A 230,686-nucleotide genomic window follows, 5' to 3' on the forward strand; every position below is an offset into this window, starting at 1 on the left:
ACTCTCCATAAATGATTTTTAATGGATGCTGGTAAAGCATCGCTCGAGAGTATAAGTAATGATTTTTGTTATGTAAATAAATAGCAATATTTGTTGTGAAATGTTTTTGTTTTTTTAAAAAAGAATCTCATTTAAATAATATCTTTTTAAATTAAGTGCATTATATTTGTTTTTTAATTATTGGAGTGTTGTTAATGGTAGCGTTACCATTTTTTGTTATGACAACATAAAAAGTGTGGTCATAACATGACTGACGGTTAGTCATCGGGAATACATAAAAGGAATATCGGTGAATGCCAAACGATACGTGAATCGGGAAGCGTAAAAACATCGCGAAGGCACCGGGCGCCGTGCTCCTGCTCCCGGTGCAAGGTTGGCATTAATCGATGAGTTGGTATTTTTCTGATAAGACGTGCGCCAGATGCTTGAACATGTTGAACACGGCTGTGGTTTTGTTGGTGGGGAGCCCGTCGTTATCGAGAAAGTACTCGCCGCGGAACACCAGCACACCATTCTTCTGTTCGACCGCATCGGCGATCATGCCATGCAGATAATCGTCGTGATTTTGAATCAGTGTATTGGCTTCCTGTAGCAGAGCTTCACGGCTAATCGGTGTTTTTTCTTCATTTATGTGTATAAAACCAGGCATGGTCTTTCTCTCCTGCTAGTAACCTTAGTTTTTCTGGCACTATTGTAGCGTTTGAGCGGGATTTAGCGCAAATGGACTGATTTTTAGTCACTCTATTGCCGATAAACACAAGAGCAATGATTGGCGAAAACAGGTTTTACATGCTAATTAGGTTGCGTGGTGCTATTTATCAGGTAGAGTGTGGGATTTTGCATCGTCGGGCGGAAAAATTGCGTTACACCGGGATAGAACCGGTTGCCGATGAGTGCGATGCAGTAAAGAATAATCCTGATTGATCATAGGGTTGCGGCGCAGTGAATGCGTGCGGCGCACCATCGCCGCGTTAAAAAAACGATTTCCCGCAACCGTGATGGTTCAGGCTACGCCGGCTGGAAAGCCAGAGCGAATAACTGAGAAAATTTTTTCTTTTTTCAAAGAATTCAGTAGGTAACAATATATTATGGGTAAAGCTCTCGTTATCGTCGAGTCCCCGGCAAAGGCCAAAACGATTAATAAGTACCTTGGCAATGACTACGTGGTGAAGTCCAGCGTAGGGCATGTACGTGACTTGCCGACCAGTGGTTCGGGTTCCGCGAGCAAGAAGGGCGCTGAAGGCACTGCTGAGAAAACCAAAAGTGGTGAGAAAGCCAAGAAAGCGGTCAAAAAAGATGAAAAAACCGCGCTGGTTAATCGCATGGGCGTTGATCCGTACCATGGCTGGCAAGCCCATTATGAGATCCTGCCCGGCAAGGAGAAAGTGGTCTCAGAGTTAAAAACGCTGGCACAGAATGCTGACCACATTTACCTCGCAACCGACCTTGACCGCGAAGGGGAAGCCATTGCGTGGCACCTGCGGGAAATTATCGGTGGTGATGACAAGCGGTTTAGCCGTGTGGTGTTTAACGAAATCACCAAGAATGCCATTCGCCAGGCGTTTGAAAAACCAGGCGAGCTGAATATCAACCGTGTTAATGCCCAACAGGCACGCCGTTTTATGGATCGCGTTGTCGGGTACATGGTGTCGCCGCTGCTGTGGAAGAAGATTGCCCGCGGATTGTCTGCCGGACGAGTGCAGTCAGTGGCGGTGCGTCTGGTCGTCGAGCGCGAGCGTGAAATCAAAGCGTTTGTGCCGGAAGAGTACTGGGAATTACATGCCGATCTGCTGGCGAATGCCGAGACGGCATTGCAGATGCAGGTAACGCATCATCAGGGTAAACCCTTTCGCCCGGTAAATCAGGCACAGACACAGGCGGCGCTCAGCCTGCTGGAAAAAGCCAGTTATGTGGTCGATGAACGGGAAGACAAACCGACCAGCAGCAAACCGGGCGCTCCTTTTATTACGTCTACGTTGCAACAAGCCGCCAGTACCCGCCTGGGCTTTGGCGTGAAAAAAACCATGATGATGGCGCAGCGACTGTATGAAGCCGGTCATATCACCTATATGCGTACCGACTCCACGAACCTGAGTCAGGATGCGCTGGTGATGGCGCGTGATTATATCCAGAGTGAATTTGGTAAACGCTATCTGCCGGATGCCGCTAACCTGTACACCAGCAAGGAAAATTCACAGGAAGCGCATGAAGCGATCCGTCCTTCTGATGTCAAGGTACTGGCTGACCAGCTTAAAGAAATGGAAGCTGATGCACAAAAACTGTATCAACTGATTTGGCGGCAGTTCGTGGCGTGTCAGATGACGCCAGCCCAGTACGACTCCACCACACTGGTGGTCAGTGCCGGAGATTATCAACTGCGCGCCAAGGGACGTACCCTGCGTTTTGATGGCTGGACCAAAGTGATGCCGGCATTGCGCAAGAGCGATGAAGACCGGACGTTGCCAGTTGTTGAAGTAGGACAAGCGTTGTCGTTGGAAAAATTGTTGCCAAGTCAGCATTTTACCAAGCCACCGGCACGTTACAGCGAGGCGTCACTGGTTAAGGAACTGGAAAAGCGCGGTATCGGCCGTCCTTCTACCTATGCGGCTATCATTTCTACGATTCAGGATCGTGGTTATGTTCGGGTAGAAAATCGTCGTTTCTATGCGGAAAAAATGGGGGAAATCGTCACTGACCGGCTGGAAGATAACTTCCGCGAGTTGATGAATTATGATTTCACCGCACGTATGGAAAACAGCCTTGATCTGGTTGCCAACAGCCAGGCCGAATGGAAAGCGGTGCTGGACGAATTCTTCGCCGAATTCAGCAAGCAACTGGAAACCGCCGAGCTGGAGCCGGATGAAGGTGGGATGAAGCCGAACCAGATGGTGCTCACCAGCATTGATTGCCCGACGTGTAGTCGTCAGATGGGCATTCGAACCGCCAGTACCGGAGTGTTTTTGGGGTGTTCTGGTTATGCGTTGCCGCCGAAAGAGCGCTGCAAAACTACCATTAACCTGATCCCGGAAGCAGAAGTACTGAATGTGCTGGAAGGTGATGAGGCTGAGACCAATGCGCTGCGTGCTCGTCGCCGTTGTTCGAAATGTGGTACGGCGATGGACAGTTATCTCATCGACAATCAGCGTAAGCTGCATGTGTGCGGTAACAACCCATCCTGCGATGGCTATGAGATTGAACACGGCGAGTTCCGGCTGAAAGGGTATGATGGCCCGGTCGTTGAGTGCGAGAAGTGTGGTTCGGAAATGCACCTGAAAATGGGGCGTTTTGGCAAGTACATGGCCTGTACCAACGAAAGCTGCGGCAATACCCGTAAAATTCTGCGTAACGGTGAAGTTGCACCGCCGAAAGAAGATCCGGTTCCTTTGCCGGAGCTGGCGTGTGAAAAATCCGACGCGTATTTTGTGCTGCGCGACGGTGCTGCTGGTGTGTTCCTGGCAGCCAATACGTTCCCGAAATCACGGGAAACCCGTGCGCCACTGGTGGAAGAGCTGGTGCGCTTCCGTGATCGCCTGCCGGAAAAGCTGCGTTATCTGGCTGATGCGCCGGTAACCGACCCGGAAGGCAATAAAACGCTGGTGCGGTTTAGCCGTAAGACCAAACAACAGTATGTCTCTTCTGAAAAAGAAGGAAAGGCAACGGGATGGTCGGCGTTCTATGTTGACGGTAAATGGGCCGAGGCCTCGCGTTAATTGTGCCGATAGTTGACTAAAACCGCATTTTTTCCCCGTGGTTACGGTTACATTACCTTAAGCCAGCCTGCACAGGCTGGCTTTTTTGATCCATGAACCATGAATATCATCCGCAGGCAGCCGATAACAAAAAAGGAAATAAAAACCCGTTTTCCAGTACCAGTACTGTCTAATCAATATGGAAAATGGTTATATAAAATATTTTTTTATGATTAAATGGCATTTATCACATGGCGGGAATCTATACCGTTGCATTGAGCTGTCACCACCTTGTCAACGCAGATAACGTCAATAATACAGATGCCGCCGCGCATGACATATTACGGAATGGGATAACTTATGAAACTGCAACAGCTTCGTTATATCGTTGAAGTTGTTAATCACAATCTGAACGTTTCCTCCACGGCCGAGGGGTTGTATACCTCCCAGCCAGGGATCAGTAAACAAGTTCGGATGCTGGAAGATGAACTGGGTATTCAGATTTTTGCACGCAGCGGAAAACATTTAACGCAAGTGACACCCGCCGGACAAGAAATCATTCGTATTGCCCGAGAAGTCCTGTCCAAGGTCGATGCCATCAAGGCCGTTGCGGGTGAGCATACCTATCCGGATAAGGGGTCGCTGTATGTGGCAACGACTCATACTCAGGCGCGTTATGCTCTGCCTGATGTGATTAAAGGATTTATCGAGCGTTATCCACGCGTATCGCTGCACATGCACCAGGGCTCGCCCATGCAAATTGCTGAGGCGGTGGCGAAAGGTACGGCGGATTTCGCCATAGCCACTGAAGCGCTGCATTTGTATGAAGACCTGATTATGCTGCCGTGCTATCACTGGAACCGTGCGGTGGTTGTGAAACCCGATCATCCGTTGGCGGGAAAATCACAGATCAGTATTGAAGAGTTGGCCGCTTACCCGATTGTTACCTATACCTTTGGTTTTACCGGTCGTTCAGAACTGGATACCGCATTCGATCGGGCCGGGCTGACGCCGCGCATTGTGTTCACCGCTACCGATGCCGATGTGATTAAAACCTATGTCCGTCTGGGGCTGGGCGTTGGCGTTATCGCCAACATGGCAGTCACGCCTGCCAGTGATCCGGATCTGGTAGCGATCAATGCTGATAACTTGTTTAGCTACAGCACGACAAAAATCGGGTTCCGTCGCAGCACGTTCCTGCGTAGCTACATGTACGATTTTATTCATCGTTTTGCACCGCACCTGACGCGGGATGTGGTCGATTCCGCGATTTCGCTGCGCTCCAATGAAGAAATCGAAGCCATGTTCAAGGATGTGACGCTGCCGATAAAATAACCGTCTATTGTGCGCTCGATTGCACCCGTGGTGATGTCAATAACGTATGACACAACATGGTATGACAAGCATAAGGGCAGGTGAAAACCTGCCCTTATCATGAGAGGGAAAGGCTGTTGTCGGTCAAATATCGACTTTTTCTTTATATTCGCACAAGTCTTCTATCAGACATGCGCCGCAGCGTGGTTTTCGGGCAACACAGGTATAACGGCCGTGGAGAATCAGCCAGTGGTGGCAGTCGACTTTAAATTCAGCCGGGACGTATTTCAGTAATTTTTCTTCTACCTGCTCGACGTTTTTGCCCGGTGCGAAATGGGTACGATTGCAGACACGAAAAATGTGTGTGTCGACTGCGATGGTGGGCCAGCCAAAGGCGGTATTCAATACGACATTGGCGGTTTTGCGCCCCACACCCGGCAGGGCTTCCAGTGCGGCACGATCTTCCGGCACCTGACCTTGATGTTTTTCCAGCAGAATGCGGCAGGTTTTGATGATGTTCTCCGCCTTGCTGTTAAATAACCCGATAGTTTTGATATACGCCTTCACGCCTTCCACGCCCAAGTCCAGCATAGCCTGCGGCGTATTCGCGACCGGATAGAGTTTTTCTGTTGCTTTGTTGACGCTCACATCGGTTGCTTGTGCGGACAGCAGTACCGAAATGAGCAACTCAAACGGCGAGTTGAATGTTAGTTCGGTGGTCGGATGGGGGTTGTTGTCCCGCAGGCGACTAAGAATGGCAATCCGTTTCTCTTTGTTCATGTTGTCCCGCGTTCTGTTATTCCGCTAACGTCTGTGATGAACCGATGACGGTGGGGCGTACCGTACGGGCCTGGCGCTGTTTCCGTTTCTCGTCGATAAGGTACTTACCGGCCAGCATCATTCCCAGCCCAATAAACGCGCCGGGTGGCAGAATCATCAGCAGGAACGGCGAATCCATGTGTACCACCTCAACGCGCAGTACCCGAGCCCAACTGCCCAGCAGCAGGTCAGCGCCATCAAACAAGGTACCGTTGCCAAGGATTTCTCGTATCGCCCCCAGCACAAACAACGCACTGGTGGCCCCGAGCCCCATGAACAACCCATCCAGCGCAGACAGTATCACCGTATTTTTAGAAGCGAAGGCTTCCGCTCGCCCAATCACGATGCAGTTGGTCACGATCAACGGGATAAAAATACCCAGCGACTGATACAACCCATAGGCGTAGGCATTGATCAGCATTTGCACGATGGTGACCACCGAGGCAATAAGCATGACGTAAATCGGAATGCGAATTTCGCCTGGCACCCAGCGGCGCAACGCTGAAACGGCAATATTAGTGCAGGCCAGTACCAGTGTGGTCGCCAGCCCAAGTCCGAGAGCATTCGTGGCCGTTGAGGTAACAGCCAGCAGTGGGCAGAGCCCCAGCAGTTGTACCAGTGCAGAGTTGTTTTTCCACAATCCCTGCAAGGCCAGTTCCTTCGTCTGGTTCATGGTTTCTCTCCACATGGCGTCAGGCTGGATAAACGCGGCGGCAAGGTCTGCAAAAACAACACGCTGCGTTTCACTGCGTTCACCACCGCTCGCGGGGTAATGGTGGCACCGGTAAACTGGTCAAACTGGCCGCCGTCTTTTTTCACCGCCCAGCGGCTGTCCTGCGGGCCCGTTATCGTCTGGCCGGTAAAACCGGTTATCCAGTTGGAAATACGAATGTCGATCTTATCCCCTAGACCTGGGGTTTCGTGATGTTCGGTAACACGTGTTCCCAGCACGTTACCATGAAAGTCTGCGCCAATCAGCAGGTGGATTGCGCCGGAATAACCGTCTGGCGCGGTACTTTCCAGTGCCGCGGCTACGGGGGTACCGTCGTGGCGCGCGATATACACGCGGTGTGGCGAGGTAGACCCCAACACCGGGTCAGTCACCAGATAACATTCGCTAAGCAGATTGTTGTTATACCGATTGGCAGGCAGTACCTGATCAAGCAGGGCGCGCTGTTGCGCGATGACCTGCTGTGAAATGGTGCTTTCGGTCAGATAGTTGACCAGCGCCGTCAATCCGGTAGTGAACGCGGCAAACAAGGCCAGTGTAGTCGCATGGCGACGCATTGTGGTCAGCAACATAATCCGTCCTTAGCGATGGCCATAAGCGCGCGGTTTGGTGAAGTAATCAATCAACGGTACGGTAATGTTGGCCAGTAATACCGCGAAGGCTACACCATCGGGATAACCACCATAGGTACGAATCGTCCATACCAGTATGCCGATCAGCGCACCGAATATCAGACGACCCTTGGGGGTGGTCGACGCCGTTACCGGATCGGTTGCGATAAAGAACGCACCCAGCATCGTGGCGCCGGAAAACAGATGTAGCAGCGGCGGGGCGCTGATCTCTGGATGAAGATGCCAGCCAGCCAGCGCGCACAAGGACAACGCAAGCAGAAAGCTCAACGGGATCTGCCAGTGAATGACCCGCAACAATAGCATAAACAGACCACCAGCCAGAAAAGCCAGATTAATCCATTGCCAGCCTAACCCACCCAATACACCGCTGAATAACGGCTGATGCAACAACACATCGGGTTGATGGCCGCTGCGCAAGCCGGTTTTGAAGGCATCAAGCGGTGTCGCCTGACTAATACCATCGACACCTTGGATCAGTTGCTGGATAGTCTGGCCTGCTGTGCCATGGCCGGTAAAAATAGCCATCAGCGCCTCCTGAAAATCGACAGGAGATGCTTGTAATCCCTGTGGCGGTAGCCAACTGGTCATTTGCACCGGGAATGAAATCAACAGAACCACATAACCTATCATCGCGGGGTTAAACGGGTTCTGCCCCAGTCCGCCATATAATTGCTTGGCGATGATAATCGCGAAGGTTGTTCCCAACACCACCATCCACCAAGGGGTAAAAGGTGGCAAGCTGACAGCCAGTAAGACCGTGGTTAACAGCGCGGAGCTGTCCAGCAGTGTTTCCAGCACCGGGCGTTTTCGCAAGGTCAGGATGACCGCTTCGGTAAAAAGTGCGGTGATGCTGGCGAGTGCCAATTGAATCAGGTTGCCGTACCCGAAAAACCAGACTTGCGCTACGATGCCGGGCACGCAGGCGAGCAAGACCCAACGCATAATCGCGCGAGTGGACTGGCGGTTATGGGTAAACGGTGAGGGTGCGATTCTAAAAGCCATTTAATCCTCTTGCGATGCCGACAATGCGGCGGCTTTACGTGCTTTAACCCGGGCAATAGCGGCGGCGACGGCGGCTTTGCGCGGGTCGAGGCTGTCGTTCTGGGTGGCGTCGCCCGGTGCAGCAGTGAGATCACTGTCGGGGGCGGTGACTGCCGTTAATGGGGATGCTTCAGGTGACGTTGTCACGCTCTCTGTGTTGTCGGCTTGTCCGGTGCTATCAGATAGTGCCGCTTTACGGGCTTTAACCCGGGCAATGGCTGCTGCGACCGCCGCTTTACGCGGGTCAGCCTTGTCGCTTGTTACCGCATCAGCGGCTTTGGGGGTATCGTCGAGCGTGGTATCCAGCGCTTTTTCCGCCTGTCGCTCACGTAATTGCGCTTTGCGCGCCTCGCGGGCAGCAATAACGGTACTGTTATCCGGTAATTGTCCTGGTTCAATGCGGATGTCGGGTTTCACGGCGGCGGCCTGTTTATTCCGCACGCGTTCCAGCGCGGCCATCACAGCGCTTTTATCGGTAGCCGCGACACTGGCGGCGGCCTGTTTATGTCGTTCTTCACGCGAGCGTTTTTCGCGCTCCAACCGAGCCTGGCGTGCATCAAAACGCGCTTTCGCTTCAGCGGCTTTGCGGGATTCCTGACTCAGCGCCTGAATCTCGGCTTTTTCCTGGCGGTAATATTGCACCAGCGGGATATTGCTGGGGCAAACATAGGCACAGGCACCGCATTCGATACAGTCGAACAGGTGGTGCTGGCGCGCTTTTTCGTGTTCTTGTCCCCGGCTAAACCAGTAGAGTTGCTGCGGTAGCAGCCCTGCCGGACAGGCATCGGCGCACTTGCCGCAACGAATACAGGCCTGCTCTTCTTCCGGCGGCTGAATTTCATCGCGGGCAGGGGCCAGAATACAGTTACTGGTCTTGATGATCGGTACGTCCAGTGCGGGCAGGGTGAACCCCATCAGCGGACCGCCCATAATGACCATCGGTTGGGTTGTGGTGACGTGATAACCGGCATGGCGCAGCAAATGACGTACCGGTGTCCCCAACCGCGCCCAGACGTTACCCGGCTGGCGTAACGCATCACCGGTGAGGGTGACGACACGTTCGGTTAACGGTTCGCCATCAATAACAGCGCGTTTGATAGCATAGGCGGTGCCGACGTTTTGCATCAGCACGCCAATAGACGCTGAATGCTTGCCGAATGGCACTTCTTTGCCAGTCAGAATTCGGGTTAGCTGCTTGGCACCGCCAGAGGGGTATTTGGTGGGAATGACGCGCATTTGAATGCGTGGGTAATCCACCAGTGCAACACGCAGTGCCGTGATGGCTTCCGGCTTGTTGTCTTCAATACCCAGCAGGATACGTTGCGGTTGTAGCAGGTGGTCAAGAATATCGACCCCTTGTGCAATTTCCTGTGCGCACTCTTGCATCAACCGGTCGTCGGCGGTGATATAGGGCTCGCATTCAGCGGCATTGATGATCAGCGTCTCGATGCCGCGCAGGCCGCCCTGTAATTTGGCGGCGGTGGGGAAACCTGCGCCCCCCAGCCCGGCGATACCGGCTTGATGCAGATGTTCCACCAGCTCGGACGCTGTTGCCTGACGATAGTCGACCCGCTTACGGCGTTCACACCAGCGGTCTACTCCATCTGGGATAATAATGATGCTCAGTTCCGTCAACCCGGAGGGATGATTGCTCATATGCTGACGGATGGCATGTACGGTGCCGGAGGTTGGCGCATGCACTGGCAGCATACGGCCAAAGCCACGCGTCAACGGTTGCCCACGGAGTACCGGATCACCGACTTTGACGCACAGATCGCCTTCCGGACCAAGATGCTGCTTGAGCGGGATAATCAGATAGTCAGGCATAGGAACCTGACGCAGCGGTACCTGACTGGATTGGGTTTTCATTTCCGGAGGGTGAATCCCGCCCGCAAAATCCCAGATTCTGTCTTTTCTAAAGGCGGCGAACAGCTTAAACATGGTTTTCGATCACACGGTTTTCCGCCTGGATGACTCGCACCGGAATGGCGTCGAGATTCCATTTCCAGTTGGCGGTTGTCGGCGCTAAAGGTCTTAAGTCAATACAATCCGTCGGGCAGGGGGCCACACACAGGTTGCAACCGGTGCACAGATCACGGATGACGGTATGAACGGCACGCGTGGAACCGATAATGGCGTCGACCGGGCAGGCCTGAATACATTTGGTACAACCTATGCAGTTCGCTTCGTCTATCCAGGCGACCTGCGGTTCCGGCTTCTGTGGTGTATCGGCATCCAGCGGCTGCGGCTCGATATTCAGGCGATCCGCCAGCTTAAGCATTAGCGGTTCTCCGCCCGGCACGCATTTGTTGATGAGCTCGCCATTGAGGGCGATAGCTTCGGCATAAGGTCGGCAACCCGGATAACCACACTGACCACACTGACTCTGTGGCAGCATCGCTTCCAGATGTTCTACTACCGGATCAGCTTCCACGCGAAAGCGCCGGGAGGCGAACCCCAGAATAAGCCCGGACACTATCGCCAGCGCGCTGAGTGCGACAATGGCCATCCCGATAGTGTTCATCACAGTTTCACCAACCCGGTAAAGCCCATAAAGGCCAGCGACATTAGCCCAGCAGTCACCAGTGCTATTGATGACCCGCGAAACGGTGCCGGTACATCGGCGACTGCAAGGCGTTCACGCAGTGCCGCAAATAACACCAATACCAGTGAAAAGCCGACGGCAGCACTGAATCCATAAATGGTTGATTGCAGGAAATTGTGCGACTGATTGACGCTTAACAATGCCACCCCAAGGACGGCGCAATTGGTGGTGATCAGTGGCAGAAAGATACCCAGTAAGCGGTAGAGCGCCGGGCTGGTTTTTCGCACCGCCAGTTCGGTGAATTGCACTACGACGGCAAACACCAGAATAAACGCCAGCGTGCGCAGGTAGAGCAGGTTCAGCGGCAGCAAGACATAGGTGTTGACCAGCCAGGAAAATACCGACCCTATCGTCATCACAAATGTGGTGGCAAACCCCATGCCAATAGCGGCTTCCAACTTTTTGGACACGCCCATGAATGGGCAGAGACCCAGGAATTTCACCAGTACGAAGTTGTTGACCAGAACCGTGCCAACAAACAGTAATACATATTCGCTCATTACAGTGCCTACACAATAAAACCGGCGTATTATCGGGTATTGTCAGGCGTTCGGCAACTTACCCTCTGTGGGGTTATTCAGCAATCACTCGGGGCAAGCGGGGAAAAGATAAGCTAACAGGCGTTAGCCGTCATCCGTCAAGCTGCAGGATGGCGTTATTAATCCTACTCATGAGCCTTGTTCTACAGGGTTAACGTGTTGCACTGTTCAAAACGCGAGCGCGTTATCCAGAGCATGAAGTATTTCGGGTATAAATAGTAAGAAAATATAAAACGGTGCGGAAATCCACTGAGCAGTGCGTGGCGGGCGAGCACTGGTTGCCATGTGGTAAGGGGTATCCATGCAGTCTGTGAGGTTGGCGTACCTCTCAGACCACAAAGCGTTCAGGCTATAAAACGTCAGACTACAAAATGCCAGACGGATTTCGGCACCTGACCAATATCAAACAGCTTTCCGCCCGCTGCTAATTCCGCCCGACGATGGTCAGCGGCACGGTACATATTAATAATCTCATGATCATCAGTCAGAGAATAATTTAGGTGATCAAATAATTTCTCAAGACTTTCTGGTGAATTCACTTTTCTGAACTTTAACAAATATTCGTAAACGCTCATTTGCGCAAAATTATCAATAGTAGTGATTTTAGGGGATTCAGTATATTCGTCATAACATTTATGTCCAGTATTGAATTCAAAAATATATACCCGTCATACTTCAAGTCGCAGGTGTGTTGGCTGCGTTCGCTCACCCGAATCACTTACCTGAGTAAGCTCATCGGGATTCACTCTCTTGCCGCCTTCCTGCAACTCGAATTATTTAGGGTATACACTTGGTACGCATTATGGTTAATAAAAATATTCGTCAGGAGACGTCATCAAGTATCAATACGTCGTTGCGGATTTAATTAACACGTCATTTCGTAAAACCGCGAGTAATGCGCTTGCGACTGATAAATAAAAGGATGAATAGTGCTTTCACTGGTTTTCTATACCTGCCGACATTCGGATTGTAGAAGAAAACACTGCTGTGAACAGAGGCATTATATCTTGTGTTTCAGGGGAAATAGTGTGCTTTACGGGAGAGTCGGCACGGGAGAGTCGTCAGCGTGTTCTGGGCATCGTAAAAGGCACAGTGTGCCAGGAGGCGACAGAATGGTTAGCGCGCCGTAACCTGAAAATGCGAAAGTGGTCAGGCATATCTTCGTTTCTTTGCCACCATCCTGACTGTCAGGGCAATGGCAAAAAGGTAGGGATATCATCGGTTGCACAGAATGGGACTCCGCACAGGTGGTGAAAGCGCGGGGGAATCCGCATGTTGACGAAGGAGCGTTGGTCATGACGTCCAATCAGTTTCTTTCCGTCGATTTCGGGTCATGTCGATGACGTAGAGAAAAGGGAAATGGTCTATGCAAAGCAGAAAAATGCTTATCGCAATCAGCATACTGGGTTCCTCACTGGCACAGGCGGCATCACCGTCTGATGTCAGCGTGGGGCTTTCCGGCATGAAAGCACAAATAGATAACGGACTGGTTTCCGTCGCGATTGGCAGCGATGGCAGTATCGGCACTCTGTCAAACGGCAGTCAAAATCTTATCGATAAAGCCAATAGCCAGGTGAACGCGCTGGGTAAAAGCAGTACCGGTTATCTGGATTATTATTCAGGCGCATTTCTGAAGTTTAAACCACAGCAGATTTCTGTGATTGAAAACACGAAAGACATTGTACATATTGCTTATATCGATAATGAAACCAGCGCATTGAGTCTGGAATACCACTTTATCGTACGGCGTGGTGTCAGCGGGATTTATAGCTATGCCGTGGCACGGAATGATACGTCATCCAATCTCACGGTGAGCGAATTACGCGGGGTGTACCGGTTTAATCCTTTTCTGCTTGATCATATCTCCAATGGTATTCATACCACCAAGCCCTATCTCTACTCCCAGCTCAATAACTTTGAGAAGATTCAGGATGAAACCTGGAAATTACCGGATGGTAGTTATTACTCCAAATACGACTTCGCCGGTTATATGCGCAAAACCCCGGTCTGGGGCGTATACGGCAACAATATCGGTGCCTGGATAGTCCCGGGCAGTAGTGAATATATGTCGGGTGACGACACCAAGCAGGACTTAATGGTGCATCAGGACGGGCTGGCGATCATGTATATGACGGGTTCGCATTTCGGTACGCCGGACTTGATAGCCCCGCCTGGCTGGCAAAAGCTGTATGGCCCCTGGTTGTTGTATGTGAATGCCGGTACCGATGAGCAGATGTACAGTGACGCGCTGGCGCGTAGTCGGCAGGAAATCGCCTCATGGCCATATAATTGGGTGAATGACAGTCGTTTCCCGGTGGATCGCGCCAGCGTAACCGGTAGCGTGAATACCACCGTCCCGTTGAACGTGACGCTATCGTCTTCGCTTAATGAAGCGTCAGATGTACAGACCTTAGGCTATGCCTTCACTACTAATACCGACAGTCAGGGAAATTTTCGCTTTGATAAGGTGCGCAAAGGGAAATATACCCTGACGATTTATGCCAATGGTGGCAGCAGGCCGGGCGTGCTCTACAGCGATGTTGTGAATGTCACCGGTAATACGCCAATACCCGCTATCCAGTTAGCTCAGGCGGCACCGGTGGTGTGGGCTATTGGTCAGAGTGATCGGCTGGCGTCGGAATTCCGGTTTGGCGACCAGCTGCGCAATTATCACTGGCAGAATGATGTTCCGGCCAATCTGACGTATACCATCGGCGAGTCGAGCCCGGCACAGGATTGGTATTACGCCCAGACCAATCCCGGTAGCTGGAATGTGAATTATATCGATCGTGCCGATGGCAGTGGTCGGGTGCTGAATGTGGCGTTTGCCGCCGCCAGTAACCGGGGAATGACTAACCCGACGACGCCGTCGTTATCGGTGTTGGTCAACGGCACTAAAGTCAAAGATATTCAGTATGACAATGATAAATCCGTGTACCGCGGGGCGCTGAATAGCGGTAAATATCACTACGAGCGTATTCCTATCGACAGTGGTTTACTGCGCGACGGTACCAACACCATTACGTTTACACTCAATGGTGGCACCTTTATGTACGACGTCGTGACATTGACAAAATAGCGACCGTCGCAGGTACGTTTGGTGTACTGGAAATAGATAGCTGGCTGGCCATAGACTTGCTGACCATAGAAAGAAACAAAGCCGACACATTGTGTCGGCTTTGTTGTTTACAACGTTGTCTGTTTACCGTGTTACTAACCGGCGAGCGGTTGGGGGGATTAGGCCCGATGTCCGCACAGCTTGTAATACAGGTCGTTCCAACGCAGCCCATCTTTGAAAGCAGGCAGGATGGTGTGCTGGTCGATCACCGTCAACTCGATGTTATGCAGGTCGGCGTACAACCGTAAATAATCCAGATCAAGCGACTGCGTGAAGACAGTATGGTGTGCACCACCTGCCAGAATCCAGGCTTCGGCCGCAGTTTCCAGTGATGGCTGAGCCTGCCACAGCGCGCGGGCAACCGGCAGTTTCGGTAATGGGTGCGGCTGTGCGACGGCATCGACCTGATTAACCAGTAAGCGGAAACGATCACCCAGATCGATAACGCTGACATTCAGTGCTGATCCGGCCGGGGCGGAGAAGATCAACCGTACTGGATCCGCCTTACCGCCGATCCCGAGGTATTGCGCATCCACCAGTGGTTTGGCTTCGCTGGCAATGCTCGGACAGACTTCCAGCATGTGTGCACCCAACACCAGATTGTTACCGGGTGTAAAATGGTAGGTGTAATCCTCCATGAAGGAGGTACCACCGGGTAAACCTTGTGCCATCACCTTCATGACACGCAGCAGTGCAGCTGTCTTCCAGTCGCCTTCAGCGCCAAAACCATATCCCTGTTGCATCAAGCGTTGTACCGCTATGCCGGGGAGTTGCTTCAGGCCGTAGAGGTTTTCAAAGTTGGTGGTAAAGGCTTTAAAGTTGCCCTGATCGAGAAAACGCTTCAGACCGAGCTCGATGCGAGCGGCATCCAGCAAATTCTGCCGTTTGGGACCGTGCAGTTTGACTGCGTCGCTGAGTGTATAGGTTGCTTCGTACTCTTCTATCAGCGCGTCCACATCGCCCTGGCCGATATCGTCCACCACACCGACCAGGTCTCCCAATCCCCAGGCACTGACGGCGTAGCCAAACTGAATTTGCGCACCGACTTTATCACCTTCGGTGACCGCCACTTCCCGCATGTTGTCGCCAAATCGTGCCACTTTGAGCTGGCGGCTTTCCTGCAACGCGGCAGCAACGCGCATCCATTTGGCAATGCGTTCATGGGCATGGCGATCCTGCCAGTGACCGACCACCACCTGATGGGCCTGACGCATGCGTGCGCCGATAAACCCAAACTCACGCCCACCGTGGGCCGTCTGGTTCAGGTTCATAAAGTCCATGTCCATACTGTCCCATGGAATATCGGCATTGAACTGGGTATGGAACTGCAACAACGGCTTATTCAGAATGCTCAGGCCACCAATCCACATTTTGGCGGGTGAGAAGGTATGCAGCCAGGTCAGTAAGCCGATGCAGTTATCCTGATAATTGGCATCGCGGCACAGCGCGGTAATTTCATCCGGTGTTTTGACCAGCGGTTTGAGTACCAGCCGCACTGGCAGATTGGCGTCACGATTAAGGCCATTCACCACTTTTTCGGCATTCTCTTTTACCTGACGCAGTGCTTCCGGGCCGTACAGATGCTGACTGCCAATCACAAACCAGACTTCGAGCGGCTTAAATTGTTCCATGATGACTCCTGTTTGGGTTCCCAAAGGGATGTAAAAGTGATGTTCGGCAAACACTCAATGGTCTGCCCCGGCGTGGGGGCTGTAGGCGGGTTCCGCCAGCCGACACCACTGCTGATAACGTTCGTAGAGCCGTTGATAGCGGGCGACACGCTCAGGGTCTGGCATCAACGTGCGTTCGATTCCACAGGCCATGTGCTGTTGCGCAGAAGGAATATCCGGATGTGCTCCGGCGGCGACAGCGGCGAAGATAGCCGCACCCAGCGCGCAGCATTGGTCCGAGGCCACGATTTGCATCGGGCGGTTCATCACGTCGGTACACACTTGCATGATGGTGGCGGATTTACGGGCGATCCCGCCGAGCGCCAGCAGGTTTTCTACCGGGATCTGCTGAGATTCGAAGCACGCCATGATGGCGCGTGCGCCAAAAGCGGTGGCGGCAATCAATCCACCAAACAGCGCCGGGGCATCGGTACCGAGATTGAGGTCAGCAATCACGCCTTTGAGCCGCTGGTTGGCAAACGGTGTGCGGCGGCCATTAAACCAGTCGAGCACCACCGGCAGGTGATCGAGTGAGGGGGAATCGGCCCAGGCTTGTGTCAGTTGTGTCAACAGGCTGGATTGCAGTTGATCCAATTGTGATTGCCACTCGGGGTGTTCGCTGGCGGCCAGTTGCAGTGGCCAGCCGAGCACACGGCCAAACCAGGCGTACATATCACCAAAGGCGGATTGACCCGCTTCCAGACCGATATAACCGGGGACGACGCTACCATCCACCTGACCACAGATCCCGGCGATCGTTTTGTCGCCAACACGATCCGCGTCTGCTATCAGAATGTCACAGGTTGAGGTGCCGATGACCTTAACCAGCGTGTAGGGCTTAGCCCCTGCACCGACTGCACCCATGTGACAATCGAAAGCGCCGCCGGATATCACGACATTGTCAGGCAAACCTAATCGCTGTGCCCATTGTGGCGTCAGCGTGCCGACCGGGTGATCAGCCGTCCAGGTCTCGGTAAAGAGTGGGTAGTGCAGTTTTTCTGTCAGGCAGGGATCGAGCGCCTGTAAGAAATCTTTTGGCGGCAGGCCACCCCAATCCGGGTGCCACAGTGATTTGTGCCCGGCGCTGCAACGGCCGCGACGAATTGCGCCCGGCGCCGTGGTGCCGGAGAGCAGGGCGGGTACCCAGTCACACAGTTCTATCCAGGAGACCGCCGCCTGACGTACTGCCGCATCCTGCCGGGTGATATGGAGAATTTTGGCCCAGAACCATTCCGATGAGTACACGCCACCGATGTAGCGGGTGTAATCCGGGAATTGGCCGCTGCGGCATAGCTGATTGATGGCTTCAGCTTCATCAATAGCGGTGTGATCTTTCCATAGCACAAACATGGCGTTGGGGTTATCCGCAAACTCCGGACGTAGCGCCAGCACGTTGCCTTGTTCATCTATTGGCGCAGGCGTTGAACCGGTGGAGTCGACGCCAATGCCGCTTATCTGCTGGCGCTGTTCGGGAGTCAATCGTGCGACCACAGTCCGAATCGCTAATTCCAGTGATTCGATGTAATCCAATGGATGGTGGCGAAACTGGTTGCTGGCCGGGTGACAATATTGTCCCTGACGCCAGCGCGGATAGTAGACCACTTCTGTTTCCAATTCCTGCCCGCTGTGGCAATCCACCGCCAGCGCACGGACAGAATCGCTGCCAAAATCAAGACCAAGAGTAATGGCGCCCGCACTCATCGTTGCTGCTCCTGTTAATCGTAGGGATCACGCTGTTTACGATAGACAGGCCGATTTAACGCCGTGAGGAGTCATTAGCTGGAAGTATGTACTTTTCTGCCACGCTCAGGGGTTTTGTGATGGCGGTCATAAGTTAATGGCAGGTTAAATTTGCTGAATCTATGCACGAATCAGCTGTAGTTTCTGAATGTGATTGCGCTCTCTCTTCGTGGTGAAAATACCCGCTACAACTTACGCGTCTGAAGGTAAACGGAGGATGGAATTACAATAACTTATTGTTTTTCCATTGTTCCAGAAAAAAGCATTTTACTGAGATCGTTTACATACGTGATGGCACCTCCGGTTGCCATCGTGGTAAAGATAACAATGAGCGGAGAAAACCATGCATAAATTCACTAAGGTTCTGGCGGCGATTGGCCTGGCTGCGGTTATGTCACAATCGGCTATCGCAGAAAATATGAAGCTGGGCTTTCTGGTTAAACAACCGGAAGAGCCCTGGTTCCAGACTGAATGGCGGTTCGCCGACAAAGCCGGTAAAGACCTGGGATTTGACGTTATCAAGATAGCCGTGCCCGATGGCGAGAAAACCCTCAATGCTATCGACAGCCTTGCTGCAAGCGGTGCCAAAGGTTTCGTTATCTGTACACCTGATCCGAAACTGGGGGCAGCTATCGTTGCCAAAGCGCGCAGCTATAACCTGAAAGTGATTGCCGTAGATGACCAGTTTGTGAATGCCAAAGGGCAACCCATGGACACCGTACCGCTGGTGATGATGGCCGCCACCAAGATTGGCGAACGTCAGGGGCAGGAATTATGGAAAGAGATGCAGAAACGTGGCTGGAAACTGCAAGACACCGCGGTGATGGCGATCACTGCCAATGAGCTGGATACCGCTCGCCGCCGCACATCGGGATCGATGGAGGCACTGAAAGCCGCTGGATTCCCGGAAAAACAGATCTATCAGGTTCCAACTAAGTCTAACGATATCCCCGGCGCATTTGATGCCGCTAACTCGCTGCTGGTGCAACACCCTAACGTGAAAAACTGGCTGATCGTCGGTATGAACGACAACACCGTACTGGGGGGTGTGCGTGCGACCGAAGGTCAGGGATTCAAGGCCGCTAATGTCATCGGTATCGGTATCAATGGGGTCGATGCGGTCAGCGAACTGTCCAAAGCACAACCGACCGGTTTCTACGGCTCGCTGCTGCCAAGCCCGGACGTACATGGCTACAAGAGCATCCAGATGCTGCATGACTGGGTAACAAAAGGCGTTGAACCGCAGAAATTCACCGAGGTGACGGATGTGGTGCTGATTACCCGCGATAACTTTAAAACTGAACTGCAGAAAAAAGGCTTGATGTGATGACCTTTGCCCGCCTGTGCTGGTAGCCGCGCGGGCAAAACACTGGCCGCGCCGTCATCCGACGGCGCAGACCATTGAGGATGCTGAAATGACCGTACAGTCACCTTATTTATCCTTCCGGGGGATCGGCAAAGTGTTTCCCGGCGTCAAGGCACTGGATGACATCAGTTTTGACTGTCATGCCGGGCAAATCCACGCGTTGATGGGAGAAAACGGCGCGGGGAAATCCACCTTGCTGAAAATTTTGAGCGGCAATTACACGCCGTCACAGGGAGAAATTCACATTAAAGGGCAGCCAGTGCGCTTTACCAATACGATGGACGCGCTGAATGCCGGTGTGGCGATCATCTATCAGGAACTGCATCTGGTGCCGGAAATGACGGTAGCGGAAAACATCTATCTGGGGCAGTTGCCGCATAAAGGTGGGTTGGTAAACCAATCGCTACTGCGTTACGAGGCCGGCTTACAACTGGAACACCTTGGATTGGATATCGACCCGGACACGCCGTTGAAATACCTGTCCATTGGGCAATGGCAGATGGTGGAAATCGCTAAGGCGCTGGCACGCAATGCCAAGATTATCGCCTTTGACGAACCAACCAGCTCGTTGTCGGCACGTGAGATTGAACAACTTTTCCGGGTGATTCGTGAATTACGCAGCGAAGGGCGGGTGATTCTGTACGTCTCACACCGTATGGAGGAAATCTTTGCACTCAGCGATGCCATCACCGTGTTTAAAGATGGACGCTACGTGAAAACCTTCTCCGATATGCAGCAGGTTGACCATGCGCAACTGGTGCAAGCCATGGTGGGCCGCAATCTGGGTGATATTTACGGTTATCAGCCACGTCCACATGGCGAACCGCGGCTGGAATTGCATGAAGTCAAAGCTGTTGGTGTGAAATCACCGGTGTCGTTATCAGTACGCAGCGGCGAAATTGTCGGCCTGTTCGGGTTGGTGGGCGCCGGGCGTAGTGAACTGATGAAGGCGCTGTTCGGCGCGACCGGCATTACCAGCGGCGAGGTACGGTTGGATGGGCAACCGCTGCGTGCCAGAACCCCCGGCGATGCGATTCGTAGCGGGCTGATGCTGTGCCCGGAGGACCGTAAAGCTGACGGTATCATTCCGGTGCACTCGGTGCGGGATAACATCAATATCAGCGCCCGTCGCAAACACATCAAAAACGGTTTCATCATCAATGAAGCCTGGGAGGAGGAAAACGCCGATCACCACATTCAGGCGCTGAATATCAAAACTCCATCGCCAGAGCAACTGATCATGAACCTGTCCGGTGGTAATCAGCAGAAGGCGATCCTCGGGCGCTGGCTGTCAGAGGAAATGAAAGTGATCATGCTGGATGAACCGACCCGAGGCATTGACGTCGGTGCCAAGCATGAGATTTACCACGTGATTTATGAGCTGGCCCGGCAGGGTATTGCCGTGTTGTTTGCGTCCAGCGACCTGCCCGAAGTGCTGGGGCTGGCGGATCGCATCGTGGTGATGCGCGAAGGTGCCATTTCCGGCGAAGTGCTGCACGACGAAGCCAGCGAGCAGCAGGTCCTGAGTCTGGCGATGTTAAAAACGACTGCTACTGAACCCGCGGTTGCCTGACCGCCAAGGAGTTGATGAATGTCTACGGTTAGTTCCCCTTCTCATGCTGGTAAATCTCATGGCTTCAGCCTGTCCCGTATCTGGGATAATTACGGCATGCTGGTCGTGTTTGCCGCACTGTTTCTGGCCTGTGCGCTGTTCGTGCCTAATTTCGCTACCTTCGTCAACATGAAAGGACTGGGGCTGGCGATTTCCATGTCGGGCATGGTGGCGTGCGGCATGTTGTTTTGTCTGGCTTCCGGCGATTTTGACCTGTCGGTCGCCTCGGTGATTGCCTGTGCGGGTGTCACTACCGCGGTGGTGATCAACATCAGCGAGAGTCTGTGGCTGGGCGTTGCCGCGGGCTTACTGCTTGGCGTTGCGTTCGGTTTACTCAACGGCTTTGTCATCGCACGACTGAAAATCAACGCGCTGATCACCACACTGGCGACCATGCAGATTGTGCGCGGGCTGGCGTACATCATTTCTGATGGCAAGGCGGTGGGTATCGAAGATGAACGCTTCTTCACGCTGGGATATGCCAACTGGCTGGGATTGCCAGCACCGATCTGGCTGACGGTTATTTGCATGGTGTTGTTCGGTTTGCTGCTCAATAAAACCACCTTTGGTCGCAACACGCTGGCGATTGGCGGTAACGAAGAGGCAGCCCGCCTGGCCGGGGTGCCGGTGGTACGGACCAAAATCATCATTTTCGGTCTGTCCGGGCTGGTTTCTGCGGCGGCGGGTATCATTCTGGCATCGCGTATGACCAGTGGACAGCCGATGACATCCATCGGTTATGAATTGATTGTGATTTCAGCGTGCGTACTGGGCGGTGTGTCACTGAAAGGCGGTATCGGCAAGATATCCTATGTGGTGGCCGGGGTGCTTATCCTGGGGACGGTGGAAAACGCCATGAACCTGTTGAATATTTCGCCCTTTGCTCAATATGTGGTGCGTGGTCTGATTCTGCTGGCCGCGGTTATCTTTGACCGCTACAAACAACTGTCGAAGAAAACGGTGTGATAGCCGGATAGCGCCAGCCTGTGCTGGCGCTATCCATAACGAGACGAGAATCTCTTTTCAGGAGGCCGCATGTATCACCGTATGGCGCATGAGTCCCAGCCTAACCCGTTGCTGCCCGGTTATGCGTTTAACGCCTATCTGGTGGCGGGACTGACGCCGATTCTGGCTGGCGGACCGCTGGATTTCTTCATTGATCGTCCAGATGGTATGAAGGGATACATCATCAACCTGACCATCAAAGGTCAGGGGAAGGTGTTAGATGGCGATGATACGTTTTTCTGTAACCCTGGCGACCTGCTGCTGTTCCCACCCCGGTCGCGTCACTATTATGGCCGTGCGCCCGGTAGCGACTGTTGGTATCACCGCTGGGTCTATTTCCGCCCTCGTGCCTACTGGGCCGACTGGCTGGAGTGGCACAGTAAAGGCTGTGATGTGGGGCGCTTGACGCTTTCCAATCCTGGGCTGTTGCAGGAGTTTGACAAGTTATTCGCCAATATTGAGCAGACCCACCGTTCCGGGCGGCGTTTTGCTGAGGAACTGGCGATGAACTTGCTAGAGCGCCTGTTATTGCGTGCTATGGAAGAAGATCCACAGAGCCCGCAGCGCATTATGGATCCGCGTGTCATCGAGGCGTGCCAGTTTATTACCGGTAATCTGGCCGGAGAACTGCGCATTGATGAGGTGGCTCGCCATGTTTGTCTGTCGCCGTCGCGGCTGGCCCATCTGTTTCGTGAACAGGTCGGCGTGAACATCCTGCGCTGGCGCGAAGACCAACGTGTCATCCGTGCCAAGCTGTTGTTACAGACCACACAGGAGTCGATAGCTGCCGTCGGTCGTGTAGTTGGTTATGACGATCAGCTCTACTTTTCCCGCGTTTTCCGCAAGCGGGTAGGTGTTAGCCCCAGCGATTTCAGGCGGCGTAACAGCGAAATCCATCATCCGTTGATAGAAAAACCGGTGGAGGTTTCTCCCTGGCGAGGTGAATCGCTCGCTCCGCCTCATCCCTGGGTTGTGACGCCGTAGAGGCCGTAATTGTCGGTCTGCGTACCCCGACTATGACTGTCACAGGAGGTCATAGCCGGGGCGCTATCATGACAATTCTCTCAATACTCTCTCAGAACTCTCTTAGTTCTATCTCAGCACTGTCCGATAATTATCATTTTCCCCGGTGCTATACTAGTCTGTGTTCCGCCAGCGGTGAGCTGAAGGTGGGACGCCGCCTAATTGCACTAGGACAACGGGCCCGATCTGCAGGCCCGCCAATGAGGGGAAATATATGACGGAGACCATCCGTGTTGGTCTGTTAGGTTATGGTTATGCCAGTAAGACGTTTCATGCACCACTGATTGCAGCCACGTCAGGAATGAAGCTGGCGGCAGTATCGAGCCGCGATGCTGGAAAAGTTCAGGCTGACTGGTCCTCAATGCATGTCGTGCCCGAACCGCAGGCGCTGTTCAATGATCCCGATATCGATCTGATTGTCATCCCCACCCCGAATGATACCCATTTCCCACTGGCTCGGCAGGCGTTGCTGGCCGGTAAGCATGTGGTGGTGGATAAACCGTTTACCGTTACACTGTCACAAGCACGTGAGCTGAACCAACTGGCAGAACATGCAGGTAAACTCCTTTCCGTATTCCATAACCGGCGCTGGGACAGTGATTTCCTGACATTACAGCAATTGCTGAAAGCAGGTGCGCTGGGCGATGTGGTGTATATGGAATCGCATTTTGACCGCTATCGTCCGCAAGTGCGTCAACGCTGGCGTGAAGACGGCAGCGAAGGGAGTGGTATTTGGTACGATCTGGCACCACATCTGATTGATCAGGTGTTGCAGTTGTTCGGCCTGCCGGTGGCGATTCAGGCGGATATGGCGCAGCTCCGTCCCGGCAGTAAAGCCGCCGATTACTTCCACGCGACGTTGATTTACCCCCAGCGACGTGTTGTGGTGCACAGTTCTATGCTGGCGGCGGCACCCAGCGCCCGTTACATCGTGCATGGCACCCAGGGTAGTTATGTGAAGTTTGGTGTTGACCCGCAGGAAGACCGCTTGAAAGCGGGCGAAAAACCACAAGCACATGATGACTGGGGGCAGGATAACCATGACGGTATTCTGACGCTGCACCGTGATGGTGTACTGGCGGACCAACCGGTGCCGACCATCCCTGGGCATTATCAATCTTATTATGCCGGTATTCGTGATGCGCTGCGGGGGCGGGGCGATAACCCGGTACCTGTCGGACAGGCGATTAACGTGATGGAGCTGATCGAGCTGGGGTTAACCTCGTACGAACAGAAAAAAACGATGACACTGAAGAGCAGTTAGCCGGTAATCGTCATGATTTGTGACGTAAATCCCTGAACGCGAGGCGGGTTTCTGTCTTGCATTATGGGTATTTATTGCTGATAGTGGGGCATTGTTTAAGCAGGCGATCTTAGGATCGCCTGTATTTTTATGTCTGAGGATGCAAACACACTATGGCATGGTTACAACGCTTGAAAATTGACAAATTTTTGCTGGTTTTAATTGCGGTCGTTATTACCGCGTCCATTTTCCCGTGTGAGGGCACGGCCAAGGTTTTTTTCGAAAACCTGACCACAGCTGCCATCGCACTGCTGTTTTTCATGCATGGCGCCAAGCTATCTCGTGATGCGATTACGGCCGGCATGGGCCACTGGCGTCTGCATCTGGTGGTGTTTGCCAGTACCTTTATTCTGTTCCCATTACTGGGGATTGGCATGGCGTTCCTGTCACCACAGGTGTTAACCCCCGGACTGTATCTGGGGTTCCTGTATCTGTGTGCATTGCCTGCAACGGTGCAATCCGCCATTGCTTTCACCTCGATGGCTCGCGGTAACGTTGCGGCCGCGATTTGCAGCGCCTCAGCATCCAGCATTCTCGGGGTTTTCCTGTCGCCGATCCTGGTCGGCCTGCTGATGCATACGCAAGGTGGGCAAACTGATACGCTGCATGCGATCGGCTCTATTATCATGCAACTGATGGTGCCGTTCGTCATTGGTCATCTGTCCCGTCCGTTGATTGCCCACTGGGTCGATCGCCATCGCAAACTGATTAATATCACTGACCGGTCATCTATTCTGTTAGTGGTGTACGTGGCATTCAGTGAGGCGGTGGTGCAGGGGATTTGGCACCAGATTAACGGGTGGTCGCTGCTGGCGGTGGTTATCTGTTCGCTGGTGCTGCTGGGGATTGTGCTGGTCTGTACCACGCTGGCAGCCCGCAAGTTGGGGTTCAATACCCCGGATGAAATCACCATCGTATTCTGTGGTTCTAAGAAGAGTCTGGCCAATGGTATTCCGATGGCTAACGTACTCTTTCCTGCCGCCGCCGTTGGGGCAATGGTGTTGCCGTTGATGATTTTCCACCAGATTCAGTTGATGGTGTGTGCGACGCTGGCGCAGCGTTATGCGAAACGAGCCGCCTCGGCGGATGAAGAAAAAGCGGGAAAATAACGCATCCTATACGACAGGGTTAAACCACGCTTACTAATGTCGGGCGTTTCCTGGCGAAATGGTCAACCGAGAGCACATTGACTATAGTGTTAATCTGTGAGGCTTTTTGAAGCCTCGCAGTAATAAGGATAGAGAAAGTAATCATTACTTAATTGATGAGGGATAGACATGTATAAAAAAGTGCTGCTCTCGCTGAGTTTCCTCAGTGCCGTTACCGTATCTCAGGTTTATGCCGCGACAACGGAAACCTGTGTCAAGACTGATGAAAGCGCTATCGCCAGTTTGTTTGATCGCTGGAATGCATCGTTACAGACTGGGGATGCGAAGAAGGTCAACGCCAATTATGAGACCGACGCGGTGTTATTGCCGACGCTGTCTGGAAAAATGCGTACGACAGATGCTGAGCGCATTGACTATTTTGAGCATTTCTTAGCAAAAAAACCTGTGGGTAAGATTGATAACCGCGTTATCAAGATTGGTTGTAACGAAGCGCTGGATATCGGCAATTACACCTTCACATTTGGTGATAATTCACAGGCTAAAGCGCGTTATACCTATACTTATGCTTTCAAAGACGGTAAATGGTTGATCAGTAGTCACCATTCGTCCGTACAACCGAAAGACTAATTGTGCTGTGATGGGATGCTGTCGGCCATGTTATCGACAGGTCACCTCCAGCATGAAAAAAGCGGATACCTTGTGGTATCCGCTTTTTTTGTCTGATTCAGCTTTATTGCGCTTGTCGTTGTTGAGCGCGCTGGCGTAACAGCTGTTTTTCCTGTTCGGAGATAAACGCCATACGCAGGCCGTTTTCTTGCGCCTGTCGGATATCTTCCGGTAGCAGGCCAGCTAAGGGTGCCGCTATCTCGTATTCATGACGAATATCGATCCCTTGCACGGCAGGGTCGTCGGTGTTAATCGTCGCCGGAATACCGTGACGCAGGAAATGCACCAGTGGGTGCTCATGCATCGCTTTTACCGTACTGGTTTGCAGGTTAGAGGTCAGGCAGGATTCAATGCCAATCTGGTGCTCGGCCATATATTCCATCAGCGTACTGTCGACGATCGCCGTAACACCGTGGCCGATACGCTCAGCACCTAGCTGCTGTATCGCCTGCCAGATACTTTCCGGACCGGCGGCTTCGCCTGCATGGGCGGTGATACGCCAGCCCGCATCGCGCGCTCGGGTAAAGTGGGTAGTGAATAGCTCTCCGGGGAAGCCGAGCTCATCGCCCGCCAGGTCGATGGCAATAATGCCGTCTTTGTGTGCCAGCAATGCGTCAAGTTCTTGCTCGCAGGCGTGGGTACCAAAGGTACGACTCATGATGCCGATAAGGCGCACCATCACGGCGTGATCATGGTCGCGACAACCCGCGGTAACACCATCGATCACGGCCTCAACCACGCCTTCCAGCGGTAACTGATGGTTGAGAGCCATGTAGTAAGGCGAAAAACGTAGCTCGGTGTAATCCAGTCCGGCGCGGATCGCGTCTTCCACGTTTTCGTAAGCCACACGACGGCAGGCATCCAACGATCCCAGTACGGCCACACCCCAGTCCAGCTTTTGCAGGAAGCTTATCAAATCGGGTTCGTGGTCGATTATCTGTACGTGGGGACGCAGGGACTCGAGGTCATGGCCGGGCAAATCGATATTAAATTGGCGGCCTAAGTCAAGGATGGTTTGGGGGCGGATATTACCATCAAGATGGCGATGGATATCCGTCAACGGAATGTACGGATCAATCATGTTGTATGTTGTACTCGTTTTTTATTAAAAAAATCCATCAGCAGGCGGTATTCCTTGTGACGCTAGCATTCGCCACCGTACCACAAGGGACAGAGTCTGATAACTCGGTGTGCAGTATAAGAATAAACCCAGGCAATTTACCATTGATTGATAAAAAGAAGTTTATATATCAATGCGGACATAATACAAATTGAGCATAAGCGCTTGATGCCTGCTTGCGTAAGCAGTCGCGTAATACGTTGTACGGCATACTACAATGTGGCTTGTTTGTCGTGCGAAAGAAACCGGCGCCTGAGTGGCGCCGGTAAACGATTACGGACTGACTGATGCATCCGGTTGGTTGTCTTCTGGTGCATCATCGCCTTGCTCGGGCACATTTTCCGACGGCTGGGTGATAAACGGTGCGATGAACTCAGCCAACGGGGTCTTACGTCCGTTGAAGGTCACGGTGCCATCGCTGTACTGCAATGAGCTGGTGATGGCGTTGTCTTTGGTGACGGTGACCTGGCTCATCTGGCCAATATTGGCCATCAATTGCGTTTGCTGACGCGCCATCTGGTCCAGTTGCTTTTTCTCTTCATCCGTGGTGGCTTTTGGCGCTATCTGCACCATCAGTTCGGTAAGCATATCCATCGGCACGTTGAGGCGTGCGTCCAGATTTTTAACGGACTGGCGGATAATCGCTTCTTCGTCAGAGAGATTCGCGGTTGGTGCGGCGCTCTTTTGCAGCGGATCGGTTAAATCCAGCGCCAGTGTGAAGGTACTTTCGCCTTTCGCGTTTTTCCAGCTTAATGGCGCAATCTTGATACTCGGGTTACCTTTCAACAGTTGCGGCAGATTGTGCAGCACCAGTGCGGCTAACTGCTGGTCATAAACTTCCGGGGTCACCTGGTCGATATTTTGCAGCAGTGATTGCAGGTTTTTCTGGTACTCGGTCACGAACTGGCGAGTACCTTTGCCATCAAGCCCGGAGAAGGCGAAGTTGATGTTCCACGATCCCAGATTTTGATCGCGAAATAGCGCTGACCCCAGCGACAGCGTCATCTGTCCTGCCAGGTTAGTGTCATCTTCCGAGCTGTGATTGACCAGCGAGAAATCATTCAATACCAGGTTATCGCCGCTCTGCACATCCAGCGCCAGTTTCTTCAGCGTGATTTTGGCATCGCCGACATTGAGATCGAATTTACCTTTGTGGGTGTCACTGTTAAGTGCCAGATCCTGCAACGTCAGTTTTTCATTCTGTCCTTGCAGGTTGGGTTTCTCCATCGTCAGGTTAGCCACATTGCCGACCACTTTGCCGGCACGCAGATTACCCGCTACATCAACCAACAGTGTTGTACCGCTGAAATTAACCTTCGTGTCCTGACTCTTAACGTCCAGCGCTTCCAGCGTGACGGCGGAGTGAGTATCGCCGTTATAGTCAATGCGGCTATCTGCGGTAATGAACGGTTTATTCTTCGTCAGATCAAACAGTGCTTTTACCGATTCAGTGTTAGCCAGCTCGCCGTGTACGGCGGCCAATGCTGGTTTCAGGCTAAACTGACTGGCGGTCAGCGGGAAGGGGCCGTGGAACACTGTAGCGTTAAACACCACCTCTTCATTAGCGCCTAACAGGCGCTGCCGGGCATCAGTACCGTCAGACTGTAACACCAACGCGAGCTGGCTTTTGAACAGACCGCGGTGATAATCCCGATAGGTGACCTTGATACCTGATTGTGGGTACGCGTTTTTCAACTCGTTGTTCAGATTGTTGGTGACGTCCCCAATATGCTGTTCAATCTGCTTACCGGTATACCAAGAGGCACCTCCCCAGGCTACGGCGAGCGCAATAACAACCCCAGCGGCTACAACTGTTTTTTTTGCCACGTTATATTTCCTTGTTGATTCAATGTGTTGTATTCCTCATCAGGGAATACATGGCGTTATACCAGTAAAGGCTGGTTATAAACACGGGCAATCTGGCCTTTCCCCTGGATTTGTACCGGTGATTCACTGGCGGGGATAAAGCATGATTCGCCTGGCAGCAAGCTGACTTGCTGTGCGCCGCGTTCCAACACTGCCTGACCTTCGACACAAAAGATAATAGCTGCACTTTGCTGACTCAGCATCTGCGGTACATCGGTAAGATAATGCAGTGAAAAGGCAAAGTCATCGACCGGAATAGGAAAACTCAGTTCGTTAGCCACTTTTACCGGCGACGTCAGCAAGGTCTCAGCCGGTTTCGACTCAAAGCGGACGTTGGCGAGCAACTCAGGGATATCAATGTACTTCGGTGTCAGACCGGCGCGCAGAACGTTGTCCGAATTGGCCATCACTTCCAGCGCTACCCCCTGAAGATAGGCATGCGGGGTTTCGGCATACAAAAACATGGCTTCGCCCGGCTGTAATGTGACGACGTTCAGCAGTAACGGAGAAAACAGACCGCCGTCATCAGGGTAAAACTGCGCAATAAAGCGAATGGTATCCCAGGGTTCACCGTGTCGATGGTTCAAAACACGTTTCAGCTCAGCGATAGCGGAGGCTTTTTGCTCGCCTTCCATGCTCAACAGACTGGAGAACAAGGTACGGAGCGTTGTGCTATCCGGGGATGACAAAAATGCGGCGATGGCGGGATGGGCGCTGGCTAGCGGTTGCAACACATCGGCGATCGCCGTCAGTTCGCGAAAGCCATTCATCGCCAGATAAGGGGTGAGGGCAAAGACCAACTCCGGTTTGTGGTTAGCGTCTTTGTAATTGCGTTGTGGTGAGTCAAGTGCAATACCGGCGGCATTTTCCCGCGCAAACCCGACTTCAGCCGCAGATTTACTGGGGTGAACCTGAATCGACAACGGTTGTTCGGCACATAATACCTTGAAAAGAAAAGGTAACTCACCAAAACGTTTTGCCACTGCTGCCCCCAAAAAAGCGGACGGGTCTTTATTGATCAGATCACGCAGGCTTTGTGCCTGACCCTGCTCATCAAGTAATAGAGAGCTACTTTTCGGGTGTGCTCCCATCCACAGTTCGGCCATTGGTCGATTGTCAGGGTTTTCAATCCCATACAGTTCGGTTAGCGCGTGTTTACTGCCCCAGGCATAATGCTGCACATTGTTGCGCATTTTTTGCATAATATTTTCCTGCTATTAGATAGATTGTTAATTTCAGTGGCAATAATGGCGAATAATCACGCCTGAAAAGGTTACGCCATCTCGATGCCCGCTATGCTAATGCTTTATATGCCATGATTCCAGAAAGGTAATAATCCGCAGTCATCTGAAAATGACGTGTTTCGCAAAGGAGAAAACCATGTCAGACACGCGTATTGAGAAAGATTCCATGGGGCCGATTGCCGTGCCGACAACGCATTTGTGGGGGGCTCAGACCCAGCGCTCACTGGAGCACTTTCGTATTTCGGAAGAAAAAATGCCGGGCGCGCTGATCATGGCGCTGGCACAGACCAAACGTGCGGCAGCGCGCATCAATATGGATTTGGGGTTATTAGCCGACAGTAAAGGTAATGCCATTATTCAGGCTGCAGACGAAGTCCTGAATGGTCAGCACGTCGGTGAATTCCCGCTGGCTATCTGGCAGACGGGCTCTGGCACGCAGACCAACATGAATATGAACGAGGTACTGGCGAATCGGGCCAGCGAATTGTTGGGGGGAGTACGAGGTAATGACCGGCTGGTACACCCTAATGATGATGTTAATAAAAGCCAGAGTTCTAACGATGTTTTTCCTACAGCTATGCACGTTGCGGCAGTGACCGTGCTGCGTGAACATCTGATCCCTGAATTGAACGTGTTACAACAGACCCTCGCGGATAAGGCGACGCAATTTGTCGATATCGTCAAGATTGGCCGAACGCACCTGCAGGATGCGACGCCGCTGACGTTAGGGCAGGAGATTTCTGGTTGGGTGGCAATGCTATCGCATAATGTACGCCATATCGAAAATAGTATTCCTCACCTGTGCGAGCTGGCATTAGGCGGCACGGCTGTCGGTACCGGGTTGAACACACACCCTGAATACGCGGTGCGGGTGGCGGCGGAACTGGCGATGCTGACTGGGCATCCCTTTGTGAGTGCGCCAAACAAATTTGAGGCCCTGGCCACCTGTGATGCGCTAGTGCATGCGCATGGCGCACTGAAAGGTCTGGCGGCGTCATTGATGAAGATTGCGAATGATGTGCGCTGGTTGTCCTCCGGACCGCGTTGCGGCATTGGCGAGATTGCTATTCCGGAAAATGAACCCGGTAGCTCGATTATGCCGGGTAAAGTTAACCCGACACAGTGTGAAGCGATGACCATGCTGTGTTGCCAGGTGATGGGGAATGATGTGGCGGTTAATCTTGGGGGCGCATCCGGTAACTTTGAGCTGAATGTCTTTCGGCCGATGGTGATTCACAATTTCCTGCAATCCGTTCGGTTATTGGCTGATGGTATGAAGAGCTTTAACGAACATTGCGCGGTGGGCATTGAACCTAACCGCGAGCGGATCAACCAATTGCTGAATGAGTCGCTGATGCTGGTGACCGCGCTCAATCCGCATATTGGCTATGACAAGGCTGCTGAAATCGCCAAAAAAGCGCATAAAGAAGGGCTGACACTGAAGGCATCAGCCTTGAAACTGGGCTATCTCACCGAGGAACAATTTACGCAGTGGGTTCGCCCAAAGGACATGGTTGGCAGCATGAAACCGTGATACTCAGGCACCGTCATCGGTATACAGATGCAAGCGCGGGATCAACAACCGCAGTGGCTTGGCTTTGGGCCGATGGCGATGCTGAATGTTGTCGGCATCGTAGTCATTGAGTTCACCCATAACCGGCATCGTATCCTGATGACACAATACCAGCAGCGGTGACGGGCAAGGGTGCTGTACTTGCTTCTGCTGTTCCTGATACCAGACCCGTGCAATCGGCTGTACTTTCACGGGCCGCTTGATTTTTAGCAACGCCTGTTCCGGCAGGCGCTTCACATCACGGATTTCCTGCTCCAGTAACGATGACCATTGCTCCTTGCTGTAAGGGGCCTGGCTGCGTCCTGCCTGCAGACTTTTCTCCAGTTTTTCCAGTAAGACATCACGGGTAATGTTGTTGATGATGTTCTTATTCGCCCAGCCAAATCTCACCGAGGCCGGGTCAGGTAGCAGGGTAATGGTGCGATAGGCGCTCAGTGTTATCAGCCCTTTGAGATGGGTATGGACAAAATCGAAGCGCTGCTCGGGCTCCAGTCCAGACTCCACCGTGATGATGTGCTCCAGCTCCTTTTTCCGGGCGTTTATGTTCGTCACTAACTGGCGAGCCTGCCGTGATTCTGCGTTATTAACCCGAAAACACAGCACGCCAGGCAGGCGGATTGCCGCTTTGCTACTGATAGTCTCCGCGTAGTGGTGAATAAATAAATGACGAAAATGCTGTAAACCGATATCGCGGGCTTCTGCACCGTCGACAGGCGTAACCTGAATATGTGTTATAGGGTCATGCTCGGTGCCTTTTTCTACGGGGGGAAGGGTAAACAAACGCCCGCCGGTAAAGTGAAAGGTGAGAAATAATTGATGCATTTCAGCCAGATGCGCTTCCAGCGAGGTAAAGCAATGGTTCATCCGTTCAATCAGGTCGTAGGCGGGCATAATCAATACTGCATTAGTTACAACATACTATTGATTATATCCTAAGAGCCCAGTTCAACAACGCATATTTTTATCAGCTTAGCAGTATGAAAAAGCGCCGTACCCACCGATTCTGAACGTTCAGAGCCAGTGGGTAGAAGGGGGAGATAAGTAACTGTTAGCTCAGTTTTTCAGGGATTTCAGCTTGAATCCAAAGCCGATAGCCAGCATCAGCAAGCAGGACAGAAACAGCACCAGTCCTGTCCAGCCATAGTGATACCAAAAGAAGCCCCCTGACGTGCCCGCGAGGCTCGACCCCAGATAATAACAGAACAGATACTGCGACGACGCCTGGCCTTTAGCACGTAATGCACGCAAGCCGATCCAACTGCTGGCAACCGAGTGGGCGGCAAAGAACCCGGCGGCAAAGAGCATCATCCCCAAAAACATCATCAGCAGAGAACTGAACAGGGTCAATAGAAGGCCGGATAACATCAGCATAATACTGCCGACCAACACGGGCCCCCGGCCGAAACGAGCAATCATTGCCCCGGCGCGTGGTGATGCATAGCTACCAGTGAGGAAGACCACTGACAGCAAACCCACCACCGTTTGACTCAGGTTGTAGGGGGCATCCAGCAAGCGATAACCAATATAGTTGAACAGCGTCACAAAGGAGCCCATCAACAGGAACCCTTCGGCAAAGAGCAGCGGTAGGCCTGCATCACGCCAGTGTAAGCGGGTATTGATCCACAGGGTTTTGGGGCGCAGCGAACCCGCACGAAAGTGACGAGAATCCGGCAGTATCCGCCAAAACGTCAGGGAGGCCAGCAGGGCAACGATGCCGATACAGGTGATGGAGACTCGCCAGCCGAAAAAATCAGCAATGACGCCGGTTAACAGACGGCCGCTCATCCCGCCAATTGAGTTACCGCTGATGTACAACCCCATAGAGAATGCCACCACACTGGGATGGATTTCTTCACTCAGATAGGTCATTGCCACCGCGCCCACACCGCTGAGCGATAAGCCAACCAGGGCGCGCATAACCAGCAGGCCAACCCAGTTGGTCATCATGCAACCTATCAGGGTAAATACCGACGCCAACAGTAGCGATACCACCATGACATTTTTACGGCCAATGGTGTCTGACAGCGGGCCGGTAAATAACAATCCGACTGCCATCGTCATCGTGGAAACGGAAAGCGACAGGCTGCTGGTTGCCGGGGATACACCAAAAGCCTGCGACAGTATTGGCAATATGGGCTGTACGCAGTACAGCAGGGCAAAGGTCGCCAGACCGGCGGAAAACAAGGCGAGCGTAACGCGAATGAACGGTGGCGTGCCTCGGCAAATAAATGGGTTTTTGTAAACGGGAACGCGGGTATCGCGCTGAGGTTGAATATCGTCAGTGACAGATACGGACATTCTCTGTGCAGACATGGGGGTACTCAAAATCAATCCTTATCCGGAAAAAATACGGCAAAAACATCAGTGGACAAATCATAGAATTAGCCCGATTGTTTTGTATAATATATTAATTGTTAATAATGATATTTTATAAATATGAATATCGAGCTCAGGCACTTACGTTACTTTATTGCTGTTGCTGAAGAACTGCATTTCGGTCGTGCGGCGGAAAGACTGCATATCTCTCAGCCGCCTCTCAGTCAGCAGATACAGGCATTAGAAGAGCAAATTGGTGCTCAACTGCTGGAGCGAAACAACCGTAATGTGCGCCTGACACAGGCCGGCGAATTATTCCTGAAAGAGGCCTGGGCCATCATCAGCCAGGTCAATCAGGCAGCAGAGCGAGCGGCCCGCATTCAGCGTGGTGAAATAGGGGAGCTTAATATCGGTTTCACCTCATCAGCTCCGTTTGTTAAACAGGTTTCGCGTAGTCTGTTGCAGTTTCGCCAGCGCTATCCTGAGGTGCATATCCAGATGATGGAGATCAACACTAAACAACAGATTGCACCGTTGCTTGACGGTAAGCTGGATCTCGGGGTGATGCGTAACAACCCATTGCCGGATACGCTGCGTCATCAGCTATTACTGCATGAGCCGATGGTAGCGGTTGTTCATGAGGAACACCCGCTGGCTTCTGTTCCCGGCGGGCATATCAGTATCCAGCAGTTAGCTAATGAACCCTTCGTATTTTTTGCCCGTGAAGGGGGAACGGCGCTATACGATGAAGTTATGAACTTACTCAAAAAGTACGGCATTACACCGTACATTACGCAGGAAGTCGGTGAGGCGATGACGATTATCGGCCTGGTCTCATCTGGATTAGGGGTCTCCTTGCTACCTGCGTCATTCCGTCGTATCCGGATAGATGGCGTAAAATACCTGTCGTTGCAGGAAAAAGACGCTATCAGTGAAATGTGGTTAGTCACCCACCAGCACCGCCCGCTGAACACCGCCGCCCAGACGTTAATCACGCTAATGTTGGGTAATACCCTCAAAAATATGTGCGGTTAATCACATATCGAATCAAATATTTGACGGCTATTTACAAAAGCTCCACCATAGCCTCAGTTTTTTATTTTACAGCGTAAAAAATACCTATTACGCCTAATTGCAGGAGCCGTTTTACCGTGATTGTCAGTGGTCAGCCGGGACACATCGATCAGATCAAACAGATGAATGCAGGTGGCGTTTATCGACTGATCGATGAACATGGCCCCATCTCCCGCATTGAGTTGTCAAAACAGGCTCAGCTTGCTCCCGCCAGTATTACCAAAATTGTGCGTGAACTGATGGAGGCGCACCTGGTACGGGAAACCGAGTACCAGGAGATGGGAAGCCGAGGGCGGCCGGCAATCGGCCTGGTGCTGGATACCGAAGCGTGGCACTACCTGTCGGTACGCATCAGCAACCAGGTGATGACCCTGGCCCTGCGTGATTTGAGTGGCCATCTGGTGGTGGAGGATAAGGTTGATTTACCCAGTGAACATCCCCAGCCACTACTGGAACGCATTCTGACGGATATCGATCAGTTTTTTATCCGCCACCAACATCAGTTGGAACGACTGACCGCTATCGCCATCACGTCACCCGGTATGGTGGACTCATCCACCGGCATCATCCACCGTATGCCGTTTTACGCTGTAGAAGAAATGGCGATTGGTCCGGCGCTGGAAAAGCGCACAGGGGTGCCAGTTTATCTGCAACATGATATTTGCGCCTGGACGATGGCAGAAGCGTTGTTTGGCGCATCACGCGGTTGCCAAAACGTTATCCAGATAGTTATCGATCATAACGTCGGTGCCGGCATTATTACCGGTGGACGTATACTGCATGCCGGTAGCCGAACACTGGTGGAAATTGGTCACACTCAGGTTGACCCTTATGGTAAGCGCTGTTATTGCGGTAACCACGGGTGTCTGGAAACCGTTGCCAGCATTGAAAGTATGCTGGAACTGGCTCAGCAGCGGCTCAAAGGCTCGATGAGTTCGCTGTTGCACGGCTCGCCGCTGACGGTCGAGTCTCTGTGTGAGGCAGCGCTGAGCGGTGATCAACTGGCAAAGGATATTATCGTTGATGTCGGCAATAACGTCGGTCGTATTACCGCCATCATGGTTAATCTGTTCAATCCAGAAAAAATTCTGATTGGTTCTCCACTGAATCAGGCTGCCGATATTCTGTATCCCGCAATCCTTGATTGTATTCGCCGCCAGGCATTACCGGCTTATAGTCACCATCTGCAAGTCACATCGACCCATTTTTATAATCAGGGAACCGTGCCCGGTGCCGCGCTCATTAAAGATGCGCTCTATAACGGTTCTCTGCTGATTAAACTGATGCAGGGTTAACCATCACTGCAGCGTGTATTCGCTTACCGACAAAACATTGCGCTAACGCAAGCCGTTTCACAGGCCCATCACCTAGACTTTAGGCTTCATCAGTACGTTTTTTGAGGTTTATTTTTTCAGGTGGGGCCTGCCGGAGTGGTGTTTTCATGTTAAAGCGTATGTTTGTTACAGGAACGGATACTGCCGTTGGAAAAACAGTAGTATCGAAGGCGTTATTACAGGCGCTGACGAAAACGGGCAAAACCGTGGCGGGATATAAACCTGTCGCTAAGAGCTGCAAGGAAACAGAAGAGGGGCTGCGTAACAAAGATGCTCTGATCTTGCAGGAAGCCTCGTCGATCCCACTGTCTTATCAGCAGGTCAATCCTGTGTCGTTACAGGAAGATGAAATCAGTGCCAGTGAACAAGAGATTAATTACTGCGCGATGACTGAAGGGCTGAACCAGCTTGGCGGGTTATCGGACATGGTTATCGTCGAAGGCAGTGGTGGCTGGCGTACCTTAATGAACGACATGCGGACCTATTCGGAATGGGTGGTTCAGGAGCAATTACCGGTCGTTTTGGTGGTCGGGATAAAGCTTGGCTGTATCAACCATGCGCTGCTGACAGCGCAGGCGATTATTAATGATGGGTTGCCGCTGGTCGGCTGGGTCGCAAACCGCATTAACCCAGGGCTGGCTAACTATGCTGAAATCATCCAGGCGCTGCGGGAAAAAATTCCTGCGCCTCAATTGGGTGAACTGCCATATTTGCCCCGCGCAGAGCAACGGGATTTATCTACCTATATTGATCTTTCCTCGATTAGCCAGTCGTTCTAACCGTCGTCAGACACCCGGATCCATATCAGCCACAGTGCATGATGGAGATATTCCTCCGATGGTTTTCATCCGGGTATGGCGAGGTATTGATGCGATTTTTACCGCTAAATAACGAATGTAAAAAATGAATGTCAGAAGGGGAGAATGTCGCTCCCCTTTTTTTATTGCATCGATTTATTGTGTTGCGGGCTTCATTATTAACGCCGACAGGCTGTTGAACGACCCTAACGCTTTTTACCCATCGGGTGAGAACTCAGGTCATCACTGTCATTATCCGGCAGGCGGATATAAACGATTTTCTGCGTATCCTGCCCGCAATGACCAACAACCTGACCACCGTGCTGGCTGACCTGATCGTTAGGTACGATATCCAGCTCAAAACCGGATTCAGGTACGCCATTGCTGATAATCTTGCGAGCGATGTCATCGCGAATACGTTCACAGGAGGCTTGTGAAGCTTGTGCGATAAGTGGTGTCAGTAACAGTGTTATTGCACCGGCCAGCATCGTTTTCTTCATCGCATCCTTCCACTCATCTTGATGGTTTATCTGCCCAAATACGGGCAGATAAAGTATAGATCAACCTATCAGGGTGTTACCGGGCGGCCAGAGCGACGGTCAAGACAGCGCGACGAGTTGGGTTCCCAATAAGCATTGAAGTTGGAACTGGCTTTGCATTTTTCTTCAAGCGCTTCTGCCATATCGGCTTTATCGAAATCTCGATCGGCTTTATCAACGCGTTTTTCAAGATGCTTGTTCACTTTATTACGCAATGTACGCGTCTCGTTCCAGTCTTCGCTACTCTGTCGCGCCGCTTCTTTTGATAACGCACTGTTGCCGTTATCAATCACGATGTGTTGAGCGGCCTGTGCTGATGACAAAAGGCCCAGACTAAACAGGGATGAGGAAAGAAGAAGGAGTAAATTACGTGTTTTTTTCTGCATGTTTCACCCAGACAGGAGTTCTGTAAATACGAAAGCAACGTTGTCATAACAAAAGATAGCGTTATGGTGACTATAGCATCCGCTACCATCAACAAACTATAACTGAACTAACATATTCAGGGTACGTCGCTGCTTTCACTGCAGTATCGTCTGGGCAGAGTCGGCATCACTGGGCCGGAATGTTTCATGGCATGACAGTGATACCGCTCCGCGTTCGTCCCTGAACATCCACATCAGGCATTGGCACATCACCCCAGCCTATTTATGTGGTACTACTTTATGTGTTACTGCCGGTATGAATTACTCATCACGGGTGACTTTCAGGCCGCCGTAGGTCTGGCTTACCGGCATCATTTCCAAGGTGTTGATATTGACATGAGAGGGTAATGTTGCCACCCAGAACACCGCTTCGGTCACATCTTCCGGCGTCAGCGGGTTCGATTTATCGTATGTCTGGCTGACCTTAGCTTCATCGCCTTTAAAGCGTACGGCTGAGAATTCGGTACCACCGACCAGGCCGGGTTCAATATTGGTCACACGCACGCGAGTACCGGACAGGTCGGCCCGCAATCCCAGACTGAACTGGCGCACGAATGCCTTGCTGGCACCGTAGACATTCCCACCAAGATAAGGCCAGTTGCCCGCTGTCGAGCCGATATTAATGATATGGCCCACATTGCGTTTCACCATTTCCGGCAATAGCGCATGGGTCATAAAGACCAGCCCTTTGTTATTGGTATCGATCATGGTTTCCCAGTCATCGACGTTGGCTTTATGCGCAGGCTCTAACCCTAAAGCCAGACCGGCATTGTTGACCAGCACGTCAATGTTGCGCCACTGGGCTGGCAACGCAGCGATAGCCTGCTCGATGGCTTGTCGATCGCGAACATCAAGACGAAGCGTGAAAAGCGCATCGCCATATTCAGCTTTCAGCGCATCAAGACGTTCCTGGCGGCGCCCTGTGGCGATAACCTGATGGCCTTCTTTGATAAAACGCCGGGTAATTGCCTCACCAAAGCCCGCCGTCGCACCGGTAACCAAAATAATCATGCGTTTTTCCTCTGTTATTTCTGACTGCAATTATTTCTGATTGCAATGCCTGTCACACCCTAATGAAAATCAGCATACCTCAACGTCAGGGCTATCTCTATGTCAGTGTTGATCTTTTCGGTGCTTCTCGTATTCAGGACATCCCGTTGCACTGTGTTACAGGCATTCTATCGAGCCCGGCTGCAGGCTAATTAACGCCGGGTTGTTATAGGTTATTGTCTGGCACTATAGTGATTTTTGAGGTAATGATTAAGCAGGGTATCGATAACACCGGTAAGGAGCGTTTATGGAAAACAGTAAAAGTCACCAGCAGTCCGTCGAGCAACAGTTTGGCGAACAGGCTCACGCCTATCTTAACAGCGCCGTTCACGCCCAAGGTGAAGACCTTACCCAGTTGGCCCTGCGTTTGCAGGATAACCGCCATGCCCACGTGTTGGATTTAGGCTGCGGCGCGGGTCATGTCAGCTTTACCATTGCCGGTCTGGTCAACAGTGTCGTGGCATGCGATTTGTCGCCGCGGATGCTGGATGTCGTTGCCAGTGCGGCACAGGAAAAGGGGCTGGCGAATATCACGACTGAACAGGCGGTAGCAGAGTCATTGCCATTTGCTGATGCGAGCTTTGATGTAGTGGTCAGTCGCTATTCGGCCCATCACTGGCAGGATGTCGGGCTGGCATTGCGGGAAGTCAGAAGGGTACTGAAACCTGGAGGCGAAGCGATTTTCATGGACGTGATTTCACCCGGCCACCCGGTGCTGGATGTTTATTTGCAAACGGCGGAAATGCTGCGCGACACATCGCATGTACGCGATTATTCCTCGGGTGAATGGTTGACACTGCTGAGCGAAGCTGGGTTAACAGTACGCTCTGTGCAAACATCGCGTCTGCACCTGGAATTCCAAAGCTGGGTGGCGCGGATGCGGACTCCAGAACATTTTGTCACGGCAATCCGCGCCCTGCAGCAGCAAATGTCGGCCGACGTTATCCGCCATTACGCTATTGAGCCGGATGGCTCCTTTACCACCGATACCGCTTTTATTGTTGCCAGCCGGGGATAAAGGAGCGAGTAAAGGAACCAGGTCGCGGGTTAGGCATCATCCATTTCCTGATTATCCGCTTCAACGGCGTCGTACAGCCGCTCCAGAATATCAGGGAATGCTGACTGAACACGGTTCCAACTGGGGACAAATGGCTTGTCCCCAGGGCTGTCACTGTATGCCTGTCCTGATTGGGTAATGACATCGGCAAACAGCTCGACTGCCGACTCTTCGGTATGGCGATCAAAATGCAGGCCATTCATACGGGCATCATGTTCGAATGAGTCGATCATATCCAGTGCGGTTCGATAATAAGTGGCACGTAACACCCGGAACGAATCCGTCGTGATATTCACGCCCTGAATTGCCAGTTTGCGGTATAGCGCTTTGGTGATATCCATTGCCATACGCTGCAACCCGGAGCTGGGGTCGTTTTCCGACATCGGTTGATGTTTGTGGTCGTAATTGTCAGCGATGTCCACCTGACAGATACGGCTGGTTGCTGTTCCCTGGTGGATTTCAGACAACATACCGATTTCCAGTCCCCAGTCGCTCGGAATGCGCAAATTCCGCAACACATGGCTGCGCATCGCGAACTCACCGGATAATGGGTAGCGGAAACTGCGCATATACTCGAGATAATCTGAATTACCGTAAACGCTTTGCAGCGATTTCAGCAAGGGGAAGACCAGCAAACGCCCAACCCGGCCATTCAGTTTTCCCTCGGCTACCCGTGCGTAATAGCCTTTGCAGAAATCGTAGTGAAAATAGGGGTTGGCGATCGGATAGAGCAGGCGAGCCAGCATAGTGCGTTCGTAAGTGACAATGTCACAATCATGCAATGCAATACAGGCCGTGCGCCGTGACGCTAAGGTATAACCAACACAAAACCAGACATTACGGCCTTTGCCTTGTTCCATCGGCGCGAGTTCCTTGTCGGTCAGTTCCTGACTGAGCCGGGTCAGGCGGGGACCATCGTTCCACAAAATACGGTGCCGCTGCGGAAGGCGGGAGAAAAACTGTCGGGCAAACAGAAACTGCTCGCGGTCGGCCCTGTCCAGCCCGATGACGATTTCTGACAGGTAAGGTACCTGAGAGAGCATATCGACAATCTTATCCAGCGCCGGGCCTTCCAGCTCAGAATACAGGGAAGGGAGGATCAACCCCATGCTGCTTTGACCGGAAAACACCTGTAATTCGTATTCCAGCTCTTCAACGCTGCGCCGGGTAAGGTTATGAAAATTGGTAATCATTCCATCCTGATAGAATTCACTCATGGTTGCTATTCCTCCCATCTCAATCAAGCAGTTCAGCCCCGTAGCGGCTAAGAAAATACGTGAGCCCTTCATTCCAGCCAGCCGGTCCGGCAGCCTGGGTGCGGTAGACCTCCTTATGACTTTTTTGTGACAATGTCACGTTATGGCTATGATGACCTTTGATGATCACGGCGTAATCAGTCTCTTCCAGTAACGATATATCGTTGGGGCCATCACCTAATCCCAGGGTAACCAGGGATTGTCTGCTCACGGTGTGCATCTGTTTTATCAGGCGCTGTACCGCAATACCTTTACTGATACCGTCAGGCATTACGTGAAGAAAACGGCCGCCTTGTGTTAAACAAAGCTGTTTTTGGGCCAGACAGGTCCTGAATGCTTCCAGCGATGTCGCATCGTCTTGCCACAATATGGGCTCGGAAGCGTAGCGTTGACGGGCCAGAGCCGCCTGCGGCAGTGTCAAACCTGTCTCCGCCGCCACCGTGGCATTATCCATGTCAGCAAAACCACGGAAACGAAAGCCATGTTGTTCACGTAACCGCTGTAGTTCCCGACAGAGATCAGGGTAGATAAGGGAATGCATTGAACGTGTGGATAGCGGCGGTGTTTGCCAGCATGATGGCAGCAAAATGTGAGCACCGTTTTCCGCGATGGCGGGCATATTGCTTAACCCCAGTTCCTGCTGCAGTGGCATGATTTCCGCTGCCGTTTTACTGGTGGTGATGACAACCGGCACCTGATGGCGTTGCAAGCGGTTCAGCCAGGGTTTGGCCGCATCCCAACTGTAGGTGTCGTGATCCAGTAATGAACCGTCCAGATCGGTAAAAATAACCCAATTCGTAGTCAATTCAGGCACTTTACCTCCTGTGTCTATGTGGGTGTGATGAGGGAGTGGTATAAGGCAGCTGACATGTGGATTGGCGACATAACGCTATTCGCCTGATTATTTTTATAGAAATGATTCGAATGCTTTGTTAAGCCTAGACAGGGATCACAGTTTTGGCAAATTGATGGTATATGAAGGGAGAAGTAGGGGACGTAAGGACGCCGACTGATATGCTTTATCTATGATGTAGCATATTGAAAAGGCCGCTGCGAAAATCTCTCCCACAGCGACCTCTTTAGCATAACGTTATTATGCGAACCATATTTTATAACGCAGCTGGAGCTATCCAATACACAACAGCAAATATTGCAAGGGCGCCACCGGCTCTTAACCAGGTTGAAAACTTAACTTCAATAAAACCAGGGACAAAAGTTGTGAACCCTGCGGCAGCCAGCGATAGTACAATTCTGAAAAGGGTATATTGAAATTGCGAAGGGGTTGGGATAAATATTGCTACAACTAGTAAAAATACAATGAAAAATATCCCAAAACAAAATGCAGCCCATCTTTCATGTGTTTTTGTCATATGGCTTTTTCCTTTTTTATCGAATCCATAGACTGGCAGATTCATTTTTTTAAATTGTTCGCGAATTAGTTTTGCTTTTTCACGATCATAACTTTTGACCAGTCGTTGCATCGCCGAAAAAGCCGTTGAACTCGGTGATAACGTGTTATCATTCTTTTGCGTTCTATAGGTCTTATAATGCTGGGATATTAACTCAAGAACATCAATGCATGTTTCCGCAAGCCATTGATTCCAAGTGGATTCCTTGAGGTTTTCTGTTGAATTATTTTGTGCTGTGCATTGTTCAAGATAACTAAAAAGTGACTCTCCGGCAGAGTGAACATCATCAAAGAGACATTCTTCATTTAAGAAGGACATGAGCATAGTAGTGTAGTTACTATATAGCTCATTAATTTCCTTTTTCTGACCTTCAATGATCTCATGCATTCATATTTTTCTCTTTTATTTTTTGTTTGGAAGAGCATTTATCTTTGCAAGAAGTGAGCTAGCCCTTGATGTATCTAACCCATTGAAAATCATCTGTTTTATTGGTTTTTTGTATATGCTAAAAACGATTTTCTCTACTTCAGAAATATCTTCATCTCCATTCAATTTTAAAATTTCGTTCCTCATTTCCCCAAGTTGCTCTGTATTTGGGTTCCACTCAACGATATTAAGCTCTTCTTCAATCGCCTTCTTGAATAGGAATAAATTGAATGATATATGCATTATTTGTTGTCCTGTTTTTTATTATCTATAACTGTTGGTTTCTTTAGTGCTTCTTCTAATAATCGCTTGGCTTTTGAAGTATCTAGTCCATCATTTATAGATATCTCTTTATGAATACGCGGATTCATATCTTTTCCAGATTGGTTATTTTGTTTTTTTATCATTTTGGTGTTTTATTTTCTTTAACTCATTTTCGAGTTCTTGTATTTTTAGAAGAGCCGACATTGCTGCGGCTGTATTTAGGCCTTTAAGGATGATTAATTCTATTGGCTTATCATAAATTCTGTGTACGATTTTTGATATGTTTCTTGCATCCAACGTTTCGGATGATGCGATGAGTTCTATTTGTATTTGTTCAAGCTGTAGGTAAGTAGGCTGCCAGCTACTTATCCCCATTATTATTTCGAGGCTGTTTTTTAGGTAAAGCAGATTTTCTTTATTCACTTATCATCACCTTTATTGCTGCTTTTTTGTTGACCTCTTTGCTCCTTCGATGACTTTTGTACTGTTTCTAACAATCTTTTTGCTTTAGATGTATCCAGCCCATCCTGAGCAAAACCTTCATGCATCTTATTTTGGTTTGGTTGTTTGTTTTTTTCTGTGTTCATAATTTACCCTTTGGAATGAACTTTACCGTGGTTTCCCACGGTTTTTCCGGTACCTAAGCACTTATCATCACTTGCATTGCAAGGATAACAGTGAGTGGTGCTCTGGCAATGTTGCAGTAATAATAACGTTGAATTGCAGAGCAGGAAAGGCTGATGACATGCACAGAGCACATCAGTGTGATGTGGAGATGCATATGTCGATAGCATTCAGGCCCGCAGGTGGTGTCATCAGGGCAAAACGCAAAGAACATTGACCACGAATGATTGACCAGCCCGAACGCCAGAACCCGCCTGATCTTACCTTGGTTCGCATAATGTATATTATGTTAAATTAACTATGCCATACGCCAAACTGTTAGTCTGGGCCTCCCAACCTATTCACACCATGGATAGGTCGTATCCACCAGGTGCGGATTCTCAAAAAATGTTGGTGGAATAACATGAGGCTTTTCGTAAGGAGCCCATCATGTTTATTGCAAAAAAACTCGCTACAACAACGCTGTTAACCGGATCGTTGCTGTTATACCCTGCTCTTCACTCTATGGCGGCTGACGTACCTCAGCATACTGTTCAACAGCAGGCTGGTGGCTATAGTGTTCAGGTTGGCAAAGTTCTTGTCACATCATTTACCGATGGCAGTGTCGCGCAAGATCTTCACCGGTTGCTGCGGCGTACAACAACGCAGAATACGGACGCGTTATTGGCTAAAAACTTTCAGTCCAACCCGGTTGAAGCATCCATTAATGCATTTCTGATCAGTCTGCCCGGACGCAAAATATTAGTTGATACCGGTGCTGGCCAACTATTTGGCCCTGGCAATGGCGGTCGACTGATTGAGAGCCTGGCGACCCAAGGGATTCACCCGCAGGATATTACGGATATTTTGCTGACTCATGCGCACTCCGATCATGCTGGTGGCATGGTTAAAGACGGTCAGCGGGTATTCGTCAATGCACGCGTGTTCGTGGGAAAACCGGACATTGATTTTTTCTTTGATAACGCAAATCAGAAAAAAACAGGCTACGACAAAAGTTACTTTGATATCGCCCAGAAAACCTTAAAACCCTATCTGGATGCGGGTAAAGTTGTGCCGTTTTCAGGCTCTGCGGAGCTAATACCGGGTATTACGGGTACGGTGCATCCTGGGCATACGCCAGGATCGGCGTTCTATACGCTGACAAGCGAGGGGGAAAAGATAACCTTTGTGGGCGATCTTATCCACATCGCGGCCGTGCAGTTCCCACAGCCGAATATCACTATCGCGTATGATGAAGACCAGGCTCGCGCTGCTCGTGTGCGCACTCATGCGTTTGAAGACTTTGCCAGAAATAAAAGTCTTATTGCCGCCCCCCATTTGCCGTTTCCCGGTATTGGTTATGTTGCCCGAAACGAACATGGCGGCTATACGTGGGTGCCCGTCACCTATACTGATCGTGCCGCTGCCGTCACACAGTAAACGGATAACAGAATGATGCCATTTTCAGACATTGATATTGACCTGATGCTGACTCTAGATGCATTGCTAAAAGATCAGAACATCACGCACGCCGCTGCGCGACTGGGTATCAGTCAACCAGCAATGTCGGCCCGACTGTCGCGCTTGCGGGCCATCTTTGGCGATCAACTGTTTATTCCTTCCCCACATGGACGTGGGGTTTTGCCAACCCCACGAGCTGAATCGCTGCGACCACAGGTTGTGAGCGTTCTGCGCGATATATCGACCATGCTTGAACCGGTGCATTTTGATGCGGCAAGCAGTAATCGAACGTTTGTGATTGCGCTGCATGAAAATCCGGCCCTGATGCTGGGGGCAGATCTGGTTAATCAATTTCGGGTTGCTGCACCAGGTATCCGGCTTCGCTTCGCCCTGCCGGAAAGTACGCGTTTACCTGAGCAGTTGGATACTGGTGACATCGACATCTATATTGGTGTGAATGCCGGTGCGCATGATGCCTGGATCAGACGCAAACTTTTTGACGATGAGTTTGCGACCGCGCAGCGTAAAGAACATCCGCGAGGCACGGCTCCCCTTGACCTGAAAAGTTATTGCGCCCTTCCCCATCTGGTCGTTTCTTCCGAAGGGGATCCATTTACCGGTTTTGTTGATCAAACGCTGGCAGGTCTTGGGTACCAACGTAGCGTGGTGATGTCCACCCAAAGCTATGCCATGGCACCACCGATTGTCGCTGGAACAGATTTGCTTTGCACGTTACCCAGACGAATGTTGCAACGTTTTGCTCAGACACTCGATATTTTTGCTCCACCGGTCCCCCTACAACCGATTGTCATCAACATGTATTGGCACCCCAAAAATAGTCATGACCCAGCCAACGTCTGGTTACGTGCACAACTGCTGTATGCAGCAGGCCTTCAACCGTGGGGTTAATTATTCTGTTGTCAGCGCATCGTAAACACTGCGTAGCCGTGTACGCAGGTAAAGAACGGCTTTGTGTTTGCGTGATAACAACGCCTGAACGCTAACACCGGTTTCAGCTGACAACTCGTTGTAGCTGTAGCCCTGCAACTCGGTTTTGTCGAACACTTCACGTTGTGCGGATGGCAATTCAGATAACGCCGCGTCCAGTTCATCCCACAATAACGCTTTAAGATACTCATCTTCCGGCGTTTGCGGTATGCCGAACAGCGTTTCTGCCAGTTCATCCTCCGGGAAATCCCCATCTTCATCATCAGTGAAATATCCTGATAACGGCAGCTCGCGTTTTTTGCGCGCCCGGTCGGTCATCTCGTTACGTGCGGCACGAAACAGCCAGGCGGCGACATTTTCCACCGGCTGTTCCACCGTCATCAACTGATAAGTCACTTCCTGCAAGATATCGTCAGCATCATCACGTACAGCCGTCCGGCCACGGATAAACGCGGTTAACCGCGACCGGCAGGCTTTGATGGCTGATATCAGCAGCGATTCTCCCGCCATTTCGGCTTTCATCGCGGTTACTCGGCTTCCGGTGCTTTAGGTGCGGCATCTGTTGCATTGCGATCATGACGACGCCCATGCCAGTTGCAGCGATCGTGATGGCCAAATCCGTCACGGCGTTGCCGGATAAATTCTTCACGTTGTTCCGGTGTCATTTGCATCCAACGCTCATGCATACGGCGGCGCTCGCGTGCCATACCAAACATCCCGGGCCGGAATCCCAGACCGCCGAACAGAATACGACTCAGTACCAACAGGCCCAGTGCCTGCCAGAAATCAATACTTTTTACCCCAATAATCGCGGGTAATAACGCATTCCATAACAACATCACCAGCAGCCCCAGCACGACAAACAGCACAACAGCAATCAATAACGGTTTTGCCATCCGATGCCCATGGAACCCATAACCTCTGCCGTGCCGATACATTTCACCATTTCTCATCATATCTCTACCTCATTACATTCTCGGATAACTTGCTTGTGATGGAGTAGACGAATGAGCGGGAAAAATATTGCTGAAAATTTGAAAAAATAGTCCAAAGGCCGCTACAGCAGCTCACAGGCTAGCCGGGATAGCGTTGTGCAACTCCCCTGCCAGGGGGCAGTTTGGATATCGAAGTCACCGTAATCTTTGTTTTTTAATCAGGGTTTGCGTTTGCAATTCTGCCGGCGGCGACTCACTCCATCCTTAAACGACATTACAGCCATCAATGACAATGAACAGATGGCTGCCATGCCGACACAGCTTAATTTGTGTTTCTGTCATAACGTTCACGTGCTGACTCAATCTGTTCCAGATGCAGAATGGACCATTCGTAAACAGCAGAGAATGGTTTTTGCAGGGTCTTTCCCAGTTCAGTAATTGAATACTCTACTGCAACTGGAGATGTCGTAAGGACCTTTCGTAAAATGAGTCCATTACGCTCCAGGCGCCTTAATGCCTGAGTTAGTGCCTTGTGTGTAATCCCTTCCATCCGACGCATCATTTCATTAAAGCGTGTGGGTCTTTCTCCCAGAATAGTCAAGATCATGACACTCCACTTATTAGCTATCTGATCAAGAAAAGAACGTGCCGCGCAGTCAGCAAAAAAAATATCGGTGGTTTGGGATGGGGGTACAGGAGCCACAGCAATATCCTCGTGTATATCTGCGCACCTCAAGGTGCGTAATTGATATCTGATATATGATGTATATCATGAGGGATATCTGGTTTCCAGTGAGATAAAATTAAGGAGCAATTGATGCCCGGTTTTTCGCGACGAGATCTGCTGACTTCGTTTATGGCCACGGCTGTTACAGTACCGTTTCTGTCCACTGCATTCGCTTCAATGGAAAGCATGCGAACGGCAAAGCTTTTTTATACCAAAGCCGGACAGGGGCGTAATATCCTGCTGCTTCACGGCTGGGTCTCAGACTCCCACGACTGGAGCTGGCAGCTCCCGGTGCTGGAAAAAAAATATCATACTGTCGCAGTGGATCTTCGCGGACACGGACGCTCTGAGGTGATGCCTTCTGGCCAGTATCAGCCCGACCACTACGCCGCAGATATTATCTCATTAATGGAAACCAGATTTACGGGGCAGAAATTCACACTGATTGGGCATTCCATGGGAGGGCAGATTGCGGCCCGCATCGCGGCCTTCAGGCCGGATCTGGTTGATGCAGTCATTTCTGTAGACGGCTCATTGGGGTTCAGCGAACAACTCCGCCCTGTTTTTCAGGAAACGACCTGTCGCCTTCAGAATGGCGACCCTATCACGGCAACACAGGCCATGCTCGAAAACTTTTATGACCACGCAACCAGTCAGGCATTTAAGATCTGGCATTCCAGAAGAATGATGGGAATGCCCCTGGCACCGTTTCGTGAATCCTTTGGCCCTCTCTTTCTGGGGGACGACCAGGTTGGGGTGGGGAAAGGAAGTGAAATGCTGTTAAAACAGATCAAGGTGCCATTTTATCATATGTGCCGCTTTCAGGCGCAGGCAGAGCAAATGCGTGGGTGGCTGGCAAACCCCAAATCGAAGGTGGAAATGTGGGAACACGCTGGTCACTGGATAATGCAGGACCGACCGGATGACGTCAACGCAGCGATTGTTTCGTGGATTGATAACCTGTGATGGAAGTTTCTTCTCCATATCTATTTATCGATTATTCTGAGTGGAATTATTAAATGAAAGACCCTATTGTTCGAGTTGTTCAATCTGCTTTTTCAACGTCATCCAGTCGCTGTGGCTCAGGCGGGCAGGCGATCTATCAATAATTTTCGATATCAAAACTGCCTCCTGTTATGCTGTCAGTAAGTGACTATCAGACACCGGTAGTTATAAAAATAGAGACCGGACTCTTTCCCCAAGAGAAAAGATAGCAAATAGCAAAACAGGCAGGTAAAAAAAACGACGTGAAAAAAATAACCATGTAATGTGGTAACGAACGGCTGGCATTGCCCCTGACTATTAAGTGACCACAAATATAATACGGAAGGTAATAAAGGAACTCACTAAAGAATAAAAAATCATTACTTTTGATAGAAAAATTATACATATCTATCAATGAGCAAAAAACGAACATCATAAAGACAAAAAATAATAAAATTCGTCTCTCCGTGTTTATCACTACAACTCTAATTAATGGAGTGAAAATATACAACCATGAACCCGCTGACGTTAGCACCGTGTCGTTTATTGTCAGCCTTTTCCATAAATGCATCAATTTTGTTATTTCCAAGTTATAACAAAAAGTTAGTCAGCGTATTACCAATCTGGGGGATAGACTTTCTTTGCTAACTATATAAGTATACCGGCCGATGATGGGATGGCTTTTTGAACACCAGCAAGAAAGGCGGTTTTCCTGGCCTCATGAGTGCTGCAGTTGCCCTCCTCTAAGGGTTACCGGTTGAACCAGTAACCCTCTTCTCGCTTTCTTTTATCCATTTTCTACACGCTTTTCGAGCCCTCCGGCTGATCACACCGCCGGGCTGAAATTTTGGCACACTTCACATTTATTAATGATTTGTGATGTTGTTCAGAACTACGGTGTAGTCACACTCAGATAATCATAACCGTCTACACTATGATTACACGGCATTTTTCCTGATACTCACTCTTCACCGGGATGTGCATATGATGAATACGCAACAAGAGAAATCACCTGGTTTATTGGCTATTTCCGCGTTGGGCATTGTTTTTGGCGATATCGGTACCAGCCCACTTTATACCTTCAATACGGTAATACAGCTAGCGGGTGGCGCTACTCAGCCAGCCACCATCCTGGGACTGCTCTCCACACTGTTCTGGACCTTAATCATTGTCACCTCTGTTAAATATGCGCTGTTTGCCATGCGGATTGATAACAAAGGTGAAGGTGGTGTTCTGGCGTTGATGTCTCTGCTACAAGGTAATCAACCCAAACACCAGAAATGGATCATTGCCGCCGGCCTGCTTGGTGCGGCATTTATTTATGGCGATGGGGCGATTACGCCAGCTATTTCTGTATTGTCAGCGCTTGAAGGATTGGAACTGGTGTTTCCTGAAACCGCAAATTATATCCTGCCGCTGACACTGGCTCTGTTGATTCTTCTCTTCGCTATTCAACCGCTGGGCACAGACAAAATAAGCCGATTTTTTGCACCGGTGATGTTACTGTGGTTTGCCGTTCTGGCGTTACTGGGTATCAAGAGTATTTTGAGTTATCCCGCCGTGCTCTGGGCGCTGAACCCAGGTTATGCGCTGGCATTTTTTGCCAGCCACGGACATATCGGCTTATTGATTCTTGGTGGGGTATTTCTGTGCGTGACGGGAGCGGAAGCACTGTATGCCGATATGGGGCATTTTGGTCGCAAGCCAATCTGGCTTGCCTGGTATGTGATGGCACTTCCTTGTCTGCTGCTCAATTATGCCGGTCAGGCCGCGTTTATTTTATCCGGTGCGGATGTCAGCAATAATATCTTCTATCGCCTCTGTCCACCTTCATTGCAAGTGCCCTTGATTGTTCTGGCAACCCTGGCAACTATCATCGCCAGTCAGGCAATTATCTCAGGTGCCTTTTCGATGACCAGGCAGGCCATTCAGTTGGGTTGGCTACCCAGAATGAAAATTACCCAAACGGCGGAACAAAGTTATGGGCAAATCTATCTGGGAACCATTAACTGGCTATTAATGGTGGTGACACTCAGTCTGGTTATTTTTTTCCAATCGTCAGAGCGACTGGCCGCGGCTTACGGTATTGCCGTATCCATTACCATGCTGATGACGACGCTGTTGTTGTATATGGCAATGCGTAAGATTTGGCACTGGAACAGAATGCTGAGCCTAAGTATCACCACTGTCTTTATCCTGATAGACCTCGGTTTTTGCGTCGCCAATATGCTGAAAGTGTTCGAGGGTGGCTACGTTCCCCTGCTACTGGCTATGCTGATTTTCTGCATTATGTTTATCTGGCGTCGGGGCGTGACCCGGGTATCACAAACGGTGTCGGAAAAAACGCAGTCGGTGGATGAATTCCTGTCATCATTACAGAAGAATGGTATTTCACGGGTGCCGGGCGTGGCCGTATTTTTGACCAGAACACAAAATGTAGCGCCCCCGGTAATGCGCTGGCATGTGAAGCGTAATCACGCACTGCATGATAAAATTATCGCGCTGACTATTCAGGTACTGGATGTACCGCGAGTCAGGAAGGAAGATAAATTGATTATTACCGAGCAGTACCCAGGTTTTTGGCAAGGAGTGGCTTACTATGGATTTATGGAAAAACCCAATATCCCCGAACTGCTTAAACAAACGCCCCCCATTCAGGCATGCAACGACCATGAAGCCGTGACTTACTATATCGGCCATGAGTCGATTGTTGCCAAAGATGGCACGGATGCCCTGCCACGCTGGCAATCCTATCTTTTTGCCTGGATGATGAGAAACAGCCTGCATGTCACCGAGTATTATCAGTTGCCGGGCAATCAGGTAATCGAAATCGGCCGCCGAATAGCTATCTAACCAGCCATCGAAGGGTGACAAGCGTTTCTTCTGTCTGTCACCCTCTAATATCCCTTCCAGCCCTGCTTTGCGATAGAAAAGGTAGTGTTTCAGACAGCATTTGGGTTGATAAGAAATAGTATGTTGTAACTAATATTGTGATCATTTGTGCCGTGGTGACATGCAATAAATATTGGCAGGAAGCGTTCAGGAACAAAGGGCGGACAACCGCCCTTCTCTAAAGTAGACGTTAAACAACGAAATCTGCTGTTTGTGATACCTGACCCACGATTTTCACCAGGAATTCCGCGGAAGTATTGTTATCGAGATTCAGATAAAGATTGCTGACATTGGATGAGGCATCCCAATTAAGCATGACCTCTCCACCGCTACCGCTGAACTGATTAACAAAGTGCAAATTGTGGCCGGTATTGAATGCGGAAAGATCGATCTTATCAACCCCGGTCTGAAAATCGAGAATCCAGTCTGGGGCGTTAACACTCGAGTCAGACACCTCGGTATACACAAAGGTATCTTTGCCACTACCACCATACAGACGATCGGCACCGCCCCCACCATAAAGGATATCGTCGCCAGCTCCACCCTGCAGGGTATTATTGGCATCGTTACCAATCAGTACATCATTGCCTGAACCGCCAATCGCGTTTTCAATGGTGACCCCGTGAGCAATCGATATATTGCCTTTCAGGCCGCCAACATCCGAAAACGCGCCTTCATTGAGATTGATACGCTGGTTATTGCTGTAGCCAGAGAAATCAAAAGTGTCGTTACCGCCCGCATCCCATACCGAGAAAATCAGCGCCTTACTGCTGCTGGTCGCGGTATAGAAATCACGATCGGTATTGGAATGGAACCCGTAGATGGTATCCCCTGTGCGGGTGGACATATTGGCACCGTATAAACGCTGAATGGCCTCGATATCATCCAGCATCGGTCCGGCGGCATAGTGACCTTTGAAATCACCGCCGGTATTTTTCTCACTCCAGTAACTCATGATACTGAACTGGCGGGTGTCTTCCGCGTAAGTGACATCGCTGTAACTGGGGTTCCCGACACCGGCATTATAATCGCCAGGATGATTCAGGCCCAACGCATGGCCAATTTCATGCGTCAGAGTCTGGCGACCGTACTCCATCGTATCCGGACTACGAATGTTATCTACATTGTAGTTGTACCAGGTCGAGCCTGAAGCACTACCACTTCCCGGCAGGTACGCATAAGCCTGGGAACCGTAGTCTAAACGACCGCTAGAATCACGGGTGTAATTACCGAAGGTGACATTGGCCGACTGATTACCGGTCACCTCCGTAAACGTGATATTGGCGACATCCGCCCAGGATTGTAGCGCCAGCTTCGCCTGGGAAATTTGTGCGGCATTGAATTTGACAAAACCGGTGTCTCCATCCGGTGTAGCTCGCGCTGACTGCAGAAATTTAAACGTCAGATTAGCTGATTTGCCAAACACATTCGCACCATTCCAGCTCACATTGTCACGGGTAATTTGCGCGCCTGCCTCCTCAAGCGAGTAAGAAGGCTTGCCGTTAATCGTTAATCCGTTACCACGTTCATGGTAGTGCAGCAAATTATAAATTGCGTCATAACTGCTGCTGGAGGCAGATAGTGAATGTAAAGCGTCATCATCACGTGAAGACAGATTTCTTTCCATAAAACCCTCATTCTCATGAATAATCATAAAGCGCCATTAGATTTCGGGATAAAAACACCCTACGACCTTAATGGCCTATTTTTAGGAAATAAATTTGCTAATATCAGATATAACTTAGTCAGCACTGTCACCAGCACTGATTAGTTATATAATTCACTGTAATGAATTTGTAAAGAATGCATCGTTATTTTTCCATTTCACCACAGTGACATGAGGATAATTTAAATATGCCGCTAATTGATGAAAATAAAATAAGTTATAAGAATGGTAAAAGAGAAAAAGAAAACGATTGCTTTGCAACAGAGAAAGTATTACTAGCCGTAGATTATTGCAGTAAAGAATAATATCGCAATAAGATATTAATAGTAAAAAAGGGCAGAGAGTCTGCCCTGTTTATGACGTTCAGTAATTAATTACACGATAACATCAGACTGTGCTACCTGACCGACTATACGCACCAGGAAATCGACAGAGCTGTGGCCCGCTTCATGTAACCACAGATTCGTGATGCTATCCGCTGCATCCCACTGCAGTATGATTTCCTGCCCTTTACCAGAGAACTGATCCTGCACAAAACTCAGTTGCCCTTCGCTACGGAATGCCGACAGATCGATTTTGTCCACACCGGTCTGGAAATCAGTGATCCAGTCGTACGCAGACAGAGTTGAATCCTGGCCGCTGCCGTAGACGAAAGTATCACGCCCGGCACCGCCGGTCAGGGTATCCGCCCCAGCACCACCGTACAACACGTCGTTGCCCGCGCCGCCCTGCAGCACGTTATCAGCGCTGTTGCCAACCAGAATATCGTTACCGGAGCCGCCAATCGCATTCTCGATAGTGACCCCGTGCGCAATCGATACGTTGCCTTTCAGGCCGCCAACATCCGAGAACGAACCTTCATTGAGGTTGATACGCTGATTATTGCTGTAGCCGGAGAAATCAAAGGTGTCGTTGCCGCCCGCATCCCATGCCGAGAAAATCAGTGCCTTGCTGCTGTCGGTCGCGGTATAAAAATCACGATCGGTATTGGAATGGAACCCGTATACCGTATCGCCAGTGCGGGTGGTCATATTGGCACCGTACAACCGCTGGATGGCGGCAATATCGTCAATCATCGGCGCACCACCATAGTGACCGTTGTAGTCAGCGCCGACTTCATTCTCGCCCCAGTAACTCATGATGCTGAACGGATAGCTATCCTCAGCATACACGGCGTCATTATAGCTTGGCTCCCCTTCCCCAGCATTGTATTCCCCAGGATGCGCCAGGCCAAGCGCATGCCCAATTTCATGGGTTAATGTCTGACGACCATACTCTTCCGCACCTGGATTGCGGATGTTGGACTGATTATAGTTATACCAGGTGCTGCCTGCGCCCTGATACTGACCCGGATAATAAGCATAGGCCTGTGTGCCATAATCCAGATTACCGCTGGCATCACGGGTATAATTACCAAAGGTGATATTGGCTGATTTATTTCCCGTTACCTCGGTAAATGTCAGGTTGGCGACATCAGCCCAGGATTGCAATGCCAGTTTCGCTTGTGCAATTTGCTCTGCATTGAATTTCACAAACCCGGTATCACCCGCTGGAGTTGAGCTTGCTGATTGCAAAAACTTAAACGTCAGATTAGCCGATTTGCCAAATACGTTGGTGCCATTCCAACTGACATTCTCACGGGTAATCTGCGCCGCGGCCTGATCAACAGAATAAGAAGTCTTGCCATTAATCGTCAGACCATTACCACGATCATGATAATGCAGAAAATCATAAACGGAATTATATGCACTGCTCGCATTTGCTGATAATGCGTGTTGAGCGTCATCTTGACGCGAAGATAGATTTTTTCCCATAAAATCCTCTGAAAATAATATAACCGAGAGTAGCCATTACTTATTCAGGGCGAACACATCCCTGCCAGAATGGCATGTAAATAAGATTTCGATGGAAATCTTATTAAACAGGATAGTGACACTACCCTGTTTAATATTTTCAGTGATTAATTACACGATAATATCGGACTGCGACACCTGACCGACGATACGCACCAGGAAATCGGCAGAGCTGTGGCCTGCTTCATGCAACCACAGATTCGTGATGCTATCTGCCGCATCCCACTGCAGTATGATTTCCTGTCCTTTTCCAGAGAATTGGTCCTGTGCAAAACTCAGCTGCCCTTCGCTACGGAATGCCGACAGATCGATTTTGTCCACACCGGTCTGGAAATCAGTGATCCAGTCGTACGCAGACAGAGTTGAATCCTGGCCGCTGCCGTAGACGAAAATGTCGCGACCAGCACCACCGGTCAGGGTATCCGCGCCCAGACTGCCGAACAGCACATCATCGCCCGCGCCACCCTGCAGGACGTTATCAGCGCTGTTACCAACCAGAATATCGTTACCAGAGCCGCCAATCGCATTCTCGATAGTGACCCCATGCGCAATCGATACGTTACCTTTCAGGCCGCCAACGTCTGAGAACGAACCTTCATTGAGGTTGATACGCTGGTTACTGCTGTAACCGGAGAAATCGAAGGTGTCATTGCCACTGGCATCCCACACCGAGAAAACCAGCGCTTTGCTGCTGTCGGTCGCGGTATAAAAATCACGATCGGTATTGGAGTGAAATCCGTATACCGTATCACCAGTGCGGGTGGTCATATTCGCGCCGTACAGCTTCTGAATAGCCGCAATATCATCCATCAAAGGTCCGGCGGAGTAATGGCCTTTAAAGTCTCCACCCGTATTTTCCACATCCCAGTAGCTCATGATGCTGAACTGGCGGGAATCCTCTGCATAGGCCGCACTGTTTTTATAGCTGATATCCCCTTCACCGGCATTATATTCGGCCGGGTGGCTCAGCCCCAGAGCGTGCCCAATTTCATGGGTGAAGGTATGTCGCCCGTATTCTTCGGTACCCGGGTTACGCACAGTCGATTGGTTATAGTTGAACCAGGCGCTACCCGATAGCGGATGCGTCCCCGGATAAGCCGCGTAAGCCTGCGTATCCGTATTCAGACTGCCATCCGCATTGCGGGTGTAATTGGCAAAGGTAATATTCGCTTTTTGATTAGGACTGACCTCGGTGAAGGTCAGGTTCGCGACATCCGCCCACGACTGCAATGACAGCTTTACCTGTTCCATTTGTACCGGCGTAAATTTTACCGGCCCGGTGTGGCCGTTGGGCGTCGACGTAAAGGTATTCAGGAACGAATAGGTCAGATTCGCCGCCTTACCATACACATTATCACCGTTCCAGGTGGTATGCGGTCGGGTTAACCCTTCATCCACCGCTTTATCCGTGGAATAGGACGGCTTGCCATTCACCGTCACGCCATCGCCACGTTGATGGTAATACCAAAAATCATAGACATCGGCATAGCCGATATAACTACCTGCCTTAGCGGCAGCAGAGGTATTTAATGGTATATTTTCGTTTTGTTGCATATTACTTCTTCCATAAAGTCTGACTTATTTATTACAGTCAGAATGCCTTATTCGCCATTATATCGTCGGCAGTCACCCTGACCGCCCAACGAATGGCACACCCTTCTTTCGCAGCCTGCTACGAAAGAAATCTTGTGGATACGGCATAAATTCGCGCAACAGGCGCTTATTAATGTGTTTTATTGCCGGATGGCGTTTTTACCTTCCCTTTTCTGGCAACATCGGCGGGTTGGAACCAGGCAGCCAGTTGCATCATGTCCTGCTCATTGAGCGTACCTGCGGTATAGCGCAGAATTAACCATGCCTGAAGCCAACGATATTTCACTTCCGCCAGTTCACGCCGGGCGTTGTACCACTCCTGTTCCGCCATCAATACATCCAGATTAATACGCTCACCACCGGCAACGCTTTGGCGTGTAGCGCGAATGGCTTCCTCTGCGGCATCGACACTCATTTGCCAGGCTCGGATCTTGGCCGCGCCGTTGGTGCACAGGTTAAACTGACGGCGTAATTCTGCGAAGGTTTGCCGGGTCTGATTATCCAGTTCAGCCTGATTTTGCTCATATTCCGCTGTCGCCTGACGCATTGACGCCGACACCGCACCGCCGGAATACAGAGGTACACGCACCTGCAACCCTACCGTCTGGGTGTCATATTTCTGGTTATAGTTATATTCAGATTCAGACAGGCTATTGCGGGTTGACGCCACCAGATCCATGCTCGGCAGATGACCGGCACGGTTCCGCTCGATTTCATAGCGACTGTAACCGACGTTCTCTCGCTGCACCGCCAACTTTGCGTTGTGCCGGACCGCCAGTTCACGCCATTGCGTCAACGAACGGTTTTCCGTCACATTATCCGGCAACACCTCCAACGCCAGCGGCGACAAATCCTGAATCTGTAGCGGCGAGCCAATCATATTTTCCAGCGTAGTCATGGCGGCATCCAGCGTATCTTCCTGCTCAATACGCTGCGCATTGGTGACAGTGTAACGTGCCTCCGTCTCACGCAGATCGGTTTGCGTCCCTTCCCCCGCCGCCAGCAAGCGACGATTCAACGCTAATTGTTCTTCGTAGGTGCGACGTTGCGCATCAAGTAACGTCAATTTTTCTTGTGCCAGCAGCGCGTCACTCCAGGACTGATAGAGTCGGACCATCAAGTCCTGGCTGCGATCACGAAATCGCTGATCGGCCATCAGTTTACGACTGATACCCTGCTGATAACGCGCCCAGGCGGCATAATCCAGCAACGGCTGACGCAGCGTCAGCGTTGACACATAGTTGTCGTAATCACGTTGACTGGTGTTATTCACCGTACGATCCCGCTGCGTCACCTTGGAATGGCTGTAGTTGACACCGTAGTTGTACTGTAACGACGGCAACAATCCGGCCCGACCGATCGCCACTTCTTCCTGCCCGGCATCCCGTTCAAAACCAGCCGCTCGCAACTGCGCATCATTACGCAACGCCAGTTCCCAGGCGTCTACCAACCCCATCGCCTGAGCACCGCCGCCCGTCAGAGATAACCCTATTGACAGAGATAACACTACCGACAGTAATACCGCTTTCCTTCGCATTGCTTTCTTCCGTTACTCTTCCGTCAATGCCAGATGCATACGATCCATCAACGGCTTAAACAGATAATTGATAAACGAGCGTTCCCCGGTACGCACAAAGCCCTGTACCGGCATGCCGGGTTTAATCTCCAGTCCATGCAACGTTCGCTTGCCTTCTTCGCTCACCTGAATACGCAGGCTGTAATACGGCACGCCATCTTTCTCATCGACCAGTCTGTCGGCGGAAAGCAAGGTCACCGTCCCTGGAACGCGCGGTGTCGTGCTCTGGCTAAACGCGGTAAATTGCAGTTCCACCGGCAACCCGGCCCACACTTTATTCACCATTTCTACCGGAATACGGCCATCCACCAGCAAAGGCTGATCTTCCGGCACGATTTCCATCATCACCTGTCCGGCGGCGATCACCCCACCTTCAGTGAAGACCTTCATATCCACCACTGTGCCGGCAACCGGCGCACGCACCTGCACATTGGCCAGATTAAAATCCGCCTTCTCGCGCTGGCTTATCACTTCATTCAATTTGGACTGTACGTCAGATAACTCGCTGCTTACCTCACGGTCATATTCCTGCTGACGCTGGGCAATACGCAGTTTCTGTTGCTGAATATCACGACGGATTCGCCCTGCATCGCCGCTGGTTTGCGCCAGTTCTCCGCTGACCTGTGCGAACAGTCGCTCCATCTCCAGCATTTTATTGCGTGGCACATAATTCTCTGCCGCCAGTGGACGTAACCCTTGTAATTGCTGGCTTAATACGGCTTGTTCCGACTGCTTGCTGGTGATCACTTTTTGCAGCGCGCCAAGCGATGTCTCCATACCGTCGATACTGGCGCGCACACCGTCGGTTTCTAGTTTCAGGGCTTGTTGTCGGCTATACAGCAAATTTTCCTGTAACGCGATAATGCCCGTCATTTCCGGCCGCCGACGTGCCTCAACCAGCCGGGGCGTCGCCACTAGCGATGGTTGATTACGCTGTTCCGCCAGTAGCCGGGCTTCGCGCGCAATCAACTGATCATATTGGGAACCCAGGCCCTCGCTGGTGGTACGGGCATCAACGGCATTGAGCGTCAGCAATACCTGACCAGCAGCAACCCGGTCCCCCTCTTTGACCTGAATGCGCTCAACAATGCCGCCTTGCATGTGCTGAATCACTTTACGGTTGCCAGACACCACGACATTACCCTGCACCGCCACGCCTTTATCCAACGGTGCCAACAAGGCCCACAGCAGAAAGCCGCCAAAACCGGCAAACACCAGCCACCAGCCTAATCGCAACGCCCGTTCTTCATCACGGCTGGCGCGATCGCGCATTGTCGTTTCGCTTAATTCATCCTGTGTCGTTACATCCATGCCTGTCATTGGTTCATCCCTGTTATTGCGGCATCACAGCCGGCGCATTCATCCGGGCCTGATTGGCTGCGCTACGTTGCTGCAACTCCGTTAGCACATCCCGGGCCAGGCCCATACGCTGTTGCTGGCCTTCATGGAGGATCAGAATTTTTTGTGCCAGCGTCGTCAGCGCCGGACGATGCGTAATGAGCACCACGGTAGCTCCACGTTTTTGCAGTGCGACAATTGCCTGCATCAGGGCCTTATCACCGTCACTGTCAAGGCTGGCATTAGGTTCATCTAGCACCAACAGGCAAGGATCGCCGTACATCGCCCGGGCCAGACCAATACGCTGACGCTGCCCCCCCGACAAGCCACTGCCGCCATCCCCCAATTCCGTGTCATACCCCTTCGGCAAGGACAAAATCAGCTCGTGTACCCCCGCCAGTTTTGCCGCCGCCACCACTTTTTCCGGGTCGGCTTCGCCAAAGCGGGCAATGTTTTCCGCCAGTGTTCCTCTGAACAACTGTACATCCTGTGGTAAATACCCAATAGCCGGGCCGAACGCGCTTTTATCCACCAGATCCAGGTCTGCGCCATCCAGGCGTACTTTGCCTTGTGTCGGCGCTTGAGCACCGACCAGCAAGCGAGCCAATGTAGACTTACCAGAACCAGAAGCGCCCAACACCACCAGTGTTTCCCCCGCTTGTAGTGAAAAATGGATATTCTGTAATCGGGCGTTGCCATTACCTTGTGCCGGGCGCAGTGATACCTGTTCAACACTGAGCTGACCTTCCGGCGCGGGTAATGCCATCGATTCGGGACGCGGCGGATACACCGCAATCAACCGGGTCAAACGTTGCCAGGCAATGCGTGCGCTGCTCCACTGTTTCCACACGCCGATCAACTGATCGATCGGGCTTAAAACACGACCAACCAGAATGGAGCCGGCGATCATCATCCCCGGTGTAATTTTGCCGTCGATCGCCAGCAATGCCCCTAACCCCAACATGAATGATTGCAACGCGATACGGCTGTATTTGGAGGCACCACCCACCGCTGCGGCACGCTCGCTGGCGAGATTCTGCAGAGAAATAAAGCGGTAATGACGTGCCAGCCAGCGCTGACGCAGGTTACCCAACATCCCCATCGCTTCAATCACGTCAGCATTGCGCAGTTGGGCATCCGCCAGGTGGGTCGCCTGCTGGGATTGCAGGTTAGCTTCCGCCAGCGGTTGGCTGGTCAGATACTGGTTTAGCCAGGTCAGCGCAACCAGTACGACGGTACCGCCCAGAGCCAGCAACCCCAACCAGGGATGCAATAAAAACAGAACCAGCAGGAACAACGGGAACCACGGTACATCGAAAAAGGCGAATAACGCATTGCCAGTAATGAACTGGCGCAACAGGGTTAAATCGGTGAGTGCCATTCCGGCGCGCCCATCACCAGCGTCAAGATTACGGGCAAAGGCCGCATTGAAAACATCCTGATTGAGCGCCATGTCGATTCGGGTCCCCAGTCGCACGACCAGCAGGCTGCGAACCCATTCCAACGCCCCCATAAACGCGCACAGCCCCGCCATCAGCAGGGTCAGCATCAGCAAGGTAATACCGTTGCCAGACGCCAACACCCGGTCATACACCTGAAGCATGTAGACCGAAGGAGCCAGCATCAGCAGGTTAATGACCGCGCTGAAAATACCGACGCTCCAAAAACTGCGGCGAAACTGACGCAGTACGCCGAACAGCGAACGATCTTGCTCAGAGGAAGCATTCACGACGGGCGACTCCCACTCAGGCTTTCTTTTTCAAAATACGCACACTGCCGTTAGCCAGCGTATGTTCGTACTGATCACGATTACGGCTAAAAAACGCCACTGCCGAACCGTCTGACTGTGTCAGCGTCACGCCATCAGGCGTAGGTCGCCAGCCAACCGGCGCTTCCGGCAACAGCGTTTGCAGGCAGGTCGTGTCGCCAACCAGCCGCCAGGTTGTGCTATCCAGCACTTCCGTATTCAGACGGATATCGCAGTGCTGTTCCGTGCCACTCAATACCCACTCTCCGCTCAGCTCTGCTGCAGACGGTAATCTCAGACTGCTCGCCATACATCCTCCACTCAGTGCACTCAGTAATGTCGCAATAATCAGCTTTTTCATGATATTCCCATCTTTCGGTATCAGAGCGCGCCATTCATGATTGAAACTATCTGGTTAAATACATTGATAATGACAGGCTCATCTACATGGAGCATCGCCTGCCATTATTTGATAGCCCTGAAAATAACAGGGATTTTCTATTCTCGCTTTCTCTGTTCTCGTTAAAAAACCACGCGGTTGTTAAACGATCACACTCTTGTTAAACCATAAAATACGACGGTTAAACAATGAAATCCGACGGCTGCAACGCCGTACCGACAATGTTCACCAGAAAATCAGCCGAACTGTGTCCGCTTAAATGCATCCACATATTGGTCTGATTAGCTTGATCATCCCAACTCAACAATACTTCATTTCCCGTACCAGAGAAATTATCGACAAACTGGAGATCATGATTATTATTAAAAGCGGATAAGTCGATTTTATCCTGTCCTCGCTGGAAATCAGTAATGGTATCCGGTGCCGATGCAAGCGAGTCTTTTTCCCAGGCATAAACAAAAATATCGTTACCCGCCCCCCCAGTTAAAATATCAGCGCCACCATCACCGTACAGCACGTCATTACCCGCTCCACCGTCAATACGGTTATCAGACAGGTTACCGACAATGACATCATTACCTGAACCGCCAATAGCATTTTCAATTACCGCATCCGCCGCAATAGAAACATTCCCTTTCAAATCGCCGACATCTGAAAACGTGCCGCTAATCAGACTAATACGCTGATTCGAGCTATAACCGGAAAAATCAAAGGTATCGTTGCCACCGGCATCCCAAACGGAAAATATCAACGGTGTTTTACTGTCGGTCGCAGTATAATAATCACGCTCTGCATTGGAGTGGAACCCGTATACCGTATCGTCAGTGCGGGTGGTCATATTCGCACCATACAGTTTTTGGATCGCAGCGATATCATCCATTAGTGGGGCGGCGGCATGATAACCATGAAAATCACCACCGGTATAGCCTTCATTCCAGTAACTCATGATACTGAATTGACGGGTATCTTCGGCGTAGGTCACGTCTTTATAGCCAGGGTTGCCATCGGAGGCATCATAATCCCCCGGATGATACAATCCGAGCGTATGACCAATTTCATGAGCCAGCGTATTGCGGCCAAATTCATTAATATCCGGCCGCTGATTATCAGCCTGATTGTAATTAAACCAGGCTGAACCCGCCCATTTCGAATTTCCGGGATAAAAACCAAATGCCTCACTATTATTATCTGTATTACCATCCGAGGTTAATGTATAGTTACCAAATTTGATCGTGGCATTTTGAGGATTATTTACTTCTGTGAAAGTTACATTCGCTACATCAGCCCATGCCTGTAGTGCCAGTTTGGCCTGCTGAATTTGTGCGGCATTAAATTTGACGAAGCCTTTGAAACCATCTGGCATATCGGAGTCAGACACCGACTGAAGAAAAGAGTAAGTCAGTGCTGCTGGTTTACCGAAAACGTTTTCACCATTCCAGGTGACATTACCTCTGGTTATTTGATCTCGAGCCTGTTCCAGCGTATAGGACGGTTTATCGTTAATGTAACCATTACCACGGGCATGGTAATTCCATAATTCATAGACATCCGCCACACCGGTATAGCCACCGGACGATGCGGAAGAAAGATCAGTTTTTTTGCTATATGAAGCCATAGTGCTTCCTCCATGAAATTACGTTCATATTTGATGATGTTATGTGCGAACATAACATCTTTTTATAAATACACGCGTTGTCAGCATGTAATTCATAAAACTCTCGCTGAACACCCACCATTCACTTTTGCTGTTAAAAGCGAATGTTCCCTGTTAGGCATGAATCAACTATTCAGGCAACATAGCCTGACAACACAGACAGGTTAGTAAAACAGAAATAAAATGACAAGATTTCATCAAGAAAATCGATGTTTTGTTACAGACAATTCAGGCTGCCAAAAAAAACCAGACAGAAGAAGTGTGGAAGGAAAAATTAGCAGAATAAAAAATGGTGCGTAAGTCACCAAACGCACCACTTCTGAGTATTACTCAGTCATCAATGACAACTACAGCAACTACAATGACGCCAGCGTACTGCGAATGACATCAGCATACGGCGTCGTCGGGTGACCCAACAGTGCTGACAGTGCGTTCTTATCATCAAACAACCCGCCTTTTTCCGCCCCGGCATCCGAATCAGCCAGCATATCGGCAAGACCGCCTGGCAAGCCTGCGCCTTTTAACGCGTTGGCGAACTCGGCTTGCGACAGGTTGACATACTGCACTGGCTTGCCGCTCTGCCGGGCAATTTCAGCGGTAAACTCCGCCAGCGTATAGCTATTGTCACCGGCCAGTTCATAAGTTTTGCCGGCCTGACCGCCCAATTGCAGTACGAGAGCCGCCGCCTGTGCATAATCACTACGCGCCGCTGACGCGATACGCCCTTCACCGGCCGCGCCGACGAATGCACCATGCGCCAACGCCGGAGCAATACTGGCGGCATAGTTTTCGGTATACCAACCGTTACGCAAAATCACATGAGGAATGCCGGAAGCCTTTAACGCCGCTTCCGTCGCCAGATGCTCTGCCGCCAACCCTAATGGCGACGTATCAGCATGCAGCAAACTGGTGTAGACGATAAGACCGACGCCTGCCGCTTTAGCCGCGTCGATAACGGCTTTATGTTGCGTTTCGCGCTTGCCCACCTCACTGGATGAAATCAACAACAGCTTTTCGACCCCGCTCAGTGCCTTGACCAGTGTTTGCGGCCGATCGTAATCGCCATAACGCACATGGATCCCTTTTGACGCCAGTCCACTGGCTTTCGCTGGATCGCGAACCACAGCAATGATGTGCGCTGTCGGTACTGATTTCGCCAGAGTATCAATCACTAAACGGCCTAACTGACCGGTTGCTCCTGTAATCGCAAACATCGTGTACTCCTGTTAATGGGGAAATACCGCTGCACGCTTCAGTCCGTATATCCTAAACATCGGTATCCGGTTGAAACTCATACCTGCAGCATATGGCCTAAACTCACTTTTAGTAAGTACTAACAAAAATGTTAGTGTGAAATAACAATGCGAGCATCATCACAACATCCCGGCCACTGGCTTCCTGCTGACGCGTTACAGGGTAATCTGTGAAATGGCTACGGCCGGTTTTTTAGTTTCAGTCATATCGCACTTATGCGATATTGCTTTCTCAGAGAGCTGATGACGCAAATATTTGTCATATTTGTCACTTCTTTACTTATTTGATTCGTGCCCATCAGAATTATAATCGCAGACAGTGGACACGATTTTCTGCCTTGACGGTTTATCACAAAGGGTCTCTTTGGCGTGGCAAAATTATTTTTACGCAGTGGAAATTTAGACGATTTTCTTGCGTTGGGAGAGAACGGCCAGCCCGTTTATGCTTCGGCGCTACAACTACGGGAAACACTGCGTCTTCGCAAACAACAGCCTATCGCTGATTGTCTGGCTATTCCTCAGCCTAATGAGGATGGCGATCGCATCGACTGGTATTCCCCCTTCTCCGGTAAAATTACTTCCTGGATGGCCGCCAGCGACGAACAACGCGAGCACGCGTTGGCGCTGCTGGAGCACTATCTCAACACGGTTGACGCGATCAGCGAACGAGCGCGCCAGTCCGACAAACCGGCACAAAAACTTTTCGGCGTATTGTTGGCGAAGGCCTTCCAGTTTCCGGGTTCCAACCATGTGTATCTGGTGGACGATAAACCGGTTATTACCTTCTGGGGATTCGTCAGCCTGGGCAAAAAATCTCGCCAGGATGTGCTGGAGTGCTTGCGCCCGGTTGAACTCCCTGAGCCAGTTCCGGAACCGGAACCGCTGCCGGAAGTCACGGTGCACATTGCCGAGCCAGAACCGGAGCTACCGCCGCCGCCAGTCGTCGAGCCGGAACCCGTCGTGATTGCCGAGCCGGTCGCAGCGCAGCCCGCTCCGCTGTCGGCGCGCCGTGTCTGGACCAGCCCTTGGGTCCTGGGTCCGGGTGTCGCCCTACTGGCGACGCTGGCGTTTCAGATCCGCGGCTGCGTTTCCCACTCCGAAACCAGCGCGCCCTCCGCCGTGACCGCCATCAAACCGGAAAAACGCGCACTGGGTGCAACGCCGCCAGAAACACTCCCTCAACCCAATCTGCCATTAAATGTGGCCACACTGTTGCCCCCCTCCGTCGCAGCAGAACCACAGAAAAAAGCGGAAGAGAAAGCACCGCCAGCGCCAGTTGCAATAGAGATGGCCGCCGCGCCGAAAGGCGCGCTGGTGATGCCAGTTGACGCGGTGAAGATCGGCTCCATCCGCTTCCTGGATGGCAACTGGCAAGCCACACTGTCGGTGAAAAACCCGCTGACAGGTAAGCCGCCAGTACTGCGCTATCAACTCAAAAACGGCAAAGGCCGGGTGCACTTTACCTATGGCGACAACATCACCTGTCAGGCCGAGGTGGAGGCCGGGTTGCATCAATCCGGTAATCTGGTGATCAACAGCCGCTACCGTGCGCGCTGCAGCGATGGTTCCCGCTATCCGATGCCGGAAATCGTCTGTACCCGACAGGAGTCGAGCGAGGCTGCTGAATGTAAAGGCCGCTATGATGCCGACACTGTGCTACCGATGACGATTAAGCGTGAGAGTAAATAACCATGCTGGCAACCCTGACCGATTACAAACAACACATTACGCTGATTCAAAATAGCGGTATTCAGTTTCTTGACTTTGCGTTGAAGCTCACGCCAGCACGCGCAGGATTCGCCAATCGTTTCGTGCGTAAAAGCGCCAATGGACCGTTGCTGCGACTGACCTACAACGAACACAGCGGGAAATACACCCTGCCAAGTGCGATGCAGGTGCTGCCGGAAGCGGTCAACCCGGAATCCAGTTATACGCTGGAGCAATCTCTACATTTACTGAGCAACGCGTGGTTACCGCTACCGTTCTTCCGCTTTAACCCACCACGTACGTTTATGGGTGGCCCGAATAACTGGGCGCGGGTACAGGTATTGGAACTCGACGAGCCAGATGATGACGGCAACACACACCGAGTCTGTCTGGCGTTCGATACCCGTGTTTACCCGGAAAGCCATGACCTGGAAACGCTGGCCCCCAGCGAGAACGATATCAACGCCGGGCGACTGTTCACGCTGGCTTACCACAGCGAAGAACTGGATGATTTTCTCGACCAGACCTGGGTGGACGGCTGGTTGCGCGAAACCTTTTCGCAGCAAGCGCTTACGGTGGAAAACCGCAAACCTCGCGACATTCGCCAGAACCTGCGTGAATTTGAATATCAGGCGCATTACCTGAATCTGCTGGATGTTATGGCGACGCTGCTGGATGTACCGGAAATCCGGATCACCAGCGGCACCTTAAAAGAACCCGCCATTAACGTAGATCTGATCCTTGATGTCGGCAACTCCCATACCGCCGGGATCCTGGTCGAAGATCATGCCGACGAGAGCAACGGCTTGCGGCAGACCTACGAATTGCAGATTCGCGATTTGAGCCAGCCTCATTATTTATACAATGAGTTGTTCGACAGCCGGGTGGAATTCGCCCAGGCGCGTTTCGGTAAGCAAAACTTCTCCTTTGAAAGCGGGCGCGACGACGCGTTTGTCTGGCCATCGATCACCCGCGTTGGCCGGGAAGCCAGCCGCCTGGCGCTACAGCGTCAGGGAACCGAAGGTTCCAGTGGTATTTCCAGCCCACGTCGCTATCTGTGGGATGAAGAGCCGTACGTGCCAGGCTGGCGTTTTAGTCAGACAACCAGCCCGCGCCAGCAGGAACCGCTGGCGACCGCCATGCCGTTGACCATGCTGGTCAACGATGAAGGTCAGCCCCTGTTCAGCCTGCCGCTGGATGAACGCCTGCCGGTGTTCGACCCACACTACAGCCGCAGTTCGGTCATGACATTCATGCTCTCCGAATTGCTGGCACAGGCGCTGATGCAAATGAACAGCGCGGCCCAGCGTCTGAAGATGATTCATGCCAATGCGCCGCGTCAGTTGCGCAATATTATTCTGACCCTGCCCTCAGCCATGCCCAAACCAGAGCGTGAGATTTTCCGCCGCCGTATGATCGAAGCGATCGGGTTGGTGTGGAAAGCGATGGGCTGGCACCCGTCCGATGATGAGTTCATGACGGCGGACGACAAGCGCCGCAGCACCGTCCCCGTACCTGACGTGCAGATGGAGTGGGATGAAGCCACCTGCGGGCAGATGGTCTACCTCTATAACGAAGCACAAGTGAATTTCGGTGGCCGGGCGGAGGCCTTTTTCGCCAGCATGGCGCGGCCGGATAAAGAGCTGGCGGATGACGAGCAGCCGGGGAAAACCTTGCGCATCGCGTCTATCGATATCGGCGGTGGTACCACCGATTTGGCGATTACCCAGTACTGGCTCGATGACGGTGTCGGCAGCAACGTCAAAATCATCCCTCGCCTGCTGTTCCGTGAAGGGTTCAAAGTCGCTGGCGATGACATTTTGCTGGACGTGATTCAGTTGTATGTCCTGCCAGCCTTGCAGGCGGCGTTGAAAAAAGCCGGTGTCACCAGTCCGGATAGCCTGATGACCCGCCTGTTTGGCAGTGAAGGCCGTATGGATGGTCAGTTGACATTGCGTCAGCAGGTAACGCTGCAAATGTTCATTCCTATCGGGCAGGCGATTCTGGAAGCCTATGAACGATTCGACCCGCTCGATCTGAATGCGGAAATCGACACCACGTTCGGTGAAATGTTGTCGCAAACACCGACACGTAAGGTGCTGGATTACGTCAACAACGAGATCCAACGCGAATTACCGGATGAAGAGACCCCGTTCGACATTCTGCAGGTGCCGCTGATTCTGCGTCTTAGCAAGCTGCACAGCGAGTTTCTGGCTAACCGCATGAGTATCACCCAACATTTGCGCTTGATGTCGGAAGTGGTCTCGCTGTACGCCTGCGATGTGCTGTTGCTGACCGGTCGGCCGTCCCGTTTCCCAGGTATTCAGGCGTTGTTCCGCCATCTGCAACCGTTGCCGATTAACCGTATGATGTCGCTCGATGGCTATCACACCAGCGACTGGTACCCGTTTAACAAGCGCGGTCGCATTGAAAACCCGAAATCCACCGCGGCGGTGGGGGCCATGTTGTGCCTGCTGGCGCTGGATCTGCGCCTGCCCGGCTTCTACTTCAAAGCCGGGGATTTCGAGCCCTATTCCACCGTGCGTTACCTTGGCATGCTCGACAACACCAATACGCTCACCACCGATAACGTCTACTATAACGATATCGATCTGGATGATGCGGATTTCACGCTGGATGACCAACCCGGTTTTGAAGTGCGCGGTTCGCTGTGCCTCGGCTTCCGCCAGTTGGATAACGAGCGTTGGCCCGCGTCGCCACTCTATTCGCTGTCGATAGTCGACCCGGAGCTGGCGCGTAAAGTCGCAGGTGACAGCGTCCTGCATGTGCGCCTGAAAGTCGTACCGGGTGACGATAACCCGACTCCAGAACGCGTTGAAATAGCCAGTGCGGTGTTGGGGTCGGGAAATACTATTTCACCGCATCAATTGAGGTTAAAACTGAATACCTTATCCAGCACGGTTTCCGGCATGGCACATTACTGGATCGATAGCGGGAGCGTCTTCAAGAAATGAAACCATTAACGCCCAAACAGTTGTCGAGCCGCCTCAGCCGTCAGTTACAATCTGTTTCACAAGGTGTGGATCAGGCGATCGCCTGGGTAGAAGAGACCCGACGCAATGTTCCTCGTCTGGATATGGAAGCCGATCGGCTGATCATTAAATTGCGTCGTTGTCGCAACAAAGCCCGTGGGCTGTCCGAGTCATCGCTCAAAGAGATCGCCATGGGGATGTTCGGTTTGGCTCAGGGGGGGAAAACCTATCTGCTGACATCACTGGCTGGCGGAGAAAACGGTCGAATCGAAACGTCCGTCGGCGGTGTCACGTTGGATTACCAGAAAAATATCAACCCGGACAACCAGCAACCGGCGTTTGTCACCCGCTTTACCCGTCAGGTCGAAGGCAAAAACACGCCTAACCCGGTGCAACTCCAGTTGCTTCACGAAGCCGATATCGCCCGTATTATGGCTTATTCCTTCATTCTGGAAGACGCTCAGAATGACACGGCGGAACTGGATGAGCAGCATATTGCCGAGCACCTGAAAACCCTGTCGTTGCACCGCCAACAGGAGCCCGTGGCCGGGCTTGGCAGCGATGATGTGGTGGCGTTGTGGGATTACCTGACACGTCATGACGCCCGGCGGCAAAAACCGCTGGAGCGCAAGTTCTGGCCGCTGGCGGTCGAACTGGCCCCACATCTCAGTATCGACGATCGCGCCAGCCTGTTCTCTGTGCTGTGGGGCGAACGCGCAGACTATACCTCGCTCTATCGCCATTTTGCTCACACGCTGGAGCAGCTCTCCGGTGCCCGAAAAGTACTGGCACCGATTAGCCTGCTGGTGGACGAAGCGTTGCAACCGGACAGCGGCATTTTTAATGCCAGTCAGTTCGACCGGCTTAATAGCCCTTCCGACCTGAGCGTACAGGTACGCCCTATCGTGAATGGTCGTGCTGCCCGCGGCGTGGAACTGTCACTGGCAGAACTGATTATGCTGACAGCCGAAGTGCTGATTCCTCTGCTGTCACCGCCGAAAGAAACCCTGTTCGGTCAGGTCGATCTACTCGATTTCCCAGGCTTTAGCCTGCAGGATGAACCCGAAGCGGAGGTGGATGACGATAACCCGGACCGCCTGTTGCGGCTCAAACCGCATCCGTTATCCCGGGCGTTGCTGCGCGCCAAGCGTGCTTATTTGCTGGAGCGCTATACCGACGATCAGGAAATGAATCTGCTGATGGTGTGTACCGCCGCAGCCTGTAAAGCAGATGTGCGCCACGTTGGCCGGGCGCTGGATTTTTGGGTTCGCCATACCCAGGGGGAAAACCCGCAAATCCGCAGCCGCCGTAAACCTGGCCTGATTTGGGCGGTCACCCGCCATGACAGGCGTTTCACTCATGGCCATAACAACGATGAAGCGGTACAGCGCTATGTGGGTAACCCCGGCGATGCCTGGGGCACCATGCTGGCGATGGACAAGCGCGGAATCAACCGCATGGCTGCCTGGCTGGATACCGAAGTTCGCCGCGAAGTGAAATTAGGGCGTATTAACGAACAGTTGAGTGAATTACAGCGCGAGTTGTCTGATAACCTGCTCGGCAGTTGGTACCAACCGGCCGGTGCTGATGACCCGGCACGCAAGCAGCACATCGCCGAATCGATGCTCAAGGCGCTGCAGACACGGACCGGCGTACACGGCGAGTTGCTGGAGCGGTTGCTCCCTTCTCGCGATGAGCTGCGTCACCTTTATCTGCAGCAACAAGTGCAGCAATCGCGTAATTTTGCCGCCTATCAGGAAACACCAGATACCGCGGTGCCGATGGCCAGTTACGAGCCTTTTGGCGTCGGGCTGGATATCGACCTCTTCAGTGATGAGAGCGAGCAGGCTGAAAGCGAAGAAAAACCAACGCCCGTCGTACCCGTTGTGCAAACGGAAGAGGACCAGGCCGAGAATCACAGCTATGAGGCAGAGTTCGCCCGCAACCTGTATCGTTACTGGATCAATCACCTGCGCAATTTGCCGGAAAATGTCGCCATCATTGAGCTGTTGGGGATTAACCGCCCCACGATCGAAATGCTGGTGGAGGAGCTGATTACCGCCAGTATCCGTCTGAAACTCGAAGACGAATTACAAATCATGCTGGTGGATTCCGGTCAGCTAGGGATTAACCGGGAAAGCAAAGCAGACCGTCAGGTATCCCGCGCACTGAATGTGCTCGGTGATTTCGTCGCCTGGCTGGGCTTCCAGCAAATATCGGAATCCCTGCGCCCGGACAGTCGTGTCAACAAAGGCAACAAGATCTTCGCTAAACCGGAAAAGCAGGTCGCCAACTTTGGTGCCTCACGTCGACTGACGAAGCTATCCGTCACTCCGGTCAATAACACCGCGTATTACATCTATGACTGGCTGATTGGTCTCAATGAGATGATTATCCAGAACGCCGGTTACGCGGCAGGTCGTGATATCAAGCCAAAACAACGCGAACGTCTGGGAACGATCCTCAGTCAGATCAAACCCACAGAAGGCTAACGGCTCAGGCGGAGCAGCAGGCTCCGCCTTCATCCCTTTCCTGCACAAAAGTTTACATAATCAAATAATTATGTCGCTTTTCTCGCCATGTCTTTCGACAAAATCACGTTATAAATCAGGCTGGTCTTGCAAAAATGCAGCGCTCACGTCATAGTTTCAGGCGGGGTGCGTACTGTTGTACCGAATGTCTGCTATTGTCATGCTTTTTCGTTAATTCGCCCGGTTTAAAACACGCTGTTGATTTAAAAAAAGGAACACAGACCACCCCGTTCTTTATTCCGCCATCTTGATGCTGTTTTGTTTCTTCTGCTCTCTCGCGAGAACAGAAAAGCACCACTTCCAGGGATATCAGTTGCCGCTATCGATTGGGTATGCGCCAGTCGTACTGACCATCCGAATTCACATATCCGGTTGCTGATGCCGTTTTTCGGCCTATCACCGTAAAACGATTAACTAAGATAAAAAGAGCATCTCCTATTCCACGACGCCTGACCCCCGGATCAGACGCGCGGGTTTCTTTTAGCTGTTTACGACATGGCACAGGTAACGCATCATGAGTAACAGTAACGAATCCGATACCGCATTTGATGATTTTCTGACCCTTTCCGCCCTGCTTACCGGGTTCAGTCGATTTGAACTGACCGGTACCGGGCTGGCCCATGACTATTTCGCCTGGCTGCAACAGGCCGCCCCTTTACCCTTCAAACAATTGCAGCGCGATTTTTCAGCACAACCCGACGATGACACCATAAGGCTCACCTGGCTGCAAAACACCGTGCTGACATCATCATCACTGGGGCCAGTCGCGCGCAGCCTGTTACGGCTGTGGTATACCGGTCAGTGGATCCCCGTCAGCCCGACACCCCAGGCAGATGCCCAGTTTCTCAGCGAAGCAGCCTGGCGCGAAGCCTTAATTTGGCAGGCTATCCATGCCCATCCGCAGTCAATCCGTCAACAGGAGTTCGGTGCCTGGGCCGAGCCACCAATAGCCGAATGGAGAACACGTGGATGAATGTTGTCACGCCCCATCAGGCAGAACAGACTGATTACGATGTGGTGATTGTCGGCGGCGGCATTGCCGGAGCACTGATGGCCAAAACACTGACTCGCGCAGGCAAGCGTTGTCTGATACTGGAAGCAGGCTCTGGCGATAACCTGCATTACACCAGCTACCGGGGAGCGCTGGCGCACTATCGTCAGCGGCCGGATAAAGGCCATCAGGTATCTGGCGTGCATAATGTCAATGCGCCCGTACCACACGATACGGCATTGCACTCGTTGTTACCGGGTGGGTACGATGACCGAGGTTATCTGGTGCAACGCGGCCCGCTACCGTTCAGCTCCACCTATTGCCGCCAGCTCGGTGGCACCTCGCTACACTGGCTAGGCAGTGCTATGCGCATGCTACCAGAAGACTTCGAGTTGCAAAGCCGCTACGGCGTCGGGTTGGACTGGCCGCTGCGTTATAACGACCTGGAGCCCTGGTATCGGGCTGCCGAGTATGAGCTGGGGGTGTCAGCCAATGTCGAAGAACAAGCCTATGGTGGTATTCATTTTCCACCGGACTATGTTTATCCCATGCACGGGATACCCACCGCCTGGGGGGATCGGCAACTGGCCCGGCGTCTGAACGGTATGAATATTATGGAGGACGGGCAGTCTATCCCTCTGTCGCTGCGTGGTACCCCATCGGCCCGTAATGGTGTACCGCATCCTGCTTATGACCATGGGTGCGGCTATCACCCGCGTGGGGCCGCCGGTAACCCGCACCTTGGCCTGTATTGCACTGGTAATAGTTATTGCACGCCGCTCTGTCCGACACAGGCGCGGTATAACGCGCTGAAAACACTGGAAGACGCCGATGCTACACGGCTGGATGTGCTCACCTGCAGTGTGGCGCATAAGCTACTGATAGACCCCGCTACCGACGCCATCACCGGTATCCAGTTTCGTCACTATGTCCATCATGAAACGGCATTGCATCATTTGCATACCGTCAGCGCTCGACGCTATGTACTGGCTGGCAACGCGATTGCTAACGCGGTTCTGCTGCTAGCGTCCGGTGCCTGCAAAGGCAATGATCTGGTAGGCCGCCATCTGATGGATCATCCGGTATTACCGGTTTGGGGTCGGGCGGATGCACCGCAATGGCCGATGCGTGGCCCGCTGACCACCTCAGGTATTGAAGCGATGCGAAGCGGCAGCGCCCGTGTACACCGGGCGGCGTTCCGTATCGAGCTGAGCAATGACGGCTGGCGCTGGCCGGTGAACAAACTGTATGACGATGTCGACACGTTACTGGAAGAACCCCTGTGTGGCCCCCGCTTACGCAGTCAGATTCGTGAGCGGCTGTCCCGCCAATGCAGCGCGCGTTGCATGGTGGAACAGTTACCAGAGTACAATAACCGGGTGACGATCCATCCGGATTACCGTGATGCGTTGGGTAATTACCGCCCGGTGATTCATTACGATCTGTCGCTGTATACCCGCGCGGGCGTTGCACGTGCCGGCACGGTTATGCGGCAGATTTTCCGGCAGATGGGGGTGCATAACGCCAGCCATTATTCACCGGATGAACCCGGCTATTTTACCTGTCATGGCCAACCGCTGGCGTTTACCGGGGCCGGGCACATCGCAGGGACCCACTGCATGGGGAACTCTCCTCACCATTCGGTGGTGGATCGCCAACAGCGTAGTTGGACTCATAAGAATCTCTATCTGGTAGGAGCCGGAAATATGGTTAGCATGGGAACGGCACCACCGACTCTGACACTGGCAGCACTGACGTTATGGGCAGCGCACACAATTCTTTCCGAACTGGACAGAATGTGTGCCAGCACACGTTAAACGTGAAAAAAGCGCTACAAAAGATGATGATATTCAGGTTTCATGCTAGGAATAAATAGATAAGACTAATTACACACTTCGTCACTGCCGCAACTGACTAGACGGAATAACACCATGAACTTAAACGAACAAAACCAACAGCACGATTTGGATGCGACTTTCAGGGAAAAGGGCTACGTCAAACTCACCAGTCATAAAGATTTGGCCCATGAACTGGACGACATCCGTGATCTCCTGCAAAAGGCGATGGTGCTGGAACATGCGGTAATCCCTCCCTATCTGACCATGCTTTACACGGTGAATGACGATATCGACCCACGGGTCACTGACGTTATCCATTCGGTCGTAATAGAAGAAATGTTGCACTTCGTCATGGTTGGCAACCTACTCAACGCGGTAGGCGGCACACCCGATATTAGTAGCCCCAGCTTCATGCCTGACTATCCGGCTACACTACCGTTCGGCATTGAAGATCTGGAAATTCAGCTCCACCCGTTTTCCCAGCACGCCATTCATCAGGCGATGCAAATCGAGCACCCCAAGTACGTTCGCCCGGAAGTGGTAGCCAGTCATGTTTGCAGTGACATGTCTATCGGTGAGTACTACATCTACATCGAATCACGTCTACGCGCGGCGGTAGAGTCTTTCGGCGAGAAAGCCGTGTTCTGCGGCGACCCAACCCGTCAGATCGAACCAGAACAGTTCTGCCATGGCTCATACGGCAATATCACGCCCGTGGTCGACCTCGACAGCGCGGTCTATACCCTGCGTCAAATTTGCGATCAGGGCGAAGGTTCGCCGCACAACATCTGGCAGGGTGACGAAAATAATGTGCCGCATTACTACCGCTTCAACGAAATCTACTGTGAGCGCATGTATACGCACGGCGATACCATCGCCAGCGGCCCAACCGGCGATCCACTGAATATCGAATGGGATAAAGCGGTCAAAACCCACAGTGCTGCCAAAATCGCCGATTACCCAGAAAGCGAGCTGCGTAAAGCCATTGTGCGTTTCAATCGCCGTTACAGCGAAATACTGGAAAACCTGCAACTGGCGCTGTCCGGTCGTCCACTGAAACTGACCCCGGCGGTCATGGCGATGGGGTCGCTGCGCGAAGATTTCCGCGCCATTGTCGCCCATCCGTTCCCCGGAGATAACGCGTACCACGCCGCACCGACATTCGAATACACCCCGCCGCCGCCGCCGCGTTTTCAGGCTAAAAGTCAGGCAGTCACCTTCGCCAATAACCAGACCACGTTGGAAAAACTGTCTCAGGCTTATGCCGCTGGTGACTTGCAGATGGCGCTGGCTTGCCTGAGCGAACAACTGGTGTGGGACATGACCGGCCCGGTAGATGTGCCCTATACCGGCGTATTCTACGGTCATGAAGGTTTCTCCCGCTTTTGGTCACTGATGAGCCAGACCGTGGAGTTCAGCAGTGAGGTGGTGGAAAAAGTCTTCTTTAGCGACAATCAGGCGATGGCTTACGGCAGCCAGCAAGGGATCACCAAATCTACCCGCGTACCTTACAGCTATGACTGGGCAATCCGGTATGAATTTACCAGTGATCACCGCATTCGGCTGATGCGTAATTATTTCAACCCGATGCGAATTCAGGCAGCGTTGGCGGCCACGCCACCAAAACCACGGTCGTTCATCAACAAATAACGCCGTTTTTGATGGGTTTGAACGGGCACCGCCGCATTGGCGGTGCTTTTTTATTTTATTTTTATCTATATCAAGTCAGATCGCGTCAGCGACTGCGTCAGAGGATGAAAAACGGTTCGATTATCTGTTGTACCTCGGGGATAGCCGTTGCCACATGCATACCCCCGGCCTCGTAGCTTCCCCGATATTTCACCACCAACCCGGCCTCAGAACCGATGACCACCCCGGCAGCGATATCCCAAATGCTGGTGTTTTTTTCCACGTAGCCGTCGGTAAAGCCCAGCGCGGCAAAACTCAGCCCAACCGTTGCACAACGATAGCGCGCCACAGCCCAGCCTTCATCGCGCAGATAGCCATCGAGCATCGCCACTTCCGCCACCGCCCATTTATTGCTTTCACCCAACGCCAGCAAGCGAACTTCACTAAAGGGAACCTGACGGCGATAAGGCATGCCATTGCGCCAGACCCCGCATCCAATTGCGGCTGACAGCGTCAAGCCCAGCATCGGCAACGCAATGGTGCCGACCACCGCTAATCCGTTTTCGACATACCCGATGGAAATTCCCCACAACGGCAGCCCACGTAAAAAGTTGGTGGTGCCATCAATCGGGTCGATAGACCAGAAACTATCGCCAACCTCCCCGCCCATTTCCTCGCCTAAAATGGCGTCATCAGGAAAGACATCTTTCAGGCGATCACGAATCAACTGCTCTACCTGACGGTCAGCATCGGATACAAAATCGTTGGCGGATTTCTGTTCCACTACCACGCTGTCACGCCGGGCAAACAATTGCCTCGCCAGTAACGCGGCCTCTTCCATAACCGCGTTGGCGGTCTCAAAGCGTAACTGCAAATCAGACATGACGTCCTCCGGTTATATCACCCCAGCAAATCGGGAATATCAGACAGTACGGTCTGCGCACCCTTATCCAGAAATCGCCGGGCTTGTGCGGCATCATTGACAATCGCTACCGCGTATTCAATACCACTGTCGGCCAGAATATGCAGCGCTTCATCATCCAGCAGTTCCGACAAACAGTGCAAAATCTGGCAGTTCGTTTCCTGCAACAGCTCAACGGGGTTTTTAGGCGGTACCACGACGGCAAAAGCACGCGGTACATCCGGCATCAATCGGGCCGCCGCCTGAATTGAGCGAACAGAAAAACTCGATAGAAACAGGCGATCACGATTAGCAGGCCACATGGACTTCAGCACCGCCAGGGCGACCTCTGCCGTTTCCACATCATCACCGGCGGTGGGCTTGAGTTCGAGTTGCAGCCCCATGTCTAATTCCAGTACACATTCAATCAATTCCTGCAAAGTAGGAATTGTCACGCCAGCGAATGCGTCGTCAAAGTGTGCGCGTGCGTCAAGCTGGCGAATCTCCGCCAGTGTTAACCCGGCGACCAAACCACGGCCGTTGGTGGTGCGATCGACCCGGTCATCGTGAATGATCACCGGTTGACCATCCCGGGTCAGTTTGACATCCACCTCCAGCCAGGTCGCGCCCTGTTGCGCGGCTTTACGCATTGCAATCAGCGTGTTTTCCGGTGCCAGCGAGGATGCGCCACGGTGGGCAATGAGTGAAGACGCTACCACACGGCGGCGTGAGTGCTCGGTTACAACATCAGACATAATGGTTTCCCTGGTGTTTCAATGCATCGGTGTTGAGTAAAAAAATGTGTTGATATCTGGATGACGTCAGGCGTCTTATCGTGTCGTTACGCCCAGACGGACACCGGAAAGCACCAGCCGGGTTCCGGTATTGCGGCCAGGCGTCGTCATCTCATTTCAGCATCACGTTTTGGATAAACTGTTTTCTAATTTCATCACCTAGCGGCTTAGCCGCCCAGGCGAAGCTGTGCGACCTGTCCAGCGAACCCGCCGCCGGTACGTCGATTCCTGCTAACATCAATGGTGCCGTACCAAACTGAGAATGAAAACGAAGTTGGGTGTCAGGCAGTGTCAGCCAGTGGATAAACAGCAATGCCGCCGCTTTGTGCCGGGCATTAGCGGGAATACCGACGACATTACCGCCGCCTGGCATACCAAAATCGGGCAGGTAAAATTTGATATCCGGCGACAATTCCCCTTTATGTTGCAGCGAAAGCACCAAATCCTCCCAGGAGGCAGCAAGTTTAAACTCACCGGCATTGAGCCGGGTGATGCTATCGGCATTGGAAGCACTGATCACCAGACTACTTTTGTAATGGTTGAACCAGCGCCAGGACGGGGCGAGCTGCTGCACTATCTCCGGTGTGACGCGCCCATCGCGATAGTTCACATCTGGCACCAGCGTGCGGGTGACAGACTCGATAAATGCAGGCCCGGAACCGCCATTCTCTACGTTAAAAGTGAATTCGCCGGGGTTTTTCGCCAGAAACTGTTCAAGTTGAGGCAACGAATGCGGCAGGTCGGCCTCCTTGATACGGGCCGAATTGTAAGCGATGACCGTCTGATTACCCCAGAACGCCACGGCATAGCCTTTCGTATCAACCCCTTCTATCTGATAGGTTAGCTTGTCGCCACCGGGCAACCGCGACGTCAGCGGCCCCCAGAACAGTTTAGGCCCATTAAACAACCCAAACTGACTGCCACCCACGGATATCACATCAATATCACCCTGGTCGCGATTCTGTTCCGCCAACAACTTATTGATACTGCCCGCCGCCTCGCCATCTGGAATGGTGACCCGAATACCGTACTGTTTCTCAAACGCTTTCACTTCGTCGCGCAGCCGATCCTGGTAATACCAGTTAAACCAGGTGAGTTGCCCTTCCTGACGCGCTTGAGCTTCCACGTCCTGCCAGGACATCGTTTTTAAATCTGCAGCCTGAGCCCCACACAGTGGCAACAACAATACCGGCAATGCCACCAGCTTGCGTAAGGTCGACGGCGTAAATCGAGTAAACATGCAAGGTTCCCCTGATGATTTCCCTGATAAGTAGTGAGGCCGCCTCATCGCTATCCTTTATTGACAAACGCTGAGGTCGGCACATTTTTGAGACAGCGCTCCATTAGCAGCATCAACACCACGTTGGGCACCACCAGAATCAGTGACACCACTGCAGCGTTAGGCCGGATGAAGTTATAACCAAGGTATGAATACAAAATGGTAGGTACGGTGATGAAATCCGGTGCCCCCACGATGTAGGAAACGGAAAACTCTTCGATAGAGAGGATGAACACCATAATCATCGCCGCCATCACCCCGGATTGCAGCGATGGCCAGTAGGCAACCCGGAAGATCTCCCCCCTGCTAGCACCCAGATTGCGCGCCGCATCCACCAGGTCCTGCCGGACCTGGCTAAAAGAGACACTCAGAATGCGAATGGCGTATGGCATAAATAACACGGTGTGCCCAACAAAAATCCCCATAAACCGCGAATAAACCCCCAATCGCATCAATAACGAGGATAAGAACACCGCGATAACAAACCCCGGCAATACGATCGGCAACAGTGTCATAAACTGTGCTACCCCCTTCGCCGGAAATGAAAGCCGCCCAAACGCATAAGCCGTCGGCATCGCCAGCAGCAGGCACGTTACGGTGACGCAGGGGGCCAACAGGTAACTGTGCAGCAACGCATCAGGTAACGACGTGGTATTCCACAGCTCGCTCCAGCGCAATAGCGACAAGACCGGCGGAAAGACATCCGGGTAAGACCAGGGATGCGCCGGGTCGACCAGGGACCACAGTATCGCCATGGCAAATGGCAGAACCAGCCAGACAAGCCCCAAGAGCAAAAGCAACATGACCAGCAGGCGATTGAGTCGGTTAACGGCTGTTTGTTGCATCGGTTATCTCCTTATGCCGCGCACGACGACACCTGTCGCCATCGCCAACAATCCCGCCCCCACCAGTGATAGCAACATGAGCATCACCGCCACGACCGCCGCCTGATTCCAGCCATCGGTTCCTGACTGTTGTACCCGCAACATCAGTTGTGCCATGGAGTTCAGGTTGACCGGTCCAGCGACCGACTGGAAGGAAAAGTCACCGGCGGCACCGATGAAGATCAGCATCATGGCCGTCTGCAATGCCCGCAGCGTTAACGGCAGCACAATTCGCCGAAAGCGAACCCAGACACCGGCCCCCAGATTACGGGCGGCCTCCAGCACCGTTTCACCTATGGCCTGCACGGAGCCGCTTATCAGCAACAACGCAAACGGCATCTGTTTCCAGATTTGAAGCAGGATCACACCAATACCGTTGGCGTCATTCTGCATACGGATAGGCCGTTCCGTTAGCCCCAGCCGCAACATCGCCACGTTGAGAAAGCCTTGATAGGAAATAAAGTTGACGAACAGAAACGCCGCCGTCAGTCCCGGGACCAGCAACGGCGCTTTGAGTACCGCACGCAAGGTAATAGCACCCGGAAACGGTTTACGTAGCCAAATGGCTAATGGGTACGCCAGTGCAACGGACAATACGGCGCTAAACAATGCGATACGGGCTGAATAGAAGAAAGAGCGCCAGAGTTGCTCGTCCGCCAGCATGACCTGCCAGAAACGCAGTGAAAAAGCACTGTCGCCGGCAAAATTGAAAAAACCGAGCGACTGGGAGAACGCCATTCCCAACACCGCCCCCATCACCAGCACGATAACCCCCACGCCAGGCAGCAGTAGCAGGTAAGCCATGAATGACGATTTCATGTCACCTCCTCACGCAAAAAGCGTAACGCGTCAGGCGGCAGCGAAAAGGTATAGGTTTCCCCTTCCAGTAGCGGCTGGTATCCCAACAGTTGGATGCGATAGCAGGTCATGTCGGAATCCGTCGGGCTACCCTCGATATCGGTCAGGTTGCCGAGAAAAGTATGGCGTTTCACACGCAGAGAAAAAATATTCTGTCCCGTTGCGGGCAGTGACAGCAGGCGGACGTTTTCAGGACGCCAGCACAGATAAAGTCGATCCCGAACCGGCGGTTCGTCGGAGGCGACCACCAACTCGCCCAGTGGCGTCGCCACCCGATAATGCCCGCTGTGTGCATCCCGCGTCATGACCGTGCCGACCATAATATTGGCGGTACCAATAAAATCCGCGACAAAGCGGTTGACCGGCCGCTGGTAAATATCTTGTGGAGTACCGGCCTGAATGATATTGCCGCCGTGCATCACCATCACCTTGTCAGACATGGCTAAGGCTTCAGCCTGATCATGCGTGACATACACCGCAGTAAAGCCTTGTTTGCGTTGTAACGCACGGATCTGCAACCGCAGTTGCTCGCGCAACCGGGCATCCAGATTGGACAAGGGCTCATCAAACAACATCACATCCGGTCGCACGGCCATGGAGCGCGCCAGCGCCACGCGCTGTTGCTGCCCTCCGGAGAGCTGAGCGGGCAATTTATCCAAATGCCCGGCCATCGCTACCGTTAACGCGGTTTCCACAACCCGGTGGCTTAGCGCCTCTCCCGACACCCGGCGTTGCTGTAATCCAAAGGCAATGTTTTCTGATACGGTCAGGTGGGGAAACAAGGCGTAAGATTGAAAGCACATCGCGGTGTTGCGTTTCTCTGGCTCAAGACCATTCATCTCTCGGCCACCAATACGAATGGCCCCACCATCCAGCGGCACAAAGCCGGCAATAGCCCGCAAGAGTGTGGTTTTGCCGCATCCAGACGGCCCCAACAGGGTAACGAACTCACCTTCTTTAGCCTCGAATGATACCCCCTTGAGTACGGGCGTATCACCGTAAGCCACACTGGCGCGCTCCACTTCCAGTCTACTCATCACACCTTCCCCGTTGCTCGTCAGGCACCTGTTTAATCAGGTGAAAACGCTGCCAATTGAATTTATAATGCAGTATGCATAATAATAATGACAAACACGTTTCAAATGCGTCACAGAAAATAGACAATTCAAATAAATGATATATAAGAAAATAAATTTTAATTAGCTGTAATTTCTGATGAAATCATATCACCCATCAGGTTGCATCTGATACCAAGGGTTATTATCATTCTTTATGATTAATAATTAGTGACGCCGGTATTCCCGGTACACCCTCCGGCATCAGCGATGAGCTAACTGCACAACAGGGCGAGATAAAAGGATCATAAACACCATGAAGACACCCGCGGAGGCCCGCGCCTGATGTGGCCAATACTTCACGACAATGCAAGTGTTACCGTAAATGAACGTCTGGTTCTGGATATCGTTCGTCGTAACCGGCACATCATGCGCTCTGCGGTATCACCGCAGACCAACCTGACCCAACCCTCGGTACATCGAATCATCGATAACCTGCTGGAGCGTGGGCTATTACAGTTAGGCGAAAGCATTGTGCATGGGCGCGGTAAACCCAGCCCGGCACTGGAACTGGCACCGTCGGCGCGGTATAGCATCGGTATCTCCGTGAATACCGATGCGCTGGCGTTTTGCCTGTGTGATTTCAGTTGTCAGGTGGTCTATGAGGAAACCCTCGATATTCCGCTGGATGACCGCACGCGTGCGCTGTTTATGTTGAAAGAGCAGACACGCAAAGCACTGCAGCAGTGTGCGATCTCCCCCTCAGCGGTGGTGGGCATAGGGTTCGCTATGGCGGGCTATCTGGTGGATGAGAAACGGTTATTTAACGCACCTGAGCCACTTCGTGACTGGTCGCTGGTGGATATCAAAAGTGAACTGGAGACCCTGTTTGATCTGGACGTCTGGACAGAGAATAACGCCACCACCGGTGCAATCGGCGAGTCCGTACTGGGGGCGGGGTTGCACTACCCAACCTTCGGTTACCTGTCATTCAACTATGGCTTTGGCGCAGGTCTCATCCTCAATGGTCAGTCCTTTGCCGGTTCTTTCGGCAACGCGGGGGAAATCAGCCGTCTTTATACCAAACAAGAGTTTTCCTCCCGCCCGGCACTGGGCGAATTACTTAAGCGGCTTAATGCACAGGGTATCGATATTCAGCGGGTCAGCGCCCTGCGTAAGCAGTTCAACCCACAATGGCCAGGTGTATCCGACTGGGTCGAAGAAGTCAGACCCTGCCTGAACCGTGCTATTGATGCGCTGCGCGCGGTAGTCGACCCGGCAGCGATTGTATTTGGCGGCGAGTTACCAACAGCATTGGGAGAGATGTTGCTTACTGTTCCTCCCACCCAGCAGCCGCCACGTTATGGACACGCTGCTCGCTATCCAAGGCTGTTGCTAAGCCAGATCCAACATGACCCGGCCGTGATTGGCGCCGCATTAATGCCGTTCAAAGCACGCTACTTCGCCTGAATGGATATGGGTAATGGATGGTTGCACAGCGAGCGGCTGTTACACATGAATGGTGACAACGTCACTTTACACCATAGCGTCGGCGGCCTCCGTCAGTAGCGCTACCAGCGTTGCGACCTCCGTGTCGTAAGGCTGTTTGTCTTCTTCCACCACCAGATAGAGCGGCGTAAAACGCCGCCCGCCTTGTTGCAAGGGCAGCAATTTCAGTACGCCAGACGCCAGCCCATGCGCCACACGCGCTTGTGGCATCCAGCCATACCCCACACCGTGCATCACCGCTTCGATGGCCGCCTCCACCGTGGTAAATGTCCAGTTTTCCGTACTGGCGGGTTTATGCAGACTCTCTTTCTGCTGTTGTCTGTCAATAATTTCAATCAATGGATAGGCGCTAAGATCCGCAAATGACAACGGCTGGGCGCGCTGATGCAGCGGATGGTCTGCCCGCGCAACAGCGACGAATGCCATGTCCATCAGCAATCGCCCACGGTTAATCCCCTCCCACGGCTGGGAAATCAGCCAGATATCAGCCTGATAGTCGGCAAGCTGCGACCGACTCTCGCTGCGTAGCACCTCCATTAAATGGACTTGCGTATGTGGATGACGGGACTGGAAAGTACGCAGCGCGGCAAACAAGGTCGGTTTGGGGAAAATGCTATCCACCACCAGATCAATTCTGGCCCGCCCGCCGCGCCGCAGCATATCTGCCCGCAACTCCAGCGTGTGAAAGGCATTCAGCAACGGAATGGCCTGCGTCAGCAATTGCTGCCCCTGTGCAGTCAGCACCGTCCGACGACCAGATGGTGCCAACAGCGAGACCCCCAGCCGTTCCTGCATCAATGATAATTGGTAGCTCACCGAAGACTGGCTACGGTTAAGCGCTTGCGCGGCCTGAGCAAACCCACCCAGCTCCACCACCGCCCGTAGCAGCGCCCATTGCTCCAGTGTCGTTTTCGTCAACATCTGCGTCATTCCATCTGTGGTGTTGTTGGCATAACCCGGCCAATCAATCTAATTATTGAATTAATTAACACTAAAAACAGCGTTATTCATCAATTTATTCAGACCTTATACTCTGTTGCAGCCAACAATAAGGAAAACAGTATGAGCACTTTCGACAAACACGATCTCAGCGATTTTGTAGGAAAACATCTGGTATATACCTACGATAACGGCTGGAATTACGAGATATACGTGAAAAATGGTCACACATTGGATTACCGCATTCATAGCGGTATCGTGGCCAATCGCTGGGTAAAAGATCAGGAGGCGTTTATTGTCCGAGTCGCCAGCGATGTTTACAAAATCTCCTGGACGGAACCAACCGGCACCGACGTAAGCCTGATAGTCAACCTGGGTGATCGCATTTTTCACGGCACCATCTTCTTCCCACGTTGGGTCATCAATAACCCGGAGAAAACCGTCTGCTTCCAGAATGAGCACATTCCGTTGATGGAATCTTACCGTGCCGCTGGCCCTGCCTACCCAACGGAAGTGATTGACGAATTCGCCACCATTACGTTTGTGCGTGACTGTGGTGAAAACAACAATAGCGTTATTGATTGCCCGGCCAGCGACTTGCCGGATAACTTTCCGCAGAACCTGCGCTAAACATCGTCGGCGGGCTATCAGTCCGCCATTTTCTCCTTTCGGTATATTTTCCCTGCTCTTTCCGGCGTCATCCAGCATTGTCAGGTAACCTGGCTTTATCAGATTAAAGTGGAACGCCATTTTAAAAAGTGCAAAAATCCGCCATCCAGCATGAATACAGCTGACTCATCGATTTACTGGATAACCATTAACTTTACGGATGACGAAAAATGGATATTTTGCTTAGCCTGGTCAAAACCCCCTCAGTCATTATCGCCATCGTGGCGTTTCTCGGTTTATTATTTCAACGTGCGCCGCTGTCACGCCTGATTACCGGTACATTTCTATCGTTTATCGGTTTTACCATGATCAAAATCGGTGGCAGCATTCTGATGAAAGTGCTGACGGCATTCAGTTCATTGTTTTCGCATGCTTTCGATATCGCAGGTGTAGTGCCCAGTAATGAAGCCATCATGGCTGCCAGCATCGACAAAATCGGTGCTACCGCCGCACTGATTCTGCTGTTCGCCATGTTGCTGAACATTCTGCTGGCACGTTTTACCCGGTTAAAATATATCTACCTGTCGCTACACTTAGTGTTATTCATGGCATTTGCCTTCACCGCAGTGCTGCTCCAGCTCGGTTATGGCAACACCACAATTATCGTCGTGTCATCAATGCTCATCGGCGTTTATATGGCTGCATCACCTTATATTCTCAGCCGCTTCAGCCGCGCGATTATAGGCTCTAACGAGTACGCCATTTCACACGCCGCCATCACATCTTATGTGCTCGGCTCCTATCTGGGAAAATGGCTTGGCAACAAAAATAGCGACACGGAGCATCTGACGCTCAGTCAGCGTTTTGATTTTTTGCGTGAACCAAATGTCGCCACCCTGCTGACCATGTTGGTACTGTTACTACTTTCCTGCCTGTTTGCCACCCAGCCGCAAATTAGAGATGCGATGGTGATGGTGTATGGCACCGGTGCAGCGGATAAAAATGTAGTGATCTTTATTCTGGAGCAATCCGCGACGTTTGCCTGCGGACTTTATCTGGCAAAAGCGGGCGTCAACCTGTTCACAGCTGAAATTGTGCCGGCCTTTAAAGGATTCGCCAACGTGTTCGCGCCAGGTGCCATTCCCGCCGTCGACGTGATGGTGCTCTTTACCAAGGCCCCTAACGCAACGTTGATAGGCTTTCTGGTCAGCTTCTCAGTAGAGCTGGTGTGCATTCTCCTGTTCCCACTGATTGGACTGCCGATTATCGTGCCGGGCATCATGGCAAGTTTCATTACCGGCGGTGCCGCCGCTATATTCGGGAATGCGACCGGTGGTGTACGCGGCGCAGTGCTAGCCAGCAGCTTGAATGGCCTGTTGCTATGTGTGCTACCCGCGCTGACACTACCGCTGTTTTCGCATCTTGGCGCACAAGGCGTTACATTCGCCGACCCGGATTTCACACTGCCGTCACTGATTCTGGATCGCCTACTGCGCTGGTTTCACTGACAAATTGCCTGGTTGATTCGGTGCAGATTTTAGATACAACGCCCGAACTGCCTGCCGTTATCTTTGTACCGATAGCGGTTGGCTTAAAACACAGCACCACAGCCAGTTTGGCAGCCTGTAGCCCCCAAAGCCCTGCCGACTGGCAGGGCTGAGCCCATCAGGCAATAACCATCACTCTACTTAGTACCCGCCAGCAGACTTTTGCCGATGGACAACACCACACCGGCCTGACGCTGCTGTGCCGGTTCAAACGCTTTATTGTCAACCAGTGTGACCGGCTGGATTTCCACCACCCGACCTTTCACTACCGCAGAACATAATGAATGCACAACCTGATCATTGAGAATAGTCAGCAGACACCGGAATTTTGGGGTGCCATCGGCAACCAGATCCTTTTTCTCCGGGCGAATTCGCTGGCGCAGCATCTCTTTCTCGGAACTGGCAACCGCGGCATCCAGTTCAGTTTCAGTGGTCGCCTCCTGCCCGCTGATTGATGGCGGAATATAAATGGTGACCAGCGTCTTACGTTTTGTCGCGGTATCCACATATTCTGCTTGCACGGAATGCTCTTTAGCATCCACTTCCACGCCGCGACGTTTTAAACCATCAACCACAGCCGGTAACGCATCAGCCAGTTGTTGCGAGGTATAACCGGCAATCAGATCCGGATTTTTGTTATCGGCGAACCCACAGAGCGGCATCGCCAGCAACAGGCCAGATAGCCCTTTCGTTATCACACCCTTACTCATTTTTTTCGTCTCCTTCGTGCCTAATTTTTTCATCACATTTTCCATCCCCTGATTACACTATATATCGAATTGTTGTTTTATCAGTGTGATAGACCCAATTTTTGTCCTGCTGGCGCGATTGCACCGTCTGAGAATGCTCAAACGCTGCTGCGGCTCATCTTCCCGGTGCAGATCTCTACTGACAATACGTGACAACGTCACAAAAAACTGGCGCACTATACCGTCCCGACTATATTTGGCTTGAGGGAATCCGTTTTATTGGGTACCCGTTGATGAGGTCAACGGGCGTTTTATGCCCTCGGCATTACCGCTGATGTTGCCGCGTAATACTCAGGATGGCGGCAATAACATGACAATAGGAAAAGGGAGCATCATGAAACTCAACGCACTGATTCTGTCTGGCCTGTTCATCAGCGCCATCACCCACGCGGCCAGTACGACCGTCACGCTAAAAGAAGCACTGCCCACTGGCGATGGCGATACGCTTGGCAATGTCACTATCACCGAAACAGAGTATGGCCTGCTGTTTAGTCCCAACCTGAAGGGGTTGCAGCCTGGCATTCACGGTTTCCACGTCCATGCTAATGCCAGTTGCGCACCGGGCGTACAAAATGGCAATACCGTACCGGCACTGGCAGCGGGCGGGCATCTGGACCCGCAAAAAACCGGTCGGCATCTCGGCCCTTACAATGATAAAGGACATTTGGGCGATTTACCTGGTCTGGTCGTCAACGCGGATGGCACCGCGACTTATGAAGTACTGGCGCCACGGTTAAAATCGCTATCAGAAGTGAAAGACCACGCTTTGATGGTTCATACCGGTGGTGACAACTACGCCGACACGCCGAAGGAACTTGGCGGCGGCGGAATGCGCATCGCCTGCGGCGTTATCCAGTGACGTACCCCGGTCGATGCGGCACTACACCGCGTCGGCCACTTCTGTAGCCGTCATGGCGATGGTGAAATCCCCTCCACCCCACAAAATACATTAACAAAGTTAAGTAATTTCATTTTTCACAAAATAATTTTCTTATCATTCCCTAACCCGTTCATTTACCACTATCATCAATGTGATCCCGCACACGGAATTAGATTTCTTGCCTATTTGAGTGATGGCAGGTGATCGCGATCACCCTACACTCTATTCGCATCTCGTAGGATAAAATCAGGCTTCCCATTAAATTAATTTAAATATAGGGAGTGGAAATATTATGTCATCTTTCCTGAGCCATATCGCAATCCCGGGTTTAACAAGGAACCGCCCAGCACGTGGCACCTATCGTTGTGACGCCTTACCTAACTCATTGTCTGCTCTCGGGCTCCCCTCTAAGCCTGGGTTGCTGTTGGCGTTTGTCCCTCCTGAAGCCAACTTTTCCGAGGTCAACCGTGCCTGGCAACGTTTTTCAGCCCCTAATCGCACGGTGATTACCCTCTCCTCCACCGGCGCGTTATGCAGTCAACGTAATCGCTCGGCTTACTGCGAGATGAATAGCCCGCAGGGCAGTTGGTTATGGATGCCTCAATCGTTGATCGCCAAACATGAGGTACATCTGGTCGATCTGCACATGCATGACAAACCCAGTGCTCGCGTCAGAATCGACGCCATTAAACGAGAACTGGATCGCCTGAATGTCAGTATGTCGCTCTCTCCGGATAACACCTTTGCGCTGATTTATTGTGATGGTCTGGCGGCATCGGAAGGGTTTTTGATGCAGGCCTGGTACGCCTGCCGTCGTTTCCCCTGCCTGACTATCGGTGGCGCAGCTGGAGGACGGCTCGATTTCAGCGGCACCTACATTGGTGCGGACAACACCGTGCTACAAGGAAAGGCGGTGATCGTGTTCTGTCAGATGGCACCCGGCAAATCATTTGCGCCGTTCAAGAGCCAGAACTTTGAACCAACAAAACAGAGCTGGCTGGTGGCAGAAGCTGACCCTGTCGCCCGTACGGTGAAATCTGTTTTCGATGCCCACGGCCATGAGCAGCCGATTATTGACGCGATCGCTGCCTGTTTACGCTGTCCGCCAGGTCAAATCAGCCAGCATCTGACAGGAAAAACGTTCGCGGTTAAGGTCAATGACGAATACTTCGTTCGTTCCGTCGCCGCCATTAAAGAAGACCATATTGCCTTTTTCTGTGACCTGGAATTTGGTGACCGACTGCATCTCATGCAATCAACCGATTTTATCGCCACCACCGAACGGGACTGGCAACAGTTTGTGTCACAACATGGCAAACCGGAGCTGTTACTGCTCAATGACTGTGTACTGCGCCGGGTTGGCAACACCAGTCTGGAGCAGGCTCAATTTTTTGGTCAGGTCCCCGCCGCCGGGTTTTCCAGCTTTGGTGAAATTCTGGGGGTACCCATCAACCAGACGCTATCCGCACTGGCATTTTTTGACCGTGACGTGAAAGCCATGAACCATTTCCCGGTCGAATACGCCGCCTACGCCGGTCATTATGCTCAACGCGCCCTGCGGCGTTGGGAAGCCCTGCATGACATTCAGTCGGCCGTAGTCAAACAGGTGGTTGATTATGAACAGGCGTTGGCACCGCTGTTGATAGCCATGCCCCAACTGGAACAGGCAACGCTACGCCAGAGCGATACACTGGATGTGGCCCAAAGCAGCATCCGTGCAATTAGCGACTCCGCCTCAAAAACACAAGAAGCACAGGTCCGGCTGGAAACCGGTCTTAACGACCTGGAGCGTATTTCAACCAGCATCAGCCATATCACCAGCGGCATCAACGCGATTGCGGATAAAACCAACTTGCTGGCACTGAATGCCGCCGTAGAAGCCGCCCGCGCGGGTGAAGCAGGCCGGGGATTCGCCGTGGTCGCGGATGAGGTTCGTAAACTGGCAAGCTCCTCTAAAGAGCAGGTTGACGCGACTACCCACAGCATTAATGAAGCGGTTCAAACTATCGCGCATATCCGCTCCATTGCTCAGCAAACCGTCACGACAACCGCACAAATGGCGGATAAAAGTATCTCGGCAGCCAACCAAATCGCCACCATGAGTGCTGAAACCGATAAGGACCGGGCTAACATGACGGCGAATCTGGGTAATCTGAAAGATCTCGCCAAAGGGATGGACGCCATGCAAGATGCCGTTAACCAGTTGACGACGCTTCAAAAACTGGCCTCATCCTGAGTCTGCCGTTCCCTGGGGGTGCAGGCCGTGTACCCGGCTATCACCTCCAGCCCTTTCTCAACATCATGCAGTTTTTATGTGACAGATGTTGCTATTAAAGCGACAATGCGCCCACGCTTAAATCTGGTTACCACGTCACTGTTATTGGCTGACGTTACATAACACGATATCCATGCAGACATTTTTATTTGATACGCTCCCCACGCCCATTGGGGAATTATTATTGATTGCTGATGAAAATTATCACCTTAGAGCGGTGGAGTGGCGTGAATATGAAGAGAATTTATATCAATCGCTGAATAAGCGTTACCGTCATGACCCGTTCGTGTTAAAAGCCTGTAATAATCCGGGTCAATTGACCGATGCGCTATGCGCCTATTTCGCGGGCGACCTGAACATTATTGCGACCTTGCCCGTCGCTGCCGCAGGCACCGACTTCCAGCATCAGGTCTGGCAAGCACTTCGTACCATACCTTGCGGCAGTACAACCACTTACGGCGAACTGGCTGCCCGACTCGGGCAACCAGGTGCCGCCCGCGCCGTTGGGCTGGCCAATGGTTCCAATCCCATCAGTATTGTCGTCCCCTGCCATCGTGTTATTGGTGCGCGAGGTGCGCTCACCGGTTACGCCGGCGGCATTCATCGTAAACAATGGTTATTAACCCACGAAGGGTATTTGCCACAGCAGGATTTATTCAACCGCAACCACTGAGTGAGTGAAAATCCGCGAGTGGTGAGGCAAAGATACAAATATCGTGCCAAAAATATTAATAAGCTCACTATTTACTTGTCAGTTCCAGAGATAGCAGATCTTATCAGACCCAATAAAAGCTGTTAAAATTGACCAATATCAATTATCGCCTGAGTAAAGTCTATGATTCCTGAAAAGCGAATAATCCGGCGCATTCAGTCTGGCGGCTGCGCAATCCATTGTCAGGATTGCAGCATCAGCCAGCTGTGTATTCCTTTCACACTCAACGAGCATGAACTCGACCAGCTCGACAACATTATCGAAAGGAAAAAACCCATCCAGAAAGGGCAAGCGTTGTTCAAAGCCGGTGATGAACTGAAATCACTGTATGCTATCCGCTCAGGTACCATCAAAAGCTACACCATCACCGAACAAGGCGATGAACAAATCACTGGCTTTCATCTGGCAGGCGATCTGGTTGGGTTTGACGCTATCGGTGGCGCTCAGCACCCCAGTTTCGCTCAGGCCCTGGAAACGTCCATGGTGTGCGAAATCCCATTTGAAACGCTGGACGACTTATCCGGTAAAATGCCCAACCTGCGTCAGCAAATGATGCGGTTGATGAGCGGCGAAATCCGTGGCGATCAGGACATGATCCTGCTGTTGTCGAAGAAGAACGCCGAAGAGCGCCTGGCCGCCTTTATCTACAACCTTTCCCGTCGCTTTGCCCAGCGTGGTTTTTCACCTCGCGAATTCCGGCTGACCATGACTCGCGGTGATATCGGCAACTATCTGGGTCTGACGGTAGAAACCATCAGTCGCCTGCTCGGTCGCTTCCAGAAAAGCGGTATGCTGGCCGTGAAAGGTAAGTACATCACTATAGAAAATAATGAGCTGCTGGCCGAACTGGCGGGCTCATCACGTACTAAAGCTTAACCCCCCTTGTACAGCACCGGATCAATGATTGCTCTGAATTGTTGATCCGGCCGCGCTCATCTTATTGTTCAAAGCGATTTCCTTGCGTTACTCTTAACGGGCAGGCTGCAGAGTGACAGCCAACAGGAGGAGCTATGGCGAAGTATCAGAATTTACTGGTAGCTATTGACCCCAATCAGGATGACCAGCCCGCGCTGAGACGGGCCGTTTATCTGGTCCAGCGGCTTGGTGGTCGTATTAAGGCGTTTTTGCCTATCTACGACTTTTCCTACGAAATGACTACCCTGCTCTCTCCGGATGAAAGAACCGAGATGAGACAAGGGGTTATCGCCCAACGAACCGAATGGATTGCGGAACAGTGTAAATACTACCTTGATGCGGGGATCCCCATTGATATCAAGGTCATCTGGCATAACAAACCTTATGAAGCCATTATTCAGGAGGTGATTGCCGGTAAACACGATTTATTGCTCAAAATGGCTCACCAGCACGACAGGCTGGAAGCGGTGATTTTCACCCCGACCGACTGGCAGTTACTGCGTAAATGTCCTTGCCCGGTCTGGATGGTGAAAGACCAGCCCTGGCCGGAAAACAGTCGCGCACTGGTGGCGGTCAATCTGGCGAGTGAAGACCCCTATCACGATCCGCTTAATATAAAACTGGTATCCGAAGCACTGGATTTGGCTCGGCAGGTCAACCAAACCGAAGTCCACCTGGTTGGTGCTTATCCAGTCACCCCCATCAATATTGCCATTGAACTGCCGGATTTCGACCCTGGCGTCTATAACGGGGCTATCCGCGGCCAACACCTGCTGGCGATGAAATCTCTGCGACAGAAGTTCAATTTGGATGAACGCGTCACCCACGTGGAGAAAGGTTTGCCGGAAGAGGTCATTCCCGACCTGGCGGAGCATCTGCAAGCTGGAGTGGTGGTGTTGGGATCGCTTGGGCGCACCGGCCTGTCCGCTGCATTTATCGGCAACACGGTAGAACACGTGATCGATCACCTAAAATGCGATTTGCTGGCAATTAAACCGGACGACTTTGTTTCGCCGGTCACATTGCAGGGTGAAAATGACGCGGGTAGTCAGGAGAAGACCAACTGACCGCGACGGTTATCACGCTCAGTCACCACTCTCAATAACAACAGGGGCCATCGGCCCCTGTTGTTTTACTGATGTTTCATCGAATTGATGCTGACTTACAACGCTTTCAGAATCGCTTCCACGCTTTCTTTGGCATCGCCGAACAGCATTTGGGTGTTCTCTTTAAAGAACAGTGGGTTCTGCACACCAGCATAGCCGGTATTCATCGAGCGCTTAAACACGATAACATTCTGCGCTTTCCAGACTTCCAGTACCGGCATACCCGCAATAGGACTGTGTGGATCTTCCTGAGCGGCAGGGTTAACGGTGTCGTTAGCGCCAATCACCAACACGGTATCGGTATCAGTGAAATCATCATTGATTTCATCCATTTCCAGCACGATATCGTAAGGTACTTTCGCTTCCGCCAGCAGAACGTTCATGTGCCCTGGCAAACGACCCGCAACCGGGTGAATACCAAAGCGAACCGTAATGCCGCGAGCACGCAGTTTAGCGGTAATGTCATGCACCGGGTATTGGGCTTGCGCCACCGCCATACCATATCCCGGCGTAATAATCACCGAGGTAGAGTTTTTCAGCAGTTCCGCAACCTCTTCTGCGGTGGTTTCACGATGTTCACCCACGGCTTCATCACTACCTGCCGAAGAGCCGTCCGTACCGAAACCGCCAGCAATAACGCTAATGAACGAGCGGTTCATCGCCTTGCACATGATGTAAGACAGAATCGCACCGGAAGAACCCACCAGCGCACCGGTCACGATGAGCAGGTCATTGCTCAGCATAAACCCTGCCGCCGCGGCCGCCCACCCTGAATAGGAGTTCAGCATGGAAACCACCACCGGCATATCCGCGCCACCGATAGAGGCCACCAGATGCCAGCCGAACGCCAGCGCAATCAGCGTCATCAGCAGCAACGCGAATGCCTGCATTCCAGCACTGCCGGTTTTGACAAACACCAGCAACAACAGGAATGACAGTACCAACGCCAACAGATTCAGCTTATGGCGATTAGGCAGCATCAGTGGTTTCGATGAAATCAAACCACGCAGTTTACCAAACGCGACGATCGAACCAGTAAAGGTCACCGCACCGATGAAAATACCCAAAAATACTTCGGTCAGATGGATATTTTCCATGATGGGTTCAGCAATATCGGCTTCGCCAATAAAGCTGTTGAAGCCGACCAGTACCGCCGCCAGGCCAACAAAGCTGTGCAGAATCGCGACCAGCTCCGGCATTTCGGTCATTTCTACCTTGCGAGCCAGGCGCACACCGACAGTGCCGCCGATCACCATCGCGACGAGAATCCAGCCGACGTTCCCGGCATGCGGCCCCAGGATGGTCGCCAACAGTGCAATGGCCATCCCGCTAATACCGAAAATGTTCCCCTGACGCGACGTCTCGTGTTTGGATAAACCAGCCAGGCTGAAAATAAACAGAATTGCAGCAACGATGTATGCTGCTGTCACTAATCCTCCAGACATCCGTTACCCCTTAATTCTTACGGAACATTTTCAGCATGCGCTGAGTGACGGTAAACCCGCCGAAAATATTGATGCTGGCGATCAGCACGGCGATAAAGGAGAGAAAAGATACCCATCCCCCATGCCCAATCTGCAACAACGCCCCCACCACAATAATGCCGGAAATCGCATTGGTGACCGACATCAATGGCGTGTGCAGCGCGTGACTGACGTTCCAGACCACGTAGTATCCCACCACGCAAGACAGCGCAAATACCGTGAAGTGAGACAGGAACTCTTTCGGCGCCACGTTTGCCAGCCAGCCAAACAATACTATCGCCAACGCGATGAAGATAAATTTCTTCCAGGGCGACGCAGGTTTAGTGTCTTGCGGTGCCACCGCTGCCGCTGGCTTAGCCTGTTGTGGTTGTGCTGAAACCTGAATCGGCGGAGCCGGCCAGGTAATTTCACCAGATTTAACCACGGTCACACCACGAATCACGTTATCCTCGAAATCAATATCGATTTCGCCGTTCTTCTCTTTACACAGCAGTTTCAGCAGATTCACCAGGTTAGTGCCGTACAACTGTGACGACTGGGTCGGCAGGCGGCTGGGCAAATCGGTATAACCGATGATCTTCACGCCGTTTTCTGTCACCGTTACCTGATCAGCGACGGTCAGCTCACAGTTACCGCCGGTCTGAGCAGCCAGGTCGACAATCACGCTGCCGGGCTTCATGCTCTGCACCATTTCACGGGTGATCAGTCGCGGTGCGGGTTTTCCCGGGATCAGCGCAGTGGTGACGATAATATCCACCTCTTGAGCCTGTGCCGCGAACAGCGCCATTTCGGCCTTGATAAAGGCTTCAGACATCACTTTGGCGTAACCATCGCCACTGCCGGCTTCTTCTTCGAATTCCAGTTCCAGGAATTCGGCGCCCATACTTTTCACCTGCTCTTTAACTTCCGGGCGTGTATCGAATGCACGAACGATGGCACCCAGACTTCCGGCAGCCCCGATCGCGGCAAGCCCTGCCACACCGGCACCGATGATCATCACCTTCGCCGGTGGTACTTTACCTGCCGCCGTTATCTGACCGGTAAAGAAACGGCCAAACTCATGCGCCGCTTCAACAATGGCACGATACCCGGCAATGTTTGCCATTGAACTCAGCGCATCCATGGACTGGGCACGGGAAATACGCGGCACAGCATCCATCGCCAGAACAGTCACCTGACGCGCCGCCAGTTTTTCCAGCAATGCCGGATTCTGAGCAGGCCAGATGAAACTAATGATCGTACTGCCAGCTCGGGTGAATTCTATTTCTTCATCCAGCGGCGCATTCACTTTGAGCAGAATATCGCTCTGCCAGATCTCCGCAGTATCCAGAATTATCGCGCCAGCTTGCTCGTAAGCACTGTCATCGAAACTGGCCGGTTTGCCCGCCCCACGTTCAATAGCGACCTCAAAGCCCAGTTTCAGCAGTTGCTCCACCGTTTTTGGCGTGGCTGCGACACGGGCTTCATTGGCCAACCTCTCTTTTGGTACACCAATACGCATTGTGAATCCCTTTTCGTTGTCACGAAGGTTTTATATAGGCTATGTCAATCACTTGAAAAATGACTTGTCGCTGTTACCAGCACCCGCGGCGGCAGCGATAAGTCCCTTTATAACCTACTTAAAATGGAATTAATGATCCACTGCTAAAACCATTACGTTCTAAAAGCAGAGTTATGACAGGCAGCAATGCCCATTTACGGTCAAAAATCACAGCTAAAACAAGTTTTTCTACCATTATTGCTATAACAATATTCAAAGACGCCTCACAAAAAAGCACTGTTAACGCTTTGTTAACCGCACTAATTGCGATAAATATCGTTTATAAAATGAATTCGATTATTAATGGTGATTATTTCCATTTTTCTCTTTCCCCGTTGTTCACCGCATGATTTTGTAAGATTTGGCTTAAAATGCAGAGGCATAACATCAGGTTCCATGCCATAATCAGCGGCTACCACATAAAGATGGCTTGGAACGTATTCACCGTATGCGTCAGGCGAAAGGATTTTTTATGAAGCTGAGAACTAGCGTTGTTGCATCCACACTCTTATCAATAGTAGCGTTTTCGACGCAGGCTGCGCAGGAACTTACGCCAGAAAAAGCACAATCACTACAGCCCTTTAAGCGTATTACCTTTTATGGTCGTTACGATGCTATTTATGAAGCGGCTACGGCGGCCTCCCAAAAGGCAGATGAGAGCGGCGCGGCGGCGTTTTACATTCAGGGTACTTCCGAAGTTAACGGTGGCCGTTGGCAGGTAACCGTCGATTTGTATAAAAAAGATGCGCCCGCTGCCGTCAAAGATACTTCTCACCGTGAATTCAGTGGCGTTCAGGAACTGCCGAAAGATGAGGCGGTACGTCTGGAACCTTACGACACTGTCACGGTAAACGGTGCATTCAGTAACCAACCGGAAGTCAGCGAAGCCATCGGTAGTGCAGCCAAGAAAAAAGGCGCTTACTCGTTCTATATCGTTCGTCAGGCAGATATCAATTCTGACGGAACGACCCAAAGCATCACAGCGTTTATCTATAAGAAAGACGCGCCTAAGCGTCAGGTACAGAGTCCGGACCTGATCCCGGCCAACTCCGAAGCCGGTAAAGCCGCTGTCGCTGCTGGTGGTGCCGCCGCGGCTAAAGTGGAAATCCCCGGTGTGGCAACCTCTTCGAGCCTGAGTGATAAAGTGGGTAACTTCTTCCAGACCCAGTCTTCAAACGTAGGCTCACGTTACACGGTAACAATGCCGGATGGCACCAAGATTCAGGAACTCAACAACGCCACTGCCGCTCAGATGGCACCGTTTGACTCCATTAGCTTCCGCGATAGCTTTAGCAGCCCGACAGACATTTCTGAAGCCGTAGCCAAACGTGCTTACAAGAAAGGTGCTAAGTTCTATCACATCACCAAACAGTGGCAGGAAAACGGCGACCACTACACTATCGGCGCCGACCTGTACAAATAATCACCGTGCGTGATGCATAAAAAAACCGCCATCTGGCTAATGCCGATCGTTTAAGGATCGGTTGACCGATCCGGTGGCTGATGTAAAAAGGGTTCATGTCTTCACATGGACCCTTTTTAATGGAACTTTCACAGGCCCTCGGCATTATCAATCTTACTGCTCCCGATGAAGTTCAGAGTCTTGCCGACCTCCTTTCCCCCGACCTTATTCAGCAGGCCTTTACCCTCACGGATACCGTGACGCTACGTAAGCGTAAGCTTCCCCTCGAATCCATGGTCTGGCTGGTTATAGGTATGGCTATTTTCAACAACAAGCCTGTGTCCCATATCGTCAATCTGATGGACATCGCTGACCGGACTGGCAGACCTTTTACCGCACCCAGCTCCGTCATTGCCCGCCGCAAAACGCTGGGTGAGGATGCCATTAGAGTTCTGTTCGAACTGACACAACAGCACTGGCATGAGGAATCCCGGCATCCGCTCTGGAACGGGCTGACGCTGAACGCCGTTGATGGCGTGGTCTGGCGAACGCCCGACACACCGGAAAATGCCGCTGCCTTCGCGAAAGCGGAAAATCAGTACGGTGAAAAAGGCTTCCCGCAGGTCCGCATGGTGTGTCTGATGGAACTGAGCAGTCACCTGCTGCGCGCCAGCGTGATGGGCCGGTATGACGTTAATGAGATGCGGCTGGCGGCAGGACTGGCAAAGCAGGCACCGGATAATAGCGTGACGTTGTTTGACAGGGGCTTCTGGTCAACAGGCCTGCTGCATGACTGGCACAGGGCAGGAGAGAACCGCCACTGGTTGTTGCCGCTGAAAAAGGGCACGCAGTATGAGGTGATACGCAGACTGGGCAGGCAGGATGAACTGATAACGCTGAAGACCTCGCCACAGGCAAGAAAACAGTGGGAAGGTCTGCCGGATGAGCTCACTGTCCGGTTAATCAGCAGGAAGGTTAACGGTGTGGAACGTCAGGTTGTCACATCGATGACGGACGCGATGCGTTACCCGGCGGCAGACATAGCAGAACTCTACAAACACCGGTGGGAAATCGAACTGGGGTATCGTGAGGCGAAGCAGTTCCTGTGCGGCAACCGCTGGACGCTGAGAAGTAAATTACCGGAGATGGTGAGACAGGAGCTGTGGGGGATACTGCTGACATACAACCTGGTGCGGTATCAGATGGTGAAAATGGCGTTCAGCCTGAAAGGAGATTATCTGCCGTATCAGCTGAGCTTCAGCGGTTCGGTGGCAGAAATAATGCGGCTGTTAATCGGGCTGCCATGGTCCTCACCGGGAGCAGTACCGGGACACCTGAAACACTTCTACAGCAATGCCGCGATGCTGAAACTGCCGCCGAGACGGGAGCGGGAGTATGAAAGAGAAGTGAGGCAAAAAAAGCCCAAATACCCTTTTAAAAAATAAATATCCTCCGGCATAGCCGGAGGTTTTTCATATGCGCCTATAAGGTGTATTAGTCGCGACTTGATCTGACACATGGCCTTGAAAGGTTGAGAGTTACCGGTTTTGATAGGGGTGTCGAAGCCTTATACAAAACACAAGGTAACTCTCATGTTTCATACTACCAATCCCGTTATCAAACACAAAGCTGGTTTGCTCAACCTCGCTGAAGAGCTCAGCAACGTATCCAAAGCCTGCAAAATCATGGGCGTTTCACGGGATACGTTTTATCGTTATCGCGAACTGGCTGATGAAGGCGGCGTGGATGCACTGATAAACCGTAGTCGTCGCGCTCCTAACCTTAAAAATCGTACCGATGATGCCACTGAGCAGGCTGTTGTTGATTATGCTGTCGCATTCCCGGCTCACGGCCAGCACCGGACCAGCAACGAGCTGCGTAAACAAGGTGTTTTTATCTCCGGAAGCGGCGTTCGTTCAGTCTGGCTGCGTCACGACCTTGAGAACTTCAAAAAACGTCTGAAAGCGCTGGAAGAAAAAGTGTCTCGTGAAGGTATCGAACTTACTGATACCCAAATTGCCGCGCTGGAACGTAAAGCCAGTGATAACGAAGCCTGTGGCGAAATCGAAACCGCTCATCCGGGCTATCTGGGCTCGCAGGACACGTTCTATGTGGGCAATCTGAAAGGCGTCGGGCGGATTTACCAGCAGACGTTCGTCGATACGTATTCGAAAGTAGCTCACTGCAAGCTCTACGTGACTAAAACGCCGATTACAGCAGCTGATTTACTGAATGATCGTGTACTGCCGTTTTATGAGTCTCATGGCCTGCCGATGCTGAGGATACTGACCGACAGAGGCACAGAGTACTGTGGCAAAGTGGAGCAACATGATTACCAGCTGTATCTGGCGATAAATGACATCGACCACACGAAAACCAAAGCGATGTCGCCACAAACCAACGGTATCTGTGAGCGGTTCCATAAAACGATACTAAACGAGTTTTATCAGGTGACGTTCCGTAAAAAGTTATATGGCGATCTCGACACATTACAAGCGGACCTTGATGAATGGCTGACTCACTATAATAATGAGCGAACCCATCAGGGAAAAATGTGCTGTGGGCGGACGCCAATGGAAACATTACTTGATGGAAAACGCATCTGGGCTGATAAAAATTTAAGCCAGATGTAATCTGACAGACACCTGTATAAATAACCGGTAACTGTCAGATCAGGTCTGAGCTAATACATATAAGGCTCTGTTACCAGCCGCGCCCTAACAGGCGCATCGCAATCTGACATTTGCATCCAAATCCGTTACTTACGGCCCGTAAACGGGCTACCTGGATATGGGATTGATAACTGCTCGCCCAGTTTATCCTGCTCCAGTTGGTGCTTTATGTAGTCCCGGATCTTCGATGTATTTTTACCCACCGTATCTACATAATACCCTCGGCACCAAAACTCCCTGTTCCTATATTTGAATTTCAGATCACCAAATTGTTCATAGAGCATCAGGCTACTTTTGCCTTTCAGATACCCCATGAAGCTCGATACACTCATCTTCGGCGGGATCTCCACAAGCATATGTATGTGATCAGCACAGCACTCTGCTTCCAGAATCTGCACATTTTTCCATTCACACAGCTTTCTTAAGATACTCCCTACTACACGCCGTTTCTCACCGTAGAAGACCTGTCTTCGGTATTTGGGTGCGAAAACTATGTGATATTTACAGTTCCAGCGAGTGTGCGCTAAGCTCTTTTCGTCCCCCATTGGGACCCCCTTTTGATTTCTTGTTTGACCATTGCAGTTGCCAGACCGCAAGGTGTTTTAACAAATCAAAAGGGGTTTTTATATCCGCCCCAAAGCTGGAAGCTTTACGGAACCCCCAGCCTAGCTGGGGGTTTTCTATAGACAACAATGCCAGTCACCTTAAGTGACTGGCATTAGCCATCTGGCGGTTTTTTTATGTCTGAAAGTCGATTAATTACTGGTATCCAATTCCGGGAGATTTTTAACCAGCTCATCAATGGCTTTCATCTGTTGCAGGAACGGCTCCAGCTTATCCAGCGGCAATGCCGAAGGACCGTCACATCGGGCACTGTTGGGTTCTGGGTGTGCTTCAATAAACAACCCGGCGATGCCAACGGCCATACCGGCTCGTGCCAGTTCAGCGACCTGAGCACGGCGTCCACCTGACGCCGCACCAAACGGATCGCGGCATTGCAGTGCATGCGTGACATCAAAAATCACCGGTGCGCCATGCGAAACCTGTTTCATGACATTGAAGCCCAGCATATCCACAACCAGATTGTCATAACCGAAGTTGGTGCCACGATCGCACAGGATCACCTGCTCATTGCCACCTTCGCGGAATTTATCCACGATATTCCCGACCTGACCGGGGCTAATGAACTGTGGTTTTTTGATATTGATAACCGCGCCCGTTTTAGCCATCGCCTCGACCAGATCGGTCTGGCGGGCCAGAAAGGCCGGTAACTGAATAACGTCGACAACCTCAGAGACCGGTTGAGCCTGCTGTGGTTCGTGCACATCGGTAATGATTTTCACGCCGAAGGTGTCCTTCAGCTCCTGGAAAATCTTCATCCCCTCTTCCAGACCCGGACCACGGTAGGAGTGGATAGAGGAACGGTTTGCTTTATCAAAGGAAGCCTTGAAAACATAGGGGATGCCCAGTTTCTGCGTCACCGTGACATAGTGCTCACAAATTCGCATCGCCAGTTCACGGGATTCAAGTACATTCATGCCGCCAAACAGCACAAACGGCAGATGGTTGCCGACCGGGATGGACCCGATGTTAACCACTTTATTGTTCATAAACTTACCTTATTGTCGGATAAATCAGATATTCGGATTTCCGGTTACGTCCCGAACTAATGCAGCACAATCTGCTTATGTTCAATGGAGTGAATCTGTTTTTTGATCATGTCGCTGACCGGGTCTTCCGGGCACTGCTCTACAAAGTAACTCAGATCTGACAACGCGATATGATCGCAGTCTAACTGTGCATAAATCAAACCACGGTCACGAATTTCATACGGGTCCTCAGGGTCAAACTGCAACACAGCCTCACTGGCACGCAGCGCCAGCTCCATCTGCTTTTCTTCCATTAGTGCGACTTTGAGCGTATCTAACAGCTTGCGGACAATCATCACGTTTTCCGCTTCATCCAGATCGCTATCCAGCAGTCTGGCAGAGAGGCCGATATTGCCTTTCAGCCAGACCTCAAGCACATGCTCGCTCAGCGTGTCGCCATTTAGCGGATTAATCAGCCACATTTCATCATCGAGCCAATCCGCACGTAAAATAAGTTGAGTGGGGAAAATCACAGGCATCAGAGGCAAGTCCAACTGATGAGCGATATGCAGGAAGATAATCCCGAGCGACACCGGCATCCCTTGTCGGGTGGCCAGCACTTTGTCCAGCCATAGCACGTCAGACAAATGGTACACACCGCTGGCACCGCCAAAACCCCAGGTATGGAAAAAGAGCTCAATCAACTGCTCCAGTTGTTGATCCTGATCCAAGTCGGCGGAGATGGTCGCTCGCGCTTCATCAACAAGCTGTTGCAGATTTTGCTTCACTTCCTGCGCGGAAAAATCGCGGCGTATCGACTGGGAGACCAGGATCACACCTTCGCTTAAGGATGACTGGTTAAATTCAAAATCAGCAATAGAACTCATAGTTATTCCATCAAAGCAAAGATAACGTCAGCTACACGCCTGAAAAGCGAACTTCATAACCGCTGCCCGCACGCCCCGCGAGTCCGGTCGCGCCAGCGAATCCGATAATAATGCCAAATCGCGTGTTCGTCAGCAGATCTGTCTGGAACCTCAAGCGATAACGACCGCTAATCATTACCAATGTGATCCTGTTCAAGTTGTGACACCAGAGGCCCCAACAGGCTTAGCGCTGGTCAGGCGAACCGACGGACCATTGCCCCAACGTCACCCGCTCATTATCACCATAATCACGGTGTGTTTTCACCTGAACGAATCCCTGTTGCGACAACAGTTTCCGAACCGACTCGCCCTGCTGCCAGCCATGCTCGAGCAGTAACCAGCCACCATCCAGCAGGAAATCACCTGCCTGTCGGATAATGTGCTGCAAATCAGCCAAGCCCCGTGCGCCTGCCACCAATGCACTGGCTGGCTCAAAACGCACATCGCCACATGACAAGTGCGGGTCATGTTCATCAATATACGGTGGGTTGCTGACGATGACGGCAAATCGCTCTTCGCCCAACGGCGAAAACCAATCGCCCGGCAAAAATCGGGCGTTATGGATCCCCAGTCGGCTGGCATTCTGGCTTGCCAACGCGACCGCATCCGGTTGGCGATCAATACCCACAACCTGACAGTCAGGCCGTTCATGGGCAATGGCCAATGCTATCGCCCCGGTACCGGTCCCCAGGTCCAGCACCGATGACGCACTGTCAGGCAAATGCGCCAATGCCTGCTCGACCAGGCATTCAGTATCCGGCCGCGGGATCAGCGTCGCTGGCGATACCGCCAACGGCAATGACCAAAATTCCCTGTACCCGACCAAATAAGCAATCGGCTCGCCGGTTACACGCCGTGCCAGCAGGGACTCCAGCGTTAGCGCTTCGTCGTCAGTCAGTTCTGTTTCGCCAAACGCCAGCAGAAACGTACGGCGTTTACCGGTCACATGCTCCAGCAGGATTTCGGCATCGCGCTTGGGGCTGTCACTTGCCTGAAGCCGGACTGTCGCCTGTTGCAACCAGTGCTGATAATTCATTGATCCTGCTCAGCCAGCGCTGCCAGTTGGTCAGCCTGATATTCCTGAACGATAGGCTGAATCAACATATCCAGCTTGCCTTCCATCGCTTCATCTAACCGATAGAGCGTCAGGTTAATACGATGATCCGTCACTCGCCCTTGGGGGAAATTGTACGTTCGGATACGGTCAGAGCGGTCACCACTTCCTAACAAGTTGCGTCGGGTAGAGGCCTCTTCCTGTTGACGCTTATGCATTTCCGCAGCGCGAATACGGGCAGCTAACACCGACAACGCCTTGGCTTTATTCTTGTGCTGCGAACGCTCGTCCTGACACTCCACCACAATGCCAGTCGGCAGGTGGGTAATACGGATAGCGGAATCCGTGGTGTTGACGTGCTGCCCGCCCGCACCGGAGGAGCGGAAGGTATCGATTCTCAAATCAGAAGGATTGATGTCAGGTAACTCGGCTTCCGGCACTTCCGGCATCACGGCCACCGTACAGGCGGACGTATGAATACGCCCCTGCGATTCGGTGGCTGGCACACGCTGAACACGGTGACCACCGGATTCGAATTTCAATTGCCCATAGGCGCCATCACCGATGACCTTGGCAATCATTTCTTTGTAGCCACCGTGCTCGCCGTCGCTCGCGCTCATGATTTCGACCTTCCAGCGGCGGGACTCGGCATAACGGCTGTACATGCGAAACAGGTCACCGGCGAATAACGCCGCTTCATCACCACCGGTACCGGCGCGGATTTCCAGAAAGCAGCCACGTTCATCATCAGGGTCTTTTGGCAACAGCAGCACTTGCAGTTGTTGTTCCAGATCTTCACTGGCTACTTTAGCCGCCTGCAGTTCGTCCTGGGCCAAATCACGCATTTCAGGATCGTCCAGCATCAATTCGGCCGTTTCGATATCATCCTGCGTCTGCTGCCAGCGCTCAAAGCAACGGGTAATGTCGGTAAGTTGCGCGTATTCGCGGGACAACGCCCGGAAACGGTCCATATCGGCAATCACACTGGGTTCCCCCAGCAGCGCCTGTACTTCTTCATGGCGCTCTTGTAACGCTTCCAGTTTGGCAACAATAGAAGACTTCATGCGGGCAGTTCAATCCTGTGTTGAATCATATGGGGGGAGAAGAATGCTAGTTCAAGCCGAGGCTGTCACGCAAAATCTGCAAACGCTCAACATCGCCATCGCGGGCGGCCTGCTGTAACGAACGGGTGGGCGCATGGATCAGGCGGTTGGTCAGGCGGTGCGTCAGTTCCTGTACGATGGCCTCAACATCACCGCCATTCTGTATTGCCGCCAGCGCTTTGGTTGTCATCTCTTCACGCAGGCTATCCGCCTGCGAGCGATAATCCCGGATGGTATCTACCGCTGACTGCGCGCGCAGCCACGCCATAAACTCTGAACACTCCTGCTGTACGATGGATTCAGCCTGAATCGCCGCCGCTTTGCGCTGCGCCAGATTGTGCTGAATGATCGCTTGCAGGTCATCCACGCTATACAGGTAAATATTCGGCAATCGCCCAACTTCCGGCTCGATGTCACGCGGCACCGCGATATCCACCATCAGCATCGGTTGGTTGCGGCGCGTTTTCATCGTGCGCTCCATCATCCCTTTACCGATGATGGGTAATGTACTGGCGGTAGAGCTGATGACGATATCCGCCTGCGGTAAATGCGCGTCCAGCTCCGCCAGCGTAATGACTTCGGCACCCACCTCTTCGGCCAGCGCCTGAGCGCGCTCACGCGTACGGTTGGCAATCACCATCCGCTTCACACGATGTTCACGTAGATGGCGGGATACCAGCTCGATAGTTTCGCCGGCGCCGACCAACAGCACATTGACATCCGCCAGCGATTCAAAAATCTGCCGCGCCAGTGTACAGGCGGCAAACGCGACTGATACCGCACTGGCACCAATATCCGTTTCAGTACGAACCCGTTTGGCGACGGTGAATGATTTCTGGAACATGCGCTCCAGATCGCCTGACAGCGAACGCTCGCGCTGAGAATCCGCAAACGCTTTTTTGACCTGCCCCAAAATCTGGGGTTCACCCAACACCAGAGAATCCAGCCCGCTGGCGACACGCATCAGATGGCTGACGGCAGCGTTGCCTTCATGCCAGTAAAGATTTTTGCGGATATCATCAGGGTTGAGCTGGTGATAATCACACAGCCAGGCGATCAACTGTTCGTGCCGGTTATCCTGCTCTTCCACACTGAGATACAGCTCAGTGCGGTTACAGGTAGACAACAACACACCGCCTTGAACCAACGGTTGTTGTAACAGACTGTGCAGCGCCTGCCCCTGTCTGTCCGGCGAGAACGCAACGCGCTCGCGAAGAGAGACGGGTGCTGTTTTATGATTGATACCAAGCGCAAGCAGGGTCATGGTCTACAGAGTAATCCCGGTGTTAGTATGGGTTTCATCTAAGGGGCATTCTACTTGAAGCCTGCGGGCAAGAAAAGTAACCCCGATTGACTAGACTCACGTCATCAACGTCTTACCAGGTAACATCACAAGGATTGACGCTGCCAGCCAACCCCGCTAGCGTGACGCCTTGTTGTGAACCTATGATGCTTGTAACAGGACCTCTTCGACATGCCCAATAAACCCACCCAAGCCTTACGGTTACTGCCTTTGGCGAGTGTGTTACTGACTGCCTGTACCCTGACTCAGCCCTCCTTGCCGGGTAAAAAAACCACCTCTCCCGAGTGGCGCGAACACGAGCAGAAAGTACAAAATTTGACCCACTATCAAACGCGCGGCTCGTTTGCCTATATTTCTGATAGGAAAAAACTGTACGCCCGTTTTTTCTGGCAGCAGCCCTCCCCACAGCGCTACCGTCTGTTACTCACCAACCCGCTTGGCGGCACGGAACTGGAGCTTCAGGCAAGCCCGGACCTGGTGCAGATAACCGACAACCAGGGCAAACGCTATATGGGTAAAGACGCGCAGTACATGGTTCAACAGTTAACCGGCATGGCGATTCCGCTCGACAATTTACGCCAGTGGATGCTTGGCCTGCCGGGTGACGCACAGGATTTCACACTGGATGAACATGCTCTGCTGCACAGCGTCAACTATCAGCAAGGCGATCAGCACTGGAATGTCTCCTACCTGTCTTATACCGATGGCCCGTTGCCATTGCCGCAGAATCTGGAACTGACTCAGGGCGAGCAGCGTATCAAACTGAAAATGGACAACTGGACAACGCAATAAATCATGGCGACTGCAAGCAACCGCTGGCCTTCCCCGGCCAAGCTGAATCTGTTTTTGTATATCACCGGCCGCCGACCGGACGGGTATCATAATCTGCAAACGCTGTTTCAGTTTCTGGGCTATGGCGATACGCTGACCATTACGCCACGCCAGGATAAACACATCGTGCTGCTGACGCCGTTGCCCGGCGTTCCCGATGAACAAAACCTGGTGGTTCGTGCCGCCCGTTTGTTGCAGGCGTGGTGCCAACAGGCTGGATTACCGTTTGCCGGTGCTGATATTGGTATCGATAAACGTCTGCCGATGGGGGGCGGTCTGGGTGGTGGCTCCTCGAATGCCGCCACCGTGCTGGTGGCACTCAATCAGTTGTGGCACAGTCAGGTCCCCGTGGACACACTGGCCGCGCTGGGCCTGAAACTGGGGGCGGACGTACCGGTATTTGTACACGGGCACGCCGCATTCGCCGAAGGGGTGGGAGAGCAGTTAACCCCCGCCTCACCTGCGGAAAAGTGGTATCTGGTGGTACATCCCGGTGTGAGTATTCCTACCCCGCTCATCTTCGGCGATCCAGACCTGACACGCGACACGCCAGTACGCCCATTGACACAGTTACTGACACAAACTTTCAGCAACGATTGTGAAGCCGTCGTAAGAAAACGTTTTCGTGAGGTTGAAGAGCGACTTTTATGGCTGTTAGAATACGCACCGTCGCGCCTGACTGGCACCGGCGCTTGCGTGTTTGCCGAATTCGACACCGAGTCCGCCGCTCGTCAGGTGTTAGACCGGGCCCCGGAAGGTTTACAGGGTTTTGTTGCCCGTGGAATGAACGTTTCTCCACTGCAACAACAGCTTTCCGGGCAATTCAAGGGTTGCTAAAACACCACCGCCGACCGTGGTGCTCTAACGATCTTTTCCATACACCCGTATGTATATCCTGCTTGCGGTACGACACACGGCCTTCCGCAGGCGGAATATTTCTCTGGACGCAAGCTTGAGGTTCTTCTCGTGCCTGATATGAAGCTTTTTGCTGGTAACGCTACGCCGGAACTAGCACAACGTATTGCCAACCGTTTGTACACTAGTCTGGGCGACGCTGCTGTTGGTCGTTTTAGCGACGGCGAAGTCAGCGTACAAATCAACGAAAATGTACGCGGTGGTGATATTTTCATCATCCAGTCGACCTGTGCTCCCACCAACGATAACCTGATGGAGCTGGTCGTTATGGTTGATGCCCTGCGCCGCGCTTCCGCAGGACGTATTACCGCTGTCATCCCCTATTTCGGTTATGCCCGTCAGGATCGCCGTGTGCGTTCCGCCCGCGTGCCGATTACGGCTAAAGTCGTGGCTGATTTTCTCTCCAGCGTCGGTGTTGATCGTGTCCTGACGGTGGACCTCCATGCCGAGCAGATCCAGGGCTTCTTTGATGTGCCGGTAGACAACGTGTTCGGTAGCCCAATCCTGCTCGAAGACATGCTGCAACAGAGTCTGGATAACCCGATCGTGGTTTCTCCGGATATCGGCGGTGTGGTTCGCGCCCGTGCTATCGCGAAGCTGTTGAACGATACCGACATGGCGATCATCGATAAACGTCGTCCTCGTGCCAACGTTTCTCAGGTGATGCATATCATCGGTGACGTAGCGGGTCGTGACTGCGTACTGGTTGATGACATGATCGATACCGGCGGCACGTTGTGCAAAGCGGCAGAAGCGCTGAAAGAGCGCGGTGCCAAACGTGTCTTCGCTTATGCAACCCACCCGATCTTCTCCGGCAACGCTTACGAGAACATCAAGAACTCTGTCATTGATGAAGTGATTGTCTGCGATACCATCCCGCTGTCGGAAAATATTAAGTCACTGCCGAATGTACGCACGCTGACATTATCTGGCATGCTGGCAGAAGCTATCCGCCGTATCAGCAACGAAGAATCCATTTCTGCGATGTTCGAGCATTAATCGATATTTCGGTTAGCAAGGCGACGCCACCGGGATGTTATTATCCGGTGGCATTTTTATTGGCATCACATTATGACGATGCGTATTATTTATACCCGTCTTTATTCTTCTTACCCGATGCTGGTGAATATCTCCCCCACCTCATTCGGGTTGCAGGGCAACACGTTCTTGTCTTGAACATTCATACGTTGAACATTCACAGCAGAACGATGAGCCTGGGCCTCGTTATGGATCGAGTAAAACACCAACACACGCCTGCAACGTGAGATATGACGGGTATATATAACCCCGCCTGCGACCGACGAGTCAATTGCGTCTTGAGCTACACGTGACTTAAGGGTGACGCTCACGGCGGCAGCGTTTATCAAAGTGTTTCAGCCACCAGTAACGGTCCGTCACACTCTCACGACCACTAATACGTGCACCTGTCAGCCACAAAATAGCGCCAGCAAAAATAGCCAGTAACTCTACATAATAGAGCGACCCCGGCAGATTTAATTCAGGCAGCTGATTAGCAATCGAATACGCTATTCCTGAAACCATAAGCAACAGACCCAATCCCATGAATGCGTTGCCCACTCTCTCAGCATTTCTACGTTTCATATTTCACCTCCAGAAATATCCAGTGGAAATAATCAGACCAGGGAAAATAACTAGACCACGGTGAATAATTAAAATAGTGCTGCGTGCCCTTCTGATCTGCTCACAGTATAAGCAGCCCCTCCGCCTGAGGTTGCGTGAAGGATCACATGTTGGTGATCAACAGCCCCTGCGTTACACTACCCGCTTTGCCAATTCCCCAGATACGTGGCACGCCTCTGGCCGTTTGAAAACGTATCGCGTGAGTCGTATCCAATAATGAGTGGTATGCAACTGTGAGTGGTATCAAATTGATTGTAGGTCTGGCGAACCCTGGAGCCGAATACGCCGCCACCCGCCACAATGCGGGTGCCTGGTACGTTGACCGCCTGGCTGACGCCTACCGGCAGCCGCTGAAAGAAGAGAGTAAATTTTTCGGCTATACCGCACGCCTGTCTCTGGCAGGCAACGATGTACGTTTGCTGGTGCCCACAACGTTCATGAACCTGAGCGGTAAAGCCGTGGCTGCCATGGCAACGTTTTATCGCATCCAACCTGATGAAATTTTGGTGGCACACGACGAACTGGACCTCCCCCCCGGCGTCGCCAAGCTGAAACTCGGCGGTGGCCATGGTGGTCACAACGGGCTGAAAGATATCGTCAGTAAACTTGGCAATAACCCCAATTTCCACCGTTTACGCATCGGCATCGGCCATCCGGGCGATAAAAACAAAGTGGTGGGATTCGTGCTCGGTAAGCCGCCCGTCAGCGAACAGACGCTGATCGATCAGGCCATCGACGAATCCTTGCGCTGTACCGATATTTTGATGAAAGAAGACATGGTCAAAGCCATGAACCGCCTGCATGCGTTCAAAGCGTCATGATGACGTATCGGGCGGATCGAGTTCATGCCGCATTATGTGTATAATTAGCATCAAGACTGACTTTTTCCATTCTGACAGGCTTTTTACACGTAAAGCCTGATGATTAGTGATTTTTAAGGTGACATAAACATGGGATTCAAATGCGGTATCGTTGGGCTGCCTAACGTGGGTAAATCTACTCTGTTCAACGCGCTGACCAAAGCCGGTATCGAAGCGGCCAACTTTCCGTTTTGTACTATCGAACCCAACACCGGCGTTGTACCGATGCCGGATCTCCGCCTCGACCAACTGGCTGAGATCGTCAAGCCGCAGCGTACCATCCCCACCACCATGGAATTTGTGGATATCGCTGGTCTGGTAAAGGGTGCCTCCAAAGGTGAAGGTCTGGGTAACCAGTTCCTGACTAACATCCGTGAAACCGAAGCCATCGGCCATGTGGTACGTTGCTTTGAAAATGAAAATATCATCCACGTTGCGGGTAAAGTGAACCCGGCGGAAGATATCGACACCATTAACACCGAACTGGCGCTGGCGGATCTGGATACCTGTGAACGTGCGCTGCACCGTGTGCAGAAGAAAGCCAAAGGCGGCGACAAAGACGCGAAAATTGAGCAAGCAGCGCTGGAAAAGTGCCTGCCACAACTGGAAAAGGCTGGCATGCTTCGCGCCTTAGATCTGAGTGCAGAAGAGAAAGCCGCCATTCGTTACCTGAGCTTCCTGACGTTAAAGCCGACCATGTACATTGCCAACGTGAATGAAGACGGTTTCGAAAACAACCCCTACCTGGATCAGGTGCGTGAAATCGCTGCCAGCGAAGGTTCGGTGGTGGTGCCGGTCTGCGCGGCGGTGGAGTCAGACATTGCCGAGCTGGACGACGCCGAGCGCGACGAATTCATGGCTGAACTGGGCCTGGAAGAACCGGGGCTAAACCGCGTGATTCGTGCTGGCTACAAACTGCTGAACCTGCAGACTTATTTCACCGCCGGGGTGAAAGAAGTCCGCGCCTGGACCATCCCGGTCGGTGCGACGGCTCCGCAGGCAGCCGGTAAAATTCATACCGACTTCGAGAAAGGCTTTATCCGCGCCCAAACCATCGCCTTTGATGATTTCATCACTTACAAAGGTGAACAAGGTGCCAAAGAAGCCGGTAAAATGCGTTCAGAAGGGAAAGAATATATCGTTAAAGACGGCGATATTATGAACTTCCTGTTTAACGTCTAAAATCGTTTTTGTTGTCTCATGAGATCGCACAGTCTCTATTGAAGACTGACAAACCCAATAAAAATCCGCCTTCAAAGAAGGCGGCTTTGATGTGGCCCCCTGAAAGGGGGCACAACATATTTATTCGCCACTCTTTAGCCTTCTTCTCGAATGCATTACCGAGGAAAAACCTCACAGTCTCTCTGAATCATCTAAGTGTAAGATGAAACATTTACGCATGGGCTTTCTTCAGGCTAGAGCCTCACAGGAACAATCACCACCTCCCGAGGAGGTGGTTTAAAGCTGACAATAAAATCCACGCAGTTGCGTGGATTTTATTATTTCATACTGTCTCAGATAATATCGTAGAAGCGTAGCTAAAATTAAGTACACCGGTGAGAACAATAACGGTGTAATAAATATACACGGAATGATTATACTCACTGATACTCGATGCCACACAGTAAAACCCAACGGCAGAAAAGTATGGCGCTATCGATTTAAACTCACCCAGTTCGCGTTTGGCAAACTCTCCAAATCAACCTGTATACCATCGCTATCAAATAGGTAGAAATCACGGATATACAATATTACTGATTTTCTTCTTCGGCGATCAATTGACGACACACCGTGAGATTAAGCTCAACAAATTCGTCCCAAGTGTAAAAGCGGGCATAATGCTGCTCAAATTGAAGATCGACTCGGCAAATATCTGGCCGATCATGATAAATACTGCACCCTTTATTGACGGCGTCATAATGCCGACAAGTCCCATCACCTTGATCGAGAAAACGAGTCTCTTCTGCCAGATTCACACGCTGACAGCAAATGCCACACTGTACGCACGGAAACGGAGAAAGGTTGCTGTCACAAAACATATTTATCACTTGTTATCAGGCTAGCGAGGGGGCGCGAGCCTGATTTCACCTCATGCGTCAATATCATCCAGCTTTGCTTTTTTACCTTCCGCGACAGTTGCAATATCAATAATCCGTCGTTCAGTGGAAAGCACCAGATTACCCTCTTGATCGAGGATCGGGGTATCAATCATAATTTTTAGCAATTTCGCATAGTTAGCGGCCATGTATACGGCATCTTTGCTTTCTTGTGGGAAGTTACGGTAGTTTTCGCCGTAGCTATCCAGCGCGTGCTTCATGTCGTGGACCGCACCACGAAGGCGAGCACTAATCAGTGAAAAGGCCTTATTTGCCAGCGAGGTGATCGTTTCAATAGTCTGGAGTTTACCCACTATCAATACGCCCTCAGCGTGAGCGCTTTTGGCCTGCTCAAGGTTACTGAGTGCGTTATTAAGTGCTTCTTCACCCTTATTCCCCAGAATATGGCCGAAAATAGCCAATGCCGGCCCCGCTACAATCCCGCCGAGCACCATCATCCCACCTGCCATACCAAAACCGCCCGTTGCCAGGGAACCACCGCCCAACCATGCCAGCGTGGCGTTTGTTGCTGCCACCCCCGTCAGAGAAGAAATGGCAGTTCCCGTACTGGCCGTTGCCAGCAGCATTGTGCCGTTATACGCGCCAAATGCCAGCGCTGCACCACTTCCCATCCCGGCACCAAGGCCCAGCCCAGCCTCTTTCAGCATTTGATAATTTTGCTTCAGGTCAGATAAGGTCGTATGTGCGAAATCACTCGCGTTCAGTTTTTCCAACTCGCTGCTGTGCGTCAGTTCAACGTTCTGCAGGCGGCTAAAAGTGACGATAAATTCATTAATGACGCCGTTAAAAGCGCGGAGCTTACGCTGACCATAGTCTTCAATGGTTTTGTTTGTCGCTTCGCGGCTGCTCTCAATTTGAGCGCCGATCTCGTCAATCATGCTTTGCGCACTTTCGTTGATATCTTTTGCATTGCTGTGGTCTTTTGCACCGCCAACACCTTTGACGATACCGTAAATGCCAGCAGCAGCGGCTACCGTGCCGATAATAATTGGAATAGGCATGTCATAACTCCTTTATTCTAGAATAAGGGCGATTGTTTTACTCATTTCATTGTTTAATGCTTCGGCACGGTCTAATAGATCCTTGAAAATAAAATCAGGTATCTTGAAATAAATCTGAATTTCTTTTAGCAACATCCATTCAATACTGGATATTTGACCATCCTTTAGCGCAACTAAAAAAAGCTGGAAGAGAATGATTTTAGGCGTTGCTATATCTTCAATAGTTTTATCTGCAAGGAGTATCTTTAATACTGCAGTGGCAGCCTGAATACGTGTTTCTGGAGCATCAATCACGGCGAGCGGATAGGACTTGAGTTTCTCAATTAAACCGTGTTCCGTAGTCGTACTGGAGGGCCCAAATCCACCAAAGAATACGTTAGGTGAGACGGTTGAACCCGCTGAGTACTGTTCTAACTCTTCGAGTAATGCGGTTTCTAGCGCATCCTTATGGATGCTCATATTATTCAGATTAGAGTCTGACGTCAGCTCATCCTTCGTTTTCCCGTCCCAACGCAGCGGGTTATCAGATAGGGTAAGGAGTCTGGCAAGATCAACCAGCAGAGCCTTTTTCTCATCCGATAGCATTTTAATTAGCATAGTGATTTGGTTTCCATTCACAGTATTAATGGTTTATCTGAACGCATAAAATCATCGAACTCGGAGCGGTTTTGAAACTGCAATTGTTTACCCAGCAAAGAAGCAAAATCATTAATCGCAAACACAAGAATATCAACGTTATCGGCACCGTCAGAAAGGACTTTAAAAAGACGCTGAGTGTCCCGACGAAGCTGGGGAATTTCCCGAGCGGTAAATTCATCAAACAACGCTTGCTGCTTTGCGATATGTAAACGCGCCTCGACCTCAATTGCGCTGACACGGGCCAAACGCTCGCGCGAAAGTGCAACCCCACGGGCGGCCTCAAGAGCGCTTTGATAAAACATGGAGGAGAGCGTATAACCAATCATTCCACCAATGGCTGCACCCACCACCGGAACAGGAATCGCAACTTGCCCTAACGCCGCCATCATGCTGCTGGAAAGCATGCCCGCGCCTTTTTCCCCGATCTCATTCAACAGTTCAACTTCATCAATCTCATCATTCACGTAACGCTTGATGGACAGTCCCAGCGACAGACAGATATTGACCGCCAGAGCAGGGGCAGTTGTCCCGGCAATCGAACGGAGCACCTGGCTTTCAGATTGCTGCAAACCGGCTTTTATAGCTGAACCGGCGAACGCCGAACCATAACCTACGGCGGTGGCTTTCGTGATATCTACTGCAACATCTTCAATGGCTTCGCCCAGCGATTTCTTCTGCTGCGCCACATTGAAAATGTTGACTACCAGTGAAATAGCTCCGCCTACAATGGCACCTGTTTTCGCACCTTCAATACCGGCACGATGGCTGGTACGCGCAATATCCATCGCCGTGGCGATATTAGGATGCTCACGATAAAAAATGGCTTCTTCAGTCGTTAAACCACTGTCACAGATGTTGTCTGCTAACTGCTCGTAGTTGTCTGCTTCACGGCGAAATTTATCTGCTAAATCCGTCTTGCCTGCGGCCTCAACCTGACTGGCCTGTTCACGTAGATTAGCAGCACATTCATAGCAGTGTTTCGACGCCCCCGGGATCTGTTCTGAAGGCAGTTCCAGTTTCACGCCCCGGTAACGGGCAAATTTACCGTCTTCTTTTGCGATTTTTTTAAATAGCTCGTCACGGTCGCCAACAAACTTCATCTGACTTTGTGAACCTTCAACAATAACGCCATCCTGGATTTTTACCCGGTCAACGACGTTATGGTTGCGGCCAAATACGGGCAAATCATCGCTACGAATCGTCCGGGTGGTATCGCCATTAATAATCGCTTCGGCGTTATCGCGGCTGGTGGTAGAAATTTCGGCAGAAAATCCCGCTTGCTGCTTAATATTCTGCGTTGCGTAATCAGGGTTTACTTTATGGTTGGTGACATCTGCTAACCCTTTAGCAAACCGTTGCCCCGTTTCGTTATCAATACCACGATAGCCTTTGAGGTATTCCGCGCTGGCGCTACCAAAACGCTGAACAATTTCATCTTCCGCAAGCGCCGTGACCGTACGAATTTGATCGCGGTTGATTGCTTCCCGACTATGTTTCTGCTTCCTCACATCAGCGGATGCCGATGTCTCTTTTTTCTCTGAGTCATGTGACATGATGCATTCCTTCTGTATGTCGTCAAAAACAGTTCCACGACAAAGTGTTTTTATCTCAACAATGTGCTAAATATTGATTAATAAAAACAGTACTATAGATTCATTATAAAAATAATAGTAAGGAGAGGCAACTAAATGAGTTTGCGGAGCTATACGGCATGGTATTTCTATTTATACTTAAAAAATAGATGCTGTGCTCGCAAAGCGTCTTATTGTGCTGACTGTAGTTGCTTTCAATGTCGTGGTCAAGTATATCAGGACACGAGCTTAGGTTGTTCTGCCATTATCTTACTCCTACATTAACACTGTGTGGTCGCCATTGATTGTAATCCCCAAATAAATACCGAATAATATCCAATTCAGTCTCAGGCAAACACCTATAACCGGTTTCTGGCACTCCTTCAGACTTCGGAACAGGCGTTCGATTAATGTATGGTCCCAAAATTTCCACGTTGGCTCATACTCTGTGTTATCTGGTAACGCTATAATCGTTGTCTGAACGCCAGTGACTTATAGTGGCAGCACGGGTCAATGTGAAACAGCGCCTGCCGTTCAGCGGTGTATGAAGGTCTTTCTGCCTTAGAAGCCCCCAGGATTGAATGCTTCTGTTCTAACACTAATGTAATGGTGTGGCATCTCGTTTAAATTCAGGAGAAAACTTCCGACGCCCGATTGATATAGCTCACCTCGTTTGATGGTTAAATTTTACCACCTAACCTGGTGCACTGATTTATTAGACAATTAAAAGCAGAACTGGTGATGAAAATAAAAATGAGAGCAACCTTTTGTTTGCTTTGGGGGGTTTATCCCCCACCACAATCGGTAGCTCTCGTATTTTCATACTGTTCAGACTGATTTGTCAGATCACATTGTGACGACTACAGACTAATGCGACACGTTATTTGCTGACGAATGTTGTCACACTTAACGGGTTCAGCCATACCGTTGCTTTACCGCTACCATCAACCTTAGATGAACCGCCATATTCAACGTTCAGCGATGCTGATGTGCTGTATTTCTCAAACTTAGTCACGTTGGCGTTACTGATATTCAGTGACAGCATCTGGTCAGAGTCATTGGTATTGACAGCAACAATCACCATTTTTCCATCGGTATTCTTATACGCGGTCAGGTGAACATTTGACTGGGGATTTTCGGTTGCCTGAATGCGTACCGCACCGGGGCGAACGAAGCGGGCATATTGTGACATCACATAACCCCGTTTACTGACTTTACCGTCTTCTGTCAGCAATCCATACGAGCGACGGATATACCACCAGACGTAAGCACTATAGTTGGATGCCATGCTGGCATTCAGTTCAGTACCCACCTCAATCGCCGATGCCCAGTTATTCGCTGATTGCTTGGAATCCACATAGTGTTCGGTCATCCACAGTTGCTTACCGGCATTCTGTGCTAACGGATAGGGTTTGGGCGTCGTGCCATACAGGTGCCCACCGATGATTGACACATATTTTGATGCGTCGCTGTCTTTCAATACCGGGTCAGTTAACGCAGGGTTAAAACCTAACGACTCTGCGACAATGACTTTGAGAGAACCAAATTTGGATCCTTGCGATTTGAGATAGTTTTTGAATTCATCACCACTCCATTCGCAGGATTCATAGTCAGGCTTCCAGTCTGGTTCGTTTTGTATCGAAATGGCATACAGCGGTGCGCCATTAGTCTGCATATATTTGGAAAAATCCAGCAGGTGCGAAGTATAAGCAGAATAATGCGCCGGTAGTAAACGCCCACCGTTTATCAGGCTGTTGTTGCTTTTCATATAAGCCGGTGGTGACCAAGGGGTTGCCATTATTTTGGCCCCCAGTGAAACAGCCTGACGTGCACTCGGAACCTGTATATTCCATTTAGTGGAGTCTGGATCAATTCGGACGCGCATAATCGACAGCCCTATCTGACCAGCTCCACTCCCGTATGCGGAATTAATTTGTTCCGTGGTGAGATCATTGATCCACCCCACCCCACTCATTCCACCAAAACCTTGAATTGTTTGATAATTAACTTTTGCGTCAATTTTTACTGTATCAGCATACACAGCGAGAGAACCTGCCGTAGCCGAAACAAATAGAGCCGCATGTAAACAATGACGAACCCAGAGACTAACATTTCCATTCATAGCATCCATCCTTAATAAATGAATATTTAGAAATAATAGGAAATAATTGACTTTGTAATTCCAAATAACGCGATGGAGAGGGTGTAAAGTCCACCGCGATTTACATTGTAATAGTTATTTACTGATGTGCAATTTTATAAAGAGGTATATCAGGAATGGTTTTTCATTCAGTCATTACATTAACAAAACGGTATAATAAAATGAGTCGACACCGAACTAATAATTAGCTCGTTCTCTATTTACTATCTTTAACCTGGTGTTCGAAATAAATGAATCACAACCCATGCTGGCCGCAAAAGCAGCCAGCATGTCTGAGATTATCCGCGAGTAAAAGCAATACGTGAGTAAAACAATGAAAGAGAACCTGATATCGGTCATCAGCTCACTTTAGCAGCCTGACCTTTACTGCTTTCCCTTTAATTTTGCCTTGTTGCAGTTGCTTCCAAACCTGACGCGCCAGCGACTGCTTAACGGCTACATAAGCGTGCATCGGGTGGATAGTAATCTTGCCGATATCCGCGCCATCCAGCCCCATGTCGCCGGTTAGCGCACCCAGAATATCGCCGGGGCGCATTTTGGCTTTTTTGCCGCCATCGATACACAGCGTTGCCATCGCCGCTTCCAGAGGCGTGATGCGCAACCCACTGGGCAATGGATGCCAGGTCAGTTTCATCTTCAGCATCTCTTCCAGTGCATTCGCTCGCTGTGATTCTTCCGGTGCACACAGGCTGATGGCAAGCCCTTGTTCACCGGCACGGGCGGTACGGCCGATACGATGGACATGCACTTCAGGATCCCACGACAGTTCATAGTTAATCACCATCTCCAGTGCCTTGATATCCAGCCCGCGTGCAGCAACGTCGGTTGCCACCAGCACACGACTGCTGCCGTTGGCAAAACGCACCAGCGTCTGGTCGCGATCGCGCTGCTCCATGTCGCCGTGCAGCGCCAGTACACTTTGATTACTGTGAGTCAGCGCATCGTATACCGCCTGACAATCTTTCTTGGTATTGCAGAACACGACGCAGGACGCGGGCTGTTCACGGCTCAGCAACTTTTGCAGCAGATCGAGCTTGCCGTTGCGCGACACCTCATAGAATTGCTGCTCGACCGCTGGCAATTCATCCACCGTGTCAATTTCAATGACCAACGGATCACGTTGAATACGACGGCTGATGGCGGCAATCGCCTCCGGCCAGGTGGCGGAAAACAGCAGTGTCTGGCGTTCGGCCGGTGCGTGGTGAATCACCTCGTCGATGGCATCGGCAAACCCCATATCGAGCATGCGATCCGCTTCATCCAGCACCAATGTCTGCAATGCATCAAGGCTGACGGTCTCTTTTTTCAGGTGATCCAACAGTCGGCCCGGTGTGGCGACAATAATATGGGGAGCATGAATCAGCGAGTCACGCTGGATGCTAAACGGTACTCCGCCGCACAACACCAACACTTTGATGTTCGGCATACCACGAGCCAGACGGCGCAGTTCATTGGCGACCTGATCGGCCAGTTCGCGGGTTGGGCACAGCACCAACGACTGGGTATTAAACTGCCCGGCATCCAGATGCTGCAGCAGGCCCAGCCCGAAAGCCGCCGTTTTACCGCTGCCGGTTTTCGCCTGCGCACGGACATCTTTCCCGGCGAGGGCAGCCGGTAATGCGGCAGCCTGAATCGGGGTCATGGACAGATACCCTAATTCGTTTAAGGTGGTGAGTTGTTCCGCAGAAAGCGCGTTCAGTTCAGCAAATGGGGTCACAGTGAAAATTCCAGATAAATTCGGCCGACAATAATACCATTCCTTGACTGCCATGCCGCGAGGAGTTTTCTCTACCTCAGCGGATCGCTGCGTCGTTCAATGACGTCTGCGCCCGCCACTCTTTTTTTAAGATCGCATACACGTAGGTATTGTCGTATCGCTGTACTTCATCTGGGGTGCTGCGCCATACCGGAACAAACTCCAGAAAACAGGCTTCCCTGCGCATATTCAGGCGCTCACACATTTTCTGCGATCGGACATTATAATCTTCGACGTACGCATAAATTCGCCTTCCATTTTTACTATCAAACAGGAAATTGAAAAATGCCCGCGCCGCCTCACTGGCGTAGCCCTTCCCTTCATATTTTCCATTAAAATGCCAGCCGACGCCGTACGTGTCGTTATCCACGTCATCACGCTCAGCAAATACATGCCCGATGAGGGTATCCGTATCTTTCAGGCAAACAGCAAATTGCGTTTCATCGTGATGCCTGCGCTGTACTTCGCTGATGGCATCCTCAAGGGTATCGAGCTTTTCATCCATAAAACAATTCATGCGCGGCTGGGCGAGATATTCCCATAACCCAGCGGCATCTTTCGTCTCAAAGGGTCTAATGACAAGTCTTTCGGTGGTTATTTTCATCTTTATGATGTGTCCTCAACAAGTCAAATAACGACGGTGTACATAGGTAGACTGCGACACCCTATCGCACCATACCTAAACCGCTGGACAATTAACACGGCAACCGGCCCGCCAGATTATCATCGTGAGGATACGCCATCATTCCGGTCCCCCCCTGCATTATGCCGTTACGGGGGACGATATTGAGCAGGTCGCCGTGACCCCCGCGACCGCATAAGTCAGTAAATTAGGATAGATTGCCTGCAGGTCTTCATTGGATATTTTTCCCTGTGACAAACTATTAATGCGGGACGGCCGTGAAAAAATACCGACCATTGCCGCCGCAGTAAAAATGAACCCACAAGCAGCTTGTTCATAACTTGTATTAGGGAAACAGGCCATGATCGCGTCAATAAATTGGTGCCCCACCGCATCGAGATATTTTTTTAACACCGGTAAATGGTGTTCATTATGAGAAACCTGCGCCACCAGTTTGGTGTATGCACGCCATCCTGGATCATCCATGCAGGCTAATTCAAGATAAGGGTACAAAAACGCGCTGATAACTTGTTCTACGCTAAAGTCGCCTTTTTTTCGAACCTCGCTCAGGGCAGCCAGACGCCGCTGGTTCAACTCATCAACCCGACGGGCGATGACCGCCTCAAAGAGCGCTTCTTTGGTACCGAAATGATACGCCAGCAAGCCCAACCTAACCCTGGCGGTATTCGTAATATTGCGCACGGATACCGCATCATATCCATATTCAGCAAACTGCAATTCTGCTGCATCCATGATTTTTTCACGCGTGGAATGTGCCATAAGCTCCCATAGTTCCTGTCAAACCCACTCTTTTTTCGTCAAGAGCAAAATCATTCTCGCCGGTGGTCTCGGCGGGCAACAAACGGGCGAAGTCACCGTCAGTACCACATTTATGTTCTTTGACGTTCACAGCATCGCATCCGTGTGCAGAGCTTGTCGACACGGATGAAAACATAAATTTTCCCTGCACAGCATAAAGCGCGAGCGCCATCACGGAAATCTCAACAGCAAAACTTACTATTGAATTAGGTTGGTCGACCGACCAATAATAATTTACCCCACCGTACTGCAGTGGGAAAACAGTGATGTTAATGAATTACACCCTGAGGTTAATACAATGAAAAAAATCATCGATCTTTCCGTGACAATAGAAAATGGCGTTAATGCCGATCCTCCCGGACTAACCCCCCGCATTACTTACAGTGACCATAACGTGATGGCTCCGGTGATGGCGGGCTTTTTCCCCGGCGTTACCCCACAGGATTTCCCTGATGCCGAAGGATGGGCGGTTGAAGAAGTGACGCTGACCACCCATGCAGGAACACACATGGATGCCCCCTGGCATTACGCCTCCACGATGAATCATGGGGAACGCGCTGCCACTATAGATGAAATCCCCCTCGACTGGTGTTTTCGCCCCGGTGTGAAACTCGATTTCAGACATTTTCCTGATGGTTATGTCGTTACTGCTGACGATGTGGAGCAGGAGTTAGGGCGAATCCAGCACACGCTCAACCCACTCGATATCGTGCTGGTTAATACCGCCGCTGGCATGGCATACGGCAAAGACCATTACATCAATACCGGCTGTGGCATGGGCCGTGAAACCACGCTGTATTTGCTGGAAAGAGGCGTTCGAGTAACGGGTACAGACGGATGGAGCTGGGATGTCCCCTTCAAGTTTATGTCAGCCCAGTTTGCCAAAGATGGCGACACTCAGGCCATCTGGCAAGGCCACCGCGTCGGCCGGGATATTGGGTATTGCCATATGGAAAAACTGCACAACCTGGAGTCACTACCGGACAGCGGTTTTACCGTGGCCTGCTTCCCGGTCAAGATCCATGCCGCCTCCGCAGGCTGGACCCGAGCCGTTGCCATTATCGAGGAATAGAAGAAGGAATAAGATCATGTCTGCAAAAACACTGCGCGAAAAATTAATCGGCACCTGGCTACTCGAGCAATTTATCGATGTTCTGAACGATGGCACCGTTATTCACACCCTGGGTGAGTCAGCTCGCGGATATATTAGCTACAACGAGGACAACTGGGTTTCCGTGCAAATAATGTCAGGAGACCGGACATTATTTGATAATCCGGATATTACCGGAGGCACCCCTGCGCAATTAGCACAAGCGGCAACCACCTATTTCGCCTACGCCGGGAATTTTGTCACCGATGATATCCAACACCAGGTAACACATCATCTCCATTATTGCCTCATTCCAAACTGGGTTGGGAGCCAGCAATTACGGCATGTTGAATTCAGTGAGCATGATAAGGTGATGACACTGAAATCCGACCCGATGGTTTTTGACGGCGTCACACATAATCCGGCATTGCGTTGGCGGCGTATTCACTATTAATTCCTCATCTACCTGAAGATATTAATAATCACAGGTGGATATAACGATGACATTTATCAGGAGACAACCATGTTGACGACCGACGTATATATTGCATCCGCCAAGCGTACCCCCATTGGTTCATTAATGGGTCAATTTAACACGATTACCGCACCACAATTAGGCAGCACCGCGTTACGCGCGGTGATTAATGACAGCGGCGTTGATCCCGCCCTGATTGACGAGGTGATTATGGGGTGTGTGTTAACCGCCGGGGTCGGCCAGGCCCCTGCCCGTCAGGCGATGATGGCCGCCGGAATTCCCTTATCGACCGGTGCCACAACCGTCAATAAAGTATGCGGTTCTGGCATGAAGGCCCTGATGCTGGCACACGATGTGATTACCGCAGGCTCTGCATCTATTATTGCCGCAGGCGGTATGGAATCCATGAGCAACGCACCTCACCTATTGCATGCACGCGGTGGCATTCGCTTTGGTGACAGCCAGATATTGGATCACCTGACCCGTGACGGCATCGATAACGCCGACGGGCGCTCACTGGGCCTGTTTTCTGAAGATTGTGCTTCCCGTTATGGCTTCACACGGCAGGCTCAAGACGCTTATGCCATTGAGTCCGTTCGCCGGGCGCAACAGGCGCAAAAACTGGGGCTATATAGCGGTGAAATTACGCCCGTGAGCGTGTCTCACGCCGGCAACAGTACCGAAATTGATACGGATGAGTTGCCAAGGCGCGCTGATATTTCGCGAATACCAACACTGGCTCCAGCATTTAAACCCGATGGCACCATTACACCAGCCACCGCATCCGGATTTAGCGATGGTGCCGCAGCACTGATGCTGCTCTCTCGCCAGGGCCTCGACACCACCGGTGCCACCCCAATTGCCCGCATCGTTGCACACGCCACCTTTTCCCATGAACCAGAGTGGTTTACCACCGCCCCAATAGGCGCTATTCAGCGTGTTCTGCAAAAAGCGGGCTGGCGTCTTTCGGATGTCGACCTGTTTGAAGTCAACGAAGCGCTGGCCGTCGTTCCCATGGCAGCCTTGCACAACCTCGACATTCCCCACAGCCGTCTCAACGTCAACGGTGGTGCCTGCTCGCTGGGTCACCCTATCGGCGCGTCAGGCGCACGCATCGTCGTGACCTTGATCAATGCGCTACGGACTCAGGGTCTAACGCGTGGTGTGGCATCACTGTGTATCGGCGGCGGTGAAGCGACAGCCCTCGCCATTGAATGCGTTAACTAATATCGATTGATTATCAGACTCCGGGAGGAGTGCGCTATGTTGACTAAACCGACTCAACCCGACCATCGTGTATCACCGCCAGATTCTCTGGCGGTTTCCCCATCCAGCCTGGCAACAGGCTGGTATCTGGTCGGAGTATTGCTCATTACCAATATTTTTTCTTTCGTCGATCGCCAGATTCTGGTGTTGCTTGTCGAGCCGATTAAGCATGACCTGATGCTGAGTGATACATCACTCAGCCTATTGCAAGGATTCGCTTTTACGCTGTTTTATTCGCTGCTGTCGTTACCGCTTGGTCGTATCATCGACCGAACCAATCGCCGCAACCTGCTGCTGGCAGGGGTCGCTATCTGGAGTCTGGCAACCATCGCGTGTGGTCTGGCCAATAATTATCCGCAACTGTTTATCGCCCGTATCGTCGTGGGTATTGGTGAAGCCACGCTGGCACCTGCGGCGTACTCCATGATTGCTGATTCATTCCCGCCACAAAAGCGGGGGGCGGCACTGGGGACGTTTACCAGCGGAACCTATCTGGGCATTGGTATTGCCGTCTTGCTGGGTGGCATCGTCATTGGTTTTATCGCCGGTCACGACCACGTATCGCTCTGGCTATTCGGGTCCGTACGTCCCTGGCAGGCCGCTTTTATCGCCGTAGGGTTACCCGGCATTATTGTAGTGGCGTTGTTGCTGACCCTGCGTGAGCCTGTTCGCACTCTTCCAGTTCAGTTGCGCCAGAAAGGAACAGCAGACCCAGCACTGATCTGGGCCCGAAAAAAGGCCCGATTACTGGCTCCCGTGATGTTGGGCTATACCCTGATGGGGCTTGCCACCTTCGGTAGCGGCACCTGGGTACCCAGCCTGATGATCCGGATTCACCATTGGAGCGCCCAACAAGCCGCCCTGTATTACGGCCTCGCGTTGATGGTATTCGGTACGGCAGGCGGTATTTTGAGCGGTATTGTCGCGGATAAGTGGCTAAGCCGTAAAAATTATGGTGCCCGTGTAGATCTCTCTACCCTCTGCGCCATATGCTGGCTACCGATGATTGTTGCCGCCTCATTGGTTTCCGACGGCTGGGTATCACTGGCTTTCTTTGGTATAGCCAGTTGCTTTAGCAGTGCCGTCAATTGCCTCGGTCCCACCGCCGTCCAAGATATTGTTCCACCTTATTTACGCGGTCAGGTGACGGCATTATTTTTCTTCGTGGTTAATTTACTGGGTCTGGGTATTGGCCCAACCGCAGTAGCGCTGGTCACCGATCAGATATTTGGCGGTCATCCTGAAGCCCTGCGTTTTGCTATTCCTATTGTCGCGATTCCTGCGGCTATTGCCGGTGTCTTATTACTGTTTTATGGCAGAAAAGCTTTTATTAATGAGGTGACCTCTGAAAAATAAAACAAACACTATCGGCATTACACCCCTGATATAACGCGAAAACCTATTTATCGATTCGCTCCAGACTTATAGGTCAGGAATATAATCATGCGTAAATTACTCTTACTTCTTATCTCTACAGTATCGATAACATCAATGAATGCGGCTGAAGCCAGAGAACCCGGTATTGCCCCGACATTTCCACCGGGATTAACCTTAGGCTTACCGATTGCGGTTAATCCGCCGCCGGGTTTCTATTTTATGAACCGCCTTTCTTATTCTGAATTTCAGCTAAAAGACGGAAGCAATCATAATATCGGTCAGAAAACATCAATTTGGGTAGATTCGCTACAACTCACCTGGGTGCCGGGAATAACGGTATTAGGGGGAAGTTATAAAACGTTTGTGATGCTCCCGTTTGTCGATATCACGATGAAGCGAACTCAACCCACCACCGGCCCGCTCGGTAGCTGGCGCACTCGCGGGCTCGCCAACCCGAAATTTCAGCCACTGGACCTGACCTGGTCACTTGGTAATAACTGGCATATCGGTACGGGGCTGGGGGTCTATGCCCCGCTGGGAAAATATGATGACACCGCCGCACTGAATGTTGCGGGAAATTTTTGGACAATAGAACCTAGCCTCGGGGTAACGTATCTGAAAGATAAGTGGCATTTCTCCAGCCAACTGGTCTACAACACGAATACCCGAAATGACGATAACCATTACCGTTCAGGCGATCAGGTTTTTCTAAACAGTACGCTGACCTACCGGTTTGGTAACTGGGATATCGGGCCAGTGGGGTATTTTATGCGGCAAACCACCGCAGACAGTAATCACGGTGGTGTAACACACTTTGGCGGCAATGTCTTCCCCAAACAGGAGCAAGCAGGGCTAGGATTACTGGCGAGTACAACCTTGGGTAAAGCCAAAGTATACACCTACTACACCCAGGATCTTTATGCCCACAACACGGTTGCGGGGGGGAAACTCTGGTTAAATGTCCTTTTGCGGTTGTAATACCTGCAGCGTTGTAACCGGCATCGTAGTCGGTGCCCCTTGCCACCCCGGACACTGTGCACTCTCACCTTCACCTGTCCGGGGTGGTGACAGCAGCTTAGCCCAACAGTCCGCTGACCCGGAGTACCCGCCGGCTGACTGCCTCTGCCAGCACCGTACTGTGTTCACCGGCACAACCGAGGCTGAAGGCCTGCTTCGCACGGGTGATGCCGGTGTAAACCAGTTCACGGGTCAGAATCGGGCTTAAGCTATCGGGTAGCAGCAAGGCGGTGTGGGCGAATTCCGACCCTTGCGATTTATGCACCGTCATGGCGAACACCGTTTCCACTGCCGACAACCGCCCCGGCATCATCCAGCGAATGCCTGAGGAGCCGTCACCGACCGGGAACGCGACCCGGGTGACCCATAGACGGGAACCATCCGGCTGCGTCTGCGGTACCGTCAACGTAATGCCGATATCACCGTTCATCAGCCGCTGACCATAATCGTTGCGGGTCACCATCACCGGTCTTCCCGGATACCAGCCTTGCCAGCCAGCCAGCAGCCTTTCCCGATACAGCAAATGGGCGATGCGTTCGTTCATGCTCTCTACGCCCCACGGTCCATTACGCAACGCACACAGCAACTGGAACTGACCAAACGCCGCCAGAATCTCTGTAGCCCAAGCGTCAAACGCCGCCATAGATGCCGTCAGCGCTGGCCGAGTCGACGCCATGCGCCGCAGGTAGTCACCGTAGCCCACCGGGGCGCTCGTCCCCGGTCGAGCACCGAATCGGCTGGCGGCACCGTCGATAACCCATTCACGCAACGTATTGTCATCGCTCGCGGTGAGTGTCAGTTGCGCCAAATCAGCAAACCCATGTTGCCAGACAGACGCCAGCGCCGCGCTATCTCCCGCGTTGACCGCGTCAGCCAGTTTCCCGATGCCGCTGTCAGCACCAAAACGGTAACTGTGGCGCAGCATAACGATAGACTGATCCAGCGCATTGCCCTGCGGGTCAAGCAACTCGTCATCCGGTGCCTCTCCCGTCACCTCGCGCAGCCAGTCACGGGTCTGCGGCAGGTAATGCCCTTGTGCAGCGCGTTGGCAGAGTTCCCCCATCAACGCCCCCGCCTCGACCGACGCCAGTTGATCCTTGTCGCCCAGCAAAATCAGCCGGGAATCGCGCGGCATGGCGGCCAGTAACGCCGCCATCATCTCCAGATCCACCATTGAGGCCTCATCCACTACCAGCACATCCAGCAGCAGCGGATTATCGGCATGATGCCGGAAATGTCGGGTATCCGGTCGGCTACCCAGCAAGCGATGCAGCGTTACCACCTCGCTGTTAATGTGCGCACGAATCGCCTCTCCCTGCGCCAGACCGTCCAGCGTCAGGCTGGCAATAGCGCCAGCGATGGATTCGTTTAGCCGCGCTGCTGCCTTGCCGGTCGGTGCCGCCAGTCGGATACGCAGCGGTTTGCCCTGCTGCTCCAGCGCCAGTGACTGTAACAACGCCAGCAATTTCACCACCGTGGTGGTTTTCCCGGTCCCCGGCCCACCGGTGATGATGCTAAATGCACTGCCCGCCGCCAGTGCGCAAGCCAGCTTCTGCCAGTTGGTGGTATCGGGTGTCGTCGCAGGAAATAGCGCCGCCAGCCGCTGGCGTAGCGCTGCTGGCGCGATGGCTGCACGCAAGGTTTCGTTGTGCCGTAACTGTCGGGTAATCGCCTGACGGACATCCTGCTCATACTGCCAGTAACGGCGCAGATAAAGACGTGATCCCACCAACACCAGCGGGGTCGCCCCTTCGCCCGACGCCACCAGTTGTGGCTGCTGCAACGCCGCCAGCCAGGCTGACAGGGTCACCCCCGCCAGTGCCTGTGCCGGGCGCGCTATCTTACGGTTGTCACTGCGATCGCCTTCCGGCGGCAGCGCCAGCGAGAACCCGCTGTCAGCCAGCGTAGCGGCCAGATCGAGGCACACATGCCCGCGCCCAAGCTGATAACTGACCAGCGCCGCGCCCAGCAGCAACAGCGGTGATGCTTCCGGGCATTCCTGATGCAGAAAGCGCACCAGCGCGCGATCCAACTCGCGTAACCACCCGCAATCAACCCACTGATCCAGCAGTTGAACCACGTCATCATGGTGAGTGAGGGTCATGCCGTCACCTCCGTATCGCCGCTAAACAGGCGGTCCAGCGCGTCAATCAGCGTCCGCTCCGGTCGTTCAGCGTAAACGCCGCCCCCCGGTGCCTGACTACCGCGCAGGAACAGATACAACGCCCCACCGACATGACGGTCGTAGTCATAATCTGGCAATCGGGAGCGTAGTAAGCGGTGCAAGGCAAACAGGTACAAGGCCAGTTGCAGATCATACCGATGGTCTAGCATGGCTCGAGCCATATGCGCTGAGTCATAGTCGGCGACGTCCGCCCCCAGCCAGTTGGACTTGTAATCCAGCACGTAGTAGCGCCCCTGATGTTCAAACACCAAATCGATAAAGCCTTTCAGCATGCCATTGAGCGCGTCACGCATCAGCGGCACGCGTGGTGCCCCCGCCAGTGTGGCGGCGCTGACCTGTTGGTCCAGACGTTGCGTATCGACCTGATTGAGCGCAAACCAGAATTCCATTTCCACCTGATACTGCGTCAGACCAGCCAGTGACACCGTACCAGCGGGTGATGCGGGCAACGCCAGCGGTTGGTTGAGTTGCGCCATCAGCCAGTCGGTCAGCATCGGTATCCACGGTGTCCAGCCCTGTCGGTTACAGCGTCGCGCCACCTGATCTTCCACTCGCGGGCGATCCACTGCCAGAGCGGCAAACCCCTCTTTACCCGCCCACTCCAGCAACCCATGCAGAAAACTGCCCGGCACCGCACCGCGCGGAAAACTGTACATGTCGTAGCCAGTCGGCAATGGCGGCAGGCGTTCTGCGGCGTCCTGCGGTTCGCTAAAGGTTTCCTGCCGGGCGCTTTGTACTTCAGCGGCGTCATGGGCGGCGGACTCACGACGTTCCTGATACTGCCCCTCCGGTGCCAGTTGCAGCCCGGAATAACTGGTGATGCGCCAACGGTGACGGCGAATATCCGGTAACGGCGGCTCGTTTCCCAGCGCGGGGGTTTCCCGTACCGCGCGATATACTGCGTCATCGCCTTCTGGCAGTGGCGCTATCTGGCTGTGTGGCCCGCCCCAGAGCGACAAGCATGACGCCAGTTGCCCGGCCTCCAACGGTTCACCGGCACCGAGCAGGTAACCGGGTGCGCTTTTCTCAAGCCCTTTCAACGGCGCGATCCCAAGCCACAGCGCATAGCGCGCGCGGGTCAATGCGACATAAAACTTACGCAGGTCTTCCCCCAGGCGCTCATGGTCAGCTCGCGCAACCGCCTCGTCGCTGGCAATCAACTCAAGGCGCAGTTGCCCGTCATCATCATGAAATTTCAGCGGCACATCCCGATGGCTGATCGTGCGAAACGCACAGGCGAATGGCAGAAACACCAGCGGGTACTCCAGCCCTTTCGATTTATGCACGGTCACCACTTTGACTAGATCCGCGTCACTTTCCAGCCGCACTTTCAGGCTATCGCTGCTGGGGTTATCGGCCTGGCACTGTTCGGCCAGATAACGGATCAGCGCGTGTTCGCCGTCCAGATGCACACTGGCCTGTTGCAGTAACTCCGACAGGTGCAGCACATCGGTCAACGCCCGGGCGTTATCGGCAGCCAGCAGCCGACGCGGGACATCAAACTCCCACAGCAACCGCCGTAGCATCGGCAACACGCCTTGCTGACGCCAGCATTGCTGGTAGCGAACAAATTGCATCACCCGGCGTTCCCACTCCTGCTCATCGTGGTTAAGGCGGTCAAGCGCCTGCCAGCTCAGCCCCAGTAACGGAGTAGCCAGCGCGGCACGTAGCAACCGATCGTTCTCCGGGTCAGCACAGGCGGCCAACCAGCAGTGCAGTTCTCCTGCCTGCGGGCTATCAAATACCGACTCCCGGTCAGACAGATACACACTGCGCACACCGCGCGCGGACAGGTGCGCCCGCACGGCCATCGCCTCGCGCCCGCTATTAACCAGCACCGCCATATCGCCCGGTTTGACCGGACGCCAGCGTTGGTCTGACGAGACAAAACCGGCCTGCCCCTGCTCGCCCAGTTGTAACAGTCGCACCATTTCACGTGCACACCCCGCCGCCATTCGCTGACGGTATTCAGACGACGACAGCGGTTCATCCGTTTCCAGCGTCCAGCAGGTCAATGCCGCGGCTGGCGTTCCTTCCTGCATCCAGAGGTCATCACGACCGTTAGCCTGCACCGGTAAAAACGGCACCGGGTTGTCGCCATCTGGCTGACGAAATAAAAACGCACCTGCGCCGTTGGCACGGTTTTCCGCTTGCATAAACACCTGATTAACGGCATCGACCATCGCCTGCGTGGAACGAAAGTTGGTCCCCAGCGTGTAATGCCGACCGTCGGTATCGCGCCGGGCGCGCAAATAGGTGTAGATATCGGCACCGCGAAACGCGTAAATCGCCTGTTTCGGATCGCCTATCAGGATCAACCCCTGTTGCGGATCGTTGGTTGCCACCCGGTACAGGGTATCGAAAATGCGGTATTGCAGCGGATCGGTATCCTGAAATTCATCGATCATTGCCACCGGGAACTGGCGGCGAATGCGTTGGGCCAGCCGTTCGCCGTTATCGCCGCGTAATGCGGCATCCAGCCGGGTCAGCAAGTCCTGAAAGCCCATCTGCGCCCGGCTTTCCTGTTCGGAGCGAAAACGCTGGTGTATCCAGCGGCAGGCGTGCCGTAACAGTTGGCTACGTGGCTCCGGCAAGTCGTTCAACTGCTGCGCCAACGTTTCCATCGCGCTTAACGCCGGATGTGTCGGTGCTTCGTCCGGTATTTTCCAGCACTCCCGTAACCCTTGTGGCGTCAGCCGTGTCCAGCCGGTGCCGATATCCAGCTTCGTCTCGTCACTACTGGCCCAGTGTTGCAGTTTATCCAGCCACGGGTCGAAATAACGGGCCTGTAGCTTGCGGCCATCCGCTTTTTTCTCTGCCACGGCGGCGTTCAGCAGGTCGCGCAGCTCGTCACACCATTGTGTCCAGGGCGCTTTCAGCGCCGCCAGTTGGCGTGTTTTTTCATCACGAACGGTGCTGAAGATCTGCGCGGGCAGGTCATCAATGCCAATCTCATCGGCATAGTCCAGCAACGGCGTGACGCTGCGATAAAAATCTTCCGGTGCGGCCCAGCTATCGCGCAGTTCCAGCACATCACGGGCATCGAGTGGGAAAAAGAAGGTGCGCCAGTAATCACGCACCACCTCCAGCAGCAATTCGCTCTGGTCGGTTTCCAGTGTCTGATTAAACAGGCTGCCGCTATCAAACGCGTGTTCACCCAGCATCCGGTTACACCAACTGTGGATGGTGGACACCGCCGCTTCATCCATCCATTCCGCCGCCAGTTGCAGTTTGCGGGCGCAATCCGGCCACTGTGCCAATGGGTAGTCGGCGCGCAGCTCACGCAGTAGCGGATCAACCTGGTCATCCTCACCCGCCGAGCCGCCCTTGTCGCTCGGCTGAAAGTAAGCTGCGGCCTGCGCCAGCCGTGCGCGAATACGGTCACGCAGTTCGCGGGTCGCGGCATCGGTAAAGGTCACCACCAGAATATCTGGCGGGTTGAGCGGACGCGCAAAGGCGTGCTCCCCCCCATGCCCCAACACCAGCCGCACATACAACATGGCGATGGTAAAGGTTTTGCCGGTACCAGCGCTGGCTTCAATCAACTGGCTGCCACAGAGTGGAAAGCGCAGTACATCCAGCGCAGAAGGTAACGCGCTCGCCGTCATGGCTGGCCCCCTGATTTTTTATTTCTCGCCGATGCGGCTTTCAGTGTGTGGTGTAGCGGTGCCAGCAACTGCTGTACCCAGCGGGCAAATTCGCCATCGGCCCACAGGTGCTCGAACGTCGGGAAAGCCCGCGCCAGATAAGGGTTGGACGCTGATTCAGCATATTTGCGGTTAGCAGGATCATGCTCCTCATAGCACTGGCGTGCCGCTTTCCCTGCTTCACCATCAACCGATTGCCCCGGCTCACCGCCAACCTCCAGCCAGCGAAACCCGGTTTTCACCGCGACAGGCAACGGGCAACGCATGCCCTGCCGCCAGGCGTCCAGCAGAGACTGCCAGTAAGCCGCCGCCTGCGCAGGCTCCAGTGCAGGCAGATGAACAGTACCGTTTTTGCTGACCAGCGTGCTGTGTAACGCTTGCCCGCCGAGGTGCCCAGCCAGATGCGCGACCCAGAACGGCAACAGTTTATCCAGGCGATAACTGCGACGGGTGGGATGGAGCAACCCACCGCTTTCCAGCACCAGCCGACAGCGGTTGCCCTGTTCGTCAAGGCGCAGTTCGTTTAGCCAGTCTTCCAGAGGTAACTCCGGCAACGATAGCGCTTCGTCCGGTATCGGTGTCTGCCATTTATCCCGCTCCTGTTGGTAACGGGTAAACAGGTCTGCCATGGGCTCTGCCAAATCCTGCTCCAGTACCGTGGTGAAACCGCCGGGTGCCAGCTCACCACGCCGGGCGATACGCTGCAAATGCTCAGCCAGCGCCTGCTCGCGGGGAATCTGCCGCTGCAACGCGGCTTTTTGTACCTGAATCAACTCATGTTGCAGACGCCAGTTTTCCAGTGCATCGATAGCAAACGGTTCCTGATCCTGGCTGGTGGGGTCTTCCTGCTCAAACCAGACGTTGAGCCGTAAACGAAAGAAGCTACGCACCGGGTCACGCACAAAATCGGCCAGTTGACGCAACGTCAGTACCCCCTCCTGCACATAATCATCCAACACGGCATTCGGGGCGGCAGCCGTGTGCGATAACGCGCCATTGTATGACGGCAGCCCGGCACGCCATTCGCGGGCATAGCTGAACAGCGAACTGCCCGCGGTAAAATACTCCGGGCTGAAAGGTTGCAACCGGTGTTCCACCGTTAACACGGGCAATACGTCCTGTCCGTTAACCGTCCGCCAGCCATTGCTGAGGTGGTCGCGCAGTTGCGCGACCAGCACCGAGGGCGGACGCTCGCTGTTATCGTGGATGCTGCGCCCAACCCAACTGATATACAGCCGCTCACGCGCTGACAGCAGCGCCTCCAGAAACAGGTAACGGTCATCTTCACGGCGGGAACGGTCGCCGGGGCGGTAATCCTGTCCCATCAGGTCGAAGTCAAGTGGCACCCGGTTGCGGGGGTAATCACCGTCATTCATGCCCAGCAGGCACACATGGCGGAATGGGATGGCGCGCATCGGCATCAATGTGGCGAAGGTAACGGCCCCGGCGAAAAACGGCTGGGTCAGGCTCGCCTGTTCAAATAACCCCAGCCAGTGTTCCCGGACTACCGATAACGGCAGTTCCTGCGTCAACGAGACAGATTCGCACGCCTCCAGCCAGTTCTGCAACCCTTCGTCCAGTTGCAGTAGCATGAAGCCATCCTCGCCATCATCCGCCGCAAAAAACGTGCTCAACAGTACACGTAATCGCTCGCCCCACTGCACCGGCGTTGCAGGCTGACAAAGCTGCTGCCAGCTGTAATCGAGCCGGTCGAGCAACCACGCCAGTTGTCCAGCCAGCGCAGCATCCAGCCCGCCGATTTCATCCAGCGGTTCGATATCCCGCCAGGCACTACCTGCACCCACCGCATACCCCAGCAGCATACGGCGCAGGCCGAAAAACCAGCTGTTCTGTTCCGGCGCATCCGGCAGGTTAAGACTTTGGCGTTGGCGCGCATGCAATCCCCAGCGCACGTTGGCCGCCCGGATCCAGCGCTGCAATAACGGTAGCTGTTCTTCTTCAATGGCAAAACGCTGGCGCACCGCTGGTACGTCCAGTAGATCCAGCACATCGCTGACCGCCACGCGCGACTGCGGCAGGTGCAACAGTTTTTCCAGCGCCGCCAGCACCAGGTTGTTCTGCCGTGCACCGCGATCCGCCACACTGAATGGGATGTAACGCGGGTCCTGCCGGTCTATCAACCCGAACACCGCCTGAATATGCGGCGCATAACCGTTGATGTCCGGCACCATCACAATCACATCGCTCGGGCGCAGTGTCGGGTCGGCGGCAAACGCCGCCAGCAGTTGGTCATGCAGCACTTCGACTTCACGCTGCGGGCTGTGCGCCAGATGAAACCGGACAGAACCGTCCTGATCGGGGTCGATGGCGGGCCAGCGCGACCGGCTTTCCGACAGCGGGCGCAAATCCCGAATGTCGTCCTGTAGCTGATGCAGCAGGCAGTCTTCGCCATTGCTGTTAAACAGATCAATACGTGAGATCACCGGTTGCAGTTGAGATTCATATTGCTCACGCTGGTCGTACTCATCAAGCAATCCGATGTAGTCGCGCCCCTGTTTGCCCCATGCCGCCAGCAGCGGGTGGGCATGTTGATGTAACTCCTCCAGCGCAATTACCTCTGGCATACCGGGTTTTCGCTGCTGACGGGCGCGTTCAGCACGTAACAGGTCTTTATCGGCAATAATGTTACCCCAGTAATGTTCGCACGGGTTATGCACGCACATGAACACCTGGGTCCAACGCCCGATGGCTGCCAGCAGTTCCAGTGCCTGTTGCGATAACGACGAAATACCAAACACGACAACACGTGACGGTAAACCGGCCGGGCGTTCACTGTCACCTCGCCGGTCGACCTCATCCAGAAAACGTCGGTGCAGCGCCGCGCGACTGGTGCCGGACAGCGCCTCACCGGTATCCGCCAGCAGTGCGCGCCACAGCAACGGTTGCCAGCGCTGCTCCTCTGGCAGCGGCTCCACGCCGCGTCGGTGGCTGGTCAGCACATCCCGCCCCTCGCTCCAGTCGGCCAGCCAGTCAGCGCGATACACCTGATATTGGTCGAACAGGTCAGCCAGCCGTTCGGCCAACTGGTAGTGTTTTCGCAAATCGGTATCCTGTCGCAAAAAACGCGCCAGCGCGGCAAATTCGGGCTGTGTCAGCAGCTCCGGCAACAGGCGTAGCAGCCGCCAGACCAACAACGGTTTATCAAAGGGAGAGGTTTCCGGTACCTGCTCACGGCCCAGCACCGCACGGTAGACCTGCCAGAAAAAACGTGACGGTAACTGAATGTCCAGCGCGGCAGCCACACCACACCCGCCATCGCGGGCATCGCGCGCCAGCGCCAGTTTCAGCCACTGCCCGATACCGTTGCTTTGCACCAGAATCAGTTCGTTTTCCAGCCCGGACAGCGGGTTGGCCGCCATCCACGAGACCAGCACGTCACGCAGCGCTTCAGGATGGTTGCTGTGGATCGCCATCAAACCGGGTCGTAGCCTGTTTTCGTTCATCGCTCTCTCTGCTCGTTGCGCACCGGATGTACCGAATAAATAACCGAATAACAGTACAGTCAGTAAATATCTTAGCATTCATGGGATTGGCTGTGATACCAGGAAGCGCGTCGTGCGAAGCCGGTCGCAACCGCGACCGGTATGATGGTGTTGATAGGATAATTTCAGGGGTAAGAATTTGTTAGCACAGACCCCGTCAGGCCGCCTGACTGTCCGCCAGCGACTGCGTGATAAAAGCACGAACGTCGCCAACCTGGCGGATATAGCCATTAAGCAACGCGGTAAAACCCGGCTCATCCAGCTTATCGAGCGGGTATTGACTGCACAGACGCAGGTTATCGAACTCATCCAGTGCCAGCCAGCAACCGCGCATCGCCGCCATCTCGAAATTGAGTAGTAACATCAGGCGGTAGATAGCGGGTCGTGCTTCCCCTTGCAGGTTCACTATCTGGCAGTGCAGTAGCAGGTTGTCGCTTTGTGCTGGCACTTCGATGACCGCGGCCTCTTGCCCTTCTGCGTCATTCAGAACACAGATGCCGTTATTGAGCGTCAGCCGGGTGTGGTTAAACTGACTGAAATGTTGCAGCAAACGCGCCGCCTGTTGTTGTGCTGAGGTCATGGTGTTTTACTCCTTAGACTTTAATGAACCGCTAATGCCTTAATGAACCGGTACCAGGCTTTCGCTTTTCGCGGTGTCGCTATTTACTGTGCCGCGACAGGCGGTATCCGCCGTTGCAGACCTTACTGTTTCGCCAGCGTAATGCCTTGCTGGTGCAGATGATTGACCGCCTGCGACACCTCAGGGCTGGCTTTAGCGATAGCCCCTTCCAGACTGAAACTGGCGGGGTTGTTCTGGTTCTGACCGTAGCTGAAGTTAATTTTGCCCAGCAGTTTGGTCATGCTGACATCGGCACTGCTGCCTGCGCTGACAATTGGCAGCGGAAACGCCAGCCCTTCCTTGTTTTTTACCGTTTGGGTGAAATCGACTGACTTGATCCGCAGGTTGTTGCTGTCGCGGAAAATAGCCGCAATGTCATCCTTACCCAGCGTATTGTTCTGGATGCCTTTTTCGACCCTTGCTTTCACCTCGTCTTTCAACTCCAGGCTGACGCCCGCGGTGGCATTAGTCAGTGACTGCATTTTCTGCACTACGGCTTTCAGCGCCGGGTTCTCCTCCATAAACCCATGAATACGTTCAGCGCTGGTGGGTGGCAGGTTATCGCTGACCAGCTTACGCAAAGCATGGAAAATCCCGTTGCTGTCCAGTTTGGCAAGGTTAGCGTACGTCGTGCTGTAGCTGGCGCTATCCAGCGTCACACCCTGTTTTCCCGCCGCGTCATGCTGTCGAACCTTCGCCTGCAAGTCCCTGATGGCACCATACTGACCATCGTCCGCCGGGGTTTTCGCGTCAAAATGTGTATTCAGAATAGCCAGTTGTTCGCCAACATCCGTCAGGTCTTTCACGCCTTTCAATACCTGCTGCGTCTCTGGGTCGGTGAATTTTTTCTTCAATGCCGTCAGCAGGTTATCCATCTCGCGATGTTCCAGCGGTTGGGCCGGTTTGAGCTGCATACTGATACTGTGATTGGTTTTGGTGTCTACCGTCATCGTGGCCGATGCGCCGGTCGTTAGCGGGGCTACCCATGCACCATTCGGGTCCGGTCGGGTGATTCCGGCAAACGCGGTGGCGTTGGCCCCGACATTTACCTGGTTCATGAAGCGCGCACGGTTGTTGGTGGTCGCACTCTGCTCGGTGAACGCCCCCCGCACCGTGCTGTGCTCATGGCTGGCCGACATCAGGTTCGCCCCGGCACCCACGCCAACAGAAAAACGGGTCGCCGAGGTCGGCACTTTGCCTTTTTTCGACGCAGCGGGTTTATCCGTCAGATTGACTTCAGCACGAGCATCAGCCGTCAGTGCCGCATCCACATCAAATTTAATGGAGAATCCCTCTTTGACCCGATGGTCGTTCCCCTTTGCTACCAGTTCCAGCGGGTTCACCTTGCCCTCCATCAGGTTATCGATAAAACCGGGCAGCTCTTTTTCGCTCAGCGTAAATTTCAGTCCATGTTGCTGAACGGTTCCCAACCCGGCGGAGAGACTACCGCCAAAGCGAACGTCCAACGTCACGGTGTGTTTTTTATCGTCGAAATCAAAACTCTTCTTCGCATCATTCGGTATTTGCCCGGTTGAGACCCCGACTTTGGCATTCAATCCCCCATTGCGCCCAAAGTTAACGTCAATACCGTTGTCGCTGCGGCTGAAGGTGAGGCTATAGGCGCGATCGCCGGTGACGCCGCCGTTGGGCACAATCGGGAACGCGGTGGCGTTGAGCATCACTTTGGCCTTCGCCGGGACATAGAAGGTACTGGCACCGGCGTTATAACTGCGGTTAACGGCCAGGCTTTCACCATTATCCAGCGACAAAATGGTCTCTTTGAGTTTACTGGCTAACCCGGCCTTATCGCTGGCATCCAGCGAAGTGCGAGAGGTCAGGTTGACGGCGCTTTTCTCGTTGCTAAACGCGTGAGTAAAGGTTTTCACCGCATCGTAATCCGCCTCCAGCGCGCCAAACCGGGTAAAGCCCATATCCGTGACCTTTTTGACCTCGTTATCACCGTAGTGATGATCACGCAGCGCACTCAGGGCCGCGTGCACCGGCTTAAGGTCAGCCGTGGTTGGCTGTTTACCGGAGAAAGCGGTCAGTTTGTCAACGATGCCGTGCAGATCGCTTGCCGTCATGACATCCAACGCCAGACGTGATTTGGTCAGTGCCATCGCATCGCCCAAATCACGCCGGGGCCCGGTTGCCACGCTGTCACTCTGGTAGCTCATGTCGACTTTTTTGGCGACGAAGGTGTTCAGCAATGCCCCGGCTTTACTGTCTTTGGAAAGCGGCGCCGCGTTGATGACCGTCGACAGCGCCACACTCAGATCGTTGCCGGAACGCTTATCATTGATGGCTTGAGCCACCGCCTTGAATGCCGAGGGTTTGAATGTGTCGTTGACTTCGCCGCCAGGTTGCAATACCCCCTGATGCTTGCCTAACAAGGTGGCGGATTTAGCCGCGCTCATTTCCAAATCGTTCTGGAATGAATTCAATGCTGCCAGCAACGGCTTTCCAGCCTCGCCTAAATCGAGTTTTTCCAGCCGACTTTGTAAATCTTCGCGTTTAGCACTCCAGCGATGAGAAGAGACCGCCAGCTCCAGTTTTTTGAACAGGTTGGCTTGTGTGTCGTAAAGCGGTGACAGCCCTTCCCGCCCTTTCAGGTGGTGTTGTGCAGCATCAATCGGCTTTCTGGCTATCTCTTTCACCGTTTCTTTGACATAAGCCCCCAGGAAATCACCAAAGTGGCTGTTGGTCTTGTGCCCCTCCATCCCTGAACGCCCCAGAACCTGTGCCTCCACTTTCCCCGTGAGGTGAGTCAATGGAATGTGTACCGCTTTGGTAGCCCCTGCCAGCCGATCATAAGCCGCAGCGGCGGCACGCGGCGCATGCGTGTCGGGGGTTTCCGGCGTGGAGGTTTTCCAGCCCTCGGCCGTTAAGCTGTGTTGCTGATGCCCGTCATCCACGATCATCGGCTCGTGATTTTTACTGGTCGATAATCGCTCGGCTTTCACATTGTCCGACAACGCAACCAGCTGCCACTGACTACTGGCTCGCGTCTCTGCGTGACCCTGTAACGCTTGTTTATCCAGCCGGAATACCTGCCCGTCGCTAGTGAGTGCAAACAGGTTCTGTTCTTTATCCAACGCCAGATCTTTTACCTCGCCGCTCAACCCGGCGGTCGGTAACGGCTGAGGAGGTATCGCCGCACGTTGTAAACCCGGCTTGTTGATATGCAGTTGCAATGCGCCTTGTGCGGTGGCGGTAACATATTTGTTGCCATCCACCACCGCCAGTGCCCTGGTACCGCTGCTTTTATCCGGCCCGGATAACGGGTCACCCGCCGAGGGCGAGTTACGTCCTTGCGTGACAGCAAAGACGTTGTTATCGCCGTGGGTCACGCTGTCGGCTTTTTGGTTGATGGAGAGCTTCTTCACCTGCCCTTCATCCAGCACGTAAGCCTGATTATCCAGGCCACGCGCCAGCTGGGTAGCCCCCACCTCGGTTTTGGTCCAGCTCTGGGTGGTGCTGTCGAGGTAGTGAATTTTGCCGTCATGCAGCGCCATGGCCCCCAGCCGCCCCATGTCCATCACCTCATGCGCCGGTGGGTCCTGTTTGGTTAACCCGGCCTGATTATCCACCACCAACACATCACTCAGATTCCAACCGGGCTTGAATCCTTCGGTTTCCCCCGGTTTACTGCCATCCGCCAGCGGTGCCAGATGTTTTTGCCCGGCAGCGTCGTTAACCTGTGCATGCATGGCACCGTGTTCATCCGCCACAAAGCCTTGCACCTTATGGTGCTCACCCAATACCGCGTTCAACGCCGGGCTGTGATACGGCTCCAGTTTCACGGTATTGTCGCCAGCCGATGGCAGCGTCCCGACAAAAACCTGGCCTTCATCATCGGCCACAAATAAACGATGGCCTTCCAGCCCGACGGCTCTGGCGTTCACCTGTTCACTGCCGCGGGCCAGCGCCACAGGCCCTTCGAGCTTCAGGTTGAGCGTGAGGTGTTGGTCTGCCGGGGCATCGGCTTTCGGTAACAGATGGAGCTGCACCGTGCTGTCCTCTTTTTCCGTCAGTAACGCCACGTTGTGCTGCGCATTGGCGAAGAAGGATTTAATTTTGTCAGCAAACGGCAGCGATTCCTGTCCTGCCGACAGGTTAGCCAGGGTTTTATCCCCCTTCACGGCATACAATTTACCATCGGCCTGACTCACCAGATGGCTGTGCGGCGTATCGCTCTTTTTCTCCCATACCTGATCGGCATTCAGGCTATACAGCGCTTTGTCATGAATCCTCAGTGTCAGGTTCTCGTTTGACGGGTCGGTGTGTACCCCTGTCAGCAACGCCTTAACCGCCTGACCCGGTTGTGGCAGGTTGATGGTAGTGACGCCACTGTGGTTAACGACGGACGCGCGGATGTGCGTATCATCCATCGCCAGCGCAAAGCTGGCCGGATGCTTGCCGGACAACGCCTGTGCGGCTTTACCTGCCTGGAGCGGAGCGCTGGAATGCAACGCCACCATCCTGTCACCCGTCAGGTGCAGGCTAAACAGCCGACCGCTTTTATCCATCAGCACGTGTTGGCTACCATCGTCGCTAGCCTGATGCGCGACAAAGGGCAACGCGTTCTTACCGAGCGTTTGCGACAACAGCGTTTTCAGGTGATCGGACACCCCTTCGCCCAGTTCAAGCCGCCCTTTTTTATCCAGCGATATCACGCTGCCTGACCCGGCCACCGCAGGCGTATTCGCGGTTGTCGATAGCGCGCGGTCTATCGCCCCTTTCATGCCCTGCAAATTGGGAGAACGGCCAATCTGCGCACCTTCACCATTGGGAAGTGATGGCTGCTGGCTAACGTGTGCGATACCGGCGTGCATTCCTGCCCGTTGCAGTGACGCCGACGTGGACTGTGCGGGCACGCTCGTACTGCCTTGCGTCAGCGTATGACTGCGTTGGGGGGCGGAGTTATGGATGTCTGTCAACGACGGTTGTCGCTGAATATGATTAATGTTGCCCAACATTGGCCTTCTCCCGTGTGCTGGATTGAGTGCGGTGATGCCTGTTGAGTGGCCTGTGCTCGCCTTCAGTTCCCCCCGCCTACAGAGTGCTCACCCACATTCCCCCTGCGTGCATTCCCCCACCGTGTGGGATGGAACCATCACGCCGCTTTCCTCACTCAGCAAACAGCAGGCATTTGCCGTGCTGACACGCGCTCGTTTTCGATAACGGGCATCCATATCCTGATAAACAGAGGCGAACTATGGCTGATATCAACATCACGCTAAGTCTCCCCAGTGCTGGCCTGAATGGCGGACTGGGTGGCGTTGGCGGTGCAGACAACCTCAATAACGGCCTGCGCGGTAACGGGCTTGCCGGCAATAAATCCAGTGCGCAGGACAACAAACTGTTGGAGGCGCTGGCGGTGCTCATGACCGCGCTGCTCCCCAGTCTGCTGAACAACAAAGACGGTCAGGGCAGCGGTGACAGTCCTCTCGGGCGAACCAGTGATGCACTTGGTGGCGGTGCGGGTAATGCACAAGGCGGCGGGCAGAGCAACGGTCTGGGCGACGGACTGAATAGCGGCTTGAGCAATCTGGGGGATGGCGCGGGAGCAAACGGTAGCCAGGGTCAAAACGGGCTGACCGACATGCTGACGAAATTGCTGGACTTGCTGATGCCGAAAAACGGGGCACAAGGTGGACAGGGATTGCAAGGTAGCGGACTGGACGGCAGCGGGGGTGCGGGCGGCGCATCCGGGGCTGGGGGAACAGGCGGTCTGGAGGATCTCAGTAAATCACTGTTGCAGGACTCAGGCGAAAACAGCCTCGGCAACGGTATTTCTCCAACGCAGGATGGTGGTGGCCAAATCAGTGATAACCCGTTGGTGAAAATCCTGATGGCATTGGTGGCCATGCTGATGGAAAACCAGAAAAATCAGTTCGGTCAACCGCAGGACGGCGCAGGCAATAATAGCGGCGGCGGCAGCTCGACACCGTCTGTGGGCGGCAGTGCCGGTGGCGGTGCCTCTCCGTCTGTAGGTGGTGACACCGTTGGCGGCGCGGCTTCATCAGTGGGTGGCGGCAATGCAACGGGCGCAACCGGCGATAGCGGCACGGCATCAACCGGCAGCGCAGGTAAGTCTGGTCCGGTATCCTTCCCCGCGGCAGATAATGCCAATGCGATTGTAGTCAATGAGCCGATCAAAGTCGGGCCGGGTGAAGTTTTTGACGGTAAAGGCAAAACCTACGTTGCCGGCCCGGCATTAGGTGACGGCGGCCAGAAAGAAGGACAAAAACCGCTGTTTGACGTCGCTGACGGTGGTTCCGTCAAGAATGTGATTTTTGGCAACAACGCCGCCGACGGCATCCATCTGCATGGCGATGCCAAAATCGATAACGTGCACTGGACTAACGTCGGTGAAGACGCGTTGACGGTGAAAAGTAACACCGGTAAACCGGCTAACGTCTCTATCACCAACAGCAGCGCCCAGGGTGCTTCCGACAAAATATTCCAGTTGAATGCGGATGCCAACTTCAACGTCGATAACTTCAAGGCAAAAGACTTCGGGACCTTCGTCCGCACCAACGGCGGCCAGCAGGGTAACTGGAATCTCAACCTGAGCAATATCGATGCGCAGAACGGTAAGTTCTCGTTTGTGAAAAGTGACAGTGAAGGGCTAAACGTGAAAGTTAACAATGCCAACCTGGATAACGTTAACAATCACTACAAAGTGCCTAAATCCACCAACCTGCAAGTAAGCTGACAGGGAGCGCACCATGACCGAGCATGATACCGATACCCCTACCCGCTGGACTGAACTGGTCGACCGGGGCGGGTATATCACACCAGCACAACGTCAGGCATTCGAACAGGCTATCCAGATGGTTACCCGACGTTTCAATCTGGTTTTGAGCAAAAAAGAATTACCGCGTAGTGGTCAGTTCGACTTTGACGCTTTTGTCGACTCGTTGGAGGCCGATTTTCTGAAAAGCGTGGATACCACGTTAGATCCAGAAATGAACAGCGACGTAGGACAAACGGCATTCTGGGTTATTCGTCAGATAGCCGACCATTTGATCGCCCTGCAACAACAACGGCATGCGTTATAATTCGTGAGCCTATCCCACCTTACAAGCCAGCGCCAGACGCTGGTTTTTTTATGCCTGACGCCAGTACGACGTTTCATCTCGTGATGCCGCATCCGAGCCTGACGAAATGAATCATCTTGAATCGTAATGACAAAAGTTTGTAAAGCAAGACAGTAATGAACGTCTCCCGTAATCTAATCCAACCTGATTTCCACTCGCCACGCGTAAACTGTCGGCACATGATATGAAAAAGAAAAAACGCCTGCGCACCATTGTGTTAATACTCCTTCTCTTGTTGATCTACGTTAACCGTGAGTCGCTTAACCCGTTTGCCCCTGACTGCAGCGCCCGTTCTCCGGCCTCCGATGTGCCTGCTGCCTGTCGAAAACCGGTGAAAGAGGTCGCCCCCGGTTTCGAACTCTGAGCCCCTGTCAGACACGGTGCCTTTACCGGGACACAGCCGGGACACAGTGAGTCCCGGTGACGATGTCGTTATTTATTTTTTCGCTTATTATGATTTCATAATAATAAATTTACGCATTCCTTACCATTGCGGGCATTTATTTCAATCCGTATCCACAATATCGTTTTTCTTTCTCTATCCTTACAAAAATTACGTTTAGCTTTTTTCTATGCCATTAATAGAAAAATAAATAACCACCTTTTCATCCGATTGATTTTCACTCTTTATTGAACCACCTCTGCACTAATTTCCCCTGATAGAAAAATAATTTTAATTATTCTATATACCTATGCGGCGTCGTGTATTCCATGCACGTGTCGACCGTAGTTAATTTTCTGGCAAATACTACAAGGAGAAATATCATGGTGATGTCCATATCCTCCAACTACGCGGGGTTATATAATTCCGTGTTGCAGGTATCCGGCGTCAGTTCCACGTCGTCCTCCTCATCTTCTGTAACGGCGCTCCCTTACCGTAAACAGGATGATGATAAAGAGGGGGGCTTGTTTTCGTCTTTGGTGACAGCGTTATCTTCAATTGGTATCACGCTTGGCACCAGCAGTACCTCGGAAACCAGTTCCACGACATCGTCAACATCCTCAACAGACAGCAGCACGTCGGACACCTCGTCTTCCAGCGCGAAAGAAGCCGTGGCCACCTTCCTGCATACGTTGATGGATACCCTGCACAGCATCGGTGCGTCATCCAACTCATCGTCGCTGTCTGACAACCCGATGAAAAATGACCTGTCTTCACTGATTAGCGCACTCTCTTCCGATTCCTCTTCCAGCAGTTCTGTATCGAGCAGCCAGTTGAGCGAATTGCAAAGTGCCTTCAGTTCCATGGTCACCGCTTTGGGTGGCGATAGCAGCAATGCATCGCTGTCGACTTTCCTGCAAAGTTTTTCCTCTTCGCTGGCTTCCGCCTCATCACAAGGCAATCTGGTTAATACCGCCGCCTGATGGTCGTTCGCCCGAGACGCTTTCTCCGCCCTGCCAGACAGGGCGTTTTGCCCTTGTCTGTGATCTCCGCGATCTTTCTGTACAATCAGACCATTCTCTTACCCAATCAAAAATAATTAGAAAAAATTAATAATAACGTTGTACCACACCCCGTTTCCCACCATTTAATTCCAGAATTAGTCGCACACCAAGAACAACTCACCGCCTAGAATCATTCAGTGTTTTTAATCATTTCGTTCATTTTTTCTTCCTGTTTGTTTTTATTTAATCCGATAGACTCAACTCTCAATTCCCTGACAGAAAAAGGGAAAAACACCTGCAGTCGTTCGCTTATTACGCCGTCGCTGTCGTTCAATTCTGAAGGTTATCGCCTGTCGGCACGGCTTTTATCACCCCAGTCAAGGAGACCACGATGCAATACACTGGGAAGTACTTAAAAAAAACCGCACTACTCTTGACCATGATGGCGGGCATCAGCAGCTGGCAAGCGCAGGCTGCCGTTGCACCCGATACCCGTTCACTGGATGAAATTTATCAGAGCGCGCTCAGAGAAGGCGGGACGGTCACCGTTTATGCCGGTGGCGATGTGCAGTCACAGCAAACGGGCTTCAAGCAGGCGTTTGAGAACCGTTTTCCTGGTATCAAGCTGAATGTCATCGTCGACTACAGCAAATATCACGACGCGCGTATCGACAACCAACTGGCAACCAATACTCTGATTCCGGATGTGGTGCAGTTACAGACAGTGCAGGATTTCCCTCGCTGGAAAAAACAGGGGGTTTTGCTGAATTACAAGCCCGTAGGCTGGGACAAAATTTACCCGGAATTTCGTGACGCAGACGGTGCCTGGATTGGTGCGTACGTCATCGCGTTTAGTAACCTGGTCAACACCCAATTGCTGGATGAAAAATCCTGGCCGCGAGAGGCTAACGACTATCTGCGCCCCGATTTAAAAGGCAACCTGATACTGGCCTATCCAAACGACGATGACGCGGTGCTGTTTTGGTACAAACAGATAGTGGATAAATACGGCTGGGAGTTTGTAGAAAAACTTCAGGAGCAAGACCCGGTTTATGCCCGAGGAACTAACGTACCCGGTGCTCAAATAGCCACCGGTAAATACAGCGCCACCCCAAGCAGTTCTGGCGCACTGGTTCCCGCAGCGGGTTCGGTAACCCGATTTGTACTGCCGAAATCAGACCCCTTTGTCTCCTGGGCGCAGCGTGCTGCCATCTTCAAACAGGCCAAACATCCTGAAAGCGCCAAGTTGTATCTGAGCTGGCTGCTGGATCCGCAAACGCAAACGCAGGTTGCGCGGATGTGGTCAGTGCGTACCGATGTGGCTCCACCCGCAGGTTATAAGCACATCTGGGAATACAGCAACACCCGTCCGCAGGCGTTTGCTGACTTCATGTCTGATCGCGCTGCCGTTGAACGCTTCCGTGCTCAAATTAGTCTGTATGTAGGAGAAGCCAAAGGCGATCCCACACCCGGTTGGCTGGGTCTGCATCCGGATGCACCGTTGGCAAATTAACCATTCATATATCGAGAGGGATCCGCCAGGGTCCCTTTTATAGTTAACCGCCCCAATCAGAGCGGTTAACTTCCAACAGGAATGGCGAAGTCAGGCGTAGCGAGAGAAAGAGAGATCGTCGTACTCAATGGCTGGCGTTTTGCCGGAGATAATATCGGCGAGCAACTGACCAGAGCCGCACCCCATTGTCCACCCCAGTGTGCCGTGGCCGGTGTTCAGATACAGGTTTTGCAAGGGGGAGCGCCCTACCAATGGCGTGCCGTCTGGCGTCATCGGTCTCAGCCCAGTCCAGAACGTCGCCTGTTCCACTGGCCCACAGTTGGGGTACAGATCACGTACCACCATTTCCAGCGTAGCCCGGCGTTTCTGGCTCAACGAGAGATCAAACCCAGCTATCTCAGCCATACCGCCGACGCGAATGCGCTGATCAAAACGCGTAATCGCAATCTTATAAGTTTCATCCAGTACGGTGGACACGGGTGCCCCCTCTTCGCTGGAGAGCGGGATCGTCAGCGAATACCCTTTGAGTGGATAGACAGGGATATCGAACCATTTTTCCAGTAAACCGCGAGAATAGGAGCCGCACGCCATCACATAAGCATCTGCGGTAATTTTTTCACCGTTGCAATGCACTGAGCTGACCCGTTGCCCTTCCACAGCAAGATGTTGTATCGGGCTATTGAAACGGAAGGTAACCCCCGCCGCGGCCGCCAGCGTCGCCAGTTGCTGAGTAAACAGCTGGCAATCACCGGTTTCGTCATGCGGCAGTCGCAATCCCCCGGTGAGCTTGTGGCGCACACCTGCCAACGCAGGTTCGACAGACGCCAGTTGGCTTGCTTCCAGCAATTCATACGGGACACCGGCTTCCTTGAGCACCGCGATATCACGGTAAGCATTTTCATACTGCTGTGGGGTTCTGAACAGTTGTAATGTTCCCCCCTGACGCCCTTCATAGGCAATGCCGGTTGCGGCACGCAGCGCTTGCAGGCAATCACGGCTGTACTCAGCCAGCCGGACCATTCGGGCTTTATTAACCCGGTAGTGTGCGCTGTCGCAATTTAACAGCATCTGCCACATCCAGCGCAGTTGCGTGGCGGTAAAGTCCGGGCGAATAGCCAACGGGGCATGCTGCTGAAAGAGCCATTTGACGGCCTTAAGCGGAATACCCGGCGCCGCCCAGGGGGCAGAATAACCGGGGGAAATCTGCCCCGCGTTAGCTGCGCTGGTTTCCAGGGCTGGCTCAGCCTGCCGGTCAATAACCGTGACATCATGCCCTGATTGCGCCAGATACCAGGCGGTACTGACGCCGATAACACCACTCCCTAAAATTACCACCTTCATTATTGCTATTCTCCCTGCTTCCTCCGCCAATCCGGCGAAATATGCTGCGTAACAGTTTAAACACCAAAATAAAAACCTACTTTAACATGTAGGTATTAATTGTCATCTCTTGCAGATATAGCTTTTATTTATTATGAGAGAGTGAACACAACAACGTAGGATAACCCATAGCGGTGTGTCGCAATCAGGCGTAGCGCTGACGGCGCGTTATCCGGCTTTCTCCCTAAAGCTTTCATCCAAGCTACCGATTTCACATCACTTTTCTCAGAATAAGCTACGATTAAGTATGCCGACGCAATGAAGTGGCGGCAGTTATAGTGAGGGGTGCGCTGATGGCTATATCGACTGATGAGCGGGTAACAAGCCCACAACGTCTGAATGACGGACCTGACTGGACATTCGATTTGCTGCAGGTCTATCTGGATGAAATTGACCGGGTAGCCAAACTGTACCGTCTGGATACCTATCCCCACCAAATCGAGGTGATCACGTCTGAGCAAATGATGGACGCCTATTCCAGCATCGGGATGCCCATCAACTATGCCCACTGGTCGTTCGGCAAGAAATTTATCGAAACCGAACAACGCTATAAACACGGCCAGCAAGGGTTGGCCTATGAAATCGTCATCAACTCCAATCCGTGCATCGCGTATCTGATGGAAGAAAATACCATGCCGATGCAGGCATTGGTGATGGCACATGCGTGCTACGGTCATAACTCCTTCTTCAAAGGTAACTACCTGTTTCGCAGTTGGACCGACGCCAGTTCTATCGTCGATTACCTGCTGTTCGCCCGCCAGTACATTGCCCAATGTGAAGAGCGCCACGGTGTCGATGAAGTGGAGAAACTGCTCGATTCCTGCCATGCACTGATGAATTACGGGGTGGACCGCTATAAACGACCGCAGAAAATCTCGCTGGAAGAGGAAAAAATGCGCCAGAAAAGTCGTGAAGCCTACTTGCAGAGTCAGGTCAACGAACTTTGGCGCACACTGCCACGTCGTGAACAGGAAGCCTCACCGGAGAAAGCGCGTCGTTTCCCCCATGAGCCGCAAGAGAACCTGCTCTACTTCATGGAGAAAAATGCCCCACTGCTGGAGCCGTGGCAGCGTGAGATTTTGCGTATCGTGCGCAAGATAAGCCAGTATTTTTATCCGCAAAAACAAACACAGGTGATGAATGAAGGTTGGGCGACCTTCTGGCATTACAGCATCCTCAATCATCTTTATGACGAGGGGAAACTGTCTGACCGTTTTATGTTGGAGTTTCTTCACAGTCACACCAACGTCGTCTACCAACCGCCGTACAACAGCCCGTATTACAGCGGCATCAACCCATATGCCCTCGGTTTTGCGATGTTCCAGGATATCAAGCGTATTTGTCAGAGCCCGACGGAAGAAGACCATTATTGGTTCCCGGATATCGCTGGCAAAGACTGGCTGACAACACTGCATTTCGCGATGCAAAACTTCAAAGACGAGAGCTTTATCAGCCAGTTCCTCTCGCCAAAAGTGATGCGAGATTTTCGGCTGTTTACCGTACTGGATGACGATCGCAACAATTATCTGGAGATTGCCGCGATCCATGATGAAAAAGGCTACCGGAAAATCCGCCAGGAGCTTTCCTCCCAGTACAACCTGAGCAATATCGAGCCCAATATACAGGTCTGGAACGTAGACTTACGCGGCAATCGCTCATTGACGCTGCGCTATGTACCGCAAAACCGTGCACCGCTGGATAAAAGCAGCCATGAAGTGATGAAACATGTTCATCGTCTGTGGGGATTTGACGTCACACTGGAGCAGATGAATGAGGATGGCAGCATTGAGCTGATCGACCGTTGCCCGCCACGCAACCCAGCCTTATGACCAAGGATGTTCCCATAAAATAACGGGTAGCGTTGAAGCTACCCGTTTTTATTGTCTGACTCTTTAGTGGCGAATGTGACTACCGGCGACCTTCCGCCAGATCACGCGGGATGGCGTTTTGCATGCTATGCCACAATGCCCCGCTCTCTTTACCATACTGACGAATCGCATCAGGCACCTGCTCATACAACCCGTCACGACCCAGCGATTCCAGACGGCGATAAAACGCCAATGCTGTTTTGCGAGCCTCAGGATTAGAGAAGTAATAACGCCCTACCCGAATGTACAACCCTTTCAACCCGTTGATGATAAGGCCATAAATCGGGTTGCCGGAGGCAAAAGCCAGCCCACGGAACACGTTGTAATCCAGCTCGGCATACGCATCTGACGTATCCTGAACAGACTCGGCCAGCTTAAGAATTTCTACCGATTTTGCCGGATGCAGACGGATTGCAGTACGGATAAAAATCCCGGCGATATTCGTGCGCACCGCCAGCAAGTTATCGATCAACTGAGGAACACTGTCATGATCGAGTCGAGCCAGCGTTTCCAGGATATTTAACCCAGACGTTTCCCAAAAATTATTGATTTTGGTCGGTTTGCCATGCTGGATAGTAAGCCATCCATCACGGGACAGGCGCTGTAGCACCTCGCGTAACGTCGTACGCGTCACTCCGATCAACTCGGACAACTCCCGCTCAGCGGGCAGAATAGACCCAGGAGGGAAACGATTATTCCATATACTTTCAATAATATATTCTTCCGCGAATCCCGCCGGACTTTGCGCCTTTATAACCATAAGTTTATATTCCGTAGCGATGTTTACCAGTGAAAGTCAACATCATCATACCAAACGAACCCTACATCACATAGCATAGCAGGACCTGAAACGCTCAATTCGACATAAAAACTGTGACTAAAGACAATTCCCCGTAAACAAACGCGAATATCCCCCACGCTTTACGATAATTTTCTCTAAACACCCATCAAATAGTTAAATTAAATTAACGTAAAAAAGAGGAAAATCGATGCGCCAAGCGCAATCTGCCACCCCATTTCCTCTACATACATTGCGGGCACCCTGTCAGATAGCGACGTGGTGTCTGCCATTATTCTCATTTTAACCACCTCGCCGTTTCCGCCAGACTCCCATTTTTCGGGGTGGCGTTGTGCACAGTGGTTATTTTTCCCTGGGCATAGCCCTGAATGCTACCTGCCGCGGGTCGATGGCTCATCCGCGCCGACAGACTATTTTCACTGGCATGACCAGTCCAAATCAAGTATGGCATTCCATTCTGAGTAATATTGAAGTTTTGTTATTACGGATTTTTATGATAACGGGAAGCTTTTCCAACAAACGGTTATTATCGCCACGCTCATCCTGAGATGATGGCATCCGTGACAGCACAACCAGTGACATGGCAAGCAAGCACACTGCCACGGCACTATTATTCAATACAGTTATGATTGATCAATAGCGTCATGCTCTGGAATAAATCGTGTATAGTAAAGGGCGGATTTTGTCACGAAACTGGCGATCCCTCACAGAAAGCGTTAAAAACAGCAAGGTATTTGTTGGCACAGCAGAATCTTCGCTCAGGCGCTGATGCACATTCCATGCGGTACAGGGCAACCCTACCACCGCGAGAAACGTCAGTTCACCCGAACCAGAGATTCAATGAGGGCGGTGAGCACGGTTATCACTGCTCATATTATCGTTTTTAGCATGGAATATTTTTTATGTTGCGATTTTTAAACCGTTGCTCCCGCGGCCGGGGTGCCTGGCTTCTGATGGCGTTTACGGCACTGGCTTTTGAACTGGTTGCCCTCTATTTCCAGTACGTAATGATGCTAAAACCTTGCGTACTGTGCATTTACCAGCGAACTGCGTTCTATGGTGTCATGGCCGCCGGACTGGTGGGAGCTATCGCACCGGGCAGCGTGCTGCGTTATCCGGCTATCGGGTTATGGATTTACAGTGCCTGGGAAGGTCTGGCATTGGCTATCAAACACACCAATATCCAGTTGCACCCTTCGCCGTTCGTTACCTGTGACTTTTTTGTCAGTTTCCCATCCTGGTTGCCGCTGGACAAATGGCTACCGGCTATCTTCACTGCGACGGGCGATTGTGCCGAACGTCAGTGGAACTTCCTGAATCTGGAAATGCCGCAGTGGATGATCGTCATTTTCGCAGCTTACTTGCTGGTGGCCGTGCTGGTACTGATTGCCCAGCCATTCCGCCCCAAACGTCGAGACCTGTTCGGCCGTTAAATATTTCGATAAATCCCCAAACCACGAAGACTCCGGGCCAGATTAATTCTGGCCCGGCTGGTTTTAGACAATACGCTAACGGCTATTCCTGAAATGTTGTTCCTGACGAATACCCTGTTCGCATCACATTAGTCTCTCCGTCAGGCTGCTCGTTTTTATCTCGCCCACTCCGGTTTGTTTAAAATGTGGTCTTGCCAGTCCACCACATCGCTTTCACGCACCGCGATATAGCGCACCGAGATCCGCTGCTGGTGCATCGCTGATTTGGAACCCGCCAGCAACGGATGCCAGGGTTGTAACCCTTTGCCTTCATGGATCAAACGATAAGCACAGGTTTCCGGTAACCAGTCAAATGACAACAAATTCTCGCGCGTCAGCTTGATGCAATCCGGCTCATACTCGAATCGACGTGCGTAATTACGGCACTGGCAGCTTTTAATATTCAGCTGGTTACACGCGACATTGGTGAAATAAAGCGCTTCCGTATCCTCATCGATCAGCTTATGCAGGCAGCAGCGACCGCAACCATCACAAAGTGCCTCCCACTCGTCGTTCGACATTTTTTCCAATGTTTTGGTTTCCCAAAAGGGTTGTTGAGTCATGACTGCAATTCCGATGATAAACAGGAGGTCTGTGGCGTATTGTAAAGGCGGGTGATGAAGGATACCACCCGCAGCGACACCACGGGTGGTGTTAAATCAAATGACGTGGGTCGTCAACGTGCGATCGTTAAGCGTAATGGTCAACGCATCGCCTACCTGTAACGGCCCCACACCCTGAGGGGTTCCGGTCAGGATAATGTCTCCGGCGCGCAAGGTGAAAAAGCGGCTCATATAAGCTATCAGCGGCAGGATTGGTGTAATCATATCGCTGGTGTTGCCTTGCTGGCGTACCTCACCATTGATGTTGATGCCCAAATCCGCCTGCTGCGGGTCGCCAAATTCAGCCACAGGAATGAAGCCCGATACCGGACAGGAACCATCAAATCCCTTCGCCTTTTCCCATGGCTGCCCGGCTTTTTTGAAACCAGCTTGTAGATCACGCAGCGTCAGATCCAATGCCACACCATAGCCTGCGATAGCTCTGGCGACACGTTCTTCGTTTGCCTGTTTGAGCGGTGTGCCGATCAATACAGCCAGCTCAACCTCATGATGTACCGATCCCAACTCTTTCGGAATAGCCACTGGCTGGCGCAAATCGCACAGCGCGGTCTCAGGCTTGATAAACAGAACCGGTTCCGCCGGTTTGGCGCTACCCATTTCACGGATATGCTCGGAATAGTTACTACCGACACACACCACTTTGTTGACAGGAAAATCCAGTAATGCGCCCTGCCAGTCTCTGTGTTGATACATGAACCCTCTCCTGACTTTTCTGTTAGTGGATGCGCCAGCCCACCACAGTGAGCGGGACATAGCCTGTTCATCATACCGGCATCGCCATCCAAAAAGTAAGCACAATTGATGAACAATAGTGTCTGAAATGTATCAGAAATTTTGAGCTACCTTTATGTTCGCGCCACCAATACACCTGACAAAGAAAGGAATTCTGAGGGGTGCCAGGAAATAGATTTATTTATAATACACCTGTATATAAATCAGTATCCGGGAAATAGCATCAGTAAAATTAACGCATTCCCCTGGTTTATTTCTGACACCCCTGTATTAAAAAACAGCGGCTAATTCCTCCAACTGTTCTTACCATTATATGAAAAATAATTCGGACATTATTTTTTCGCGTTTGCCTGCAACTCATCCAATAGATTATCTGGCGGTGGGGGCAGTTGCAGATAAAAGCCGTGTTCCTTAAGCATCTGTTTTACCTTCTCTATATCTGCTAAGGCCAGCTTCTTACTGCCATCAAGCGGTAATAACATCACCAGATGTGGCAGGCCAAAACTTTTCATCAGCTCTGCCGGAACTCGGGAAAAATCGTCTTTTTTTTCGACGTAGAGATATGTTTGTTCGCGTTTAGAACTTCTATAGATCACACAATACATGTTTTTTACTCTGAACCAGGAAAATGGTGTCTTGCCTGTATTTTCATGTGACTATAACATGCTTGGAGCGCTCTGGAATATCATGCCTTAAATGTTACTCTGGGGATTTAAAGATGCTGAAACTGAGTCAGGACAGATGTCACAAACGCCAATTGAGTTGAAAGGCAGCAACTTTACCTTATCTGTTGTTCATCTGCATGATGCACAGCCCGACATTATTCACCAGGCCTTGCAGGAAAAGATTGAACAGGCACCGGCGTTTCTCAAAAACGCGCCGGTTGTTGTCAATGTATCGACACTGCCCGTTGATGCAGACTGGAGCAAACTTCAGCAGGCGATTACCGACGCCGGTTTGAAAGTCGTAGGGGTAAGTGGATGCGATGATGAGCAACTCAGGCACGTCATCGCCAGAGCGGGACTCCCGCTATTACGTGAAGGTAAATCACGTGAAGGCAAGGAACGCCGGACGACTCAACCTCCGGCACCGGTTGCTACACCCGTTAAAACCAGGGTGATCAACACGCCCGTCCGTTCCGGACAGCAAATTTATGCTCGCGACTGTGATCTTATCGTCACCAGCCATGTCAGTGCCGGTGCGGAGGTCATTGCCGATGGCAATATCCATATTTACGGCATGATGCGCGGCCGTGCGCTGGCAGGTGTTTCTGGCGATGTCAGCAGCCAGATCTTCTGTACCCAGTTGGCCGCTGAACTGGTGTCTATCGCTGGTCGTTACTGGCTTAGTGAACAGATACCGGAAAGTTATTTCGGGAAGGCGGCGCGCCTGAAACTCAATCCGCCTGACCATGTTTTGACTATACAACCTCTAGACTAGGCCCTTGAAAGGAATTATTTATGGCACGCATCATTGTTGTTACTTCAGGTAAAGGGGGCGTTGGCAAGACCACTTCAAGCGCGGCCATTGCTACCGGTTTAGCCCAAAAAGGTAAGAAGACGGTTGTCATCGACTTTGACATCGGTCTGCGTAACCTCGACCTGATCATGGGATGTGAGCGCCGGGTCGTGTATGACTTTGTGAACGTCATCCAGAACGACGCGACCCTGAATCAGGCGTTGATCAAAGATAAGCGTACCGAAAACCTGTACATATTACCGGCCTCACAAACCCGGGATAAAGATGCACTGACCCGCGAAGGTGTGGATAAGGTTCTCAACGACCTGGCTGACATGGAGTTCGATTTTATTATCTGTGACTCCCCGGCAGGCATTGAAACCGGTGCCTTGATGGCGTTGTATTTCGCCGATGAGGCTATCATTACCACTAACCCGGAAGTGTCGTCAGTGCGTGACTCCGACCGCATTCTGGGGATTTTGTCGTCAAAATCGCGCCGTGCGGAACAAGGGCAGGACCCTATCAAGGAACATCTGCTGCTTACCCGTTACAACCCAGGTCGTGTCAGCCGCGGCGATATGCTGAGCATGGAAGATGTTCTGGAAATTCTGCGTATTCCGTTGATAGGCGTCATTCCGGAAGACCAGTCCGTATTGCGAGCATCCAACCAGGGTGAGCCGGTTATTCTGGATAAAGAAGCCGACGCAGGCAAAGCTTACGCGGATACCGTGGATCGCCTGTTGGGCGAAGATAGACCGTATCGGTTTATTGAGGAAGAGAAGAAAGGCTTCCTGAAACGACTCTTTGGGGGATAAATCATGGCGTTACTCGATTTCTTTTTGTCCCGCAAAAAAACGACAGCCAATATCGCCAAGGAACGGCTACAGATTATTGTCGCGGAGCGACGCCGTGGGGACAGTGAGCCGCATTATCTGCCGCAGCTCAAACGAGACATTCTGGAAGTCATCTGTAAGTACGTGCAGATAGACCCGGAAATGGTGACGGTACAGTTGGAACAGAAAGGTGATGATATTTCCGTACTGGAACTGAACGTTACGCTGCCGGAAGCCGACGAACCCGCAGCACCCACGCCGACCGTCGACAAATAATCACCGCTTCCCTGCTCCAACAGGTAACCGTTTTAACCACCGCCCCTGCACATCAGGGCGGTGGTTTTCGTCATGATGATTTATCGTGCTTAATACTGCGCCAGAATGGCTTGCAACCCATCCTCAAACAGACGACCGCGCCAGCCAGTGACCATTTCCGGCGCATTATCCAGCGATACCAGTTTCCAGTGCCAATTCAGCAAACGGTTAATCTGCCGCCGGGATGCCAGCAATTCTGCTGATAAACCACTTTGTTCAGCGCACTGCTGCACCAGCGCCTTGATATCACGGAAGGCTTTCTTGTAGCCGGGGTAATCGATCAGGTTAACCACGGCAGGCGGATAATCCGCCTCGCTCAGCGACGCGGTTTCCGCCACCAGCGACAACAGCGTTTTACCGTGATAACGAATCTCCGGCCCGCTCAGGCCTAACGAGTCCAGCTCGCCGAGCGAACCGGGAAGGCAACGAGCAACCTGCCACAGGTTCTCCTCACGGACAATAAAATTAACCGCGCTATCACGCTCCCGAGCTTTACGCAGACGCCACGCCGCCAATTTTTGCAGACAAGCCAGATGACGCCCTCTCAGTTGCCAGGCATTACCGATTTCCCGATACGCCATCTCCGGTGCCAGCACATCCTGACGACGCTGGCATAACAACAAGCACTCATCCAGCGCCGCCTCCAACCAGCCAGCCGCCCGCGTCTCTTCTACCAGTACTCTGGCTACCGGTAGCAGATAAAACACATCGGCGGCCGCATACTGGCACTGTCTCTCACTCAACGGACGCGCCAGCCAGTCGGTGCGAGACTCGCTTTTATCCAGCACAACCTGGCGGTAATCCGCCACCAGTGCCGCAAACCCATAAGACAACGGCTTACCCAGAAATGCCGCCAGAATCTGGGTATCGATAAAGGGCGACGGCAGGCAGCCGAACGCATTTAAAAACACTTCTAAATCTTCACTACCGGCATGCAGGAATTTGGTCACCTGCGGGTTCTGCAACAACGACCGAAACGGCTCCCAGTTGCTGATTGCCAGCGGGTCTATCAACGACAGGTTCTCGCCGTCATACAACTGGATCAGCCCCAGTTGCGGATAGTAAGTACGGGTACGGACAAACTCGGTATCCAGCGCGACTTCGGACACCGCGCACGCCAACGCGCACACCGCTGATAATCCTTCATCGGTAGTAATCAACTGATAATTCAAAACGGTATTCTCTTGGTTGTGCCCCGGTGCGAACAGCCGCGCTCAGGGCATAAAACACATTCATGACGAACCACCAACACGACGCGGTTCTACCGGTCCGTCAGGGCAGGCAAGGGCCTGGCGAAAGGTGATGTTGTCCTGTGGTACTCAGCAGGCAGGCCCTCACCATACCCGTCATGACCGTCACAGGCAACCATCAGGCAGCTGACTGCTCATTACGCAGCTCACGCCGGAGGATTTTCCCCACGTTGGATTTAGGTAACTCACTTCGGAACTCAAACAATCGTGGCACTTTATACCCTGTGAGATTACGACGACAATGGCTAATGAGTTCCTCTACCGTCAGTGAGGGGTCGCGGCACACCACGAAGACTTTCACTGCTTCCCCGGACGTTTCACTGGTCACGCCGACAGCGGCGGCCTCAGAGACCTTAGGATGGCGAACCACCACTTCTTCTATCTCGTTAGGATAAACATTAAAGCCAGACACTAAAATCATATCTTTTTTACGATCAACGATTTTCAGAAAGCCCTGCTCGTTCGACGTGACAATGTCACCCGTTGCCAGCCAGCCCTCTTTGAGCACCTCTTGCGTCGCAGCCGGTTGCTGCCAGTAACCCGACATCACCTGTGGGCCACGCACCCATAACTCACCGGGTTCACCGGGCGCCACATCCAATCCATCATCATTGATGATTCGCACATCGGTGGACGGCACCGGCAAGCCGATGCTGCCGCTATAATGCTGCAAGTCGTAAGGATTGCCCGCCACCAGCGGTGCACTTTCCGTCAACCCGTAACCTTCCAGCAGGTGAATACCGGTCAGCTTTTCCCAACGCTCAGCCACCACCTGTTGTACCGATGCGCCACCGCCCACCGACAAGTGCAACGTGGAAAAATCCAGCCGACTAAACGCTTCATTGTTCAGCAACGCGTTAAACAGCGTATTCACACCGGTAATGGCAGTAAACGGATAATGCGACAGTTCTTTAATCATGCCGGGGATATCGCGCGGATTGGTAATCAGCAGGTTTTTGCCGCCCAACTCGACAAACAGCAGGCAATTCACCGTTAACGCGAAGATGTGATAGAGCGGCAGCGCCGTTACCACCAGTTCGCGTCCTTCATGGAGCACCGGACCGTACGCCGCTTTGGCCTGCATCAGGTTAGCCTGCATATTTCGGTGAGTCAGCATGGCACCTTTGGCAACGCCAGTGGTGCCACCGGTGTATTGCAGAAAAGCCAGATCCTGGTTATTAACCTCCGGGCGCACATAGGGCATCCGTTTGCCCTGCTGCAAGACACGGCGAAACGAAATGGCATCCGGCAGGTGATACTTCGGTACCAGTCGCTTGATGTACTTAACCACAAAGTTAACCAGCGTACCTTTTGCCGGTGCCAGTTGATCGCCCATACGAGTCAGAATCACATGCTTCACCGGGGTGTTATACACCACCTTCTCCAGCGTATGAGCGAAATTGGAAACGATAACAATCGCTGAGGCACCACAATCTTTTAGCTGGTGCTCCAGTTCACGCGGCGTATACAACGGATTGACATTGACTACCACCAGCCCGGCGCGCAACACACCAAACAGCGCTATCGGATACTGCAGCAAATTAGGCATCATCAGCGCGACGCGCTCACCTTTTTTCAACTTCAATTGGTGCTGCAGATAAGCAGCGAACGCCCGACTGCGCTCCTCCAGTCGGCGAAACGTCATGACCTCGCCCATATTGATAAACGCGGGCTGGTCGGCATAACGCGCTACCGCGTGTTCAAACAATTCGATCAGCGAAGCATAACGATCCGGGTCAATTTCTGCGGGGACATCCGCCGGATAACGCGCTAACCAGATTTTTTCCAAAACGTCACTCCCGAGATATTTTTTAAGTGGCATAATCAATCCCAATCCGAGCGATCTTTAACAATATTTTAACTCAGATTATCCATTGTGACGTTCACAATGCTCAGGTTGAGAAGACGATCACTTAATTTCAACGTATTGCTATTACTGCAAAAACTATAACGACAAAAAAATGAGGCGACCCTCGCCGCCTCGTTTTACTATCAGGTCATCTGACTGTCAGGTCAGTGCCTACGGATGATAGGTATTACTCTGTTACCACCGTCTCCACCTGCACCGGCGCGTAGCCATCATTCCAACCCGGCCCCCACCCTGGACCCCAGACGTGACGATAGCGACGGTCCCACCAGGGATCATAAGCCCGTGGCGGCAACACCATCTGCTGTACCACTCGCCAACGCTTGTAGCCTTCAACCTTCACGACCACAAACGTGTATGGCCGTTCACCAATTTTACCCTGTTCGCTGCCGCTAATCGGTCCGACGACCGTGATGAGTTGATTTTTAAACTCCACCGGTTCCAGAAAACCGTTCACGTAGGCCACCAGTCGCCCTTCCGACGGCTCATCAAGCCGTGGTCGACCTGCGTTATCCAGCGGTAATGTCACAATTTCCAGCCGGGTACGGTTGGCCTCATTGCGAATATCCGCAACCCGGCCGCCAAAGCGTGACTCCTGCCCGACATACAGATTGGGTGCATTCATCACCCGAATCAGATCCATCTGCGGTGTTGCCGACGTGCCACGGATTTCATCGGGCACCGTGACGCAACCGGATAACACACTCAGGCTTAGCAACAACAGCGCACACCACCCACCCCGAGTCCACCCTGACCGTCTGCGTTCAAACGCTTGATTGGCGAAACATTCGATTGTCATCACATACACCTGCCTGCTGCCGTTAAGTTATGACAGATACCTGAATTAGACTGTAGTTGATGCGATAAGTTGCTGTTATTCGCGGCCGGGTAATTTTTTCCATGCCACGTTGTTGCGCAGATAACGGGGTTCAGCCTGTTCGACGTTCACCGCCCCACCTGATGACCATAACTGACGGGCCATCGGCAACATGTCTTGTGCCTGTGGCAACTGCACATCGGTATGATTCAGGATGACCGCCGGATTACCCAGTAAATCCGGGTAGGTTTGCCAGCCGGTTCCGGCCGTGGCCCAGTCGCCACTCAGCGATGCCGTCAGCGCCTGCACCTGAACCGGTGCCAGCACGGCCTCACTCGCTTCACCCTGCCAGTGGCCTTGTTGGTCACGCTCATAACTCGCCCAGTAGACTTCCCCCATACGGGCGTCAATCGCGGCCAATACCCGGTTCGCGCCAGTCAGGCGGTGCGCGCCTTGCGCCAGCGTCGCTAGCGTTGACACGCCAAGCATTGGCAAACCGGCACCCAGCGCTAACCCTTGCGCAATACCGATACCAATACGCACACCGGTGAAACTGCCCGGCCCCCGAGCGAACGCCAGCGCGTCCAGTTGATTGAGCGTAATACCCTGCTCGGCCAGCAGTTGCTGAACCATCGGCAAGACTCGCTGGGTATGTTCACGAGGGCAAACCTCAAACAGGGAATGGATTTCACCATCATTCCAGAGTGCAACAGAACAGGCTTCCGTTGCGGTATCAAGCGCTAAAATTCGCGTAGACATGCCAACCTCAGGCAGGGAGAGAATATTTCAACGGCGCGCATCATAACAGCCAGCGCTGGTAAGCGTCACGGTTTGCGCGTCAGAAAATCGATAGCCTGACGCAAATCGCGCGTTCTTGGCGCGGGCGGCAAGCTGGTCAGAAACACCTCGCCATAGGGTCGAGTCACTAATCGATTATCGCAAATCACCAACACGCCGCGATCTTCCACATCGCGAATCAACCGACCAACCCCTTGCTTTAGTGTAATGACCGCATCGGGCAGTTGTACCTCATCAAACGGATCACCGCCACGCACCCGGCAATCCTCCATACGCGCTTTCAGCAGCGGGTCATCCGGTGAGGTAAACGGTAGCTTGTCGATAATCACACACGACAACGCATCCCCTCGTACATCGACGCCTTCCCAAAAACTGCCGGTCGCCACCAGCAGCGCATTGCCCGCCGCCAGAAATTGCGCCAGCAATTGCGGCTTACTGGTTTCCCCCTGGATCAGCACCGGCAACGTTAGCGAGGCACGAAACTCCGTAGCCAGATCACGCATCATCTGGTGTGAGGTACACAACATGAAGCAACGCCCCTGATTGGCTTCGATGAGCGGGCGCAACAGCCGCGCCAGTTGTCTGGCAGCGCCGGGGCGATTGATCTCCGGCAGGTTGCGCGGTACGCACAGTAATGCCTGAGTCGCATAGTCAAACGGGCTTGGCAGCAGTAATGTGCGGGCCTGATCCAGCCCCAATCGTTCGATGAAATGCGTGAGCTGTTCGTTAACCGACAGCGTAGCTGAGGTGAACACCCAACAGGCCGGTTTCTCTTTCATCACATCGCGAAAGCGGTCTGCGACCGACAGTGGCGTCAGCGCCAGCACAAAATGACGCGAGGTGCATTCGTACCAGTAGCTGTAGCCGGGTTGCTGCACATCGCGCAGCCGCTTTAACCGAGCCCGGTAAAGGGTCGCACGCTCAAAAGCCGCATCCAGCAACGCAGAACGGCCCAGCGATAACTTCGCCACATCGCAGCACAGTTCCAGCGCATCATCCAGCAACGTCAACGAACGCTGCAACACATTATCCGTGACAATGTCACGCAGATTACCACGAAATCCCGGGTCACCCAGCGCCAGCCGGAAATCCTGGGTGCTCTGGCTCAAACGATCAGCACTTTTCTGCAACTGACTGGCGTCGCGCACTTCGGTACGGTAAGCAATCACGATATCTTTGGCGAGATCCAGCAACTGACGACTGGAGAGCTGCTGACCAAAGTACTGGCTGGCAATATCGGGAATCTGGTGGGCTTCGTCGAAGATCACCACGTCGCTATCGGGGATCAGTTCAGCAAACCCGCTCTCTTTGACCACCATATCCGCTAAATAAAGATGATGGTTCACCACGACCACATCGGCATCCATCGCCCGTCGACGGGCCTTCACCACAAAACAGTCTTTGTAATGTGGGCAGTCGCTGCCAAGGCAGTTATCGTTGGTGCTGGTCACCAGCGGCCATATCGCGCTGTCTTCAGCGACGTCGCCGCACTGGCTGATATCGCCGTCTTCGGTTTCGCTGCTCCAACTGCGCAACCGTACCAGCTCACGCAGCACTTCATGGCCGAGATCGCCGCCCGCCAGCGATTGCTGTTCTAAGCGTTCGATGCACAAATAATTGGCACGACCTTTTAGTAGCGCCAGCTTGCCCTGGAACTGTAATGCGTTAGCAACTGTCGGTAGATCACGGCTATACAGTTGATCCTGCAACGCGCGTGAACCGGTAGACACAATCACTTTTTTGCCAGAGCGCAGAGCCGGTGCCAGATACGCATAGGTTTTGCCCGTGCCGGTACCCGCTTCCACCACCAGCGGTTGTCTGGCATCAATGGCGTCCAACACTGCCGCCGCCATCTGCCGTTGTGGTTCACGCGGCTGGAAGCCCTGAATCGCCCTTGCCAGTACGCCATCCGTTGCAAAATCGTCGATTGTGTTCTCTGCTGTCACGCGGTCTCTCTTGTCTGACAATGCCGTCACCTGAATGCGGCGGAATTAAGGTGGCTGATTATGCCAAGCCTGCGCACACGACACCACTCCGACTCAAGTCTCCACCGCACGCTAATATTTGCGCCCCACGCTGGGGTCACACGGAAAGCCGAACTGTGTTAGTCTCTGCGGTTTTAGCGCCTGTTCCACTCTGCGCAATTCTGCACAACGGCACTGCACATGCGGCAATACGCAAATCCTGCAACGCGCGCATGCCACAAGGAGACTGACTTCATGGCCATTACCCGTATCAATCCCGACGCACGCTGGTCCGACGCGGTTATCTATAACAACACGCTGTACTACACCAGTGTGCCGGAAAATCTGGATGACGACGCCAAAGCCCAAACCGAAAACGCGCTCGCGTCGCTGGATGCCATCTTGCAACAGGCAGGCAGCAATAAGAGTCGCCTGCTGGATGTCACTATTTTTCTGGCCGATAAAGCGGATTTCGCTGCTATGAACGCCGCCTGGGATGCCTGGGTCGTGGCCGGTAGCGCACCGGTGCGTTGCACCGTCGAAGCGAAACTGATGAACCCCAAATTTAAAGTGGAAATCAAAGCGATCGCCGCAGTGGAATAACACTCGCGGGCGGCGGTGACCTGTGCCGCCCGTCAGCATTACTCTGGTGCGTCGTCATCCTCAAAACGCGCCACCACCCGCGCCCCCTGGTGGTTTTGGCGCAATTCTTCCGCGACCAGGGCGATGGCTTCGCCGCTACTCATGCCTTCCTCCATCAGGTGCTGTATTCTTTCTACCGCTTGTTGTTGCTGCTCATGGGTCAGCGCCGGGATACCTGCAAACATCATTCTTCTCCTGAAAACCTTTTTATGCCGACGATACCCGCGCCAGGCTGCGGTTTGTGGTACGCTTGCAACACTATAACGCCTGCTGCCGGTTCAGCACTCGGCTGCCGGTATGACCAACATCGCGAGACCATACCAATACCGTTATGCCGACATCGATAGTCTATCATGCTCTGTCCTACCAACCGGATGTGCTGTTACGCCTTTTTAGCACACTCTCACACCAGCCTTGGGCGATGTTGCTCCATTCCGGATTTGCCGACCATCCTCACAACCGGTTTGATATTCTGGTCGCCGAGCCACGTCTGACGCTAGAGACCATTGGTACACAAACCACCATCCAACAAGGTGATACCCGGCAGATTTCGACTGAAGACCCGTTTTTATTGCTGCAACAACACATCGACGCACTGGCAGTTAACGTGCCACCCCATCCGGATTATCCGTTTCAGGGCGGCGCACTAGGCCTGTTTGGGTACGATCTGGGTCGACGGGTAGAAACCTTGCCGTCAGTGGCTGCGCGGGATATCGACCAGCCTGACATGGCAGTAGGTATTTACGATTGGGCGTTAATTGCCGACCATCACCAACAACGCCTGACCCTGGTGTGCCACGGCGATATCGCGAGCCGACTGGCCTGGATAAATAATCGTTCCCCCATTGAGCCGGGCGCATTCTGCCTGACCAGCGACTGGCAAGCCAACATGAGCCGTGACCAGTACGGTGAAAAATTCCGTCGCATTCAGGATTATCTGCGTGCTGGCGATTGTTATCAGGTCAATCTGGCTCAGCGTTTTCAGGCCGCTTATCACGGGGATGAATGGCAGGCATTTCTGACACTTTCCGCCAGCAACCGGGCACCGTTTTCCGCTTTTCTGCGATTGCCACATAGCGCCGTGCTCAGTATTTCGCCAGAGCGCTTCCTGTGGCTACACGATAACCACATTCAAACGCGACCGATCAAAGGCACACTGCCGCGGCTGCCAAATGCCGACGAAGATGCCCGTCAGGCGCAGCGATTGGCTGACTCCGAAAAAGACCGCGCAGAAAACCTGATGATCGTTGACCTGCTGCGCAACGATATTGGTCGGGTCGCCGTGCCGGGTAGCGTGCGTGTTCCCGAGCTATTTGTGGTGGAGCCTTTTCCGGCAGTACACCATCTGGTCAGCACCATCGAAGCGCAGCTCCCGTCGCAACAGCACGCCACCGACCTGCTGCGCGCCTGCTTTCCCGGCGGCTCGATAACCGGTGCGCCCAAGGTACGTGCGATGGAGATTATCGAGGAACTGGAGCCTCACCGACGCAATGCGTATTGCGGCAGTATCGGCTATCTCAGCGTTTGCGGCACCATGGATACCAACATCACCATTCGCACACTGATCGCCACCAACGGCACACTGTCCTGCTGGGCGGGTGGTGGAATTGTGGCCGATAGCGAAGAACAGGCAGAATATCAGGAAACATTCGACAAGATTGGCCGCATTCTGCCGTTATTAACAATATCGACCATGGATTAAACCGGAGGGCTGAACATCATGACGGATACCACGCTGTTGCCGTTCTTACCCGATACAGATGATGACGCCCCTTACGATCTGGACGCGTTTATTACACGCTTTCAGTTGCAAACAGCACCGGTTTTGCCGATTACTCGCCACCAAAGGCAGGCTGCTGTACTGATACCGATTATCCGTCGTCCGGACCCATGCCTGCTGCTGACACGCCGTTCGCCCCACCTGCGTAAGCATGCCGGACAGGTAGCGTTCCCCGGCGGAGCGGCAGACCCGGAAGACGCCTCGCTGATTGCCACCGCGCTGCGTGAAGCCGAGGAAGAAGTCGCCATTCCACCGGCATCGGTTCAGATTTTGGGTACGCTGCCTGCCTTCGACAGCTCCAGCGGTTATCAGGTCACGCCGGTGGTCGGCCTGTTACCGGAAAACACACCTTTTCATCCTAACGCCGATGAAGTCGCAGAACTGTTTGAAATGCCATTACGAGAGGCGTTTGCCCTACAGCGTTACTACCCGCTGGATATCAAACGCCATCAACAACGCCACCGGGTTTATCTTTCCTGGTATCAGCAACAACTGGTCTGGGGGCTGACCGCCGCCATCATTCGCCAGTTAGCACTGCACGTGGCGATGCCGGAGTCCGTTTGATTTTGCCGTGCTTCCCTTCGCCAGCTATAAGTTATTTTTCGGCATAACATAACTTTATTTCATGTGAAAAGCCGAATATGTCAGCATACTCTCCACTACAATAGCGCATTCTATCGAGTTTTATTCTAAAGCAAGTCAGCTTCGCGCCATCACACCGGATACGTGGTGGTATAGCGAGCAACGACGACCCGCTTCCTATATAGTCACAACAGGCAACGCCCTGAGAGGAGTTTCAGCGTGATAAGCGTATTCGACATGTTCAAAATCGGAATTGGCCCCTCCAGCTCTCATACGGTTGGACCGATGAAAGCCGGTAAGCAATTTGTCGATGAACTGCAACAGCGGGATTTGCTGTCTCGTACCGATCGGGTCATGGTCGAGGTTTACGGCTCTCTCGCTCTGACCGGCAAGGGTCACCATACCGATATCGCGATTATTCTTGGTCTGGCGGGTAGCCAGCCCGATACGGTAGATATCGATGCTATCCCGACATTCATTCGGGAAGTCGAGCAAACCGAACGATTGTCTCTGGCAGGCGCACATGAGGTCGCCTTCCCCCGCGAAGGCGGCATGATCTTTCGGGGAGAAAATTTGCCGCTGCACGAAAACGGCATGACGCTGACCGCTTTTGCTGCCGACCTTCCGCTGTTTCGCCAAACGTATTATTCGATCGGCGGTGGGTTTATCGTCGATGAAGCGCACTTTGGTCAGACTCAGGAAGATACCCTCACCGTTCCGCATCCTTACCGCTCGGCCCGGGAAATTCTGGAGCACTGCAAACAAAGCGGACTTTCTATTTCCGGCATGATGATGCGCAATGAACTGGCATTGCATAGCCGTCAGGAAATTGAAGATTATTTCGCTGCGGTCTGGCAAACCATGCGCGCATGTATGGATCGCGGCATGAATACCGAGGGTGTACTGCCCGGTCCGCTGCGGGTACCGCGCCGCGCCGCCGCGCTTCGCCGCATGTTGGTTTCCTCGGACAAGCTCTCTAACGACCCGATGAACGTTGTGGACTGGGTCAACATGTTCGCACTGGCGGTCAACGAGGAAAACGCCGCCGGAGGACGGGTTGTCACCGCACCGACTAACGGCGCTTGTGGCATCGTGCCAGCGGTACTGGCCTACTATGATCACTTTATCGAGCCTGTCGGCCCCGGTATCTATCTGCGTTATTTCATGGCAGCCGGCGCGATTGGGTCGTTGTATAAAATGAATGCGTCTATTTCCGGAGCGGAAGTCGGTTGTCAGGGCGAAGTGGGTGTGGCCTGTTCGATGGCAGCGGCAGGTCTGGCTGAATTGCTGGGTGCCAGCCCGGAGCAGGTGTGCGTAGCCGCAGAAATCGGTATGGAACACAATTTAGGCCTGACCTGCGATCCGGTTGCCGGACAGGTGCAAGTGCCGTGTATCGAACGCAATGCTATCGCGTCCGTCAAGGCCATCAACGCGACCCGCATGGCGATACGCCGCACGACTGAAGCCCGCGTATCACTCGACAAGGTAATTGAAACCATGTACGAAACCGGCAAAGACATGAACGCCAAATACCGCGAAACGTCCCGTGGTGGACTGGCAATCAAGGTGCAATGCGACTGATCGCAAACGCGCCATTGGTTCATCCTGATAGGACTTGATACTTTTGCGCCGGTAACGCCCGCCACAACGACGGGCGTTACATCATACGGCCGACCGGCTTATACAGCGTTCTCTGCCGTCGTTTCCGGTACGCGAACCACCCGAACCAGTTCAATACGGTAGTCCGTCGCTTCGACAATCAGGAAACGCAATCGGTGTAACTCCAGTGTGTCGCCCACTTTGGGGAATTCATCGCTGTGAGCCAACAACAATCCCGCCAGCGAGGTATAATCCTCTTTCGGATCGACCAGGTCCTGCACATTGAGCACCTGCTGCAACGAATGCAGATCGGTACCACCCCGCACCAACCAGCCGTCCCCGTCTTCGATGATGTCCAGCGTCTCATCTTCATCCGGGAATTCGCCAGCAATTGCCTCCAGAACATCCAGCGGCGTAACCAGCCCCTGCACCACACCAAACTCATTGGTGATGATCACCAGACTGCCTTTTGCCCGGCGCAGTACCGGCAGCAGATTGATCACATCCAATGTTTCAGGGACCACGATCGGCGGGTTGTTGCCAGCGAACTGTTCCACATCGGTATGTTCTTCCAACGCGACCAGCAAGTCTTTGGCACGCACAACACCGACCAGCTCATCCAGCGAGCCCCGACACACCGGAAACAGGCTATGGGGTGTATCCAGTAATTGCAGACGGATATCTTCCACCGACCGTTCACTGTCCACCCAGGAAATATCGGTACGCGGTGTCATAACACTACGCAGGGAACGGGAAGCCAGCGTCAGCACCCCGCTAATCATGTAGCGTTCTTCTTCTGCAAACGTTTCTTCTGTTTTTTGCAGCGGCTGCTCTTCCTCATCATGGGTCGCTTTGCGCGCCCCCATCAGACGCAAAATCGCTTCGGCGGTACGCTCACGCATAGGTAAGTGCGACTGGTGTTTGATGAAGTTGTGTCGGGCAACCTGGTTAAACAGCTCGATAATGATCGAAAAACCGATCGCCGCGTACAGGTAGCCTTTCGGGATATGGAAACCAAACCCTTCAGCAACCAGACTCAGGCCGATCATCAGCAGGAAGCTCAGACAAAGCACAACGACGGTTTGATGCGCGTTCACAAACCGGGTTAACGGCTTCGATGCCAATAACATAATGGCCATCGCGATCACCACGGCGGTCATCATCACCCCCAGATGGTTGACCATACCTACCGCTGTAATCACCGCATCCAGCGAGAACACCGCATCCAGAATAACGATCTGTACCACAACGGCCCAGAAACTGGCCTGCGCACGGTTGGCATTGGGGTCAAGCGGGCGGTTTTCCAGTCGTTCATGCAACTCCATCGTGGCCTTGAACAGCAAAAATACCCCCCCGGCCAGCAAAATCAAATCGCGGCCCGAAAAACTAAACTGCCCGACGAAAAACAGCGGTCGAGTCAGTGTCACCATCCAGGAAATCAGAGATAGCAGGCAAAGCCGCATCAACAGCGCCAGCGATAAACCGATGATTCGCGCCTTGTCACGCTGCCTGGCAGGCAGTTTATCTGCCAGAATGGCGATGAACACCAGGTTGTCGATACCCAATACAATTTCGAGTACCACCAGCGTCAGTAAGCCTGCCCAGATTGAGGGATCCAGCAAAAATTCCATGTCAGACTCCGGAAAATGAACGAGCAAACGACATCAATGCCGTCGCATTGTGCAGCGAAAGAAAAAGAGAGGTATCAGTACAAGGCTGAATACGGCCTGAATGGCCTATTAGCTGAAGAACACCACCGGTCAGCGCCGGAGTAAAAGAAATGAATCGTCGGTGACAGTCCATAGGAAGGGCGTTTACCCGTAACTCCTCTGTAATTAAAGGGAGAGTAACTTTAACAGAGTCAATGCTATTTTCCACAACGATTTTCTGTGACTCCGCGAAGCGGATCGCATCATGGGCAACACAACCATCGTCAATGCAATTCCGCTACTAATTGTCGAGCGATATCACATAATTTATTTATTCGACCCCTAAAATAAATCCTGCCGATGTCAGTCTGCCCTGAATCGATTCATAAAGCGGCGTAATGCGTGACTTAGACGCTTTTTGTGCCCTATATCGGGAAAGAATCAGGCAAGAAACGGCATTGCAGCCATACTGAATATCGCTCACAGATAAACGTGACGAAATTTATCCAGATAATCAGACAGATTTCACTCTCAACAAAACAGTGATTCTTGAAAGGAGGGAGCAAGTGAGTATTGCCATCATACTATGCACTCACGGCGCCACGGCCGGTCCGCTGTTAAATACAGCTGAAATGATTCTTGGTGAACAGAGTAACGTTGGTTGGATTGATTTTGTTCCCGGCGAAAACGCCGAGATCCTGATGGAAAAATATCAGGCGAAACTAGCCGAGCTGGACACCTCGCAAGGTGTGCTTTTTCTGGTCGACACCTGGGGCGGTAGCCCGTTTAATGCGGCCAGCCGTCTGGTGAACGACAAGAAAAATCACGAAGTGATTACCGGGGTCAATATTCCTATGCTGGCCGAAACATTTATGGCCCGCGACGACAACCCATCCTTTGACGAACTGGTTGCCATTGCTCTGGAGACCGGCCGTGCTGGTGTCAAAGCACTGAAGGCACCAGAACCGGAAAAAGCGCCTCGCCCTGCCCCTGTCAGCGCCAAGCCAAGCGCACCGCCGGGAGCGGGTGGACACATGAAAATCGGGTTGGCTCGCATTGATGACCGTCTGATTCACGGGCAAGTCGCCACCCGCTGGACCAAGGAAACCAACGTCAGCCGGATTATTGTGGTCAGCGACGAAGTGGCGGCGGATAACGTGCGAAAAACGCTACTGACTCAAGTCGCGCCTCCCGGCGTTTCTGCGCATGTGGTCGATGTCGCCAAGGCTGTCAGGGTTTACGATAACCCGAAATACGCCGCTGACCGCGTAATGCTGCTGTTTACCAATCCAACCGATGTACTGCGACTGGTAGAAAACGGCGTCGAGATTAAATCAGTCAATATCGGCGGGATGGCTTACCGCCAGGGCAAAACCCAGGTCAATAACGCTGTATCGATTGACGACAAGGATATCGACGCGTTCAACAAGCTCCATGCGCGAGGTATTGAGCTGGAAGTCCGGAAGGTATCGACAGATACCAAACTCAATATGATGGATTTGATCACTAAAGTGCCGCGTTGACGCCTCTGGAGCAACGAAGCGCGTAACGACGTTATTGTTCGGACCACTATTCTCACAGGAGAAGTACCATGGAGATCACCACGCTTCAAATCGTGCTGATATTTATTGTGGCCTGTATTTCAGGTATGGGTTCTATTCTCGACGAATTCCAGTTTCACCGGCCATTGGTGGCTTGTACCCTCATCGGGCTGGTGCTGGGCGATCTTAAAACCGGGATTATTATCGGCGGTACACTGGAAATGATCGCATTAGGCTGGATGAACATCGGTGCGGCAGTTGCACCCGATGCGGCCCTCGCCTCTATCATCTCGACCATTCTGGTTATCGCTGGTGGCCAAAGCGTCGGTGCCGGGATCGCTCTGGCTATCCCGCTGGCCGCCGCAGGTCAGGTATTGACCATTATTGTGCGCACTATCACCGTCGCCTTCCAGCATGCCGCTGACAGTGCTGCCGAGCGCGGTAACCTTTCCGCTATCAGTTGGATCCACGTTTCCGCCTTGCTATTGCAGGCCATGCGTATTGCTATCCCTGCGGTGATTGTTGCCGTTTCAGTCGGGACAGAAGCGGTACACAGCCTGCTCTCTTCCATCCCCGAAGTAGTCACCTCTGGGCTGAATATCGCTGGCGGTATGATCGTAGTTGTCGGTTATGCGATGGTCATCAACATGATGCGTGCCGGTTATCTGATGCCATTCTTCTATTTGGGCTTTGTTACCGCCGCCTTCACTAATTTCAATTTGGTCGCACTGGGTGTCATCGGTGTTGTTATGGCGGTGCTGTATATCCAACTCAGCCCTAAATACAACAAAGCTCATGGTGCAGCGGCTGCATCGTCAAACAACGATCTTGATAACGAACTGGATTAACAGGAGAGCAAGCCATGGTGGACACCACAAAGAAACTGACTCCCAGCGATATTCGCGCTGTGTTCCTGCGCTCGAACCTGTTCCAGGGGTCGTGGAATTTTGAACGCATGCAAGCACTGGGTTTCTGCTTTTCCATGGTACCGGTGATTCGTCGCCTCTACCCGGAAAACTCGGAAGAACGGAAACAGGCGATTAAACGCCATCTGGAGTTTTTTAATACACAGCCGTTTGTCGCCGCCCCGATTCTGGGCGTAACAATGGCGATGGAAGAACAGCGCGCCAACGGCGCACCGATCGACGATGGGGCGATAAACGGCCTGAAAGTCGGGTTGATGGGGCCGCTGGCTGGTGTGGGTGACCCGATATTCTGGGGAACAGCGCGCCCTGTCTTCGCGGCGCTGGGTGCTGGCATCGCCATGAGCGGCAGCCTGCTTGGCCCTATCCTGTTTTTTGTATTATTTAATCTGGTGCGCCTGTTGGTGCGCTATTACGGCGTGGCTTACGGTTACCGTAAAGGGGCGGATATCGTGAGTGACATGGGTGGCGGCTTGCTGCAAAAAATGACTGAAGGGGCGTCGATTCTGGGGCTCTTCGTCATGGGGGCGCTAGTCAACAAATGGACCCACGTTAACATTCCGTTGGTGGTGTCGCGCGTAACCGGGCAGGACGGGCATACCACCGTCACGACGGTGCAATCGATACTTGACCAATTGATGCCCGGTTTAGTGCCGTTACTGCTGACATTTGGCTGTATGTGGCTTCTGCGCCGCAAAGTGAATGCACTTTGGTTGATTGTCGGCTTTTTCGTTATCGGTATCATCGGTTACTGGATTGGCCTATTGGGACTCTGACGCAACCGGCCGGGGCAACCCGGCCATGTTATTTTTTGTATTGTTAGACAGAGAGATCGTTAAACTGTCATCGCCTTACGTTCCTGACGATATTTGTCACTTTCACCATCCAAACTGTTTTTAGCGCCACTCACCACCATTGGAGTTGTACATGACTTTTACCGACGTTGTTCTGATGGTCTCTATTGCCTTGTCACTGCTGTACGCCATTTACGATGAGTTCCTCATGGGTCGACGGCATGGTCATACCCTGCTCAAGGTGCAATTGCGACGAAAACATCGACTGGATGCGCTGATCTTTATCGTATTGGTGGCGATACTCATCTACAAGAATGTCACAACGCAAGGCGCTTACCTGACAACATTGCTGCTTTTTTCGCTCATACTCATGGCGATATATCTCACCATGATTCGTTACCCAAAATTACTCTTCAAAGATCAGGGTTTCTTTTATGCCAATACCTATATTCCTTATCATCGTATTAAAAATATGAATTTATCAGAAGACGGCATTCTGGTGATTGGGCTTGAAAAAAGGCGACTACTGGTGGCGGTCAATGATTTGGATGATTTAGAGAAAATATATAATTTTATGATTGAAAATCAATGAAATGAAATAAATTCGCTTTGCGAATAAATCGAAACCCATATTAACCTAATATATCTGGTTGCTATTTTAACCAGGTAGCATTGTTTTAATTTTCATCAGTTGTTTCAATCCCCTTGAAGATGAAAATAATTCTCAATTTCAATTAAACCCATATATTATTTATTGTTGTTCCCTGCAGGAATAATATGGTATCTTTGCGCCGTCCTTGGGGAGTAGCCGATTCCTGATGTCTCACATTCAGGAATGCTCGTATCAACATACTCGTTCTTCACTGAACGTGGTACGGGCGGCCAGACTGGCAGGCGAGACCATAGACACGTGATCCGTCGTCTGGTTGGGGGGGGATTACGTGGATATGGAGAACTGCCCAGCCGAGGCCATTTATTATGAATTTATCCGCTACACTCATTCTTGCTTTTGGCATGTCTATGGATGCGTTTGCTGCGTCTATTGGTAAAGGTGCCACACTGCACAATCCCCGTTTCCGCGAAGCCATACGAACCGGTCTCATCTTCGGTTTTGTCGAGGCATTGACGCCGTTAATCGGTTGGGCGCTCGGATTTTATGCCAGCCGTTTTATTCTCGCCTGGGACCATTGGGTTGCTTTCAGTCTGCTGCTTATTTTGGGCGGCCGTATGATTGTGCAAGGGTTAAAAGGCGAAGACGCCTGTAACTGCGAGAAAATCTCTAAACACAGTCTGTTCGTTTTGGTGTGCACTGCTGTCGCCACCAGTCTGGATGCGATGGCGATTGGCGTCGGGTTGGCGTTCCTGCAGGTGAATATCTTCCACACCGCAATGGCCATTGGCTGCGCCACCATGATCATGGTGACAATCGGCATGATGATTGGCCGATATGTCGGCCCCATCCTGGGTAAACGAGCCGAAATCCTTGGTGGCGTGGTGCTGATCGGCATTGGCTGCAATATTCTTTACGAACACCTGCTCGATCTCGCCTGATAAATACACCAACGGGCAGCTTCCGCCGCCCGTTGGTTACTCCACGCACTTCAGCCTTCGCGCCGGTGAAATCGAATCAGAAAATCGGTTTCACACGCAAACTGCGATTCTGCCATTAATCCATCACGAACATCCGGCGTCGCTCGCCACGCAAATGGTGTCATCTGTAACAGACTGGCGGCATCGGTTCCCGTCATCGACATGCGATACTCTAGCCGCTCGACGGTTTCCAGCACAAACCCCGGAAATACTTCATCAATTTCAGGGTGCGGTTTGACATCCTGGTAGACCCGCGCTTTGAGCGACAATAAATGGTTGGGCCCTGGAGAGACGGTCATCACCCCTCCTCCAGGCTGAATAACCCGCGCCAGCTCGTCGCCATTGCAGGGCGCATAGATTTTCAATACGGCAGCCAGAGAGTTGTCCTGAAAAGGCAGCCGTTGGCTGGAGGCCACACAAAACATGACCTGGGGATAGCGTTTTGCCGCTCGCTGTATCGCCGCTTTAGACACATCCAGCCCATAAACAGGCATCTGCTGCGGGGCCAGTTTGTCCGCCAGCGCGGCCGTGTAATACCCCTCGCCACACCCAATATCCAATAATGCCCCCGGCAGTCCCCGCATGCAGAAAGACAGGCGCTCTGATACCCGATCGCGCAGCGGCTGATAGTGCCCATTATCAAGAAAAGCCCGGCGGGCTTGCATCATTTCAGCACTGTCTCCCGGCTGTTTGGATCGCTTAAACTGCACTGGCAGTAAATTGACGTACCCTTCCCGTGCGCGATCAAAATGGTGTCGTCCACAAGACCAACGATCGGATTCGGCGTATAGGGGTTGATGACATAGAGGGCATTGATAAGGCACTGACGATTTTTGCATAGCGTTCTTGATGATGAGAAAAGCAAAAAACCCGCACAAGGCGGGTTTTATGGCATGAGCTGGAAATTACAGCGCAACAACATTCACTGCAGAAGGACCTTTCTGGCCATCCTGAATTTCGAACTCAACATTCTGGCCTTCAGCCAATGTTTTGAAGCCGTTGCCCTGAATTGCAGAGAAGTGTACGAACACGTCTTTGCTGCCATCAGCCGGAGTAATGAAACCGAAGCCTTTAGACTCGTTGAACCACTTAACCTGACCTTTAATCTTTGCCATTTCAAAGTTTCCTTGAATAGTTTAAACCGCACTAAGGCGTTATACAGAAAAACCAGAGTCGTTACTGCTTGAGGCACTAAAATAAGGATCGGCAGAGAAGTGGTATTCAACGCTAACGTTTGTACTCAAGACTTCTTTACTGAAAATGCCATTCATATACAGAACTGTACCTCGTTTTACCCAGATGCGTTATTACATACTATGTAATCGTTGGCAAGCCATTTTTTACCAGCAATGGACATGTCGCACAAATTAGAACCTTTAATGTATCATTAATATCCACTCTACAATATTCCGGGATATTGATACACCAAAGCATTCTCTTCGGTGCACCCAACCATTTGATTATGTGCACGGTATTTCAATTACGCAAGTCGCTATGATCGACTTATTGCTGAATGGACTATGCCATAAAAAAATAATATTACTCATCAATCACAGGATGAAGTCGCTGTCCAGACACTGTTGGCAAAAAGTGTGACTAAGGCTTTCTTTTTTACTCTTTTGTAATAAGAGAACCCCCTCAAACCGGTCAGCATGACAGAACGTCTATTTCTAATCGTGACTATCCACTTTTATAATAATGAAACATAGCAAATAGATATGAAAAATAGTTCTGAGCATCCTCAACAACAGCCTCTCAGAACGCAAACGCATGCTAAGCATGGGTAACCAGCCCGCCACTGTCGTCCTGGAGTTGCCAGACACGTGTTAGTCTGATTAATAAATCGACACACTGGCAACGCTCGCTCTACCGGGTCACACATTCAACACCCGGAACAGAGATAACATTATTTTTGCAAAAAAATGATGCAATCATGATTTATGTCCCGCTTATTACAGATTCATTTCTGTTTTTTAGCCGTAGAAAAAATGTTTATACCCGATTATTACTCGATGACACCGATTGTTTATTTCTCCATGGGTCAATAATGTTACGGAGTTATATTTCTCACACTGCCTGTATCACCACCATGCAGTCGATGTGATCACCTATTTCACCGAATAAAAAATTAATCTGCATCAACCTCTGGCGCATCAACCAGTAATAGACAACATCAGCTCACGTCAAATTTACTATTCCGTACGCTCATTTACCGATGTGTGCTCGTTTTTTGATCTCCATCGTGACAACCCCGCCACAGCGCGTTATTGTGTCTTTACCGCCACTATCCAATCATTCACGTCTATACCGGCACCGGCGGGTTCATCTTTTTCTGAGGGGCAGACCGGTCATCTCTGCACGTGGTGATGCACATCTGCAAACCTCATTTCCGGTAGCAACGATAACGCTGCCAGCTGTGCGCCAGATTCCGTTTTTACTCTGCATAAATCGCTAACGTAATGGTACATCGGCAACATCAACGGGAGGTGACCTATGTGGCAGACGATCGAGCAACTGCTGGAAGAACATCTTGGCCCCGGTGATATCTTGGATCGGCGGGAATTACCCGGTGGTGAAATTCATGCCGCCTGGTATCTGCGTTACAGCCAGCATGATGTTTTCGTCAAATGCGATGCCCGTGAATTACTGACCAAATTTCGGGCAGAAGCCGAGCAACTGGAGCTCCTGGCTCATAGCCAAACAGTGCAGGTACCGGCTGTTTATGGTGTCGGCAGCAATCGCGATTACAGCTTTCTACTGCTGGAATACCTCGCCCCTAAACCCGCATCAGCCCACGATGCCTGGCGGCTGGGTCAGCAGTTGGCACAGTTGCATCAATGGAGTGAGCAACCGCAGTTTGGGCTTGATTTCGATAATGACCTCTCGACTACCCCCCAACCCAATGCGTGGCAGCGCCGCTGGTCCAGCTTTTTTGCCGAACAACGCATCGGCTGGCAGCTACAGCTGGCGGCAGAAAAAGGGCTATATTTTGGGGATATCGATGCACTGATTACGCAGGTGGAAAAACGCCTTTGTGGTCATCATCCACAACCGTCGTTGCTACATGGTGATTTATGGTCTGGAAATACCCTCAACACCGACCGTGGCTATTACCTGTTTGACCCCGCCTGTTACTGGGGAGACAGGGAATGTGATTTGGCAATGTTGCCGCTGTACCCTGAATTACCACCACAGATTTACGATGGCTATCAAAGCGTCTGGCCACTGGAGAGGGGTTTTGTTGAGCGACAGCCAATCTATCAAATTTACTATCTGCTTAATCGTGCGAACCTGTTTGGCGGCAAACACGTGGTGACAGCCCAGCAAGCGATAGAACATCACTTGTTATAGTGCACAATTGGCCGTCGTATACACATTGTGGTTGTCGTATACAGATGGCTATCGCGCATACATTGGTTGTCCTACGCAGACAATCAGACTCGATACCGGGGCAACACAGGCCCCGGTAAGCTCACCCAACTATACCGACGACTTTCAGCGTCAGGTAACCGATGACGCCAACAACAACCGGCAGGATGTACAGCGGAAAGAATTGCAACAAAATCGTATGCCGGGGCAGCTCTACACGTGACTCCAGTTCTTCACGCGTTTTACCTTCATCCCCCTTGACCTTCTCCAGAATTAACTGGTCTTCCAGCCCTTCCCGGATATGTTTTACCTGGCGGGACAAACGGGAACCAGACACTTGCAATGCCAGGCCAACAAACATCAGTACATAAATCAGCCAAAACATAACTGTAGCGGATGACGACAAACGACCAAAATCAGGAACCGGTGAGTTGTACCAAAAAAGGTTTAAAAACGGTGTATTGAAACGCAGCACCTCAACGACCAGATGTAAAAAGTCCTGCATCACACCATTGATCCCCTGCTTCTTCTCGGTAAAAGCATGAATGAGATTGGCCAGTGAGATAATGGTCGAGAGCAAAGCAGGAAGGAAGACGACCCACCCCGTAATACGCTTAATCACGGCAAAAAGGCCAGCCTGTTGATACGTCATGTGTTCCCCTTGTGCGTGACGTCACGCCCAGTGCCACGGTGGGCAAAAAGTGTAGACCCATAAAACCCGTTAGCAGGGTACTTCAGGTTTTAACAGAGTCAACGTTTTCTTTCCCGGCCACCTGGCTACCTATTTTGACGACGATAGCCATCCAAACGATGAGAAGCAGAACATAAGAACAGGATATAAGCAAGGTGTCGACATCGTCGCCGACACCTTAATTAATAGAAGAAAATAAATAGAAGAACGCAGATTATGCGAAAAACTCAGAGGAAGTCGGCACGTTTTGGCGAGAAGGTGTCAATCAGTACACTGCCTTCTTCCAGCGATACCACACCGTGCATTTCATGCTTCACCGCCATGTAAGCATCGCCGGTTTTGAGAATGCGCTTTTCGCCTTCGATCACTACTTCGAAGCTCCCTGCCGCGACATAGGCTATCTGATCATGAATGTCGTGCGTGTGCGGCGTACCGATAGCGCCTTTGGCAAAATGGACGCACACCATCATCAGGTCATCGCTCCAGGTGATGATTTTACGTTTGATACCACCGCCCAGTTCTTCCCACGGCGTTTCGTCGTCAATAAAGTACCTTCTCATGCTTTCTCCTCAACGGTAATACAACGTGCTTCCCTGATGTGAACAAGGTAACACAAAGGGGTCATGCCGCTATTCTAGTAACAACGGCATCAGATTAAACATAAAATAAGCAAAACCATGACGTCTCTCAAGAAATAAATAAAACATTATTTCATTTTTATTGAATTCATATCTCAACCGCACTATTATCGCGCCATAACACGAAAGAACCGGGCAAAAAAGGTTCAGGTGACGTTGTCACTGCCACGCAAGGTGACCTGTTCCGCCCGGCGCTTTCCTGTCAGGCCATGGCCTGATGTCTATCTGAAAGCGAGGAGCAACCATGCAAGTCCGTCAGAGCATCCACAGCGACCACGCCCGCCAGCTTGATACTGCTGGTCTGCGGCGCGAGTTTCTAATCGAACGCATTTTTGATGCAGACGCCTGCACCATGACGTATAGCCATATTGACAGAATCATCGTAGGTGGCGTCATGCCCGTCCATCAGGTGGTAACGATAGGCGAAGACGTGGGGACACAATTGGGCGTCAGCTACTTTCTTGAACGTCGTGAATTGGGTGCCATCAATATCGGCGGCAGCGGTGTAGTCAACGTTGACGGCGAGCGCTATGAAATTGGCCACGAAGAAGCGATTTACATCGGCAAAGGCGCGCGGGATATCCGGTTTACCAGCGTAGACCCGTCCGACCCGGCTCGTTTCTACTATAACAGTGCGCCTGCTCACACCACTTATCCAACACGCAAGATTACCGCCGCTGATGCGTCTCCCCAAACCGTTGGGGATGACGCGACCAGCAACCGTCGTACCATCAACAAATATATCGTTCCTGATGTGTTACCGACCTGCCAGCTCACGATGGGTCTGACCAAACTGACGGAAGGTAGCCTGTGGAACACCATGCCGTGTCATACCCATGAGCGTCGTATGGAGGTGTATTTCTATTTTGATATGGACGAGGAAACGGCCGTGTTTCACATGATGGGGCAACCACAGGAAACGCGTCATATTTTGGTTCACAACGAACAGGCGGTGATTTCACCGAGCTGGTCGATTCATTCTGGTGTAGGCACCAAACGCTACACCTTTATCTGGGGTATGGTTGGCGAGAATCAGGTTTTCTCAGACATGGATCACGTCAAAGTTAGCGAATTGCGCTAGCGGCTTACCCACCAGATTTCGTGTTGCAGGAAAGCGGCAGGCAGGCAACTCCGTGTCCCGTAGTGGGGATGGTGAAAGCGGCCACTCGACCGGCAACCTGAAAAATGACGGGTATAACCGGTATTTCCCTACAGTAACAAGCTCACGACACAACATGTCGTTTACAGAGAGATTAAAGCTATGATTCTAGAAGCATTCAATTTACAGGGCAAAGTGGCACTGATTACGGGTTGTGATACTGGCCTGGGTCAGGGTATGGCTGTCGGTCTGGCAGAAGCAGGTTGTGACATCGTCGGTGTCAACATCGTTGAACCGAAAGAAACCATCGAAAAAGTCACTGCCACAGGCCGTCGTTTCCTCAGCCTGACTGCTGACATGAGCGATATCTCCGGTCATGCTGCACTGGTGGAAAAAGCCGTCGCTGAGTTCGGTAAAGTGGACATTCTGGTTAACAACGCTGGCATCATCCGTCGTGAAGACGCCATCGAGTTCAGTGAAAAGAACTGGGACGATGTGATGAATCTGAACATCAAGAGCGTGTTCTTCATGTCGCAGACTGTTGCCCGTCAGTTCATCAAACAGGGTCATGGCGGTAAAATTATTAATATCGCCTCCATGCTGTCCTTCCAGGGTGGTATCCGCGTACCGTCTTACACCGCGTCCAAGAGCGCCGTCATGGGGATCACCCGCCTGCTGGCCAACGAATGGGCAAAACACAACATCAATGTAAACGCTATCGCCCCTGGCTACATGGCAACCAACAACACCCAGCAGTTGCGTGCTGATCAAGACCGCAGCAAAGAAATCCTGGATCGTATCCCGGCAGGTCGTTGGGGTCTGCCGCAGGATTTGCAAGGCCCGGCCGTGTTCCTGGCATCCAGCGCCTCCGATTATGTGAACGGTTACACCATCGCAGTCGACGGTGGCTGGCTGGCTCGCTAATTTTTCTACAAAATTATCTTATAGACAAAGGCACAATGTAGTATTGTGCCTTTCTTTTATCTATCAGCAAGTTACTCTTTCCATCCCTTCCCTCCTGGTTTCCAAATTCTCCATAAAAAATTTTCAAAACAACGTTCCGACTTTGATCACACTTTCGATACTGAGCACATGACGAAAATATAACTTGGGCAATATAATCAATCAAAACAATGTTTCTATTTATAAGGAACTGTTTCTTCCAGTTCTGCAAGAAGGTAGTCCATGAGTATTTTTACTGATTTGAACACCAGCAGAAAATGGCAAATCGACCAATGGTTATCGGCGATTAACAGCCACATTGAAAAGATTCAGCAATGCGCCCACAGCGCGGTCAATCCCACGCCGTTATTGGCTGACGGATTTGAGATAAAAACACAATCTCCCGTTGTCTGGCGGTTTCCCGATGGTCATGATGCACCAATCTCTAACTTCGCCAGTCAGCAAAACTGGTTGCGTTTATTAATATCCATGAGCGCAGTCACAGAAACAGAAAAATATCGCCAGTCTGCTTTTACTCAGTGCGACTATTTTCTGGACCGCTTTGTCGATGAAATTAGCGGTCTTTTTTACTGGGGCGGGCATCGTTTTATTCATCTCGACACATTAGCCAGTGAAGGACCAGAATCAAAATCGCTGGTACATGAATTAAAACACCATCTTCCCTATTACGATTTCCTGTATCAGGTTAATCCTGAGAAAACCCATCATTTTATTCAGGGATTCTGGAACGCGCATGTAGAAAATTGGGATAGTCTGGATTTGGGGCGCCACGGCGATTACGCCAAGATGCGCGATCCACACGTCTTTGAGCATGCCCGGCATGATGTCGTCGACCCTGCCAAATGGCCGGAGCTGCCGTTAACCAAGGGGTTAACCTTCGTTAATGCCGGTACTGACCTGATCTACGCCGCCTTCGCTTACGCCCGCCACAGTGGCGATACACAGGCGGCTGACTGGGGTAAACACCTCTACCGTCAGTATGTGTTGGCGCGTAACCCGGAAACCGGTATGCCGGTTTACCAATTCAGTTCGCCATTGCAGCGCCAGCCCGTACCGGCTGATGACAATCAAACCCAATCCTGGTTTGGTGACCGCGCGCAGCGGCAGTTTGGTCCGGAATTTGGCGCCATTGCCCGTGAAGCGAACGTGTTGTTCCGCGACATGCGTCCGTTGCTGATCGATAACCCGCTGGCAATGCTCGATATTTTGCAATACCGCCCTGATAACGAAACACTTACCTGGGTCATCACTGGCCTGAAAAATTACTACCAATATGCTTATGATATCGACAGCAATAGCCTGCGACCGATGTGGAACGATGGTCAGGATATGACCGGCTACTGCTTCAAACGCGATGGTTACTACGGCAAGGCGGGTACCGTGTTAACGCCGTTCCCGCTGGAAGGTGACTATCTGCTGCCATTGGTTCGTGCCTGGCAACTGAGTCACGATAGCGACCTGTATACGTTGATCATGACGATGTTGTCACGACTGGAAAAAGAAGGCTTTCATCAGTCCGCCTCACCATTCCTGTTGTTGGCAATTACCGAACTGGCGCACACTCAGCAATCCGCACAGTGGGCGGAATATGCCTGGCAAATGGCGGAGATTTTATTTAAGCGTCATTTCCACCACGGTTTATTTGTGCGCTCTGAACACCATCGTTATGTACGCCTTGATGACCCATTCCCTGCCATTCTGTTGACGTTGATCGCCGCCTGCAGAAATAAATGGCAGGAAATCCCTGCAATATTAACCCAAGGGGGATATATCCATGGCGATTATCGGATTAATGGAGAAAGCCGGGTTATTTATGACACGGAGTTTATTTACCCAGAGAAACTAATTCATTGATTTTATTTTTACAGACTCACCATTACAAAAGTAGGTAAGCATTATGAATGAAAACAGAATGCTGGGGTTAGCTTATATCTCCCCCTATATAATAGGGCTGATAGTTTTTACCGCTTTTCCCTTTCTTTCGTCGTTCGTACTCAGTTTTACTGAATACGATTTAATGAGTCCGCCCACCTTCACCGGCCTGGAAAATTACCACCGGATGTTTATGGAGGACGATCTTTTCTGGAAATCCATGGGAGTGACGTTTGCTTATGTGTTCCTGACCATTCCGCTGAAACTGATTTTCGCACTGCTCATCGCCTTCGTGCTGAACTTCAAGTTACGTGGCATCGGTTTTTTCCGTACCGCTTATTATGTGCCGTCAATTCTCGGTAGTAGCGTGGCTATCGCCGTATTGTGGCGCGCCCTGTTCGCCATCGATGGGTTACTCAATAGCTTTATCGGCGTCTTCGGTTTAGACCCGGTTAACTGGCTGGGCGAGCCCTCGCTGGCGTTAATGTCGGTTACCTTACTGCGTGTTTGGCAGTTCGGTTCCGCGATGGTTATCTTCCTGGCTGCTCTGCAGAACGTGCCGCAATCCCAATATGAAGCAGCGATGATCGATGGTGCCTCGAAATGGCAGATGTTCCTGAAGGTTACCGTACCGCTGATTACGCCGGTTATCTTCTTCAACTTCATCATGCAGACAACGCAGGCGTTCCAGGAGTTTACCGCACCCTACGTGATTACTGGCGGTGGGCCAACTCACTACACCTATCTGTTCTCGCTCTATATCTACGATACCGCGTTCAAGTATTTCGATATGGGGTACGGTGCTGCGCTGGCATGGGTGCTGTTCCTGGTGGTAGCTGTCTTCGCCGCTATCTCCTTCAAATCGTCTAAATACTGGGTGTTCTATTCCGCCGATAAAGGAGGAAAAAATGGCTGATATTCATTCCCCACTGTCTGCGCAGGACATCGCTGCAGAAGAAGTTCGCCGCACGCTGCGCCGTGAAAAAATCAGCGCCAGCATCCGCTACATCATTTTGCTGGCCGTCGGCATCCTGATGCTCTACCCGCTGGCGTGGATGTTCTCCGCGTCGTTCAAACCGAACCATGAAATTTTCACGACACTCAGTCTGTGGCCGACACACGCCACCTGGGATGGCTTTATCAATGGCTGGAAAACTGGCACCGAATACAACTTCGGTCACTACATGATCAATACCTTCAAGTATGTGATTCCGAAGGTGGTGTTGACGGTCATTTCTTCCACCATCGTGGCTTACGGTTTTGCCCGGTTCGAGATTCCGTGGAAGAACTTTTGGTTCGCCACGCTGATCGGCACCATGCTTCTGCCAAGCACCGTTTTGTTGATTCCGCAGTACATCATGTTCCGTGAAATGGGCATGCTGAACAGCTACCTGCCGTTGTATGTGCCGGTTGCATTCGCCACCCAGGGATTCTTTGTCTTCATGCTGATTCAGTTCCTGCGTGGTGTACCGCGTGATATGGAAGAAGCCGCACAGATCGATGGGTGCAATTCCTGGCAGGTACTGTGGTATGTCGTGGTGCCGATTCTGAAACCGGCCATCATCTCTGTCGCACTGTTCCAGTTCATGTGGTCAATGAACGACTTTATCGGTCCGCTGATTTACGTTTACAGCGTCGACAAATACCCGATTGCGCTGGCGTTGAAAATGTCTATCGACGTAACGGAAGGCGCACCGTGGAACGAAATTCTGGCAATGGCGAGCATCTCCATTCTGCCGTCCATCATCATTTTCTTCATGGCGCAGCGCTACTTCGTTCAGGGCGTTACCAGCAGCGGAATTAAAGGTTAATAGAGGATTTATCATGGCTGAAGTCATTTTCAACAAACTGGAAAAAGTTTACTCCAACGGTTTCAAAGCAGTCCACGGTATCGACCTGACGATCAAAGACGGCGAATTCATGGTCATCGTCGGGCCGTCTGGTTGTGCCAAGTCCACTACCCTGCGCATGCTGGCCGGTCTGGAAACCATCAGCGGCGGTGAAGTTCGTATCGGCGACAAGATCGTCAACAATCTGGCACCGAAAGATCGCGGCATCGCGATGGTGTTCCAGAACTACGCGCTCTATCCGCACATGACGGTGCGCGAAAACCTGGCCTTCGGCCTGAAACTCAGCAAGATGCCGAAAGACAAGATCGAAGCACAGGTGAATGAAGCAGCCAAAATTCTGGAACTGGAAGAATTGATGGATCGCCTGCCGCGCCAGCTATCCGGCGGTCAGGCGCAGCGTGTGGCGGTAGGCCGTGCCATCGTGAAAAAACCGGATGTATTCCTGTTCGATGAACCACTCTCAAACCTGGATGCCAAACTGCGTGCCTCAATGCGTATCCGTATCTCGGATCTGCATAAGCAGTTGAAAAAGAGTGGGCATCCTGCGACCAGCGTCTACGTGACCCATGACCAGACCGAAGCCATGACCATGGGTGATCGCATTTGTGTGATGAAGCTGGGCCACATCATGCAAGTGGATACACCGGATAACCTGTATCACTTCCCGAAAAACATGTTTGTCGCCGGTTTTATCGGTGCGCCGGAAATGAACATCAAGCCGGGCAAACTGTTGGAAGAAAACGGTCAGATCTCATTGCAGGTCGGCCAATACACCATGAGCTTGAACCAATCCAAGCAGGACAAAGTCCGCAATTATGTGGGTAAAGATATCTGCTTCGGCGTTCGCCCTGAATACGTCACGGTATCGGAAACACCTTTCGATGGCGGTCATTTCCAGGGAGACCTGGTACGTGCCGAAAACATGGGCCACGAGTTCTTTATGTACATCAAGGTCGATGGGTTTGAGTTGACCAGTCGTATGCCGTCAGACGAAGCGCGGACGATTATCAACAACAGCATGCATCGTCAGGTGTATTTCAAATTTGATATGGATAAATGCCATATCTTTGATGCAAAAACAGAACAAAATATCTCTCTCTAACAGGAGTATAACCGATGAAAAAAGTGATCCTACGGACATTAATTGCCTCTTCTCTGGCGCTGATGGCGCACCAGTCTTTTGCTGCTGACCAGGTTGACCTGCGCATGTCATGGTGGGGCGGTAACGGCCGTCACCAGGTGACACTGAAAGCCATCGAGGAATTCCAGAAAAAGTACCCGGACATCAAAGTTAAAGCAGAATACACCGGCTGGGATGGTCACCTGTCCCGCCTGACCACTCAAATCGCGGGCAATACCGAGCCGGACGTAATGCAGACCAACTGGAACTGGCTGCCGATTTTCTCCCGCACGGGTGATGGTTTCTACGATCTGAACAAGGTGAAAGACGTACTGGATCTGTCGCAATTTGACGCCAAAGAACTGCAGGCTACGACGGTCGACGGCAAACTGAACGGGATCCCGATCTCGGTGACAGCTCGTGTGTTCTATTACAACATCGAAACCTGGAAGAAATCCGGCTTAACTTACCCGAAAAACTGGGATGAGTTGATGAACGCCGGTAAAGTCTTCAAGGAAAAACTGGGCGACCAATTCTACCCTCTGGTACTGGAGCATCAGGATTCTCTGGCGCTGCTGAACTCCTACATGGTTCAGAAATACAACATCCCAGCGGTAGACGAGAAGAACAAGAAATTCTCTTATACCGACGCACAGTGGGTAGAATTCTTCGAGACGTATAAAAAGCTGGTCGATTCCCACGTCATGCCGTCTGCGAAGTACTACGCTTCGTTTGGCAAGAGCAACATGTATGAAATGAAGCCATGGATTGCGGGTGAATGGGGCGGCACTTACATGTGGAACTCCACCATCACCAAATACTCCGACAACCTGCAGCCACCGGCAAAACTGGAGTTAGGCTCCTACCCCATGCTGCCAGGTGCTAAAGAGGCGGGACTGTTCTTCAAACCTGCTCAGATGTTGTCCATCGGCAAATCCAGTAAACATCCGAAAGAAGCAGCCATGCTGATCAACTACCTGTTGAACAGCAAAGAAGGGATTCAGGCGTTGGGTCTGGAGCGTGGCGTGCCGTTGAGTAAAGCAGCCGTCGCTCAATTGCGTGCTGATGGTGTGATCAAAGACAACGATCCATCCGTGGCTGGTCTGAATCTGGCATTGTCTTTACCACATGAAACCAAGACATCGCCTTATTTTGATGACCCACAAATTGTCGCATTATTTGGTGATGCCATACAGTATATCGATTATGGTCAGAAATCCGTGGAAGAAACGGCTAAATATTTCCAACGCCAGGCTGATCGTATTCTGAAACGTGCAATGAAAGAATAATTGCCATTTAATTTTCTATTTAAAGCCCCGTGCGCTAAGTCGGGGCTTTTTTATTAAAAATGAAACAAAAAGAATCATCCTGTCGATCATCATCACAATTTGAAATGATTTTGAATTTATTGTGAATCTAAAAGATCAAGATCACAAAACGAAACTAAATAATCCATAAAATAGAACTCGTTCCATAAGAACACATCGATTTTATTTTTTTATTCTTTTCTTTATCTGTATAGATATATAGGGAAAATACAATGAAGATTAAATTATTAACTTTGGCTGTTGCATCTCTGGTTAGCGTTAATGCTTTAGCTGTATCCATCGATTATCGTCATGAAATGCATGATACCGCCAAAGCAGAACATAAAGATCGTCTGGTAATCTCCCACCGTTTCGCTAATGGCTTCGGATTATCTTCAGAGGTAAAATGGGCGCAATCCAGCAATGATAAAACGCCTAATAAACCCTTTAACGAGCAGGTCAGCAACGGAACTGAAGTGATTGCAAGCTATGTTTATAAATTTAACGACGTCTTTTCCATCGAACCAGGTTTATCTTTAGAATCAGGATCATCTAGTAACAACTACCGCCCATACCTTCGCGGGCGCGCTAATGTCACCGATGATTTGTCCGTCGCGTTACGTTATCGTCCTTACTTCAAACGTAATAGTGGCAATATTGGTAAGGATAATACGACAGATAAAGGTTATACCTTAACTGGTAATATCGACTATAACTTCCTGCAGGTTTACACCATTGGTTATGAGCTGGAGTATAAAAAAGCCACTTCAGGTGAGACCATTCTTTCAGACAATGATGATTACGATATCACCCATAACGTGAAATTGTCTTATAAGTGGGACAAGAATTGGAAACCCTATGTCGAAGTGGGTAACGTTTCCGGTTCTAAATCCACCGATGAACGTCAAACGCGTTACCGTGTCGGTGTACAGTACAGTTTCTAATTTACTGAACACGACATCTGGAATATTGCGTCAAAATGGGTAATAACCGTGTTATTAGTACGACGTTTTTATTATCCAGGTTAATATCTGCCAGGAATTAACCAAACCATCAATTCGTCATTTTAAATTTCTGTGCCTGTTTCCCTTTACGGGAAATAGTATTACTCGCCAGTTTGGGTAAACATTTTATTCTCTTCGATGAAATGTTTACCTGTTTTTTTATCCCCACCGCCGTCATACTGACTCAATAAACGCAATGGATAAATGGCCATGTCACTACGCAAATTCATTACAGGAACACTTATCATGTCTGTCAGTGGACTCACCTTCGCCGACACTACCTTCCCGATATGGCCGCAAGGCGACGCACCCGGTGCGGTCACATCGTCAGTACAGCAGCAAGTGGTTGAACGCAGCAAAGACCCCACATTGCCAGACCGTGCCGTAACCGGCATACGCCGACCAGAAATCACGGTTTACGCGCCAGAAAACCCTAACGGCATCGCACTATTAATTACCCCTGGCGGTTCTTACCAGCGTGTTGTACTGGATAAAGAAGGCAGTGACCTGGCACCGTATTTCACTCAGCAAGGTTACACCTTGTTCGTCATGACCTACCGTATGCCAGCCGATGGCCATCAGGAAGGTGCCGATGCGCCACTGGCCGATGCTCAACGCGCGATCCGCACCTTGCGTACCCATGCCGCACAATGGCGTATTAACCCGCACCATATCGGCGTGATGGGATTCTCTGCCGGTGGGCATGTTGCAGCAAGCCTTGGTACCCGTTTTGCTCAAACCGTTTATCCGGCTCAGGACGAAATAGACTACGCCAGCGCCCGCCCCGACTTTATGATGCTGATGTACCCCGTCATCTCTATGCAGGAAAGTATTGCCCATCCAGGCTCACGCAAAGCACTGATAGGCTCGCACCCCAGTGACGCACAAATTCAGCGTTATTCCGCAGAAAAACAGGTCAGTACACAAACGCCACCGACATTTTTGGTACATGCGATTGATGACCCCTCGGTGCCAGTAGACAACAGCCTGGTGATGCTGGCAGCACTGCGAGAGCACCACATTCCGACTGAAATCCATCTGTTTGAACAAGGGAAACATGGTTTTGGTATCCGAGGGACAACCGGATTACCTGCGGCTATGTGGCCACAGTTATTAAATAACTGGATAAAATCACCGCAATTAGATAAAAAGACCGGGAATCAACCAGATAAAACATAACTGGTTACAGCGTCACACCTTCCGTCAACTGTTGCAATCTCTTATACTGTATAAAATGACAGTTTTTGAGATGTTCCATGACCGCGGAAGGCCACCTCCTGTTTGCCGTAGCCAGCGCAATCTTTGCAAAGAAAGCAGAACTCTCGCCCGCTCTGGCAGCGGGTGACTGGTGGCATATTATTCCCGCCGCAATGCTAACGGCCCTGTTACCGGACATCGATCACCCTAAGTCGATTCTGGGCCAGCGCCTGAAGTGGATTTCCGTACCGATCGCCAGGTTGTGTGGCCACCGTGGTTTTACACATAGTTTGCTGGCGATATTGGTCGGCGTTTATGTCATTCGTACCCGGCTACCGGTCGATTGGCCCTTACCGGGTGATGTCTACCATGCCATGATCGTGGGGTATTTAAGCCATATTGTCGCTGATATGCTGACGACCGCTGGCGTACCACTGTTATGGCCGTGCCGATGGCGTTTTCGTCTGCCCATTCTCAATAGCGATAAAGGGAACCAACTGGAGCGCATACTGTGTGTAGGCCTTATTCTGTTTATGTTATGGCAACCACAACAACCGCTGGAATCCTGGCACTACGGCGAACCTGCGCGCTGGTTGCAGCAATTCGGCCAACAATTGCATGAATTACTGATGCGTTAAATCAACGCCAACCTCGTTATTCCATTCGGTTTAATCAATGTTAGTTATCTCTATAACCGCAATATAAAAGACCTGCTATTCTACTGCGCTGGCTACGTTTCCTTCTGACCGTAGCGGTGATAAACATTAAAAAAGGAGTAGTGGGATGAATTTTCCGCTGATAATAAATGTGCTTGTTTTTGCTATGCTACTTTTCGCACTAGGGTATGGCGGTAATAAAAGTTGGAGTCTGTCTAAAAAGGTACTGCTGGGGCTGGTTACTGGCGTGCTGTTTGGACTGGTATTACACCTGATTTATGGTGATGACAACCCGGTCATTAAACAATCCATCGCCTGGTTCAACATCGTCGGCAACGGCTATGTGCAATTACTGCAAATGATCGTAATGCCGTTGGTGTTCGTGTCGATTCTTAATTCAGTGGCGCGTCTACACAACGCGTCATCGCTAGGCAAAATCAGCCTGCTGGCTCTCGGTACGCTGCTGTTTACCACGCTGATCGCCGCCTTAATCGGTATCTTTGTGACCAATCTGTTTGGGCTTACCGCCTCAGGACTGGTGCAAGGCTCACAAGAAACCGCCCGGCTATCGACCATTCAGACGAGTTATGTTGGTAAGGTCGCAGACCTGAACGTACCACAACTGCTGCTGTCGTTTATTCCGAAAAACCCATTTGCCGACCTGACTGGTGCCAACCCGACCTCAATCATCAGCGTGGTCATTTTCGCGGCCTTCCTTGGCGTAGCAGCCCTGCATCTGGTTAAAGACGATGCAGTAAAAGGTGAACGCGTACTGACGGCGATTGATACCTTGCAATCCTGGGTAATGAAGTTGGTCCGTCTGGTTATGCGTCTCACACCTTATGGCGTGATGGCATTGATGACCAAAATGGTCGCCAGTTCTAACCTGCAAGATATCCTCAAGCTCGGCGGTTTTGTCGTGGCGTCCTATCTTGGTCTGGGATTAATGTTTGGCGTGCATGCCGTGTTACTGGCGTTGACGGGCATCAACCCTGCCCGCTTCTACCGCAAAGTCTGGCCGGTGCTGAGCTTCGCGTTTACCAGCCGTTCCAGCGCCGCCACTATCCCGCTGAATATTGAAGCGCAAACGCGCCGTATTGGCGTACCAGAATCTATTGCGAGCTTTGCCGCGTCGTTTGGTACCACCATCGGTCAGAATGGTTGTGCAGGGTTATATCCGGCAATGCTGGCCGTCATGGTCGCCCCAACGGTCGGTATTAATCCGTGGGACCCAATGTGGATAGCCACGCTGGCTGGCATTGTCACCCTCAGTTCAGCCGGTGTCGCGGGTGTTGGCGGCGGAGCCACCTTCGCTGCGCTGATTGTCCTGCCAGCCATGGGCTTACCTGTGACGCTGGTGGCACTGCTGATTTCGATTGAACCACTTATCGATATGGGCCGTACTGCGCTTAACGTCAGCGGTTCCATGACCGCAGGTACCGTAACCAGCCAATTGCTCAGGCAAACCGATAAAGCCGTGTTTAATCAGGATGATGACTCGGCATTAACGCACCGTTAATCCCTGTCGCAATGTTATAAAGCCATGCCGACAACGTTGATGTTCTTCGCGTCGGCATGGCACTTCGCGTCGGCATAACATTAACTACTTAGAATTTCGGGTTGGTGTCGTATTCCTGGCAGCTCTGGAACCCCTTGTTCAGTACATGTCCGGTCTCATCAAAGCTGACAAAGTAGTACTGCACCTTGCCGTCTCGGGTACCTAGCACATAAGTATTACAGGTTCCCCTGGCATGAAGCATCGTGGCTTGCGTCGACGCAGGCCCGGCAATCTGATTCACCTCCTGACGACTCATGCCTTTTTTCACGTCCTTCACCACCGGTTTAGTGAAAAAATTTTCTGCACGATCGTAAGCCACACACCCAGTGAGCATCAGGGTACTTGCTGCGATACACAGGAATAAATCATGCTTCTTCATGGAATGACCTCGCTCATTCGCTATCGGTGTTGCTAAGACTAGATAGCCACCGCCGCTTTATCAAATCCCTTGTTGTATTTAAACGGGCTGATAAGTGGTGAAAAAGCCCCCGATCCACTGTAAAAACACCGGCTTTTTCTTGTTCTTTTACTCCGTCGGAATTAACGTTACTCTTTGGCGATGTGAGTAATTATTCTGGCACATCAATAGGTTCAGTAGGGGGTGGACATGTCATTACAGCAAGAAATCATTCAGGCGCTCGGGGTAAAAAGCACGGTTGACCCGGCACAAGAAATCCGGGTGAGCGTTGATTTTTTAAAGAATTATCTGAAGGCGCACCCGTTCGTCAAAAGCCTGGTATTGGGGATCAGCGGCGGGCAGGATTCGACGCTAACCGGCAAATTATGCCAGACCGCTATCACCGAACTGCGTCAGGAAACCGGCAAGGCTGATTATCGCTTTATTGCGGTACGGCTGCCGTATGGCGTGCAAGCCGATGAGCAAGACTGTCAGGATGCGATTCAGTTTATCCAGCCTGACCAGGTACTGACCGTCAATATCAAACCGGCGGTAGATGCCAGTGAAGCGACGCTGCGCGCCATCGGTATTGAGCTGTCTGACTTCGTCAAAGGCAACGAAAAAGCGCGTGAGCGTATGAAAGCACAGTACAGCATCGCGGGCATGAACGCGGGTTTGGTGGTGGGTACCGACCATGCAGCGGAAGCCGTCACCGGTTTCTTCACCAAGTACGGTGATGGCGGCACCGACATTAACCCGATTTTCCGTCTCAACAAGCGACAGGGTAAAGCCTTACTCAAGCTGCTGGGGTGCCCGTCCCACCTTTACACCAAAGCGCCAACGGCAGACCTGGAAGATGATCGTCCATCCTTACCGGATGAGATGGCTCTCGGCATCACTTACGAGAAAATTGACGATTATCTGGAAGGCAAAACGCTTGATCCGATCGACGCTGCGATCATCGAAAGCTGGTATCGTAAAACCGAGCATAAACGCCGCCCACCGATTACCGTTTTTGACGACTTCTGGCGCTAATAACTGCACCACTGCGTTAATTTTCACTGCGTTAATTTCTCTGGGCAGATACGACTTATCGGCATCTGCCCGCTTTCTTGCCAGGTGATAATCAATAACCATGATAGTCGATAATCATTAATGATACCCATAACCCCTCATCGCGCTACGCTGGCTGGCTTGCTGGCAATCGTACTCTGGAGCACGTCTGTCGGGGTGATTCGTAGCCTGACCGAAGCATTAGGTGCATTAGGCGGTGCCGCCATGATTTACACCACCAGCGCGATATGCTTGCTGTTGTTCGGACATCGCCCCACCTTTCGTACTCATACCAGGATCTACCTGCTACTCGGTGGAGCTTTATTTGTCAGTTACGAAATCTGTTTTTCGTTGTCGATTGGGATGGCACAAAACCGTCTGCAGGCCATGGAACTGGGAATGATTAATTACCTGTGGCCTTGCCTGACCATTCTGTTTTCGCTGTTTATCAATCAACAAAAAAGTCGACTATGGCTGTGGCCGGGCCTTGCCCTTTCAATAACCGGTATTCTGTGGATTCTGAAAGGTAACGGTGACTGGACTCCCACTTTGATGTGGCAAAATGTCAGCACCAACCCGTTAGCTTATTGTATGGCACTGGCCGCGGCACTGGTCTGGGCGTTGTACTGCAATATCTCGCGCCGTTTCGGCAATGGTAAAAGTGGCATCCTGCTGTTTTTCATCGTTACGGCGGTGGTGTTGTGGGGTCAATATCTGCGCAATGACACGCCGGCATTCTCTTTTCCGATTCGCACCCTGCTCGAATTGCTGTTTATCGGCGCTTCAACGGCATTGGCCTATGCCGCGTGGGATACCGGTATTCAACGCGGCAACATGGCATTACTGGCAACGGTGTCTTATTTTACCCCGATACTAACGACGCTGATGGCGGCTCTGTGGCTACAGACCACACCTTCAGTAGCGTTCTGGCAAGGCGTTATCATGGTGACCTTGGGGTCGCTGCTGTCCTGGCTGGCAACACGCGGAGCACCTTAAACGGCGACAGGATTGTGTTTCTCGATTAAAATGCATCAATTATGCAACTTAATGGTCACCATGGGAGCACAGAAATGTCTTCTTCCTCCGGCAAACGCATTCAACGGGAAATCCGTACTATTCAGGCGATGATCACGTTGTATGAACGTGCCTTTCCAGCCCCAGCCGATGACGCGGATTATTACATCAGGCTACAGGACTACGCCTTGAACCGGCTAGAAAAATGTTACTACGGGGAAAACAAACCCGCCTGCAAACAATGTCCGATCCATTGCTATCAGCCTGCGAAACGAGAGGAAATCAAGGTTGTCATGCGGTGGGCCGGGCCAAGAATGCTGTTGCACCATCCGATACTGGCAATCCGACATCTGTTAGACGACCGTAAACCAGCACCTGCCGCGCCGCAACGCCCGCGCACAGTAGTCCGACAAAAAACAGTAGTCCGGCAAAAAGCAGTCCAGAACGAAGTAGTAAAAAGGCCTGAATCGACTACTATATTTTCAGACGATTCTGTAAAAGGAAAAGGCCGCTAATGCGGCCTTTTTGTCAAATCAGGACTCTTTGGGTGACGCGTTTTCCACTCTGCTCTTTAATTTCTGCCCTGGACGGAACGTAACGACCCGACGCGCCGTAATCGGAATATCTTCGCCGGTTTTTGGGTTACGTCCCGGGCGCTGGTTCTTGTCCCGCAAATCAAAGTTGCCAAACCCCGACAACTTAACCTGCTCACCATTTTCCAGAGCGCGCCGGACTTCTTCGAAAAACAACTCGACGAGCTCTTTGGCATCCCGTTTGCTGAGCCCAAGCTTTTCAAACAGGTATTCAGACATTTCAGCTTTAGTAAGCGCCATAGGTTAATCCCTCAAGGATGCTTGGAATCGCTGTTTTAGTGCTGCTACACATTGCGCAACGGTAGCGGCAATTTCCTCTTCTGCCAGTGTACGAGCGGTATCCTGCAATACCAGACTGATAGCAAGACTCTTATACCCTTCCGCTACGCCCTTGCCCCGGTACACGTCAAATAAGTTTACGCCAACTAACTGATTTGCGCCAACTTTCTTGCACTCGTTCAAAACATCGCCTGCAGGCACGCTTTCAGCCACTACCACAGCGATATCACGACGGTTTGCCGGGAAACGAGAAATGTCCGCAGCCTCTGGCACCACACGATCAGCGAGCTTATCCCACAGCACTTCAAACACCACGGTACGACCGTTCAAGTCCAGCTTGCGCTCCAGTTCCGGATGAACAACACCGATATAACCGATACGTTCGCCAGCCAGATAAATAGCCGCACTCTGCCCTGGGTGCAATGCTGAGTGGCTCTCTGCGCGAAACTCAATCGCAGACAGTTTCCCAGTCAATGCCAATACCGCTTCCAAATCGCCTTTCAAATCATAGAAGTCAACGGTCTGACGTGCCAGATCCCAATGCTCTTCGTAGCGAGTCCCTGTGATAACACCTGCCAGCATAGTTTCCTGACGCACGCCCAAGTCAGCGCTCTGGTCTGGAACAAAGCGTAAACCGCTCTCAAACACACGCAGACGGCTTTGTTGACGGTTCTGGTTATACACCACCGCCCCCAACAACCCACTCCACAGAGACAGGCGCATAGCGGACATTTCTACCGAAATCGGGCTCGGCAGAATCAACGCCTGTTCACCGGGATGAATCAGCGACTGAATTTTAGGGTCAACGAAGCTGTATGTGATCGCTTCCTGAAAACCGCGGTCCACCAACAACGTTCTCACACGCTTAAGCGTCAGACTCGCCTCGCGATGTTGCGTCATCTTCAGCGGTGCTTGAGTAGGAATATTCGGAATGTTGTTGTAGCCGTAAATACGCGCCACTTCTTCCACCAAATCTTCCTCGATAGCCATATCGAAACGCCAGCTCGGCGCAACCGCCTGCCAGCCATCAGCCGTTTTCGTCACCTGACAACCCAGACGGTTAAGAATATCGCTGACTTTCTCATCGGAAATCACATGACCAATCAACCGATCCAGCTTGTCGCGACGCAACGTAATGGTCGCACGTGCCGGTAAATCTTTTTCACTGGTCACATCCACGACCGGGCCTGCGTCACCGCCGCAAATATCCAGTAGCAGACGCGTCGCACGCTCGATTGCCTGATACTGCAATGCCGGGTCCACACCACGCTCATAGCGATGTGATGCATCTGTATGCAGACCATAACGGCGGGCACGCCCTGTAATCGACAGCGGATTAAAATAGGCGCATTCCAGCAGCACATCTTGCGTGTCACCATTTACGCCAGAATGTTCACCACCGAAAATCCCCCCCATCGCCAGCGCTTTTTGATGATCGGCAATCACAAGTGTATCAGCGCTCAGGGTAGCGTCAGTGCCGTCCAGCAGACGCAGGGTTTCCCCTTCTTTCGCCATGCGAACCACAATACCGCCTTCCAGACGATTAAGGTCAAACGCATGCATGGGCTGGCCGAGTTCCAGCAAGACATAGTTAGTGACATCCACCACCGGATCGATGGAGCGGATACCACAGCGGCGCAGTTTTTCACGCATCCACAACGGCGTAGCCGCTTTCACATTGATACCTTTGACCACTCGCCCCAAATAACGCGGGCATGCGTCACTCGCTTCAACCTGAATGGGGAATTGATCGGTAATCGTAGCAGGCACCGGCTCAGTCGTCGGCACCGTCAACGCTATCGAATTTAATACCGCAACGTCACGCGCCACACCCAAAATGCCCAGACAATCGGCACGGTTAGGGGTTACGCTGATCTCAATAGTATGGTCATCCAGTTTCAGGTATTCGCGGATATCGGTACCCAACGGCGCATCGGACGGCAGTTCGATAATGCCGCTATGATCGTCGGAAATGCCCAGTTCGGAGAAAGAACACAGCATTCCCTCAGACGGTTCGCCACGCAGTTTGGCAGCCTTGATTTTGAAATCGCCCGGCAATACTGCGCCCACCGTGGCTACTGCCACCTTGAGCCCTTGACGGCAATTCGGCGCACCACAAACGATATCCAGCAAGCGCTCACCGCCAACATTCACCTTAGTGACACGCAATTTGTCCGCATTGGGATGCTGTGCACACTCCACGACTTCCCCGACGACCACACCATGGAAGGCACCCGCGACCGGCTCGACGCCATCCACTTCCAGGCCTGCCATCGTGATTTGTTCAGATAAGGCATCGCTGCTGATAGCTGGGTTAACCCATTCCCGTAACCAGAGTTCACTGAATTTCATCTTGATATTCCTGCCTTATTTAAACTGTTTGAGGAAGCGTAAATCGTTTTCGAAGAAGGCGCGTAAATCCGTCACGCCGTAGCGCAGCATGGTCAGACGTTCCATCCCCATACCGAATGCAAAGCCGGAATACACTTCCGGATCAATGCCGACATTACGCAACACGTTTGGATGCACCATGCCGCATCCCAATACTTCAAGCCATTTGCCGTTTTTGCCCATCACATCCACTTCGGCGGAGGGTTCGGTAAACGGGAAGTAGGATGGGCGGAAACGCACCTGTAAATCTTCCTCAAAAAAGTTGCGCAGAAAATCATGCAGCGTTCCCTTCAGATTGGTGAAGCTGATGTTTTTATCCACGATCAGCCCTTCCATCTGGTGGAACATCGGGGTATGTGTCTGATCGTAATCGTTACGGTAGACACGCCCCGGGGCGATAATGCGGATCGGCGGCTGCTGTTTCTTCATCGTACGAATCTGTACACCGGATGTCTGTGTACGCAGCAGGCGGGTCGCATCGAACCAGAACGTGTCATGGTCAGCGCGCGCCGGGTGATGTCCGGGAATATTCAATGCATCGAAGTTATGATAGTCGTCTTCGATTTCCGGGCCTGATGCCACGGCAAATCCCAGTTCGCCAAAGAAGGTTTCAATGCGATCAATCGTGCGGGTAATCGGATGCAGACCACCGTTTTCCATCGTGCGGCCAGGCAGAGAGACATCGATGGTTTCCGCTGCCAGACGAGCATTCAGTTCAGCATTTTCCAGCGTTTGCTTACGCGCATTCAGCGCGTCCTGTACTTCCTGCTTCGCCTGATTGATCACTGCGCCCGCGGCAGGACGCTCTTCAGCAGGCAGCTCGCGCAGCGAGGTCATCTGAAGGGTTAAGTGACCTTTTTTGCCCAGAAACTCGACGCGCACATTTTCCAGTGCGGCGACGTCTCCAGCCTGTTCTATGGCTGCTCTGGCTTTAGCAACCAGTTCTGCGAGATGTTGCATTGCATTCCTCTTCTTCTGCCTGTATGGCCGACAATCATGATTGGAAAGATACGGTTTTCAGTGCGCCAAACGTAACTATGCCTACGAATTATGACTACGAATTAAGAAATCCGAACCAATAAAAAAGCCTCCACAGAGGAGGCTTAGGCGCTACTTTTCGTTTCTCTTCTTACGCGCAAAGCCCCCGATGTTCAGGCGCTAAAGTAAAAAAAGAAACGGAAAATAGCAGCGTTCATACTTGCGTTACCTTTTGCTGTCATTGCTGATGCGTTATTACTCTCTAAGCTGTTGACAATATACCAATTTCGCTCGTTCTGAAAGTCTTTCATCTACGATAGTGGAACATTTACGATAGTAGAACATTGTCGGCTTTCTCACGGCGGCAAAGACGAAAAGAGGGAGACTAGCTCCCTCTTCCATCTGACTTACGCCAGAGCTGATTTCGCTTTTTCAACCAGTGCGCTGAAAGCCACTTTGTCGAATACGGCGATGTCAGCCAGAATCTTACGGTCGATTTCAACAGAGGCTTTTTTCAGGCCATTGATGAATTTGCTGTAAGACAAGCCATTCTGGCGGGCTGCTGCATTGATACGTGCAATCCACAGCTGGCGGAACTGACGTTTACGCTGACGACGGTCACGGTAAGCGTACTGACCAGCTTTGATTACTGCCTGGAAGGCAACACGATAAACGCGCGAACGGGCACCGTAGTAACCTTTCGCTTGTTTCAGGATCTTTTTGTGACGTGCGCGAGCAACCACACCACGTTTTACGCGAGCCATATGCTCTCTCCTAAAGTCTTAATTCTGAGTTAAAAAAGTTACTTATGCGTAAGGCAGACATGCTACGACCAGGCCCAGATCGCCTTTGGAAACCATGGCTTTCGGACGCAGGTGACGCTTACGTTTAGTCGCTTTTTTGGTCAGAATATGACGCAGGTTAGCATGCTTACGCTTGAAACCACCGCTGGCGGTTTTTTTGAAGCGTTTAGCGGCGCCACGTACAGTTTTAATCTTTGGCATTGTTATTTCCACTTCGCATTGTTAAACAATGAATCAGATAAGGCGAACAAAAACCGCGCTACGCGAAGGCAGCGCGGACGTTGTTACTTGAATGCCTTACTGTTTCTTCTTCGGTGCCAGCACCATAATCATCTGACGTCCTTCGATCTTGGTTGGGAACGACTCGACGACAGATAATTCAGTCAGATCATCACGAATGCGGTTAAGCATTTCGATACCGATCTGTTGGTGCGCCATTTCACGACCACGGAAACGCAGTGTGATCTTGGCTTTGTCACCATCTTCCAGAAAGCGAACCAGGTTGCGTAGTTTGACCTGATAGTCGCCATCATCGGTACCAGGCCGGAATTTGATTTCCTTGACCTGAATAACTTTTTGCTTCTTCTTCTGTTCTTTAGTGGCCTTACTCTTCTCGTAAAGGAACTTGCCGTAATCCATGATTCGGCAAACCGGCGGTTCGGCGTTCGGGCTGATTTCAACTAAATCAACACCTGCTTCCTCAGCTTTCTCTAACGCTTCATTCAGGCTAACAATACCAATCTGTTCGCCATCAACGCCCGTCAGACGTACCTCTTGTGCGCGAATTTCTCTGTTGATGCGATTAGGACGCGCCGGTTGAACTCGTTTTCCGCCTTTAATACCTTATTCCTCCAACTGATGAAGACTACGGCTGCGAATCTCTTCTTGCAGCTTCGTGATTACTTCACTGACGTCCAAGCTTCCCAGATCTTTGCCGCGGCGGGTGCGAACAGCGACTTTTCCTGCTTCCACCTCTTTATCGCCACAAACAAGCATATAGGGAACACGCCGTAAAGTGTGCTCGCGGATTTTAAAGCCTATCTTCTCATTTCTCAAGTCCGCTTTAACGCGAATGCCCGCATCTTGCAATTTTCTTGTCAATTCGCTGACATAATCAGACTGGCTATCCGTAATATTCATGATAACAGCCTGAACCGGTGCCAACCAGGTCGGGAAGAAACCGGCAAACTCTTCGGTCAAAATCCCGATAAAACGCTCCATCGACCCGAGAATAGCCCGATGAATCATAACGGGGACCTGACGCTCGTTGTTTTCGCCGACATAGGATGCACTCAGACGGCCTGGCAACGAGAAGTCCAACTGTACCGTACCGCACTGCCAGGCGCGATCCAGACAGTCATGCAACGTAAATTCGATTTTCGGGCCGTAGAACGCGCCCTCACCCGGTTGATACTCAAACGGAATAGCGTTTTCAGTCAATGCAGCAGCAAGGTCTTCTTCCGCCCGGTCCCACATGTCATCACTGCCGATACGTTTTTCAGGACGCGTTGACAGTTTCACCACGATTTTCTCGAAACCGAAGGTGCTGTACATGTCGTAGACCATCTTGATGCAGCTGTTTACCTCGTCACGCACCTGCTCTTCGGTACAGAAGATATGGGCGTCATCCTGCGTAAAGCCGCGTACACGCATCAAACCATGCAGGGAACCTGACGGCTCATTACGATGGCAACTGCCGAACTCCGCCATACGCAACGGCAGGTCACGGTAGGATTTCAGCCCCTGATTGAAGATCTGTACATGGCCTGGGCAGTTCATCGGTTTGACACAATATTCACGGTTTTCAGACGACGTCGTGAACATGGCTTCTTTGTAGTTTTCCCAGTGCCCGGTTTTTTCCCACAGCACACGGTCCATCATGAACGGACCTTTAACTTCCTGATACTGGTATTCTTTGAGCTTCATGCGCACAAAGGCTTCCAGTTCACGGAAAATCGTCCAGCCATCGTTGTGCCAGAACACCATGCCCGGCGCTTCTTCCTGCATATGATACAGGTCTAGCTGCTTACCAATTTTACGGTGGTCACGTTTGGCCGCTTCTTCAAGGCGTTGCAGGTAGGCGCTTAACTGTTTCTTATCCGCCCAGGCGGTACCATAAATACGCTGCAGCATTTTATTTTTGCTGTCACCGCGCCAGTAGGCACCGGAGGTTTTCTGCAGTTTAAAGTGGTGACAGAAACGCATATTCGGTACGTGCGGGCCACGGCACATATCGATATATTCTTCATGATGGTAAAGCCCAGGGCGATCATCATGGCTGATATTCTCATCAAGAATCGCCACTTTATAGCTTTCGCCACGCGCCACAAACGTATCACGCGCTTCCTGCCAACTGACTTTTTTCTTAATAACGTCGTAGTCTTTGCCGGCCAGCTCATGCATCCGTTTTTCAAGCTGCTCCAGGTCTTCCTGTGTCAGCGTATGTTCCAGATCAACGTCATAGTAAAAACCGTTGTCGATGACCGGGCCAATCGCCATTTTGGTATCCGGCCACAATTGCTTGATAGCATGTCCCAGCAAGTGCGCACAGGAATGGCGAATAATTTCCATCCCCTCTTCGTCTTTGGCGGTGATGATGGCCAGCTGTGCGTCAGATTCAATCACATCAACCGCATCAACCAATTCACCATTAACGCGACCGGCAATACAAGCCTTCGCCAGGCCAGGGCCGATATCCAGCGCGACATCAAGAGGAGAAACGGCATGGTCATAATGACGCTGACTGCCGTCAGGAAGCGTAATAACAGGCATGTAAATTCCCTTATTTGCAGTGGTGAGCCACACGAAAGCCCACATACAAAAGATAATTGTGTTCGATATAGAAGGTCGGAGAGAAAGGATTTAACCCACAATTGTTAAATCAGTCCCATCCTGTTGACAGGCAACATGGTGACGGCCACCGCACGGTATAGCAGGTCAGCAAGATACGCCAATAATAGCCCGACGGCGTAGAGTAGCACCATGCTCCGGGCGATGCCACCTGTTGGGCCAAAACAGGCGGCAGATAATCGATAAATACCAAAGCATTCAGACGGAGTTGGGTACGTTCGACGGTATATCGCTACACATCGAACGCTTACCGTTCGGGGATCATATCCTTAAACAAGGTGTCCACTTCGCTTTCTTTAGTTTCAGGCAACACTGGCTGTTCAGCTATCGGTTCTACGCTCTGTGGCTCTGTTGCAGTTGCCGTTACCGGCACCAGCGCTTGCAGTAGTGCGATTTGCTGTTGCTGCTGTTCAACAATCTCATGCAACAATCTTATCTGCTCATTAGCCCGGACACTGGCACGATTGATAAAAAACCACACCAGGATCACCAGCAGTACAATCAATGCGACAAAAACGACTTCCAGCATGTCTGAAGCAAAACTACTCATGTCTAAAAACCTGTTACATAACCTGACTCAGGCGCGCATTCTAGCACTGTGCCGCCAGACAATTCGACAGTCATACCGCAATTCTCCGGCTGAAAAGCAGGTTCTGCCCATAAAAAAGCCTGTCACTGGGACAGGCTGATAGCCAGAGCGTAGTAACGTACCCTACTCTTTATCAGAACGGGTAACGTGTATCAGAAAGGGTAATCGTGGTAACCCATTTGATCAGAAATATTGCGCGCCGCAGTATGCAACATAGCCACATACTCATGCTTATTATCTTCTGAAAAACGAATCGTCGGGAAAGAAATACTCAGACCGGCAATCACTACGCCAAAACGGTCAAAGACCGGAACAGCGATACAGCGCAGCCCTTCTTCCTGTTCTTCGTTGTCTTCGCCGAACCCTTGCTGACGCACCAGATCAAGTTGTGGCAACAATTCTTCCGTACTACCGATAGTGTGCACGGTACTCCGCTTGAACTCGACATTCGACAGAATGCCTTTAACCTCTTCACGATCGCGCCAGGCCAACAATACCTTACCAATCGCGGTACTGTGCAGCGGGTTACGGCGGCCAATACGGGAATACATGCGCAGGTTGTACATAGAGTCAATTTTATGGATATAGACAATACTGTCTTCATCCAGCGCGCCGAGGTGGATAGTTTCGCGTGTTAATGCGGACAACTCACGCATTTGAATATCCGCACTGCGAATCAAGTCCACATTCTGTAATGCTTTCGCACCCAGTTCGAACAATTTCAACGTCAGTGAATATTTCTCTGACTCACCTTCCTGAGCAACATATCCCAGCGATTTCATCGTCTGCAGGAAGCGATAAACCGTACTTTTAGACATCATCACACGTTGTGATAGTTCAGTGATGCCAATTTCACGCTCTTCGCCTAATGCCTGCAAAATACCAAAAACCTTTAAGACTGACGACACGGAATCGGGTTGTTTATCTAAATCTGCAATAGCCATTTTTTTGGTTACCCTACTCAGTATTTTTGTTTTAAAAAAAATAGAACACTTGTTTTAGTATAAAGGGAACGCTCTGAATATGGCAATCAGGCATTACTATAACAGACAACATGATTAAATATTGCCCACTGCAATAGTACTGCCGGATTAATAATCTTATTGTAAAGCGAAAAAAACCGCGCCCTTGGTGGGCACGGTTGCAGGTACTGTTAATGCCAGACAGAATCAGGCACTTTGGCCAGATAGAGCGCCGGTTTACCATCGACATCCGACGTAAACAGAATTTGTTTATCGTCCGGTGTGAATGATGGATGCGGATGCGTCACCTGACGGTCGCCTTCCAGTACTTCCCATGACGTATTGTGTTGTGCAACCTGGAAATGTTTCCCAGTCTTCATGTTGAACACATACAGGAAAGGATCGTTTTCAATCTTGTAGCCACCGTCATCTTTCACGTCTACAGGGGCGTTGCAGCCATCCCCGACCATTAACGTGCCATCATAGTTACTCATCAGATGCGAACACGGTGGCATTTCTGTCAGCTGACGGTTTTCCAACGTAACGGGGTCAACACTGCAAATAAAGCGGTTAGTACTGCCTTTCAGATAAGAAACATAAGCCAGTGCAGAGCCATTCGGCACCCAGAATTCATGAGTACAGCTTTCACCTGGCGCATGCTCTTTCACTTTGCGCATGTTGGTGCCATCTTCATTGATAAACCACATGCGGGCATCTACCAGGTCATGCGGGCCTTCGTGACAGAAAGCGACCGTATTATCGTCGCCAGGACGGTAAATCGGGTGACCCAGCCATTGTTTTTCCTGCAAAATAGTCGTGGCTTCACCGGTTTTAAGATCGATACGAATGAGGCGGCAGCATGGGTTGGTGAAATAGAACTCCTGGAATTTTTTCCAATCAGTCAACGGCTTCCAGTCTTCTTTTTTAATCTCGATTCCCACCATCTTGGTGCAATCGGAGTTGGCGACCCAGGTACCGTATCCGACCCAGTCATCCGGTACCTGATAGATATTGGTTTCTTCCAGTGTGTTAAGATCAACGCGCATCAGGTTACGGACATTCTTCACATAATACAGCGCGTCATCGTTCGGAGACAGGAAGCCGCCAAAGGTATTGTCGCCAGTACCTTCGGTCAGTTGAGTAGCCTGCTGAGTTTTCAGGTCTAACAAATAATAGTTCCACGGCCCATCAAATGCCCCACCAAACAGCAGTTTGCTACCATCATTGGAAAAACACTTCTGGTAGAAGTAGTTGCGGTGGCAAATGACATCGGGAGGGGTGAGACGCACCACTTCGGTGCCGGTGACTGAGTCCTGGTAGGTATGGAACGTAAAAGAAAGCTTTTTACCTTTGGCCATCCGTAAATCCTTAGCGCTTATCGTGAAAAATCAGACGCCGCCAGGTGAAAGAACCTGTCACTCCGGCAAATCGCCTTGTTATACCGGTATTGTAGAAACAATGTTTCAATTTTCCGTGATCATGGTTTTATTTTATAAAACATTCTTTCGCTTTCCACTGACTGTTTGCGTTTGCGCAAGATTATTTTGCCAGACAGGACGTCGGATAAGACGGCGGTACACGGGCTGATTACCAGAATAAATATCCTCCGGCATAGCCGGAGGTTTTTCATATGCGCCTATAAGGCTCTGTTACCAGCCGCGCCCTAACAGGCGCATCGCAATCTGACATTTGCATCCAAATCCGTTACTTACGGCCCGTAAACGGGCTACCTGGATACGGGATTGATAACTGCTCGCCCAGTTTATCCTGCTCCAGTTGGTGCTTTATGTAGTCCCGGATCTTCGATGTATTTTTACCCACCGTATCTACATAATACCCTCGGCACCAAAACTCCCTGTTCCTATATTTGAATTTCAGATCACCAAATTGTTCATAGAGCATCAGGCTACTTTTGCCTTTCAGATACCCCATGAAGCTCGATACACTCATCTTCGGCGGGATCTCCACAAGCATATGTATGTGATCAGCACAGCACTCTGCTTCCAGAATCTGCACATTTTTCCATTCACACAGCTTTCTTAAGATACTCCCTACTACACGCCGTTTCTCACCGTAGAAGACCTGTCTTCGGTATTTGGGTGCGAAAACTATGTGATATTTACAGTTCCAGCGAGTGTGCGCTAAGCTCTTTTCGTCCCCCATTGGGACCCCCTTTTGATTTCTTGTTTGACCATTGCAGTTGCCAGACCGCAAGGTGTTTTAACAAATCAAAAGGGGTTTTTATATCCGCCCCAAAGCTGGAAGCTTTACGGAACCCCCAGCCTAGCTGGGGGTTTTCTATAGACAAAAAACAAAGGCCCTACAGGGCCTTTGTACATAAAACGCACTCATTGAACACGTGCACGTTGATTAGTGCACACGGATTATTTGAGATACTCACCAGAGCGCAACGCCTCAATACGTTTGTCCAGCGGCGGATGCGACATGAACAATTCGCTAAGAGACTTGGACTTACCGTTGATGCAGAATGCCATCATGCTACTGGCCTCCTGCGGTTCATAGCTGGTTTTCAGGCGCTGTAACGCAGCAATCATTTTCTCGCGGCCAACCAGTTTCGCCGAACCGGCATCAGCATGGAATTCACGATAGCGGGAGAACCACATGGTGATGATGCTGGCCAAAATACCAAACACCAGTTCCAGCACCATGGAAACGGCCATATAAACCAGTGGGTTACCGTTACCACTCTCTTCGCCATCGTCACGGTTACCAGAAAGGAAACCGGTAACAATTTGCGCAATGATGCGTGAGATAAAAATAACGAAGGTATTCACTACACCTTGTACCAACGTCATCGTGACCATGTCACCGTTAGCGATGTGACTGATTTCATGAGCAATAACCGCTTCTGCCTCGTCACGGCTCATATTCTGCAGTAACCCGGTGCTAACCGCGACCAACGAACTGTCGCGACGCGCGCCTGTCGCAAATGCATTGATATCGGGAGCATGATAGATAGCAACCTGTGGCATGGCGATACCCGCCTGCTGAGACTGCATCCGCACGGTATCCAGTAACCAGCGCTCGGTTTCATCACGGGGCTGTTCAATCACCTCACCGCCGACGGAGCGCAGCGCCATCCATTTAGACATCAGCAGCGAAATAATCGACCCGCCGAAACCAAACACACCGGCCATGATAATCAAGCCCGCCATGCTGTTGTGCTGGACTCCCGTCAGGCTGAGTACCAGCCCGAATACCACCATCACCGCCAGGTTGGTGAGCAGGAAAAGCGCAATACGCATCATATAATTAAGATTTCCTCTTTCAGCAAAAGCAACAAAAGTGTTTGCAACAACCACATCGTATGGACTGCTTCGTCATTTTCAAGCATCCATAACCTTTATGTTACCAAATTAACATAACTTTACACTTTTACTCAGGCTTAATTTGGGTAAAACAAGGAAGTTGCATGCTCAGTGCATGAATTATCTCTAGGTCTTATTTGGGAAGGATGTCTGGCAGGACGTATAGTTTGCGTTCAACCTCAGTCAGATGAGTGTCAGACTGATGCGCAAATGGTGATGTAAGTAAATATAACGGATGTCATAGTGGAGGAATGTTCACCCTGTCAAGATCCCCCGCCCTAGCCCACCATCGATGCTAAAACGGCATGGTTAATGGCAGCAATACAGAGACTGTCTGCCGCTTTCGCACTGAACCATACTGGTGACAAAAAATGCCCCGGCCTTATTCGCAATTCGCTGACAGGCCGATTCGGCTACATAGCCTGATGACGCATCAACCCAGAGGCGTATCCTCCAGATCGAGCAATTTCTCGAACTCCGCTGCCGGCATCGGCCGACCAAACAGATAGCCCTGAGCCTGCTCACACCCTTTATTAAGCAGTCTTTCACATTGATCCTGCGTTTCCACACCTTCGGCAATCACATCCAGACCAAAGCTTTTTCCTAAATACAGAATAGCACGGACAATTGCCGCATCAGGTGCCGACTCACACATGGCACGCACGAAGGTCTGATCGATTTTAAGCCGGGTAACCGGGTAATGTTTCAACATACTGAGTGACGCATAGCCCGTGCCATAATCGTCAAACGCGATGCCAATACCGCTATTACGCAACTCATTGAGCGGCTTCATCATATTTTCGTCATGTCGCAATATGATGTTCTCTGTGATTTCCAGCTCCAGCGCACTGGGTTGCAGGCCGGTTTGCGCCAGCACATCCCTGATTTTCTGCGCCAACATGCCTGAGCGAAACTGCGCTGCAAACAAATTGATGCTGATCCGGAAATTTTTTGCCCCGGCACGGCACCAGTCGGAGGCCTGCTGACAGGCTGAGCGCACAACCCAATCGCCAATACGTTCCGCCCAGGGTCCACGCTCCAGCGCTGACATAAATGCCGCCGGGCCCAACAGCCCTTTATAGGGGTGACGCCAGCGTAGTAACGCCTCCGCTCCCACAATCTTGTTATTGACCAGATTGACCTGAGGTTGATAGAACACCTCAAACTCCTCCTGCTCATACGCCCGGATAAACTCCAGTTGAAAGGCATGACGAGCCTGAAAGACTTCTCTCAACTCACGGGTAAAGAAACGATAGCAGTTTCGTCCGTCGGCTTTCGCCTGGTACAACGCCAGGTCAGCACTGGTCAGCAAGTCCTGCACAGTGGTTCCATGTGCCGGGTACATGACTAACCCAATACTGGCGCTGGTGTTGATTTGTTTGTCGTCAACGGGAACGGCTTGCGAAATATCATGGATAATTTTTTCCGCCAGTCTCGCGACCTGTTCTTCATCGCTCTGGTTTGGCAACAATATCGCGAACTCATCGCCCCCCATACGGGCGACCAGATCGCCGGAATGAGCGTTGTCCTGCAGTCTTCTTGCCACGCTGGCCAAAATTTCATCACCGCTGGCATGACCGAGGCTGTCATTGATATCTTTAAAGCCATCCAGATCAATAATCATGATGGCGGCGGGTTCACCGTTTTTTAGCACCTGATCCAGCGTGGACGTCAGCAAGGTACGATTCGCCAGACCGGTAAGCGGGTCACGGTGCGCCTGCAAAAAGAGCCGCTCCTCGTAACGCTGCCTTTCCGTCACATCACGCAGGATGATGCCATAACGTGTCTGGTTATGATCCCGCCACATGGATACCGTCAACTCGGTTGATATCAACGTACCGGACAGCGCACGGGTCTCCAACTCGATTGAACTGCCTTTAAAAATTGCGGTTTTGTCCGTCGCCAGATGGTGCAACTGCACAACGAACATATCGGGGACGATGATGCTGATGTGCTCACCAATAATCTGGTCGCGGTTGTATTCCAGCATTTTTTCCGCAGATTCATTCCAGAAGGTGATAGTCCCTCTGTCGTTGACGCACAAAATGGCGTCCGATGACGACTCGGCAATGCTCTCAAAACGGGCCTGGCTGGCCCGGCGCGCTAAATCCAGCCGCCGCATTTCCAGTTTGTCCATCACCAGCGCGGCAAAATCCTGCAAGTTGTGCGCATCACGGGCGCTAAGAGAAGAACGGGGTTTGTTGTCGATGATGCACAACACACCGATCGGAAAGCCACTTGGTGTCCGAAGTGGAATACCGGCATAAAAACGGATGTGCGGTTCGCCAGTGACCAGAGGGTTATCTCTGAAGCGAGGGTCTTTGTGCGTATCGGGGATCACCATGATCCGTTTCTTGAGAATCGCATGAGCACAGAAGGATTCGTCTCTGGAGGTTTCGCATATCGGCATGCCTATACTGGCAGCAAACAGCTGTCGTTCTTCTTCTACCAGCGAAATCAACACGATAGGGACGTTAAAAACGTTAGCCGCCAAGTTGATCAGATTATCAAAACCAGGATCAGACAGCGGTTTACTAATGCCGTACTCTCTTAACGCCGCAAGTCGGCTTTTCTCATCTTTATTTGCTGGGGCTCGACTCATGGGGGTTCCCCTCACATTATCCATTGTTTTTTCTGTCAGAAAAAATTGTAGCCTGTTGCCGCGACGGCACTTACCGTAACTTTTCACGCAAAAAAAATCATCGACGAATAATATCCATCGATATCTTTCGATTAAATTTAAAACGATAACTGGCTACTATCCCTCTTTGCTCTGTCTCTTCCCCATACCAGGGAACTCATCGTTCATGCAAATTATCGGGCAGCGCCAACAGAATAGCAAAATGCCGACGAGGAGGAAGACCCTGTTTCCAACATTTTCAGAGATTCTCTGCTTTTAATAAAAATAGCGATAAACGCAAGTGGTTAATTATCCTAATAGATCGTTATTCCCAATCATCAACCAAAACTTGATAACTTATCGCTATAAATGTTTATTGTCGGTAACTTTCCATAGCCAACCAATCACCGGATATTTTTTCTCCGAACGGTTAAATACTGGAAAAGACTTTTTCTTTAAGGGAATCGACGTACAAAATCAAAATAACAATTAGCTGACTGATGATATATCAACCTCAGTTTCTATTCTGACTCGATGCCAAAACGAGCAACAAAACAAACCACTATTCGTCTTCTGGCGTTATAACAACCAAATTTCGACAATGAATTCGGATAAAAAGCATCAAAAACGAGAAGAGAATGTAAAGTGATGGTTTAAAATTGATAGCACAAAAAAGCGAAAGAGGGAAAAAGCGGGGTGTAATAACCACAAAACTAGTAAGGCCTACAGGGGAATACATCAGAGAGGCCGCACGAATCGTACATCGCTAAAGATAAAAAAAACCTCACGGAAGCCTGACCACCGTGAGGTTTGGTGCGATGTCGCCATCGGTTACATGTTGTTGATGATATCCTGAGCGAATTCGCTACATTTACGCAGCGTCGCGCCTTCCATCAGACGTTCGAAGTCATAGGTGACCGTCTTGTTCCTGATAGCGCCTTCCATCCCTTTCACGATCAGGTCAGCGGCTTCAAACCACTGCAGGTGGCGCAGCATCATCTCAGCAGACAAAATAACCGAACCTGGGTTCACTTTGTCCTGGCCGGCATACTTCGGTGCCGTACCGTGAGTCGCTTCAAACAGTGCACATTCGTCACCAATGTTAGCCCCCGGAGCGATACCAATCCCGCCGACCTGCGCTGCCAGCGCATCAGAAATATAGTCACCGTTAAGGTTCATACAAGCGATGACATCATATTCAGCCGGACGCAGCAGGATCTGCTGCAGGAAGGCATCAGCAATCACATCTTTAACGATGATATCTTTGCCGGTTTTCGGGTTCTTGATTTTCACCCACGGCCCACCGTCAATCAGTTCGCCGCCGAATTCTTCGCGAGCCAACTGGTAACCCCAGTCTTTGAACGCGCCTTCGGTGAACTTCATGATGTTGCCTTTGTGCACCAGCGTGACAGAATCGCGATCATTGGTGATAGCGTATTCAATAGCAGCACGAACCAGACGCTTGGTCCCAGCTTCGGAACACGGTTTTATACCGATACCACACTGCTGCGGGAAACGGATTTTCTTCACACCCATTTCGTCTTGCAGGAACTTGATGACTTTGTCCGCTTCAGGTGTGCCAGCTTTCCACTCGATACCGGCATAAATGTCTTCAGCGTTTTCACGGAAGATGACCATGTCAGTCAGTTCGGGTTGTTTCACCGGGCTCGGCGTACCTTCATAGTAACGAACCGGACGCAGACAGACGTACAAATCCAGTTGCTGACGCAGTGCCACGTTTAAAGAACGGATACCACCACCTACCGGCGTAGTCAGCGGCCCTTTGATAGCAACGCGATATTCGCGGATCAGATCCAGCGTTTCATCTGGCAACCAAACATCTTGACCATACACCTGAGTGGATTTCTCACCGGTGTAAATTTCCATCCAGGAAATTTTGCGCTTACCCTGATAGGCTTTGTTTACCGCGGCATCGACAACGTTAATCATGGCTGGCGTAACATCAACACCGATACCGTCACCTTCGATGAACGGAATGATCGGATTAGCAGGCACGACCAGTTTACCCTGGGCGTCAACCGTGATTTTTTGCCCTTCTGCCGGTACAACTACTTTACTTTCCATTAACCTCTCCTTCGAGCGCCATTTTGTTAATGACTTGTAAGATGCGTGTCAATACTACTTGAATATTTAGCCTGAGCCAATCACAAACCATTTCGAGTATAATGTTTTTGTCATTCACAGCCAGTAATAAGATGAATAAATTCCCTGTTAGAAATCACCAACTTAAACGATTCAGCTCTCGACCAAAAAAAAATGAGCCTGTCGTCGTCACCCAAAGGCGCATCGTCTTGCTCAATAAACCGTTCGATGTGCTTTCTCAGTTTACCGATGAAGGCGGTCGAGCCACGCTGAAAGACTACGTTCCCTTTCGCGATATCTACGCTGCCGGGCGACTCGATCGGGACAGCGAAGGCCTGCTCATCCTGACTAATGACGGTAAATTGCAGGCACGGCTGACCCAACCCGGCAAGCAGACCCCCAAAATTTACTATGCCCAGGTCGAAGGCATTCCCGATGAAGACGCGTTGCGTGCCTTTCGCACCGGTTTGGTGTTAAACGATGGCCCTACACTGCCTGCGGGCGCAGAACGTGTGGATGAACCCGCCTGGCTGTGGCCACGCCAGCCACCTATCCGCGAACGTAAAAACATTCCGGTGAGCTGGCTAAAAATCACACTCTACGAAGGCCGTAATCGCCAGGTAAGACGGATGACGGCGCATATCGGCTATCCGACACTGCGTTTGATTCGCTACAGTATGGCTAACCACACTCTTGATGGATTACTCCCCGGCGACTGGAAGGAGATTGATCATGTTTAAACCGCATGTAACCGTGGCCTGTGTTGTTCAGGCAGAAGGCCATTTTCTGGTGGTGGAAGAAGAAATCAACCATCGTCGGCTATGGAACCAACCAGCAGGGCACCTGGAAGCAGACGAAACGCTGATTCAGGCAGCTCAACGGGAGCTGTTCGAAGAAACCGGCATCCGAGCCATGCCACAACATTTTCTGCAACTTCACCAATGGATCGCACCAGATAGCACCCCTTTTCTGCGCTTTAGCTTCACGATTGATCTACCCGAACGGCTCCCAACCACGCCGCACGATAGCGACATCCTTTGTTGCCACTGGTTGAAGCCGGAAGAGATTCTTCAGGCATCGTGTTTGCGCTCGCCATTGGTGGCCGCCAGCCTGCATTGTTATCAGCACGGCCAGCGTTATCCGCTGAGCCTGTTGGAAGCATTTAACTGGCCATTTCCCATCCCTGCCTGATATCTTCCGGTTCGCCGTTTAGCCAGCGGCGAACCCGTTCCACCTGAAAGCCGATTTTCAGGTATCGCGCTATCAGGTCAATGACGCGCAAGAAAATGTGTGATCACGATAAATGTGTTAACCTATTGCGCTTGTTTTTCGCTTTAACGCTTTACACCACCTCACTGAGTTTGAGTTCGCGAGATGTCCATGTCAGATAACAGCCAGAAAAAAGTCATTGTCGGTATGTCCGGCGGTGTTGACTCATCGGTATCCGCCTATCTGTTGCAACAGCAAGGGTATCAGGTGGAAGGCCTGTTCATGAAAAACTGGGAAGAGGATGACGACACGGAGTATTGCTCCGCCGCCACCGACCTGGCCGATGCGCAAGCGGTCTGCGACAAGTTAGGCATAACGCTGCACACCGTGAATTTCGCCGCCGAATACTGGGACAATGTTTTTGAGCATTTTCTGGCGGAATACCGTGCAGGTCGCACGCCTAACCCGGATATTCTGTGCAACAAAGAAATCAAATTCAAAGCCTTCCTGGAGTTTGCAGCCGAAGATTTAGGTGCCGACTACATTGCTACCGGCCATTATGTCCGCCGCCAGGATATCGACGGTAAAAGCCGTCTGCTGCGTGGTCTGGATGGCAACAAAGACCAGAGCTATTTCCTTTATACCCTGAGTCACCAGCAGGTGGCACAAAGTCTGTTCCCGGTGGGTGAGCTGGAAAAACCTGAAGTGCGGAAAATCGCCGAGCAGTTGGACCTGGCAACCGCCAGGAAAAAAGACTCGACCGGCATCTGTTTTATTGGCGAGCGCAAGTTCCGTGACTTCCTGGCTCGTTACCTGCCAGCCCAACCTGGCCCTATCTTATCTGTAGACGACGGTAAGGTGATGGGTGAGCATCAGGGGTTGATGTACCACACGCTGGGGCAACGCAAAGGTCTCGGCATTGGTGGCGTTAAAGAAGGCGGCGATGACCCGTGGTACGTGGTTGATAAAGATGTTGCCAGCAACGTGTTGTACGTCGCGCAAGGGCACGAACATCCTCGCCTGATGTCCGTTGGCTTGATTGCCCAACAACTCCACTGGGTTGACCGCGAACCGCTGAGCGCACCGCTGCGTTGCACGGTAAAAACCCGCTATCGTCAGGCAGATATCCCTTGTTTGCTGACACCGCTGGATGCAGACCGTATCGAAGTCCGCTTTGACGAACCGGTCGCCGCTGTCACGCCGGGCCAGTCCGCTGTGTTCTATCAGGGTGAAATCTGCCTTGGTGGCGGCATCATCGAAGAACGCCTGCGTATGGTGCCATAACCGGTTCACACCGCATTTGACCAGAGGAGCTTCAACGCTTCTCTGGTTTTCTCCTGATTTTTCTCTTCGTCTTTCCCTTTTTCTTTCCTGTTCGCTGTCCTTTTTGTTACATCACTGATGCGTTTTGCCACTCATCCCTTCCCTCTCCCTTCTGCACCTGATGACGTCAAATAAAACACCGCGTTGGCACCTTTTTCGTTGTCATGACACTAAACTTTGAAGTACCGAACGATCAGGATGACCGATTTGCAACCCGTGCTGGGTTTTGCCGGGTTGATACTGGGTTCATCTTGATTTTTATGGCATGATCATCGCCTTTTTAGGCTGTGTGAGCGAAAAAGCTGGAGATGTACGCCAGTTTTTGGCTTTTTTTCTGGGAAAAATTGGCCGTGCAGTCAGTATCGCCATTCCGGACCCACACAGCGGCCAGATGATGTTGACAGGAGTAATTGTGGCTAAAAATTATCATGACATTACGCTGGCAATGGCAGGAATCTGCCAGTCTGCTTATTTGGTGCAGCAACTCGCGCATCAAGGCAGTTGCAATACGGATGCATTAAAAACGTCACTGAAAAGTATCATGAATATTAACCCATCCAGTACGATGGATGTGTTTGGCAACGCGGAACAGCATCTGAAAATGGGTCTGGAAACGCTGCTGGGGATCCTCAACTCGTCACGCGAAGGTCTGGGCGCTGAGTTATCGCGCTATACGTTTAGCCTGATGGTGCTGGAGCGCCGACTGAACAATAACCGGGCCGCGCTGGACGAATTAGGCAACCGTATCAATCAGTTGGACAGACAACTGGAACATTATGACCTGCTCTCAGACACGTTTATTAACGTACTCGCCGGTATTTACGTGGATGTCATCAGCAAACTGGGCCCGCGTATTCAGGTAACCGGTGCGCAAGATGTGCTAAAAAGCCCGCAAGTTCAGGCGAAGGTACGTGCTGTACTGCTGGCGGGTATCCGTGCTGCCGTACTGTGGCAGCAAGTGGGCGGTAGTCGACTACAGTTGATGTTCTCCCGTAGCAAACTGGTACGCCACGCACAAGAGATACTGAGCCGCTGCCACCACTACCCCTGACAGAAACACCACCTCATTGATGGTGGCTGCTTATTCCGGTTCAGCCACCGTCATGAGATACTAGTCATCAGACGATGCTGTTTGTCATGCGCTGTTGTTACGATGCGCGGTTATTTGCCATGAAACGCGATTCGTCATGCGATAGGATGGCGATAATCTATGTTATTTATTTGAAAACAATCCCAGGAGTTGCTTGCGATGGAATTATCCTCACTGACCGCCGTTTCCCCCATTGATGGACGCTACGGCGATAAAGTCAGCATGTTGCGCACTATTTTCAGCGAATACGGTTTGCTGAAATTCCGTGTGCAGGTTGAAGTACGTTGGCTGCAAAAACTGGCGGCCTGTGCAGAAATCAAGGAAGTTCCTGCATTTGATGCCGACGCAAACGCTTTCCTTGACAAGATTGTCGCTGAATTTAGCGAAGAAGACGCCGCGCGCATTAAAACTATCGAACGTACCACCAACCATGACGTCAAAGCGGTGGAGTATTTCCTGAAGGAAAAAGTGGCGGCGGTTCCGGCTCTGCACGCCGTGAATGAATTCATCCACTTCGCCTGCACGTCTGAAGATATCAACAACCTGTCCCATGCCCTGATGCTGGATGCCGCTCGTCGTGACGTCTTGCTGCCGTTCTGGCGTAATATCATCGATGCCATCAAGCAACTGGCGCAGCAGTACCGCGATATCCCACTGTTGTCCCGTACCCACGGGCAGCCCGCCACACCGTCGACTATCGGTAAAGAATTTGCCAACGTCGCCTACCGTATGGAACGTCAGTTCCGCCAACTGCAGCAGGTGGAAATCCTGGGCAAAATCAACGGTGCTGTCGGGAACTATAACGCCCACATGGTGGCGTACCCGGCGGTTGACTGGCACCAGTTTAGCGAAAGCTTCGTCACCTCACTGGGTATTCAGTGGAACCCCTACACCACACAGATCGAACCGCATGACTATATCGCCGAAATGTTCGATTGCATCGCCCGTTTCAACACCATTCTGATCGACTTTGACCGCGATGTGTGGGGCTACGTGGCCCTTAACCATTTCAAACAGAAAACCATCGCCGGTGAAATTGGCTCTTCTACCATGCCGCACAAAGTTAACCCGATCGACTTCGAGAACTCCGAGGGTAATCTGGGGCTGGCTAACGCAGTAATGGGCCATCTTGCCAGCAAATTGCCGGTATCACGCTGGCAGCGTGACCTGACCGATTCAACGGTACTGCGTAATCTCGGCGTGGGCGTAGGCTATGCCGTTATCGCTTATCAGGCATCCCTGAAAGGCATCAGCAAGCTAGAGGTCAATCGCGACCACCTGCTGGATGAACTGGATCACAACTGGGAAGTACTGGCTGAGCCAATTCAAACGGTAATGCGTCGTTACGGTATCGAAAAACCATACGAGAAACTCAAAGAACTGACCCGTGGCAAGCGAGTAGACGCGGAAGGCATGAAGGCGTTTATCGACGGGCTGGCGCTGCCGGACGATGAAAAAACGCGTCTTAAGGCATTAACACCGGCCAATTACATCGGTCGTGCCATCAAACTGGTTGACGAGCTTTAACCTTATTTCGGGCGACATCACCGTCGCCCGACCTATTTCCTGCCCCACCGTTTAGCCCCAGTTGAGCACGATTGTGGATAATGCTGACGTACCTTACATGTATAAGGTATTTTTGTCGTTGGCTATCCTAAATGACGGTAAACGCGTCGGTCAGCACAGCAAGACCTGTACAACGCGTTAACAGTTCTCTAAGTTTGGATAATTCACTAAGTTTGGATCGTTCTCATCAGGCAATGGACCGAGGAAAACCGTCATGCGTATTCTTGTGATTGAAGATAATGTTCTGTTACGCCATCACCTGAATGTCCAGTTAAATGAAATGGGACACCAGGTTGATGCAGCGGCGGACGCAAAAGAAGCGGATTATTTCCTTCAGGAACACGCGCCAGACATCGCGATTGTCGACTTGGGATTGCCGGTAGAAGATGGCACCAGCCTGATCCGCCGCTGGCGTTCGCATCAGGTCAAATTGCCAATTTTGGTTCTCACCGCTCGGGAAAGCTGGCAGGAAAAAGTCGCGGTTCTGGAAGCGGGTGCGGATGATTACGTCACCAAGCCGTTTCACATTGAGGAAGTCGTCGCACGCATGCAGGCGCTGATGCGTCGCAATAGCGGCCTGGCCTCTCAAATTATCAGTCTGCCGCCCTTTGAAGTGGACCTGTCACGTCGCGAATTGCTGGTGCATGGCGAGCCGGTCAAGCTCACCGCGTTTGAATATACCATCGTCGAAACGCTTATCCGCAACAACGGTAAGGTGGTCAGCAAAGAATCGCTGATGCTGCAACTCTATCCCGACGCGGAGTTGCGGGAAAGTCATACCATCGACGTATTAATGGGACGGCTGCGCAAGAAACTGCAATCTGCCAACTCCCATGATGTGATTACCACCGTTCGCGGGCAGGGTTACCGCTTCGATATCTAATTATTCTGGACGGCAAGTTGAGAAAATCTCATTTTTCGCTGCGTTTTCGCTTTCTGATTTCGACCGCTGCGGTAGTACTGGCACTCACACTCTCCTACGGTATTGTCGCGGTCGTGGGATACAGCGTGAGTTTTGACAAGACGTCATTCCGCTTGCTGCGCGGCGAAAGCAACCTGTTTTATAGCCTGGCGCAGTGGCATGACAATCAACTTACCATCGCAACACCGCCTGAAATCGATATTAACTACCCTACGCTGGTGTTTATCTACGATAAACACGGCCACCTATTGTGGCGGGAACGCGCCGTTCCGGAGCTGGAATCCCAGATAAAACCTGAATGGCTGGAAAAAACGGATTACCACGAACTGGACGCCGACTCCAATACCAGTAATGCCGTCTTACAAGGCAGCAGCCCGCAAATGCTGGATAAGTTGCACGCCTACAGTTCTGAAGACAAAACACCGTTCACCCATTCCATCGCCGTCAACGTTTACCCCGCCTCTGAGCGTTTACCTAAACTGGTTATCGTAGTGGTAGACAGGGTACCGCAGGAACTGCAACAGGCGGATGTGGTGTGGGAGTGGTTCCGTTACGTGTTTATCGCTCATCTGGTGTTGGTTCTGCCGTTATTGTGGCTGGCAGCCCACTGGAGTCTGCGGCCGATTAAGCATCTGGTGCATCAGATAAGCGAACTGGAAAGCGGTTCCCGCGAGCACCTGGACGAAAATCCACCACGCGAGTTAAACAGTCTGGTGCGAAATCTCAATACCCTGTTGAGCAATGAGCGCCAGCGTTATCACAAATATCGAACGACCTTGACCGACCTGACCCACAGTCTGAAAACGCCGCTGGCGGTGCTGCAGACCACGTTACGCTCGTTACGCACCGGTAAAGAGCTAACCATCGAACAAGCCGAGCCTATCATGCTGACGCAAATCAGCCGTATCTCGCAGCAAATCGGCTATTACCTGCACCGCGCCAGCGTGCGAACCGAACACCTCACTATCATTCGGGAAGTACACTCCGTGCCGGCACAGCTCGATGCGCTCTGCTCCGCGCTGAATAAGGTGTACCAACGTAAAGGTGTTGTGCTGACCATGGACATTGCCCCCGAGCTGACTTTTATTGGCGAGAAAAACGACTTTATGGAAGTCATGGGCAATATTCTCGACAACGCCTGTAAGTATTGTCTGGAGTTCGTTGAAATCAGCGCCCGCTATTCCGGCCAAAAACTGCATCTGGTCGTTGATGATGACGGCCCTGGTATTCCTGACAGCAAGCGCGAAGTCATTTTCCAGCGCGGGCAACGGGCGGACACATTGCGCCCGGGGCAAGGCATTGGGCTATCCGTTGCCGCAGAAATCATCGAGCAATATCAGGGCGAAATCCTTATCGGTTCCAGCGCGCTTGGTGGTGCCAAAGTCGAAGCGATTTTCGGTCAGCAACACCTCGGCCAGAATGATAATTAATGCACTCTGCTGCGAATCACCTACACTGTAGTGAGTGGTACGGTTGTCATTAACCTTGTTATTAACATCAACCTTATTATTAGCATCGCGGTTAGCGACAACCCCCATCGCTATTGCCTGCGGTCGAGCGCATCGACCGCGCTTTTCAGCCTGCCATCTCATCTGTGAATAAAGGGCAAACACCATCACGGCGACTTCGTTATAATCGTCGATAGCTCCCTGTTACTGGAAATGCGTTATGGACTACCAACTTAATCTTGACTGGCAGGACTTCCTGACACACCACTGGCAAAAAAAGCCGGTAATCATCAAAGCCGGTTTTCCTCATTTTCTTGATCCCATTAGCCCGGACGAATTAGCGGGACTTGCGATGGAAAACGAGGTAGACAGCCGTCTGGTCAGCCATCGCGATGGCCGCTGGGATGTCAGCCACGGCCCGTTTGAAAGCTATGACCATCTGGGAGAAAGCAACTGGTCTTTACTGGTACAAGCCGTCGACCACTGGCATGAGCCTTCTGCCGCCTTGATGCGCCCTTTCCGTCAGTTGCCTGACTGGCGTATTGACGACCTGATGATTTCATTCTCGGTGCCCGGCGGCGGCGTCGGCCCGCACCTTGACCAATACGATGTGTTCATTATTCAGGGCACCGGACGTCGTCGTTGGCGCGTTGGCGACAAGGTGCCGATGAAACAGCATTGCCCACATCCTGACTTGCTGCAAGTCGCACCGTTCGACGCTATTATTGATGAAGAAATGGCACCCGGCGATATTCTCTATATTCCGCCGGGTTTTCCGCACGAAGGTTATTCACTGGAAAACTCGCTCAACTACTCGGTGGGGTTCCGTGCCCCCAGTTCCCGCGAGCTGGTCAGTGGTTTTGCCGACTATGTGTTGTCCCGCGAACTGGGTGGCCAACGCTACAGTGACCCGGATATTCCTTCTCGCGCCCATCCAGCCGACGTGTTACCGCAGGAGCTGGATAAACTTCAGCACATGATGCTGGAACTGGTGCAGCACAAAGACGCTTTTCATCAATGGTTCGGCGAATTTGCATCCCAGTCACGGCATGAACTGGATTTGGCACCGCCGGAGCCGCCTTACCAGCCAGGCGAAGTATACGACCTGTTACAGCAGGGCGAGGCATTGCGCCGTCTTGGCGGATTGCGGGTATTGCGTATTGGCGAAACCTGTTTCGTCAACGGCGAGCGGCTGGAGAACCACCCACCGCAGGCGATCGCCGCCCTGGCACAATATGACGTGCTGAACATCGGGCGATTTGGCGACACGCTGGACGATCCGTCTTTCCTTGCCCAGTTGACCGCTCTGGTTAACAGCGGTTACTGGTACTTTGTTGACTGACTATCGTTGACTGACTATCGTTGGCTGACTATCGTTGGCTGATTATTGCTCTGCCATCTAAAACACAGAAGACGCCAAACGGCGTCTTCTGTGTTAGTAGCTTAAGACCTAAACCATCAGGCTTTTACTGACGCGCTCTCAGTGCTGGTTTGTCGGCTCCTGGCGCGTAATGCCGTCAGTTCGGCGATACGCATAATCACCGCCACAGCGCTTTCCATCCCTTCCAGCGTCACAAATTCATGCTTACCGTGAGCATTGTAGCCACCCGTAAACAGATTAGGGCACGGCAAGCCGCGGAAAGATAACTGAGCGCCATCCGTACCGCCGCGAATCGGTTGCATCAGCGGCGTAATCCCGCAATCACGCATGGCCTGCTGCGCCAGCGCGATGATATGGGGATGCTGCTCCACTTGTTCACGCATGTTGTAGTAGCTATCGGTGATCGTGACTTCGATATAACAATCCGGGTGCAGGCCCTTACCCACTTTTTCCGCGATATCCAGCAGCGTTTTCTTGCGCCGCTCGAAGCTATCACGCTCAAAGTCCCGAATGCTGTAGTGCAGTTCGGCCCGTTCTACCGTCCCTTTTGCGCTATTGAGGTGATAAAAACCCTGATAGCCTTCGGTCTGCTCTGGCGTCTCATCAGCTGGTACGAGTTGGTGAAACCGTGTCGCCAGTGACAACGCATTGACCATCACCCCTTTTGCCCAGCCCGGATGGACGTTGTTACCGACAATCTTCACGACAGCCGATGCGGCATTGAAGTTTTCATACTCCAATTCCCCCACACCACCGCCATCTACCGTATAGGCCCATTCCGCCCGGAATGCATCGACATCAAAGTGCTGGGCACCTTTACCGACTTCTTCATCCGGCGTGAAGGCAATACGAATCTCACCATGTGGGATTTGGCGTTTCTTTAGCCGAACCAGTGCGGTCATGATCTCCGCAATGCCGGCTTTATCATCCGCCCCTAACAGCGTTTTGCCATCAGTCGTAATCAATGTCTGGCCGAGCAGATGATGCAGCACCGGGAACATTACCGGTGACAAGACTTCATCACCCATACCCAGCGCGATATCACCGCCACGGTAATTCTCGACAATCTGTGGATTAACATGTTTGCCGCTAAAATCCGGTGAGGTATCCATATGGGCGATAAACCCCACCACCGGCACAGGCCAGGCAACATTAGCGGGTAATGTCGCCATCACACAGCCATGCTTGGTGACCGATACCTGTTCCAGTCCCAGTTCAATTAATTCTTGTTGCAGCGCCTGCGCCAGCTTCAATTGCCCTTCCGTACTCGGCACCTGCCGAACACCCGGTCGGGATTGGGTATCAAACGCAACGTAATTCAAAAAACGATCAAGTAATTTTTCCATCATCACCCCCTCCGATGGATTACAGGTTTCATTATGTAGAGGGTGCCTGTACCACATATTGCGTCAGGTCAGTTTTTATTGGTTTTCCGCCCGGCACCGCCGCCTTACACCGCCCATAACGCCGGGCAGCGCGTCAGCCCCCATGCCAGACACGCCAGGAACACCTACAAGGAGTTAATAAACAGACAACATCTCAAGACAGGCGGCAGACTTACCGCCGCAGGACGGGAAGCCGGGCCGACGACTGATTGCACCTCGGCCCGGGAAAACATCACAACCACTCGTAATACTGGCCCTGGCGTTTATCACAGCCGCAACAGCCGCCGCATTTGGGTGCGGCATCCCCCTGATGGAAGCGGATTTTGCCTTTCTGTACCCACACCTCCAGCATTCCCTCCACCACACCGGGATCGGCCTTAAAAGCCGTGCTGATATCTTGCAGCGACACCTTTTTTCTTTCGCGGACAAAATCCCGCAATTCAAGTAGCGTCATTATGTCTCCCCGGCGGGCAGTTGCCCGCCCGACTGGTTTATTTTACTTCACCTACCACGGTGCGCTGGCGTTGCAGACCATTGCGGCGCAGCAACATCACTGTGACACACAGCATTGCCGCCACCCCCACCAGCGCACACAGCGAATACAACGGGTGCTGGCTAAACCGCCCAACCTGATACACCACCACCGCCGTGCTGTAGCCAACCTGAATGGTCCAGCCAGCGCAGAATAGCGTCCAGGCGGTGCCCACCTCACGCCAGATGGCGGATACCGCCGCCACGCAAGGGATATACAACAGCACCATCAGCAGGTAACTAAACGCCCCCAAACGGCCATCAAACAGTTGGCTGATCACGGTCAGCGAGGTCACCGAGAATTTATTGTCTTTGGCAATCGTGGCGGTATCACTCAAATCACCAACATTGATCCCTAACGGGTTTAATACCGCATCACCCAGCTTGCCCAGATTTTCAGGGATGGTCGCCAGCGCATCTTGAATACCGCCGGTCAGGCTAAAAGGTTTGGCTTCTGCTTTGGCGCCGCCTTCCTGCGAGGCAGCCATTGCGCCGTACAACGAATCCAGCGTACCGACAACCGCCTCTTTGGCGAAGATCCCGGTGAACACCCCTACTGCGGCTGGCCAGTTTTCATCGCGAATACCCAGCGGCTTGAATACCGGCACGATGGCTTGCCCCACCGCCGACAGCACCGACTTCTGGGTATTCTGGTTGCCAAAGGAACCGTCTGTCCCCATCGAGTTAAGAAAGCCCAGCACCGTCACCACCACCACAATCAGCCGCCCGGCACGCAGCAAGAACCCCTTCAGGCGCTCCCAGGTGCGAATCAGTACACTGCGCAGGCTGGGAAAGTGATAAGGGGGAATTTCCATCACAAAGGCAGACGCTTCGCCTTTCAACGCGGTATTTTTCAGCAAAAAGCCGGTCGCAATCGCCGCCGCGATACCGACCAGATACAACCCGAACACCAGGTTTTGTCCGCCTTCGACAAACAAGGCAGACGCAAACAACACGTACACCGGCAACCGTGCGCCACAAGACATAAACGGGGCCATCATCACCGTCACCACACGGTCACTATGGCGCTCCATGGTGCGCGTCGCCATCACCGCTGGCACATTACAACCAAACCCGACAATCAGCGGCACAAACGCCTTGCCCGGCAAACCGATACCGCGCATAAAACGGTCCATCACAAACGCCGCCCGTGCCATATAGCCGGAATCCTCCAGCCAGGACAGAAACAGATACAGACAACCGATCACCGGAATAAAGGTGGATACGGTCTGAATGCCGCCGCCCACGCCATCCGCCAGCAGGGTTTTCAGCCATTCCGGGGTATGCAACGCCAGCAACAGCTCGCCGAATCCATCCACCATCAGGGTGCCGAACAGCTTCTCGAAGAAATCGGTAAAGGCGCTACCGATATTGATGGTGAAGACAAACATCAGGTACATCACCAGCAGGAAGATCGGAATACCAAAAAAGCGGTGCAACACGACGCGGTCAATTTTGTCGGTCAGGGTTGCGGAAGCCTCGCCACGGCGGGTAATCACCTCACGCGCCACCGCGCCAACGAACTGGTAACGCGCGTCCGCCAGAAAAATATCCAGCTCATCCTCATACTCGGCGACCAGCCGGGCGACTTCAGCATCGGCAAAGGCCAGCGTATCCGCAGGCACCTGGTCACGCACCGTCATGTCGCCTTCCAGCAACTGAATCGCCAGCCAATACGGGTTACGAATCGCCGCCTGTCCTTGCAGTTGATCCGCAATCGCCTGCGCCGCCTGGTTCAGTGGCGCGTCATAAGGAATCGACACCGGTGGAATCACCGGTTGTGCCAGCGCGGCCTGACACACCTCATGCAACATCGCGATGCCTTTCTTCTGGCTGGCGGTAATCGGGATGACCGGGCACCCCAGGCGCTGCTGTAAACCGGCGATATCAATATCTAGCTTACGTGCGGCGGCGATATCCATCATATTGACGGCCACCACCATCGGCACCTGCATATCCAGCAACTGCGCGGTGAGATACAGATTTCGCTCCAGATTGGAAGCATCAACGATATTCAGTACCAGATTGGCTTCGCCGGACAGGATGTAATCACGTGCGACCCGTTCGTCTTCCGAGCTTTCGGAAGACGGGTTCAGCGAGTAAACCCCCGGCAGATCTACCAACGTCACCTGTTGCTGCTGATAACGGTAACTGCCGACTTTCTTTTCCACCGTCACGCCGGGCCAGTTACCGACCGTTTGTTTACCGCCGGTCAGGACGTTAAATAGCGTCGTTTTGCCACAATTGGGGTTACCCACCACGCAAATTACGGGTTGCGTACTCATAAAAAATCCTTACCTGCCCGGATTAACATTTTTCCAGAATCAAAATCTGTGCTTCGCCTTTGCGCACGCTGATCGATGCACCACGCAGGCGCAGTTCAATCGGATCACCCAGCGGTGCGACTCGCGACACCGAAAACTCCACTCCCGGCGTCACGCCCAGCGCCAGCAGGCGCTTGCGGTAATCCGCCGATCCTTTCTGAAACCCCAGCACACGCCACTGTGTGCCCACTGCCAATGCTTCCAGTGTCATCGCTGTGTAAACCTCATACCCATTGCTGCCTGATAAAGAACAACGGGTGTCGTAACCCCGCTGTCATCAACAGGTTGCCAGAAACCGAACATGACAAACCGATTGCCATCGTGTTTATTGCTGTGGCGATACCCACACTTGCTTACCCATCTCCCAGTTGATCGCCACCCGGCTGTCCCCGGCGGCCAACATTAACGGCTGATTGGCATCACGCTGAATCACGCGCACCTGGCCACCGACACGGATGCCAAGCTCAGTCAGCCGCTGCTGGTACTCGCCCGTTGAGCGAATACGCGCCACTACGGCATTCACGTTAAGAGGAAGATCAAGCAACGTTTGAAGACTCAGAGCCATACACCATTCCTTCACTGACAGTGCGCCGCACCCCGCCTGCGTTACAACACGGCGGCAATGCATCAAGGTAAGTAATAACGATTATCAATCATATTCCTGTCTACGCATCGCCTTTTGATGTGCGTCAAGGGAGGTGAAGATTGGGGGGATAACGGGAAAGGGATAAGCTGTGCCCTTGGAGCGCAGCAGAAAGGAACGCTATGTTATCGGTTATGCCTAACGGCAAGGTATGCGGGTGACTGTCATGGAGTTTATAGTTTCATGTGTAAATGACACTCTTGGCAGTGACTCCGAGAGTGTTATTTTATGATCTTATATTTAAGACTCACATTGATTGAGCTTAATATTTCTCTGACACTTTCTAAAAAACAGATCGCTTGCGGGGGAATTTCATACTTAAAAAATATCTCTATTACGCATTTATCCGTCCCTTTGGCATCAGGAAATTTTTCATAAATTTCACCACTATCAATGAATTTTATATAAGTATTTATTTTTTCTTGAAGTTTAAATAAGTGCTGTTCGATAGGTTTTTTCCATGGCAAATGGTCTGATATCGCGAGGCTAACCATGTCAGGATGGTCTTTCAATACTCCAATGGAGTCTATTTTATCCACATCGTCTATTGACATCATTCCCTCCTAATCTTTCATCTAATCTGAAAAATTCAATCTTATCCATTGATGTAACCACAAGCAATAAAAAATGGAATAAAATACTCTATAAGGCATGATGTCAGGACATACTACTGGCCCAGTTTTTATAGCGAATCTGGATATGGTAGTAACGAAAAAGTCATTCACCTATTCCCGCCCCAGTTTACATATATCGATAATCACCATATCAAAGATCTCGGATGGGTGAAAGAGAATTAAAGGTAAAACACCACCATAAAAACTAGAGAGCGTTCAGAATTCTGTGTCACGTTAAAAATTCTACAGCGTCATCACGTTATTTAGTCGCCCTTCAAAATAAATGGCCAACTGTGACAATGTCAAATTCCAGCTCTGGATGGGCATTGTCCATTTTTCCTGTGCGTTCATCAGCCCCAGATAAAGCAGCTTCAACAGACTATTTTAATTCGGGAAAGCACCTTTGGTTTTGGTCAGTTTCCTGAACTGTCTGTGCACCGATTCGATAGCATTTGTGGTGTAAATGACTTTGCGGATATTTGCCGGATAGCGGAAGTACGCTGACAGATTGTCCCACTTGCGTCGCCACGACTGGAGCACCACCGGATACTGCTGCCCCCATTTCGCTTCCAGCTCATCCAGTGCCATTTCGGCCGCTTCTTTTGACACTGCACGGTAGACTGGCTTCAGGTCGGTCATGAAGGCTTTATGGTACTTTGAGGCCACATATTTAATCGAATTGCGTATCTGATGAATGACGCACAACTGCACTTCCGTCTGCGGATAAATGCTGTTTATTGCCTCTGGGAAGCCGGTCAGCCCGTCCACGCAGGCAATCAGAATGTCTTTAACACCGCGATTTTGCAGGTCGCTTAATACCGACAGCCAGAAGTTAGCCCCCTCACTTTCTGACAGATACAGGCCCAGAACTTCCTTTTTACCTTCCAGATTCAGGGCCAGCACGGTGTAAACCGCTTTGCTCCGATAGCGGCCATCTTCCCGGATTTTATAGTGAATAGCGTCCAGCCAGACGAAGGGATAAACCTGCTCCAGCGGGCGCTGTTGCCACTGTTTTAGTTCAGGGATGACTTTATCGGTTACTGCACTGATGGTAGCAGTGGACACGCTGAAGGCATATAAATCTTCGATCTCCCGGCTAATGTCCTGATAGCTCATCCCCAGTGCAAACAGGCGAATGATCTTGTGTTCGATCTCGTCGGATAACGTGGTCTGATGTTTTTTCACCAACTGGGGTTCAAAAGTGCCATTACGATCGCGCGGAGTCGCCAGTTCGAAGCTGCCCGTCGGGGCTTTAATGGTCTTTTTGCCGGAGCCATTTTTACGGTTAGCTTCAACGTCCTGAGCCAGATGTGAGTCCAGCTCCGCAGACAGGGCAGCTTCCGTTAACTGTTTGATTAAAGGCGTTAAGATACCATCTTTGCCTGTTAATGCCTGACCGGACTGGAGGGCTTTAAGCGCTTTATCGAAATCGAAGGGCTGGGACATATGTCATTCCTTTTTGATTGTATATTACTGGAATGACACAGAATTTCTAACACTCCCAAAAACTATAAAATAGAAAGACTGACATCTATATTTTTTAATTTTAAGTCGAATGCTAAACTAGAGATAAACGATTCAACCCCATTGACAATGGCTAACATATCTATTCCGTTACAAGCATATTCACTCCAAGAGCTACGTACTTCCCAAAATCCCCCTGCCTCCTTGAAAGACAAAATAGGCCCATCCTCATAGTCCATTGAGTAATATGCAAAATCACCTCCTATTTTTAGCCAATTAGACAAGTCCTTTGCAAGCTCAAGTAATAATATACCATCCTCAGATAAAAAAACCTCATCATCAAATCTAACTATCAATATCCCTTCTACCTCAGATAATAATTGCGGTCCTGTAGTCGCAGAGCCAAAGGATAAACCCGAGTATTCAATTTTTATCTTTTGTACACAGGAAATATACTTCATATCTCGCTATCATCTCCAACAACAACGTTAATACACACATTTTATCTAAACACAACCGCCAACCTGATCAGATATCAAACATTCAGAGCCCATGTTACGGAAAGGCCAGAACCATCAAAGTGGTAGACTTGCAATTATTTCAACAATATTTTGGGGGTAGCAAAGCCTGTTTCTTTATTAATTGAATAAAGTCCGCCATTCCATCTATAAGCCTCAATATTGTTATCATCGTTTAGATTAACGTTTGTAAAAGGGTTACCATCCTCATCAAAATTACTGCTAACTCTCCAGATAACATTCCCATTTTCATCTAGCAAATAGAGATTCTGGGAACACTCAGCATTGCCATACTTTTCCTTCATCCCTAATTGGTCAATGACAACAGCTCTTTTCCCATCATCAAAAAATATTTCACTTAATATATTATACATAATACCATGCTCACTTTAACAGTCTGTTCACTCTAAATATCCCATATGGAATCAGCCACAAAAGTTGATGTTGAACGTCACAACAACTTGGTGCATAGAATAAATAATCATACTTTTCGCTTTTCAATTCTAGGTTGGCTATACCACTCTGATTTTTCATATAACTCAAGCCAGTCCATCTTCCCTTCAAGCATTGAAGGGAAATGATTTCTAAGCGCATTTAAAAAGTAATTCAGGATTTTTACATTCCTGATATAAACTGTAGAATTTCCGTCAGAGATAATTTCATCGGAAATAACTCTATCTTCATCTGTCATAGATGTAACAATGAAATTTCCGATATCATAGATTAGCACCTCAGTGTCTAACTTAACCACACAGAAGCAAACTCCTACAGTTTCCCTCCACATTGTAAACTCCAGTTGATATCCATCCCCTATTAGGAACAGGACGTCTGATCCTACCCACGTAATGTGGACACAGCCAATTGGCGGTGGCCACAAAACATTTCCTGTCTGGGGGCTGAAGTATTTTCAGTCAACCGCTACTCTCGCTCAAGGGCAGCGGGTGAGTCTAACAGGTAAAAACAATGCTCCCGGCGCAAAGGTCGGGATCGTTCAGGAGTATGAAGCTAAATCGAAAACTTCTGTTCTTAAACTATCAAACTCTTTATTCTCATCAAACAAAAGAGCACCATTCTTGTAGAGTAATAAATCATTCAATGACCCCATTCCACCATAAAGGCCCAGGAGTTCTGTTCGAACCTCTTCTGGCGAGAAGAGCAATCTATCAGAGAGCTCAGCAAGTCCATTAGCCCAATCAGGGTAACCGCCTACATTTAAAAGTAGTGCCATACGTTTTAATTTGCTTTGTATTACTAGCAATCTATCTTTATTCATTTTAACGGTTTCCTCTCAATAATTTCAGTGCCTTCGATTTCCCAAGGTTTAACAACTACAATCTGCTGTGTACCACCGACATATACTCCATTTTGAGACCCAACCTCACCGACATACACCTTTGTACCAGCGGGGATTTTTATCGCAATAGATGTATCAATTGGTGATGTCCCCCCACCAGGCCACTTAGGAAGAACAGCTTTATCGATCCTTGTCTGAAGAACTCCTTGCGGTGCTTCAACACTAAAGAATTGACCATATTCTTTATCGATTACTCCCCCTCGATAAAGGATAGTATCCTCCTGCAACACCATTTCTTTATACCTTCCCCCACTGAAAGTAGTTGCTAAATCATTAGCTAATGGCCCAGGCTTAATAGCTGAATATTCACCAAGAACTTTATTGGGAAACGGAACAGCACTATGGCGAACAGCATTTTCAGCTTTACCAGCAACTCTGGCAACGATCTTTTCCGTTACGCCTGCGGTCACTTTGACCACACCCGCACCACTGGCAAGCAGACCCGCTATATCCGTAACCAGTTTTCCGCCTTCAACACCGGCATTGAACGAGCCACTGGCTCCGGCCTTCTGGTATTCCGCTTCCATGTTGTTGATGCGGTCTATATACGACTGTTTCACCGCATCCGACACATTACCCAGCACATCACCGCTGTTAAACAGCGATTTCAGCGCCTCATATGTCTCCATCGGGCTGCTTGCCGTTTTCACGATACCGTCGATCGTGTCATACAGCCCTGCCGGAACCCCAGCAACCATCCCGGCTGCAAAACTTCCATCCTGCCCTAAATCTATCGCCGTCCACTTCGCCTCAGCCTGCACCTTGCAGGCTTGGGTCTGACACTCTTCAAGCTCTTTCTTCTTCTGAGCCTTCTGCTGGTTGCTCAGATAGTTATTCTCCACCGCATTACGCCCGGCCTGGGCACCTGTCGCTGCGCCCTCGACGCTGCCAGATGCAATCCCCGATGCCAGACCCGCAGCCAGTGACGCCAGGGCGCTCACCGATTGTTTTTCCGCTTCCGTCAGGTCGCTGGTGTCACGCCCTCCATACAGCTCTTTCATGATCAGCAGCCGGGCCGTCAGCTCGCCACCTGCCGCGCCCACGGCACCCGCTACCGCATCCTTGCCCGACAGTTGCGCTACCACCGCCCCCATCAGTGCA

General features: G+C 51.8%; 204 protein-coding genes, 3 pseudogenes, 1 riboswitch and 1 other annotated feature (1 of these 209 only partly in view). Of the genes and pseudogenes, 90 read left to right on the plus strand and 117 right to left on the minus strand.

Annotated elements, in window-relative coordinates; genetic code table 11:
* Positions 1-379: 379 nt before the first annotated feature.
* Positions 380-649: a YciN family protein gene (locus tag LF929_RS10190; RefSeq protein ID WP_038904399.1), complete on the minus strand. Its 270-nt coding sequence runs from the start codon at positions 647-649 to the stop codon at positions 380-382.
* A 140-nt stretch (positions 650-789) separates the two neighbouring features.
* On the opposite strand from LF929_RS10190, the gene LF929_RS10195 reads away from it, so the two are divergent.
* The 3 genes from LF929_RS10195 to cysB all read left to right on the plus strand — a co-directional run bounded on the left by LF929_RS10195 (position 790) and on the right by cysB (position 5,024).
* Entirely contained in the window at positions 790-924 is a 135-nt protein-coding gene (locus LF929_RS10195) for a hypothetical protein (RefSeq protein WP_264084732.1), read from the plus strand.
* A gap of 164 nt (positions 925-1,088) precedes the next feature.
* A complete protein-coding gene (topA, locus tag LF929_RS10200; protein ID WP_226092556.1) occupies positions 1,089-3,710 on the plus strand; it encodes a type I DNA topoisomerase in 2,622 nt (873 codons plus the stop codon).
* A 339-nt stretch (positions 3,711-4,049) separates the two neighbouring features.
* Positions 4,050-5,024 carry an HTH-type transcriptional regulator CysB gene (gene cysB, locus LF929_RS10205; RefSeq protein WP_038908014.1) on the plus strand — a complete coding sequence of 325 codons (975 nt, stop codon included), beginning with the start codon at positions 4,050-4,052 and terminating at the stop codon, positions 5,022-5,024.
* Between the two features lie 123 nt (positions 5,025-5,147).
* Here cysB and nth read toward each other — a convergent pair whose 3' ends face one another.
* From nth to ydgT, 8 genes are all read right to left on the minus strand, one after another.
* The gene (nth, locus tag LF929_RS10210) at positions 5,148-5,783 is read right to left on the minus strand and encodes an endonuclease III (protein ID WP_038904395.1); all 636 of its coding nucleotides are present in this window, start codon (positions 5,781-5,783) and stop codon (positions 5,148-5,150) included.
* A gap of 16 nt (positions 5,784-5,799) precedes the next feature.
* Complete coding sequence (locus tag LF929_RS10215; RefSeq protein WP_038908013.1) at positions 5,800-6,495, minus strand: electron transport complex subunit E; 696 nt, start codon at positions 6,493-6,495, stop codon at positions 5,800-5,802.
* Complete coding sequence (rsxG, locus tag LF929_RS10220) at positions 6,492-7,121, minus strand: electron transport complex subunit RsxG (protein WP_038925960.1); 630 nt, start codon at positions 7,119-7,121, stop codon at positions 6,492-6,494. The genes LF929_RS10215 and rsxG overlap by 4 nt, the downstream gene beginning before the upstream one ends.
* 12 nt (positions 7,122-7,133) lie before the next feature.
* Positions 7,134-8,186: an electron transport complex subunit RsxD gene (gene rsxD, locus LF929_RS10225; RefSeq protein WP_226092555.1), complete on the minus strand. Its 1,053-nt coding sequence runs from the start codon at positions 8,184-8,186 to the stop codon at positions 7,134-7,136.
* The gene (gene rsxC / locus LF929_RS10230; protein WP_210175661.1) at positions 8,187-10,166 is read right to left on the minus strand and encodes an electron transport complex subunit RsxC; all 1,980 of its coding nucleotides are present in this window, start codon (positions 10,164-10,166) and stop codon (positions 8,187-8,189) included.
* Positions 10,159-10,749: an electron transport complex subunit RsxB gene (rsxB, locus tag LF929_RS10235; protein ID WP_210175660.1), complete on the minus strand. Its 591-nt coding sequence runs from the start codon at positions 10,747-10,749 to the stop codon at positions 10,159-10,161. Before rsxB ends, rsxC begins: the two co-directional genes overlap by 8 nt.
* Positions 10,749-11,330, minus strand: a complete 582-nt coding sequence (gene rsxA / locus LF929_RS10240) for an electron transport complex subunit RsxA (RefSeq protein ID WP_210176758.1) — start codon at positions 11,328-11,330, stop codon at positions 10,749-10,751. The genes rsxB and rsxA overlap by 1 nt, the downstream gene beginning before the upstream one ends.
* A gap of 398 nt (positions 11,331-11,728) precedes the next feature.
* The gene (gene ydgT, locus LF929_RS10245) at positions 11,729-11,944 is read right to left on the minus strand and encodes a transcription modulator YdgT (protein ID WP_038906351.1); all 216 of its coding nucleotides are present in this window, start codon (positions 11,942-11,944) and stop codon (positions 11,729-11,731) included.
* Between the two features lie 791 nt (positions 11,945-12,735).
* On the opposite strand from ydgT, the gene LF929_RS10250 reads away from it, so the two are divergent.
* A complete protein-coding gene (locus LF929_RS10250; protein WP_210176757.1) occupies positions 12,736-14,448 on the plus strand; it encodes a polysaccharide lyase family protein in 1,713 nt (570 codons plus the stop codon).
* Between the two features lie 158 nt (positions 14,449-14,606).
* Here the strand turns inward: LF929_RS10250 and araA are convergent, their stop codons facing one another.
* A complete protein-coding gene (gene araA, locus LF929_RS10255) occupies positions 14,607-16,118 on the minus strand; it encodes an L-arabinose isomerase (protein WP_226092554.1) in 1,512 nt (503 codons plus the stop codon).
* A gap of 54 nt (positions 16,119-16,172) precedes the next feature.
* Entirely contained in the window at positions 16,173-17,858 is a 1,686-nt protein-coding gene (locus LF929_RS10260; RefSeq protein ID WP_038908006.1) for a ribulokinase, read from the minus strand.
* Positions 17,859-18,240: 382 nt separating this feature from the next.
* Here LF929_RS10260 and LF929_RS10265 point away from each other — a divergent pair, with 382 nt between their 5' ends.
* The 7 genes from LF929_RS10265 to LF929_RS10295 all read left to right on the plus strand — a co-directional run bounded on the left by LF929_RS10265 (position 18,241) and on the right by LF929_RS10295 (position 25,942).
* Positions 18,241-19,224 carry an arabinose ABC transporter substrate-binding protein gene (locus LF929_RS10265; protein ID WP_038908005.1) on the plus strand — a complete coding sequence of 328 codons (984 nt, stop codon included), beginning with the start codon at positions 18,241-18,243 and terminating at the stop codon, positions 19,222-19,224.
* Between the two features lie 88 nt (positions 19,225-19,312).
* Positions 19,313-20,836 carry an L-arabinose ABC transporter ATP-binding protein AraG gene (araG, locus tag LF929_RS10270; protein WP_226092553.1) on the plus strand — a complete coding sequence of 508 codons (1,524 nt, stop codon included), beginning with the start codon at positions 19,313-19,315 and terminating at the stop codon, positions 20,834-20,836.
* An 18-nt stretch (positions 20,837-20,854) separates the two neighbouring features.
* Positions 20,855-21,841 carry an L-arabinose ABC transporter permease AraH gene (araH, locus tag LF929_RS10275; RefSeq protein WP_038904385.1) on the plus strand — a complete coding sequence of 329 codons (987 nt, stop codon included), beginning with the start codon at positions 20,855-20,857 and terminating at the stop codon, positions 21,839-21,841.
* A gap of 69 nt (positions 21,842-21,910) precedes the next feature.
* On the plus strand, positions 21,911-22,864 hold the full coding sequence (gene araC, locus LF929_RS10280; protein WP_016941343.1) for an arabinose operon transcriptional regulator AraC: 954 nt from the start codon (positions 21,911-21,913) through the stop codon (positions 22,862-22,864).
* 253 nt (positions 22,865-23,117) lie between these two features.
* The gene (locus LF929_RS10285; protein WP_226092552.1) at positions 23,118-24,167 is read left to right on the plus strand and encodes an oxidoreductase; all 1,050 of its coding nucleotides are present in this window, start codon (positions 23,118-23,120) and stop codon (positions 24,165-24,167) included.
* A 152-nt stretch (positions 24,168-24,319) separates the two neighbouring features.
* Positions 24,320-25,315, plus strand: coding sequence for a bile acid:sodium symporter family protein (locus LF929_RS10290; RefSeq protein WP_038908002.1), 996 nt, complete (start codon positions 24,320-24,322; stop codon positions 25,313-25,315).
* 168 nt (positions 25,316-25,483) lie between these two features.
* Positions 25,484-25,942, plus strand: coding sequence for an SgcJ/EcaC family oxidoreductase (locus tag LF929_RS10295; protein ID WP_210176755.1), 459 nt, complete (start codon positions 25,484-25,486; stop codon positions 25,940-25,942).
* Between the two features lie 103 nt (positions 25,943-26,045).
* On the opposite strand, the gene add is transcribed toward LF929_RS10295, so the two are convergent.
* From add to manA, 3 genes are all read right to left on the minus strand, one after another.
* Positions 26,046-27,062 carry an adenosine deaminase gene (gene add / locus LF929_RS10300; RefSeq protein ID WP_168365714.1) on the minus strand — a complete coding sequence of 339 codons (1,017 nt, stop codon included), beginning with the start codon at positions 27,060-27,062 and terminating at the stop codon, positions 26,046-26,048.
* Positions 27,063-27,374: 312 nt separating this feature from the next.
* Positions 27,375-28,928, minus strand: coding sequence for a YdgA family protein (locus LF929_RS10305; protein ID WP_210175070.1), 1,554 nt, complete (start codon positions 28,926-28,928; stop codon positions 27,375-27,377).
* A 56-nt stretch (positions 28,929-28,984) separates the two neighbouring features.
* On the minus strand, positions 28,985-30,169 hold the full coding sequence (manA, locus tag LF929_RS10310; protein ID WP_210175069.1) for a mannose-6-phosphate isomerase: 1,185 nt from the start codon (positions 30,167-30,169) through the stop codon (positions 28,985-28,987).
* 178 nt (positions 30,170-30,347) lie between these two features.
* On the opposite strand from manA, the gene fumC reads away from it, so the two are divergent.
* A complete protein-coding gene (gene fumC / locus LF929_RS10315) occupies positions 30,348-31,745 on the plus strand; it encodes a class II fumarate hydratase (RefSeq protein WP_226092551.1) in 1,398 nt (465 codons plus the stop codon).
* A 3-nt stretch (positions 31,746-31,748) separates the two neighbouring features.
* On the opposite strand, the gene tus is transcribed toward fumC, so the two are convergent.
* Positions 31,749-32,675, minus strand: a complete 927-nt coding sequence (gene tus / locus LF929_RS10320; RefSeq protein ID WP_210175067.1) for a DNA replication terminus site-binding protein — start codon at positions 32,673-32,675, stop codon at positions 31,749-31,751.
* A gap of 162 nt (positions 32,676-32,837) precedes the next feature.
* Positions 32,838-34,082 carry an MFS transporter gene (locus tag LF929_RS10325; RefSeq protein WP_226092588.1) on the minus strand — a complete coding sequence of 415 codons (1,245 nt, stop codon included), beginning with the start codon at positions 34,080-34,082 and terminating at the stop codon, positions 32,838-32,840.
* A gap of 138 nt (positions 34,083-34,220) precedes the next feature.
* On the opposite strand from LF929_RS10325, the gene LF929_RS10330 reads away from it, so the two are divergent.
* The 3 genes from LF929_RS10330 (at position 34,221) to bioD (ending at position 37,287) form a co-directional block, all read left to right on the plus strand.
* Entirely contained in the window at positions 34,221-35,135 is a 915-nt protein-coding gene (locus tag LF929_RS10330) for a LysR family transcriptional regulator (RefSeq protein WP_038907994.1), read from the plus strand.
* Positions 35,136-35,251: 116 nt separating this feature from the next.
* Positions 35,252-36,469, plus strand: coding sequence for an ROK family protein (locus LF929_RS10335; protein ID WP_210175065.1), 1,218 nt, complete (start codon positions 35,252-35,254; stop codon positions 36,467-36,469).
* Between the two features lie 146 nt (positions 36,470-36,615).
* Positions 36,616-37,287 carry a dethiobiotin synthase gene (gene bioD, locus LF929_RS10340; protein WP_210175064.1) on the plus strand — a complete coding sequence of 224 codons (672 nt, stop codon included), beginning with the start codon at positions 36,616-36,618 and terminating at the stop codon, positions 37,285-37,287.
* 224 nt (positions 37,288-37,511) lie between these two features.
* On the opposite strand, the gene LF929_RS10345 is transcribed toward bioD, so the two are convergent.
* From LF929_RS10345 to ydfG, 3 genes are all read right to left on the minus strand, one after another.
* A complete protein-coding gene (locus LF929_RS10345; protein WP_016941356.1) occupies positions 37,512-37,805 on the minus strand; it encodes a DUF1161 domain-containing protein in 294 nt (97 codons plus the stop codon).
* 68 nt (positions 37,806-37,873) lie between these two features.
* A complete protein-coding gene (locus tag LF929_RS10350) occupies positions 37,874-38,230 on the minus strand; it encodes a DUF1283 family protein (protein ID WP_038904366.1) in 357 nt (118 codons plus the stop codon).
* 300 nt (positions 38,231-38,530) lie between these two features.
* Entirely contained in the window at positions 38,531-39,280 is a 750-nt protein-coding gene (ydfG, locus tag LF929_RS10355; RefSeq protein ID WP_016941358.1) for a bifunctional NADP-dependent 3-hydroxy acid dehydrogenase/3-hydroxypropionate dehydrogenase YdfG, read from the minus strand.
* A gap of 286 nt (positions 39,281-39,566) precedes the next feature.
* On the opposite strand from ydfG, the gene LF929_RS10360 reads away from it, so the two are divergent.
* On the plus strand, positions 39,567-40,337 hold the full coding sequence (locus LF929_RS10360; protein WP_226092550.1) for a class I SAM-dependent methyltransferase: 771 nt from the start codon (positions 39,567-39,569) through the stop codon (positions 40,335-40,337).
* A gap of 29 nt (positions 40,338-40,366) precedes the next feature.
* Here the strand turns inward: LF929_RS10360 and LF929_RS10365 are convergent, their stop codons facing one another.
* The 7 genes from LF929_RS10365 to LF929_RS10395 form a co-directional block, all read right to left on the minus strand.
* Positions 40,367-41,593 carry a glycosyl transferase gene (locus LF929_RS10365; protein ID WP_226092549.1) on the minus strand — a complete coding sequence of 409 codons (1,227 nt, stop codon included), beginning with the start codon at positions 41,591-41,593 and terminating at the stop codon, positions 40,367-40,369.
* Between the two features lie 19 nt (positions 41,594-41,612).
* Positions 41,613-42,446: a mannosyl-3-phosphoglycerate phosphatase-related protein gene (locus LF929_RS10370; RefSeq protein ID WP_226092548.1), complete on the minus strand. Its 834-nt coding sequence runs from the start codon at positions 42,444-42,446 to the stop codon at positions 41,613-41,615.
* Between the two features lie 295 nt (positions 42,447-42,741).
* Positions 42,742-43,428, minus strand: coding sequence for a hypothetical protein (locus tag LF929_RS10375; protein ID WP_226092547.1), 687 nt, complete (start codon positions 43,426-43,428; stop codon positions 42,742-42,744).
* Between the two features lie 15 nt (positions 43,429-43,443).
* Positions 43,444-43,710, minus strand: coding sequence for an S-(hydroxymethyl)glutathione dehydrogenase (locus tag LF929_RS10380; RefSeq protein ID WP_226092546.1), 267 nt, complete (start codon positions 43,708-43,710; stop codon positions 43,444-43,446).
* On the minus strand, positions 43,710-43,838 hold the full coding sequence (locus LF929_RS10385; protein ID WP_264084963.1) for a hypothetical protein: 129 nt from the start codon (positions 43,836-43,838) through the stop codon (positions 43,710-43,712). The genes LF929_RS10380 and LF929_RS10385 overlap by 1 nt, the downstream gene beginning before the upstream one ends.
* A 16-nt stretch (positions 43,839-43,854) precedes the next feature.
* Positions 43,855-44,154 carry a hypothetical protein gene (locus LF929_RS10390; protein WP_049122941.1) on the minus strand — a complete coding sequence of 100 codons (300 nt, stop codon included), beginning with the start codon at positions 44,152-44,154 and terminating at the stop codon, positions 43,855-43,857.
* Positions 44,151-44,318, minus strand: a complete 168-nt coding sequence (locus tag LF929_RS10395; RefSeq protein ID WP_226092545.1) for a hypothetical protein — start codon at positions 44,316-44,318, stop codon at positions 44,151-44,153. Before LF929_RS10395 ends, LF929_RS10390 begins: the two co-directional genes overlap by 4 nt.
* A 466-nt stretch (positions 44,319-44,784) precedes the next feature.
* On the opposite strand from LF929_RS10395, the gene LF929_RS10400 reads away from it, so the two are divergent.
* Both LF929_RS10400 and LF929_RS10405 read left to right on the plus strand, forming a co-directional pair.
* Positions 44,785-45,774 (plus strand): MBL fold metallo-hydrolase, encoded by a 990-nt coding sequence (locus tag LF929_RS10400; protein ID WP_038907989.1) that lies wholly within the window; start codon positions 44,785-44,787, stop codon positions 45,772-45,774.
* Between the two features lie 12 nt (positions 45,775-45,786).
* Positions 45,787-46,704: a LysR family transcriptional regulator gene (locus tag LF929_RS10405; RefSeq protein ID WP_210175057.1), complete on the plus strand. Its 918-nt coding sequence runs from the start codon at positions 45,787-45,789 to the stop codon at positions 46,702-46,704.
* Here the strand turns inward: LF929_RS10405 and LF929_RS10410 are convergent, their stop codons facing one another.
* From LF929_RS10410 to LF929_RS10420, 3 genes are all read right to left on the minus strand, one after another.
* Positions 46,705-47,265, minus strand: coding sequence for an RNA polymerase sigma factor (locus tag LF929_RS10410; RefSeq protein ID WP_038904359.1), 561 nt, complete (start codon positions 47,263-47,265; stop codon positions 46,705-46,707).
* A gap of 5 nt (positions 47,266-47,270) precedes the next feature.
* The gene (locus tag LF929_RS10415) at positions 47,271-47,696 is read right to left on the minus strand and encodes a hypothetical protein (protein WP_038909569.1); all 426 of its coding nucleotides are present in this window, start codon (positions 47,694-47,696) and stop codon (positions 47,271-47,273) included.
* 304 nt (positions 47,697-48,000) lie between these two features.
* On the minus strand, positions 48,001-48,381 hold the full coding sequence (locus tag LF929_RS10420; protein ID WP_050570677.1) for a helix-turn-helix domain-containing protein: 381 nt from the start codon (positions 48,379-48,381) through the stop codon (positions 48,001-48,003).
* A 114-nt stretch (positions 48,382-48,495) separates the two neighbouring features.
* Between LF929_RS10420 and LF929_RS10425 the strand changes: the two genes are divergently transcribed.
* Positions 48,496-49,371, plus strand: coding sequence for an alpha/beta fold hydrolase (locus tag LF929_RS10425; RefSeq protein WP_080649085.1), 876 nt, complete (start codon positions 48,496-48,498; stop codon positions 49,369-49,371).
* Positions 49,372-49,440: 69 nt separating this feature from the next.
* Here the strand turns inward: LF929_RS10425 and LF929_RS10430 are convergent.
* Positions 49,441-49,530: pseudogene (locus LF929_RS10430) on the minus strand (resolvase); the annotation flags it as partial.
* Between the two features lie 843 nt (positions 49,531-50,373).
* On the opposite strand from LF929_RS10430, the gene LF929_RS10435 reads away from it, so the two are divergent.
* Positions 50,374-52,242 (plus strand): potassium transporter Kup, encoded by a 1,869-nt coding sequence (locus tag LF929_RS10435; protein ID WP_226092544.1) that lies wholly within the window; start codon positions 50,374-50,376, stop codon positions 52,240-52,242.
* A 229-nt stretch (positions 52,243-52,471) separates the two neighbouring features.
* Here the strand turns inward: LF929_RS10435 and LF929_RS10440 are convergent, their stop codons facing one another.
* From LF929_RS10440 to LF929_RS10480, 9 genes are all read right to left on the minus strand, one after another.
* A complete protein-coding gene (locus LF929_RS10440) occupies positions 52,472-53,908 on the minus strand; it encodes a serralysin family metalloprotease (protein ID WP_080649131.1) in 1,437 nt (478 codons plus the stop codon).
* A gap of 413 nt (positions 53,909-54,321) precedes the next feature.
* Entirely contained in the window at positions 54,322-55,761 is a 1,440-nt protein-coding gene (locus LF929_RS10445) for a serralysin family metalloprotease (RefSeq protein ID WP_226092543.1), read from the minus strand.
* 150 nt (positions 55,762-55,911) lie between these two features.
* Complete coding sequence (locus LF929_RS10450) at positions 55,912-57,354, minus strand: serralysin family metalloprotease (RefSeq protein ID WP_226092542.1); 1,443 nt, start codon at positions 57,352-57,354, stop codon at positions 55,912-55,914.
* Between the two features lie 169 nt (positions 57,355-57,523).
* Positions 57,524-58,930, minus strand: coding sequence for a TolC family outer membrane protein (locus LF929_RS10455; protein ID WP_226092541.1), 1,407 nt, complete (start codon positions 58,928-58,930; stop codon positions 57,524-57,526).
* A gap of 12 nt (positions 58,931-58,942) precedes the next feature.
* Positions 58,943-60,289, minus strand: coding sequence for an HlyD family type I secretion periplasmic adaptor subunit (locus tag LF929_RS10460; RefSeq protein WP_038907980.1), 1,347 nt, complete (start codon positions 60,287-60,289; stop codon positions 58,943-58,945).
* A 13-nt stretch (positions 60,290-60,302) separates the two neighbouring features.
* Positions 60,303-62,036 (minus strand): type I secretion system permease/ATPase, encoded by a 1,734-nt coding sequence (locus tag LF929_RS10465; RefSeq protein WP_226092540.1) that lies wholly within the window; start codon positions 62,034-62,036, stop codon positions 60,303-60,305.
* 16 nt (positions 62,037-62,052) lie between these two features.
* Positions 62,053-62,415: a protease inhibitor Inh/omp19 family protein gene (locus LF929_RS10470; RefSeq protein WP_080649083.1), complete on the minus strand. Its 363-nt coding sequence runs from the start codon at positions 62,413-62,415 to the stop codon at positions 62,053-62,055.
* 220 nt (positions 62,416-62,635) lie between these two features.
* Positions 62,636-64,069: a serralysin family metalloprotease gene (locus LF929_RS10475; RefSeq protein ID WP_038907978.1), complete on the minus strand. Its 1,434-nt coding sequence runs from the start codon at positions 64,067-64,069 to the stop codon at positions 62,636-62,638.
* A gap of 395 nt (positions 64,070-64,464) precedes the next feature.
* A complete protein-coding gene (locus tag LF929_RS10480) occupies positions 64,465-65,322 on the minus strand; it encodes an SDR family oxidoreductase (RefSeq protein ID WP_038907977.1) in 858 nt (285 codons plus the stop codon).
* A gap of 408 nt (positions 65,323-65,730) precedes the next feature.
* Here LF929_RS10480 and LF929_RS10485 point away from each other — a divergent pair, with 408 nt between their 5' ends.
* The 6 genes from LF929_RS10485 to LF929_RS10510 all read left to right on the plus strand — a co-directional run bounded on the left by LF929_RS10485 (position 65,731) and on the right by LF929_RS10510 (position 77,071).
* The gene (locus tag LF929_RS10485) at positions 65,731-67,050 is read left to right on the plus strand and encodes an SrfA family protein (RefSeq protein WP_210174920.1); all 1,320 of its coding nucleotides are present in this window, start codon (positions 65,731-65,733) and stop codon (positions 67,048-67,050) included.
* Between the two features lie 2 nt (positions 67,051-67,052).
* Positions 67,053-70,043, plus strand: a complete 2,991-nt coding sequence (locus tag LF929_RS10490) for a virulence factor SrfB (RefSeq protein WP_038907975.1) — start codon at positions 67,053-67,055, stop codon at positions 70,041-70,043.
* Positions 70,040-72,553 carry a putative virulence factor gene (locus LF929_RS10495; RefSeq protein WP_226092539.1) on the plus strand — a complete coding sequence of 838 codons (2,514 nt, stop codon included), beginning with the start codon at positions 70,040-70,042 and terminating at the stop codon, positions 72,551-72,553. The genes LF929_RS10490 and LF929_RS10495 overlap by 4 nt, the downstream gene beginning before the upstream one ends.
* A 553-nt stretch (positions 72,554-73,106) precedes the next feature.
* On the plus strand, positions 73,107-73,565 hold the full coding sequence (locus LF929_RS10500; RefSeq protein ID WP_038904339.1) for a hypothetical protein: 459 nt from the start codon (positions 73,107-73,109) through the stop codon (positions 73,563-73,565).
* Positions 73,562-75,400 (plus strand): GMC family oxidoreductase, encoded by a 1,839-nt coding sequence (locus tag LF929_RS10505; protein ID WP_210174923.1) that lies wholly within the window; start codon positions 73,562-73,564, stop codon positions 75,398-75,400. Before LF929_RS10500 ends, LF929_RS10505 begins: the two co-directional genes overlap by 4 nt.
* A 114-nt stretch (positions 75,401-75,514) precedes the next feature.
* Entirely contained in the window at positions 75,515-77,071 is a 1,557-nt protein-coding gene (locus LF929_RS10510; RefSeq protein ID WP_038904337.1) for a ferritin-like domain-containing protein, read from the plus strand.
* Positions 77,072-77,168: 97 nt separating this feature from the next.
* On the opposite strand, the gene LF929_RS10515 is transcribed toward LF929_RS10510, so the two are convergent.
* The 6 genes from LF929_RS10515 to LF929_RS10540 all read right to left on the minus strand — a co-directional run bounded on the left by LF929_RS10515 (position 77,169) and on the right by LF929_RS10540 (position 82,803).
* The gene (locus LF929_RS10515) at positions 77,169-77,933 is read right to left on the minus strand and encodes an inositol monophosphatase family protein (protein WP_226092538.1); all 765 of its coding nucleotides are present in this window, start codon (positions 77,931-77,933) and stop codon (positions 77,169-77,171) included.
* A 17-nt stretch (positions 77,934-77,950) separates the two neighbouring features.
* Complete coding sequence (locus LF929_RS10520) at positions 77,951-78,706, minus strand: glycerophosphodiester phosphodiesterase family protein (RefSeq protein WP_226092537.1); 756 nt, start codon at positions 78,704-78,706, stop codon at positions 77,951-77,953.
* 151 nt (positions 78,707-78,857) lie between these two features.
* Positions 78,858-79,985 carry an extracellular solute-binding protein gene (locus LF929_RS10525; protein WP_226092536.1) on the minus strand — a complete coding sequence of 376 codons (1,128 nt, stop codon included), beginning with the start codon at positions 79,983-79,985 and terminating at the stop codon, positions 78,858-78,860.
* A 50-nt stretch (positions 79,986-80,035) separates the two neighbouring features.
* Complete coding sequence (locus LF929_RS10530; RefSeq protein WP_023639660.1) at positions 80,036-80,869, minus strand: ABC transporter permease; 834 nt, start codon at positions 80,867-80,869, stop codon at positions 80,036-80,038.
* 3 nt (positions 80,870-80,872) lie between these two features.
* The gene (locus tag LF929_RS10535; RefSeq protein WP_038904335.1) at positions 80,873-81,727 is read right to left on the minus strand and encodes an ABC transporter permease; all 855 of its coding nucleotides are present in this window, start codon (positions 81,725-81,727) and stop codon (positions 80,873-80,875) included.
* A complete protein-coding gene (locus LF929_RS10540; RefSeq protein ID WP_226092535.1) occupies positions 81,724-82,803 on the minus strand; it encodes an ABC transporter ATP-binding protein in 1,080 nt (359 codons plus the stop codon). Before LF929_RS10540 ends, LF929_RS10535 begins: the two co-directional genes overlap by 4 nt.
* A gap of 363 nt (positions 82,804-83,166) precedes the next feature.
* Here LF929_RS10540 and LF929_RS10545 point away from each other — a divergent pair, with 363 nt between their 5' ends.
* Positions 83,167-84,291, plus strand: coding sequence for an ROK family transcriptional regulator (locus LF929_RS10545; protein ID WP_038907964.1), 1,125 nt, complete (start codon positions 83,167-83,169; stop codon positions 84,289-84,291).
* 66 nt (positions 84,292-84,357) lie between these two features.
* Here LF929_RS10545 and LF929_RS10550 read toward each other — a convergent pair whose 3' ends face one another.
* Positions 84,358-85,251, minus strand: a complete 894-nt coding sequence (locus tag LF929_RS10550; protein ID WP_038907962.1) for a LysR family transcriptional regulator — start codon at positions 85,249-85,251, stop codon at positions 84,358-84,360.
* Positions 85,252-85,392: 141 nt separating this feature from the next.
* Between LF929_RS10550 and LF929_RS10555 the strand changes: the two genes are divergently transcribed.
* Together LF929_RS10555 and LF929_RS10560 are read left to right on the plus strand one after the other, a co-directional pair.
* Positions 85,393-85,899: a phenolic acid decarboxylase gene (locus LF929_RS10555; RefSeq protein WP_038907960.1), complete on the plus strand. Its 507-nt coding sequence runs from the start codon at positions 85,393-85,395 to the stop codon at positions 85,897-85,899.
* A gap of 209 nt (positions 85,900-86,108) precedes the next feature.
* Positions 86,109-87,386, plus strand: a complete 1,278-nt coding sequence (locus LF929_RS10560; protein WP_038907959.1) for a PTS ascorbate transporter subunit IIC — start codon at positions 86,109-86,111, stop codon at positions 87,384-87,386.
* A 176-nt stretch (positions 87,387-87,562) separates the two neighbouring features.
* Here the strand turns inward: LF929_RS10560 and LF929_RS10565 are convergent, their stop codons facing one another.
* The gene (locus LF929_RS10565; protein WP_226092534.1) at positions 87,563-88,135 is read right to left on the minus strand and encodes a hypothetical protein; all 573 of its coding nucleotides are present in this window, start codon (positions 88,133-88,135) and stop codon (positions 87,563-87,565) included.
* A gap of 373 nt (positions 88,136-88,508) precedes the next feature.
* On the opposite strand from LF929_RS10565, the gene sodC reads away from it, so the two are divergent.
* The 5 genes from sodC to uspE all read left to right on the plus strand — a co-directional run bounded on the left by sodC (position 88,509) and on the right by uspE (position 94,023).
* Positions 88,509-89,033 (plus strand): superoxide dismutase family protein, encoded by a 525-nt coding sequence (gene sodC, locus LF929_RS10570; RefSeq protein WP_038907957.1) that lies wholly within the window; start codon positions 88,509-88,511, stop codon positions 89,031-89,033.
* Positions 89,034-89,346: 313 nt separating this feature from the next.
* Positions 89,347-91,290 carry a methyl-accepting chemotaxis protein gene (locus tag LF929_RS10575; RefSeq protein WP_210174931.1) on the plus strand — a complete coding sequence of 648 codons (1,944 nt, stop codon included), beginning with the start codon at positions 89,347-89,349 and terminating at the stop codon, positions 91,288-91,290.
* 172 nt (positions 91,291-91,462) lie between these two features.
* Positions 91,463-92,002, plus strand: coding sequence for a methylated-DNA--[protein]-cysteine S-methyltransferase (gene ogt / locus LF929_RS10580; protein ID WP_038907955.1), 540 nt, complete (start codon positions 91,463-91,465; stop codon positions 92,000-92,002).
* Positions 92,003-92,164: 162 nt separating this feature from the next.
* Positions 92,165-92,917 (plus strand): fumarate/nitrate reduction transcriptional regulator Fnr, encoded by a 753-nt coding sequence (fnr, locus tag LF929_RS10585; protein WP_016941395.1) that lies wholly within the window; start codon positions 92,165-92,167, stop codon positions 92,915-92,917.
* 134 nt (positions 92,918-93,051) lie between these two features.
* The gene (gene uspE / locus LF929_RS10590) at positions 93,052-94,023 is read left to right on the plus strand and encodes a universal stress protein UspE (protein ID WP_038907954.1); all 972 of its coding nucleotides are present in this window, start codon (positions 93,052-93,054) and stop codon (positions 94,021-94,023) included.
* Between the two features lie 95 nt (positions 94,024-94,118).
* Here the strand turns inward: uspE and pntB are convergent, their stop codons facing one another.
* Together pntB and pntA are read right to left on the minus strand one after the other, a co-directional pair.
* Positions 94,119-95,507 carry a Re/Si-specific NAD(P)(+) transhydrogenase subunit beta gene (gene pntB / locus LF929_RS10595; RefSeq protein WP_016941397.1) on the minus strand — a complete coding sequence of 463 codons (1,389 nt, stop codon included), beginning with the start codon at positions 95,505-95,507 and terminating at the stop codon, positions 94,119-94,121.
* Positions 95,508-95,517: 10 nt separating this feature from the next.
* Entirely contained in the window at positions 95,518-97,047 is a 1,530-nt protein-coding gene (pntA, locus tag LF929_RS10600) for a Re/Si-specific NAD(P)(+) transhydrogenase subunit alpha (RefSeq protein WP_210174932.1), read from the minus strand.
* 511 nt (positions 97,048-97,558) lie between these two features.
* On the opposite strand from pntA, the gene ydgH reads away from it, so the two are divergent.
* The 3 genes from ydgH (at position 97,559) to LF929_RS10615 (ending at position 101,121) form a co-directional block, all read left to right on the plus strand.
* Positions 97,559-98,509 carry a DUF1471 family protein YdgH gene (gene ydgH / locus LF929_RS10605; RefSeq protein WP_023639649.1) on the plus strand — a complete coding sequence of 317 codons (951 nt, stop codon included), beginning with the start codon at positions 97,559-97,561 and terminating at the stop codon, positions 98,507-98,509.
* 119 nt (positions 98,510-98,628) lie between these two features.
* The gene (locus LF929_RS10610) at positions 98,629-99,933 is read left to right on the plus strand and encodes an IS4 family transposase (protein WP_368678935.1); all 1,305 of its coding nucleotides are present in this window, start codon (positions 98,629-98,631) and stop codon (positions 99,931-99,933) included.
* 147 nt (positions 99,934-100,080) lie between these two features.
* Positions 100,081-101,121 (plus strand): IS481 family transposase, encoded by a 1,041-nt coding sequence (locus tag LF929_RS10615; protein WP_210175837.1) that lies wholly within the window; start codon positions 100,081-100,083, stop codon positions 101,119-101,121.
* Between the two features lie 125 nt (positions 101,122-101,246).
* On the opposite strand, the gene tnpA (LF929_RS10620) is transcribed toward LF929_RS10615, so the two are convergent.
* From tnpA (LF929_RS10620) to hemA, 6 genes are all read right to left on the minus strand, one after another.
* On the minus strand, positions 101,247-101,705 hold the full coding sequence (gene tnpA / locus LF929_RS10620) for an IS200/IS605-like element IS1541D family transposase (RefSeq protein ID WP_033570971.1): 459 nt from the start codon (positions 101,703-101,705) through the stop codon (positions 101,247-101,249).
* 210 nt (positions 101,706-101,915) lie between these two features.
* Entirely contained in the window at positions 101,916-102,770 is an 855-nt protein-coding gene (gene kdsA / locus LF929_RS10625; RefSeq protein ID WP_038904320.1) for a 3-deoxy-8-phosphooctulonate synthase, read from the minus strand.
* A gap of 56 nt (positions 102,771-102,826) precedes the next feature.
* A complete protein-coding gene (sirB1, locus tag LF929_RS10630; protein ID WP_038904319.1) occupies positions 102,827-103,636 on the minus strand; it encodes an invasion regulator SirB1 in 810 nt (269 codons plus the stop codon).
* A 223-nt stretch (positions 103,637-103,859) separates the two neighbouring features.
* Complete coding sequence (gene prmC, locus LF929_RS10635) at positions 103,860-104,711, minus strand: peptide chain release factor N(5)-glutamine methyltransferase (protein WP_210175452.1); 852 nt, start codon at positions 104,709-104,711, stop codon at positions 103,860-103,862.
* The gene (gene prfA, locus LF929_RS10640) at positions 104,708-105,793 is read right to left on the minus strand and encodes a peptide chain release factor 1 (RefSeq protein WP_038904316.1); all 1,086 of its coding nucleotides are present in this window, start codon (positions 105,791-105,793) and stop codon (positions 104,708-104,710) included. Before prfA ends, prmC begins: the two co-directional genes overlap by 4 nt.
* Positions 105,794-105,839: 46 nt before the next feature.
* Positions 105,840-107,096, minus strand: a complete 1,257-nt coding sequence (gene hemA / locus LF929_RS10645) for a glutamyl-tRNA reductase (RefSeq protein ID WP_038904315.1) — start codon at positions 107,094-107,096, stop codon at positions 105,840-105,842.
* A 210-nt stretch (positions 107,097-107,306) separates the two neighbouring features.
* Here hemA and lolB point away from each other — a divergent pair, with 210 nt between their 5' ends.
* The 3 genes from lolB (at position 107,307) to prs (ending at position 109,880) form a co-directional block, all read left to right on the plus strand.
* Positions 107,307-107,927: a lipoprotein insertase outer membrane protein LolB gene (gene lolB, locus LF929_RS10650; RefSeq protein ID WP_038904313.1), complete on the plus strand. Its 621-nt coding sequence runs from the start codon at positions 107,307-107,309 to the stop codon at positions 107,925-107,927.
* Positions 107,928-107,930: 3 nt separating this feature from the next.
* A complete protein-coding gene (ispE, locus tag LF929_RS10655) occupies positions 107,931-108,803 on the plus strand; it encodes a 4-(cytidine 5'-diphospho)-2-C-methyl-D-erythritol kinase (RefSeq protein ID WP_210175451.1) in 873 nt (290 codons plus the stop codon).
* Between the two features lie 129 nt (positions 108,804-108,932).
* The gene (gene prs, locus LF929_RS10660; protein WP_012884690.1) at positions 108,933-109,880 is read left to right on the plus strand and encodes a ribose-phosphate diphosphokinase; all 948 of its coding nucleotides are present in this window, start codon (positions 108,933-108,935) and stop codon (positions 109,878-109,880) included.
* Between the two features lie 333 nt (positions 109,881-110,213).
* Here the strand turns inward: prs and ychH are convergent, their stop codons facing one another.
* Positions 110,214-110,483, minus strand: coding sequence for a stress-induced protein YchH (gene ychH, locus LF929_RS10665; RefSeq protein WP_038904310.1), 270 nt, complete (start codon positions 110,481-110,483; stop codon positions 110,214-110,216).
* A 272-nt stretch (positions 110,484-110,755) separates the two neighbouring features.
* On the opposite strand from ychH, the gene pth reads away from it, so the two are divergent.
* The gene (pth, locus tag LF929_RS10670) at positions 110,756-111,343 is read left to right on the plus strand and encodes an aminoacyl-tRNA hydrolase (protein ID WP_012884688.1); all 588 of its coding nucleotides are present in this window, start codon (positions 110,756-110,758) and stop codon (positions 111,341-111,343) included.
* Positions 111,344-111,472: 129 nt separating this feature from the next.
* On the plus strand, positions 111,473-112,564 hold the full coding sequence (gene ychF / locus LF929_RS10675; RefSeq protein ID WP_012884687.1) for a redox-regulated ATPase YchF: 1,092 nt from the start codon (positions 111,473-111,475) through the stop codon (positions 112,562-112,564).
* Between the two features lie 569 nt (positions 112,565-113,133).
* Here the strand turns inward: ychF and LF929_RS10680 are convergent.
* The 10 genes and pseudogenes from LF929_RS10680 to LF929_RS10725 all read right to left on the minus strand — a co-directional run bounded on the left by LF929_RS10680 (position 113,134) and on the right by LF929_RS10725 (position 122,243).
* Entirely contained in the window at positions 113,134-113,421 is a 288-nt protein-coding gene (locus tag LF929_RS10680; RefSeq protein WP_071603273.1) for a YkgJ family cysteine cluster protein, read from the minus strand.
* A 50-nt stretch (positions 113,422-113,471) separates the two neighbouring features.
* Positions 113,472-114,500 (minus strand): hypothetical protein, encoded by a 1,029-nt coding sequence (locus LF929_RS10685; protein WP_038907943.1) that lies wholly within the window; start codon positions 114,498-114,500, stop codon positions 113,472-113,474.
* Between the two features lie 12 nt (positions 114,501-114,512).
* On the minus strand, positions 114,513-115,097 hold the full coding sequence (locus LF929_RS10690) for a hypothetical protein (protein WP_038907942.1): 585 nt from the start codon (positions 115,095-115,097) through the stop codon (positions 114,513-114,515).
* Between the two features lie 17 nt (positions 115,098-115,114).
* Positions 115,115-116,692 carry a hypothetical protein gene (locus tag LF929_RS10695; RefSeq protein WP_050570675.1) on the minus strand — a complete coding sequence of 526 codons (1,578 nt, stop codon included), beginning with the start codon at positions 116,690-116,692 and terminating at the stop codon, positions 115,115-115,117.
* Between the two features lie 379 nt (positions 116,693-117,071).
* Positions 117,072-117,192, minus strand: a pseudogene (locus tag LF929_RS10700) (IS3 family transposase); the annotation flags it as partial.
* A gap of 398 nt (positions 117,193-117,590) precedes the next feature.
* Positions 117,591-118,832, minus strand: a complete 1,242-nt coding sequence (locus LF929_RS10705; protein WP_226093642.1) for a glycoside hydrolase family 30 beta sandwich domain-containing protein — start codon at positions 118,830-118,832, stop codon at positions 117,591-117,593.
* 382 nt (positions 118,833-119,214) lie between these two features.
* The gene (dbpA, locus tag LF929_RS10710; protein ID WP_210175449.1) at positions 119,215-120,588 is read right to left on the minus strand and encodes an ATP-dependent RNA helicase DbpA; all 1,374 of its coding nucleotides are present in this window, start codon (positions 120,586-120,588) and stop codon (positions 119,215-119,217) included.
* A gap of 76 nt (positions 120,589-120,664) precedes the next feature.
* Positions 120,665-121,231, minus strand: coding sequence for a GNAT family N-acetyltransferase (locus LF929_RS10715; RefSeq protein WP_210175448.1), 567 nt, complete (start codon positions 121,229-121,231; stop codon positions 120,665-120,667).
* A gap of 159 nt (positions 121,232-121,390) precedes the next feature.
* Positions 121,391-122,029 carry a TetR/AcrR family transcriptional regulator gene (locus LF929_RS10720; RefSeq protein WP_050570674.1) on the minus strand — a complete coding sequence of 213 codons (639 nt, stop codon included), beginning with the start codon at positions 122,027-122,029 and terminating at the stop codon, positions 121,391-121,393.
* The gene (locus LF929_RS10725; RefSeq protein ID WP_152490383.1) at positions 122,010-122,243 is read right to left on the minus strand and encodes a hypothetical protein; all 234 of its coding nucleotides are present in this window, start codon (positions 122,241-122,243) and stop codon (positions 122,010-122,012) included. The genes LF929_RS10720 and LF929_RS10725 overlap by 20 nt, the downstream gene beginning before the upstream one ends.
* Positions 122,244-122,366: 123 nt before the next feature.
* On the opposite strand from LF929_RS10725, the gene LF929_RS10730 reads away from it, so the two are divergent.
* The 5 genes from LF929_RS10730 (at position 122,367) to LF929_RS10750 (ending at position 127,254) form a co-directional block, all read left to right on the plus strand.
* The gene (locus LF929_RS10730; protein WP_210175447.1) at positions 122,367-123,140 is read left to right on the plus strand and encodes a cyclase family protein; all 774 of its coding nucleotides are present in this window, start codon (positions 122,367-122,369) and stop codon (positions 123,138-123,140) included.
* A gap of 16 nt (positions 123,141-123,156) precedes the next feature.
* Complete coding sequence (locus LF929_RS10735) at positions 123,157-123,612, plus strand: lipocalin-like domain-containing protein (RefSeq protein ID WP_038907936.1); 456 nt, start codon at positions 123,157-123,159, stop codon at positions 123,610-123,612.
* A gap of 69 nt (positions 123,613-123,681) precedes the next feature.
* On the plus strand, positions 123,682-124,860 hold the full coding sequence (locus LF929_RS10740) for an acetyl-CoA C-acyltransferase (protein WP_210175446.1): 1,179 nt from the start codon (positions 123,682-123,684) through the stop codon (positions 124,858-124,860).
* Positions 124,861-124,896: 36 nt separating this feature from the next.
* Entirely contained in the window at positions 124,897-126,255 is a 1,359-nt protein-coding gene (locus LF929_RS10745) for an MFS transporter (RefSeq protein WP_080649081.1), read from the plus strand.
* A gap of 87 nt (positions 126,256-126,342) precedes the next feature.
* Complete coding sequence (locus LF929_RS10750) at positions 126,343-127,254, plus strand: transporter (protein ID WP_080649080.1); 912 nt, start codon at positions 126,343-126,345, stop codon at positions 127,252-127,254.
* A 97-nt stretch (positions 127,255-127,351) separates the two neighbouring features.
* Here LF929_RS10750 and recD read toward each other — a convergent pair whose 3' ends face one another.
* The 5 genes from recD to LF929_RS10775 form a co-directional block, all read right to left on the minus strand.
* A complete protein-coding gene (recD, locus tag LF929_RS10755) occupies positions 127,352-129,397 on the minus strand; it encodes an exodeoxyribonuclease V subunit alpha (protein ID WP_226093641.1) in 2,046 nt (681 codons plus the stop codon).
* A complete protein-coding gene (recB, locus tag LF929_RS10760) occupies positions 129,394-133,086 on the minus strand; it encodes an exodeoxyribonuclease V subunit beta (RefSeq protein ID WP_226093640.1) in 3,693 nt (1,230 codons plus the stop codon). Before recB ends, recD begins: the two co-directional genes overlap by 4 nt.
* The gene (recC, locus tag LF929_RS10765) at positions 133,083-136,589 is read right to left on the minus strand and encodes an exodeoxyribonuclease V subunit gamma (protein ID WP_368678936.1); all 3,507 of its coding nucleotides are present in this window, start codon (positions 136,587-136,589) and stop codon (positions 133,083-133,085) included. The genes recB and recC overlap by 4 nt, the downstream gene beginning before the upstream one ends.
* A 196-nt stretch (positions 136,590-136,785) precedes the next feature.
* Positions 136,786-137,208 carry a type III secretion system chaperone gene (locus LF929_RS10770; RefSeq protein WP_038907930.1) on the minus strand — a complete coding sequence of 141 codons (423 nt, stop codon included), beginning with the start codon at positions 137,206-137,208 and terminating at the stop codon, positions 136,786-136,788.
* A 122-nt stretch (positions 137,209-137,330) separates the two neighbouring features.
* Positions 137,331-142,226, minus strand: a complete 4,896-nt coding sequence (locus tag LF929_RS10775; RefSeq protein ID WP_226093391.1) for an AvrE-family type 3 secretion system effector — start codon at positions 142,224-142,226, stop codon at positions 137,331-137,333.
* 239 nt (positions 142,227-142,465) lie between these two features.
* Between LF929_RS10775 and LF929_RS10780 the strand changes: the two genes are divergently transcribed.
* The 5 genes from LF929_RS10780 (at position 142,466) to LF929_RS10800 (ending at position 147,252) form a co-directional block, all read left to right on the plus strand.
* A complete protein-coding gene (locus LF929_RS10780) occupies positions 142,466-143,968 on the plus strand; it encodes a pectate lyase (protein ID WP_226093390.1) in 1,503 nt (500 codons plus the stop codon).
* Positions 143,969-143,981: 13 nt separating this feature from the next.
* The gene (locus tag LF929_RS10785; protein WP_210175440.1) at positions 143,982-144,314 is read left to right on the plus strand and encodes a DNA-binding protein; all 333 of its coding nucleotides are present in this window, start codon (positions 143,982-143,984) and stop codon (positions 144,312-144,314) included.
* 223 nt (positions 144,315-144,537) lie between these two features.
* On the plus strand, positions 144,538-144,717 hold the full coding sequence (locus tag LF929_RS10790; RefSeq protein ID WP_016941421.1) for a hypothetical protein: 180 nt from the start codon (positions 144,538-144,540) through the stop codon (positions 144,715-144,717).
* A 401-nt stretch (positions 144,718-145,118) separates the two neighbouring features.
* Positions 145,119-145,718 carry a hypothetical protein gene (locus LF929_RS10795; RefSeq protein WP_038904287.1) on the plus strand — a complete coding sequence of 200 codons (600 nt, stop codon included), beginning with the start codon at positions 145,119-145,121 and terminating at the stop codon, positions 145,716-145,718.
* A gap of 412 nt (positions 145,719-146,130) precedes the next feature.
* Positions 146,131-147,252: an ABC transporter substrate-binding protein gene (locus LF929_RS10800; protein WP_210175439.1), complete on the plus strand. Its 1,122-nt coding sequence runs from the start codon at positions 146,131-146,133 to the stop codon at positions 147,250-147,252.
* A gap of 90 nt (positions 147,253-147,342) precedes the next feature.
* Here LF929_RS10800 and LF929_RS10805 read toward each other — a convergent pair whose 3' ends face one another.
* Positions 147,343-148,593, minus strand: coding sequence for a D-amino acid dehydrogenase (locus tag LF929_RS10805; RefSeq protein WP_016941423.1), 1,251 nt, complete (start codon positions 148,591-148,593; stop codon positions 147,343-147,345).
* 332 nt (positions 148,594-148,925) lie between these two features.
* On the opposite strand from LF929_RS10805, the gene LF929_RS10810 reads away from it, so the two are divergent.
* A complete protein-coding gene (locus tag LF929_RS10810; protein ID WP_038907876.1) occupies positions 148,926-150,461 on the plus strand; it encodes a SpoVR family protein in 1,536 nt (511 codons plus the stop codon).
* A 79-nt stretch (positions 150,462-150,540) separates the two neighbouring features.
* Here LF929_RS10810 and fadR read toward each other — a convergent pair whose 3' ends face one another.
* Complete coding sequence (fadR, locus tag LF929_RS10815; RefSeq protein WP_038907874.1) at positions 150,541-151,260, minus strand: fatty acid metabolism transcriptional regulator FadR; 720 nt, start codon at positions 151,258-151,260, stop codon at positions 150,541-150,543.
* A gap of 463 nt (positions 151,261-151,723) precedes the next feature.
* Here fadR and LF929_RS10820 point away from each other — a divergent pair, with 463 nt between their 5' ends.
* Both LF929_RS10820 and dsbB read left to right on the plus strand, forming a co-directional pair.
* Positions 151,724-151,846: a hypothetical protein gene (locus LF929_RS10820; RefSeq protein WP_368678970.1), complete on the plus strand. Its 123-nt coding sequence runs from the start codon at positions 151,724-151,726 to the stop codon at positions 151,844-151,846.
* Between the two features lie 355 nt (positions 151,847-152,201).
* Positions 152,202-152,732 carry a disulfide bond formation protein DsbB gene (gene dsbB / locus LF929_RS10825; protein ID WP_226093389.1) on the plus strand — a complete coding sequence of 177 codons (531 nt, stop codon included), beginning with the start codon at positions 152,202-152,204 and terminating at the stop codon, positions 152,730-152,732.
* Positions 152,733-152,887: 155 nt separating this feature from the next.
* On the opposite strand, the gene LF929_RS10830 is transcribed toward dsbB, so the two are convergent.
* The 3 genes from LF929_RS10830 to LF929_RS10840 all read right to left on the minus strand — a co-directional run bounded on the left by LF929_RS10830 (position 152,888) and on the right by LF929_RS10840 (position 154,731).
* Positions 152,888-153,334, minus strand: coding sequence for a YcgN family cysteine cluster protein (locus tag LF929_RS10830; protein ID WP_038907871.1), 447 nt, complete (start codon positions 153,332-153,334; stop codon positions 152,888-152,890).
* 96 nt (positions 153,335-153,430) lie between these two features.
* A complete protein-coding gene (locus LF929_RS10835) occupies positions 153,431-154,087 on the minus strand; it encodes a fumarylacetoacetate hydrolase family protein (RefSeq protein ID WP_038904279.1) in 657 nt (218 codons plus the stop codon).
* Positions 154,088-154,458: 371 nt separating this feature from the next.
* Positions 154,459-154,731, minus strand: coding sequence for a YcgL domain-containing protein (locus LF929_RS10840; RefSeq protein WP_210175436.1), 273 nt, complete (start codon positions 154,729-154,731; stop codon positions 154,459-154,461).
* Positions 154,732-154,867: 136 nt separating this feature from the next.
* Here LF929_RS10840 and minC point away from each other — a divergent pair, with 136 nt between their 5' ends.
* From minC to minE, 3 genes are read left to right on the plus strand one after another with little or no spacing between them, the layout of a single operon-like run.
* Entirely contained in the window at positions 154,868-155,566 is a 699-nt protein-coding gene (gene minC / locus LF929_RS10845) for a septum site-determining protein MinC (RefSeq protein WP_210175435.1), read from the plus strand.
* Positions 155,567-155,586: 20 nt separating this feature from the next.
* Positions 155,587-156,399, plus strand: a complete 813-nt coding sequence (gene minD / locus LF929_RS10850; RefSeq protein WP_016941430.1) for a septum site-determining protein MinD — start codon at positions 155,587-155,589, stop codon at positions 156,397-156,399.
* Between the two features lie 3 nt (positions 156,400-156,402).
* On the plus strand, positions 156,403-156,693 hold the full coding sequence (gene minE, locus LF929_RS10855; protein ID WP_016941431.1) for a cell division topological specificity factor MinE: 291 nt from the start codon (positions 156,403-156,405) through the stop codon (positions 156,691-156,693).
* 89 nt (positions 156,694-156,782) lie between these two features.
* On the opposite strand, the gene rnd is transcribed toward minE, so the two are convergent.
* The 5 genes from rnd to LF929_RS10880 form a co-directional block, all read right to left on the minus strand.
* Positions 156,783-157,904, minus strand: coding sequence for a ribonuclease D (gene rnd, locus LF929_RS10860; protein WP_038907869.1), 1,122 nt, complete (start codon positions 157,902-157,904; stop codon positions 156,783-156,785).
* Between the two features lie 196 nt (positions 157,905-158,100).
* Positions 158,101-159,771, minus strand: a complete 1,671-nt coding sequence (fadD, locus tag LF929_RS10865; RefSeq protein ID WP_152490381.1) for a long-chain-fatty-acid--CoA ligase FadD — start codon at positions 159,769-159,771, stop codon at positions 158,101-158,103.
* Positions 159,772-160,018: 247 nt separating this feature from the next.
* Positions 160,019-160,648, minus strand: coding sequence for a Slp family lipoprotein (locus LF929_RS10870; protein ID WP_226093388.1), 630 nt, complete (start codon positions 160,646-160,648; stop codon positions 160,019-160,021).
* Positions 160,649-160,723: 75 nt separating this feature from the next.
* Entirely contained in the window at positions 160,724-161,425 is a 702-nt protein-coding gene (gene tsaB, locus LF929_RS10875; protein WP_038907867.1) for a tRNA (adenosine(37)-N6)-threonylcarbamoyltransferase complex dimerization subunit type 1 TsaB, read from the minus strand.
* A gap of 65 nt (positions 161,426-161,490) precedes the next feature.
* Positions 161,491-163,410, minus strand: coding sequence for an ATP-dependent DNA helicase (locus LF929_RS10880; RefSeq protein WP_038904270.1), 1,920 nt, complete (start codon positions 163,408-163,410; stop codon positions 161,491-161,493).
* 273 nt (positions 163,411-163,683) lie between these two features.
* Between LF929_RS10880 and LF929_RS10885 the strand changes: the two genes are divergently transcribed.
* Positions 163,684-164,031: a RidA family protein gene (locus LF929_RS10885; RefSeq protein WP_226093387.1), complete on the plus strand. Its 348-nt coding sequence runs from the start codon at positions 163,684-163,686 to the stop codon at positions 164,029-164,031.
* Positions 164,032-164,069: 38 nt separating this feature from the next.
* On the opposite strand, the gene LF929_RS10890 is transcribed toward LF929_RS10885, so the two are convergent.
* Positions 164,070-164,255 (minus strand): YoaH family protein, encoded by a 186-nt coding sequence (locus LF929_RS10890; protein ID WP_210175454.1) that lies wholly within the window; start codon positions 164,253-164,255, stop codon positions 164,070-164,072.
* A gap of 146 nt (positions 164,256-164,401) precedes the next feature.
* Between LF929_RS10890 and pabB the strand changes: the two genes are divergently transcribed.
* The 3 genes from pabB to LF929_RS10905 all read left to right on the plus strand — a co-directional run bounded on the left by pabB (position 164,402) and on the right by LF929_RS10905 (position 168,013).
* On the plus strand, positions 164,402-165,772 hold the full coding sequence (gene pabB / locus LF929_RS10895; protein WP_210175433.1) for an aminodeoxychorismate synthase component 1: 1,371 nt from the start codon (positions 164,402-164,404) through the stop codon (positions 165,770-165,772).
* Positions 165,773-165,790: 18 nt separating this feature from the next.
* Positions 165,791-166,414, plus strand: a complete 624-nt coding sequence (locus LF929_RS10900) for a CoA pyrophosphatase (RefSeq protein WP_050570672.1) — start codon at positions 165,791-165,793, stop codon at positions 166,412-166,414.
* 237 nt (positions 166,415-166,651) lie between these two features.
* Positions 166,652-168,013: an L-serine ammonia-lyase gene (locus LF929_RS10905; RefSeq protein ID WP_226093386.1), complete on the plus strand. Its 1,362-nt coding sequence runs from the start codon at positions 166,652-166,654 to the stop codon at positions 168,011-168,013.
* 98 nt (positions 168,014-168,111) lie between these two features.
* Here the strand turns inward: LF929_RS10905 and LF929_RS10910 are convergent, their stop codons facing one another.
* On the minus strand, positions 168,112-169,662 hold the full coding sequence (locus LF929_RS10910) for a TerC family protein (protein WP_226093385.1): 1,551 nt from the start codon (positions 169,660-169,662) through the stop codon (positions 168,112-168,114).
* A gap of 584 nt (positions 169,663-170,246) precedes the next feature.
* Here LF929_RS10910 and manX point away from each other — a divergent pair.
* The 5 genes from manX to mntP all read left to right on the plus strand — a co-directional run bounded on the left by manX (position 170,247) and on the right by mntP (position 174,489).
* Positions 170,247-171,203 carry a PTS mannose transporter subunit IIAB gene (gene manX, locus LF929_RS10915; RefSeq protein ID WP_038907861.1) on the plus strand — a complete coding sequence of 319 codons (957 nt, stop codon included), beginning with the start codon at positions 170,247-170,249 and terminating at the stop codon, positions 171,201-171,203.
* Between the two features lie 68 nt (positions 171,204-171,271).
* A complete protein-coding gene (locus LF929_RS10920) occupies positions 171,272-172,069 on the plus strand; it encodes a PTS mannose/fructose/sorbose transporter subunit IIC (RefSeq protein ID WP_210175431.1) in 798 nt (265 codons plus the stop codon).
* Positions 172,070-172,083: 14 nt separating this feature from the next.
* Entirely contained in the window at positions 172,084-172,920 is an 837-nt protein-coding gene (locus LF929_RS10925; RefSeq protein ID WP_038907860.1) for a PTS mannose transporter subunit IID, read from the plus strand.
* A gap of 151 nt (positions 172,921-173,071) precedes the next feature.
* Complete coding sequence (locus LF929_RS10930; protein ID WP_023639602.1) at positions 173,072-173,530, plus strand: DUF986 family protein; 459 nt, start codon at positions 173,072-173,074, stop codon at positions 173,528-173,530.
* A gap of 195 nt (positions 173,531-173,725) precedes the next feature.
* Positions 173,726-173,866: riboswitch (yybP-ykoY riboswitch) on the plus strand.
* 50 nt (positions 173,867-173,916) lie between these two features.
* Complete coding sequence (gene mntP, locus LF929_RS10935) at positions 173,917-174,489, plus strand: manganese efflux pump MntP (protein ID WP_038904261.1); 573 nt, start codon at positions 173,917-173,919, stop codon at positions 174,487-174,489.
* A gap of 50 nt (positions 174,490-174,539) precedes the next feature.
* On the opposite strand, the gene rlmA is transcribed toward mntP, so the two are convergent.
* The 3 genes from rlmA to LF929_RS10950 form a co-directional block, all read right to left on the minus strand.
* The gene (gene rlmA / locus LF929_RS10940; protein ID WP_038909556.1) at positions 174,540-175,352 is read right to left on the minus strand and encodes a 23S rRNA (guanine(745)-N(1))-methyltransferase; all 813 of its coding nucleotides are present in this window, start codon (positions 175,350-175,352) and stop codon (positions 174,540-174,542) included.
* 81 nt (positions 175,353-175,433) lie between these two features.
* The gene (gene cspE / locus LF929_RS10945; RefSeq protein WP_012769694.1) at positions 175,434-175,643 is read right to left on the minus strand and encodes a transcription antiterminator/RNA stability regulator CspE; all 210 of its coding nucleotides are present in this window, start codon (positions 175,641-175,643) and stop codon (positions 175,434-175,436) included.
* A 39-nt stretch (positions 175,644-175,682) separates the two neighbouring features.
* Positions 175,683-175,799: a DUF2627 domain-containing protein gene (locus LF929_RS10950; protein WP_071526204.1), complete on the minus strand. Its 117-nt coding sequence runs from the start codon at positions 175,797-175,799 to the stop codon at positions 175,683-175,685.
* Positions 175,800-177,021: 1,222 nt separating this feature from the next.
* Between LF929_RS10950 and LF929_RS10955 the strand changes: the two genes are divergently transcribed.
* The gene (locus LF929_RS10955; RefSeq protein WP_210175430.1) at positions 177,022-177,879 is read left to right on the plus strand and encodes a fructosamine kinase family protein; all 858 of its coding nucleotides are present in this window, start codon (positions 177,022-177,024) and stop codon (positions 177,877-177,879) included.
* Positions 177,880-178,000: 121 nt separating this feature from the next.
* Here the strand turns inward: LF929_RS10955 and LF929_RS10960 are convergent, their stop codons facing one another.
* Together LF929_RS10960 and LF929_RS10965 are read right to left on the minus strand one after the other, a co-directional pair.
* Positions 178,001-178,549 (minus strand): YniB family protein, encoded by a 549-nt coding sequence (locus LF929_RS10960; RefSeq protein ID WP_038907858.1) that lies wholly within the window; start codon positions 178,547-178,549, stop codon positions 178,001-178,003.
* A gap of 266 nt (positions 178,550-178,815) precedes the next feature.
* Positions 178,816-179,148 carry a cupin domain-containing protein gene (locus LF929_RS10965; protein WP_012884640.1) on the minus strand — a complete coding sequence of 111 codons (333 nt, stop codon included), beginning with the start codon at positions 179,146-179,148 and terminating at the stop codon, positions 178,816-178,818.
* Between the two features lie 322 nt (positions 179,149-179,470).
* Between LF929_RS10965 and kduI the strand changes: the two genes are divergently transcribed.
* The 11 genes from kduI to LF929_RS11020 all read left to right on the plus strand — a co-directional run bounded on the left by kduI (position 179,471) and on the right by LF929_RS11020 (position 191,813).
* Positions 179,471-180,307, plus strand: coding sequence for a 5-dehydro-4-deoxy-D-glucuronate isomerase (gene kduI / locus LF929_RS10970; protein ID WP_226093384.1), 837 nt, complete (start codon positions 179,471-179,473; stop codon positions 180,305-180,307).
* 180 nt (positions 180,308-180,487) lie between these two features.
* Entirely contained in the window at positions 180,488-181,249 is a 762-nt protein-coding gene (gene kduD / locus LF929_RS10975; protein ID WP_016941449.1) for a 2-dehydro-3-deoxy-D-gluconate 5-dehydrogenase KduD, read from the plus strand.
* Positions 181,250-181,510: 261 nt separating this feature from the next.
* Positions 181,511-183,142 (plus strand): pectate disaccharide-lyase PelW, encoded by a 1,632-nt coding sequence (gene pelW, locus LF929_RS10980; RefSeq protein ID WP_038907856.1) that lies wholly within the window; start codon positions 181,511-181,513, stop codon positions 183,140-183,142.
* A gap of 43 nt (positions 183,143-183,185) precedes the next feature.
* The gene (locus LF929_RS10985; protein ID WP_012769686.1) at positions 183,186-184,076 is read left to right on the plus strand and encodes a carbohydrate ABC transporter permease; all 891 of its coding nucleotides are present in this window, start codon (positions 183,186-183,188) and stop codon (positions 184,074-184,076) included.
* Entirely contained in the window at positions 184,069-184,971 is a 903-nt protein-coding gene (locus LF929_RS10990) for a carbohydrate ABC transporter permease (protein ID WP_012884636.1), read from the plus strand. The genes LF929_RS10985 and LF929_RS10990 overlap by 8 nt, the downstream gene beginning before the upstream one ends.
* 13 nt (positions 184,972-184,984) lie before the next feature.
* A complete protein-coding gene (locus LF929_RS10995) occupies positions 184,985-186,112 on the plus strand; it encodes an ABC transporter ATP-binding protein (RefSeq protein WP_012884635.1) in 1,128 nt (375 codons plus the stop codon).
* Positions 186,113-186,126: 14 nt separating this feature from the next.
* Positions 186,127-187,419: an ABC transporter substrate-binding protein gene (locus LF929_RS11000; RefSeq protein WP_012884634.1), complete on the plus strand. Its 1,293-nt coding sequence runs from the start codon at positions 186,127-186,129 to the stop codon at positions 187,417-187,419.
* Between the two features lie 251 nt (positions 187,420-187,670).
* A complete protein-coding gene (kdgM, locus tag LF929_RS11005) occupies positions 187,671-188,381 on the plus strand; it encodes an oligogalacturonate-specific porin KdgM (protein WP_038907855.1) in 711 nt (236 codons plus the stop codon).
* A 270-nt stretch (positions 188,382-188,651) separates the two neighbouring features.
* Positions 188,652-189,620 (plus strand): pectin acetylesterase PaeX, encoded by a 969-nt coding sequence (gene paeX / locus LF929_RS11010; protein ID WP_210176994.1) that lies wholly within the window; start codon positions 188,652-188,654, stop codon positions 189,618-189,620.
* A gap of 77 nt (positions 189,621-189,697) precedes the next feature.
* A complete protein-coding gene (locus LF929_RS11015; protein ID WP_038904251.1) occupies positions 189,698-190,276 on the plus strand; it encodes a metal-dependent hydrolase in 579 nt (192 codons plus the stop codon).
* A gap of 145 nt (positions 190,277-190,421) precedes the next feature.
* The gene (locus LF929_RS11020) at positions 190,422-191,813 is read left to right on the plus strand and encodes an L-cystine transporter (RefSeq protein WP_038907853.1); all 1,392 of its coding nucleotides are present in this window, start codon (positions 190,422-190,424) and stop codon (positions 191,811-191,813) included.
* Between the two features lie 88 nt (positions 191,814-191,901).
* On the opposite strand, the gene osmE is transcribed toward LF929_RS11020, so the two are convergent.
* The gene (osmE, locus tag LF929_RS11025; protein WP_038904248.1) at positions 191,902-192,231 is read right to left on the minus strand and encodes an osmotically-inducible lipoprotein OsmE; all 330 of its coding nucleotides are present in this window, start codon (positions 192,229-192,231) and stop codon (positions 191,902-191,904) included.
* Between the two features lie 228 nt (positions 192,232-192,459).
* Here osmE and nadE point away from each other — a divergent pair, with 228 nt between their 5' ends.
* The 3 genes from nadE (at position 192,460) to LF929_RS11040 (ending at position 194,831) form a co-directional block, all read left to right on the plus strand.
* Entirely contained in the window at positions 192,460-193,284 is an 825-nt protein-coding gene (nadE, locus tag LF929_RS11030; RefSeq protein ID WP_038907852.1) for an ammonia-dependent NAD(+) synthetase, read from the plus strand.
* A 120-nt stretch (positions 193,285-193,404) separates the two neighbouring features.
* Positions 193,405-194,298: an aromatic amino acid DMT transporter YddG gene (gene yddG / locus LF929_RS11035; protein WP_210175426.1), complete on the plus strand. Its 894-nt coding sequence runs from the start codon at positions 193,405-193,407 to the stop codon at positions 194,296-194,298.
* A gap of 74 nt (positions 194,299-194,372) precedes the next feature.
* The gene (locus tag LF929_RS11040; protein ID WP_226093383.1) at positions 194,373-194,831 is read left to right on the plus strand and encodes a nitrous oxide-stimulated promoter family protein; all 459 of its coding nucleotides are present in this window, start codon (positions 194,373-194,375) and stop codon (positions 194,829-194,831) included.
* Between the two features lie 18 nt (positions 194,832-194,849).
* Here LF929_RS11040 and ihfA read toward each other — a convergent pair whose 3' ends face one another.
* The 15 genes from ihfA to icd form a co-directional block, all read right to left on the minus strand.
* Positions 194,850-195,149 (minus strand): integration host factor subunit alpha, encoded by a 300-nt coding sequence (gene ihfA / locus LF929_RS11045; RefSeq protein WP_012769674.1) that lies wholly within the window; start codon positions 195,147-195,149, stop codon positions 194,850-194,852.
* 3 nt (positions 195,150-195,152) lie between these two features.
* The gene (pheT, locus tag LF929_RS11050; RefSeq protein WP_210175424.1) at positions 195,153-197,540 is read right to left on the minus strand and encodes a phenylalanine--tRNA ligase subunit beta; all 2,388 of its coding nucleotides are present in this window, start codon (positions 197,538-197,540) and stop codon (positions 195,153-195,155) included.
* Positions 197,541-197,555: 15 nt separating this feature from the next.
* A complete protein-coding gene (pheS, locus tag LF929_RS11055; RefSeq protein WP_012884624.1) occupies positions 197,556-198,539 on the minus strand; it encodes a phenylalanine--tRNA ligase subunit alpha in 984 nt (327 codons plus the stop codon).
* A 117-nt stretch (positions 198,540-198,656) separates the two neighbouring features.
* Positions 198,657-198,781 (minus strand) — a sequence feature (Phe leader region).
* A complete protein-coding gene (gene pheM / locus LF929_RS11060) occupies positions 198,731-198,775 on the minus strand; it encodes a pheST operon leader peptide PheM (RefSeq protein ID WP_106120997.1) in 45 nt (14 codons plus the stop codon). Its footprint overlaps the feature before it by 45 nt.
* A 183-nt stretch (positions 198,782-198,964) precedes the next feature.
* The gene (rplT, locus tag LF929_RS11065; RefSeq protein WP_012769671.1) at positions 198,965-199,321 is read right to left on the minus strand and encodes a 50S ribosomal protein L20; all 357 of its coding nucleotides are present in this window, start codon (positions 199,319-199,321) and stop codon (positions 198,965-198,967) included.
* A gap of 42 nt (positions 199,322-199,363) precedes the next feature.
* Complete coding sequence (gene rpmI / locus LF929_RS11070; RefSeq protein WP_016941461.1) at positions 199,364-199,561, minus strand: 50S ribosomal protein L35; 198 nt, start codon at positions 199,559-199,561, stop codon at positions 199,364-199,366.
* A gap of 96 nt (positions 199,562-199,657) precedes the next feature.
* On the minus strand, positions 199,658-200,200 hold the full coding sequence (gene infC / locus LF929_RS11075; RefSeq protein ID WP_071526205.1) for a translation initiation factor IF-3: 543 nt from the start codon (positions 200,198-200,200) through the stop codon (positions 199,658-199,660).
* 3 nt (positions 200,201-200,203) lie between these two features.
* Entirely contained in the window at positions 200,204-202,132 is a 1,929-nt protein-coding gene (thrS, locus tag LF929_RS11080; RefSeq protein ID WP_019845552.1) for a threonine--tRNA ligase, read from the minus strand.
* 325 nt (positions 202,133-202,457) lie between these two features.
* A complete protein-coding gene (locus LF929_RS11085) occupies positions 202,458-202,760 on the minus strand; it encodes a YebO family protein (RefSeq protein ID WP_226093382.1) in 303 nt (100 codons plus the stop codon).
* Positions 202,761-202,951: 191 nt separating this feature from the next.
* Positions 202,952-203,743, minus strand: a complete 792-nt coding sequence (kdgR, locus tag LF929_RS11090) for a DNA-binding transcriptional regulator KdgR (RefSeq protein WP_016941465.1) — start codon at positions 203,741-203,743, stop codon at positions 202,952-202,954.
* Positions 203,744-203,952: 209 nt separating this feature from the next.
* A complete protein-coding gene (ogl, locus tag LF929_RS11095) occupies positions 203,953-205,119 on the minus strand; it encodes an oligogalacturonate lyase (protein WP_226093381.1) in 1,167 nt (388 codons plus the stop codon).
* Between the two features lie 346 nt (positions 205,120-205,465).
* Complete coding sequence (gene tnpA, locus LF929_RS11100; protein ID WP_033570971.1) at positions 205,466-205,924, minus strand: IS200/IS605-like element IS1541D family transposase; 459 nt, start codon at positions 205,922-205,924, stop codon at positions 205,466-205,468.
* 221 nt (positions 205,925-206,145) lie between these two features.
* Complete coding sequence (gene htpX, locus LF929_RS11105) at positions 206,146-207,030, minus strand: protease HtpX (protein ID WP_038904242.1); 885 nt, start codon at positions 207,028-207,030, stop codon at positions 206,146-206,148.
* A 493-nt stretch (positions 207,031-207,523) separates the two neighbouring features.
* Positions 207,524-209,692 (minus strand): EAL domain-containing protein, encoded by a 2,169-nt coding sequence (locus LF929_RS11110; protein ID WP_210176999.1) that lies wholly within the window; start codon positions 209,690-209,692, stop codon positions 207,524-207,526.
* 849 nt (positions 209,693-210,541) lie between these two features.
* Positions 210,542-211,795 carry an NADP-dependent isocitrate dehydrogenase gene (gene icd / locus LF929_RS11115; protein ID WP_038904238.1) on the minus strand — a complete coding sequence of 418 codons (1,254 nt, stop codon included), beginning with the start codon at positions 211,793-211,795 and terminating at the stop codon, positions 210,542-210,544.
* 131 nt (positions 211,796-211,926) lie between these two features.
* Between icd and rluE the strand changes: the two genes are divergently transcribed.
* From rluE to mnmA, 3 genes are all read left to right on the plus strand, one after another.
* Positions 211,927-212,553 (plus strand): 23S rRNA pseudouridine(2457) synthase RluE, encoded by a 627-nt coding sequence (rluE, locus tag LF929_RS11120; RefSeq protein WP_038906330.1) that lies wholly within the window; start codon positions 211,927-211,929, stop codon positions 212,551-212,553.
* The gene (locus LF929_RS11125) at positions 212,546-213,004 is read left to right on the plus strand and encodes an NUDIX hydrolase (RefSeq protein WP_016941471.1); all 459 of its coding nucleotides are present in this window, start codon (positions 212,546-212,548) and stop codon (positions 213,002-213,004) included. The genes rluE and LF929_RS11125 overlap by 8 nt, the downstream gene beginning before the upstream one ends.
* Before the next feature lie 189 nt (positions 213,005-213,193).
* Positions 213,194-214,306, plus strand: a complete 1,113-nt coding sequence (gene mnmA / locus LF929_RS11130) for a tRNA 2-thiouridine(34) synthase MnmA (RefSeq protein WP_016941472.1) — start codon at positions 213,194-213,196, stop codon at positions 214,304-214,306.
* Positions 214,307-214,311: 5 nt separating this feature from the next.
* On the opposite strand, the gene LF929_RS11135 is transcribed toward mnmA, so the two are convergent.
* Positions 214,312-214,437, minus strand: coding sequence for a hypothetical protein (locus LF929_RS11135; RefSeq protein WP_264085036.1), 126 nt, complete (start codon positions 214,435-214,437; stop codon positions 214,312-214,314).
* A gap of 320 nt (positions 214,438-214,757) precedes the next feature.
* Here LF929_RS11135 and hflD point away from each other — a divergent pair, with 320 nt between their 5' ends.
* The 5 genes from hflD (at position 214,758) to LF929_RS11160 (ending at position 220,713) form a co-directional block, all read left to right on the plus strand.
* Positions 214,758-215,396, plus strand: coding sequence for a high frequency lysogenization protein HflD (gene hflD, locus LF929_RS11140; protein WP_038906329.1), 639 nt, complete (start codon positions 214,758-214,760; stop codon positions 215,394-215,396).
* A gap of 198 nt (positions 215,397-215,594) precedes the next feature.
* A complete protein-coding gene (gene purB / locus LF929_RS11145) occupies positions 215,595-216,962 on the plus strand; it encodes an adenylosuccinate lyase (protein ID WP_016941474.1) in 1,368 nt (455 codons plus the stop codon).
* A gap of 253 nt (positions 216,963-217,215) precedes the next feature.
* A complete protein-coding gene (phoP, locus tag LF929_RS11150) occupies positions 217,216-217,884 on the plus strand; it encodes a two-component system response regulator PhoP (protein ID WP_038907846.1) in 669 nt (222 codons plus the stop codon).
* Between the two features lie 17 nt (positions 217,885-217,901).
* Positions 217,902-219,353, plus strand: a complete 1,452-nt coding sequence (gene phoQ / locus LF929_RS11155; protein ID WP_028085619.1) for a two-component system sensor histidine kinase PhoQ — start codon at positions 217,902-217,904, stop codon at positions 219,351-219,353.
* Positions 219,354-219,591: 238 nt separating this feature from the next.
* A complete protein-coding gene (locus LF929_RS11160; protein ID WP_016941476.1) occupies positions 219,592-220,713 on the plus strand; it encodes a cupin domain-containing protein in 1,122 nt (373 codons plus the stop codon).
* A 116-nt stretch (positions 220,714-220,829) separates the two neighbouring features.
* On the opposite strand, the gene pepT is transcribed toward LF929_RS11160, so the two are convergent.
* The 12 genes and pseudogenes from pepT to LF929_RS11220 form a co-directional block, all read right to left on the minus strand.
* A complete protein-coding gene (gene pepT / locus LF929_RS11165; RefSeq protein ID WP_226093554.1) occupies positions 220,830-222,098 on the minus strand; it encodes a peptidase T in 1,269 nt (422 codons plus the stop codon).
* A gap of 271 nt (positions 222,099-222,369) precedes the next feature.
* A complete protein-coding gene (locus LF929_RS11170) occupies positions 222,370-222,591 on the minus strand; it encodes a FeoC-like transcriptional regulator (RefSeq protein ID WP_016941523.1) in 222 nt (73 codons plus the stop codon).
* Positions 222,592-222,628: 37 nt separating this feature from the next.
* Positions 222,629-224,953, minus strand: coding sequence for a Fe(2+) transporter permease subunit FeoB (feoB, locus tag LF929_RS11175; RefSeq protein WP_226093508.1), 2,325 nt, complete (start codon positions 224,951-224,953; stop codon positions 222,629-222,631).
* A 22-nt stretch (positions 224,954-224,975) separates the two neighbouring features.
* A complete protein-coding gene (locus LF929_RS11180; protein WP_012884601.1) occupies positions 224,976-225,203 on the minus strand; it encodes a FeoA family protein in 228 nt (75 codons plus the stop codon).
* Positions 225,204-225,317: 114 nt separating this feature from the next.
* Complete coding sequence (locus LF929_RS11185; protein ID WP_016941525.1) at positions 225,318-225,557, minus strand: FeoA family protein; 240 nt, start codon at positions 225,555-225,557, stop codon at positions 225,318-225,320.
* 299 nt (positions 225,558-225,856) lie between these two features.
* Positions 225,857-226,192, minus strand: coding sequence for a DUF6572 domain-containing protein (locus tag LF929_RS11190; protein ID WP_368678937.1), 336 nt, complete (start codon positions 226,190-226,192; stop codon positions 225,857-225,859).
* A gap of 300 nt (positions 226,193-226,492) precedes the next feature.
* Positions 226,493-227,695 (minus strand): annotated as a pseudogene (locus LF929_RS11195) (IS256 family transposase).
* Between the two features lie 62 nt (positions 227,696-227,757).
* Positions 227,758-228,174, minus strand: coding sequence for a hypothetical protein (locus LF929_RS11200; protein WP_226093510.1), 417 nt, complete (start codon positions 228,172-228,174; stop codon positions 227,758-227,760).
* A 134-nt stretch (positions 228,175-228,308) separates the two neighbouring features.
* On the minus strand, positions 228,309-228,605 hold the full coding sequence (locus LF929_RS11205) for a hypothetical protein (protein WP_226093511.1): 297 nt from the start codon (positions 228,603-228,605) through the stop codon (positions 228,309-228,311).
* A 107-nt stretch (positions 228,606-228,712) separates the two neighbouring features.
* Positions 228,713-228,982 carry a hypothetical protein gene (locus LF929_RS11210; RefSeq protein WP_226093512.1) on the minus strand — a complete coding sequence of 90 codons (270 nt, stop codon included), beginning with the start codon at positions 228,980-228,982 and terminating at the stop codon, positions 228,713-228,715.
* A gap of 240 nt (positions 228,983-229,222) precedes the next feature.
* Complete coding sequence (locus LF929_RS11215) at positions 229,223-229,504, minus strand: hypothetical protein (protein WP_220177733.1); 282 nt, start codon at positions 229,502-229,504, stop codon at positions 229,223-229,225.
* Positions 229,501-230,686 carry the 3' portion of a hemagglutinin repeat-containing protein gene (locus LF929_RS11220; RefSeq protein WP_368678938.1) on the minus strand. It continues 7,853 nt past the right edge of the window, so only the last 1,186 of its 9,039 coding nucleotides appear in the window; the start codon falls outside the window, past its right edge; the stop codon is at positions 229,501-229,503. Before LF929_RS11220 ends, LF929_RS11215 begins: the two co-directional genes overlap by 4 nt.

The organism is Dickeya oryzae (genome assembly GCF_020406815.2).
Taxonomy (GTDB): Bacteria; Pseudomonadota; Gammaproteobacteria; order Enterobacterales; family Enterobacteriaceae; genus Dickeya; species Dickeya oryzae.

Coding starts and splice junctions, on each gene's coding strand:
- LF929_RS10375 (WP_226092547.1), bottom strand. CDS start 43,428: ATGCATGAGATCATTGAAGGTCAGAAAAAGGAAATTAATGAGCTATAT.
- purB (WP_016941474.1), top strand. CDS start 215,595: ATGGAATTATCCTCACTGACCGCCGTTTCCCCCATTGATGGACGCTAC.
- osmE (WP_038904248.1), bottom strand. CDS start 192,231: ATGAAGAAGCATGATTTATTCCTGTGTATCGCAGCAAGTACCCTGATG.
- LF929_RS10440 (WP_080649131.1), bottom strand. CDS start 53,908: ATGGAAAGAAATCTGTCTTCACGTGATGATGACGCTTTACATTCACTA.
- LF929_RS10805 (WP_016941423.1), bottom strand. CDS start 148,593: ATGAAGGTGGTAATTTTAGGGAGTGGTGTTATCGGCGTCAGTACCGCC.
- fumC (WP_226092551.1), top strand. CDS start 30,348: ATGTCAGACACGCGTATTGAGAAAGATTCCATGGGGCCGATTGCCGTG.
- LF929_RS10610 (WP_368678935.1), top strand. CDS start 98,629: ATGGAACTTTCACAGGCCCTCGGCATTATCAATCTTACTGCTCCCGAT.
- LF929_RS10785 (WP_210175440.1), top strand. CDS start 143,982: ATGACCGAGCATGATACCGATACCCCTACCCGCTGGACTGAACTGGTC.
- LF929_RS10840 (WP_210175436.1), bottom strand. CDS start 154,731: ATGTATTGTGTGATCTATAGAAGTTCTAAACGCGAACAAACATATCTC.
- phoP (WP_038907846.1), top strand. CDS start 217,216: ATGCGTATTCTTGTGATTGAAGATAATGTTCTGTTACGCCATCACCTG.
- LF929_RS10715 (WP_210175448.1), bottom strand. CDS start 121,231: ATGAAAATAACCACCGAAAGACTTGTCATTAGACCCTTTGAGACGAAA.
- LF929_RS11215 (WP_220177733.1), bottom strand. CDS start 229,504: ATGAATAAAGATAGATTGCTAGTAATACAAAGCAAATTAAAACGTATG.
- LF929_RS10480 (WP_038907977.1), bottom strand. CDS start 65,322: ATGTTTGCGATTACAGGAGCAACCGGTCAGTTAGGCCGTTTAGTGATT.
- LF929_RS10960 (WP_038907858.1), bottom strand. CDS start 178,549: ATGACGTATCAACAGGCTGGCCTTTTTGCCGTGATTAAGCGTATTACG.
- LF929_RS10750 (WP_080649080.1), top strand. CDS start 126,343: ATGCGTAAATTACTCTTACTTCTTATCTCTACAGTATCGATAACATCA.
- bioD (WP_210175064.1), top strand. CDS start 36,616: ATGTTAAAGCGTATGTTTGTTACAGGAACGGATACTGCCGTTGGAAAA.
- LF929_RS10410 (WP_038904359.1), bottom strand. CDS start 47,265: ATGAAAGCCGAAATGGCGGGAGAATCGCTGCTGATATCAGCCATCAAA.
- ogl (WP_226093381.1), bottom strand. CDS start 205,119: ATGGCCAAAGGTAAAAAGCTTTCTTTTACGTTCCATACCTACCAGGAC.
- LF929_RS11040 (WP_226093383.1), top strand. CDS start 194,373: ATGTCTTCTTCCTCCGGCAAACGCATTCAACGGGAAATCCGTACTATT.
- LF929_RS10495 (WP_226092539.1), top strand. CDS start 70,040: ATGAAACCATTAACGCCCAAACAGTTGTCGAGCCGCCTCAGCCGTCAG.
- kduD (WP_016941449.1), top strand. CDS start 180,488: ATGATTCTAGAAGCATTCAATTTACAGGGCAAAGTGGCACTGATTACG.
- LF929_RS10490 (WP_038907975.1), top strand. CDS start 67,053: ATGCTGGCAACCCTGACCGATTACAAACAACACATTACGCTGATTCAA.
- LF929_RS10780 (WP_226093390.1), top strand. CDS start 142,466: ATGGCTGATATCAACATCACGCTAAGTCTCCCCAGTGCTGGCCTGAAT.
- LF929_RS10385 (WP_264084963.1), bottom strand. CDS start 43,838: ATGAATCCGCGTATTCATAAAGAGATATCTATAAATGATGGACTAGAT.
- LF929_RS10560 (WP_038907959.1), top strand. CDS start 86,109: ATGGATATTTTGCTTAGCCTGGTCAAAACCCCCTCAGTCATTATCGCC.
- LF929_RS11110 (WP_210176999.1), bottom strand. CDS start 209,692: ATGAGTCGAGCCCCAGCAAATAAAGATGAGAAAAGCCGACTTGCGGCG.
- fnr (WP_016941395.1), top strand. CDS start 92,165: ATGATTCCTGAAAAGCGAATAATCCGGCGCATTCAGTCTGGCGGCTGC.
- pabB (WP_210175433.1), top strand. CDS start 164,402: ATGCCGACATCGATAGTCTATCATGCTCTGTCCTACCAACCGGATGTG.
- LF929_RS10285 (WP_226092552.1), top strand. CDS start 23,118: ATGACGGAGACCATCCGTGTTGGTCTGTTAGGTTATGGTTATGCCAGT.
- LF929_RS10770 (WP_038907930.1), bottom strand. CDS start 137,208: ATGACCTCAGCACAACAACAGGCGGCGCGTTTGCTGCAACATTTCAGT.
- yddG (WP_210175426.1), top strand. CDS start 193,405: ATGATACCCATAACCCCTCATCGCGCTACGCTGGCTGGCTTGCTGGCA.
- ychH (WP_038904310.1), bottom strand. CDS start 110,483: ATGAAACGTAGAAATGCTGAGAGAGTGGGCAACGCATTCATGGGATTG.
- pepT (WP_226093554.1), bottom strand. CDS start 222,098: ATGGAAAAATTACTTGATCGTTTTTTGAATTACGTTGCGTTTGATACC.
- icd (WP_038904238.1), bottom strand. CDS start 211,795: ATGGAAAGTAAAGTAGTTGTACCGGCAGAAGGGCAAAAAATCACGGTT.
- ogt (WP_038907955.1), top strand. CDS start 91,463: ATGCAGACATTTTTATTTGATACGCTCCCCACGCCCATTGGGGAATTA.
- LF929_RS10965 (WP_012884640.1), bottom strand. CDS start 179,148: ATGAGAAGGTACTTTATTGACGACGAAACGCCGTGGGAAGAACTGGGC.
- LF929_RS10550 (WP_038907962.1), bottom strand. CDS start 85,251: ATGTTGACGAAAACGACACTGGAGCAATGGGCGCTGCTACGGGCGGTG.
- tnpA (WP_033570971.1), bottom strand. CDS start 101,705: ATGGGGGACGAAAAGAGCTTAGCGCACACTCGCTGGAACTGTAAATAT.
- prfA (WP_038904316.1), bottom strand. CDS start 105,793: ATGAAGTCTTCTATTGTTGCCAAACTGGAAGCGTTACAAGAGCGCCAT.
- recC (WP_368678936.1), bottom strand. CDS start 136,589: ATGAACGAAAACAGGCTACGACCCGGTTTGATGGCGATCCACAGCAAC.
- LF929_RS10545 (WP_038907964.1), top strand. CDS start 83,167: ATGTGGCCAATACTTCACGACAATGCAAGTGTTACCGTAAATGAACGT.
- LF929_RS10505 (WP_210174923.1), top strand. CDS start 73,562: ATGAATGTTGTCACGCCCCATCAGGCAGAACAGACTGATTACGATGTG.
- LF929_RS10740 (WP_210175446.1), top strand. CDS start 123,682: ATGTTGACGACCGACGTATATATTGCATCCGCCAAGCGTACCCCCATT.
- LF929_RS10520 (WP_226092537.1), bottom strand. CDS start 78,706: ATGTCTGATGTTGTAACCGAGCACTCACGCCGCCGTGTGGTAGCGTCT.
- pelW (WP_038907856.1), top strand. CDS start 181,511: ATGAGTATTTTTACTGATTTGAACACCAGCAGAAAATGGCAAATCGAC.
- ydfG (WP_016941358.1), bottom strand. CDS start 39,280: ATGATTATTTTGGTTACCGGTGCGACGGCGGGCTTTGGTGAGGCAATT.
- LF929_RS10540 (WP_226092535.1), bottom strand. CDS start 82,803: ATGAGTAGACTGGAAGTGGAGCGCGCCAGTGTGGCTTACGGTGATACG.
- kdgM (WP_038907855.1), top strand. CDS start 187,671: ATGAAGATTAAATTATTAACTTTGGCTGTTGCATCTCTGGTTAGCGTT.
- LF929_RS10820 (WP_368678970.1), top strand. CDS start 151,724: ATGACCAGTCCAAATCAAGTATGGCATTCCATTCTGAGTAATATTGAA.
- nadE (WP_038907852.1), top strand. CDS start 192,460: ATGTCATTACAGCAAGAAATCATTCAGGCGCTCGGGGTAAAAAGCACG.
- LF929_RS10380 (WP_226092546.1), bottom strand. CDS start 43,710: ATGCATATATCATTCAATTTATTCCTATTCAAGAAGGCGATTGAAGAA.
- LF929_RS10835 (WP_038904279.1), bottom strand. CDS start 154,087: ATGTATCAACACAGAGACTGGCAGGGCGCATTACTGGATTTTCCTGTC.
- LF929_RS11125 (WP_016941471.1), top strand. CDS start 212,546: ATGTTTAAACCGCATGTAACCGTGGCCTGTGTTGTTCAGGCAGAAGGC.
- LF929_RS10790 (WP_016941421.1), top strand. CDS start 144,538: ATGAAAAAGAAAAAACGCCTGCGCACCATTGTGTTAATACTCCTTCTC.
- LF929_RS10470 (WP_080649083.1), bottom strand. CDS start 62,415: ATGAAAAAGCTGATTATTGCGACATTACTGAGTGCACTGAGTGGAGGA.
- uspE (WP_038907954.1), top strand. CDS start 93,052: ATGGCGAAGTATCAGAATTTACTGGTAGCTATTGACCCCAATCAGGAT.
- kduI (WP_226093384.1), top strand. CDS start 179,471: ATGCAAGTCCGTCAGAGCATCCACAGCGACCACGCCCGCCAGCTTGAT.
- LF929_RS10575 (WP_210174931.1), top strand. CDS start 89,347: ATGTCATCTTTCCTGAGCCATATCGCAATCCCGGGTTTAACAAGGAAC.
- LF929_RS10405 (WP_210175057.1), top strand. CDS start 45,787: ATGATGCCATTTTCAGACATTGATATTGACCTGATGCTGACTCTAGAT.
- ispE (WP_210175451.1), top strand. CDS start 107,931: ATGGCGACTGCAAGCAACCGCTGGCCTTCCCCGGCCAAGCTGAATCTG.
- thrS (WP_019845552.1), bottom strand. CDS start 202,132: ATGCCTGTTATTACGCTTCCTGACGGCAGTCAGCGTCATTATGACCAT.
- prmC (WP_210175452.1), bottom strand. CDS start 104,711: ATGAATTATCAGCACTGGTTGCAACAGGCGACAGTCCGGCTTCAGGCA.
- LF929_RS10500 (WP_038904339.1), top strand. CDS start 73,107: ATGAGTAACAGTAACGAATCCGATACCGCATTTGATGATTTTCTGACC.
- LF929_RS10350 (WP_038904366.1), bottom strand. CDS start 38,230: ATGCAGAAAAAAACACGTAATTTACTCCTTCTTCTTTCCTCATCCCTG.
- sirB1 (WP_038904319.1), bottom strand. CDS start 103,636: ATGAGTTCTATTGCTGATTTTGAATTTAACCAGTCATCCTTAAGCGAA.
- LF929_RS11185 (WP_016941525.1), bottom strand. CDS start 225,557: ATGGCTCTGAGTCTTCAAACGTTGCTTGATCTTCCTCTTAACGTGAAT.
- LF929_RS11190 (WP_368678937.1), bottom strand. CDS start 226,192: ATGATGTCAATAGACGATGTGGATAAAATAGACTCCATTGGAGTATTG.
- LF929_RS10260 (WP_038908006.1), bottom strand. CDS start 17,858: ATGAGTGCGGGCGCCATTACTCTTGGTCTTGATTTTGGCAGCGATTCT.
- rsxC (WP_210175661.1), bottom strand. CDS start 10,166: ATGTTTAAGCTGTTCGCCGCCTTTAGAAAAGACAGAATCTGGGATTTT.
- pheT (WP_210175424.1), bottom strand. CDS start 197,540: ATGAAATTCAGTGAACTCTGGTTACGGGAATGGGTTAACCCAGCTATC.
- LF929_RS10250 (WP_210176757.1), top strand. CDS start 12,736: ATGCAAAGCAGAAAAATGCTTATCGCAATCAGCATACTGGGTTCCTCA.
- cspE (WP_012769694.1), bottom strand. CDS start 175,643: ATGGCAAAGATTAAAGGTCAGGTTAAGTGGTTCAACGAGTCTAAAGGC.
- LF929_RS10395 (WP_226092545.1), bottom strand. CDS start 44,318: ATGAACACAGAAAAAAACAAACAACCAAACCAAAATAAGATGCATGAA.
- LF929_RS10920 (WP_210175431.1), top strand. CDS start 171,272: ATGGAGATCACCACGCTTCAAATCGTGCTGATATTTATTGTGGCCTGT.
- LF929_RS10325 (WP_226092588.1), bottom strand. CDS start 34,082: ATGTCCGTATCTGTCACTGACGATATTCAACCTCAGCGCGATACCCGC.
- feoB (WP_226093508.1), bottom strand. CDS start 224,953: ATGAGTACGCAACCCGTAATTTGCGTGGTGGGTAACCCCAATTGTGGC.
- LF929_RS10460 (WP_038907980.1), bottom strand. CDS start 60,289: ATGACAGGCATGGATGTAACGACACAGGATGAATTAAGCGAAACGACA.
- minC (WP_210175435.1), top strand. CDS start 154,868: ATGTCACAAACGCCAATTGAGTTGAAAGGCAGCAACTTTACCTTATCT.
- LF929_RS10990 (WP_012884636.1), top strand. CDS start 184,069: ATGGCTGATATTCATTCCCCACTGTCTGCGCAGGACATCGCTGCAGAA.
- LF929_RS10950 (WP_071526204.1), bottom strand. CDS start 175,799: ATGAATGGCATTTTCAGTAAAGAAGTCTTGAGTACAAACGTTAGCGTT.
- LF929_RS10535 (WP_038904335.1), bottom strand. CDS start 81,727: ATGAAATCGTCATTCATGGCTTACCTGCTACTGCTGCCTGGCGTGGGG.
- LF929_RS10995 (WP_012884635.1), top strand. CDS start 184,985: ATGGCTGAAGTCATTTTCAACAAACTGGAAAAAGTTTACTCCAACGGT.
- htpX (WP_038904242.1), bottom strand. CDS start 207,030: ATGATGCGTATTGCGCTTTTCCTGCTCACCAACCTGGCGGTGATGGTG.
- LF929_RS11015 (WP_038904251.1), top strand. CDS start 189,698: ATGACCGCGGAAGGCCACCTCCTGTTTGCCGTAGCCAGCGCAATCTTT.
- topA (WP_226092556.1), top strand. CDS start 1,089: ATGGGTAAAGCTCTCGTTATCGTCGAGTCCCCGGCAAAGGCCAAAACG.
- LF929_RS10830 (WP_038907871.1), bottom strand. CDS start 153,334: ATGACTCAACAACCCTTTTGGGAAACCAAAACATTGGAAAAAATGTCG.
- LF929_RS10515 (WP_226092538.1), bottom strand. CDS start 77,933: ATGTCTGATTTGCAGTTACGCTTTGAGACCGCCAACGCGGTTATGGAA.
- LF929_RS10425 (WP_080649085.1), top strand. CDS start 48,496: ATGCCCGGTTTTTCGCGACGAGATCTGCTGACTTCGTTTATGGCCACG.
- dsbB (WP_226093389.1), top strand. CDS start 152,202: ATGTTGCGATTTTTAAACCGTTGCTCCCGCGGCCGGGGTGCCTGGCTT.
- minD (WP_016941430.1), top strand. CDS start 155,587: ATGGCACGCATCATTGTTGTTACTTCAGGTAAAGGGGGCGTTGGCAAG.
- LF929_RS10510 (WP_038904337.1), top strand. CDS start 75,515: ATGAACTTAAACGAACAAAACCAACAGCACGATTTGGATGCGACTTTC.
- LF929_RS10730 (WP_210175447.1), top strand. CDS start 122,367: ATGAAAAAAATCATCGATCTTTCCGTGACAATAGAAAATGGCGTTAAT.
- nth (WP_038904395.1), bottom strand. CDS start 5,783: ATGAACAAAGAGAAACGGATTGCCATTCTTAGTCGCCTGCGGGACAAC.
- ihfA (WP_012769674.1), bottom strand. CDS start 195,149: ATGGCGCTTACTAAAGCTGAAATGTCTGAATACCTGTTTGAAAAGCTT.
- LF929_RS11020 (WP_038907853.1), top strand. CDS start 190,422: ATGAATTTTCCGCTGATAATAAATGTGCTTGTTTTTGCTATGCTACTT.
- LF929_RS11180 (WP_012884601.1), bottom strand. CDS start 225,203: ATGACACTGGAAGCATTGGCAGTGGGCACACAGTGGCGTGTGCTGGGG.
- LF929_RS10870 (WP_226093388.1), bottom strand. CDS start 160,648: ATGACAATCGAATGTTTCGCCAATCAAGCGTTTGAACGCAGACGGTCA.
- sodC (WP_038907957.1), top strand. CDS start 88,509: ATGAAACTCAACGCACTGATTCTGTCTGGCCTGTTCATCAGCGCCATC.
- fadR (WP_038907874.1), bottom strand. CDS start 151,260: ATGGTTATAAAGGCGCAAAGTCCGGCGGGATTCGCGGAAGAATATATT.
- pheS (WP_012884624.1), bottom strand. CDS start 198,539: ATGCAACATCTCGCAGAACTGGTTGCTAAAGCCAGAGCAGCCATAGAA.
- LF929_RS10615 (WP_210175837.1), top strand. CDS start 100,081: ATGTTTCATACTACCAATCCCGTTATCAAACACAAAGCTGGTTTGCTC.
- LF929_RS10720 (WP_050570674.1), bottom strand. CDS start 122,029: ATGGCACATTCCACGCGTGAAAAAATCATGGATGCAGCAGAATTGCAG.
- araC (WP_016941343.1), top strand. CDS start 21,911: ATGTATCACCGTATGGCGCATGAGTCCCAGCCTAACCCGTTGCTGCCC.
- rsxD (WP_226092555.1), bottom strand. CDS start 8,186: ATGGCTTTTAGAATCGCACCCTCACCGTTTACCCATAACCGCCAGTCC.
- LF929_RS10455 (WP_226092541.1), bottom strand. CDS start 58,930: ATGCGAAGGAAAGCGGTATTACTGTCGGTAGTGTTATCTCTGTCAATA.
- LF929_RS10360 (WP_226092550.1), top strand. CDS start 39,567: ATGGAAAACAGTAAAAGTCACCAGCAGTCCGTCGAGCAACAGTTTGGC.
- LF929_RS10745 (WP_080649081.1), top strand. CDS start 124,897: ATGTTGACTAAACCGACTCAACCCGACCATCGTGTATCACCGCCAGAT.
- LF929_RS10400 (WP_038907989.1), top strand. CDS start 44,785: ATGTTTATTGCAAAAAAACTCGCTACAACAACGCTGTTAACCGGATCG.
- LF929_RS10795 (WP_038904287.1), top strand. CDS start 145,119: ATGGTGATGTCCATATCCTCCAACTACGCGGGGTTATATAATTCCGTG.
- LF929_RS10290 (WP_038908002.1), top strand. CDS start 24,320: ATGGCATGGTTACAACGCTTGAAAATTGACAAATTTTTGCTGGTTTTA.
- LF929_RS10415 (WP_038909569.1), bottom strand. CDS start 47,696: ATGAGAAATGGTGAAATGTATCGGCACGGCAGAGGTTATGGGTTCCAT.
- minE (WP_016941431.1), top strand. CDS start 156,403: ATGGCGTTACTCGATTTCTTTTTGTCCCGCAAAAAAACGACAGCCAAT.
- recB (WP_226093640.1), bottom strand. CDS start 133,086: ATGACGGCGAGCGCGTTACCTTCTGCGCTGGATGTACTGCGCTTTCCA.
- araG (WP_226092553.1), top strand. CDS start 19,313: ATGACCGTACAGTCACCTTATTTATCCTTCCGGGGGATCGGCAAAGTG.
- LF929_RS10910 (WP_226093385.1), bottom strand. CDS start 169,662: ATGGAATTTTTGCTGGATCCCTCAATCTGGGCAGGCTTACTGACGCTG.
- paeX (WP_210176994.1), top strand. CDS start 188,652: ATGTCACTACGCAAATTCATTACAGGAACACTTATCATGTCTGTCAGT.
- LF929_RS10555 (WP_038907960.1), top strand. CDS start 85,393: ATGAGCACTTTCGACAAACACGATCTCAGCGATTTTGTAGGAAAACAT.
- tus (WP_210175067.1), bottom strand. CDS start 32,675: ATGCCCGCCTACGACCTGATTGAACGGATGAACCATTGCTTTACCTCG.
- LF929_RS10690 (WP_038907942.1), bottom strand. CDS start 115,097: ATGCTAATTAAAATGCTATCGGATGAGAAAAAGGCTCTGCTGGTTGAT.
- tnpA (WP_033570971.1), bottom strand. CDS start 205,924: ATGGGGGACGAAAAGAGCTTAGCGCACACTCGCTGGAACTGTAAATAT.
- LF929_RS10695 (WP_050570675.1), bottom strand. CDS start 116,692: ATGTCACATGACTCAGAGAAAAAAGAGACATCGGCATCCGCTGATGTG.
- mntP (WP_038904261.1), top strand. CDS start 173,917: ATGAATTTATCCGCTACACTCATTCTTGCTTTTGGCATGTCTATGGAT.
- pntB (WP_016941397.1), bottom strand. CDS start 95,507: ATGTCTGGAGGATTAGTGACAGCAGCATACATCGTTGCTGCAATTCTG.
- LF929_RS11000 (WP_012884634.1), top strand. CDS start 186,127: ATGAAAAAAGTGATCCTACGGACATTAATTGCCTCTTCTCTGGCGCTG.
- LF929_RS10195 (WP_264084732.1), top strand. CDS start 790: ATGCTAATTAGGTTGCGTGGTGCTATTTATCAGGTAGAGTGTGGGATT.
- LF929_RS10215 (WP_038908013.1), bottom strand. CDS start 6,495: ATGAACCAGACGAAGGAACTGGCCTTGCAGGGATTGTGGAAAAACAAC.
- LF929_RS10475 (WP_038907978.1), bottom strand. CDS start 64,069: ATGGCTTCATATAGCAAAAAAACTGATCTTTCTTCCGCATCGTCCGGT.
- lolB (WP_038904313.1), top strand. CDS start 107,307: ATGCCCAATAAACCCACCCAAGCCTTACGGTTACTGCCTTTGGCGAGT.
- LF929_RS10900 (WP_050570672.1), top strand. CDS start 165,791: ATGACGGATACCACGCTGTTGCCGTTCTTACCCGATACAGATGATGAC.
- mnmA (WP_016941472.1), top strand. CDS start 213,194: ATGTCAGATAACAGCCAGAAAAAAGTCATTGTCGGTATGTCCGGCGGT.
- rplT (WP_012769671.1), bottom strand. CDS start 199,321: ATGGCTCGCGTAAAACGTGGTGTGGTTGCTCGCGCACGTCACAAAAAG.
- LF929_RS10955 (WP_210175430.1), top strand. CDS start 177,022: ATGTGGCAGACGATCGAGCAACTGCTGGAAGAACATCTTGGCCCCGGT.
- LF929_RS10295 (WP_210176755.1), top strand. CDS start 25,484: ATGTATAAAAAAGTGCTGCTCTCGCTGAGTTTCCTCAGTGCCGTTACC.
- ychF (WP_012884687.1), top strand. CDS start 111,473: ATGGGATTCAAATGCGGTATCGTTGGGCTGCCTAACGTGGGTAAATCT.
- LF929_RS10985 (WP_012769686.1), top strand. CDS start 183,186: ATGAATGAAAACAGAATGCTGGGGTTAGCTTATATCTCCCCCTATATA.
- LF929_RS10445 (WP_226092543.1), bottom strand. CDS start 55,761: ATGGGAAAAAATCTATCTTCGCGTCAAGATGACGCTCAACACGCATTA.
- LF929_RS10890 (WP_210175454.1), bottom strand. CDS start 164,255: ATGTTTGCAGGTATCCCGGCGCTGACCCATGAGCAGCAACAACAAGCG.
- LF929_RS10565 (WP_226092534.1), bottom strand. CDS start 88,135: ATGAGTAAGGGTGTGATAACGAAAGGGCTATCTGGCCTGTTGCTGGCG.
- LF929_RS10525 (WP_226092536.1), bottom strand. CDS start 79,985: ATGTTTACTCGATTTACGCCGTCGACCTTACGCAAGCTGGTGGCATTG.
- hemA (WP_038904315.1), bottom strand. CDS start 107,096: ATGACCCTGCTTGCGCTTGGTATCAATCATAAAACAGCACCCGTCTCT.
- LF929_RS10735 (WP_038907936.1), top strand. CDS start 123,157: ATGTCTGCAAAAACACTGCGCGAAAAATTAATCGGCACCTGGCTACTC.
- LF929_RS10435 (WP_226092544.1), top strand. CDS start 50,374: ATGATGAATACGCAACAAGAGAAATCACCTGGTTTATTGGCTATTTCC.
- rpmI (WP_016941461.1), bottom strand. CDS start 199,561: ATGCCAAAGATTAAAACTGTACGTGGCGCCGCTAAACGCTTCAAAAAA.
- ydgH (WP_023639649.1), top strand. CDS start 97,559: ATGAAGCTGAGAACTAGCGTTGTTGCATCCACACTCTTATCAATAGTA.
- LF929_RS10365 (WP_226092549.1), bottom strand. CDS start 41,593: ATGAGTGAATTCTATCAGGATGGAATGATTACCAATTTTCATAACCTT.
- recD (WP_226093641.1), bottom strand. CDS start 129,397: ATGACCCTCACTCACCATGATGACGTGGTTCAACTGCTGGATCAGTGG.
- rsxB (WP_210175660.1), bottom strand. CDS start 10,749: ATGAACACTATCGGGATGGCCATTGTCGCACTCAGCGCGCTGGCGATA.
- LF929_RS10685 (WP_038907943.1), bottom strand. CDS start 114,500: ATGCCTATTCCAATTATTATCGGCACGGTAGCCGCTGCTGCTGGCATT.
- LF929_RS10190 (WP_038904399.1), bottom strand. CDS start 649: ATGCCTGGTTTTATACACATAAATGAAGAAAAAACACCGATTAGCCGT.
- LF929_RS10925 (WP_038907860.1), top strand. CDS start 172,084: ATGGTGGACACCACAAAGAAACTGACTCCCAGCGATATTCGCGCTGTG.
- kdsA (WP_038904320.1), bottom strand. CDS start 102,770: ATGAACAATAAAGTGGTTAACATCGGGTCCATCCCGGTCGGCAACCAT.
- LF929_RS11085 (WP_226093382.1), bottom strand. CDS start 202,760: ATGAGTAGTTTTGCTTCAGACATGCTGGAAGTCGTTTTTGTCGCATTG.
- cysB (WP_038908014.1), top strand. CDS start 4,050: ATGAAACTGCAACAGCTTCGTTATATCGTTGAAGTTGTTAATCACAAT.
- LF929_RS11200 (WP_226093510.1), bottom strand. CDS start 228,174: ATGAAGTATATTTCCTGTGTACAAAAGATAAAAATTGAATACTCGGGT.
- LF929_RS10800 (WP_210175439.1), top strand. CDS start 146,131: ATGCAATACACTGGGAAGTACTTAAAAAAAACCGCACTACTCTTGACC.
- LF929_RS11170 (WP_016941523.1), bottom strand. CDS start 222,591: ATGACGCTACTTGAATTGCGGGATTTTGTCCGCGAAAGAAAAAAGGTG.
- araH (WP_038904385.1), top strand. CDS start 20,855: ATGTCTACGGTTAGTTCCCCTTCTCATGCTGGTAAATCTCATGGCTTC.
- LF929_RS10450 (WP_226092542.1), bottom strand. CDS start 57,354: ATGCAACAAAACGAAAATATACCATTAAATACCTCTGCTGCCGCTAAG.
- ydgT (WP_038906351.1), bottom strand. CDS start 11,944: ATGAGCGTTTACGAATATTTGTTAAAGTTCAGAAAAGTGAATTCACCA.
- tsaB (WP_038907867.1), bottom strand. CDS start 161,425: ATGTCTACGCGAATTTTAGCGCTTGATACCGCAACGGAAGCCTGTTCT.
- LF929_RS11160 (WP_016941476.1), top strand. CDS start 219,592: ATGGACTACCAACTTAATCTTGACTGGCAGGACTTCCTGACACACCAC.
- araA (WP_226092554.1), bottom strand. CDS start 16,118: ATGGAACAATTTAAGCCGCTCGAAGTCTGGTTTGTGATTGGCAGTCAG.
- LF929_RS10885 (WP_226093387.1), top strand. CDS start 163,684: ATGGCCATTACCCGTATCAATCCCGACGCACGCTGGTCCGACGCGGTT.
- LF929_RS11205 (WP_226093511.1), bottom strand. CDS start 228,605: ATGTATAATATATTAAGTGAAATATTTTTTGATGATGGGAAAAGAGCT.
- add (WP_168365714.1), bottom strand. CDS start 27,062: ATGATTGATCCGTACATTCCGTTGACGGATATCCATCGCCATCTTGAT.
- LF929_RS10345 (WP_016941356.1), bottom strand. CDS start 37,805: ATGAAGAAAACGATGCTGGCCGGTGCAATAACACTGTTACTGACACCA.
- LF929_RS10810 (WP_038907876.1), top strand. CDS start 148,926: ATGGCTATATCGACTGATGAGCGGGTAACAAGCCCACAACGTCTGAAT.
- rsxA (WP_210176758.1), bottom strand. CDS start 11,330: ATGAGCGAATATGTATTACTGTTTGTTGGCACGGTTCTGGTCAACAAC.
- LF929_RS10930 (WP_023639602.1), top strand. CDS start 173,072: ATGACTTTTACCGACGTTGTTCTGATGGTCTCTATTGCCTTGTCACTG.
- manA (WP_210175069.1), bottom strand. CDS start 30,169: ATGCAAAAAATGCGCAACAATGTGCAGCATTATGCCTGGGGCAGTAAA.
- LF929_RS10530 (WP_023639660.1), bottom strand. CDS start 80,869: ATGCAACAAACAGCCGTTAACCGACTCAATCGCCTGCTGGTCATGTTG.
- pntA (WP_210174932.1), bottom strand. CDS start 97,047: ATGCGTATTGGTGTACCAAAAGAGAGGTTGGCCAATGAAGCCCGTGTC.
- kdgR (WP_016941465.1), bottom strand. CDS start 203,743: ATGGCTATTGCAGATTTAGATAAACAACCCGATTCCGTGTCGTCAGTC.
- LF929_RS10330 (WP_038907994.1), top strand. CDS start 34,221: ATGAATATCGAGCTCAGGCACTTACGTTACTTTATTGCTGTTGCTGAA.
- LF929_RS10680 (WP_071603273.1), bottom strand. CDS start 113,421: ATGTTTTGTGACAGCAACCTTTCTCCGTTTCCGTGCGTACAGTGTGGC.
- LF929_RS10705 (WP_226093642.1), bottom strand. CDS start 118,832: ATGAATGGAAATGTTAGTCTCTGGGTTCGTCATTGTTTACATGCGGCT.
- rluE (WP_038906330.1), top strand. CDS start 211,927: ATGAATAAATTCCCTGTTAGAAATCACCAACTTAAACGATTCAGCTCT.
- LF929_RS10265 (WP_038908005.1), top strand. CDS start 18,241: ATGCATAAATTCACTAAGGTTCTGGCGGCGATTGGCCTGGCTGCGGTT.
- LF929_RS10775 (WP_226093391.1), bottom strand. CDS start 142,226: ATGTTGGGCAACATTAATCATATTCAGCGACAACCGTCGTTGACAGAC.